At 59.5% G+C, this 174,628-nt stretch carries 162 protein-coding genes, 2 tRNA genes and 2 pseudogenes (1 of these 166 only partly in view); 103 read left to right on the forward strand and 63 right to left on the reverse strand.

Annotation, left to right across the window (positions count from 1 at the left end; genetic code table 11):
* The 9 genes from ACIPL2_RS03610 to ACIPL2_RS03650 all read left to right on the forward strand — a co-directional run.
* Positions 1-152, forward strand: the final stretch of a protein-coding gene (locus ACIPL2_RS03610) for a methyl-accepting chemotaxis protein (RefSeq protein WP_401353032.1). It extends 1,483 nt beyond the left edge of the window; 152 of the gene's 1,635 nt are visible here — the last part of the coding sequence; its start codon lies beyond the left edge, outside the window; the stop codon is at positions 150-152.
* A gap of 272 nt (positions 153-424) precedes the next feature.
* Positions 425-988, forward strand: a complete 564-nt coding sequence (gene pnuC / locus ACIPL2_RS03615; protein ID WP_401353034.1) for a nicotinamide riboside transporter PnuC — start codon at positions 425-427, stop codon at positions 986-988.
* Entirely contained in the window at positions 985-1,509 is a 525-nt protein-coding gene (locus ACIPL2_RS03620) for an AAA family ATPase (RefSeq protein WP_401353368.1), read from the forward strand. The genes pnuC and ACIPL2_RS03620 overlap by 4 nt, the downstream gene beginning before the upstream one ends.
* A gap of 334 nt (positions 1,510-1,843) precedes the next feature.
* Entirely contained in the window at positions 1,844-2,281 is a 438-nt protein-coding gene (locus ACIPL2_RS03625) for a hypothetical protein (protein ID WP_401353036.1), read from the forward strand.
* A gap of 1 nt (position 2,282) precedes the next feature.
* Positions 2,283-2,855: an adhesin gene (locus ACIPL2_RS03630; protein ID WP_401353038.1), complete on the forward strand. Its 573-nt coding sequence runs from the start codon at positions 2,283-2,285 to the stop codon at positions 2,853-2,855.
* Between the two features lie 51 nt (positions 2,856-2,906).
* Positions 2,907-4,337, forward strand: coding sequence for a heme utilization protein (locus ACIPL2_RS03635; RefSeq protein ID WP_401353040.1), 1,431 nt, complete (start codon positions 2,907-2,909; stop codon positions 4,335-4,337).
* A 62-nt stretch (positions 4,338-4,399) separates the two neighbouring features.
* Positions 4,400-5,080 (forward strand): C39 family peptidase, encoded by a 681-nt coding sequence (locus tag ACIPL2_RS03640; protein ID WP_401353042.1) that lies wholly within the window; start codon positions 4,400-4,402, stop codon positions 5,078-5,080.
* Between the two features lie 33 nt (positions 5,081-5,113).
* Positions 5,114-5,857, forward strand: a complete 744-nt coding sequence (locus ACIPL2_RS03645) for a hypothetical protein (protein WP_401353043.1) — start codon at positions 5,114-5,116, stop codon at positions 5,855-5,857.
* Between the two features lie 47 nt (positions 5,858-5,904).
* A complete protein-coding gene (locus ACIPL2_RS03650) occupies positions 5,905-7,185 on the forward strand; it encodes a hypothetical protein (protein WP_401353045.1) in 1,281 nt (426 codons plus the stop codon).
* Positions 7,186-7,245: 60 nt separating this feature from the next.
* Here the strand turns inward: ACIPL2_RS03650 and ACIPL2_RS03655 are convergent, their stop codons facing one another.
* Entirely contained in the window at positions 7,246-8,571 is a 1,326-nt protein-coding gene (locus ACIPL2_RS03655; protein WP_401353046.1) for a sigma 54-interacting transcriptional regulator, read from the reverse strand.
* A 343-nt stretch (positions 8,572-8,914) separates the two neighbouring features.
* Between ACIPL2_RS03655 and ACIPL2_RS03660 the strand changes: the two genes are divergently transcribed.
* From ACIPL2_RS03660 to nhaB, 3 genes are all read left to right on the forward strand, one after another.
* A complete protein-coding gene (locus ACIPL2_RS03660; RefSeq protein WP_401353048.1) occupies positions 8,915-9,181 on the forward strand; it encodes a hypothetical protein in 267 nt (88 codons plus the stop codon).
* Between the two features lie 281 nt (positions 9,182-9,462).
* Positions 9,463-10,752: a hypothetical protein gene (locus tag ACIPL2_RS03665; protein WP_401353050.1), complete on the forward strand. Its 1,290-nt coding sequence runs from the start codon at positions 9,463-9,465 to the stop codon at positions 10,750-10,752.
* A gap of 78 nt (positions 10,753-10,830) precedes the next feature.
* A complete protein-coding gene (gene nhaB, locus ACIPL2_RS03670; protein ID WP_401353052.1) occupies positions 10,831-12,333 on the forward strand; it encodes a sodium/proton antiporter NhaB in 1,503 nt (500 codons plus the stop codon).
* Positions 12,334-12,426: 93 nt separating this feature from the next.
* Here nhaB and ACIPL2_RS03675 read toward each other — a convergent pair whose 3' ends face one another.
* Genes ACIPL2_RS03675 through gnd form a run of 3 tightly spaced genes read right to left on the reverse strand, consistent with a single transcriptional unit; the run spans position 12,427 to position 15,748 of the window.
* Positions 12,427-13,251: an HAD family hydrolase gene (locus ACIPL2_RS03675; protein WP_401353054.1), complete on the reverse strand. Its 825-nt coding sequence runs from the start codon at positions 13,249-13,251 to the stop codon at positions 12,427-12,429.
* A complete protein-coding gene (zwf, locus tag ACIPL2_RS03680; protein WP_401353056.1) occupies positions 13,248-14,771 on the reverse strand; it encodes a glucose-6-phosphate dehydrogenase in 1,524 nt (507 codons plus the stop codon). The genes ACIPL2_RS03675 and zwf overlap by 4 nt, the downstream gene beginning before the upstream one ends.
* Entirely contained in the window at positions 14,768-15,748 is a 981-nt protein-coding gene (gnd, locus tag ACIPL2_RS03685; RefSeq protein WP_401353058.1) for a phosphogluconate dehydrogenase (NAD(+)-dependent, decarboxylating), read from the reverse strand. The genes zwf and gnd overlap by 4 nt, the downstream gene beginning before the upstream one ends.
* A gap of 272 nt (positions 15,749-16,020) precedes the next feature.
* Between gnd and ACIPL2_RS03690 the strand changes: the two genes are divergently transcribed.
* From ACIPL2_RS03690 to ACIPL2_RS03705, 4 genes are all read left to right on the forward strand, one after another.
* A complete protein-coding gene (locus tag ACIPL2_RS03690; RefSeq protein WP_401353059.1) occupies positions 16,021-16,203 on the forward strand; it encodes a DUF6026 family protein in 183 nt (60 codons plus the stop codon).
* Between the two features lie 187 nt (positions 16,204-16,390).
* Complete coding sequence (locus tag ACIPL2_RS03695) at positions 16,391-18,127, forward strand: phosphoethanolamine transferase CptA (RefSeq protein WP_401353061.1); 1,737 nt, start codon at positions 16,391-16,393, stop codon at positions 18,125-18,127.
* Positions 18,128-18,397: 270 nt separating this feature from the next.
* Positions 18,398-20,635 (forward strand): TonB-dependent siderophore receptor, encoded by a 2,238-nt coding sequence (locus ACIPL2_RS03700; RefSeq protein WP_401353063.1) that lies wholly within the window; start codon positions 18,398-18,400, stop codon positions 20,633-20,635.
* A gap of 106 nt (positions 20,636-20,741) precedes the next feature.
* Positions 20,742-20,957, forward strand: a complete 216-nt coding sequence (locus ACIPL2_RS03705; protein WP_401353065.1) for a hypothetical protein — start codon at positions 20,742-20,744, stop codon at positions 20,955-20,957.
* Positions 20,958-21,123: 166 nt separating this feature from the next.
* Here ACIPL2_RS03705 and ACIPL2_RS03710 read toward each other — a convergent pair whose 3' ends face one another.
* The 5 genes from ACIPL2_RS03710 to ACIPL2_RS03730 form a co-directional block, all read right to left on the reverse strand.
* On the reverse strand, positions 21,124-21,615 hold the full coding sequence (locus tag ACIPL2_RS03710; RefSeq protein WP_401353067.1) for a GNAT family N-acetyltransferase: 492 nt from the start codon (positions 21,613-21,615) through the stop codon (positions 21,124-21,126).
* Between the two features lie 196 nt (positions 21,616-21,811).
* Positions 21,812-22,393 (reverse strand): DinB family protein, encoded by a 582-nt coding sequence (locus ACIPL2_RS03715; protein WP_401353068.1) that lies wholly within the window; start codon positions 22,391-22,393, stop codon positions 21,812-21,814.
* 18 nt (positions 22,394-22,411) lie between these two features.
* Entirely contained in the window at positions 22,412-23,530 is a 1,119-nt protein-coding gene (gene zapE / locus ACIPL2_RS03720) for a cell division protein ZapE (RefSeq protein WP_401353070.1), read from the reverse strand.
* Positions 23,531-23,551: 21 nt separating this feature from the next.
* Complete coding sequence (locus tag ACIPL2_RS03725; protein WP_401353071.1) at positions 23,552-23,893, reverse strand: nuclear transport factor 2 family protein; 342 nt, start codon at positions 23,891-23,893, stop codon at positions 23,552-23,554.
* A 52-nt stretch (positions 23,894-23,945) separates the two neighbouring features.
* Positions 23,946-24,662 carry a helix-turn-helix transcriptional regulator gene (locus ACIPL2_RS03730; protein WP_401353073.1) on the reverse strand — a complete coding sequence of 239 codons (717 nt, stop codon included), beginning with the start codon at positions 24,660-24,662 and terminating at the stop codon, positions 23,946-23,948.
* 205 nt (positions 24,663-24,867) lie between these two features.
* On the opposite strand from ACIPL2_RS03730, the gene ACIPL2_RS03735 reads away from it, so the two are divergent.
* Positions 24,868-25,920, forward strand: coding sequence for an aldo/keto reductase (locus ACIPL2_RS03735; RefSeq protein WP_401353075.1), 1,053 nt, complete (start codon positions 24,868-24,870; stop codon positions 25,918-25,920).
* A gap of 116 nt (positions 25,921-26,036) precedes the next feature.
* Here the strand turns inward: ACIPL2_RS03735 and speB are convergent, their stop codons facing one another.
* Both speB and ACIPL2_RS03745 read right to left on the reverse strand, forming a co-directional pair.
* Entirely contained in the window at positions 26,037-26,996 is a 960-nt protein-coding gene (gene speB / locus ACIPL2_RS03740) for an agmatinase (RefSeq protein WP_401353076.1), read from the reverse strand.
* 13 nt (positions 26,997-27,009) lie between these two features.
* On the reverse strand, positions 27,010-28,101 hold the full coding sequence (locus tag ACIPL2_RS03745; RefSeq protein WP_401353077.1) for a polyamine ABC transporter substrate-binding protein: 1,092 nt from the start codon (positions 28,099-28,101) through the stop codon (positions 27,010-27,012).
* A gap of 101 nt (positions 28,102-28,202) precedes the next feature.
* On the opposite strand from ACIPL2_RS03745, the gene ACIPL2_RS03750 reads away from it, so the two are divergent.
* The 4 genes from ACIPL2_RS03750 (at position 28,203) to ACIPL2_RS03765 (ending at position 31,868) form a co-directional block, all read left to right on the forward strand.
* Positions 28,203-29,096: a LysR family transcriptional regulator gene (locus ACIPL2_RS03750; protein ID WP_401353079.1), complete on the forward strand. Its 894-nt coding sequence runs from the start codon at positions 28,203-28,205 to the stop codon at positions 29,094-29,096.
* Positions 29,097-29,291: 195 nt separating this feature from the next.
* Positions 29,292-30,764, forward strand: coding sequence for a nucleobase:cation symporter-2 family protein (locus ACIPL2_RS03755; RefSeq protein ID WP_401353080.1), 1,473 nt, complete (start codon positions 29,292-29,294; stop codon positions 30,762-30,764).
* Between the two features lie 58 nt (positions 30,765-30,822).
* Entirely contained in the window at positions 30,823-31,296 is a 474-nt protein-coding gene (locus ACIPL2_RS03760; RefSeq protein WP_401353082.1) for an LEA type 2 family protein, read from the forward strand.
* 26 nt (positions 31,297-31,322) lie between these two features.
* Positions 31,323-31,868, forward strand: coding sequence for a GNAT family N-acetyltransferase (locus tag ACIPL2_RS03765; RefSeq protein ID WP_401353084.1), 546 nt, complete (start codon positions 31,323-31,325; stop codon positions 31,866-31,868).
* Positions 31,869-32,225: 357 nt separating this feature from the next.
* Here the strand turns inward: ACIPL2_RS03765 and ACIPL2_RS03770 are convergent, their stop codons facing one another.
* Positions 32,226-33,149, reverse strand: coding sequence for a carbon-nitrogen hydrolase family protein (locus ACIPL2_RS03770; RefSeq protein WP_401353086.1), 924 nt, complete (start codon positions 33,147-33,149; stop codon positions 32,226-32,228).
* An 86-nt stretch (positions 33,150-33,235) separates the two neighbouring features.
* On the opposite strand from ACIPL2_RS03770, the gene ACIPL2_RS03775 reads away from it, so the two are divergent.
* Complete coding sequence (locus ACIPL2_RS03775; RefSeq protein ID WP_401353087.1) at positions 33,236-34,150, forward strand: LysR family transcriptional regulator; 915 nt, start codon at positions 33,236-33,238, stop codon at positions 34,148-34,150.
* Positions 34,151-34,221: 71 nt separating this feature from the next.
* Here ACIPL2_RS03775 and ACIPL2_RS03780 read toward each other — a convergent pair whose 3' ends face one another.
* A complete protein-coding gene (locus ACIPL2_RS03780; RefSeq protein ID WP_059405118.1) occupies positions 34,222-34,473 on the reverse strand; it encodes a hypothetical protein in 252 nt (83 codons plus the stop codon).
* A 165-nt stretch (positions 34,474-34,638) separates the two neighbouring features.
* Here ACIPL2_RS03780 and ACIPL2_RS03785 point away from each other — a divergent pair, with 165 nt between their 5' ends.
* Positions 34,639-34,956, forward strand: a complete 318-nt coding sequence (locus tag ACIPL2_RS03785) for a YqjD family protein (RefSeq protein WP_401353089.1) — start codon at positions 34,639-34,641, stop codon at positions 34,954-34,956.
* Positions 34,957-35,054: 98 nt separating this feature from the next.
* Here the strand turns inward: ACIPL2_RS03785 and ACIPL2_RS03790 are convergent, their stop codons facing one another.
* Entirely contained in the window at positions 35,055-36,095 is a 1,041-nt protein-coding gene (locus ACIPL2_RS03790) for an Ldh family oxidoreductase (RefSeq protein WP_401353090.1), read from the reverse strand.
* A gap of 2,511 nt (positions 36,096-38,606) precedes the next feature.
* Here ACIPL2_RS03790 and ACIPL2_RS03795 point away from each other — a divergent pair.
* Positions 38,607-39,338, forward strand: a pseudogene (locus tag ACIPL2_RS03795) (dermonecrotic toxin domain-containing protein); the annotation flags it as partial.
* 1,430 nt (positions 39,339-40,768) lie between these two features.
* Here ACIPL2_RS03795 and ACIPL2_RS03800 read toward each other — a convergent pair.
* Positions 40,769-40,909, reverse strand: a complete 141-nt coding sequence (locus tag ACIPL2_RS03800) for a CII family transcriptional regulator (protein WP_401353370.1) — start codon at positions 40,907-40,909, stop codon at positions 40,769-40,771.
* A gap of 284 nt (positions 40,910-41,193) precedes the next feature.
* Between ACIPL2_RS03800 and ACIPL2_RS03805 the strand changes: the two genes are divergently transcribed.
* Entirely contained in the window at positions 41,194-42,195 is a 1,002-nt protein-coding gene (locus ACIPL2_RS03805; RefSeq protein ID WP_401353092.1) for a FecR family protein, read from the forward strand.
* A 134-nt stretch (positions 42,196-42,329) separates the two neighbouring features.
* Here ACIPL2_RS03805 and ACIPL2_RS03810 read toward each other — a convergent pair whose 3' ends face one another.
* The gene (locus ACIPL2_RS03810) at positions 42,330-44,642 is read right to left on the reverse strand and encodes an acylase (protein WP_401353093.1); all 2,313 of its coding nucleotides are present in this window, start codon (positions 44,640-44,642) and stop codon (positions 42,330-42,332) included.
* 321 nt (positions 44,643-44,963) lie between these two features.
* On the opposite strand from ACIPL2_RS03810, the gene ACIPL2_RS03815 reads away from it, so the two are divergent.
* Positions 44,964-45,335 (forward strand): fe2+ zn2+ uptake regulation protein, encoded by a 372-nt coding sequence (locus ACIPL2_RS03815; protein ID WP_401353095.1) that lies wholly within the window; start codon positions 44,964-44,966, stop codon positions 45,333-45,335.
* A 19-nt stretch (positions 45,336-45,354) separates the two neighbouring features.
* Here ACIPL2_RS03815 and ACIPL2_RS03820 read toward each other — a convergent pair whose 3' ends face one another.
* The gene (locus tag ACIPL2_RS03820; protein WP_059405111.1) at positions 45,355-45,543 is read right to left on the reverse strand and encodes a hypothetical protein; all 189 of its coding nucleotides are present in this window, start codon (positions 45,541-45,543) and stop codon (positions 45,355-45,357) included.
* A gap of 170 nt (positions 45,544-45,713) precedes the next feature.
* On the opposite strand from ACIPL2_RS03820, the gene ACIPL2_RS03825 reads away from it, so the two are divergent.
* Positions 45,714-45,851, forward strand: a complete 138-nt coding sequence (locus ACIPL2_RS03825) for a hypothetical protein (protein ID WP_401353097.1) — start codon at positions 45,714-45,716, stop codon at positions 45,849-45,851.
* Positions 45,852-45,925: 74 nt separating this feature from the next.
* On the opposite strand, the gene ACIPL2_RS03830 is transcribed toward ACIPL2_RS03825, so the two are convergent.
* On the reverse strand, positions 45,926-46,843 hold the full coding sequence (locus tag ACIPL2_RS03830; protein WP_401353099.1) for a LysR family transcriptional regulator: 918 nt from the start codon (positions 46,841-46,843) through the stop codon (positions 45,926-45,928).
* Between the two features lie 117 nt (positions 46,844-46,960).
* Here ACIPL2_RS03830 and ACIPL2_RS03835 point away from each other — a divergent pair, with 117 nt between their 5' ends.
* The 5 genes from ACIPL2_RS03835 to ACIPL2_RS03855 all read left to right on the forward strand — a co-directional run bounded on the left by ACIPL2_RS03835 (position 46,961) and on the right by ACIPL2_RS03855 (position 51,152).
* Complete coding sequence (locus tag ACIPL2_RS03835; RefSeq protein WP_401353100.1) at positions 46,961-47,956, forward strand: aldo/keto reductase; 996 nt, start codon at positions 46,961-46,963, stop codon at positions 47,954-47,956.
* A 238-nt stretch (positions 47,957-48,194) separates the two neighbouring features.
* Positions 48,195-48,641 (forward strand): DUF411 domain-containing protein, encoded by a 447-nt coding sequence (locus ACIPL2_RS03840; RefSeq protein WP_401353102.1) that lies wholly within the window; start codon positions 48,195-48,197, stop codon positions 48,639-48,641.
* The gene (locus tag ACIPL2_RS03845) at positions 48,641-49,075 is read left to right on the forward strand and encodes a YqaA family protein (RefSeq protein WP_401353104.1); all 435 of its coding nucleotides are present in this window, start codon (positions 48,641-48,643) and stop codon (positions 49,073-49,075) included. The genes ACIPL2_RS03840 and ACIPL2_RS03845 overlap by 1 nt, the downstream gene beginning before the upstream one ends.
* Before the next feature lie 84 nt (positions 49,076-49,159).
* Entirely contained in the window at positions 49,160-50,185 is a 1,026-nt protein-coding gene (locus tag ACIPL2_RS03850) for an alpha/beta fold hydrolase (RefSeq protein WP_401353106.1), read from the forward strand.
* A gap of 13 nt (positions 50,186-50,198) precedes the next feature.
* Positions 50,199-51,152: a D-2-hydroxyacid dehydrogenase family protein gene (locus ACIPL2_RS03855; protein WP_401353108.1), complete on the forward strand. Its 954-nt coding sequence runs from the start codon at positions 50,199-50,201 to the stop codon at positions 51,150-51,152.
* Positions 51,153-51,265: 113 nt separating this feature from the next.
* Here ACIPL2_RS03855 and ACIPL2_RS03860 read toward each other — a convergent pair whose 3' ends face one another.
* On the reverse strand, positions 51,266-52,039 hold the full coding sequence (locus ACIPL2_RS03860) for a methyltransferase domain-containing protein (RefSeq protein ID WP_401353110.1): 774 nt from the start codon (positions 52,037-52,039) through the stop codon (positions 51,266-51,268).
* Between the two features lie 137 nt (positions 52,040-52,176).
* Here ACIPL2_RS03860 and ACIPL2_RS03865 point away from each other — a divergent pair, with 137 nt between their 5' ends.
* The 4 genes from ACIPL2_RS03865 to ACIPL2_RS03880 are packed head-to-tail and all read left to right on the forward strand — an operon-like array spanning position 52,177 to position 54,603.
* Complete coding sequence (locus tag ACIPL2_RS03865; protein WP_401353111.1) at positions 52,177-52,737, forward strand: cytochrome b; 561 nt, start codon at positions 52,177-52,179, stop codon at positions 52,735-52,737.
* A gap of 27 nt (positions 52,738-52,764) precedes the next feature.
* Positions 52,765-53,295: a tetratricopeptide repeat protein gene (locus tag ACIPL2_RS03870; protein ID WP_401353113.1), complete on the forward strand. Its 531-nt coding sequence runs from the start codon at positions 52,765-52,767 to the stop codon at positions 53,293-53,295.
* A 52-nt stretch (positions 53,296-53,347) separates the two neighbouring features.
* Positions 53,348-53,845 (forward strand): sigma-70 family RNA polymerase sigma factor, encoded by a 498-nt coding sequence (locus tag ACIPL2_RS03875; RefSeq protein ID WP_401353372.1) that lies wholly within the window; start codon positions 53,348-53,350, stop codon positions 53,843-53,845.
* On the forward strand, positions 53,842-54,603 hold the full coding sequence (locus ACIPL2_RS03880) for an anti-sigma factor family protein (protein WP_401353115.1): 762 nt from the start codon (positions 53,842-53,844) through the stop codon (positions 54,601-54,603). The genes ACIPL2_RS03875 and ACIPL2_RS03880 overlap by 4 nt, the downstream gene beginning before the upstream one ends.
* Before the next feature lie 199 nt (positions 54,604-54,802).
* Here the strand turns inward: ACIPL2_RS03880 and ACIPL2_RS03885 are convergent, their stop codons facing one another.
* Together ACIPL2_RS03885 and ACIPL2_RS03890 are read right to left on the reverse strand one after the other, a co-directional pair.
* Positions 54,803-56,104: an ATP-binding protein gene (locus ACIPL2_RS03885; RefSeq protein WP_401353116.1), complete on the reverse strand. Its 1,302-nt coding sequence runs from the start codon at positions 56,102-56,104 to the stop codon at positions 54,803-54,805.
* A gap of 4 nt (positions 56,105-56,108) precedes the next feature.
* Entirely contained in the window at positions 56,109-56,810 is a 702-nt protein-coding gene (locus ACIPL2_RS03890) for a response regulator (protein ID WP_401353117.1), read from the reverse strand.
* Between the two features lie 269 nt (positions 56,811-57,079).
* On the opposite strand from ACIPL2_RS03890, the gene ACIPL2_RS03895 reads away from it, so the two are divergent.
* The 4 genes from ACIPL2_RS03895 (at position 57,080) to ACIPL2_RS03910 (ending at position 62,751) form a co-directional block, all read left to right on the forward strand.
* Positions 57,080-58,237, forward strand: a complete 1,158-nt coding sequence (locus tag ACIPL2_RS03895; protein WP_401353119.1) for an efflux RND transporter periplasmic adaptor subunit — start codon at positions 57,080-57,082, stop codon at positions 58,235-58,237.
* A 15-nt stretch (positions 58,238-58,252) separates the two neighbouring features.
* A complete protein-coding gene (locus ACIPL2_RS03900; RefSeq protein WP_401353121.1) occupies positions 58,253-61,351 on the forward strand; it encodes a multidrug efflux RND transporter permease subunit in 3,099 nt (1,032 codons plus the stop codon).
* A 181-nt stretch (positions 61,352-61,532) separates the two neighbouring features.
* Positions 61,533-62,174 carry a DUF1345 domain-containing protein gene (locus ACIPL2_RS03905; RefSeq protein WP_401353123.1) on the forward strand — a complete coding sequence of 214 codons (642 nt, stop codon included), beginning with the start codon at positions 61,533-61,535 and terminating at the stop codon, positions 62,172-62,174.
* A 301-nt stretch (positions 62,175-62,475) separates the two neighbouring features.
* Positions 62,476-62,751 carry a LuxR family transcriptional regulator gene (locus ACIPL2_RS03910; protein WP_401353125.1) on the forward strand — a complete coding sequence of 92 codons (276 nt, stop codon included), beginning with the start codon at positions 62,476-62,478 and terminating at the stop codon, positions 62,749-62,751.
* A 170-nt stretch (positions 62,752-62,921) separates the two neighbouring features.
* Here ACIPL2_RS03910 and ACIPL2_RS03915 read toward each other — a convergent pair whose 3' ends face one another.
* From ACIPL2_RS03915 to ACIPL2_RS03925, 3 genes are read right to left on the reverse strand one after another with little or no spacing between them, the layout of a single operon-like run.
* Positions 62,922-64,127 (reverse strand): RHS repeat-associated core domain-containing protein, encoded by a 1,206-nt coding sequence (locus tag ACIPL2_RS03915; protein ID WP_401353374.1) that lies wholly within the window; start codon positions 64,125-64,127, stop codon positions 62,922-62,924.
* Positions 64,063-65,232: a hypothetical protein gene (locus tag ACIPL2_RS03920; protein WP_401353127.1), complete on the reverse strand. Its 1,170-nt coding sequence runs from the start codon at positions 65,230-65,232 to the stop codon at positions 64,063-64,065. The genes ACIPL2_RS03915 and ACIPL2_RS03920 overlap by 65 nt, the downstream gene beginning before the upstream one ends.
* Before the next feature lie 42 nt (positions 65,233-65,274).
* Positions 65,275-66,753 carry a hypothetical protein gene (locus ACIPL2_RS03925; RefSeq protein ID WP_401353129.1) on the reverse strand — a complete coding sequence of 493 codons (1,479 nt, stop codon included), beginning with the start codon at positions 66,751-66,753 and terminating at the stop codon, positions 65,275-65,277.
* A 322-nt stretch (positions 66,754-67,075) separates the two neighbouring features.
* On the opposite strand from ACIPL2_RS03925, the pseudogene ACIPL2_RS03930 reads away from it, so the two are divergent.
* From ACIPL2_RS03930 to ACIPL2_RS03965, 8 genes and pseudogenes are all read left to right on the forward strand, one after another.
* Positions 67,076-67,417, forward strand: a pseudogene (locus tag ACIPL2_RS03930) (hypothetical protein); the annotation flags it as partial.
* 385 nt (positions 67,418-67,802) lie between these two features.
* Positions 67,803-68,642 (forward strand): AraC family ligand binding domain-containing protein, encoded by an 840-nt coding sequence (locus ACIPL2_RS03935; RefSeq protein WP_401353131.1) that lies wholly within the window; start codon positions 67,803-67,805, stop codon positions 68,640-68,642.
* 52 nt (positions 68,643-68,694) lie between these two features.
* Positions 68,695-69,303 carry a LysE family translocator gene (locus ACIPL2_RS03940; protein ID WP_401353133.1) on the forward strand — a complete coding sequence of 203 codons (609 nt, stop codon included), beginning with the start codon at positions 68,695-68,697 and terminating at the stop codon, positions 69,301-69,303.
* A 130-nt stretch (positions 69,304-69,433) separates the two neighbouring features.
* On the forward strand, positions 69,434-70,459 hold the full coding sequence (locus ACIPL2_RS03945; protein WP_401353135.1) for a LacI family DNA-binding transcriptional regulator: 1,026 nt from the start codon (positions 69,434-69,436) through the stop codon (positions 70,457-70,459).
* Positions 70,460-70,615: 156 nt separating this feature from the next.
* The gene (locus tag ACIPL2_RS03950) at positions 70,616-71,398 is read left to right on the forward strand and encodes a sugar phosphate isomerase/epimerase family protein (RefSeq protein ID WP_401353137.1); all 783 of its coding nucleotides are present in this window, start codon (positions 70,616-70,618) and stop codon (positions 71,396-71,398) included.
* Positions 71,391-72,380, forward strand: coding sequence for a sugar kinase (locus tag ACIPL2_RS03955; RefSeq protein WP_401353139.1), 990 nt, complete (start codon positions 71,391-71,393; stop codon positions 72,378-72,380). The genes ACIPL2_RS03950 and ACIPL2_RS03955 overlap by 8 nt, the downstream gene beginning before the upstream one ends.
* Before the next feature lie 95 nt (positions 72,381-72,475).
* Positions 72,476-73,774 (forward strand): MFS transporter, encoded by a 1,299-nt coding sequence (locus ACIPL2_RS03960; protein ID WP_401353141.1) that lies wholly within the window; start codon positions 72,476-72,478, stop codon positions 73,772-73,774.
* 14 nt (positions 73,775-73,788) lie between these two features.
* Entirely contained in the window at positions 73,789-74,766 is a 978-nt protein-coding gene (locus ACIPL2_RS03965) for a 2-hydroxyacid dehydrogenase (protein ID WP_401353143.1), read from the forward strand.
* Positions 74,767-75,586: 820 nt separating this feature from the next.
* Here the strand turns inward: ACIPL2_RS03965 and ACIPL2_RS03970 are convergent.
* The 5 genes from ACIPL2_RS03970 to ACIPL2_RS03990 form a co-directional block, all read right to left on the reverse strand.
* Positions 75,587-76,048 (reverse strand): fibronectin type III domain-containing protein, encoded by a 462-nt coding sequence (locus ACIPL2_RS03970; protein WP_401353145.1) that lies wholly within the window; start codon positions 76,046-76,048, stop codon positions 75,587-75,589.
* Positions 76,049-76,421: 373 nt separating this feature from the next.
* The gene (locus ACIPL2_RS03975) at positions 76,422-77,609 is read right to left on the reverse strand and encodes a pyridoxal phosphate-dependent aminotransferase (RefSeq protein ID WP_401353147.1); all 1,188 of its coding nucleotides are present in this window, start codon (positions 77,607-77,609) and stop codon (positions 76,422-76,424) included.
* Positions 77,610-77,803: 194 nt separating this feature from the next.
* Complete coding sequence (locus tag ACIPL2_RS03980) at positions 77,804-79,429, reverse strand: methyl-accepting chemotaxis protein (RefSeq protein WP_401353149.1); 1,626 nt, start codon at positions 79,427-79,429, stop codon at positions 77,804-77,806.
* Positions 79,430-79,762: 333 nt separating this feature from the next.
* Positions 79,763-80,905, reverse strand: a complete 1,143-nt coding sequence (locus ACIPL2_RS03985; protein WP_401353151.1) for a glycerate kinase — start codon at positions 80,903-80,905, stop codon at positions 79,763-79,765.
* Between the two features lie 229 nt (positions 80,906-81,134).
* The gene (locus ACIPL2_RS03990; RefSeq protein WP_401353153.1) at positions 81,135-82,256 is read right to left on the reverse strand and encodes a sugar diacid recognition domain-containing protein; all 1,122 of its coding nucleotides are present in this window, start codon (positions 82,254-82,256) and stop codon (positions 81,135-81,137) included.
* Between the two features lie 264 nt (positions 82,257-82,520).
* Between ACIPL2_RS03990 and ACIPL2_RS03995 the strand changes: the two genes are divergently transcribed.
* Both ACIPL2_RS03995 and rarD read left to right on the forward strand, forming a co-directional pair.
* Complete coding sequence (locus tag ACIPL2_RS03995) at positions 82,521-83,534, forward strand: aldo/keto reductase (protein WP_401353155.1); 1,014 nt, start codon at positions 82,521-82,523, stop codon at positions 83,532-83,534.
* A 193-nt stretch (positions 83,535-83,727) separates the two neighbouring features.
* Complete coding sequence (gene rarD, locus ACIPL2_RS04000; RefSeq protein ID WP_401353157.1) at positions 83,728-84,615, forward strand: EamA family transporter RarD; 888 nt, start codon at positions 83,728-83,730, stop codon at positions 84,613-84,615.
* 129 nt (positions 84,616-84,744) lie between these two features.
* Here rarD and hppD read toward each other — a convergent pair whose 3' ends face one another.
* On the reverse strand, positions 84,745-85,821 hold the full coding sequence (gene hppD, locus ACIPL2_RS04005) for a 4-hydroxyphenylpyruvate dioxygenase (protein ID WP_059405454.1): 1,077 nt from the start codon (positions 85,819-85,821) through the stop codon (positions 84,745-84,747).
* Positions 85,822-86,074: 253 nt separating this feature from the next.
* Complete coding sequence (locus tag ACIPL2_RS04010; protein ID WP_401353159.1) at positions 86,075-87,019, reverse strand: DMT family transporter; 945 nt, start codon at positions 87,017-87,019, stop codon at positions 86,075-86,077.
* Between the two features lie 78 nt (positions 87,020-87,097).
* Here ACIPL2_RS04010 and ACIPL2_RS04015 point away from each other — a divergent pair, with 78 nt between their 5' ends.
* From ACIPL2_RS04015 to ACIPL2_RS04025, 3 genes are all read left to right on the forward strand, one after another.
* Positions 87,098-87,970, forward strand: a complete 873-nt coding sequence (locus tag ACIPL2_RS04015) for a LysR family transcriptional regulator (RefSeq protein WP_401353161.1) — start codon at positions 87,098-87,100, stop codon at positions 87,968-87,970.
* A gap of 112 nt (positions 87,971-88,082) precedes the next feature.
* Positions 88,083-89,615 carry an EAL domain-containing protein gene (locus ACIPL2_RS04020; RefSeq protein ID WP_401353163.1) on the forward strand — a complete coding sequence of 511 codons (1,533 nt, stop codon included), beginning with the start codon at positions 88,083-88,085 and terminating at the stop codon, positions 89,613-89,615.
* Between the two features lie 233 nt (positions 89,616-89,848).
* Complete coding sequence (locus ACIPL2_RS04025; protein ID WP_401353164.1) at positions 89,849-90,214, forward strand: histone-like nucleoid-structuring protein, MvaT/MvaU family; 366 nt, start codon at positions 89,849-89,851, stop codon at positions 90,212-90,214.
* Positions 90,215-90,388: 174 nt separating this feature from the next.
* Here the strand turns inward: ACIPL2_RS04025 and ACIPL2_RS04030 are convergent, their stop codons facing one another.
* Positions 90,389-90,913, reverse strand: a complete 525-nt coding sequence (locus ACIPL2_RS04030) for a DUF4946 domain-containing protein (protein ID WP_401353376.1) — start codon at positions 90,911-90,913, stop codon at positions 90,389-90,391.
* 145 nt (positions 90,914-91,058) lie between these two features.
* On the opposite strand from ACIPL2_RS04030, the gene gloA reads away from it, so the two are divergent.
* Entirely contained in the window at positions 91,059-91,580 is a 522-nt protein-coding gene (gloA, locus tag ACIPL2_RS04035) for a lactoylglutathione lyase (RefSeq protein ID WP_046054068.1), read from the forward strand.
* A gap of 184 nt (positions 91,581-91,764) precedes the next feature.
* Here gloA and ahpF read toward each other — a convergent pair whose 3' ends face one another.
* The 3 genes from ahpF to ACIPL2_RS04050 all read right to left on the reverse strand — a co-directional run bounded on the left by ahpF (position 91,765) and on the right by ACIPL2_RS04050 (position 95,274).
* Positions 91,765-93,327: an alkyl hydroperoxide reductase subunit F gene (ahpF, locus tag ACIPL2_RS04040; RefSeq protein ID WP_401353166.1), complete on the reverse strand. Its 1,563-nt coding sequence runs from the start codon at positions 93,325-93,327 to the stop codon at positions 91,765-91,767.
* Between the two features lie 126 nt (positions 93,328-93,453).
* Positions 93,454-94,017, reverse strand: coding sequence for an alkyl hydroperoxide reductase subunit C (gene ahpC / locus ACIPL2_RS04045; RefSeq protein ID WP_007975937.1), 564 nt, complete (start codon positions 94,015-94,017; stop codon positions 93,454-93,456).
* A 327-nt stretch (positions 94,018-94,344) separates the two neighbouring features.
* Positions 94,345-95,274, reverse strand: a complete 930-nt coding sequence (locus ACIPL2_RS04050; RefSeq protein WP_401353168.1) for a site-specific integrase — start codon at positions 95,272-95,274, stop codon at positions 94,345-94,347.
* A 178-nt stretch (positions 95,275-95,452) separates the two neighbouring features.
* On the opposite strand from ACIPL2_RS04050, the gene ACIPL2_RS04055 reads away from it, so the two are divergent.
* Complete coding sequence (locus tag ACIPL2_RS04055) at positions 95,453-96,463, forward strand: DNA-binding protein (protein WP_401353170.1); 1,011 nt, start codon at positions 95,453-95,455, stop codon at positions 96,461-96,463.
* Here the strand turns inward: ACIPL2_RS04055 and gorA are convergent.
* The 3 genes from gorA to galU form a co-directional block, all read right to left on the reverse strand.
* A complete protein-coding gene (gorA, locus tag ACIPL2_RS04060; protein WP_401353171.1) occupies positions 96,460-97,818 on the reverse strand; it encodes a glutathione-disulfide reductase in 1,359 nt (452 codons plus the stop codon). The genes ACIPL2_RS04055 and gorA overlap by 4 nt on opposite strands.
* Positions 97,819-97,925: 107 nt before the next feature.
* A complete protein-coding gene (locus ACIPL2_RS04065) occupies positions 97,926-99,455 on the reverse strand; it encodes an MFS transporter (RefSeq protein ID WP_401353173.1) in 1,530 nt (509 codons plus the stop codon).
* Between the two features lie 316 nt (positions 99,456-99,771).
* Positions 99,772-100,611 carry a UTP--glucose-1-phosphate uridylyltransferase GalU gene (galU, locus tag ACIPL2_RS04070; protein WP_064678069.1) on the reverse strand — a complete coding sequence of 280 codons (840 nt, stop codon included), beginning with the start codon at positions 100,609-100,611 and terminating at the stop codon, positions 99,772-99,774.
* A gap of 268 nt (positions 100,612-100,879) precedes the next feature.
* Here galU and ACIPL2_RS04075 point away from each other — a divergent pair, with 268 nt between their 5' ends.
* Positions 100,880-101,068, forward strand: coding sequence for a hypothetical protein (locus ACIPL2_RS04075; protein WP_054050563.1), 189 nt, complete (start codon positions 100,880-100,882; stop codon positions 101,066-101,068).
* 140 nt (positions 101,069-101,208) lie between these two features.
* Complete coding sequence (locus ACIPL2_RS04080; protein ID WP_059405465.1) at positions 101,209-101,490, forward strand: hypothetical protein; 282 nt, start codon at positions 101,209-101,211, stop codon at positions 101,488-101,490.
* A gap of 12 nt (positions 101,491-101,502) precedes the next feature.
* Here the strand turns inward: ACIPL2_RS04080 and ACIPL2_RS04085 are convergent, their stop codons facing one another.
* Together ACIPL2_RS04085 and ACIPL2_RS04090 are read right to left on the reverse strand one after the other, a co-directional pair.
* Entirely contained in the window at positions 101,503-101,733 is a 231-nt protein-coding gene (locus ACIPL2_RS04085; RefSeq protein ID WP_059405466.1) for a hypothetical protein, read from the reverse strand.
* Between the two features lie 72 nt (positions 101,734-101,805).
* A complete protein-coding gene (locus ACIPL2_RS04090; RefSeq protein ID WP_401353176.1) occupies positions 101,806-102,162 on the reverse strand; it encodes a hypothetical protein in 357 nt (118 codons plus the stop codon).
* Between the two features lie 212 nt (positions 102,163-102,374).
* On the opposite strand from ACIPL2_RS04090, the gene ACIPL2_RS04095 reads away from it, so the two are divergent.
* The 6 genes from ACIPL2_RS04095 to ada all read left to right on the forward strand — a co-directional run bounded on the left by ACIPL2_RS04095 (position 102,375) and on the right by ada (position 106,040).
* Complete coding sequence (locus ACIPL2_RS04095; RefSeq protein ID WP_007900033.1) at positions 102,375-102,677, forward strand: DUF1883 domain-containing protein; 303 nt, start codon at positions 102,375-102,377, stop codon at positions 102,675-102,677.
* A gap of 30 nt (positions 102,678-102,707) precedes the next feature.
* Positions 102,708-102,884 (forward strand): hypothetical protein, encoded by a 177-nt coding sequence (locus ACIPL2_RS04100; RefSeq protein WP_401353178.1) that lies wholly within the window; start codon positions 102,708-102,710, stop codon positions 102,882-102,884.
* Positions 102,885-103,010: 126 nt separating this feature from the next.
* A complete protein-coding gene (locus tag ACIPL2_RS04105) occupies positions 103,011-103,517 on the forward strand; it encodes a methylated-DNA--[protein]-cysteine S-methyltransferase (RefSeq protein ID WP_401353180.1) in 507 nt (168 codons plus the stop codon).
* A complete protein-coding gene (locus tag ACIPL2_RS04110; protein WP_401353182.1) occupies positions 103,514-104,218 on the forward strand; it encodes a 2OG-Fe(II) oxygenase in 705 nt (234 codons plus the stop codon). The genes ACIPL2_RS04105 and ACIPL2_RS04110 overlap by 4 nt, the downstream gene beginning before the upstream one ends.
* Positions 104,208-104,888 (forward strand): DNA oxidative demethylase AlkB, encoded by a 681-nt coding sequence (gene alkB / locus ACIPL2_RS04115; RefSeq protein WP_401353183.1) that lies wholly within the window; start codon positions 104,208-104,210, stop codon positions 104,886-104,888. The genes ACIPL2_RS04110 and alkB overlap by 11 nt, the downstream gene beginning before the upstream one ends.
* 87 nt (positions 104,889-104,975) lie before the next feature.
* Positions 104,976-106,040, forward strand: a complete 1,065-nt coding sequence (ada, locus tag ACIPL2_RS04120; RefSeq protein ID WP_401353185.1) for a bifunctional DNA-binding transcriptional regulator/O6-methylguanine-DNA methyltransferase Ada — start codon at positions 104,976-104,978, stop codon at positions 106,038-106,040.
* Here the strand turns inward: ada and ACIPL2_RS04125 are convergent, their stop codons facing one another.
* Entirely contained in the window at positions 106,041-107,024 is a 984-nt protein-coding gene (locus ACIPL2_RS04125) for an MDR family oxidoreductase (RefSeq protein ID WP_401353187.1), read from the reverse strand.
* 247 nt (positions 107,025-107,271) lie between these two features.
* Between ACIPL2_RS04125 and ACIPL2_RS04130 the strand changes: the two genes are divergently transcribed.
* The 9 genes from ACIPL2_RS04130 (at position 107,272) to ACIPL2_RS04170 (ending at position 114,048) form a co-directional block, all read left to right on the forward strand.
* Positions 107,272-108,336, forward strand: coding sequence for an NAD(P)H-dependent flavin oxidoreductase (locus ACIPL2_RS04130; protein ID WP_401353189.1), 1,065 nt, complete (start codon positions 107,272-107,274; stop codon positions 108,334-108,336).
* Positions 108,337-108,579: 243 nt separating this feature from the next.
* Positions 108,580-109,338 (forward strand): molybdate ABC transporter substrate-binding protein, encoded by a 759-nt coding sequence (modA, locus tag ACIPL2_RS04135; RefSeq protein ID WP_401353191.1) that lies wholly within the window; start codon positions 108,580-108,582, stop codon positions 109,336-109,338.
* Positions 109,339-110,019: a molybdate ABC transporter permease subunit gene (modB, locus tag ACIPL2_RS04140; protein WP_401353193.1), complete on the forward strand. Its 681-nt coding sequence runs from the start codon at positions 109,339-109,341 to the stop codon at positions 110,017-110,019.
* A 3-nt stretch (positions 110,020-110,022) separates the two neighbouring features.
* Positions 110,023-111,102: a molybdenum ABC transporter ATP-binding protein gene (gene modC, locus ACIPL2_RS04145; RefSeq protein WP_401353195.1), complete on the forward strand. Its 1,080-nt coding sequence runs from the start codon at positions 110,023-110,025 to the stop codon at positions 111,100-111,102.
* A 76-nt stretch (positions 111,103-111,178) separates the two neighbouring features.
* Positions 111,179-112,219 (forward strand): DNA topoisomerase IB, encoded by a 1,041-nt coding sequence (locus ACIPL2_RS04150; protein ID WP_401353197.1) that lies wholly within the window; start codon positions 111,179-111,181, stop codon positions 112,217-112,219.
* Positions 112,220-112,289: 70 nt separating this feature from the next.
* On the forward strand, positions 112,290-112,511 hold the full coding sequence (locus tag ACIPL2_RS04155) for a hypothetical protein (protein ID WP_401353199.1): 222 nt from the start codon (positions 112,290-112,292) through the stop codon (positions 112,509-112,511).
* Positions 112,512-112,638: 127 nt separating this feature from the next.
* Positions 112,639-112,869: a hypothetical protein gene (locus tag ACIPL2_RS04160; RefSeq protein WP_007946177.1), complete on the forward strand. Its 231-nt coding sequence runs from the start codon at positions 112,639-112,641 to the stop codon at positions 112,867-112,869.
* A 312-nt stretch (positions 112,870-113,181) separates the two neighbouring features.
* The gene (locus ACIPL2_RS04165; RefSeq protein WP_401353201.1) at positions 113,182-113,466 is read left to right on the forward strand and encodes a hypothetical protein; all 285 of its coding nucleotides are present in this window, start codon (positions 113,182-113,184) and stop codon (positions 113,464-113,466) included.
* Positions 113,467-113,622: 156 nt separating this feature from the next.
* Entirely contained in the window at positions 113,623-114,048 is a 426-nt protein-coding gene (locus ACIPL2_RS04170) for a hypothetical protein (RefSeq protein ID WP_401353203.1), read from the forward strand.
* Here ACIPL2_RS04170 and ACIPL2_RS04175 read toward each other — a convergent pair whose 3' ends face one another.
* Positions 114,049-114,705, reverse strand: a complete 657-nt coding sequence (locus ACIPL2_RS04175; RefSeq protein ID WP_401353205.1) for a TetR/AcrR family transcriptional regulator — start codon at positions 114,703-114,705, stop codon at positions 114,049-114,051. It lies immediately after the preceding gene.
* Between the two features lie 150 nt (positions 114,706-114,855).
* On the opposite strand from ACIPL2_RS04175, the gene ACIPL2_RS04180 reads away from it, so the two are divergent.
* The 3 genes from ACIPL2_RS04180 to ACIPL2_RS04190 all read left to right on the forward strand — a co-directional run bounded on the left by ACIPL2_RS04180 (position 114,856) and on the right by ACIPL2_RS04190 (position 116,957).
* Entirely contained in the window at positions 114,856-115,692 is an 837-nt protein-coding gene (locus ACIPL2_RS04180; protein WP_401353206.1) for an NAD(P)H-binding protein, read from the forward strand.
* A gap of 163 nt (positions 115,693-115,855) precedes the next feature.
* A complete protein-coding gene (locus ACIPL2_RS04185; RefSeq protein WP_401353208.1) occupies positions 115,856-116,062 on the forward strand; it encodes a hypothetical protein in 207 nt (68 codons plus the stop codon).
* Positions 116,063-116,222: 160 nt separating this feature from the next.
* On the forward strand, positions 116,223-116,957 hold the full coding sequence (locus ACIPL2_RS04190; protein WP_401353210.1) for a metallophosphoesterase: 735 nt from the start codon (positions 116,223-116,225) through the stop codon (positions 116,955-116,957).
* Positions 116,958-117,173: 216 nt separating this feature from the next.
* Here ACIPL2_RS04190 and ACIPL2_RS04195 read toward each other — a convergent pair whose 3' ends face one another.
* A complete protein-coding gene (locus ACIPL2_RS04195; RefSeq protein WP_401353212.1) occupies positions 117,174-117,923 on the reverse strand; it encodes a hypothetical protein in 750 nt (249 codons plus the stop codon).
* A gap of 131 nt (positions 117,924-118,054) precedes the next feature.
* On the opposite strand from ACIPL2_RS04195, the gene ACIPL2_RS04200 reads away from it, so the two are divergent.
* The gene (locus ACIPL2_RS04200) at positions 118,055-118,471 is read left to right on the forward strand and encodes a hypothetical protein (RefSeq protein ID WP_401353214.1); all 417 of its coding nucleotides are present in this window, start codon (positions 118,055-118,057) and stop codon (positions 118,469-118,471) included.
* Positions 118,472-118,798: 327 nt separating this feature from the next.
* Here the strand turns inward: ACIPL2_RS04200 and ACIPL2_RS04205 are convergent.
* Positions 118,799-118,885, reverse strand: a tRNA-Leu gene (locus tag ACIPL2_RS04205).
* A gap of 470 nt (positions 118,886-119,355) precedes the next feature.
* Between ACIPL2_RS04205 and ACIPL2_RS04210 the strand changes: the two genes are divergently transcribed.
* Together ACIPL2_RS04210 and ACIPL2_RS04215 are read left to right on the forward strand one after the other, a co-directional pair.
* Positions 119,356-119,601, forward strand: coding sequence for a type II toxin-antitoxin system ParD family antitoxin (locus ACIPL2_RS04210; RefSeq protein ID WP_401353216.1), 246 nt, complete (start codon positions 119,356-119,358; stop codon positions 119,599-119,601).
* A complete protein-coding gene (locus tag ACIPL2_RS04215; protein WP_401353218.1) occupies positions 119,594-119,884 on the forward strand; it encodes a type II toxin-antitoxin system RelE/ParE family toxin in 291 nt (96 codons plus the stop codon). The genes ACIPL2_RS04210 and ACIPL2_RS04215 overlap by 8 nt, the downstream gene beginning before the upstream one ends.
* Positions 119,885-119,954: 70 nt before the next feature.
* Here the strand turns inward: ACIPL2_RS04215 and ACIPL2_RS04220 are convergent.
* From ACIPL2_RS04220 to ACIPL2_RS04240, 5 genes are all read right to left on the reverse strand, one after another.
* A tRNA-Cys gene (locus ACIPL2_RS04220) sits at positions 119,955-120,028 on the reverse strand.
* Between the two features lie 229 nt (positions 120,029-120,257).
* Positions 120,258-120,698 carry a CBS domain-containing protein gene (locus ACIPL2_RS04225; protein WP_401353220.1) on the reverse strand — a complete coding sequence of 147 codons (441 nt, stop codon included), beginning with the start codon at positions 120,696-120,698 and terminating at the stop codon, positions 120,258-120,260.
* 36 nt (positions 120,699-120,734) lie between these two features.
* A complete protein-coding gene (nirD, locus tag ACIPL2_RS04230) occupies positions 120,735-121,112 on the reverse strand; it encodes a nitrite reductase small subunit NirD (RefSeq protein WP_401353222.1) in 378 nt (125 codons plus the stop codon).
* Positions 121,112-123,673, reverse strand: a complete 2,562-nt coding sequence (nirB, locus tag ACIPL2_RS04235; RefSeq protein ID WP_401353224.1) for a nitrite reductase large subunit NirB — start codon at positions 123,671-123,673, stop codon at positions 121,112-121,114. Before nirB ends, nirD begins: the two co-directional genes overlap by 1 nt.
* Positions 123,674-124,025: 352 nt before the next feature.
* Positions 124,026-125,195: a DUF1624 domain-containing protein gene (locus ACIPL2_RS04240; RefSeq protein WP_401353226.1), complete on the reverse strand. Its 1,170-nt coding sequence runs from the start codon at positions 125,193-125,195 to the stop codon at positions 124,026-124,028.
* A gap of 305 nt (positions 125,196-125,500) precedes the next feature.
* On the opposite strand from ACIPL2_RS04240, the gene ACIPL2_RS04245 reads away from it, so the two are divergent.
* Entirely contained in the window at positions 125,501-126,403 is a 903-nt protein-coding gene (locus ACIPL2_RS04245; protein ID WP_401353228.1) for a LysR family transcriptional regulator, read from the forward strand.
* On the opposite strand, the gene ACIPL2_RS04250 is transcribed toward ACIPL2_RS04245, so the two are convergent.
* The 4 genes from ACIPL2_RS04250 to ACIPL2_RS04265 form a co-directional block, all read right to left on the reverse strand.
* Positions 126,320-127,405 (reverse strand): carbon-nitrogen hydrolase family protein, encoded by a 1,086-nt coding sequence (locus ACIPL2_RS04250; protein WP_401353230.1) that lies wholly within the window; start codon positions 127,403-127,405, stop codon positions 126,320-126,322. The two genes, ACIPL2_RS04245 and ACIPL2_RS04250, sit on opposite strands and share 84 nt — an antisense overlap.
* A 64-nt stretch (positions 127,406-127,469) precedes the next feature.
* Positions 127,470-129,332: a cation acetate symporter gene (locus tag ACIPL2_RS04255; protein WP_401353232.1), complete on the reverse strand. Its 1,863-nt coding sequence runs from the start codon at positions 129,330-129,332 to the stop codon at positions 127,470-127,472.
* The gene (locus tag ACIPL2_RS04260) at positions 129,332-129,652 is read right to left on the reverse strand and encodes a DUF485 domain-containing protein (protein ID WP_401353234.1); all 321 of its coding nucleotides are present in this window, start codon (positions 129,650-129,652) and stop codon (positions 129,332-129,334) included. The genes ACIPL2_RS04255 and ACIPL2_RS04260 overlap by 1 nt, the downstream gene beginning before the upstream one ends.
* Positions 129,653-129,917: 265 nt before the next feature.
* Entirely contained in the window at positions 129,918-131,699 is a 1,782-nt protein-coding gene (locus ACIPL2_RS04265) for a helix-turn-helix domain-containing protein (RefSeq protein WP_401353236.1), read from the reverse strand.
* 169 nt (positions 131,700-131,868) lie between these two features.
* Between ACIPL2_RS04265 and ACIPL2_RS04270 the strand changes: the two genes are divergently transcribed.
* The 10 genes from ACIPL2_RS04270 (at position 131,869) to ACIPL2_RS04315 (ending at position 141,642) form a co-directional block, all read left to right on the forward strand.
* Positions 131,869-132,468 (forward strand): amino acid synthesis family protein, encoded by a 600-nt coding sequence (locus ACIPL2_RS04270; RefSeq protein WP_401353238.1) that lies wholly within the window; start codon positions 131,869-131,871, stop codon positions 132,466-132,468.
* A 127-nt stretch (positions 132,469-132,595) separates the two neighbouring features.
* Positions 132,596-133,579 carry a flavin reductase family protein gene (locus ACIPL2_RS04275; RefSeq protein ID WP_401353240.1) on the forward strand — a complete coding sequence of 328 codons (984 nt, stop codon included), beginning with the start codon at positions 132,596-132,598 and terminating at the stop codon, positions 133,577-133,579.
* Between the two features lie 22 nt (positions 133,580-133,601).
* The gene (locus tag ACIPL2_RS04280) at positions 133,602-135,113 is read left to right on the forward strand and encodes an aldehyde dehydrogenase (RefSeq protein ID WP_401353242.1); all 1,512 of its coding nucleotides are present in this window, start codon (positions 133,602-133,604) and stop codon (positions 135,111-135,113) included.
* A 22-nt stretch (positions 135,114-135,135) separates the two neighbouring features.
* Positions 135,136-136,212, forward strand: coding sequence for an LLM class flavin-dependent oxidoreductase (locus ACIPL2_RS04285; protein ID WP_401353244.1), 1,077 nt, complete (start codon positions 135,136-135,138; stop codon positions 136,210-136,212).
* A gap of 5 nt (positions 136,213-136,217) precedes the next feature.
* Positions 136,218-137,030 carry an alpha/beta fold hydrolase gene (locus ACIPL2_RS04290; RefSeq protein ID WP_401353246.1) on the forward strand — a complete coding sequence of 271 codons (813 nt, stop codon included), beginning with the start codon at positions 136,218-136,220 and terminating at the stop codon, positions 137,028-137,030.
* Positions 137,023-137,412: a carboxymuconolactone decarboxylase family protein gene (locus ACIPL2_RS04295; protein WP_401353248.1), complete on the forward strand. Its 390-nt coding sequence runs from the start codon at positions 137,023-137,025 to the stop codon at positions 137,410-137,412. The genes ACIPL2_RS04290 and ACIPL2_RS04295 overlap by 8 nt, the downstream gene beginning before the upstream one ends.
* 185 nt (positions 137,413-137,597) lie before the next feature.
* Positions 137,598-138,794: a glycine betaine/L-proline ABC transporter ATP-binding protein gene (locus ACIPL2_RS04300; RefSeq protein WP_401353250.1), complete on the forward strand. Its 1,197-nt coding sequence runs from the start codon at positions 137,598-137,600 to the stop codon at positions 138,792-138,794.
* Positions 138,787-139,683: an ABC transporter permease gene (locus ACIPL2_RS04305; protein WP_401353252.1), complete on the forward strand. Its 897-nt coding sequence runs from the start codon at positions 138,787-138,789 to the stop codon at positions 139,681-139,683. Before ACIPL2_RS04300 ends, ACIPL2_RS04305 begins: the two co-directional genes overlap by 8 nt.
* A 287-nt stretch (positions 139,684-139,970) precedes the next feature.
* A complete protein-coding gene (gene proX, locus ACIPL2_RS04310) occupies positions 139,971-141,005 on the forward strand; it encodes a glycine betaine/L-proline ABC transporter substrate-binding protein ProX (RefSeq protein ID WP_401353254.1) in 1,035 nt (344 codons plus the stop codon).
* Between the two features lie 145 nt (positions 141,006-141,150).
* Positions 141,151-141,642 (forward strand): Lrp/AsnC family transcriptional regulator, encoded by a 492-nt coding sequence (locus ACIPL2_RS04315; RefSeq protein ID WP_401353256.1) that lies wholly within the window; start codon positions 141,151-141,153, stop codon positions 141,640-141,642.
* A 224-nt stretch (positions 141,643-141,866) separates the two neighbouring features.
* Here the strand turns inward: ACIPL2_RS04315 and ACIPL2_RS04320 are convergent, their stop codons facing one another.
* From ACIPL2_RS04320 to ACIPL2_RS04340, 5 genes are all read right to left on the reverse strand, one after another.
* Positions 141,867-142,082 (reverse strand): hypothetical protein, encoded by a 216-nt coding sequence (locus tag ACIPL2_RS04320; protein WP_401353258.1) that lies wholly within the window; start codon positions 142,080-142,082, stop codon positions 141,867-141,869.
* 95 nt (positions 142,083-142,177) lie between these two features.
* A complete protein-coding gene (locus tag ACIPL2_RS04325) occupies positions 142,178-143,596 on the reverse strand; it encodes an efflux transporter outer membrane subunit (RefSeq protein WP_401353260.1) in 1,419 nt (472 codons plus the stop codon).
* Entirely contained in the window at positions 143,593-146,787 is a 3,195-nt protein-coding gene (locus tag ACIPL2_RS04330; RefSeq protein ID WP_401353262.1) for an efflux RND transporter permease subunit, read from the reverse strand. The genes ACIPL2_RS04325 and ACIPL2_RS04330 overlap by 4 nt, the downstream gene beginning before the upstream one ends.
* Positions 146,788-146,798: 11 nt before the next feature.
* A complete protein-coding gene (gene mexE / locus ACIPL2_RS04335; protein ID WP_401353264.1) occupies positions 146,799-148,043 on the reverse strand; it encodes a multidrug efflux RND transporter periplasmic adaptor subunit MexE in 1,245 nt (414 codons plus the stop codon).
* A 141-nt stretch (positions 148,044-148,184) separates the two neighbouring features.
* Positions 148,185-148,463 carry a LysR family transcriptional regulator gene (locus ACIPL2_RS04340; RefSeq protein ID WP_401353266.1) on the reverse strand — a complete coding sequence of 93 codons (279 nt, stop codon included), beginning with the start codon at positions 148,461-148,463 and terminating at the stop codon, positions 148,185-148,187.
* 172 nt (positions 148,464-148,635) lie between these two features.
* Between ACIPL2_RS04340 and ACIPL2_RS04345 the strand changes: the two genes are divergently transcribed.
* On the forward strand, positions 148,636-149,232 hold the full coding sequence (locus tag ACIPL2_RS04345) for a TetR/AcrR family transcriptional regulator (protein ID WP_401353268.1): 597 nt from the start codon (positions 148,636-148,638) through the stop codon (positions 149,230-149,232).
* Between the two features lie 22 nt (positions 149,233-149,254).
* Here ACIPL2_RS04345 and glcC read toward each other — a convergent pair whose 3' ends face one another.
* The gene (gene glcC / locus ACIPL2_RS04350) at positions 149,255-150,022 is read right to left on the reverse strand and encodes a transcriptional regulator GlcC (protein ID WP_401353270.1); all 768 of its coding nucleotides are present in this window, start codon (positions 150,020-150,022) and stop codon (positions 149,255-149,257) included.
* A 233-nt stretch (positions 150,023-150,255) separates the two neighbouring features.
* On the opposite strand from glcC, the gene glcD reads away from it, so the two are divergent.
* The 6 genes from glcD to yghX all read left to right on the forward strand — a co-directional run bounded on the left by glcD (position 150,256) and on the right by yghX (position 157,820).
* Positions 150,256-151,755, forward strand: a complete 1,500-nt coding sequence (gene glcD, locus ACIPL2_RS04355; protein ID WP_401353272.1) for a glycolate oxidase subunit GlcD — start codon at positions 150,256-150,258, stop codon at positions 151,753-151,755.
* On the forward strand, positions 151,755-152,819 hold the full coding sequence (gene glcE, locus ACIPL2_RS04360) for a glycolate oxidase subunit GlcE (protein ID WP_401353274.1): 1,065 nt from the start codon (positions 151,755-151,757) through the stop codon (positions 152,817-152,819). Before glcD ends, glcE begins: the two co-directional genes overlap by 1 nt.
* A gap of 3 nt (positions 152,820-152,822) precedes the next feature.
* Complete coding sequence (gene glcF / locus ACIPL2_RS04365; protein WP_401353276.1) at positions 152,823-154,040, forward strand: glycolate oxidase subunit GlcF; 1,218 nt, start codon at positions 152,823-152,825, stop codon at positions 154,038-154,040.
* 20 nt (positions 154,041-154,060) lie between these two features.
* Positions 154,061-154,462, forward strand: a complete 402-nt coding sequence (locus ACIPL2_RS04370) for a heme-binding protein (RefSeq protein WP_401353278.1) — start codon at positions 154,061-154,063, stop codon at positions 154,460-154,462.
* A gap of 53 nt (positions 154,463-154,515) precedes the next feature.
* Positions 154,516-156,696: a malate synthase G gene (locus ACIPL2_RS04375; RefSeq protein ID WP_401353280.1), complete on the forward strand. Its 2,181-nt coding sequence runs from the start codon at positions 154,516-154,518 to the stop codon at positions 156,694-156,696.
* Positions 156,697-156,932: 236 nt separating this feature from the next.
* Complete coding sequence (yghX, locus tag ACIPL2_RS04380; RefSeq protein ID WP_401353282.1) at positions 156,933-157,820, forward strand: YghX family hydrolase; 888 nt, start codon at positions 156,933-156,935, stop codon at positions 157,818-157,820.
* Between the two features lie 78 nt (positions 157,821-157,898).
* Here yghX and ACIPL2_RS04385 read toward each other — a convergent pair whose 3' ends face one another.
* Positions 157,899-158,552 carry a peroxiredoxin gene (locus tag ACIPL2_RS04385; protein ID WP_059406483.1) on the reverse strand — a complete coding sequence of 218 codons (654 nt, stop codon included), beginning with the start codon at positions 158,550-158,552 and terminating at the stop codon, positions 157,899-157,901.
* Positions 158,553-158,779: 227 nt separating this feature from the next.
* Between ACIPL2_RS04385 and ACIPL2_RS04390 the strand changes: the two genes are divergently transcribed.
* A complete protein-coding gene (locus ACIPL2_RS04390) occupies positions 158,780-162,946 on the forward strand; it encodes a hypothetical protein (protein WP_401353284.1) in 4,167 nt (1,388 codons plus the stop codon).
* 131 nt (positions 162,947-163,077) lie between these two features.
* On the opposite strand, the gene ACIPL2_RS04395 is transcribed toward ACIPL2_RS04390, so the two are convergent.
* Positions 163,078-163,395 carry a carboxymuconolactone decarboxylase family protein gene (locus ACIPL2_RS04395; RefSeq protein WP_401353286.1) on the reverse strand — a complete coding sequence of 106 codons (318 nt, stop codon included), beginning with the start codon at positions 163,393-163,395 and terminating at the stop codon, positions 163,078-163,080.
* A 176-nt stretch (positions 163,396-163,571) separates the two neighbouring features.
* Here ACIPL2_RS04395 and ACIPL2_RS04400 point away from each other — a divergent pair, with 176 nt between their 5' ends.
* The 4 genes from ACIPL2_RS04400 to ACIPL2_RS04415 all read left to right on the forward strand — a co-directional run bounded on the left by ACIPL2_RS04400 (position 163,572) and on the right by ACIPL2_RS04415 (position 169,238).
* Positions 163,572-164,945 (forward strand): glutamine synthetase family protein, encoded by a 1,374-nt coding sequence (locus tag ACIPL2_RS04400; protein ID WP_401353288.1) that lies wholly within the window; start codon positions 163,572-163,574, stop codon positions 164,943-164,945.
* Positions 164,946-164,952: 7 nt separating this feature from the next.
* Complete coding sequence (locus ACIPL2_RS04405; protein ID WP_401353290.1) at positions 164,953-166,344, forward strand: aldehyde dehydrogenase family protein; 1,392 nt, start codon at positions 164,953-164,955, stop codon at positions 166,342-166,344.
* 3 nt (positions 166,345-166,347) lie between these two features.
* Positions 166,348-167,508: an iron-containing alcohol dehydrogenase gene (locus tag ACIPL2_RS04410; protein WP_401353292.1), complete on the forward strand. Its 1,161-nt coding sequence runs from the start codon at positions 166,348-166,350 to the stop codon at positions 167,506-167,508.
* 164 nt (positions 167,509-167,672) lie between these two features.
* The gene (locus ACIPL2_RS04415) at positions 167,673-169,238 is read left to right on the forward strand and encodes an amino acid permease (RefSeq protein WP_401353294.1); all 1,566 of its coding nucleotides are present in this window, start codon (positions 167,673-167,675) and stop codon (positions 169,236-169,238) included.
* Between the two features lie 243 nt (positions 169,239-169,481).
* Here the strand turns inward: ACIPL2_RS04415 and ACIPL2_RS04420 are convergent, their stop codons facing one another.
* On the reverse strand, positions 169,482-170,222 hold the full coding sequence (locus tag ACIPL2_RS04420) for a hypothetical protein (RefSeq protein ID WP_401353296.1): 741 nt from the start codon (positions 170,220-170,222) through the stop codon (positions 169,482-169,484).
* A gap of 213 nt (positions 170,223-170,435) precedes the next feature.
* A complete protein-coding gene (locus ACIPL2_RS04425; protein WP_401353298.1) occupies positions 170,436-171,470 on the reverse strand; it encodes a LacI family DNA-binding transcriptional regulator in 1,035 nt (344 codons plus the stop codon).
* Positions 171,471-171,681: 211 nt separating this feature from the next.
* On the opposite strand from ACIPL2_RS04425, the gene ACIPL2_RS04430 reads away from it, so the two are divergent.
* Positions 171,682-173,013, forward strand: a complete 1,332-nt coding sequence (locus tag ACIPL2_RS04430) for an MFS transporter (protein ID WP_401353300.1) — start codon at positions 171,682-171,684, stop codon at positions 173,011-173,013.
* A 13-nt stretch (positions 173,014-173,026) separates the two neighbouring features.
* Positions 173,027-174,382: an amidase gene (locus ACIPL2_RS04435; protein WP_401353302.1), complete on the forward strand. Its 1,356-nt coding sequence runs from the start codon at positions 173,027-173,029 to the stop codon at positions 174,380-174,382.
* Positions 174,383-174,628 lie beyond the last annotated feature (246 nt).

Below are 174,628 nucleotides of genomic sequence, written 5' to 3' on the forward strand. Positions count from 1 at the left end.
ATGTGGTCGAGGACATCAACCAGAACGTCACCCAAGCGGCGGGTTTGTCGCATAGCACGGCACTGGCGGCGGAACAGTCGAGCCTGGCCAGTGTTCGCTTGAAGGAATTGAGTGAACAGTTGAACGGGTTGCTCAAGCAATTCCGGGTGTAGCCGCCTGCGGAAACGCGATCCCCGTAGCAGCTGTCGAGCCTGCGAGGCTGCGTTCGGCTGCGAAGCAGTCGTGAAACCAGGCGCCGCGGTGTGTCAGGTAAAAACCCGTAGGCTGGATTGACGACTGCTTCGCAGCCGAACGCAGCCTCGCAGGCTCGACAGCTGCTACAGAGGCAAACGCAGGGCCGACGAGGGATGGCGCTTGCTGGTTTTACTCAGCAGCGCCTGCCGGTACAATCCGTTCCCCTTTTCGCTTCCCCCAAGGAACCTCCATGTCCGGGCTTGAACTGTTTGCTGCCAGCCTCGGCGTGATTGCCGTCTGGTTGACGGTCAAACAGAATCCTTGGTGCTGGCCGATCGGCCTGGTCATGGTGCTGCTGTATAGCTGGATCTTTTTTGAGGTGAAGCTGTACTCGGACATGCTGCTGCAAGTGATCTACGCCGGGTTTCAGCTCTATGGCTGGTGGCAATGGACCCGTGCCGGCGAATTGCATCAGGGTCGGCGGGTCAGCCAGCTCGATGGCAGATCGGTCGCATTCGGCCTCGCCATCGGCGCGTTCGGCAGCCTGTTGCTCGGCGCGGCCATGGCGCACTGGACCGATGCCGCCCAACCGTGGCTGGATGCGGCGCTGACCGGGTTCAGCCTGGTGGCGCAGTTCTGGATGGCGCAAAAACGCGTGCAGTGCTGGCCGTTGTGGATCGCTCTGGATGTGGTTTTCGTCGGACTGTTTATCTACAAAGGCATGTACCTGACCGCCGGGCTCTATGCCTTGTTCACCCTGATTGCCGTGCAAGGCTGGCGAGAATGGCGCACCGATCCGGCGTTGCGCACATGAAAGTGTTGGTGCTGGCAGGGCCGGAATCCAGCGGCAAAAGCTGGCTTTCGGGCGAGATCCAGTCTCATTTTGGCGGCCTGTTGGTCGGCGAGTACGTTCGGCATTTCATCGAAACTGAAGCCCGTGAAACCTGCTACGACGACATCACCGCCATCGCACAGGGCCAGCTGGCCTGGGAAGATGAAGCACGCGCCAAACAACCGTCCCTGCTGATTCTCGATACGCACCTCTTGAGCAATATCCTGTGGAGCCGCACGTTGTTCGGCGCTTGCCCGGCGTGGATCGAGCACGCATTACTGGCACGGCACTACGACCTGCATTTGCTGCTGAGCCCAGACACCGTGACCTGGCATGACGACGGGCAGCGATGCCAACCGCAACTGGCAGAACGCCAGGCGTTTTTCCAGGCCAGTCGCCAATGGCTTGACCTGCACCACCAGCCTTTACAGGTGCTGCAAGGAGACTGGCAACAGCGCAAGAACGCGGCATTCGAGGCAGTGACGCGCTTGCTCAGCGCCTGACAGGGCTTCCCCGGACCTGCCGAAAATGTCCATTCCTGAAACACTTCACCCGGTGAAAAGCCGCGATCTAAAGCGGCCACAGCGCGCCCGCCAGAAACTGTTAAGTCACTGATACAGCCGGCCTTCAGCGCCCTTTAACGAGCATTGCCGCCAGAATGGACGGCGCTTTTGCGTGGATCTGTCTCAGTGGCGTTACAAATTTTTTTTGACCAACTCGATTAATAAATCCAACTAATTGTTTTTAAAAGAAAAACAAAAACCGGCACACCTTCTGCTCTCACCCTCACAACGCTGATAAGGGCCCAGCGTTCCACTTACAGAAGGAATTGCCGCCGTGGGGAAATTTGATAACCGCATCTTTAGCCTTCTGTTGATCGGATGCGCACTGGGCTCAGTTGTCTGCCTGCCGGTACACGCCGACAACGGCATCATTACGATCAAACGCGATGTCCAAACGCGCAACGCAACGATTCCACCCGTCATCCCCGACCCAAACCCCACGACCGTCAATGCCAACCCGTCCAAACAGATCCTCACTCAAACGAACGAGTTGAGCGACGGTGACTTTGCCAACGTCGCCAGTGGTGCAAGCATTTCCCGCCTGGTCACTCAAAACACCAACAACCTGGGCGGCAATATCAGCAACCAGACCCAGCTTTCCAACCTCCCTGCCGGACGTTCGGGAAATTCGGGCAACGGCATCGCCAACATGGTCAATTCAAACATCCAGCAAGGCCTGGGTGCTCTGAAAATCATAACGGGAGACCGTTAAGATGAATCGTACGCTGCTGCTTATCGCCATGTTTTGCAGTGCTTCGACCTTTGCCCAACCGCCCGTCATCAATAACGCCAACATCGACGGTTCGGGCTCGCAGTACCAAGGCAACCTCACGGTCAACCAAGCTGCGGGCGACCTGCAGCAACAGGCTAACGCCCGGGCCATTGCCATTGGTCATAACGCCAGCGCGACCACGCAGATTCGCCAACGGTTGCGCAGCCACGTCGACCCCACGATCGATGCCACCTCCAGCATCCAGGGTAGTTCCTTCAGTCACGGCAACGGCGTACTGGGTGTCAACCAGAGCGCGGGCGCCAGCAACCAGCAAGCCAATGCCCTGCGGATAAGCATCAGTACACAACCGCAAAGTATCGACGACAGCGTCCTCAGGCAACAGAACGTGGCGCTGGTCACCAACTCCGATCCAACTGCTTCTGCACCAGGCTATCGCCAGGTCGCTACCAGCGATCAGGCCTTCACCGGTAGCCGTGGGGTGATTCAGTTGAATCAGAGCGCCGGGGTGGGAAACCGAACGGCCAACACCCTGAGCGTACGGGTCACGGATTGATCCAAAAAGGTAGAAACAACACTTAACCTAAAATAAGTACGGAGAATCACCATGAAACCTTCGATGGCAATCAAGCCTCTGGTTTTCGCAATTGCTGCGGTCATGGCTGTTGCTGTACAAGCTGGGCAGCGTGACGACCACCATAATGGCCACCACAATGGCCATAATAACAACGGTCATCACACCCCTCCTCCAACCAAGATCCCGGTTTATGCAACTGCCAATGCCTGGGATAACCAAAGCAGTACTGGCAACCGCATCCGTAACGAAGGGACTGTCAACGATGCCGAGATGACCAGCTCTGCCACAGGCACCAGCGGTAACGTCGGCGTCAACGTGGCGGCAGGCAGTGGCAACCAACAAGACAACGCGGCCGCCATCGCAAACGCTGCTTCGGACTCCAGTCTCGATAACAGCTTCGTGTTCGGCACTGCCTCCGCCACCGCTAGCGTCAAGCAATACAGCAACAACAACCGGGTCGACAACTATGGCAGCACAGCGTCTGCCACGATGACCGGGTCGGGTAACAGCGGCAGCGGCAACATGGGGATCAACATTGCTGGCGGCGATTTGAACCAGCAGAAAAACACCATGGCGATTGCCAATACCAATGCTCCACTGGGTAACGCAACGGCCACCGCTTCTGCCGATCAACAAGGCCCTGGCCTGATTGTGAATAACAACGCCGATCGGACGTATCGTGTGGATACCATCACCGTTACCAATACGGCCAGTGGCAGCTTCTCTAAAGATAAGTCGTTTGAGGCGAGCGGCAGTCAAAGCGCTTCTTCCAGCTGGAATAAGGCCGGCTCCAAGAGCTATGACGCCAGCGGTTCAAAAAGCGTTGATATAAGCGGCTCTAGCGCCAGTAATGCGAGCGGTTCCAACAGCAGCAATGCCAGCGGTTCCAACAGCAGCAGTGCAAGCGGTTCTTCGAGCGCTTCTTTGAGTGCTTCCTTGAGCGCTACGCTGGACGCTGCTGCGGCGGCTTCGACCTCCACTACCGTTAATAACGGCTGGGGCGATCGCACTCGCAGCAGTTCTTCCGACGCCTCGCTTAACGCATCGCTCGACGCAACGCTTGATGCATCCGTAGACAAATCGTTCGACAGATCGCACGACTCCTCGTACGACAAATCGCGCGACTCTTCGTACGACAAATCACGCGATTCGTCGTTTACAAAATCGTACGACAAGTCGTACACGAAGTCGTCTGACTCCTCGTTCGAAAAATCGGGTAGCAAATCGTCCGAGTCTGCATACGAAAAAGCGAAAAGCTACAGCGAAAGCAGTTCATTTGATCTGAGCAACACCTACTCTTATCAAGTGCTGACTCCAACTGGCTGGGCCAACCCTGTGACCAACACTGCCTCCCTGAGCGGTTCAGTGAATGGCGGCAGTGGCAACCTCGGCGTCAACGTAGCTGCTGGTGTGGGCAACCAACAAAGCAACTCGCTGGCCATTTCCAACAACTCGTTCTAATAGTTGTCTCTGGAGGCCCCCTTACGGGGGCCTTTTTCACCACCACCAGAAGGCATCCCACTATGCGCATTATCGCCTTGGCATTTTTGCTTTGCGTGGCCAGTGTGATCGAGGCTGCACAAATGCCGCTCTCCGTCCTGCCCGGCGGCGCGGTGATCTATAAGCCGATCCAGAGCGTACGCGAGCGGAAATTTGCCGACCTGGTACAACAGAAAACCGACTTCAGTTGCGGCGCTGCTGCGCTGGCGACCATCTTGCGCCAAGCCTATTGGCTGGACGTGAACGAAGAACAAATCATCGAAGGCATGCTGGCTCACTCCGATCAAGACCTTGTCCGCGTCCAGGGCTTCTCCATGCTCGACATGAAGCGGTACGTGGAAAGTATCGGCATGCGGGCCCGTGGCTACCGGGTAGCGACGGAAACGCTGAATGAAATCCGGATTCCGGTTGTCGTTCTCATGGATATCCGTGGCTACAAACATTTTGTGGTGATGCAGAAGGTCCATGACGGCTGGGTCTACATCGGAGATCCGGTCCTCGGTCATAAACGCTACAAAGTCGACGACTTTGTCAAAGGCTGGAACGGCATCATCTTTGCTGTCATCGGCCAGGGCTATGACAAAACCAACGCGTTGCTCGACCCACCCATGCCATTGACCGCCAAGAACCGCATCAACACCTTCAGCCCGGTGCAAGACGCAGAATTGATGGATTTCGGATTCATCAAAAGCGACTTCTTCTAATAATAAGGGAGCACGACGCTCCGGGAGCATCCAATGAAGACTTCACTCTGGCTGGCCGTGGTTTGCCTGACCGCCAGCCTGCCGACCCAGGCACAGACCTTCAAACCCATTGAACTGAAGGATCAGGAATTGGCTAACCTGCGCGGCCGCTTTGTCATGCCGGGCCGGATCATCAGTTTCGGCGTGGTCATGACCAGTACCTGGCAAAATGCCAAAGGTGACGTGATCGGGGCATCGTCCTCGATGCAAATTCAACAATCGACCAGCCAGCCACAGTTCTATGTGTCAATGATCGACGAAAAAGGCGACCCATCGCGTTCGCAAGGCACCGGCACCGGTACCGTCACTGGCGGCAGCGGCCTCAACAGCACCGAAGGTGTCACGCAGGTCGTGCGTGCTGCCGGCGACAACAACACGGCCTACAACAACGTTGATATCAACGTCACAAAGGCTAACCAGGCCCCCGCAACCCAACAACAGGGCCAGGCATTGGCCCAAGGCCAGACATTGGTCGGCTCAAATGGCGCGGGCTCGCTGAGCGTGTCCTCGACGGGTTCGGGTATGCAACTCAACATCATCGCCAACAACAACCAAGGCAGCACCGTACAACGCCTGGCCCAGGGTGGGCTGATGCAGAATACGACTTTGCTCGGCGGTAGCAACCAGGTCAGAAACCTCACATCCCTCAATGTCGTGCTGCGTGACACCGCGCCGGCAGCCGGATCGCTGAACGGCAATCTAGACCAGCTCAGAGGCCTACGCACTATCGGATTCTGATCTACGCTCAGTCTCATTCAGATGTAGTCAGAAGGGACGGCTAACCCATGCACCGATCTTTAACGTTCAACGCTATCGTATGTTTGAGTAGCCTGGCTCCGGCCACAGCGCTATACGCGGCACCGGACCCTCAGGTCGAGATACTAAAACAAGAACTCATGGAGTTGAAACAGCGTTACGAAGCACAACAGAACGCGCTGATGGTACTTGAGCAACGCGTTCGCCAAGTCGAAGAAGCACCTGCAACACCTGCTCCCAAACGCCTGACCAAATCCCCCGCCGAACCGGCCAGGGGTGGTCAGGCGGTGGCCGCCGGTGCGCCAGGAACCACCGGCAGTTCCTACGGCCAATCGCTCAAGGATGATTCCGAACCCGCGCAAAGCGTGTCCAACCTGTACGACGAAGCCAGCGGTTTCTTCGGCGGCGGCAAGTTCAGTGTCGAAACCGGCCTGACCTACACGCATTACGACACCCGCGCGTTAACGCTCAACGGCTTCCTGGCACTGGACTCGATTTTTCTCGGCAACATCAACCTCGACCGTATCAAGGCCGATAACTGGACCCTGGACCTGACCGCCCGCTACAACGTGGCACAGCGTTGGCAGTTCGACATCAACGTCCCCGTTGTTTATCGCGAATCGACGTATTCCTCCGGTGGCGCGGGTGGCGCAGGCCCGGTGACGTCGGACGCAACCGTTACGCGCGACCCGACCATCGGCGACGTCAACGTTGGCGTGGCTTACAAGTTTCTGGATGAGTCGGCCAACCTGCCCGACGCGGTCGCTACACTGCGCGTCAAGGCGCCAACCGGTAAAGATCCTTACGGCATCAAGCTGGTCGAGGATCCGAGCAACGATAACCTCGCGGTACCGGAGAGCTTGCCTACCGGCAATGGTGTCTGGTCGATCACCCCGGGTATCTCGCTGGTCAAGACCTTCGACCCGGCCGTGCTGTTCGGCAGCCTGGCGTACACCTACAACATGCAAGACTCGTTCAGCGACATCAGCCCGCAGGTCGGGTCCAAGGTCAAGGGCGACGTGAAACTGGGCGACTCCTGGCAGGTCGGCGCCGGCATCGCGTTTGCCTTGAACGAGAAGATGAGTATGTCGTTCTCGTTCACCGATCAGTTCGCCCGCAAGAGCAAAATCAAGCCGGACGGTGGCGATTGGCAATCGATCTCCAACAGCGATTACAACTCGGCTAACTTCAACATCGGCATGACCCTGGCAGCCACCGACAACCTGACGATCGTTCCCAACCTGTCCATTGGCCTCACTGATGACTCGCCGGACTTTTCCTTCAGCCTGAAATTCCCGTACTACTTCTAACCCGCCTCAACAAAAAACCCGCTGTTTCGGCGGGTTTTTTGTTGAGCTTTTATGGGCAGTTCAACGTATCTGATGTTTGTGCAACAAACGGTAGAAGGTCGGCCTGGAAATCCCCAGCACCTTGGCAGCGATGCTCAGATTATCGCTGTGGCGGTTAAGTACATCGCACAAGGCCTGGCGCTCGGCGCGGATCTTGTAGTCTTCCAGCGTGCCCATGGGCGCGGCGAAGGCCTGTTGACTCATCAGCCCCAGGTCTCGCGCCTCGATCTGCCGGCCTTCCGCCAATACCAGCCCGCGACGCACCCGGTTGGCCAACTCGCGGACATTGCCCGGCCAGTCATGCTTGCCCATGGCAATCAGCGCGTCTTCACTGAAACTGCGAGGACGGCGACCGGTTTCATGGCTGTAGAAATGCGAGAAGTGGTTGGCCAGCATCGACAAATCACCGTGTCGTTCACGTAACGGTGCGGTGGCGACTTGCAACACGTTCAGGCGATAGTACAAATCTTCACGGAAGCGTTTCTTCTCGATGGCGGCCTCAAGGTCGACGTGCGTCGCCGCCAATACCCGCACATCCACCGGAATCGGCTGACTGCCGCCCACGCGCTCGATGTGTTTTTCTTGCAGGAAGCGCAGCAGATTGGCTTGCAACTCCAGGGGCAAATCACCGATTTCATCGAGAAACAGGGTCCCGCCGTTGGCGGCTTCGATCCGTCCGACCTTGCGTTGATGGGCGCCGGTAAACGCGCCCTTCTCGTGGCCAAACAGTTCGGACTGGATCAGGTGTTCGGGGATCGCGCCGCAGTTGATCGCGACAAAGGGTTTGCTGTGACGCTGGGATTGACGATGCAGGGTGCGGGCGACCAGTTCTTTACCGGTCCCGCTTTCGCCCCGGATCAACACCGGTGACTCGGTGGGTGCCAGTTTGCTCAGCAACTTGCGCAATTCGCGGATGGGTTTGCTGTCGCCGAGCAGTTCGTGCTCAGGCTGATCAATGTGAACCGTGCCCTGCCCGCGCAAACGGGCCATGCCGAAGGCCCGGCCCAACGTCACTTGAACCCGGGACACATCGAACGGCAAGGTATGGAAATCGAAGAACCATTCACAGACAAAGTCCCCGACATTTTGCAGCCGCAGGACTTCCTGGTTGAGTACGGCGATCCACTCGGTGCCGCTGCGACTGATCAGCTCTTTGACGGCCTCGGGGCGTTCCAGGTGAAAAGGTTGCAATCGCAACAGGCCAACGTCGCAGGTTTTGTCACCGGCGTTTTCCAGCGTGCAGCTGTCAACATCCCAACCCACAGAGCGTAAACCCGGCAAAAGACGATGGCAGTCGTCGCAAGGGTCCACTACTAACAGACGTCGTAAGGCAGGCGCTTCGATCATGACTGTTCCTTGGCGCCAAATTTTAGGAAATATTATTAAAAACAGTCATTTGGCGGACCTGGCTGTAACATTAGCAAGAATTTGACACACCCTTGTATCGTTTGACTATAGACCTGCCGGGTATTTAGTTATAAGAAGCCACTTTGTTAGTTACCTAACGACTCCAACCTTTCATTCAGCTTTCAAAGCCTGTCTGAACCTTTAGCCGAAGATAGAAAGTTGAAATTTCTTTTAATTGTATGTGACCCGTTCCCCGGTTGCGGGCATCAGTACAAGTAAGCAGCCGAACGGTAAGCCCAACCGACGGCACATCACTTGATTGGGCATAGAGAGAGAAAATCCCATGAACGCCCCGCTCCGTATCAACGAAGCTCTTTTGATTGCCAACCGCGCATTCCAACCGTTCCAATGCGTGGCCTGGGCTCCACAAGACGGAAATGGCGAACTCTGCCTGTCCGTCATCGATCGCACCAACACCCGCATTGGCCGCGCACAGATCCCAAGCAGTGCGTATTCCGATCCCGCACAACTCGAACACTTGCTGGAACAAGCCCGTGCCGAATTGAGCCAGGAAGGCTACCAACTTCAGTCGTGGTTGATGCCGCACTAAGCGTTTTGCGGATTACCTTGCGGTAATCCGCACCCTCTCCCGTTCGTTAGTTAGCTGGCTTTCGCTCTATGCGCTAATGACGTTCGCTGATTTGAACTTGCAGCCGCAATTACTTGGCTGGCTAGCCATTGGTTCGAAAAGACACTCTTCTGGCACAAAGCGACTCTCCGCCTGTTAGTTTCGACAGTTGTGCGCCTGCTCATTCAGGGATTGAATGCTTTGCTTAAGACAGTCGCCGCCCCCAACTCCTGGATCAGGACGACTCGCAAGGAGATGCGTGCATGTCATTCCAGACGGCGTTTGCGGTACCGGCCACCCTGAACGACGGTGCAAACCTCGATACAACCTTTGCCGCCCAAGGCAAAACGCAAGTGTATTTCGCCGGCAGCACTTCAAGCATGGCCAATGGCATCGCCGTTGATGCGCAAGGCAGGCTGCTGGTGGCGGCGAAAGTCGGCGTGCCGGGCGGCAGCCGTTTTGGCTTGGCTCGCTTGCTGGAAGACGGTTCGGCAGACTTGGCATTCGGCAGAGAAGGCAGCGTCATCGGCCAGTTTGAACCGTGCTTCGAGGCCATGGCCGGCACCGTCCATGTATTGCCCGACGGGCACATTCTGGTGGCTGGCCTGCACTACGAAAATGCGCAGCAGACACTGCCCGCCCTGGCCCTGTTTGATGCTCAAGGCCGCCCGGCGCCTGGGTTTGGCACCCATGGACGCTGCATTGTGCGCTTACCGGGCGGCTTGTCCCTGGGTGTACGTGATGCCGAGCTGCCACACGGTGTCCCGGGCGCGGAAATCTGTGGGGTGTGCGTGCAGGAAGACGGTCGAATCCTGTTGCTGGCCAATCATCATTTCGAACGGACGGATCATGTCGGCGTGCTGATCCGGCTCAACGTCGATGGCTCGCTGGACGCGTCTTTCAACGGTCGTGGTTTCGTGATCATCAGGCACTTGCTGATGAACAGCTGGATCGGCAGCCTGACGGTGCAACGAGACGGCCGGATCCTGGTGGGCGGCTCGATCAATTTTCCCGAAGAGGGCCTGCTGGCCCGTTATCACACCGATGGCAGTCTGGACGAGAGTTTCGCCGTGGATGGTTTCATGACCTTCAAGGCGCAGGGGCACGGCGCCCAGGTACGCCAGATCGTCCAGCATGAAAATGGTGACTTGCAATGCTTTGGCAGCAGTCGCGAGCCGATGCACTGCATGGCGTTGAAAGTCCACCCTAACGGCCGCCCGGACAGTCATTGCAACGGCGGTCATCCGCAGCTGCTGAAAATCGGTCACAGCAACTGCCAGTGGAGCGCCGCCCAGGTACTGGCGGATGGCAGCGTGTTAACGGTCGGGGCAATGATCGGCGGCGTCGAAGCCGACTTCATTGCGGCTCGGCACCTGCCCGACGGACACCTCGACAGCCGTTTCGGTGAGGGCAATGGTTGGGTGCGTACCCGCCTGAGTCGCGGCCTCGATATCGCCACTTCACTGGCCGTGCAGGCCGATGGCGGGATTGTCGTCGCTGGGTATTCGCTGGACGGAAACTACCGGGCAGTCGTGGCGCGTTATCTCACCTGAAACGATGTATTTTTCCTACGCTTGATCTTCCTTTCCGCTTACGGCAAGTTGCGCGCTTCTTAATACAAGGAGTAGCCGATGTCCGGTTCTATGGCCCAGGCGTTCGCACACAACTTTCTCGGGCAGTCACCTCGCTGGTACAAGGCGAGTATCGTCGGTTTCCTGATCCTCAACGCGCTGGTTTTATGGACGGTCGGCCCGGTCGCAGCCGGTTGGCTGTTGGTGCTTGAGTTCATTTTCACCCTGGCCATGGCACTCAAGTGTTATCCATTGATGCCCGGGGGCCTGTTGCTGGTCGAAGCGCTGCTGCTGAAGATGACCACGCCCCAGGCGCTTTATGATGAGCTGGTGCACAACTTCCCGGTGATCCTGCTGCTGATGTTCATGGTGGCCGGCATCTACTTCATGAAGGACCTGTTGCTGTTTCTTTTCTCGCGCTTGCTGCTGGGCGTGCGCTCGAAGGCGCTGCTGGCGTTGATGTTCTGTTTTCTGTCGGCGTTTTTGTCGGCGTTTCTCGATGCGTTGACCGTGACCGCCGTGATCATCAGCGCGGCCGTGGGGTTTTACTCGGTGTATCACCGCGTTGCGTCGGGCACTGATCCGCGTCAGGACAGCGCGTTCGCTGACGACCAGCACCTGCCCACCCTTCACCATGCCGACCTCGAACAATTCCGCGCCTTCCTGCGCAGCCTGTTGATGCACGGCGCCGTGGGCACGGCGTTGGGCGGTGTGTGCACGCTGGTCGGCGAGCCGCAGAACCTGCTGATCGGCCACGAGATGGGTTGGCACTTCGCTGAGTTCTTTCTGAAAATCGCTCCGGTGTCGTTGCCGGTATTGGTGGCGGGCCTGGTGACCTGCGTACTGCTGGAGAAACTGCGCTGGTTCGGTTACGGCACGCTGCTGCCGGACAACGTACGCGCCGTGCTGGCCAACTACGCCGCCGAAGACAACGCCGAACGCACCTCGCGCCAACGCGCAGCGCTGATCGTGCAGGGCGTGGCGGCGTTGATTCTGATTGCCGCACTGGCGTTTCACATCGCTGAAGTCGGCCTGATCGGGTTGATGGTGATCGTGCTGATCACTGCGTTCACCGGCATCACTGACGAGCACCGCATCGGCAACGCGTTCAAGGACGCCATGCCATTCACTGCGCTGCTGGTGGTGTTCTTCGCCGTGGTGGCGGTGATTCACGACCAGCAATTGTTCACGCCGTTGATCCAGTGGGTGCTGGCGCTGCCGGCGGAGCAGCAACCGGGCATGTTGTTCATTGCCAATGGATTACTCTCGGCGATCAGCGACAACGTGTTCGTCGCGACCATCTACATCACCGAAGTGAAACAGGCGTTTCTGTCCGGCCACATGAGCCGTGAACACTTCGAGACATTGGCCATCGCGATCAACACCGGCACCAACCTGCCAAGCGTGGCAACGCCCAACGGCCAGGCCGCGTTCCTGTTCCTGCTGACGTCGGCGATTGCACCGTTGATTCGCTTGTCGTATGGGCGAATGGTGTGGATGGCGTTGCCGTACACGGTGGTGATGGGTGTTCTAGGCTGGTATGCGGTGAGCTATTGGCTTTGAGGTGGCAGGGCTGACGTCTTCGCGGGCAAGCCTCGCTCCTACAAGGACTGACCTGTAGGAGCGAGGCTTGCCCGCGAAGAACGATAACGCAGCTCAACGGGCGTTAAGGATGTACCGCTCAATTGCCTGGGCAGCGCCGTCTTCGGTGTTGGCGCCGGTGACCACGTCCGCTTGACGCTTTACGGCCTCTTCCGCCTGGCCCATGGCGATCGACAGCCCGGCACGATGAAACATCGCCGGGTCGTTGCCGCCGTCACCCAGGGCGGCGGTCTGTGCCAATGGCACGCCGAGAAATTCGGCCAGTGTCGCCAGCGCGTCGCCCTTGTTGGCTTGCATGGCGGTCACGTCCAGGTAGATCGGCTGCGAACGTGAGACCTGCGCCTGGCCCTCGACCTTGGGCAGCAACTGCGCCTCCAGTTCAATCAGCAATGCCGCGTTGTTGCTGGTGGCGACGATCTTGTCGATGCGCTGCAGATACGGTTCGAAACTCTCCACCACCACCGGCGGATAGCCCAGGCCATGCTGCTCGCGCGGCACCATCGGCCCGTCCGGGTCTTTCAATAACCAGTCGCCGCCGCTGAACACCCAAACCTCGATGTCCGGCAGATCGGCAAACAGCGTCAATGCGGTCAGCGCGGCCGTCGCCGGCAAGTAATGCGCCACCAGGATACTGCCGTCCGGGTTGACGATCGTGCCGCCGTTGAAGGCCGCTGTCGGCAGATCAACGCCCAAGGCTTCAATCTGCTGCAACATGGCTTTGGGCGGACGCCCGGTGGCCAGGCTGAACAACACGCCAGCCTCGCGCAATGAGCGCACCGCCTCGATGGTGCGCTGACTGAGGCTGTGATCAGGCAGCAACAACGTGCCATCCATGTCGCTGAGCAAAAACCGCACAGGGTGCTGCGTTACCTCACTCATCCGAGGCCATGCCAGACGCGACCGTCGCGGGTCAGCAATTCTTCGGCCGACTGGGGCCCATCCTCGCCGGCCGGGTAACTCTGCACACTCGCGTCCTGCTGCCAGGCATCGAGGAATGGCTGCACGGCGCGCCAGCCGTTTTCGATGTTGTCGGCGCGCTGGAACAGCGTCTGATCACCGGTCAGGCAATCGTAGATCAGGGTTTCGTAGCCGGTGGACGGCTGCATTTCAAAGAAATCCTTGTAAGCAAAACCCAGCTCGATATTGGCCATCTTCAACGCCGGTCCTGGCCGCTTGGCCAGCAGATCGAACCACATGCCTTCGTTGGGTTGAATCTGGATCCGCAGGTAAGTCGGCTGCAACTCATCGACTTCGGTATCGCGGAACTGCGCATAGGGCGCCGGTTTGAAGCAGATGACGATCTCGGTGTCGCGCACGCTCATGCGTTTGCCGGTGCGCAGGTAGAACGGCACGCCAACCCAACGCCAGTTGTCGATCATGACTTTGAGCGCGACGTAGGTTTCGGTAGTGCTGTCGGGCGCCACGTTGTTTTCCTGGCGATAGCCCGGCAACGACTTGCCATCGACCTCGCCGGCCGCGTATTGGCCGCGTACCGAATTGGCCCGCGCCTCCTCGACCGACCAGGGGCGAATTGCGCCGACCACCTTGGCTTTCTCGCCACGGACGGCATCGGCGCCGAAGGCGGCCGGCGGTTCCATGGCCACCATCGCCAATAACTGGAACAGGTGATTGGGCACCATGTCCCGCAGGGCGCCGGTGTTTTCATAAAAACTGCCACGGGTTTCCACGCCGACGGTTTCGGCGGCGGTGATTTGTACGTGGTCGATGTAGTGATTGCTCCAGAACGCCTCGAACAGGCTGTTGGAGAACCGGCTGATCAGAATGTTCTGCACGGTTTCCTTGCCCAGGTAGTGGTCGATCCGGTAGATCTGGTTTTCCGTCATGACCTTGAGCAAGCAAGCGTTCAAGGCTTCGGCGGTCGGCAGATCAGAGCCGAACGGTTTTTCGATCACCACCCTTCTGAACGCTTCGGGCGTTTCCTGCAGCAAGCCGGCGGCGCCGAGACGGCGCACCACTTCACTGAAAAAGCGCGGCGCGGTGGCCAGGTAGAACACCGCGTTGCCGGTGCCGCTGGCGGCGATTTTTGCCGCCAGGGCTTGATAGGTGCTGTCGTCCAGGAAGTCGCCCTGGACGTAGCTGATGCCTTTGGCCAACGTGGCCCACAATTCCGGGTCAAGGGCTTGATCGCCCTTGCCGACCTTGGTGGCCACTTCGGTCCGGATAAAATCTTCGAGTTTTTTCGCGAAGGCTTCATCGCTGATGGCGTTGTGGTCAACGCCGATGATCCGCAGTCCATCCCCGAGCAAACCGTCGCGACTCAGGTTGTACAGCGCCGGCATCAGCAGGCGCTTGACCAGATCGCCATGGGCACCGAACAGAAACAGCGTGGTCGGTGGTGCAGGTTCGGCCTTGGATTTATTGCGGATCAGACGCGTCATTTTTTCGAGGTCTCCACGTGGCCGCCGAAGCCGAAGCGCTGGGCCGAAAGAATCTTGTCGCCAAAGGTACCTTGCCCGCGCGAACGGTAGCGTGAAAACAGCGAGTTCGACAGCACCGGTACAGGAACCGACTGCTCCATGGCCGCTTCAATGGTCCAGCGACCTTCACCGCTGTCAGCCACCGAGCCGGAATAACCGTCGAGCTTCGGATCGGCGGCCAGTGCATCGGCGGTCAGGTCGAGCAGCCAGGACGACACCACGCTGCCACGACGCCAGACTTCGGCGATGTCGCCGACGTTCAGGTCAAAACGCTGATCTTCCGGCAGTTGGGTGCTGGCCTTGGTCTTGAGGATGTCGAAGCCTTCGGCGAAGGCCTGCATCATTCCGTACTCGATGCCGTTGTGGATCATCTTGACGAAATGGCCCGAGCCCGCGGGGCCGGCATGGATGTAACCGCGCTCGGCACGGTCGTCGTCCGACTTGCGGTCCTTGGTGCGCGGGATGTCGCCCAGGCCCGGTGCGAGGCTGTCGAACAACGGGTCGAGGCGCTTCACCACATCGGCTTCACCGCCGATCATCATGCAGTAACCACGCTCCAGGCCCCAGACGCCGCCGGAGGTGCCGACGTCGATGTAGTGCAGGCCTTTTTCCGACAAGGTTTTCGCCCGGCGGATGTCGTCCTTATAGAAGGTGTTGCCGCCGTCGATGATGGTATCGCCGGCTTCGAGCAAAGTGCTCAGGGTGTCGATGGTGTCTTCGGTCGGCGCGCCGGCTGGCAGCATGACCCACACCGCGCGCGGCTTGGCCAGGCCGGCGACCAGTGCTGGCAGGTCGGCAGCGCCGGTGGCGCCCTCTTCGCTCAAGGTGTCGACGAAGGCGGTATTGCGGTCGTAAACAACGGTGGTGTGCCCGTTGAGCATCAGGCGCCGCGCAATATTGCCGCCCATGCGGCCCAGTCCAATAATCCCGAGTTGCATGTGCTGATGCTCCCTACTACAAATAAAGTGTGTCAAAGGTTATAGCCCAACGCGACTAATGTGGGTTAGTCCAGAGCGCTGGCACATAGTTTCCGGGCATTGTGCCCGATCCTGATTGATAACGTCGGTAATCGCGCCGAAGACACAACGACCATGAAAAATAAAAAAGTTCCCTTCAGGGGCAAAAGAAATCAATATCGAGGCCGATAGTAAGTCAGCATCCGATGTCGGGGCCGATTTACAGTTGAGGCAAGCCATTTGCGAGGTGAGCAATGGGCACAGTATACAAAGCAGAACCTGCACAAACCCTCTACGTTACGATTCGTCGAGATGAATTGCGCCAGTTGAAGGACGAGCGCGAGCAATTGAGGCGGGAGCTGGCGCAATTGCGCATGCTCACACAAGGCCATCAGGCCCAGTCTTTACCCGTCGCCCACCGCGCTCCACACGCCTGATCCCTCCTGCGATTCGGAAGCAGCCTCCTGCTGTTTCCGACCTGTCACACCGTGCCCAGCACCGGCAACTCACGAACTTTTCACATCTGCTTGTTGATACTCGCGTGCATTATGGCCGCTCGGTATCCGTGCGGCATCCGTTCGTCGGCGTCCCGGCGATGCAAGTGAATTCTGGCTGGAGTGCTGAATGTCTCTGTTTAAACGCAGCAGTAAGTCTGCGAAAGGTTTCGATTGGGCAGGTTTTCTCTGGTTGTTCCTGTTCTTCTGGTATTTTTCCGGCATCACCCAACTGCTGATCCAACTGACGGGCACCTCCGGCTTTACCGGGTTCCGCCAAGCCTTCGTGATGAGTGCCATCTGGTTGGCGCCGATGTTGCTGTTCCCTAAGCAAACACGGGTAATGGCCGCGCTGATCGGTGTGGTGTTGTGGGCTTGCTCGATGGCCAGCCTGGGTTACTTCTTCATCTATCAGCAGGAATTTTCCCAAAGCGTCATCTTCATCATGTTCGAGTCGAACGTGTCGGAAGCCGGCGAGTACATGACGCAGTACTTCGCCTGGTGGATGGTGGCGGCGTTCCTCGCTCACACGCTGTTTGCCTATTTCCTGTGGACCCGCTTGCGCCCGGTGTACCTGCCCCGCGCTCAGGCGCTGGTCGCCGCCACCGCGATTCTGGTGGCCGTGATCGGTTATCCAATGGTCAAGCAAACCCTGCGCACCGGCAGCCTGGCCGCCGGTTTCGAGAAGTTCGAAACGCGCATCGAGCCCGCGGTGCCTTGGCAGATGGCGGTGGCTTATCACCGTTACCTCGACACCCTGGCCGGCATGCAAGACATGCTCAATAGCGCCAGCAAGATCCCGCCGCTGCACAACCTGAAAGACACGATGGCCAATCAGCCGTCGACGCTGGTGCTGGTGATCGGCGAGTCAACCAACCGTCAACGCATGAGCCTGTATGGCTACCCTCGGGAAACCACCCCGGAGCTGGACAAACTCAAGGACCAACTGGCGGTCTTCGATAACGTCATCACCCCGCGCCCGTACACCATCGAGGCGTTGCAGCAGGTACTGACTTTCGCCGACGAAGAAAACCCGGACCTGTACCTGTCGACTCCGTCGCTGGTCAGCATGATGAAACAGGCGGGTTACAAGACCTTCTGGATCACCAACCAGCAGACCATGACCAAGCGCAACACCATGCTGACGACCTTCTCCGAGCAGGCCGACGAGCAGGTGTACCTGAACAACAACCGCAACCAGAACGCCGCCCAGTACGATGGCGATGTGATCGAGCCGTTCAACAAGGCCTTGGCCGATGGCGCGCCACGCAAGCTGATCGTGGTGCATTTGCTTGGCACGCACATGAGCTACCAATACCGTTACCCGTCGACCTTCGATAAGTTCACGGACCGCAAAGGCGTTCCGGACGGCGTGCGCGATGATCAGGTGCCGACGTACAACAGCTACGACAACGCGGTGCTGTACAACGATTTCGTGGTGTCGAGCCTGATCAAGGACTACGCCAAGTCTGATCCGAACGGCTTCCTGCTGTACCTCTCCGACCACGGCGAGGACGTGTTCGACTCCCCGGGCCATAGCACCCTGGGCCGCAACGAGAGCAAGCCGACGGCGCCGATGTACACCATTCCCTTCATGGCCTGGGCTTCGCCGAAATGGCGTGAAACCCATGACTGGAGCTTCGCCGGTGATTTGTCGCGTCCGTACAGCAGCTCGCACCTGATCCATACCTGGGCCGACCTCGCCGGCCTGAGTTTCGATGAACTGGACCGCAGCAAGAGCCTGGTCAGCGACAGCTTCAAGGCGCGCCCCTTGATGATCGGCAACCCGTATGAACGCGAACAAAAGGCCTTGATCGACTTCAGCCTGATGAAACCCAAGGTGGCACCGGAAGTCGTTCAGAAATAACTGCCACAACACGATCCGTAGCAGCTGGCGCAGCCTGCGTTCGGCTGCGCAGCAGTCGTAAACCCTGCGTACGCGGTGAGCCAGACCCACCGCGTTGTCTGATTTTACGACTGCTGCGCAGCCGAACGCAGGCTTCGCCAGCTGCTACACAAGGTATCCCTCGAAACATCCTGAAATAGCAATAATTCTCGTTTATCACTAAATCCCCCCGCCCTCCTTCGTCTTTGAGCAAACGGAATTTTTTCCCTCGACGACAAGGAGTCGGCTGCGATGTTCGCGCCTATCACCCGTTCCATGACTTTTACCCTGGGCCTGTGCAGTGTCGCCCTGAGCCCGGATTTGCTGGCTGAAACCGAGCCTGACCAAACCCTCGGCCGCACCCTGGAACTGGGTGCCACCAACGTCACCGCCCAAGGCCTGGGCAGCACCACCGAAAACACTGAGTCGTACACCACCGGCGCCATGAGCACCGCCACTCGCCTGAACCTGTCAATCAAGGAAACCCCGCAATCGGTGTCGGTGGTCACGCGCCAGCAAATGGACGATTTCAAACTCGACTCGCTCTCCAAAGCCATGAGCCAGACCACCGGCGTGGTGGTTCAGCACAACGACTCGGACCGGGTCGGTTACTACTCCCGCGGCTACTCGATCAACAATTTCCAGGTCGATGGCATGCTGAACACCTTCAGCTACATGAAGTCCGATTCGGACACCATCATCTACGACCGCATCGAAGTGGTTCGCGGCGCGACCGGCCTGACCACGGGCGCAGGCGATCCTTCCGCCACCATCAACATGGTGCGCAAACGGCCGACGGCACAGTGGGAAGCCAAGACCGGTGTCAGCGGCGGCAGCTATGACGATTACTACAGTTACCTGGACGTCGGCGGGCCCCTGGCCTTCGACGGACGCCTGCGCGGACGTGGCGTGGTGGCCTATCGCGACAGTGATTCCTATCGCGATAAATATCAGCAGCAACGGGAAGTGGGCTATGGGATTCTCGAAGCCGACCTGACCGACGACACCGTGCTGGCGGTGGGTTACGACTATCAGAACAAACACGTACAGGGCACGTCCTGGGGCACCGTGCCTTACTGGAACTCTGATGGCGGCAAAGCCAACCTCGGGCGCTCCACCAACATGGCCACGTCCTGGAGTTCCTGGCCGCTGAAGGACAAAACCGCGTTCGCCAATCTTGACCATCAACTGGGTGCCGGTTGGCACCTCAAAGCCGCCTACACCCACCGCGAAAGCGACACCGACGGCAAGATCTACTACGGCGGTGGCGGCTTCCCGAATGTCGATCGCAGTGGCATGTTCGCCAACGTCAGCCACATGATCGGCACGCAAAAAATGAAGGCTTATGACTTCAATATCTCCGGCCCCTATTCGCTGTTGGGCCGCGAACACGAGTTGATGCTGGGTTATGGCGAAGCCGAGCGCAGTGAAGACAATCCCTACACGGTGGACGGCGCCATCGCCGATGATTACGCAAGCATCCGCGACTGGAAATACATGGGTGACATCGCCAAGTTTCCCGACACGGTCACCAGCCTCCCCGCGTCGAAAGACAGTACGCGGCAGAAGGCCGGTTACCTCGCCACTCGCCTGAGCCTGACGGATGACCTGCACGCGGTGCTCGGCAGCCGTTATGGCAGCTGGAAAGCCTCGAAAACGTCCTATAGCTATGACGGCAATCTGCAGTTGAGCGGCTCTGAGAACACCCGCCAGCAGCACAACGACATGTGGACGCCCTACGCCGGCCTGCTCTACGACCTCACCCCGGAGTACACCGTTTACGTCAGCTACACCGACATTTTCAAACCGCAATCCAATCGTGACAGCAGCCGCAAATACCTTGAACCGGTGGTGGGCAGCAACTATGAACTGGGGCTCAAGGGCAGTCTGCTGGAAGAGCGGCTGAACCTTGCCACCGCGCTGTTCTGGAGCAAGCAGGACAACGTCGCAGAACTCGATGACTCGGTGCCACCGGACCCGGTGACCAACGAGGAATTCTTCAAGTCCGGCGGTAAAGGCAGCAAGGTCCAGGGCTTCGAAGCCGAGGTCTCGGGCGAGGTCATGGCGGGCTGGAACATGACCGCCGGTTACACCTACACCCACTCGCTCAATGGCGAAAAGCAGCGCAGCAACACCAACCAACCGCTGAACATGCTCCGGATCTCTACCGCTTATCACCTGCCCGGCGACTGGCAGGCCCTGACCGTGGGTGGCGCGGTGAACTGGCAGAGCGACATCTTCCGCGCCGCCAGACGCCCGGTCGGTCGCGACGCCGATGGCGAGCTGATCACCGAAAAAGCCAACATCCGCCAGGAGGCCTACACCGTGGTCAACCTGATGTCGCGCTACGCGTTTGACAGGCAGCTGTCGGCCTCGTTGAACGTGGATAACCTGTTCGACAAGAAGTATTACGAGAACGTCGGGTTCTACAACGGCAATTATTGGGGCGCCCCGCGCACGGTGACCCTGAGCCTGGACTGGAGGCTCTAGGGGTTATTAATTCCCACGTAACGAAATCGGCGGATAATGGGCGCGTTCGAGATTGCATTGGCTCATGGATGAAAACGCACCCGATCTACGCAGTGGGAGGCAAACCATGAAACCTGTACCCCTGATGGTCGCTGGACTGATGACGTTCGTTTCGGCAAACGCCTTTGCCGAAGGTGGCGCCGAACGCATGCGGTATTACTTCGACACCCTGCGGTACCACCAACAGCAGGCGTTGGGTAATACCACCGAGGACAAAGGCGCTGGACTGCGGGTTCCGGACGATCAAACCGCTCAAGTGACCGAGACCTACAAACCGAAGTAAGCCGCAACACAATCTGTAGCAGCTGGCGCAGCCTGCGTCCGGCTGCGCAGCAGTCGTAAATCCTGCCAACGCGGTGAACCAGAAACACCGGGGACTCAGGGTTTACGACTGCTGCGCAGCCGGACGCAGCCTTCGGCAGCTGCTACAAGGTTTTTCGTCGTTGCGACTACAGCGGTTTGGTCCAGAACAGCATCCGCCCGTGAGACGGGTCGAACATGCCCTGGGCGAAACCGAACTTGCCATAGGACGCCTGGGCAACTGCATTTCCTTCCAGGACTTCCAGGGTGATTTTGCAGCAGCCACGCTGGCGGGCGATGTCCTCGACCTTTTGCAGCATCTTCTGGCTCAAGCCCAACCCGCGAAACTTCTTCACTACCACCACATCGTGCACGTTGACCAACGGTCGGCAGGCAAACGTAGAGAAACCCTCAAAGCAATTGACCAACCCGGCCGGCTCTCCTCCCACGAACGCCAGTACGCTGAATGCATAAGGCCGCTTGGCCAGTTCTCCCGGCAGTTGTTGCAACACATCGGCGGGCAAGGCGTGACCACCGCCCATCGGGTCTTCGGCGTAATGGTTCAACACCAGGCCAATCGCCTCGGCATGCACCGCATTGGTGTAGCTGGCCTGAAGCACAAGAATTTCTGCGGATTCCATTTCCACCCTCGTTTACACATCAAGTAGCCCCAGCGCGCTGCTCGCACTGGAAAGCCGAACGACCCTATCGCGAGCGCTGGGGTGCTGACAATAGATCAAAAGATTGCAGCCTCGTTGCACTCGACAGCTCCTACAGGGGATGGCGTACACCCGTGTAGGAGCTGTCGAGTGCAACGAGGCTGCGATCCTTTGATCTTCAGTGCCCCCAAATCAACGCCTCGGTCCACCCCAACTCGGCAAAATCCTCCGCCCTCAACCCCGACTCGCCGGCGCAGAAAAACTCGTCGAGTTGCGGCGGTTTGACCGAGGTGCCGCTGAGCATGGCGTGAACCTGCCCGCGATGATGGAGTTGGTGTTCAAACAGATGGGACAGCATGCGCAAGCGACTGTCGTGTTGCGGCGTATCCCGGGCGATGGTGACGATTTTCCCAAGGTCGGCATCACGCATTTGCTCGCAATAGGCAATCAGACGCCGGTCCACCAGGGCTTGCTCGCGCTTGAGGTCTACGGCCTGCGTGAACGGCTCGTCTTTGTTGAAGAACACGTAGCAATCCGGGTGCGGATCATCCCCGCGCAACTCCCGCTCCAGCGCATCCACGTAGAACCAGTCGCAGGTAAGAATGTGGTTGAGCGTCGCGCGCAAACTGGGAAAGAAACTGACCCGCGGCGCCGCCAATTCCGCGCCGCTCAACTGGCTCCAGGCCTTGGCCAGTCGATGATTGGCCCAGGCGTTCTGATAGGCCATGGTCAGCAAATGGTGCGACAGAGGCTGATTCATGTTCGCGGCTCCTTGAGTTCAGGCTTCGGCGAAACGTTGCAGCTGCATTTCCTGTAGGCGACTGAGGGTTCGGCGGAACGGGAATTCCAGATAACCCTCGGTGTAGAGCGACTCCATGGCGACCTGCGCTTCGAGGTACAGCGGCACTTTGCGGTCGTAGCACTCGTCGACCAGGGCGATGAAACGTCGCACACCGTCGTCATGCACCGACAATTGCGGCAATTGGCGATCGCCCGCCACCACCCGCTCGACACCGTCTTCAGTCCCGCGAGCGATGCGTCCTTCGCGTTTTTGCGCGCTGAGATTGGGCACGTCACTCAACAGAATAGCCTTGAAGGTGTCGCACAGGGCCATGAAATCCATGGCGGCGAAAGGCTGTTCGCAGAGATCGGCGTAACGAGTCCAGAGCACCGATTCACTGGCCTGTACCACATTGAGCGAACGGTAACCGACCTTGATCGGCTCGCTGGACACCGACTGGCCGACCGTCAACGCCTTGAACACCTCACTCAACGCGCCAGGCTGCCCGGGCGCCGCCACCCAGTAACGCTGCAAACCCTGGCCGGGGTGCAAGCGATGATCCTCGCCACCGTCCACGGCAATCACCTGCATGTGCTGCTTGATCGCCGTGATGGCGGGCACGAAGCGGTCGCGGTTAAAGCCGTCCGCGTAGAGTTGATCTGGCGGCTGGTTGGAGGTGCAGACCACCACCACGCCTTGCTCGAACATCACCTGGAACAAGCGCCCGAGAATGATTGCATCGCCGATGTCATTGACGAAAAGCTCGTCGAAGCACAGCACCCGCACGTCCTCGCTCAGCTCGCGCGCCAGCGCCTTCAGAGGGTCGGCGGTGCCGGTCAGCTGGAACGAACGCTGATGCACCCAGCCCATGAAGTGGTGAAAGTGCTGACGCCGGGCCGGGACCTTCAGGCTTTGGTAAAACTGGTCCATCAACCAGGTTTTACCACGCCCGACCGGGCCCCAGAGGTACACGCCGGTGATCGGCGTGCGCCCTTCGTGCAAGGCTTCGTAGCATTTTTGCAGCGCCCAGACGGCATGTTCCTGGGCTTCGTCCTGGACGAAGCCCTTCTGTTCGATGGCACGCTGCCAGGCGCTGAGGGGAGAGTCGACATTCATGCGCCGCAGTATACGGCCCGGTTACAGGGAGATGTCTAGCCGGGCGATCTTGCCTTGTTCATTCAGGCGAAACATGTAGCGCAGTTCCAGTGGGCTGCCGGGGAACGTGCCGGAAATCAGGTTATGCACCAGCACTTTGCCGGTGCGCAGTTGCACGTCAAGCACTTCGACCCGTGGCTGGTAACGCTGGGCGGTGTCTTCCATCCATTGGGCGATGGCCTGGGTGCCAATCCGGTGCTGACCTTCATCGAACACATTGGCATCCTCAGCGAAAAAACTGGTGACCCTGGAAGTGTCGCGGGCATTGGCGGCAGCAATGTACGCGGCGATGGCGGGCGCCAGTGAAGAGGCGGAATTGGACATGGTTGCGGCTCCTTGTTTATTGATTCTGGAACCATGCTAAAACAAGCCTGTGTCAGTTCTTGTCAGGAGTGAAACGCCCTGCTTCATCCAGTTGCATCTGCTTGCGCCAGGTACGCAACAGATCGCTGCGCCGCCCCGGATAGCGCTCGCCCTGCTCGCTGGCGGCTGAGATCCGGTCGGTGCGAAAAGTCCGATAAGCACCGCGCAGCTCACACCAGGCGACAATGATTCGCACCTCATTGAGAAACCCCAATGCCAGCGGCCAGATCAGCCGTTGACTGGGCACCTGCTGGGCATCCGCGTAGTCGATGTGCAGCTTGGCCTGATCGCGGATGGCCTGGCGAAACACGTTCAATGGCACCGCGTTCGGTGCAAAGCCATAACCGGGCGGCCCCGGCAGCACCGTCGGGTTGCGCAGCGCCTCCAGCGCTTCCGGGGCCAACACCGCAGCAATCTTCGCCAGCGCATCGGCCGCGGCTTTGCTCAAGACCTCATCCCCGCGCTGATCGACGTAGCGCAAACCGAGCACGATGGCTTCGGTTTCGTCGGCGTTGAGCATCAACGGTGGCAGAAACAAACCGCTGCGCAGGACGTAGCCGATGCCCGCCTCACCATAGATCGGTGCACCCAGGGCGGTGAGTTCGGCGATGTCGCGGTACAGCGTGCGCTCGGAAATATCCAGTTCGCCAGCCAGCGTCGCCGCCGTGACGGGCCGGCTTTTGCCACGTAGCACTTGCAACAAGGTGAGTAAACGAGTGGTCCGCGACACGATGGGCGTGCTCTGTCGGTAAAAGTTGTCGGAGCTTAGCAGAGGCCCCTGTCAGAAAGTGGCAGTAGCCACTGAGTCCGGTGGTCGGTCCTTTTTTCGCGCATGCAAATGCACCTTGACGTGGAATATTACTGCAATCATATTTAATACATGTCGCTAGACATTTATATTTCGCCCCAACGCCCTTTCCTTCAGGAGTCATCCCATGCACTACAAAGTCTTTGGCCGTAAAACCGGCTTGCGGGTTTCCGAACTGGCGTTGGGCGCCGGTAATTTCGGCACCGGCTGGGGTCATGGCGCCGAACGCGATGAAGCCAAACGCATATTCGATGGCTACCTGGAGGCCGGCGGCAACTTCATCGACACCGCCAACGGCTATCAAGCGGGCCAATCGGAAGCGATGCTCAGCGAGTTCATCGCCGCGGAACGGGATCGCCTGGTCATCGCCAGCAAATACACGCTCGGTACGACACCGGCTGCAGGTATTTCCCACACCGGCAACAACCGCAAGAACATGGTTCGCGCCGTGGAAGAAAGCCTGACGCGACTGAAGACCGACCACCTCGACCTGTTCTGGGCGCACATGAGCGATGGCGTGACGCCGATGGAAGAGATCCTGCGCGGTTTCGACGACCTGGTTCGCGCCGGCAAGATCCACTACGCCGGGCTGTCGAACTTCCCGGCGTGGCGCATCGCCCGGGCCGATCTGCTGGCCGAAGTTCGTGGTTTCGCTCCTATTGCGGCCATCCAGGTCGAGTACAGCCTGGCCGAACGCACCGCCGAACGGGAACAACTGCCCATGGCCGAAGCCCTGGGTTTGGCCGCGACGCTGTGGTCGCCGCTGGGTGGCGGGTTCCTCACCGGCAAGTACCGCACCAGCGAAGCGGACAACCGCGCGACCAAGCTCGGCATGCTGGTTCACGCCGAAAAGAGCGCTCGGGAAACCGCCCTGCTCGACTCCTTACTGGCCGTCGCCGCGGAACTGGCTGCCAGCCCGACTCACGTGGCCATTGCCTGGCTGCGGGAAAAAGCCAAGCGCTCGACCACCGCGTTGATCCCGATTCTCGGCTCACGCACCCGCGAACAGCTGGACGCGACATTGGGCGCGCTGGACGTGCAGTTAAGTGCTGATCAGTTGGCGCGGCTTGATGGCGTGAGTGACGTGGCGAAGGGTGTGCCGCATGAATCCATTGCCGGGTCGGTAGCGCGGTTTAGCGGGGCTGAAACGTTGGACCTGCCAATCATTCCAGTGGCCTGACACCGATTAAATGTGGGAGCGGGCTTGCTCGCGAAAGCGGTGTGTCAGTTAACACAAATGTTGCCTGACACGGCGCCTTCGCGAGCAAGCCCGCTCCCACAGGTTTGGACCGCGTACTACCGGTCGACCTTATGTTTCGCTGCATACAGGCACAACATTTCCATCGCCAACGTCGCCGCCGCCAGTGAGGTAATGTCCGCGCTGTCGTAGGCCGGGGCCACTTCCACCACGTCCATCCCCACCAGATTGATCCCGCGCAAGCCGCCGAGGATTTCCAGCGCCTGTACCGTGCTCAAGCCGCCGCACACCGGTGTTCCGGTGCCCGGCGCGAAGGCCGGGTCGAGGCAGTCGATGTCGCACGTCAGGTACACCGGGTTATCGCCGACGCGCGCCCGAATGGCTTCGACAATCGCCTCACACCCTTGCCGATGCACCTGCCGCGCATCCAGCACTTGAAACCCCTGATGATCGTCATTGGTGGTGCGCAAACCGATCTGCACCGAACGCGACGGATCGACCAGACCTTCCTTGGCCGCGTGCCAGAACATCGTCCCGTGGTCGATGCGCTTGCCCTCTTCGTCCGGCCAGGTATCGCTATGTGCGTCGAAGTGAATCAGCGACAGGGCTCCGTGCTTCCGGGCATGCGCCTTGAGCAGCGGATAGGTGATGAAGTGATCGCCACCGAACGTCAGCATCGCGCTGCCAGCGTTGAGAATGTGCTCGGCATGCGCCTCGATGCTTTCCGGCACCGACTGCGGCGAACCGTAATCGAAGTCGCAATCACCGTAGTCGATCACCGCCAGATGATCGAACGGATCAAAGGTCCACGGCCAGTGGCGCTCCCAGGCAATCCCGGTGGACGCGGCACGAATGCCTCGCGGCCCGAAACGCGCACCGGGGCGGTTGCTGGTGGCGGTGTCGAACGGGACACCGCTGACCGCTACGTCGACACCGCGCAAGTCGCGGCTGTAGCGACGACGCATGAAACTGGTGATGCCGGCGTAGGTACTTTCGGCGGCGGTGCCATAGAGGCTGTCGCGGGTCATGGCCTGATCGTTTTGCATCGGGACGTCCATCAGGTATTCCTTTTTATTGGCGGCTACGGAAAGTGGTCCACAAGCGGGTGCGCTGACGCATGTCCTTGAGGCTCATGCTGCGGTCGGCGTACAACCGGCCACGCACATCGGAGGGCGGGTAGATATCGGGATCGGTGCGCACGGCCTCATCCACCAGCGGCGTCGCGGCCTGGTTGGCGGTGGCAAAGAACAAGGTGTTGGTCAGCGCCGCGACGGATTCGGGGCGCAACATGAACTCGATGAACTGGCGGGCGGCTTCGGGGTGTGGCGCGTCCTTGGGGATGGCCAGGTTGTCCTGCCACACGAGCGTGCCTTCCTTGGGAATCCGGTAGGCGACTTCGTACGGTTTGTTGGCCTTGCGCGCCTGATCGGCGGCCATGCTGGCGTCGCCGTTGTAGGCCAGGGCCAGGCAGACGCTGCCGTTGGCCAGGTCGTTGATCTGTCGGCCGCTGGCGACGTACAGCACGTTAGGCTGCAACTGATGCAACAACGTTTGCGCCGCGTCGAGATCGTTTTTGTCGGTGCTGTAGGGATCTTTGCCCAGATAGTGCAACGCCAGGCCGATCACTTCCTGCGGCGAATCAATGATCGCGATGCCACAGTCCTTCAGTTTGCTGGCGTACTCCGGTTTGAACAGCAGGTCGAGGCTGTTCAGCGGCACGTTCGGCAGGCGTTTCTGCACCGCTTCGACATTCATCCCCAGACCCAGCGTGCCCCAGGTATAAGGCACGCCATATTGATTACCGGGGTCGACCGCCGCGAGTTTCGCCAGCAAATCCGGGTCAAGGTTGGCGTAGCCCTTCAAGCCTTCGTGAGGAATCGCTTTCAGCGCGCCGGCCGCCAACCCACGGGCGAGGACGCTGGACGACGGCACCACCACGTCATAACCGCTGCCCCCGGTGAGCAATTTGGTTTCCAGCACCTCCGGCGCGTCGAAGGTGTCGTAGCGCACGTGAATGCCGGTTTCCTGCTCGAAACGCTGCAAGGTTTCCGGGGCAACGTAATCGGCCCAACTGTAGAGATTAACAACCTTGTCCTCGGCCTGGGCCGACGCGGCCATGGCCAGGAACAGCGCGGGGAAGCACAACTTGAACATGGGAGCCATGACGAACACCTGACCAGAGGAAGTGGCTGCAGCATGCGTCGTCGGATACATTGGTGAAATATCAAGTTTGTTATCCTGACTTTATCCCGGAGTAATGTTTGATGCTCGGCCAACTGCATGATCTGGACCTGCAACTGCTGAGACTTTTCGTCAGCGTGGTCGAGTGCGGCGGTTTCAGCGCGGCGCAGGGTGAACTGGGGCTGAGCCAGTCGAGCATCAGCCAGCAAATGGCGAAGCTGGAAACCCGGCTCGGCTATCGCCTGTGCAGTCGTGGCAAAGGCGGCTTCAAGGTCACCCCCAAGGGCGAACAACTGCTCAGTGCGACGCGCGGATTGTTCGAGTCCATCGAAGCGTTCCGCCATCAATCCAACGGCGTGGCCGGGCGGCTGATTGGGGAGGTGCGCCTGGGTTTGTCCGAAGCGCTGGATCAATCGGTGCTGCAACGGGTAGCGGACGCGATCCGGCGCTTTCGTGAACGGGACGAATCGGTGCGCATCGAGCTGATCAGCGCCATGCCTGGCGAGATGGAGCGGTTGCTGTTGCAACAACGACTGGACTTGGCGATCGGCTATTTCTCACAAGTGCAAAGCGCGTTTGACTACCGCGAACTGTTCACTGAAACCCAACACTTGTATTGCGCATCGGGGCACCCGCTGTTCAGCAATGAAGCGCCTGACGATCAAGCGCTCCAGGCCTGCGACCGGGTCGATCACCCTTACCGCTTCCTGCGCAGCGACGAGCCGTTCCAGGGCAAGCGGTGTTCGGCGCGTTCGGAGCAGGTCGAAGGCACCCTCGCCTTTATTCTTTCCGGGAAACACGTCGGTTACTTGCCCAGCCACTTCGCCCGCAGCTGGGAAGACAAACAGTTGCTGCGGGCCGTGCGTCGTGAGGACATGAGTTTTGATGTGGCGTTTCATCTGGCGCGGCATCGTGCGCAAGTGCCGGGGGATGCGCAGAAGGCGTTTGAGGAGGATTTGCTCACCGCGTTTACCTAATGATCGTTCCCACGCTCCGCGTGGTAATGCAGCCAGGGACGCTCTGCGTCCCAAGCACGAACGCGGAGCGTCCGATGAGGCATTCCCACGCGGAGCGTGGGAACGATCATCTTGTACGTTGCCCTCGCCGCCCGCGGCTGGCATCCTGCGCCTCCATTTTCTGACCCGGCCCGCCTTCTGGCACTCACAAAACCCATGACCGCCTCCGAAAAAGCCCCTGCCCCGCGCCACAACGACCTGATCTACGGCCTCGACGACCGCCCTCACCTGACCGCGACCGTCTTCGCCGCCCTGCAACACGTGCTCGCCAGTTTCGTCGGCATCATCACCCCGACACTGATCATGGGCAGCGCCCTGGGCCTGCAAAGTGAAGTGCCGTATCTGATCAGCATGGCGCTGTTCGTTTCCGGCCTGGGCACCTTCGTCCAGGCGCGGCGGTTCGGCCCGATCGGTTCTGGATTGCTGTGCCTGCAAGGCACGAGCTTTTCGTTTATCAGCGTGATTCTCAGCGCCGGGTTCATGGTCAAGGCCCGTGGTGGTGGCACCGATGAAATCCTCTCGACAATCTTCGGCGTGTGCTTTTTCGCAGCCTTCATCGAAGTGGTGTTGAGCCAGTTCATCGGCAAACTGCGGATGCTGATCACCCCGGTGGTGACCGGCACGATCATCACGCTGATGGGCCTGTCGCTGATCAAGGTCGCCATGACTGACATTGCCGGCGGCTTCGGCGCCACGGACCTCGGCGCCGCCAGCCATTTGGCCCTGGCGGCCCTGGTGCTCGGGACCATCGTGGTGTTGAACCGGGTGGATGTGCCGTTCCTGCGCCTCGGTGCGATCGTCATCGGCCTGACCCTCGGCTATGTCGTCGCCTGGCTCATGGGCGACGTCAACTTTTCGAGCATGCCTGATGTACCGCTGATGAGCGTGCCGGTGCCGTTCAAATACGGATTCAATTTCGACTGGGTGGCGTTCGTGCCGGTCGCGGTGATTTTCCTGGTGTCGCCGCTGGAAGCCGCCGGTGACCTGACCGCCAACTCGATGATTTCCCGGCAGCCGGTCAAAGGCCCGATCTACATCCGCCGGATCAAGTCCGGGCTGCTGGCCGACGGTCTCAACTCGGCCATGGCGGCGGTGTTCAACAGCATGCCGATGGTGACCTTCGCGCAGAACAACGGTGTGATCCAGCTCACCGGCGTGGCCAGCCGTTACGTGGCGTTTTTCATTGCCGGGCTGTTGGTGGTGCTGGGGTTGTTCCCGATGATTGGCGCGGTGCTGCAATTGATGCCCAAACCGGTGCTGGGTGGTGCCGAACTGGTGATGTTCGGTACCGTCGCCGTGGCCGGGATCAAGATCCTCGCCGAAGCCGGCCTGCATCGGCGCAACATGCTGATCGTGGCGATTTCCCTCGGCATGGGCCTGGGTGTCGCGGCGGTGCCGGAGGTATTGCGCGAGCTGCCCAAGGCGCTGCACAACATCTTCGAATCGCCGATCACCGTCGGGGCGTTGTGCGCTATCGTGCTGAATATCTTCCTGCCCGAGGAATTCATCGAGCTGGAAGAAGACGATTTCGATCCGGAAGCGTCGATTCTCCAGGTCATGGAAAACCCGGAAGTCCCGGCCAAGGGTGAACCCGCCACACTCGGGGCTGTCGCACAGTTGAACCGCTAGATGTGCTCAAGGGTTGAGCCTCTGACGGTTCAACCCTTTTTTATACGAGAGCACCTCCATGCGCAGTGTCCACGCCGTCATTCTTTCCGTCCTGTTGCTCTCGCTGAACGCCTGTGCGCTGTTCCCCAACCGCGATCCGCTGAACATCAACGTGGTGGGTTTCGAGCCGTTGCAGAGCCAGGACATGGAGGTGCGCTTTGCGGTGAAAATCCGCGTGCAGAATCCCAATGACAGCACCATCGACTACAACGGCGTCGCCCTGGACCTGGAGGTCAACGGCCAGCCACTCGCCTCTGGCGTCAGCGATCAATCGGGCTCGATTGCGCGCTTTTCCGAGACGGTGCTGACGGTGCCGGTGAGCGTTTCGGCATTCTCGGTGCTGCGTCAGACGCTCGGCCTGAGCCAGACGCAAACCCTGAACAACCTGCCTTACGTGCTGCGCGGCAAACTGGCGGGTGGCCTGTTTGGTACGATGCGGTTCATGGACAGCGGCAAACTCAGCCTGCCCACGGCGACAACCGGCACCTGGTGACACCGACTCAAGGAGCTACAAAGAACATGGACGCCACACCCACGCTCTATACCGAACGCTTGATCCTGCGCCCACTGGAATTGGCCGATGCCGAAGCCATCCAGCAGCAATTCCCGCACTGGGAAGTCGTGCGATACCTGAATGAACTTGTGCCTTGGCCGTATCCTGCGGACGGTGCACTGACCTATCTGCGTGACAATGCCCTGCCGGCGATGGCCCGCGGCGAAGAATGGCACTGGTCGATACGGTTGAGGTCCGCACCCGAGCAGTTGATCGGCAATATTAGCCTGATGAACGAACAGGACAACAACCGCGGCTTCTGGCTCGGGCCTGGGTGGCAAGGTCAAGGCTTGATGACCGAAGCCAGCGCCGCCGTGACCGATTACTGGTTCGGAACCCTCGGCCGCCCCGTACTCCGTGTGCCGAAAGCGGCGCCCAACATCGGCTCGCGCAAACTCTCCGAGCGCACCGGCATGCGCCTGATCCGCACCGACGAGGGCAACTTCGTCAGCGGACGATGCCCAAGGGAAATCTGGGAAATCACCCGTGAAGAGTGGCTGCTACAGCACTGACCTTCCAATCCCCTGTGGAAGCGGGCTTGCTCGCGAAGGCGGTCTGCCTGTCGACATTGAGGCTGAATGTGGAGGCCTCTTCGCGGGCAAGCCTCGCTCCTACAAGGCCCTGTGCTGGTACGTACGACACCGTTCAAATGTGGGAGCGGGCTTGCTCGCGAAGGCGATTTACCAGCCGACATGGAGGCTGAATGTGCCGGCCTCTTCGCGGGCAAGCCTCGCTCCTACAAGGCCCCGCGTCGGTACGTACGACACCATTCAAATGTGGGAGCGGGCTTGCTCGCGAAGGCGGTCTGCCAGTCGACATGGATTTTGAATGTGCCGGCCTCTTCGCGAGCAAGCCCGCTCCCACAGGGTTTAGGTGTTGAAGCGGACGCCGGGTTTGGCGCGTTCGTCCACCGTTAGTTCGAACACATCCGGGCGCGCGTAGTGGCCGACCACGTCGTAGTCGTAACGGGCGCGCACCAGGTCGTCGGTGTCGATGTGCGCGGTGAGTAAGCCGGCGCGGTCACGCAGCGGTCCTGCCAGAATGTCGCCCATCGGGCCGACGATGACGCTACCGCCTGCAATCAACGGTCGGTCCGCTGGCCAGTTGGCGACTTCCACGCCCAAGGCTTGCGGTGAGTCCTGCACCTGACAGGCGCTGACCACGAAGCAGCGGCCTTCATGGGCGATATGGCGCATGCTGACCTGCCACATCTCGCGCTCGTCCACCGTCGGCGCGCACCAGACCTCCACGCCTTTGGCGTACATCGCGGTGCGCAGCAGCGGCATCATGTTTTCCCAGCAGATCACCGCACCGATCTTCCCGACCTGGCTGTCGATCACCGGCAGCGTCGAACCATCGCCTTTGCCCCAGATCAGCCGTTCAGTGCCGGTCGGCATCAGTTTGCGGTGTTTGGCCACCAATCCGGCCTGCGGATCGAAGTGCAACGCGGTGCAGAACAACGTGCTGCCGGCGCGCTCGATGACGCCGATCACCAAGTTCGCCCCGGTGCGTGCCGACAACCCGGCCAAGGCTTCGGTCTCCGCGCCGGGCACGTCAATGGCGTTGGCAAAATACCGGGCGAACGCTTCACGCCCTTCCGGCAGTCGATAGCCCAGTTGAGTGCCAAAGCCCTCGCCTTTGGGATACCCGCCGAGCAACGCTTCAGGCATCACCACCAGCGCGGCGCCCGACTCAAGAATGGCGTTTTCATACGACAGAATCTGTTCCAGTGTCTCGGCTTTACCGCCCGGTAGAGCGCCGATTTGCAGTGCAGCAACGATGGACTTGGGCATGGCAGTCACTCCGAAAAGCAATGAGGTGTTGCTCATTCTCGGACGCCACGGGATCATCAATAAAGCCCGATTCACTGCTGAATGATATGAGCCAAATGAATATCGCCACCGTCGACCTCAACCTGCTGAAAGTCTTCGAAGCCTTGCACGAAGAATCAAGCGCGAGCCGCGCTGCGTTACGTCTTGGCGTAACACAATCGGCGGTCAGCGCCGCGTTGCGTCGGCTGCGCGAGGTGTATGGCGATCAGTTGTTCGTGCGCACCGGCCGTGGCCTTGCCCCGACGCTCAAGGCCAATCAGTTGAAACCGGTGGTCAGCGATGCGCTGAACAAATGCCGCCAGAGCCTGGCCATGGTCGATCCGGCCGCCAATCATTACGACGGGCGCTCGGTCACGGTGGGCTTGTCGGATGATTTTGAAATCGCCTACGGGCGGCGCTTGATCGAGCACATTGCGATCTGTGCACCGAAGCTGCGGCTGATTTTTCGTCAGACCCACAGCCAGATCGTCGCCCACGCGTTGATGGAACGCAGCATCGACCTGGCGATTACCGCCGGCGGTTTTGCCGAACGGTTACTCAGCCGTCAGGTGTTGGGTGAAGGGGGTTATCTGTGCCTGGTGGATCCGCTGAGCCTGGCCGAGGGACAGCAGACGCTGAGTCTTGAGGAATTCGTCGCCCGTGAACACATTCTGGTGTCGTCGGGCGGTTTTATCGGGATTACCGATGAGGGATTGGCGGCGCTTGGGTTGAGTCGGCGGGTGTGCGCTTCGACCACGCACTTTGCCGCGTTGCCGCATTTGCTCAAGGGCAGTCAGGCGGTGGCGACCATTCCGGCCCATGCGGCGCAAAGCATCGCCGCGCTTAGCGGCCTGGCAGTGCTGCCCTGCCCGCTGGCGCTGCCGCGTTACCCGATCGAACTGGGCTGGCGCACCAGCACGCAGCTCGATCCGGTGGTGGTGAAAGTGCGCGAGGCGATTGTCGCGAGCTTTGCGAGCGCGTAGGAATCGGCTTGCTGGTGATGGCGATTTTGAGGACTCCTTCGCCGGCAAGCCGTGCTCCTACAGGGATCGTGTTATTTGGCGGCCATGAGGCGGTTGACTTCACTGCGCACCATGTTGGCGTATTCCGGCGGCGACATGCCGTCGAGCTCGGAACGGACCCATTCGGCCCATTTGCCTTTGCGCTTGGCGCGTTCGCCGAACAAGCGTGCGGCCTCGCCCTTGGATTTGCCCAGGTTGGTTTGCCAAAGATCGAACAGACGGGATTTCTCATCTTCCAGCGCAGCGCGCTCGGCGAGGGGTTTGTCGGCCAGATTGAAGCTCATGGGAATTACCTGCTGCGTAAAATAGGCGACATCTTACACTGTAGGCGGAAATGTCCTGCGCTGGATTTTTCATCAGGATCGAGTCCCCACGCAAATTCGCTGCAACTTTTTCACTCGCGCAGGACTCCATTGTTCACTGTCCATTCACCTGCAAGGAGTACTTCAATGGCCCGGAAAACCGCCGCGCAAACCGCCTCGGATCAAATCAAGGATCAAGCGTTCAGCGAACTTCAATCGTTGATCGAAGAGTCGGAAAAACTGCTGAAAAGCAGTGCTTCACTGGTCGGTGAGGAAGCGGAGACCCTTCGTGGGCAAATCGCCCAGAAACTCCAACAGGCCCGGGACTCGGTCACCAGCGTTCGCGACCGGACCTTACCCGCGGTCGAAGCCACGGAAACCTACATCGGTGGTCATCCTTGGCAAACCGTGGCCGTCTCCGCCGGTTTCGGCCTGGTAGTCGGGTTGTTGCTGGCGCGCCGCTAAGCACCGCACATGACACCTGTAGGAGCCAGGCTTGCCGGCGAAGGCGTCCTCAAGGGCGCCTTCGCCGGCAAGCCTGGCTCCTACGAAAGCCATTCGTATCAGAGCCCTGCCAGCTCCCGCAATTCGGCCAGCGTCTGCGAATCGAGCTGGATGCCGTCCGCGTTCGTCCTGGCGCGCTGATGGTGGCGTCGATCACCCGGCAACCGCTTGAGCCCCACGCCATGCATCTGCCGCACCAGTTCCTGACTGCGCTCGGCAAAATTCTGCCCGGCCGCCTTGCTCGGATCGATCACGATCAGCAACTGGCCAGTCCACGGCGTTTTCGCACCGGGATGGTTGGACCAGTCAAACTCGAAAGAAAAATTCCCCCCAGTCAACGCCGCCGCCAACAGTTCAACCATCATCGACAGCGCCGAGCCCTTGTGCCCGCCGAACGGCAGCAAGGCGCCGCCCTCGAGAATGGCTTTCGGGTCTTGCGTCGGCTGGCCGAGGCTATCGACGCCCATGCCCGGCGACAAGCGTTCGCCCTTGCGTGCAGCAATCTGCACATCGCCATGGGCAATGGCGCTGGTCGCCAGGTCGAAGACAATCGGCTCGCCATCGGCACGCGGGGCGGCGAAAGCGATCGGGTTAGTCCCAAACAGCGGGCGATCGGCACCGTGCGGCACCACGCAGGTCATGCTGTTGACCACGCTCAGCGCCACCAGCCCTTCATAGGCGAAGGGCTCGACATCCGGCCACAACGCGGCGAAATGGTGAGAGTTACGGATCGCCAGCACCGCAATGCCGGCACTGCGGGCTTTTTCCACCAGCAAGGCGCGGGCCGCCGCGAGGGCTGGCTGGGCAAAACCATTACCGGCGTCGACCCGGACAAAACCCGAGGCCACGTCCTCGACCACCGGCACGGCTTGGCCATCGACCCAGCCGCTCTTGAGCGTCGACACGTAACCCGGAATACGGAACACGCCGTGGCTGTGCGCGCCATCGCGCTCGGCACCGGCGCAGTTTTCGGCCAGCACCCGCGCGACATCGGCCGAGGTGCCGTGGCGCAGGAATATCTTCTCAAGCAAGGCTGTCAGCTCATCCAGGGACAGGTTTTGCGAGACAGCAGTAGACACATGATCGTGTGGCGCAGACATCTGAAGCTCCAGACTAATTATTGGAGGGGGCAACAGCGTACGAAGACGAACGATTAACAACGCGCAGCGAGCGACCTGTCAACCCTTCGATAGCGCCCACCTACACCAACACCGACAGCGCATGTGTTAACTATCTACCACCTGCGACACGTCAGCGACTTTTAGTCTCGAGTCTCCAAACACAAGCGCACATCGCGGCGCCCCGAACGAGACTCGACGATGCCCACCTCTCCTGCTCCCTTGTTTTTCCCCCAGGTGTTCCAGCAACCCGGCCTGTGGAACGACCTTGGCAACACCTACGGGCTCACGCAAAAGGATTTCGAATGGTTCAGTCACCTGCAACTGGCCAGCCAGACCTTGCGCAGCCAACAGCGCCCGCCGATGCTCGCCGAGAAAATCCTGGTCAGCGCAGGCAACCTGGCCCCGATCCCGTTGGCCGGCAGCTTCGTGCTCAGCGCGACCCCGGATGATCACGGCGAGATTCTCTACACGCCGTACCGCGGCATCCAGAAATTCGACAGCCGCGCAGCCCTGACCGAACACCTGAAAAGCCGACTGAACCGTGCGACCGAAGATGACGACCTGCTGGCGTTCATGGCGTTGGCCCCGCGAAAAACACTGGCGGCGGCCACCAGCATCCAAATGGCATTCGAGGTCATCGAAGGCGATGTCTTCGAGGACCAGCGCGCGGTCATTACCCATCAACAGCACAGCAACCACCAAGCGCTGCTCGACGAATTGCTCAAGCTGCCGACGCTCACTTTACTACTCGACCTGGCGCTGGATGAGGCGCTGTCGCCGGTCTTCGCCGGGCTGAATCAACGCCAGACCCAGGTCAATGTTTACGCCGGGCAGCGCTGGATCAACTCCATGTCCCTGAGTGATGCCGTGCTGCTGCACTACCGTCACCGGCGCTGGCCGACCGGGCAGCGCTTTGAGTTTTCCCATCCCAAGCAACGTCCCGCCGACGGCGACCGGCAACGCTGGGAAAACGCCGTCATCGGCGTGTCCGGCAAACTCGCCAGTCTGCTAAGCGCGCAACTGCAGCGCTTCTGGAACACCGCGAGTGCCGATGGCGCGTCACGGCGCGATTTCTTCAGCCGGGCCCTGCGTGAAATGGCCCGAGCCAATCTGTTGCTCAACCGCGAGGCCGACATCATCAGCGCGGAACAAAGCCAGGCGCTGCACGCGTTGATCGAGCCATCGACCCGCGCGGCCCGCTCAATCACACTTGAGACCGTGCGGCTTTGGGAGCACGCGGCCCATTATGTCGAGCTCGCGGGCTCCCTGATGATCAGTCACGCCAACGCCTTTCTCTACACCCCGACGCTGGGGTTACAGGTATTGAAGGACTATCCGGACCTGAAACAGACCTTGCTGAGTAAATTCAGCGCGGCCGGTCATGAGGATGAGCTGTACGGCCTCCTGAGCCTGGAGGAACGTAACCGCTTCCTCGGTTTCGATCAGCCGCATGTCACCGGTGAAGTGATTTCCGGTTCGATTTTTACAACGTTGTTCGAATCGATCATCAGCAAACAACTGCACAACATTGATCACGCGCTGCAGGTGTTTTGTCACGGTGACGGCGCCGTCAACCTCCAGGCGTTATTCGACAAGGCGCTGGATATCCGCAGCATGATCAGCGAACGCTTGCTGCCGCTGGAGGCCCAAGGGCGCTGGAGTACGAGACCGGTGCTGACGGGCAATCAACAGCCCTCCATCGTGCGCGCGGACACCGCGGCGGCCTTCGCGAAAACCTTCAGCGATGTCGAGTCACTGATCAGCGCCGATTTCGCGGCTCAACCTGTCGCTTCGCTGGCCCTGCAACGGGTGTACCTGGAGAAAATGAAACCGCAGCTGGCTCATGCGCTGTCCGTCGGGATACGCGGGGAAGCCAGCCTGCGGGTGCTCGACGCCTCGTTACGCAGCGCCGAACAGGCCATTGTCGATACGGTGCTCAACCCGGATAAACCGGATCGCAACAGCCGCCTTGCGCTCAATGGTTTCCGGCCTGACGCCTACTCGCTGATCCTTGAGTGTTCCGGCCAAAGGAATGTCCTGCCCTTGGCCAATTGCCTGGTGTTGACCGAGCGCGGCGGGATTGATGCCGGGAATTCCGGACGTGCCGTCCTCTGGACGCCCGCAGAGGGCCTGGAGGTCTTTGATTCGATCAGCGCCGCGAAACTGGAATTGAACCGGCGCCTGCTTGATCCGCGCAAACGCCTGGCACTCCTGGAAAACCTCAGCCCCGCCCAGCGCCATTTCCACCAGCGTTACTCGCTCAACGCGTTGCGACTGATCGAGGGCAACGTTCTTCACCACCTTGCGCAGACCTCTATCGAGCATTTTCTGGCGGCCAGCGAACACTTGCGTTCGCAGGAGCTGACTGATGCCAAAAAGCACAAAGCGCTGAAAGTACTGGCGAAGACGGTCATCGATACCAATTTGCGCAGGGCTACGCTGATCTCGAAAGCGATCGCCCGACAACAGTCCCTGCCCGCCTGGCTCGGCATGGCCCCCGTCGAAGAGCAGCAGTTGCACCTTGAATTGCTCGAGCAATACCGCAACAACGTGACGGACGACAAAGACTACCTGCACGGCATCCAAACGCTGGCGTCCTTCGTCCATGACCGATTGGAATCATTGCTCCACAGTCGATTTCCCGGGGTGCGGCTTGACCCCGACCACATCGAAATCATTCCCAACCTGGCCCTGGCCGGGCCTTCCCGGACCCTGACCGAGTTCGCCCTCAACCACGTCAATATTGCCCAAGGCACAGGCTTCACGATTGCGTCGACCACCCCGCAAACCCTGCCTGATCGTCTGAACCCGGAGGCCGTCCAACAGCTTTTGCAATCACTGAACATCCACAGTGACTACGCCAGATTGGTGACGGATCAGTTGACCCAGGCTGGCGCCGACGCTGACAGTCGAACGCGGCGTTTTGTGCAGCAACTGCCGTGGCAATTACTGCAACATGCCCATGAGTTGAAACTGCAGCAACATCTTTCCGCCAGCGCTTTCGACCTGATCCAGCAAGTGCTGGACATGCCTGACGCTATGGCCCGGGCAGCCGTGCAAGGCGCGCATGCCATCGTCCGTCCGCTGGAACTGATCAAGACAGCCGGTGCCGCTGCGGTGAAAACCCTCGGTTTGTACCTGATCGGCCCCGGCGCAGGGCATGTCGGGCCGCAAATCCTGTATGCGCCGTACCACGCCGGTTCGGTGTTCACCGAGTTCAACAACGAGGCCAGCGTTGTCGCGGCGATCAATGTGCCAGGGCCGCTCCAGGACCTGATTATTCGACGCTTGCCCGACAATCAGCAGTCGGCGTTCAACAACCTGCTCAAGTCCACTGTCGGCCAACTGAGCGAGATCACGCTCAGTTCCTGCCCCATCAACGGCAACCTCCTTGCCCAGTTGTTCAGCGACAACACTGACCTGCTGGCGCGGATGCTCGGCAGTCAGTCCAAAATCACCGGCCAGGCAGACTGGGAAGCCGCTAAAAACCTGTTCACCTCCGGCATCAAAATGATCGGGGGCCTGTTGCCGGGCAAACTCGCCTATGGACTGTTTTTGTGGCAAAGCTTCAAAGACTTCGAGGACTCCGCTGAAGCGCTGCAGGACCACCACTGGAAACGGGCCTTGCAGGCGTTTATTGCCGGTGCCGTGCAAATGGTGACCGTGGGACGCTTGTCGCTGGAGGCTTCGGCAACGACCGAGCAGGTGGCTGCCGAAACGGCTCCGGTCGAGAGCGCCGTGGTCGAGCCGAAATGGTCGTCGATAAAGCCGACAGCGCCACAGCGTACGGCCTTGCAGCCGCTCGAAGCGCCGACCGTGGCATTGAAGGACCTGACAAAAAATCCGGCCGATGGCACTTACCTCGATCCGGTCAGCGAACACCAGTACGCGCCCATCGCAGGAAAGGTCTACCGCGTCGACAAACCCGGTGCTGTCTGGCAGATCCGCGATGCCGAACAGGCCGGGCCTTCGCTGCAGACGACGCTGACGCGGCAGATGGTGATCGATCCGGACGTGCATACCGTGCACTACGGCAAGGCCCTGTCGAAAATGCACAATCACTACGCGACCAGTTACGAGGTCAGTCAGGTACTGAATATCGAAGCGCGGGGTATGCAAGCCATCCGCGCCCACCACCCGGAAAAAGCGCGCATGATCGTGCAGGCCATCGACATGGCTCGCTATTACGCGCTCAACAGTTTGCACAACATGGCGCAGCTCAGGCACCGCGTCCCCGGTACGCGGCTGGATACGTTCCTCAAAGGCTTTTTTGATGTCGACAATGTTGATAGCGCCCTTCTGGAAAAAATCAAACAAGCCATCATTCCGATCTGCACGGCGCTGGTCGATCCGGACGAAGATTTGATGAACACCGAACGCTTTGTCGTCGGCTCAAACAAACACGCGGCTGCCGATTTGATCGCGTTTGTGGTGGACCAGGACTCCCAGAAGACGGTGCATTTCACCGAGAAATTTTTCGACCAGCAACTCGATTGGTACAAGTCCTGCCTGACTGAACCGTTCAATGTCGACGGGCATAGCCAGGCCGCCACGTTGATACACGAATTTTCTCATCTGTTTTCAAAGACGGTGGACGTTGCGTCACTTGAGGCCAGGCGCCCCTTCAGTGATCTCGTTGCGCCAATCACCGGTTATGGTCGAGCCATGAAGCAAACCCAAGTGGTTTTCCAGCGAGAAGCCTTGTCCCTGGCGACACCCAGGGAAGAACTGTTCGCCCGCTGGAATAACACGTTGCAATCATGGATCAGCCTTGATTCGATTCCGGGGGCCACTCACGTGGGCAAGGAAGTCCTGAAAATCGCGGGTGCCAGGACCATGGAGGCCGCGCGCGACGCTTTTTTCAACCGACAGAACCCTGATACGCGGGTGGACATCATTTTGCGCAATGCCGATTCCATCGCATTTTTGATCTGTGAAATGGGGCGACAGTTGGATCCGATGCCGGTTTTTTAGATCCCTGAGGTGAAAAATCCTTCACTTTGATGGGCAATTGCCATGACGACTGTTCTCGCCGACTTCGCCTCAAGGTTAGAATGCACGAAATCAGGATGAGTCAATGACCGACAACCCTCTCTCGCAAGCCCAATATGACGCCATCACCGATGCCGCTGCGCACTGGTGCATGCGTCTGCACGCCACTGACTGCACCGTTGAAGAACGGCTGGCGTTCGAGCAGTGGCGTGACGCTCATCCGCTACATGCGTTCGAGTACGAGGCCATGCTGGAGATCTGGGAGGTGGCCGGGGATCTGCCGCACCCCGAGGCCGCCGTGCCGGTGACTCGCCTCAAGCCACAAACGCCCTGGCGCACCTTCGGCATCGCGGCTGCAGTGTGTGCCCTGGCGTTGCCATTGGCGGCGTATAGCGCCTGGAACCTGGGCTGGTTGCCCAATTCGTATCAACACTTCGAAGCGACCGGCAACGTCCGCCACGTCACGCTGAGTGATGGCAGCGAGGTGGAATTGAACCTCGGTTCCGAGCTGACCTTCAGCAACTACAAGGATCAACGTCGGGTCACGCTGGAAAAAGGCGAAGCCTTCTTCAGTGTCAGCCACGACACGCGCCACCCTTTCGTCGTCAAGGCGGCCGAAGGCCGGATTCGGGTCACCGGGACTCAATTCAACGTCTGGATGTATGAAGATCAGGTAAAAGTGAACCTGATTGAAGGTTCGGTGCTGGTCACCAGCAATGATGACCTTCCGGGCGATGGCTTGCGTCTGGGGCCCGCGATGCAGGCGAGCTACGGCCACGGCGACTTGATTCCACGGATCAGTCAGACCTATGACCATGACAACTCATTGGCCTGGCGCAGCGGCAAACTGGTGCTGGATGATTTGGCGCTGACCGAAGCGCTGCCACTGATCAATCGTTACCTGAACAAACCGCTGATGGTTGCCGACAACAGCACCGGTTCAATCCGCATTGGCGGCATCTACAACATCAAAGAGCTCAACAGTCTGGTGTCGTCCCTGCCCAAGGTGTTGCCGGTGTACCTGACCCGCAACAAGGACGGCAATCCGGTCCTCAATTCCATTCCGCAGAAAGCGCCAAAAAGCTGAAGCATTTTCCCCAATACCGATTTCTGTAGGAGCGAGCTTGCTCGCGATGGACGTGAGGGCAACGCGTTTATCCAGCATTCACGCGTTATCGTTGACGTCCATCGCGAGCGAGCTCGCTCCTACAGGGGCTCGTTTTACTCGCGGATTGTCTGGGACTGGTACTGCGGATCGGACGTGATCTGCCGTTCGGTGAAGGGCAACACACTCAACTGCTTCTTCGAAAACGCCAGCGTCTGGTCTCGTGAATATTTCGAGGCCGGGTCACTGGACAGCGAGAACGCCAACAGCCCCTGAGCATGCGGTCCCTTGTCGTCGAAGGTCACGACCTGCAAGTAGCTGGTGCCACTGACGACTTCAAGTTTGCCGTCGGTTCCGGGCACGCTCTGAATCGCGTTATACACACCCAACGTGCCCGGTCCGCCGTGAATCGGCGTCTGCTCACTGCCACTGCTGACCACCTGAATATCGCCCCAGCGGCTATCCGCCTTGAGCCCCCTTTTGTTGACCTGTTCGACCGAGGCCAGCATCGCTTCCCGAACCGCTTGAGCGACTTCCGGGCGATCGACCGCCAGGCCACGCGGCGTGTGTTGCGGGTCTTTCGGATCGAAGCCGACACGCCACACATCCGCTGCTGGCTGCAGCGATTCCATGACGTTTTGAAAATGCACAAACCCCAAGCCGCTGTCCAGGTTCGCACTGCGATCCCAGGCCTTGAGACTGGCACACAGCGGCGTGAGCGTTGGCGCATCGGCGCGCAGATCGGCCGCGCAGAATTGCAGCAGGTCCGGCATCACTTGGGTGGCTTGATACACCTGGTCGTCCATCACCATGTGTTGCAAATCTGCCGACGAAATCAGGCCGGCCTTGTTCAGCGTACTCAAACGATCCAGGGCAAAACGCGAGCGCAAGCCCAATGGCTGGCTGTCCTGGCTGATCAGCGGTGAAAACCCGGTCAGCGGTTGCGCCGGGTTGGCCATCCACGCCGAGTCGTTGGAGTGCTGCACGAAGTCTTTGCGCGACAGTTGCGGCAACTGCGCTGCCGCGTAGATTCCTTTTTGCGCCGCCTGCGGATCGATGTCCCAGGCACAGGCACTGTTGGAGCCGTCGAGCACGATCATCTGCAACCCGGCGCGCGGGTCGCTGCACTTGGCGAGTTTGTCGGCGCTGACGTTCGGCACCACCGAAAGGTTCATGTACAGCGTCTGGCCTTGATCGTCCGCCGCCAGGGTGTTGACCCACGGGATGCCCTGGATCCTGTGCACCGAGGCCTGCAACTCCTTGAGGCTGACAGCCCGGTTCATCGCGTACCATTGCTGCAGCACCCGGTCGTTGTCCAGATTGGCATCGCGCAGGCTGTAAGCAAACTGGTTGTCCCAGTCGAGCTTGCCGGGCCATTGCACGATCGGGCCGAATTGCGAGCTGTAGACCTCATGGGAAACTGCTTTGATGTGGCCATCCGCTTGTTTCACGTTGACCGTCACGGTCTGTTTTTTCATCGGCAAGGACGTGCCGTCGAGCAGGTAGCGGGTCGAATCCTTGGGATCGAGTTGCAGGCGGTACAAGGTGAAATGCTTGGACGAGTCCACGGTGTGGGTCCAGGCCAGGTGCTGGTTGAAACCGATGTTGATCATCGGCAGACCGGGCAATGCCGCGCCCATCACGTCCAGCTTGCCGGGAATGGTCAGGTGCATCTGATAGAAACGCATGCCGCCCACCCACGGAAAATGCGGGTTGGCCAGCAACATGCCGCGACCGTTGAAGGAACGCTCGCTGCCGACCGCAACCGCGTTGCTGCCACGATCCAGGGCAAAACGCTGCTGGCGCGAGGCGGCCATCTGGAACGACGCCGGAGCGGCGGCTTTTTCTGCAACGGCCTTGGGTGGGGTGGCACCGGCCAGCGCTTCGGCAAACTGCCCTACGCCACCTTCGACCAACAGACGACGGGTCAACTTGACCAGGTCCTGAGACGTGATCTCGCGCACCCAGGCGCCCTGGCATTGCCGCGGCAATCCCTCGGCGCGACGCTCAGTCAGCGCGCGGTTGTAGCCCGCCACATACCCTTCGACGAGTTGACGGACTTCCGGGGTTTGCGCCTGCCAGAAAGCGGAGACGGCTTGCGGGGTGTTGAGCCAGTTGAAAAACACATCGCTGACCCGGTTTTCACGTTCTTCGACCGTGAACTGATCCGGGCCGAAGTACCGCGAACGTTCACCGTTGACCGTGATGATCTCGTTGGCCAATAGGCACAGGTTGTCCTGCGCGTAGGCGTAGCCAATTCCGTAGCCGAGTCCGCGCTCGTTCTCGGCTCGAATGTGCGGCACGCCGAAACTGGTGCGGCGGATCTCGGCAGTCGCCTGCTCCGGCTGGCTGCGCGCGTTTGCCACAAGACTCAAGCCCACCAACACGCCGGCAAGGCTCAACCTGGTTAACTGCCTGGAAATAATCACGCTCGCTCCTGATCGAAAAACGAAAATCCCCAATACCCCTTGTAGGAGCGAGGCTTGCCCGCGAAAAACGATAACGCGGTCCACCTGTTAGACAGCGTGATGGCCTTCGCGGGCAAGCCTCGCTCCTACAGGGCATTGAGGTCACTTCTAGGAACGAAGCAAACGGCAAAAAATTAGGGGATTGGGCAGTCTCTAACGGCTTGATCACGCGGCGTCGACAAAATTTCTACATTTGAGCCTTCATTATTTGCGTAGCTCATCCGTCTTACTTGATTGAGAGCACCCATTTTTCCTGTTCAGGCTCTGAAAAGGAGTTTTTGCATGTACAACTCGCAACTGCCAACGGACGGTAGCGCTGCGCCAACGGGCACTTCCATGGCCTCTGGCGTCTTCGATCAACGCACCGAGCGTCACGGCAACGAGCGGATCAGATTCCTGCTCAAGCGCTATGGCCTGCGCACCAGTCTGATCCGCCTGAAAGTCATCGATGCCTTGCTCTCCGCCGCCGAGAGCGAGCGCAGCCTGGGGGTTCGCGGGGTCCACACGTACTTGCTGGACCTGGACATTCCCCTGTCTTTTCTGAGTGTGCGCGAAGTGTTGAAACGCTTGTGCATCGAAGGCGTGATTGTCCTCAATCCGGACAAAAGCTACAGCCTGCACCCACAGGCCCTCGCCGCTCTCCATAGCGAGTAACCCGCCCCCGACGCGTCGCTCAGGGCTTGACCTTGCGGCGCATCACGCCATTGACCACCACCACGATCACCGCCACGCCAATGGCGATGTACTGGAACAGCTTTTCGCTGATAACGCCGGTGTTCTGCAAATAGGAAAGGCCAAACATGATCCCCAGCACCACCAGGGAGATCAGAATCGAGTATTTCAAACGTTGCGACTGGGTCATTGCCATTTCCTGACTGTGAGCTTGAACTAAAAAAATTGTATCCGGTTTGTATCCGAACGCATGCCAAGCCCCTACCGTTTTCCGGGGATGGAGCGCTGCAAACGGGGTCTCATGTTACAGCCGATGAAGAGTTTTGGCTTCATAGCGGCGATAACCATGAGGATTTTCAAATGTTGCGTCGAATCACGCTGCTGATTCCCCTGCTGGCCATACTTTCCTTGAGCGGCTGCATTGTTTTCCCCCACGGCGGTGGGCACCACGACCGCTATTACGACCATGGCGGACCGGGTTATTACCAACATCGCTAACCCACATCACCTGTAGGTGCAAAGCGTGCTCGCGAAGGCGATTTCAAAGACGCCATCGCCGGCAAGCCGTGCGCCTACAAGGTGGTTCGGAAAAAGTCATTCCCCGGTTGCGCGCAAAGCTCCACCATCCAGTCAACGAACACCCGCACCCGCCGTGACAGCTGGCGGTGAGGAGGATAAAGCGCCGTCAGCGGCATGCCTGGCGGCGGCACCTCCCTCAAGACCTCGATCAAACGCCCTTCCTTCAACTGCCGGGCCACGTGATAGTACGGAGTCTGGACCAGACCATACCCGGCCTCGCACGCCGCCAGATAACCATCGGCACTGTTGACCGAGACCTGCTTGGGCAGGTTGATCGGCTGGACCTGGCCATCGACGACAAACTCCAGGCCGAAGCGCTTGCCGCTACTGGCCACGTATTCGACCATTTGATGCTCCGGCAGATCCGCCAGACACCGTGGCGTCCCTTTGCGTTGCAGGTAGTCGGGACTGGCGCAGGTGACCTGATCGAGCATGACCAGCGGCCGCGCCACCAGTGAATCGTCCAGCGACGAACCGCCGCGCAGCACGCAATCGACCCCTTCGCGAATCAGGTCGACAGGCCGGTCATTGAGGCCGATTTCCACCTCGATCAACGGATAGCGAACGGTGAATTGCGGCAACGCCGGGATCACGATCAAACGCCCTATCCCCGCCGGCATGTCCACTCGCAGCAAACCCTTGGGGTTATGGCGGGCAGCGGAAAACACCGCTTCGGTTTCCTCAAGGTCCGCCAGCAACCGCACGCAACGGGGATAATACGCGGCGCCGTCGAGCGTCAGGCTGATCTGCCGCGTCGTGCGTTGCAGCAGTTGCACCCCGAGGTGCGCCTCCAATTGCTTGATCAGAATGGTCACCGAGGCTCGGGGCAATTGCAGGCTGTCCGCAGCCTTGGCAAAGCCGCCCAGTTCGACGATTCGGGTGAACACGCGCATGGCGTTGAAACGGTCCATTGGCTTGGCGTACCGGGTGATTATTTAGAAATAATGAACAGTGATAGCAGTTTTAGCCGGTTTATCTTGATTCTGTCGAGATCAACAATGGGTTTCACATCACAGGGAGCTGATTTCATGAAAACACGTCAACTGGGCAAAAACGGTCCGCAGGTGAGCGCGATCGGTCTGGGCTGCATGGGCATGACCGATTTCTACACCACAGGCGTCGATACCAAGGAAGCCACGGCCACCCTGCATCGCGCACTGGAGTTGGGCATCAACCTGCTCGATACCGCTGACATGTACGGCCCGCACACCAACGAAGAACTGATCGGCAAAGCCATCGTCGGCAAGCGCGACCAGGTGTTTCTGGCCAGCAAGTTCGGCATCGTCCGCGACCCTGCCAATCCGGTTGCGCGCGGCGTCAACGGGCGACCCGAGTACATTCGCGCGTCCATCGATGGCACCCTCAAGCGCCTCGATGTCGAGACCCTTGATTTGTACTATCAGCACCGGATAGACCCGCAAGTGGCGATCGAGGAAACCGTCGGCGCCATGGCTGAACTGGTCAAGGCCGGCAAGGTGCGTTACCTGGGGTTGAGCGAGGCGTCGGTGGCGACGCTGGAGCGGGCGCACAAGGTGCACCCGATCAGCGCGCTGCAAAGCGAATACTCGTTGTGGAGCCGCGATCAGGAGGAAAACGGTTGCCTGGCGGCGTGCCAGCGTCTGGGCGTTGCGTTTGTGCCTTACAGCCCGTTGGGACGGGGTTTCCTGACCGGTGCGCTGAAAAGTCCGGATGATTTCGCGGCGGACGACTACCGTCGTTTCAGCCCGCGTTTCCAGGGAGAAAACTTCGCGAAAAACCTGATGCTGGTGCAGCAAGTGCAGGACCTGGCGGCAGTAAAAGGCGTGACCGCCGGCCAACTCGCGCTGGCGTGGGTGCTAGCCCAGGGTGATTACCTGATTCCGATTCCGGGGACCAAGCAGCGCAAATACCTGGAAGAGAATGTGGCGGCGCTGGACGTGAAGCTGAGTCGCGAAGAACTGCACGCGCTGGAAGCGATATTCCCGGCGCATGCCACCGCCGGTTTGCGTTATCCGGAAGAGGTCATGAAGTTGCTGGACCGTTAACCATTTATTCAGCCATACGATACCCCTTGTGGGAGCGGGCTTGCTCGCGAAGAGGGAGTGTCAGTCGACATTATTGTTGCCTGGCACACCGCCTTCGCGAGCAAGCCCGCTCCCACATTGGATTGCGCTTACCCTATGACCGTTTACGGTATTAGTTCGAAACAATCTCGTACCTCATTACCCGGAAAACCGGTCAGAATGCCTTTTTTTGGCTGCAATCCGAAACGAGATTCCCCCCATGCGAACCCACCTGCGTCTGGCCGCCCTGAGCGCCTTGTTCATTTCTTCCCTGGCCCAGGCCGCCGACCTGATCCCGATCGAAGTGCACCGCGACGCCAATTGCGGCTGCTGCAAAAAATGGATCAGCCACCTGGAAGCCAACGGCTTCAAGGTCGACGATCACGTTGAAGCCAACATGAGCGAATTCAAGCAGCAGCACGGCGTGCCGCCACGTCTGGCGTCCTGCCACACCGGTTTGATCAACGGCAAATTCGTTGAAGGCCACGTCCCGGCCGATCAAGTGCTGGCCCTGAGTAAACGCGACGATCTGCTGGGTGTTGCCGCCCCCGGCATGCCCATGGGTTCACCCGGCATGGAAATGGACGGCATGAGCGATGCCTACCAGGTGATCGGCCTGAAGAAAGACGGCACTGACGTGGTGGTGGCGGACTACCCCGCCCATTGATGTCGGCGGCCTACATCGGGTTGTTCTTCGCCGCCTTCGGTGCGGCGACGCTGCTGCCCCTGCAATCCGAAGCGGTGCTGGTGGGCCTGTTGCTCAGCGACTCGCATTGGCTCTGGTCGCTGCTGGCGATTGCAACGTTGGGCAATGTCCTCGGTTCGCTGCTGAACTGGTGGCTGGGGCGCGGTATCGAGCGCTTTCGTGAGCGGCGCTGGTTTCCGGTCAGCCCGCGTCATCTGGACAAGGCCCGACGGCATTATCAACGCTACGGTCATTGGTCGTTGCTGCTCAGTTGGGTGCCGGTTATCGGTGACCCACTGACGCTGGTGGCTGGCGTGATGCGCGAGCCGTTGGGGCGATTCCTGCTGATCGTCACCCTCGCCAAAGGCGCTCGTTATGGCGTACTGGCCCTGGCAACCCTGGGCTGGATGGGTTGAACCAACGCGCAGCGCGATTGCCTGTGCTTAATGTCGCCCTAATCGTACCGATCCAGCATCGACCGGTTTCCAATGGAGTTCCCCATGTCCCATGCCCTCTCCCGCTGGCTGCCCAGCCTGCTGCTGACCGCTGCACTGCCCGTCATTGCCCACGCCGAAGGCCCGGAATATGGCCCCGAGCTGCAGGGTTTCGAATACCCTTACACCGTCAAGCATTTCGCCTTTCAGTCCCAGGGCAAAGCCCTGCAAATGGGCTACATGGACGTCGCCGCCCACGGCAAGGCCAACGGGCGCAGCATCGTCTTGATGCATGGCAAGAATTTCTGCGGTGCGACCTGGGACGCTTCGATCAAGACCTTGAGCGAGGCCGGTTACCGGGTCATCGCCCCGGATCAGATCGGCTTCTGCACCTCCAGCAAACCGGACCACTATCAGTACAGCTTCCAGCAACTGGCGGCCAACACCCAGCAACTGCTCAAAGCCCTCGGCATCCAGAAGGCCAGTGTGCTCGGGCATTCTACTGGCGGCATGCTCGCCACCCGCTACGCACTGCAATACCCCGATCAAGTCGAACAACTGGCGCTGGTCAATCCCATCGGCCTGGAAGACTGGAAAGCCCTCGGCGTGCCGTATCGCACGGTGGATCAATGGAATGAGCGCGAACTGAAACTCACCGCCGACGGCATCCGCACCTACGAACGCAACACCTATTACGGCGGCCGCTGGAAGCCCGAGTTCGACCGCTGGGTAGACATGCTCGCCGGCCTGAACAAAGGCCCGGGGCACACGCAGGTGGCGTGGAATTCGGCGCTGATCTACGACATGATCTTCACCCAGCCGGTGTACTACGAATTCAAGGACCTGAAGATGCCGACGCTGTTGCTGATCGGTACGTCCGACACCACGGCCATCGGCAGCGACATCGCGTCGCCCGAGGTCAAGGCGAAGCTCGGTCACTACGACGTACTCGGCAAGCAAGTGGCGAAACTGATTCCCCAGTCGACGCTGGTTGAATTCCCCGGCATGGGCCACGCGCCGCAGATGGAAGAACCGGCAAAATTCCACCAGGCGCTGCTCGCCTGGCTGAACAAAACCAACCCCGTTCATTGATGAGGTAAGGCGAATGGCTGTGCAGATTGCGGTGATCGACGATTGGCAGGATGTGGCCCGGAACGTGGTGGACTGGTCAGTGCTGGAGAGCATCGGCCAGGTAAGTTTTCTCCATGACTACCCTGCCGACAACGAAACCCTGGCGGCACGTTTGGGCGAGTTTGAGGTGATCTGTGTGATGCGCGAGCGCACCCGGTTCGATGAGGACCTGCTGCGGCGCTTGCCGAAACTCAAACTGCTGGTCACCGGCGCCATGCGCAACGCCGCCCTCGACTTGAAGGCCGCCGCCGCGCTGGGCATTCAGGTCAGCGGAACGGACAGTTACAAACACGCCGCCCCGGAACTGACCTGGGCGCTGATCATGGCCGCGACCCGCAACCTGGTGGTCGAAGCCAATGCCCTGCGCGCCGGCGAGTGGCAGCAAAGCCTCGGTGGCGACCTGCACGGCAAGACCCTGGGAATCCTCGGCCTGGGCAGCATCGGCCAACGTGTTGCGCAGTTTGGTCAGGTGTTCGGCATGCGCGTGATCGCCTGGAGCGAGAACCTGACGGCGGAACGCGCAGCCGAATCCGGTGTGACGTACGTCAACAAGCAGGAACTGTTCGAACAGTCCGATGTGTTGTCGGTACACTTGGTGCTCAGCGAGCGCAGCCGCGGATTGGTCGACGCTCAGGCCCTCGACTGGATGAAGCCCACGGCACTGCTGGTGAATACCGCGCGCGGGCCGATTGTCGATGAAGCGGCGTTGATCAAGGCGCTGCAAAAACAGCGACTGGCCGGCGCGGCGCTGGATGTGTTCGACCAGGAACCGCTGCCCGCTCATCACCCGTTCCGCACGCTGGAGAATGTGTTGGCGACGCCGCATGTCGGGTATGTCAGCCAGCAGAATTATCACCAGTTTTTTTCGCAGATGGTTGAAGACATTCAGGCCTGGGCTGCGGGAGAACCTATTCGGTTATTGAGCTGATACCGAGTCATCGTTCTTCGCGAGCAAGCCCGCTCCCACACTGGAATGCGCACCCTGTAGGAGCGCATTCCAAGGTGGGAGCGGGCTTGCTCGCGAATGGCCTCACCTCCGATCTAACCGCCCTTCACCGCGACAAACGCCACCGTGACATAAGGCACCGTCACCACCTCTTTTCCCCGCAGTTCAGGCTCCCGGGCAATCATTGCCCGAATCTGCTCATCCACCTTCGCCCGCTCCACCGCCGGCAACGCCGCGACAAAACTGGTCGAACGCACGCGGTTGTAAATCACATCCTCCGGCGCCCCCGTGTGACTATGGCTAAAGTGCTGTTCCTGCAGCGCCCCGAACGCCGGATGGGGAAACGCCCGACACCAGGCGCCTGTGTAAAAGCGCGGGGTATCACCCTCCAGCGCATTGACGATCGCGTCCAGCTTCGGCACCCAACTCACCGTGGTATCACGCAGGTTCCACACCAGCCCGAGCTTGCCGCCGGGCTTGAGCACGCGGGCAATTTCGGTCAGCGCGTCGCTACTGGCAAACCAGTGAAACGCCTGGGCGCAGATCACCACATCCACCGAAGCGTCTGGCAACGGCAAATCCATGGCGGTGCCTTTGACGGCCAGCACTTCAGGCAACGCTTCAGACAATTTATCGAGCATCTGCGGCACCGGTTCCACAGCAATCACCTGCGCCCCGGTCGCCACCAGCCGAGCGGTAAACTTGCCAGTGCCGGCCCCCAGATCGATCACGGTTTTATCCGCGTTCAAACCGAGTGTGCCGGTTAGCCAATCGACCACTTGCGGCGGATAATCAGGGCGACCGCGAACGTATGTATCGGCGCCGGTTTTATAACCAGCGGCCGCGGAATGATGGACTTGATCTCTCATGGCAGTGCTCCAGATCGACAACCAATGCTGACGAGCATAGCGCCTCGATTTGCGCTTTCCTTGCAAAGACCGTCATAAAGAAATGAATAATTGTTCACCCTGGCGTGTTCATCCAGCATCGCCCCTGAGGATTGTCCATGAGTCGCTTGAACCCCGTTGCACCGAGACGTTACGACCGCCTGACCATGAGCCTGCACTGGCTGACGGCCTTGCTGGTGATTGGCCTGTTTGCCAGTGCGCAGATCTGGGGTTTACTGGAAAAAGGCACGCCGCTGCGCAAGGAATTGCAGGCGTTGCACATTTCCTGCGGCATTCTGCTGGCGGTGATTATCATCGGCCGGCTGCTCTGGCGCCTGACCCGTGGTCGTCGCTTGCCAGCGGCCAATCAAGGCGTGATGAACCTCCTGGCGAAAACCGCGCATCTGGCGCTTTATGCCTTGCTACTGAGTCAGATCGTGTTGGGCTTTTTGTTTCGCTGGGCGCAGGCTGAACCGTTCACCTTCTTCGGTCTGTTTGATGTGCCGACCCTGATCACCTTCGATAAAAGCATGAAGTCGGTGTTTGGCGGTCTGCACGAACAGGTGGCCTGGGTTATCGTGATTCTGGCCGGACTGCATGCGGTCATGGCGCTGGTTCACCATTACGGTCTGCGGGATAACACCCTGCGCCGGATGCTGCCTGGACGTGATGCGATTTGAAACGACACCCCTTGTGGAGCCTTGACCATGAATATCCGTTTCACTGTTATGACCGCCCCGCTGCTGCTGGCTGTCGCGCTGTCCAGTTCCCTTGCATTCGCCAATGGCGATGACGAGGAGCCGGCCAAGCCCAACTGCCCCAAAGGCCAGGTGTGGGACAGCAAACAGCAGAAATGCCTCAAGCAAACCAGCAGCCTGGTACCGGACGCTGATCGTACCGATTACGCTTATCGCCTGGCCAAGGACGGTCGCTATGAAGAAGCCCTGGCCCTGCTCGACACCTTGAAAGAGCCCAGCACCGCCAAGGCGCTGAACTATCGCGGCTACGCCACGCGTAAACTGGGGCGTACCGATGAAGGCATCGGTTATTACCTGCAATCGGTGAAGCTCGACCCGCAGTATGCGCAAGTGCGTGAATACCTCGGCGAAGCCTACGTGATCAAAGGTCGCCTGGACCTGGCGCAGGAGCAGCTTCAGCAGATTAAATCGATCTGCGGCAACACCTGCGAGGAATACCAGGACCTGGCCGAAGCCATCAACGATTCATCGAAAACCTGACACCGAACAGACGGAGGTCGCTATCGCCAGCGATCAGGCAATACGAGCAGAACTGGGCCAGCATCTGGCGCGCTTATGGCGCTACGGCCTGCTGCTGTCCAGGCAGAAACATGTCGCCGAAGACCTGGTGCAGGCGACCTGTGTGCGGGCGCTCGAACGCGGCGGGCAGTTTGAGGCGGGCACGCGCATGGACCGCTGGCTGATGAGCATTCTGCATTCGATCTGGCTCAATGAAGTGCGCGCGCGCCGGGTGCGGCATGGCCAGGGGCTGGTGGAGGCCGACAACGCCTTGTCGTTCGACGGTGAACACGCGGCGCAGACCCACGTGCTGGCGGCGCAGGTGATCCGACGCGTCGACGCGTTGCCCGAAGCCCAGCGCGAAACGGTCTTTCTCGCCTACGTCGAGGGCTTGTCGTACCGCGAAGTCGCCGAGGTGTTGCAAGTGCCGATCGGTACGGTCATGAGCCGACTGGCCACTGCCCGCCTGAAACTGGCCGAGTATCCACCGCTGCACACTGTGCCGAACCCTACCACCGGAGAACATCGATGAACGCGATCCCCTCGGACGAGCAACTGGTGGCGTACCTCGATGACCAGCTCGACCACGAACAGCGCGCCCGCATCGACAGCGCCATCGCCGAGGACCCGACGCTCAACCTGCGCCTGCAATGGCTGGCGCGCAGCAATCTGCCGTTCAAGGCGGCTTACGACGAGTTGGGGCAACAGGCGCCGATGGATCGCTTGCAGTACATGCTTGAAACCTTGCCCGCACCTGCCCGCCCGGGCATGAGCCGGCGCTGGTTCCTTGCGGCGGCGGCAGGCCTGGTGGTCAGCGGCGTGCTCGCGGACCGGTTGTTCCTTGGCTGGCAATTGAGTCAGCAAAAGAACAACTGGCGTGACTTGGTGGCCGACTACATGTCGCTCTACGTGCCACAGACCCTGGAACATTTGCCCAGCGATGAAGCCGCCCAACGGGTGCAACTGCGCACGATCGACGCGCGTCTGGGTTTGAAGCTCGCTCCCGCACAATTGGCGCTGCCGCGCTCCGAGTTCAAACGCGCGCAAATCCTCGAATACGACGGTGTGGCCATCGCCCAGATCACTTATCTGGACCCGGCGCATGGCCCGATGGCCCTGTGCGTCACGCGCTCCAACAGCGGCAGCCGGCCGTTGGCCCATGAGCGTCGGCATGAGATGAACGTGGTCTATTGGGCCGAGCGGGAACACGCCTGGATGCTGATCGGGCGCAACCCGGCGGCGGAACTGGAAGACATGGCCAAGCTGCTGCAAAGCCGGCTTAGCGCCTGACACCCAATTACGTCCCGATCTCCTTGTAGCAGCTGCCGAGCCTGCGAGGCTGCGTTTGAGGACGCAGTCCTCGCCAATCCTGCGCATGCGGTTTATCCGCCGAACCGTGTTGCCTGGTTCTACGACTGCTGCGCAGCCGAACGCAGCCTTCGGCAGCTGCTACAAAGTGCCTTTTGCGTTTCCGTTTTTTTGAGTCTGATCAGGCCGGGGTTGGCAGCCATAGGCGGAATCGCGCGCCGCACAAGGGTGATGCTTCTACGGTCAACGTGCCGCCCTGGGCTTCCAACGCCCGGCGACTGATCGCCAGCCCCAGCCCGAATCCACCCGTGGCCCGGTCACGGCTGCGATCCAGCCGATAGAACGGCTCGAAAATTCGCTCACGTTCGTCATCCGGAATACCGATCCCGTCATCGTCCACCCAGATCTCACAGCCCTTCGGGCAGACCTGCACGCCAATCTGAATCCGCGTCTCGCAGTAACGCATGGCGTTGCGCAGCAGGTTCTGCAGAGCGCGGGCGGTCAGGCGGGGGTCGAGGCTGAAGCGTTCGAGTTGGCCGTGGAGCAGCACGTCGATGACGATCTCCGGCGACTCCAGTTCTTCGTCGACGCTGCCAAGGATGCTGTCGATGAATTCGTCCAGCGAGACTTCAACCTGCTCCGGCAAGCGTGCCGGATTTTGCAGGCGGCTGTAGGACAGCAGTTCCAGCACCAGCTCATCGAGTTCGCGAATGTGCGCGACCAGGCCTTGCAGGCGTTCGCGGCTGGCGGCGGGCAAGTCGTCGGACAGCGCCAGAGCCAGACCGAAATCCAGGCGTGTCAGCGGAGTACGCAGCTCGTGAGAGACCGCGTTGAGCAGGTCGCGCTGCTGGTTCAGCAGGTTCTCGATGTCGCCGGCCATGGTGTCGAAGACATTCGCCAGGCTGCCGATGTTGGAGCTGGGGGAAATCTGCGTGCGCTCGCCCAACTGGCCTTTGCCGAAGCGTTCGGCGGTGCCTTTGAGGCGTTCCAGATCGCGCCAGTGCGGGCGCAACCACAACAGCAAACAGGCGAGCATGGTCGCGCCGATCAGCACGTTGATGCTCCAGTACAACAAGCTGACGTCCGTCGGGTCCGGCGGCACGATCATTTCCACCACCGTTTGCTCGTTCAGCGGCGACACCGCCAGCGTGCGCCAGCCCCAGTCGCCAATGCGCACAACGTTCTCGCCACGCTGCAAACGCTCCCGCTCGTCGAGGGTGAAATCGGCATCGTCGTGACCGGTCAGCGCGATGTGCAGCGGCGCGAATTCCCGGTCCATCTCGGCGGCCAATGCCGGCCATTGCTCCTGGGGCACGGCGTGAAACTGTTTGACGATAAGGGTTTGCAGCCCTCGGGAATAATCGAGGTTGTAGGTGAGAAAACGCTCATGGAACACCTTGATCACCAGGTCCGGCACCAGGTAAATCGCCGCGCTGAACGAGACGATGGTCACCAGGTACAGGCGAAAGAGGATTCTGAACATCGCCTCAGCATTCCCACTCGGAACGGCTGAACAGGTAACCCTTGCCCCACACGGTTTTGATCTTGCGCGCCTCGCCGGCATGGTCGTCGAACTTGCGCCGCAGCTTGGAGATCGCCACGTCCACCGAGCGGTCGGTGCCGTTGAATTCGATGCCGCGCAGGCGTTGCAGAATCTGGTCGCGGCTCAACACTTCGCCGGCGTGCCGGGCCAGCACCACCAACAGGTTGTACTCACCGCTGGACAGTTCGACCAATTGCTCGCGCCAGGTCACGGTGCGTTCCGACAGGTCGATGCACAGGTTGCCCATGAGGATGCGGTCGTTAGCGGTCTGCGGCTCACTGAGGCTGCTTCGCCGCAGCAAGGTCCGCACCCGGGCCAGCAACACGCGCGGTTCGCAGGGTTTGGTGACGTAGTCGTCGGCGCCCATTTCCAGGCCCAAAACCTGATCGTGGCTGTCGTCGCGGGCGGTGAGCATCAGGATCGGCAACGCCGCCGAATCGCCGCGCAGCAAGCGGCAGACTTGCAGGCCGTCGAGCCCCGGCAGCATCAGGTCGAGGATCACCAGGTCCGGCGGATTGACCCGCGCACGCTCGCGCACCTGGTCACCGCGGCTGATCACGCTGACGGAGTAGCCGTTGCGTTCCAGGTAGCTGGCAATCAGTTCGGAAAGCGCGGTGTCGTCTTCGACCAGGAGAATGTTGGGCATGGGGTGTTTCCAGAAAGTGCTGTGGCGCCCTTCCGGGCCTCTTCGCGGGCAAGCCTCGCTCCTACAGAGGTATCGCATGCTCCTGTAGGAGCGAGGCTTGCCCGCGAAGGCGGCCGAACAGGCGCAAAAATAATCAAGCAGCCAAGGATATACGCCCTCACACCCAGCTGAGTAAAACCCTTACACAATTTCACACAGCGCCTACAAAGCTTCACCGCTACCCTCGCCCGCTCCCCGTAGGATGCGGGGGTCATTATTGGGGTATGTACATGTCAAAAAATCTGCTTGCGAGGCTCAGCCTGATTGCACTCGCCTTGACGCTGAGCGCGTGTGACAAGTCCTCGAACGCCGAAGAGCAGACGCCGCTGGCTACGGTTCGCATCGAGACGATCGAAGCCCGGCCGCTGTCGATCAGCAGCGAGCTGAGCGGGCGGATTGCCGCGCCACGCATCGCCGAAGTGCGCGCCCGAGTGGCCGGTGTGGTGTTGCAGCGGGCCTTCCGTGAAGGCAGCGACGTGAAAAAAGGCGAGGTGCTGTTCCGCATCGACCCGGCGCCGTTCAAGTCCGACCTCGACAGTGCCGAAGCCGCACTGCGCAAGGCCGAGGCCAACGCGTTCCAGGCCAAACTGCAAGAGCAGCGCTACGCCCAATTGATCGAAGGCAACGCCATCAGCGGTCAGGACTACGACAATGCCCGGGCCAGCGTTCGGCAAACCGCGGCCGACGTCGCCGCCAACAAAGCCGCCGTCGAGCGGGCGAAACTCAACCTGGGTTACGCCACCGTCACCGCGCCGATCTCCGGGCGCATCGGGCGTGCATTAGTCACCGAAGGCGCCTTGGTCGGCCAGAACGAAACCACGCCGCTGGCGTTGATTCAGCAGTTGAACCCGATCCACGCCGACCTCACCCAATCCACCCGCGAACTCAACGACCTGCGTCGGGCGCTCCGTTCCGGGCAATTAAAGGAAGTCGGTCAGGGGCAGGCCAAAGCCACGCTGATTCAGGACGACGGCAGCCTTTATCCGTTGCCGGGCAAGGTGCTGTTCACCGACATCACCGTCGACCCGGGCACCGGTCAGATCATCCTGCGCAGCGAGTTCCCAAACCCCGACCTCGACTTGCTGCCGGGCAGTTTCGTTCGGGTGCGGGTGGAACAAGCGGTCAATCAAGAAGGCATCAGCGTGCCGCAACGGGCCATCCAGCGTGACAGCGCCGGCATCGCCCAAGTGTTGGTGCTCGACGCCGAGCAGCGGGTCGGCCAGCAATCGGTCGAACTGGGGCCGGTGCAGAATGATCGCTGGATCGTCACTAGCGGCCTCAAGCCCGGCGATCGCATCGTCACCGAAGGCCTGCAACACGCCCGTCCCGGCGAAAAAGTGCAGATCGACGACACCCCTCTTCCACTTGCCCAGGTTTCTGGTCAGTAAGCAGGACGCTTGTTTATGCCGCAGTTCTTTATCGATCGCCCGGTGTTCGCCTGGGTGGTCGCGCTGTTCATCCTGTTGGCCGGCGCCCTGGCCATCCCGCAGTTGCCAGTGGCGCAGTACCCCAACGTCGCGCCGCCGAAAGTCGAAATCTACGCCGTGTACCCCGGCGCCTCGGCGCAGACCGTGGACGAAAGCGTCGTCAGCCTGATCGAGGAAGAACTCAACGGCGCTGACCACCTGCTGTACTTCGAATCCCAGAGCAGCCTCGGCAGCGCCACCATCACCGCGACCTTCCAGCCGGGCACCGACCCGGAAATGGCCCAGGTCGATGTGCAAAACCGTCTCAAAGTGGTGGAGTCGCGCTTGCCCCAGGCGGTCACGCAACAGGGCCTGCAAGTGGAGAAAGTCTCCGCCGGTTTCCTGCTGCTGATCACCCTGACCTCCAGCGACGGCAAGCTCGACGACGTGGCGCTCAGCGACTACCTGGCGCGCAACGTGATGAACGAGATCAAGCGTCTGGACGGCGTCGGCAAGGCCCAGTTGTACGGCGCCGAACGGGCGATGCGCATCTGGATCGACCCGCAGAAGCTGATCGGTTTCAACCTGACGCCGGCCGACGTCAACGCCGCCATCGTCGCGCAAAACGCCCAGGTGTCGGCCGGCAGCATCGGCGACTTGCCGACCCGCACCACCCAGGAAATCACCGCGACCATTCTGGTCAAAGGCCAGTTGTCGACCCCGGAAGAGTTCGCCGACATTGTGCTCAAGGCCAATCCCGATGGCTCCACCGTGCGCATCGGCGATGTCGCGCGAGTCGAGATCGGCAGCCAGGAATACCAGTTTTCCACGCGCCTCAACGGCAAACCCTCGACCGCTGTCAGCGTGCAACTGGCGCCCGGCGCCAATGCCCTGAGCACCGCAACGCTGGTGCGGGCGAAGATGGATGAGCTAGCGCGCTACTTCCCGGCCGGCGTCGAATACAAGATTCCGTACGACACTTCGCCCTTCGTCAAAGTCTCGATCACCAAGGTGGTTTACACCTTGGGCGAGGCGATGTTGCTGGTGTTCGCGGTGATGTTTTTGTTCCTGCAAAACATCCGCTACACGCTGATCCCGACGCTGGTGGTGCCGGTGGCGTTGATGGGCACGTTTGCAACGATGTTGGCGCTGGGCTTCTCGATCAACGTGCTGACCATGTTCGGCATGGTCCTGGCGATCGGCATCCTCGTGGACGATGCGATCGTGGTGGTGGAAAACGTCGAACGGATCATGGCCAGCGAAGGCCTGTCACCGAAAGAGGCGACGCGCAAGGCGATGAAGCAGATCACCGGCGCGATCATCGGCATCACGCTGGTGCTGGTGGCGGTGTTCATTCCGATGGCGTTCATGCAGGGTTCGGTCGGGGTGATTTACCGGCAGTTCTCGTTGTCCATGGCCACCTCGATCCTGTTCTCGGCGTTCCTCGCCCTGACCTTGACCCCGGCGCTGTGCGCGACGCTGTTGAAGCCGATTGCCAAGGGTGAGCAGCATGAGAAACGCGGTTTCTTTGGCGGGTTCAACCGCCGCTTTGAACAGCTGACCGAGCGTTATCAGGGCTGGGTCGCCTATGCGCTGAAACGCAGCGGTCGCTATTTGTTGATCTACGGTGTGCTGCTGATCGGCCTGGGCGTGTGCTTCAGTCGCCTGCCTTCCTCGTTCCTGCCGGTTGAGGATCAGGGTTACACCATCACCGACATCCAGTTACCACCGGGTGCGAGCAAGAACCGTACGGTGCAGGTGGTCGAACAGATCGAAGCGCACAACGCCACCGAACCCGGTGTGGGCGACAGCACGGTGATTCTCGGTTTCAGCTTCTCCGGCAGCGGCCAGAACGCGGCGTTGGCGTTTACCACGTTGAAGGATTGGTCCGAGCGCGGCAGCGATGATTCGGCGAGTTCGATTGCCGACCGAGCCAACATCGCCTTGAGCCAGATCAAGGACGCCGTGGCGTTTGCGGTGCTGCCACCGCCGGTGGACGGCCTCGGTACTTCCAGTGGTTTCGAGTTCCGCTTGCAGGATCGCGGCGGCCTCGGCCACGCGACGTTGATGCGGGCGCGCAGCGAACTACTCGCCGCCACCGAGAAGAGCCCGATCCTGATGAACGTGCGCGAAAGCGCGCTGGCCGAAGCGCCGCAGGTGCAATTGATCGTCGACCGCAAACAGGCCAATGCGTTGGGCGTTTCGTTTGCCGACATCGGCAGTGTGCTGTCCACCGCTGTCGGTTCGGCCTACATCAACGACTTTCCCAATCAGGGGCGGATGCAGCGGGTGGTGGTGCAGGCTGAGGGCGATCAGCGCAGTCAGGTGGCTGATCTGCTGAAGATTAACGTGCGCAACAACGCCGGGAAGATGGTGCCGTTGTCGGCGTTCGTCCAGGCCAAATGGACCCAGGGGCCGGCGCAGTTGACCCGCTACAACGGCTACCCGGCGATCAGCATTTCCGGTGAGCCGACGCCGGGCCACAGCACTGGTGAAGCCATGGCGGAAATCGAGCGGCTGGTGGCGTTGGGGCCTGCCGGGTTGGGTCAGGAATGGACCGGGTTGTCGTTGCAGGAACGCTTGTCCGGGAGTCAGGCACCGATTCTGCTTGGCTTGTCGCTGCTGATCGTCTTCCTGTGTCTGGCGGCGTTGTATGAGAGCTGGTCGATTCCGACCTCGGTATTGCTGGTGGTGCCGCTCGGCGTGCTCGGCGCGGTACTCGCGGTGACGTTGCGCGGGATGCCCAACGATGTGTTTTTCAAGGTCGGGTTGATCACCATCATCGGTCTGTCGGCGAAAAACGCGATCCTGATCATCGAGTTCGCCAAGAGCCTGTATGACGACGGCCACGACCTGATCGACGCCACGCTGCAAGCAGCGCGATTTCGCCTGCGGCCGATCGTCATGACCTCGCTGGCGTTCATCCTCGGCGTGGTGCCATTGGCAATCGCCACCGGGGCGAGTTCGGCGAGCCAGCAAGCGATCGGCACCGGGGTGATCGGCGGGATGATCACAGCGACCCTGGCGGTGGTGTTCGTGCCGGTGTTTTTTGTGGTGGTGATGAAACTGGTGCACAAACGCCACACAAAAATCTAACCACAACACAAATCCCTGTAGGAGCGAGGCTTGCCCGCGAAGGCGTCATCACATTCAACATCAATGTTGACTGACAGTACGCCTTCGCGGGCAAGCCTCGCTCCTACAGGGTATTTCACCGGTTTCAAGGTTGTGGCTCCTGGGCTATGGTGTTTGCCATACCCTGACCCTTCGAGCCTCCATGCCCTTCCTCACCCACACCCACCCTCGCCTCTCTGCGGCCACCACGCTCGGCCTTGCCATCGGCATTCTGGCGCCGGTCGATTCGATCATCAGTAAAATCCTGATGGGCTGGAACGCCGGGGTCTGGACTTACCTGATCCTGATGTTCTGGCTGACCGCACGCGCCAAGGCGCCGGATGTGCAGCGCATCGCCGAGATCGAGGATGAAAACGCCGGACTGGTGCTGTTCGTGGTGTGCATTGCGGCGATGGCCAGCCTGGCGACCATCACCTTCGAACTGGCGGGCAGCCATAGTCTGGACACCTACCACAAGCTGTTGCACTACGGTTTTACCGGGTTGACCGTCATCGGCTCCTGGTTGCTGATCGGGGTGATTTTCAGCCTGCATTACGCGCGGTTGTTTTACACCTGGAGCGGCAAGGAGCCGGCGCTGCGGTTTGCCGAAGGGCTTTTGACCCCCAATTATTGGGACTTTCTGTATTTCTCATTCACCGTCGGCGTGGCGGTGCAGACCTCGGATGTCGGCGTCGCCACACGGGAAATGCGCAAGATTGTGCTGGCGCAGTCGCTGATCGGGTTTGTGTTCAACACGGCGATTCTCGGGTTCTCGATCAACATCGCGGCGGGGTTGTTTGGGTGATGCGAGCGGCGCCGACCTGACAGAAATGACAGGTGTGTTTGAAAAAAAGCGACAAACGGAACATACCCTCCTTCCGCGCGCACAGCGCTGACCAAACGCCTGTATTCGCTGAAAATTACAGACTGTCGGCGCAATTCGCTGCGCCGCATTTTCCTGCCAAACCTGATAGTTCTTACAGGTTTCAAGACGCCTTAACCACGCTATAAACGGCACTCAAGCTTCACGCTGGACGCAGGGACCACGCCCGCCTCAGGAAGGATCCGCCGCGCCCACCTCATTGAATGAAATGGGAGTGCCCGTCATGAACCACCAATCCCCGATTAGCCCAAGCACTCGCCCGATCCAGGTCGCCCTGACAGTGACGCCAACCGCGAAACCACCCCGCATTACCCTGACCCGTCGAGAAAAAGAAGCCTTGCAATGGAGTGTCAAGGGAAAGTCATCGTGGGAGATCAGCCGGATTTTCGATTGCACCGAGGCTGGGGTGAATTATCACTTCAGTAATATCCGACGCAAGTTTGGGGTGAGTTCACGATGGGTGGCGGCGCGGATGGCGTTGGAGTTGGGGTTGATTTAGGTGGGTTAAAGGGGGCCAGGTAATCGGCAGCGTGTCGACCTCCGAACGCTTACAAAATCCAATAAAAACCGCCATTACAAATTGAACTTGTAATGGCGGTAGACTCATTGGTTTATAGCAGAATAATCAACTGCCCTGCTTTCATCCTCAGAACAAAATAACCTAATACACTATTTAGATTTAGCACTCTTAATTTGACGTACAGCTTTCATTATATTTTCTGGAGTTTCATAGCGAGGATACTTATTATCCAAAGCTATTGCTTGATCTGCAAGTTGGACACCTAGATTCGTCCTCGGCTGTGCCTCGAAGAACTCCCTACTTAGCACGGAATTTTCCAATACTTCATTTTGGATATTAGAAATTTTGGCGCTTATGTTGTTTATCTGAGCAGGCTTAGCAAATATCTTGCCTTTTGCTACACCACCCAGAACCTTATTGTAATTAGCAACCGTTTTAACAGCGGAGGATTCAGACGCTTTAAAATCAACAAAATCATTAAATTTTGTGGCCGCACGAGTAAAACTCCCACCCGCTGCTGGTTTAAGATTTACAAGTTTAGCGCCGGCAAAAACTTCCGGTGTTGCCACTGGAACTATGGATCCCTGAGCCTTCAAGGCTCTGGCAGCCATCTCGGCAGCTGCCTTATTAGCTTTAGTAGCTATCCCCAAAAGCCTCATGAAGCTGCCAAACGTGGGCCATGCGAAGTGCCCCGTAGAATCTGTGTTACCAATCGGATTCCCCTGCACATACGCATACCCATTAACCCCGCCCTTCCCAAACGGACTCCAACTGTCCGGGCTATGAAACCGTCCCAATACCGTATTGAACACCCGATACCCATTCCCCAACATATACCAACCGGTCTGCCCTTCACGCCGCTCACCATTGAAGCCCAGATGACTACTCACCGAAGCGTCATCCGCACGATGCCCATAAGGCGCATAGACCATCCCCTTGCGTCCCGCCTTACTGACCTCGGTCAACACGCTGTTCTTGTCATCCCCGGCCATCAACAGCGACTTTGGGTCAGCACCAGCCTGGTGCTCGGCGAGCACTACATCATCGCCACGCATGAAGGTGCTGCTGTTGGCGCCTTTGATCTGGCTCGCCAACTTATCGCCTTGGTAAAAGCGTTTTTCCGGGCCGCCCTGGCCATTCAAACCGGACACCTTGTCTACCGGGTCATAGCTGTAACTGCGCGGCGTCTCACCCGGCAAGGCGACACTGATCAAGCGCCCCAGTGAGTCATATCCCAGCGTACGTTTTTCCTCGTCACGGATCAGATGGCCGTCCTCGTTGTAGGTGAGTTCAATCAACGGCGGGTAACATATCAACACCATATTGCAATGTATATGTACTGACGTCCTGTCCATCAATGCTAAAGGTAGTAGAAACGTTGGTTGCTGATTTCCAAAGAACTGTAACTTTTCCATGCGACAGATCAACCACCAGCGGCGTCGATTGACTGACCAATAATTCATACGCATCTATGTCAACTGTTACGTCATACTTTGAGCCATCCGCCATGACCAGTGGTGTGGTAACGTTAAAAGCTGCGAACTCTAATGACCCAGAAATGAACGTCGCCTTTAACAGCTTTCCATCACCATCGCGATCTAATTCAACCTCATCGTCCGAGACAAATTTTAACGCCTCTTTCAGCAAGGTCATTACCATTATCAATTGCTGATCAAACAACACCGTTGCGGAATAGTCTTTTTCCTGATCATCAGGGATCAAGTATCTATAGTTAGGACCTGGGAAATTTCCGTCTTTCCCCCCTTCCATACGAACCAGGGCCAGTATGCAGCCATCGACGAAGTCGACAGCTCCACCGTAATGCTGAGTACGCAACACGAATGACTCCGGACGCATCAGCGCATTTGATCCACGCTCAATCTTGCCTAAGGGATAAATTCGCTGCTCGGGCTTCAACTCATTAAACAAGTCTCTAAAAAAGTTACCGCCTATAGTCTGCTCAGTCTCCGTTTCGGCAAACGTCAATCTGAAATTATCACTTCTGCTCAGATCCAGTATCACTCGCCCGTCAGATTTGACATCACCAGGCACCTCATGCAACAACAAGTCCAGGTACAACTTCGGCCCCTGCAGCGGATCTATTTCGTCAAGCTTTTCAACCTTCCAACTGCCGTCATCTTTCTCGATGGTTAATTGACTTCCACCCATGACCGACATCGTCAACATGGCCTTGGAATTGTTAAGATCAGCATGTACAAATGAAATGAACGGCACGTCCATGACAAAATCATGGATCAACTCCATTCGTTTGCCTGAGACAATCTTTACTTCGCCCCTGATGGGTGGAATATAGCTACCCACGCCAAAGCGGTTTATATATTCCTGCAGAACAATTAAATTCGCTTTACGTCGCTCAAGCGCTACAACAAGCCCCCAGTCCAACAGTCGCGACTCATCTTTCATCCACGCCAGAATATCGGCCAATGAATTGCCTGACATAATTTCACCTCACCAATGAGTTAACCAACGTCTCGCGCAGCGCTACAAAACCAGCAGGGGTTCAATATAAGAATGTTTCTTGTAGCTGAAACCGCCATCGAAACTGATTTCAACGGTTACATCGAATTTTACATTGAGCATCAACGTTGCCAGGTAGGTCCCGGGTAGCAGCACGGTCAGTTGCCCGGCTTTGAATTCCGCTTCGGTTACCTGTTCGGCATCGCCTATGCGCATTTCGAAAGGCTTTTCACCGCCCGTTGCCAAAAGGCCATTGGCAATGACCCTCACACGCTGCCCCTGGGCAATGTACGACCATCTGGTCAACGTCAAGCGCAGCGAATCGGTCACGGTTGCCAACGACACTTTTGCATTGTTGTTACCTGGAGGAAAACTGACCTGAATAGGCCGCCATTGTGACGCGGGAAAGTCATTGATTCGAAGATCGATCGATAGGGAAGGTACAGTAGCCGCCCCGGGCGGCGTGACTTCATATTTAACAAACAGACGCTTACCCAGGTTCGCCGGCACGTACCGCGGAGGGATGTAGAAACGTCTTGGATTGCCAATCGAAGGGTCCGCAACAAACCGGCCTGACTCTGAAAAACCATCGAAGATCATTTGCACTTTGCCACTCACCACTGCATCAGGCGGATATTGAATATAGATACCCTGCGTGGTGTATTCGCTCAGCAAGTAGCGTTTATACTCTTCGTCCTCACCTTCTTTCTCAGCATCTTCGACAATGGGATGCGGAAGGTATAGAGACTCGCTAAGCGTCAACGACCGCTCTACCGAAGTACCCGCGTTACCGACCCGGGCGTATTGGTATGACAGGCTGATAGTCAATCCGACGTTTTGCATCAACCATTCATGGCCCAGTTTGATGTGCAGTCTTTCACTGTCCAGTGTCGACTGATCCACTCGCACCGTCTTGACCTCAAGCGTTTTGCCCAACGCGTACAACACCACGTCATCGCCCACTTGAATGCCGTCGTACAGCGGAATATCCAGCACAATACCTTTTGGAAACGCCTCAGGGTCGAGCATGTCGCCGTCATAGTCCTTGACTGCAAGACGTGGCAACAAATCGCTCGTCGGTGCAACCAGGTGGAACTCCTGTTTTTCCGAATGAGTGGTTGGCTTCGCGGTGTCATCGTCGGTGGCATAGTCGATGCGATAGCTGAATGTCGCGTGGAAAGTTGGGAATTGGAAAAACTTGCTAGGTTCCACTGTCCACTGCAGAGGGAGCCCAATATCGCTTTCGGTCAAGGTTTTTTCACGGATGACCGGCTCAATTACAATTGGAAATCCTTTCTTCTCAAATTCAATGGTTAACGGCACATTATCGCCGGCTGACATCGCTTGATAAGCCGGTGCAACAATCACCAGCATGCCGTCCTTGATCGCCCTCGGATCAAACTCGAGATTATGCGACTTCTCGAACTGGGCCACCGGTAACAGCGTCGTCATGCCGGCCGGCGCTGAATCGGAGAGTGTTGTCACCGCTTGCTTACTTGCCATCATTCAACTCCTTTTACTTGCCAGGCATCGATGCCAGTTGCACGGCGGTATCAGTCAAGTTGTTCGTCGTAGATGGCTAGTTTGTACGCCTTGTTTCGCGACCTGCCTACTATCAGAACTGATAGGTTCCCTGACGCGGGTTGGCTGTTATTGTTTTTGCCAACCGCCCGTGTTGAATCACTGAATGCAGATAAACACCGCGTTAGCGGGCCTCTTTGCTCGCCGGGGCAGCTGAAGTTCAGAGCGGGTAGACGCTGACATCGCGACTACCGACAAATGTTTCGGTTGGCGGTTTTACCTATCGACAACGAGGTGCATTTCAATGACCGCTACCAGCTCCGTGTCCTCAAACGCACTCAACTTCATGAGTGCCATCAAAAATGGCGTCGACGAACGCACCGGCCTTTACAAGGTGTCGATCAGCCTCCCCGAAATCAAAACCAACGATTTGCGTGGGCCGGGGTTTGGCTTGGCACTGGCGTACAGCCCGCTCAATACCCGGGACAGTGGCTACGGCTATGGCTGGAACATACAGCTGACGGAATACTCGCTCAGCAGCAGGATCCTTTCAGTGAGTACCGGTGAAACCTTTAAAGTCACCGGCAGCGAAGGCGACAAGGGTCGCCTGGTGATGAAAGAGCAGAAACTCGACAGCTTTCACTTCTAGGCGTCGTCTTCAATCTCGATCTCCTTACTGACAAGCTTCGCACGATGTTCGGAGCGCATTTTCAGGTAGGCGCTGTTGGCTTCATCCTGCTTGCGTTTGACCTGTTCAGTTGCCATGTTTTCACTCTCCTGCCACGCCATTGGAGCCATAGGCGATGCTATGGCCGTTCCGTCGGTCGACAACTTGAGGGCTGCAAGCAAGGCAAACGACTCCCTTCGCTCAGCAGGCCGATCTGACCCTGGACGGATTAAGCGCTTATGGAAAAAAAAGCGTAACTGTCAAAGTTGACAGGTACCCCGACGCCGCTGCACAAATCTTCTAGTCATTGCACGCGATGCGAGCGTTAAATAACCCGGCTATGCGTTGTTCCCAAAGGTGCCGTATGACCACTCACAACTGGCTCGACCTGGCCCAGGATGCCGACACCGGCATCGAGACCCTGCGCGCGCATTTCGAAGGCCATGCCTACGATCCGCACTGGCATGACAGCTACCTGGTGGGCGTCACCGAGCAAGGGGTTCAGCAGTTCAACTGTCGCCGGGCGAAGCACCAGAGCACGCCGGGCAAGGTGTTTTTGCTTGAGCCGGGCGACATCCACGATGGCGAAGCGCCGACCGCCGAGGGTTTCACCTACCGCATGCTTTACCTTGACCCGCAGTGGTTGCAGCGCGAACTCGGTGCCGTGTTCGACAATGCCCCGGACAATGGTGAACTGAGTTTCGCCAACACCTTGGCCAGCGACACCCGTTTGGCCCAGGCCACCAGCCACGCGTTCGAAGCCCTGCATCGCAGTGAGCTGAAAATCGTCCGCCAGACCGCTCTCGACACCTTGTTCGAATGCCTGACCCGCCATTTGCACTGGCGCGCGCGTTACCGCGACGATCCGCGCCTGCCGTTGGTGGCGCAGAAGGCGCGGGAGTATCTGCACGCCAACGCGCACTTCGACATCGGCCTCGATCAACTGGCCGCTGTCACCGGTGTCGACCGCTTTCGCCTGACCCGCGCCTTCAAGGCGGCTTATGGCTTGGCACCGCACGCGTACCTGGTGCAATTGCGCCTGGCCACGGCTCGCCGCATGCTGGCCCGAGGCGAGCAACCGGCGACGGTCGCCATGACGCTGGGCTTTGCCGATCAGAGTCACTTGGGTCGCTGGTTCGTGCGCGCCTATGGCCTGACGCCGGCGCTGTATCGCAAGCGCTGCTCAAATCTTCCAGACAGCTGATGCGTGGATTGTGAAGATCGATCTCAACGATCTTCACTGGAGTTTGCCTGCGATGCTGTCCTCTTTCCCGACGTTGCTGCCGTTTCTGTTGTTTGCCTTTGTCGCCTCGATCACCCCCGGCCCGACCAACATTCTGGTGCTGAGCAACAGCGCCCGATTTGGTCTGGCGGCTGCCGTGCCGATCATCTTCGGCGCCTGCGCCAGTGCCGCGATGCTGGTGTTGCTGGTGGGCACTGGGGCCGGCACCACCTTGACGACCTGGCCTGGCGTTCAAACGTTTATGCAGTGGGCCGGCGTGGCGTGGTTGAGTTATCTGGCCTGGCAGATTTTCCGCGCCCCGGCCGAAGCCATTTCGACGGCGTCAAGCGAAGCCCGCCTCGGCCTGCTGGGCGCCGCGGGCCTGCAATGGATCAACCCGAAAACCTGGATGATGGCGCTGGCCGTGGTCAGCGTATTTGCCGGCGTCGGTGAAGATCGCTTCGTGCATGTGCTGTACCTGTCCCTGGTATTTTTCCTGATTTCCCTGCCCTGCCTCAGCGCTTGGGCGCTGCTCGGCGCCGGTTCCAGTCGCTGGCTGCGCTCGCCCCGCGCCCTGCAAAGCTTCAACCGTTGCATGGCGTTGTTGCTGCTGGGCTCGGCGTGGATGAGCGTGTGGGTTTAAGCGCCGTCCGTCGCTATAAATCGGCACTGGGGCTTGACGGCGTATTGGCTTTTGGTGTCTTCTGAAACCGGTTTCAGCGCTGCATCTGATGCACCTGACCTGATAAATCCAATAAGAAAGGTTTCAGACCGTGAACGACTTCTCCGCCGCCCAGCGCAGCCGCGTGACCATGCTCGACGTGGCCGAACACGCCAAGGTCTCCAAGGCCAGCGTTTCGCGGTTCATCGGCGATGATCGTGCGCTGCTCTCCGATGCCATCGCCCAGCGCATCGAGCAGTCGATTGCCGAACTTGGCTACCGCCCGAACCAGATGGCCCGAGGCCTGAAACGCGGGCGCACGCGCCTGATCGGCATGCTCGTCGCCGATATCCGGAACCCTTATTCAATCGCCGTGATGCACGGGGTGGAAACCGCCTGCCGTCAGCACGGCTACAGCCTGGTGGTGTGCAACACCGACCGCGATGACGAGCAGGAACGCCAGCACCTGGCGCTCCTGCGCTCGTACAACATCGAGGGTTTGATCGTGAACACCCTCGGCCATCACCGTGACGAACTGCTCGAACTGCACCGGGAAATGCCGCTGGTGCTGGTGGACCGCAAGGTCGAAAAACTTGAGAGCGACATGGTCGGGCTGGACAACCCGGCCGCCGTCGAAATGGCCCTCGCGCACCTTGAAGAGCGCGGCTATCGCGATGTGTTGCTGGTGACCGAGCCGTTTGACGGCACCAGTTCGCGGATTGAGCGGGTCAGCAGTTTCAAGGCGCACATCGCGCTGCGGCCGGCACTTCAGGGCAGTCTCCTTGAAACGGGCAGCGAATTGACTGCGCAGTTGAAAACCTTCCTCGACACGCCCGGTTTCGGTCCGAAAGCGCTGTTTTGCGCGAACGGGATTGCGGCGCTGGCCAGCACTCATGCGTTGCGTGAACTCAAGTGCAATCTGTTCGACGACGTGGGCCTGATCGCCCTCGATGACCTGGATTGGTACCCGCTGGTGGGGAGCGGGATTACCGCCCTCGCCCAACCGACCACCGAGATTGGCGCCAGCGCGTTTGAGTGTTTGCTCAAGCGCTTGCGTGGGGATGACGGGCCGGTGCGGACGCTGGATTTTTCGGCGCGGTTGATTGTTAGAGGGTCAACCCAGGGGATTTCTCGGTGAATGTTCTGGCCTCTTCGCGAGCAAGCCCGCTCCCACATTGTCCGCGTGAACACTGGAGATCAAATGTGGGAGCGGGCTTGCTCGCGAAGAGGCCCTCAAGAGCACCCCACTATTTTTTTGAACAAAAATGAAACCGGTTTCAGAGGTAGAACAACCATGAACACACCCGCCGTTTCCATCAGCCTGTCCAGCTACGGTGCCGACCTTGTGCGCCAACGCGGCCAGGGCAGTTTTATCGAAATGCTCGCCGCCGCCGGCGCCACGCGCATCGAATGGCGCGAAGAATTACTCACCACCGAAGACGCCACGCAACTGGCCGATGCCACGGCGGCAGAAGGCCTGGAGAGCGTGTATTCCTCGCCGATGGAGCTGTGGCTGGCCGGCCAGTCGAAACCCAATCCTGAACTGGTCGCGGCCCTGCAACGCGCCCAAGCCTTCGGCGCCAAATGGCTGAAAGTGTCGCTGGGCTACTTCACCGACAACAACGACCTGCAAGCCCTGGCCCGCACCCTCACGCAGAGCCCGGTGCACCTGTTGGTGGAGAACGACCAGACCTTGCACGGTGGCCGCATCGAACCGTTCCAGCGCTTTTTCACGGCAGTCGAGCAGCACACGCTGCCGATCAAAATGACCTTCGATATCGGCAATTGGCACTGGCAGGATCAGTCCGCCGCCAGCGCCGCGCGCCTGCTCGGTCGCCACGTTGGCTACGTGCATTGCAAAGCGGTAACGCGCCGCGCCGACGGCAAACTGGTTGCCATATCGCCTGCCGCCAGCGACGTGCAGCTGTGGGAACAACTGCTGCGGCACATGCCCCACGGCGTCATGCGGGCCGCGGAATATCCACTGCAAGGCGACGATCTGTTGCAGTTGACCACCGAGCATGTCGCCACCCTCGCCCGCCTCGGCCAAACCCGGTTGGAGAGTGCTCATGTCTGAGATCGATATTCTGTCGTTCGGCGAAACCATGGCCATGTTCGTCGCCGAGCAGCCTGGCGATCTGGCGGACGTCGGTGCTTTTCACAAACGCATCGCCGGTGCCGACAGCAACGTCGCCATCGGTTTGTCGCGGCTGGGTTTCAACGTCGCGTGGTTGAGCCGGGTCGGTGCCGATTCGTTGGGTCGCTTCGTCATCGATACCCTGGAGAAGGAAGGCCTGGATTGCAGCCACGTCGATATCGACACCGCGCACCCCACCGGCTTTCAGCTCAAGTCGCGCACCGACGATGGCAGCGATCCGGTGGTCGAGTATTTCCGGCGCGGTTCGGCGGCGAGTCATCTGTCGCGGCAGTCGATCGTTCCTGAAGTGTTGAAGGCCAGGCACCTGCACGCCACGGGTATTCCCCCGGCGCTGTCCGCCACCGCGCGGGAAATGTCTGTTGAATTGATGACCCGCATGCGCGATGCCGGGCGCAGCGTGTCGTTCGACCCCAATCTGCGCCCGAGCCTGTGGGCCAGCGAGCAGCAGATGATCACTGAGATCAACCGCCTCGCCGCCCTCGCCCATTGGGTACTGCCGGGGCTGAGCGAAGGTCGCTTGCTCACCGGTTTTGAAGACCCGGCCGACATCGCCGCGTTCTATCTCGACCAGGGCGCCGAAGCCGTGGCGATCAAACTGGGACCGCACGGTGCTTACTACCGCACGCATCTGGACGCCGGCTTCGTGGCGGGCGTGCCGGTGGAAACGGTGATCGACACCGTCGGTGCCGGCGATGGTTTTGCCGTCGGCATGATCAGCGCACTCCTGGAAAACCACAGCTTTGCCGACGCCGTAAAACGCGCCAACTGGATTGGCAGCCGGGCGGTGCAGAGTCGCGGGGACATGGAGGGTTTGCCGACCCGGGCCGAAATGTCCATCGAATTCGAGGCCGCTGTTCGCGGGCAAGCCTCGCTCCTACAGGAAAGCGCAGTGCTCTTGTAGGAGCGAGGCTCGCCCGCGAAGAGGCCAGAACAGTCACTAAAATTTTTGAACCCGTTACCTGCTGCGACAAAAACAACAAGCTCAGGAGCATCACCATGAAAACTGCAACACTCGCCACCCGCCGCTGGTGGTACATCATGCCCATCGTGTTCATCACCTACAGCCTGGCGTATCTGGATCGCGCCAACTACGGCTTCGCCGCCGCCTCCGGGATGGCCGCCGACCTGATGATCACGCCGGGCCTGTCGTCGATGCTCGGCGCGCTGTTCTTCCTCGGCTACTTCTTCTTCCAGGTGCCGGGCGCGATCTACGCGCAGAAGCACAGCGTGAAGAAGCTGATTTTCGTCAGCCTGATCCTCTGGGGTGGCCTCGCCACGTTGACCGGGATCGTCTCCAACGCCTACTGGCTGATCGTCATCCGTTTCATGCTCGGCGTGGTCGAAGCCGCCGTGATGCCGGCGATGCTGATCTACCTGTGCCACTGGTTCACCCGTGCCGAACGCTCGCGCGCCAACACCTTCCTGATCCTCGGCAACCCGGTGACCATGCTCTGGATGTCGGTGGTCTCGGGCTATCTGGTGCAGCATTACAGCTGGCGCTGGATGTTCATCATCGAAGGTTTGCCGGCAGTGCTCTGGGCTTTCATCTGGTGGCACCTGGCCGATGATCGTCCGGCGCAGGCCAAGTGGCTCAGCGACCAGGAAAAGCACGATCTGGAAAGCGCCCTGGCCGCCGAACAGGTCGGCATCAAAGCCGTGAAGAACTACGCTGAAGCCTTCCGCTCGCCCAAAGTGATCATCCTGGCCCTGCAGTTTTTCTGCTGGAGCATCGGCGTCTATGGTTTCGTGCTGTGGCTGCCTTCGATCCTCAAGGCGGGCGCACAAATGGACATGATCGAAGCCGGCTGGCTCTCGGCGCTGCCGTACCTGGCGGCGGTGATCGGCATGCTGCTGGTGTCCTGGGGCTCGGACAAGATGCAGAAGCGCAAACGCTTTGTCTGGCCGCCGCTGCTGATTGCCTCGATTGCGTTTTACGGCTCCTACGCCCTCGGCGCCGAACACTTCTGGTGGTCCTACACCCTGCTGGTGATTGCCGGCGCTTGCATGTACGCGCCTTACGGGCCGTTCTTCGCGATCATCCCGGAAATCCTCCCGGCCAACGTCGCGGGCGGCGCCATGGCCCTGATCAACAGCATGGGCGCGCTCGGCTCGTTTGGCGGTTCATATCTGGTCGGTTACCTGAACAGCTCCACCGGTTCGCCCGGCGCGTCGTACCTGTTGATGAGCGGCGCGTTGATGCTCTCGGTGGTGCTGACGATTTTCCTCAAGCCCGGCGCCAGTGACCGGGAGCGTCCCCCGGTCGCGGTCAGTCGCCCCGCCGCCACACATTCCTGATTGAGCGTATTACGATGAAAAAGCAGGTCGTTCTGTACAAAAAACTCTCGCCGCTGCTGATGGCTCGGCTGCATGAACACACTGAAGTGACGCTGATCGACAGCCTCGACGCTCAAGGCCTGGCCAAGCTGCGCGAGGCCCTGCCCAGCGCCCACGGCCTGCTCGGCGCCAGCCTGAAACTGGATGCCGAACTGCTCGACCTGGCGCCCCATCTTGAAGCGATCGCCAGCGTCTCGGTGGGCGTCGACAACTACGACATCGACTACCTCACCGAACGGCGCATCCTGCTCAGCAACACGCCGGACGTGCTCACCGAAACCACCGCCGACACCGGTTTCGCGCTGATCCTGGCGACGGCGCGGCGTGTGGTGGAACTGGCCAACATGGTTCGCGCAGGCGAATGGAAGCGCAACGTCGGCCCGGCGCAATTTGGCACTGACGTGCACGGGAAAACCTTGGGCATCATCGGCATGGGCCGCATCGGGGAAGCACTGGCCCAGCGCGGGCATTTCGGCTTCGGCATGCCGGTGATCTATCACAGCAACTCGCCGAAACCGGCGGTCGAGCAACGCTTCAATGCGCAATACCGCAGCCTCACCGAATTGCTGCAACAGGCGGATTTTGTCTGCCTGACGTTGCCGCTGACCGCTGAAACCGAAGGGTTGATCGGTGCTGAAGAATTCGCGCTGATGCGCCCGGAAACCATCTTCATCAACATTTCCCGGGGCAAGGTGGTGGACGAAGCGGCGATGATTGAAGCGTTGCGCGGGGGACAGCTCCGCGCGGCTGGGCTGGATGTGTTTGAACGTGAACCGCTGGACCCGGAGTCGCCGTTGTTGCACTTGAACAACGTGGTGGCGACACCGCACATTGGGTCGGCGACCCATGAAACGCGGGAAGCGATGGCCAGGTGTGCGGTGGAGAATCTGTTGGCAGCGCTGGCGGGTGAACGACCGGCGAATCTGGTGAATGTGAGGGTGTGGGAAAAATAACGATTGGGCATTTTGTAGCCGTCTTCGCGGGCAACTCGACTTGCCCGCGAAAATAGCCTTGATGCCTGCAGCGACCAGGCAAGTCCATTGATCACGTCATTGAACATCCGCAGCTACTGGCGCCTAGGGCAATGGTGACCGCGTAATTTGGACGCAGCTCAACTCATCGATATTATCGCCGCGCAGATAATTATTCTCTATGAGAACAACCCCTCTCGTTATAATATCGCCCACCTTTTTTGCCCGCAGTTCAGCAAAAGATACCCAAATCGTTGAAACAGGATGGATATACGTTCTGATCTTATACCTCCAATATGTTGTAGGCTGAGACGGGAGTGGACACTTACCGTCTACCGAAGGATCCGAATGCTCACTAAAAAACTCGATCTCAGTCGCAGAAGGTGCAGTGTTCAATCTAAAATAGTTCAATCGATCATTGTTACACCTGTTAGGCTGACCGTGGTGAATAACTTGGTCCCCATCGACTAACGCAAAACCGCAAGTGAAACGTGGATCATTCGGATCAGAAGTAAGCTCTATTGTCCCATCGGGAAATGTCGCCGGCCCCTGCGAGGTGCAGGCGCTTATGACGAGCATAAAACTGATTAACACTGTTCTGAGAACAACCATCTCATGACTCCTTTACTTGATTAAAACAAGTCGCTGGGCATCGATGGCTAATTTCTACGCCTTGTTAATCAATCTGCCTACTATCAGAACTGATAGGTTACCCGGTGTAATTCGGCTGCTATATTTTGTACGAATGCCTGGCAACCTCGCGGCGGGCCGTCTGGCATCACAGCGAACTTTTCGTTGTTGTTTACCCAAGACGTCGAAGTGTCGTGAAAACAAAGTCCGTCGGCTCGGAAGTGTTTCCGCTGGAATCTACGGCGGTGATTTTTACCGAATACGTGGTATCGGGTGACAGCCCCGGCAGCATGAAAACGGGAATCAACGCCGGCCATCTGCGCCCGTTAAGCGCAACCCAATACGTCACGATCGCGTTGTCCTCTGAAGGGTCCCAAGCCAGGACGACACCGTCAGGAAACAGCACAACCCTCACGTTGCCAGGGGGCGTCGGTACGGTCCAGTCGCTACCGGGCGTTACCAGCAGTTGCGCCGCCTCGGAATAATTCTGATGGATGTCCCTGGCCCGAATGCTGATCAGGTAAGTCACGCCGTGCTCCAACCCACCGATTGCCTGGTGGCGGTACCCGCCGCCAGGGTCATGGGGAACGGTGTGAATAACCGTTTGATTGACGGCAATCTCATAACTGTCCATCCCTTCATCATCCGTTGACTGAGTCCAGTACAAGGTGCCTCTGGTGAGAATGGACTGGTAAGTGACACCATGAGTAGGGCTCCTCCCACGTGAGGATGACCGACGTCGGGGAGGTTCTTTTAACTCTCACGTGGCCGGGGCTGCATATTCGCGAGGTCGGCAGGTTGCGGGGGTCGCCTGAAGTATCGGACATTTTAGGCTCCGGCCTAAAAAGTCCTTTTAGTTACCACAAAGCGGCTTCACCCCGCGCCTAGCAGAACTGATAGGTGCTAATGACAGAAGTTGGGTACCTGCAAGGCCGCCTTCGCGAGCAAGTCATCAAATGTGGGAGCGAGCCTGCTCGCGATGAGGCCAGCACAATCAACACAACCCTTCAGGCCCGCCGCGCTTCCAAAAGGTCGCCCGCACACAGCGCAATCCTGCGGCACGCGTCCGCCAGTTTTCGCTGATCCACCACCAACCCGATCCGGATATGCCCCGCCGCGCTCGGTCCGAACGCCTCGCCCGCCAGCACCGACACGCCGTACCCTTCCAGCAATCGCTCGGCAAAATGCTGGGCAGTCAAACCGGTCTGGCGCACGTCGACCATCACGAACATGCCGCCATCCGGGCGGATCGCGTGCATGCCAGGGCAGTGATCGAGGCTCGCACACACCAGGTCGCGGCGCTGGCGATACTCCTCACGCATCAAGGCCACTTCCGGCAGGTCTTTATCCAGCGCCACTTGCGCGGCGTTCTGAATGAAATCCGGAAGGCCAAACAGCATGCACAACGACAAATGCACCAGGTGCTCGGCCAAGGGTTTGGGCCCGACCACCCAGCCCACTCGCCAGCCGCTCATGGCGTGGGATTTGGACAGGCTGTTGATCGTCGCGGTGCGCTCGGCCATGCCCGGCAGACTCGCCGGGCTGATGTGTTCGCCCTCGTAGAGCAATTCGCTGTAGACCTCGTCGCTGATCAGCCACAGGTCGTGACGCACGCACAGCGTCGCCAGTTCCTGCCAGAGGGCCAACGACAAACTGGCGCCGGACGGGTTGTTGGGGCTGTTGAGCAAAATGGCTCGGGTCTTCGCCGTGATGCGGGCGGCGACATCGGCCGGATCGACCCGAAAGCCATTCTCCGGACGCACCGGCACCGGCACGACGTTGGCCCCGCAGGCGCCGAACACGCCTTCGTAAGTCACGTACATCGGTTCGGCGACGATCACTTCGTCACCCGGATCGAGCAGGCATTGCACGACCGAATACACCGCGCACTGCGCCCCCGGAAACACGATCACATGTTCGGCATCCACCTCTTGGCCGCTGCGTTGGCGATGACGCCGGGCGATGCTGTCGCGCAACCCCTGACTGCCGCGCACCGCCGGGTAGTGCGTATCGCCGGCGAGCAAGCTATCGATGGCGGCGAGGACGATGGGTTGCGGTGTGTCGAAGTCCGGATCGCCGATCGACAGCAGCAACACATCGACGCCCTGCTCGCGCAATTCCAGCGCTCGATCATGAATCTGCCAGGCCGCCGCTCCGTCACCGGCGATTCGTTGGGTCAAGGCTGAATAGCGCATGTCTTTCTCCTGTGGCGCGGTTCCATGCCTCAACCCTATCTCAAATCGCGAAACACGCCACTATGACCTCATGCTCACACAAAACTGTAGGAGCGAGCTTGCTCGCGATGGACGTACAGGCAACGCGTTTATCCTGGCTTCACGCGTCATCGTTGACGACCTTCGCGAGCAAGCTCGCTCCTACAGAAGGCTGATCAGATCACGAAGCGTGCGACCATTGCGTTCAGGTCCACGGCCAGGCGCGAGAGTTCGTGGGTGGCGGCGCTGGTCTGGTTGGCACCGGCGGCGGATTGGGTGGCGAGGTCGCGGATGTTTACCAGGTTGCGGTCGACTTCGCGGGACACCTGCGCCTGCTCTTCCGAAGCGCTGGCGATCACCAGGTTGCGTTCGTTGATCAAGTGGATCGACTGCGTGATCTGCTCCAGCGCAACACCGGCGGCGCGGGCCATTTCCAGAGTGCTTTGGGTGCGCTGGTTGCTTTGCTGCATCGACGAGACGGCGGCACCCGTGCCGTTCTGAATGCCGGCGACCATCTTCTCGATCTCCTGAGTCGACTGCGCCGTGCGATGGGCCAAGGCCCGAACCTCATCCGCCACCACCGCAAAACCCCGCCCGGCTTCACCGGCGCGTGCGGCTTCGATCGCGGCGTTCAATGCCAGTAAGTTGGTTTGTTCAGCGATGGCACGGATCACGTCGAGCACCTTGCCGATGTCGCGTCCTTGCGCGGCCAGGCCTTCAATCATCAGCGACGTATTTTGTACGTCGTGGGTCATGGTCTGGATCGCGTCGACGGTTTCCACCACGCGGTCGCGACCTTCGCGGGCGGCCTGGGTCGACTGGTTCGAGGCTTCGGAGGTGGACACCGCATTACGCGCAACCTCTTCGACGGCGGCGGTCATTTCATTGACGGCGGTGGCGGCCTGCTCGATTTCGTTGTTCTGCTGTTGCAGACCGCGAGACGCTTCCTGGGTGACTGTGCTGAGTTCTTCGGCAGCGGCGCCCAACTGAGTGGCGGAACCGGCGATCTGTTCGATGGTTTTACGCAGGTTGGCCTGCATGTTGGCTAACGCGTGGAGCAGGCGGGCCGGCTCATCCTTGCCGTCGATTTCGATGACTTTGCTGAGGTTGCCTCCGGCAATGGTTTCGGCCGCAAGCAGCGCCCGGTTCAACGGTGTGACGATGCTGCGAGTCAACAGCCAGGCCAGCAACACGGTCATCAGCGCCGCGATCACGGCGACTGAGATGATGCCAGTGATGGCGCTGCTGTAATGCTCGCCCGCTTCGGCCGAAGCGGCTTTGGCATCGTCGTTGTTGAGTGCCACCAGTTTATTCAGCTGCTCGCCCATCTGGTCGGTGCCGTCCTTGATCCGCGTATTGATCAAGGTGCGCATCGCATCGAGCTGGTTCTGCCGTGACAGCTCCAGCATCTGGTTCTGGGCTTGCATGTAGTTGTCGAGGGTGGCGGTGAACGTCTTGTACAGCAGCGCTTCTTCGGGACCTGCCGGCAACGCGGCATAACTGGCTTGCGCACTGCGCAGCTTGTCGGTAAGCACGCCGATGCGCGTCTGGGCTTCCTGCAACGCGGCCGGATCACGGTTGACCAGCACCCGGAACGAGAGAATCCGCATCCGCAGGACGTTTTCCGTCATGTTGCCGAGGAACCCGACGCTGGGTAACTGCGTGCTCCCCATGTCGATGGACGCCTGGCGGATGATCGTCATGCGGTTCACGGCAAACACGCCCAAGGCGATGACCAGCAAGGCAATGAAGGCGAAACCCAGGAAGGCTCGAGGCGCGATGTTCAGATTACGCAGTGACATAGGACGGTTCTCGTGATTGAGGCTGCGAGCATCCTTGCCGTGATGGCTGTCGGGCAGGCGTTGGCGCGCACCGTTTCAGCTTGGCGCCCGTGTTGTAATGGGTTTGTGTGCGCCTGTTATCTGTATCGGCGGGAGTTGAGGATTTCTGCGGGGGGAGATGAAATATTTTTCAGGGCATCACCGGTGTTTCATCCCTGAAACAGTCGATCCTGTAGCAGCTGCCGAAGGCTGCGTTCGGCTGCGCAGCAGTCGTGCTTCTGTCTGACAAGCCGTCGGGCGACCGCTTCGCGCTCGAACGCAGCCTTCGGCAGCTGCTACAGGGGATCGTGTGGCTCAGGATTTGCGCGCGGCGATTCGCCAAACCCGCGCAATATCACTGGCCCGTTCACGCAACAACCGCGGTGCCTCGGCGCAAGCCTGCTCCAGCGTCATCGGGCCACTGGCCAGGGCAAACGCTGCATCGATGCCATGTTCATAGAGTGCCTGATAGCCCTCGCCCAACGTGCCGGCGATGACGATCACCGGCACGCCGTGCTGCCGAGCGATACGCGCGACACCAAACGGGGTTTTGCCACGCAGGGTTTGCGCATCGAAACGACCTTCGCCGGTGATCACCAGGTCAGCGCCCTTGACCGCATCCGCCAGGCCCACCAGTTCGGCGACCACTTCAACTCCGGCCTTGAATTGCGCCCCCAGAAACGCCTTGGCGGCAAACCCCAGGCCGCCCGCCGCGCCGCAGCCTGGCTCGTCGCGCACGTCTTTGTTCAAGGCTTTTGCGCAGTGATCGGCAAAGTGTCCGAGGGCGCGATCCAGTAGATCGACCTGCTGCGGCGAGGCGCCTTTTTGCGGACCGAAAATCGCCGACGCGCCGTGAGGGCCGCACAGCGGATTGTCGACATCGGCGGCGATGTCGAAGCGCACGTCGGCCAGGCGCGGGTCGATGTCGCTCAGATCAATGCGCGCCAGTTGCCCGAGTGCGAGCCCGCCCGGTGCCAGGGTCTGGCCCTGCGCGTCGAACAGTTTCACGCCCAAGGCCTGTACGGCACCTGCGCCGCCGTCGTTGGTCGCACTGCCGCCAATCGCCAGAATCACCCGTTGCGCGCCGGCGTCCAGCGCCGCGCGGATCAACTCACCGGTGCCGAAGGTGCTGCTGACGCACGCATCGCGCTGGCCCACCGGGACCAACTGCAAACCGCTGGCTTCGGCCATTTCGATGATCGCGGTATGGCTGTGGGGCAGCCAGCCCCAGGCAGCGTTGACCGGCGCGCCCAGTGGTCCGCGGACTGTGTTGCGGCGCAGTTCGCCATCGCAGGCGGCCAGAACCGACTCGACCGTCCCTTCCCCGCCGTCGGCCATCGGGCACTTGATCAGTTGCGCATCGGGCCAGACCTCGGCCAGCCCGAGGGCAATGGCATCGGCCACGCCTTGAGCGCTGAGGCTGTCCTTGAACGAATCGGGGGCGATAACGATTTTCATGGGAGTTCTCCAGTTCCAATGCCCTCATGCTGCCAGCAGGTTAGAACAATAACGCCAGTCTGCTGCACAAGCGCCGTGGAGGATTATTGTTCATTCCCACAAAACCCTCTGGATGGACGCGTTACCTGTGGGAGCGGGCTTGCTCGCGAATGCGGTGTGTCAGTCAATATTGATATCGCTGACACTCCGCATTCGCGAGCAAGCCCGCTCCCACAGGGGATTGGGTTGTTTACGGGATTGTGTCGGTCTGGGGCAGGAGTTGAACGCCGAGGTAAAGCGCGAGCATGCCGTCCAGGCGCAATGGATCAACGCCGCTGAGTTCGGCAATCCGCTCCATGCGGTAACGCAAACTGTTGCGGTGAATGCCCAGAGCATCGGCACACGCCTGGCTCTGGCCATCGTGTTCGCACCAACTGCGCAGGGTCGCCAGCAACTGGCCGTTGTTGTCCTTGGCGACGACTTTGCGCAGCGGGCTGAGCAACTCGTCCAGCGCATCGTCGTTCCGATGACGCCAGAGCAACACCGGCAAGCGAAAGCGGTTGAGTGTCAGTACCCGCGACTGCGGCAACACCTCACGCCCGTAGGCGAGCAAGTCACTCACCCGACGACAGCAACGGCGCAAACCCGTCAGCCCATCCGCCTGCCCGCCCACGGCGATGCGCAAAATGTTCCAGCCCAGACCGTCGAGTTTTTCCAATAGCCGATCATGCTCGATCGCCTGGTTGGCCGGCCGGCACCAGAGCAGCGAGGACTTGGCCGAACTCACGCACCAACTGTCAGGGTAGCGCGAGGTCAACCAGGCACTCAGCGCCTCGACGGTCTGCCCCGGCCCGTGCGCCGTCCCCAATTCGAACAGAGACGGCGCCCGAGTCAGCTGCGGCTTGAGCCCCAACTGTTGCGCCTCGTCGATCAGCCGCGGCGAATCCCCGGCCTCGCTGAGCAGTAATGCCAGCAGATCATCACAACGCTGGCGCCGCCATTGCTGCTCGGCCTGTTGATTGCGCTGGCCCACCAGCATCTCGGCGGTCATGCGCACCAGTTCGGCATAGGTGCGCAACTGCTCCGGTTCGCCGGTGATGCCCAGCACGCCGATCAGGCGCTGGTCGAGCATCAGCGGCAGGTTGATCCCCGGCTGCACGCCTTTGAGGTGGATCGCGGTCTGCGCGTCGATCTCCACCACGCGGCCGTTGGCCAACACCAGTTGCGCACCTTCATGCCGGGTGTTGACCCGCTCCGGTTCGCCACTGCCGAGGATCAGGCCCTGGCTATCCATGACGTTGACGTTGTACGGGAGGATGGCCATCGCCCGGTCGACGATGTCCTGGGCCAGGTCGTGATCGAGTTCGAACATAGCGGTGATCCTTGAAAGCGTGATGAGGGCGGTCGAGACTCTTTGACCGATTAACGTTGACGATAAAAACCGCCTCGGTCAAATGTGGGAGCGGGCTTGCTCGCGAAAGCGTTCTATCAGCCAACATCAATGTTGAATGTGAAATCGCTTTCGCGAGCAAGCCCGCTCCCACATTTGATTCGGGGGTGTTTGAGATTTGCGTTTGCGCCCGGTGGTGGTTCTGGTATTTGATTGAGCCTTTCCCACCGGTAAAAGGATTTCGTCATGAGCTACCGCGTACTGGGTCATTCGGGTCTGCAGGTTTCCACCCTGACCCTGGGCACCATGATGTTCGGCGAACAGACCAGCACCGAAGATTCCCTGCGGATCATCGACAAGGCCTGGGACCAGGGCATCAATTTCATCGACACCGCAGACGTCTACACCAATGGCCGCTCCGAAGAAATCGTCGGCGAAGCGATTGCCAGCCGCCGCCACGAATGGGTGCTCGCCAGCAAGGTCGGTTCCGGCCCGGCAGGTGGCGTGCCGAACCGCAGTGGCCTCAGCCGCAAGCACATTTTCAATGGTATCGACGCCAGCCTGACGCGCCTGGGCACCGACTACTTGGACATCTATTACCTGCACCGCGAAGACCACAATACAACGCTGGAAGTGACGGTGTCGGCCATCGGCGATCTGATTCGCCAGGGCAAGATCCGTTACTGGGGGCTGTCGAACTTCCGTGGCTGGCGCATCGCCGAAATCATTCGCGTGGCCGATAGCCTGGGCGTCGACCGACCTGTGATCAGCCAGCCGCTGTACAACATCGTCAACCGCCAGGCCGAATCCGAACAGATCACGGCCGCGCAAAACTATGGCCTCGGCGTGGTGCCTTACAGCCCGCTGGCACGAGGCGTGCTCAGCGGCAAATACGCGCCGGATGTCAAACCGGACGCTAACAGCCGTGCCGGGCGCGCGGACAAACGCATTCTGGAAACCGAATGGCGCGTCGAATCCCTGCGCATCGCCCAGCAGATCCAGCAGTACACCCAGGGCCGTGGCGTGGGCATCGTCGAGTTCGCCATCGCCTGGGTGCTGAACAACGGCGCCGTCACCTCGGCCATCGTCGGGCCGCGCACCGAAGAGCAATGGGATGCCTACACTAAAGCGCAAGCGGTGAAGATCACGGCGGAAGATGAAGCGTTCATCGACTCGCTGGTCACGCCGGGGCACTCGTCGACACCGGGGTTCAATGACGTGAGCCACTTCGTGTCGGGGCGTAAACCGCTAACCAACTGAAGAAACCCAATCAATGTGGGAGCGGGCTTGCTCGCGAAAGCGGCTTTACATTCAGCATTGATGTCGGCTGGTAGTCCGCTTTCGCGAGCAAGCCCGCTCCCACATTGTTCGGTGTTGATCAGTTGGTCAATATTCGTCTAAAAAACCACGTATCCTCTGCGCCCCGTTTCACGTTCAACCTCGCGAGGACAGTTTGTCTAAAGGTATTGTTTTATCGGTCACAGCCTCGGTGCTGTTTGCCGTCATGTATTACTACACGTCGCTGCTCACCCCGTTGAGCGGCGTGGAAATTTTCGGCTGGCGCATGCTGCTGACGGTGCCTTGCATCACCGTGTTCATGGTGGTCTCCGGCGAATGGAAACGCGTCATCGACATCCTTCGGCGCCTGGCCAGCAAACCCAAATTGATCGCCGGCCTGATCGCCTCTTCCGCCCTGGTCGGCGTGCAGCTCTGGCTGTTCATGTGGGCGCCGCTCAACGGTTACAGCCTGGACGTGTCGCTGGGGTATTTCCTGTTGCCACTGACCATGGTCCTGACCGGCCGGATCGCCTATGGCGAACGCCTCTCCTATTTGCAAAAAGTCGCCGTGACGTTCGCCTGCCTCGGCGTGATCAATGAGGTGTATCAGGTCGGTGGTTTTTCCTGGGCGACCTTGCTGGTGTGCATTGGCTATCCGACCTATTTCGTCCTGCGCAAACGACTGGCGACGGACAACCTCGGCGGGCTCTGGGTGGACATGACGCTGACGCTGCCGGTGGCGTTCTGGTTCGTGCTGGGGGGTGAGCAAGGTTTCGACGTGTTCGATCAGTACCCGTGGCTGTCGCTGCTGATCCCGATACTCGGGGTGATCAGTGCGTCGGCGCTGGTGGTCTACATTATCGCCAGTCGGTTGCTGCCATTCAGCCTGTTCGGGTTATTGAGCTACGTCGAACCGGTCCTGTTGCTCGGCGTTGCGTTGCTGCTGGGGGAAAGTATCAAGGCCGGCGAATGGCTGACCTATATTCCAATCTGGATGGCGGTGGTTGTGCTGATGTTTGAAGGGTTCAAGCATCTGGTCCGGCAGCGTCGCGGACCAATGTAGGAGCGAGGCTTGCCCGCGAAGGGGCCTTTGAAGACGCTAAAAGCTTCGCGGGCAAGCCTCGCTCCTACAGACAAGAAAAAGCCCGGCCAGCATTGCTGATGGCCGGGCTTTTTTTACATTTGCCGAGGCTTAGTCAGTGGAAAGCACACCACGACGCACTTGATCCCGCTCAATCGATTCGAACAACGCCTTGAAGTTGCCTTCGCCGAAACCATCATCGCCTTTACGCTGGATGAATTCGAAGAACACCGGCCCCATCAGGGTTTCCGAGAAGATCTGCAGCAGCAGGCGGCGGTCGCCCGACTCGGACGAACCGTCCAGCAGAATCCCCCGCGATTGCAGCTGATCGACCGGCTCGCCGTGGTTCGGCAAACGGCCTTCAAGCATCTCGTAGTAGGTTTCCGGCGGTGCGGTCATGAAGCGCATGCCGATTTTCTTCAGACGATCCCACGTGTCGATCAGGTTGTCGCTGAGGAAGGCAACGTGCTGGATGCCTTCACCGTTGAACTGCATCAGGAACTCTTCGATCTGCCCCGCGCCCTTGGACGACTCTTCGTTCAACGGAATGCGGATCATGCCATCCGGCGCGGTCATGGCCTTGGAGGTCAGGCCGGTGTATTCGCCCTTGATGTCGAAGTAACGGATTTCGCGGAAGTTGAACAGCTTCTCGTAGAAGTTGGCCCAGTAGGCCATGCGACCGCGATACACGTTGTGCGTCAGGTGGTCGATGATTTTCAGGCCTGCGCCGACCGGGTTGCGATCAACGCCTTCGATAAACACGAAGTCGATGTCATAAATCGAGCTGCCTTCGCCGAAACGGTCGATCAGGTACAGCGGCGCGCCGCCGATGCCTTTGATCGCCGGCAGGTGCAGTTCCATCGGACCGGTTTCGATGTGGATCGGCTGTGCACCGAGTTCCAGCGCACGCTTGTAGGCCTTCTGCGAATCCTTGACACGGAACGCCATGCCGCACACCGACGGGCCGTGCTCGGCCGCGAAGTACGAGGCCACGCTGTTCGGTTCGTTGTTGAGGATCAGGTTGATCTGGCCCTGGCGATACAGGTGCACGTCTTTGGAGCGATGGGTCGCGACTTTGGTGAAGCCCATGATCTCGAAGATCGGCTCCAGGGTGTTCGGGGTTGGCGATGCGAATTCAATGAATTCAAAGCCCATCAGGCCCATTGGGTTTTCGTATAAATCTGCCATGGTTGGCGCCTCATCATCATTCTTAGAATTAACGGAACGTTAGTTACTTAGCAATGCTGAGACCGGCGGGTGGCGCGCAGGAGATGCCCCGCACGCTGCGGGCGAGGAAGTCACCATAGATCAGTTGAAACCCAAAACTCTTCATTGTCGACCCAAGGCTATTGCGGGCGAGGCTTCTGCTGCCAGAAGACGATTATTCTTATATGCGTAAACCGATTCTACACAGCGTAAATCAGTTTGTCCGCCTTCTGTATCAAATCCCCTTTTTCCCCACTCGCGCAAGGGGTTTGTTGCAGAGGAAAATCCCGGCCAGAATCAGCCCTCCTCCCAGGCACATCGTCAGCGTCAATTGCTCGCCCAGCAACAGCCCGCCAAGGATTACCGCGGTCAGCGGATTCAAGGCAATGAACACGCCGGAACGGGTCGCGCCGATTTTGCGCAGGCCGTCGTAATAGCCGATGTAGGCCAGCGCCGAACCCAACACGCCGAGGTACATCAGGCTCAGCCATTGTTGCGGACCCAGGCTGGTGAGCGCCGCCACACTCAACTCGCCCCTGACCGCACTGGTCACCCAGAGCATCACCGTGCCCAGCAATATCGAGTACGTCACCGTTTGCACGGGCCCGAGGCTGTGGTTCAGCTCTTTGGCGCACAGCGAGTAAATCCCCCAACCGACCACGCAACCGAAAATCAGCAGATCGCCAATCCAGGCATCGGCATTACCCGCCAACAGCTGCGGGTTACGGCTGACGATCACCAGACTCGCCCCGGCAATGCAGATCGCGATACCGGCGACTTTCGCCCGACTCAAGTGCTCCTTGAACAACAGCCACGAGGCCAAGCCGATCACCGCCGGGTTGAGCGCCACAATCAATGACGCCCGTGAGGCATTGATGTAGTGCAGGCCATAAAAGAAGCACAGGTTGTAGAAAAAGATCCCGAAAAAACCCAACACCGTTAATTGCAGCCATTGCCTGGGACTCGGTCGGGTCAGCGGTACTCGGGCCAACAGCAAAAACAGCAGCAGCGCCGCGCTGGCCAACAGGAAACGCACGCTGGCGGCGAGCAGCGGACTCAGGCTATCCGCCAGAAACCGGCCTGCGACGAAGGTGCCGCCCCAGATCATGGTGACGGCGGCGAGCTTCAGATAAACCGGCATGTCCGAAGGATTGGCTAGGGTCTGTTCACAACGGGTCATAAGTTTCCAGAACGGGAAATGGGCGAGATGACGTATGATTCGACTAATGTCGGATCATCGTAAAATGAGTAAAAACTCATGACCCTTACCCAATTGGAGATTTTCTCCCTCGTGGCCGAGCTTCACGGTTTCACTGCGGCGGCGAATCGCCTGGGGATTTCCCAATCGGCGGTGTCTCACGCGCTGAAGTCGCTGGAACAGGAATTGGGTGTGGAGTTACTGCGTCGGCATCAGTCCCAGGTCGAACTGAGCGACATCGGCCAGCAGCTTCTACTGCGCGCGCGGGCAATGCTCGGCCTGGCCAACACCTTGCGCCAGGAAGCCGCCGATGCCCGTGGCATGAAACGCGGCACCCTGCGTATTGGCTCGTTCGGCCCGACTTCATCGATCAAATTGCTGCCATTGATCCTGCAGCACTACCGCGCCGCGCATCCAGGCATCGAGGTGCACATTGATGAAGGCCCGGACCGCCAAGTCATCCAGTGGCTGGAGGAGCGACGGATCGATGTCGGCTTCGTGGTCTTGCCCGAAGAGCGCTTCGACACCTTTGCGCTGATCGAGGACCAGATGGTCGCGCTGCTACCCGTCGATCATCCGCTGGCCAGTCGCGACACCCTGAGCCTGAGCGATTTGTGCCACGACCCATTCGTACTGACCGAGGCCGGTTCCTCGGAACTGGTTTCACGGTTGTTCAGTGCCGCCCGGCTGACACCGAACATTCGCTATCGTTGTTCGCAGCTGTTGAGCACGCTGGACACCGTCGGCCGAGGCGAGGCGCTGACCGTGGTCGCCGAAGGCTCATTGCCCGATCACGTCGACAGGCGCTACGTGAAGAAACCGCTGGCACCGCCGGTGGCACGCCAGGTCGGCCTCGCGGTGCTCGATCAGCGCCAGTCTTCACCAGCGACGCTGGCCTTTATCAAACTGGCGGAGCGCCTGAACCACCGTTGAGCGGCATCATTGCCGAGGGCCAACTATCATGGCCCGTACCTGAACTCTTTTTGGGAGGCGCACTGCCCTGCCAGCATTTGAGAGCCCTCTTTTATTGTTACAGGTTTCACGAATGCCACTGAACGTTAAAAACCGCCGCACACGCACCCGGATTGCCGTGACAGTATTGAGTGGTTTAGTCCCGGTCCTGCTGGGATTCGCCATCCTCTATATGCAAGCGGAACGGGCACTGAAGCACAACACCGAACAGACCGCCGAAGAAGCCATTCGCCAATTCGAACTGATGCTCGACAACACCGCCGAAGCCGCGCGCGAGTTACTGCCGTTGGCCGGGCAACGTTGCATCGATGTGAACCTGGCGTTGCGCGAACAAGTCACTCGCCGCCCGTTCGTGCGCTCGACCAATCTGGTGTGGGACGACACCATTTATTGCAGTTCCTTGTTCGGCGACTACCAGGAAAAACTCACGGCCGGTGACTACAGCAAAGGCGAGATAGTGCTGATGAAAGGCAACCTGGTCACGCCCGATAGCGCGTTACTGGTGTATCGGCTCAACGCAGGAAAACAGGGCGCGATGAGTGCCCTGGACGGTTATCACTTGAGCAACGTGTTACGCATGATCGGCGGCAAGACGTTGCTACTACTGCAAGTCGGCCAAAACGGGTTGACCGCTGACGGCAGCTTCCACAGTGGCGCGTTGCCTGCTTTGCCTGTGGCGCAAACCACACTGACGTCCTCGCGTTATGCCTTTACCGTGGCGGCCGGCTTCCCCGAAGGTGAAACCTGGCGCTACATGCGCAGCGAGTATCCGCCGCTGTTCAGCTTGCTGATCTTTTTCGGCGTGATCGCTGGTGTTATCGGGCATTTTTTACAGAAGCGCTCGTCGTCACCCAGCCATGAATTGCAGCGCGCGCTCGAGGCTTCAGAGTTCATTCCGTATTTTCAACCGGTGGTGCGAGGCGACGACAAAAAGTGGTCGGGAGCCGAGGTCCTGATGCGCTGGAATCACCCGAAGGAAGGCCTGGTGCGCCCGGATATGTTCATCCCGTTTGCCGAACATTCCGGACTGATCGTGCCGATGACCCGCTCATTGATGCAACAAACCGCCGCCCTGCTCGCGCCCCATCAGGCGTCGTTCAACCAGCCGTTTCATGTGGGGATCAACATCACGGCCAGTCACTGCCGAGACCTGGAACTGGTCGCTGATTGCCGCGAATTCCTCGCCGCTTTCGCGCCGGGCGCCATCAGCCTCGTGCTGGAACTCACCGAACGCGAACTCATCGAGCCCACGGCCATCACTCACCAACTGTTCGAGCAGCTGCATGAGCTGGGCGTGATGATCGCCATCGACGATTTCGGTACCGGTCACTCGAGCCTGGGTTATCTGCGGCAGTTCAATGTGGACTTTTTGAAGATCGACCAGAGTTTTGTCGCCATGATCGGCGCCGACGCCCTCTCCCGGCACATTCTGGACACCATCATCGAACTCTCCGCCAAGCTCGATCTGGACATTGTTGCCGAAGGTGTGGAAACCCAGGAACAAAGTGATTACCTGACCGCCCATGGCGTGAACTTCTTGCAAGGTTATCTGTTCGGCCGCCCCATGCCCGCCGCAGAATTCGTTAACGCATTAAGTCATCATTAACTAGCGGCTCTAAGCGATGACACAAGCAAGCCGCGCACCAAATTGAATCAAAAGACTACGGTAGTTACATGAAGAAAAAGACAGGATTTACTCTTGGCCAATTAACTACTACAATTTTTCGTGCCTGCGTAAGATTAGCAGGTGAGCCATTATCACCGAGTCGCTACAAGGCCCTTGGCTTATAGCTTTGTTTGCGGTTGGTATCAGCCAAATACACTATTGGAGTAAAGATATTGTCCAGACTCGCTGAATTTCGTGCCGCTGAAAAGGCCCTTCAAGAACAGCTCAAGCAGCTGGAATCGCTGAAGAACGATGCCGGGCTCAAGAAAGAAATCGAATTCGAAGAAAAGCTCCAGGGGCTGATGAAAACCTACGGCAAGAGCCTGCGCGACATCATCGCCATTCTCGATCCGAACCCGGCAAAATCCGGTCTGCAACAGGCAACAGCGCCCAAAACCCGCCGCGCTCGCGTGGTCAAGGTTTATCAGAACCCGCACACCGGCGAACTGATTGAAACCAAGGGTGGCAACCACCGTGGCCTGAAAGCCTGGAAGGAAGAATACGGTGCAGCCACCGTTGATTCCTGGCTGCGCGGCTAAGCACTCGCGGTAACAAGAAAAGCCCTGTTTATGCAGGGCTTTTTCATGGATGCTCTCTAAATGCAACGATCAGCACCGATCAATCGCTACTTGCCGGTTAACTTTGTGCTTAGTCCCTTTAGGTATCTAAACATGACGAAAAGCGCTGAGATCTATGGCCACTGAAATCGTTCACTAAAGTTTCAAGCTGTTACGGGCAGCCGCTATTTCGTCCAGACTTGCTTTATAAACCTCAGCCTGCCCCGCGTAGGAAAGAACATAGGCTTTATCGGCATCGACGGCCGCGACCAATGTTTGAGAGAGCACATGCCTGCCGTTCTGGGTGATCGTGCAGGTAGTTTCCAGCGCTGTTAAGCGGCTCAAGGTAGTCGGGTGAATCTTGCTGCAGACACTTTGATAACCGCCCTGAAAGAAGTCCTTTTGCACCGACTTGCGCATCTCCAGCAACACGCCTTGCAGGTTCACCTGATGACCGCTTTCCACCGGCGTCATGGTCAACTCCATCACCATCACCGGCGTACCGTCCTGATCGTTTTTGACCGCACGCTGGCGGGAAACGTCTGGTTTGGCATCATCGGGCGGGACGACTTCGACTTCCCAGCCGCTGGGCCACGTCACGATTGGCTCGTCTGCGTGAGCGTTGGCAATGCCTGAAAGCAGACACATCAGGACGAACGCCGATTTACAGAATCGAATCATTGCAATGAACACTCACGGATTGAGCCGTAAAGTCTGAGCCTCACCCGCCCGTCAGGCAATAGCCGACGGTTTGGGTTTGGTGATGTCAGAACCCTTGCGTATCATTGTCGCCATTCGTTAGCCCCACTTATTTTCCGGAGGGCCCATGAGCCTGCACGAATTGAACACCTTCCCAGGCGTCACCGCCCAACCTGACACCGCCACCCAGAAGTTCGTCTTCAACCACACCATGCTGCGGGTCAAGGACATCACCAAATCCCTGGATTTCTACACGCGCATCTTGGGTTTTTCGCTGGTGGAAAAACGCGACTTCCCGGAAGCCGAGTTCAGCCTGTACTTTTTGGCGCTGGTCGACAAAAACCAGATCCCGGCCGACGCCGCCGCGCGTACCGAGTGGATGAAATCGATCCCGGGCATTCTTGAGCTGACCCACAACCACGGCACCGAGAACGACGCGGACTTCGCCTACCACAACGGCAACACCGACCCGCGCGGTTTTGGCCATATCTGCATTTCCGTGCCGGACATCGTTGCCGCGTGCGAGCGCTTCGAAGCGCTGGGCTGTGATTTCCAGAAACGCCTGAACGACGGCCGCATGAAAAGCCTGGCGTTCATCAAGGACCCGGATGCCTACTGGGTAGAGATCATCCAGCCGGCCCCGCTGTAACTCCCACCACCTCCCTCTGTAGGAGCGAGCTCGCTCGCGAAAAACCCGAGACCGGCGCGGGGTCAACCTTTTCGCGTTATCGTTGACGACCATCGCGAGCAGGCTCGCTCCCACAGTGGGGAGGTGTAAGGCACAAAAAAACCCCATGATCGCTCATGGGGTTTTGTGTTTTCAGCGTCGACGTTTATGCCGGGGCCGAGGTCCGGATCAGGTGATCGAATGCGCTCAGGGAAGCCTTGGCGCCCTCGCCCACCGCAATCACGATCTGCTTGTACGGCACGGTCGTCACGTCACCGGCCGCAAACACGCCCGGCATCGACGTCTCGCCACGCGCATCAACGATGATCTCGCCACGCGGCGACAACTCGATGGTGCCTTTGAGCCAATCGGTGTTCGGCAACAGACCGATCTGCACGAAGATCCCTTCCAGTTCCACGCTGCGCAGTTCGTCTGACTGACGATCCTTGTAGCGCAGGCCGTTGACCTTCTGACCATCGCCCAACACTTCAGTGGTTTGCGCACTGGAGATCACGGTGACGTTCGGCAGGCTGTGCAATTTACGCTGCAAGACTGCATCGGCGCGCAACTGCACGTCGAACTCCAGCAGCGTGACGTGAGAGACGATACCGGCGAGATCGATAGCCGCTTCGACGCCGGAGTTACCGCCGCCAATCACCGCCACACGTTTGCCTTTGAACAATGGACCGTCACAGTGCGGGCAGTACGCCACGCCTTTGTTGCGGTATTGCTGTTCACCGGGCACGTTCATTTCACGCCATCTTGCACCGGTCGCCAGGATCACCGTCTTGGCCTTCAGGGTCGCGCCGCTGGCGAAGTGAACTTCGTGCAGCTCGCCGTTCTTGCCCGGCACCAGCTTGTCGGCGCGCTGCAGGTTCATGATGTCGACGTCGTATTGCTTGACGTGTTCTTCCAGCGCGACAGCCAGTTTCGGCCCTTCGGTTTCCTGCACGGAGATGAAGTTTTCAATGGCCATGGTGTCCAGCACCTGCCCACCAAAACGCTCCGCCGCCACACCGGTGCGAATGCCTTTACGCGCCGCGTAAATCGCAGCCGAAGCACCGGCTGGGCCACCGCCGACGACCAGCACGTCAAAGGCTTCTTTGGCGCTGATCTTCTCGGCCTGACGCTCGATGCCGCTAGTGTCGATCTTGGCGAGAATTTCTTCCAGGCCCATGCGGCCCTGACCGAAGTTCACACCGTTCAAGTAGATGCTTGGCACCGCCATGATCTGGCGCTCATCGACTTCCGCCTGGAACAGCGCGCCGTCGATGGCGACGTGGCGGATGTTCGGGTTCAGCACAGCCATCAGGTTCAGCGCCTGGACGACGTCCGGGCAGTTCTGGCAGGACAGCGAGAAGTAGGTCTCGAAGCTGAAATCACCCTTGAGCGAGCGGATCTGTTCGATCACTTCAGCACTGGCCTTCGATGGGTGGCCGCCGACTTGCAACAGGGCCAACACCAGCGAAGTGAATTCATGGCCCATCGGGATGCCGGCGAAACGCAGGCTGATATCGGCACCGGGGCGGTTGATCGAGAACGACGGTTTGCGTGCATCGTCACCGTTATCGAGCAAGGTAATTTGGGTAGAAAGACTGGCAACGTCTTTCAGCAGTTCGAGCATTTCCTGGGATTTCGCACCGTCGTCGAGGGAGGCAACGATCTCGATCGGTTGGGTGACCCGTTCCAGGTACGATTTCAACTGGGCTTTAAGATTGGCGTCCAACATACGGGCGATTTCCTTTTTGCAAATTCATAAAAAAACGCCCGAGCGAATATCGCCCGGGCGTTTTTGAGGGCGGTGCAGCTTACTTAGTAGGTGCGGAAACCCGCCCTGATGATGCGATCCACAGACTTAGATCTTGCCGACCAGGTCCAGGGACGGAGCCAGAGTGGCCTCGCCTTCTTTCCACTTGGCTGGGCAAACCTGGCCTGGGTGTGCAGCAACGTACTGGGCAGCCTTGATTTTGCGCAGCAGCTCGGAAGCGTCACGGCCTACACCACCGTCGTTCAGTTCGACGATTTTGATCTGGCCTTCAGGGTTGATCACGAAGGTGCCACGGTCGGCCAGACCTGCTTCTTCGATCAGCACGTCGAAGTTGCGGGAGATGGCGTGAGTCGGGTCGCCGATCATGGTGTACTGGATTTTGCCGATGGCTGGCGACGTGTTGTGCCAGGCAGCGTGGGCAAAGTGGGTGTCGGTGGAAACGCTGTAGATCTCGACGCCCAGTTTCTGGAATGCGTCGTAGTTGTCAGCCAGGTCTTCCAGTTCGGTCGGGCAAACGAAGGTGAAGTCAGCTGGGTAGAAGAACACGACCGACCACTTGCCTTTCAGGTCAGCGTCCGAGACTTTTACGAAGTCGCCATTTTTGAATGCGTCAGCTTTGAACGGTTTAACTTGGCTGTTGATGATAGGCATCGTTGACTCTCCGTCAGGGGTTAAGAAGTTGATGGAGTGAACTTTACCCACTCGACGGACGGATGGCTCATTGGCAAACCTCATGCTGCTGATTGGTTTTCGCTATTAGCCGACAGTATTAATAGAAGAAATCGGTACTAGGACACATGAGGTCTCGTAGCAGCTGTCGAGCCTGCGAGGCTGCGTTCGGCTGCGAAGCAGTCGTAAAACCAGAACTCACGGTGTGTCAGGGAATCCATGCCAGCCGGGTTTGCGACTGCTTCGCAGCCGAACGCAGCCTCGCAGGCTCGACAGCTGCTACAACGGATCGCATTGCAGCGGAATTGATCAGGGTTGTTCGGCGATGCGGTTCATCCCGAGAAACGGGTTGGCATCGACATAGCGCATGGCCGATTTCATGTCCTTCCAGCCGACGTAACTCATCAGCGACTTCAAATCCCAACCGCTTTGATGGGCCCACGTCGCGAAGCCGCGTCGCAGGGAGTGACTGGTGTAGTGCTCGGCCGGGATGCCGGCGCGCTCCAGCGCCTGACGCAATAACGGAATCACACTATTGGCGTGCAAGCCTTCCTCGCTCAAATGACCCCAGCGGTCAATGCCTCGGAACACCGGCCCACGCACCAGTGCGGCTTCAGTGATCCAGGCGATGTACGCCTGCACCGGACACAACCGCTGCAACGCAGGCGTCTGATACGTCTTGCCGAGGTTTTCGCGATCGCTTTTGCTGCGCGGCAAGTAGAGCGTGATTCCGGAACCGGCGCTCGCTTGCACGTGCTCAATCTGTACGCGGCAAAACTCATCGCTACGAAAGCCACGCCAGAAACCTCGCAGGATCAACGCCGTATCGCGCCTGGCCCGCAACAGCGCCGGCCGATCGTTGGCAGACTGGGCGGTTTGCGCTTCCAGCTCCAGCCATGCGACCACTTGCTCCAAATGCTGAAGCTGCAACGGCTCGGCCTGTTTCTCCTGGGCCGGGTGCAACGCCCGAATCCCCTTGAACACCTTGCGCACCACCGGCGCCTTGGTGGGATCGGCAAAACCCTGACTGTTGTGCCACTGAGCCAGCGCTGACAGACGCAGCTTCAAGGTATTGATCGACAACACGCCCGCATGGGCCACCAGATAGCGCGCCACGCTGTCGCCGGTCGCCGGCAAAAATCCACCCCAACTGACTTCGAAGTGCTCGATCGCCGCCCGATAGCTGCGACGGGTGTTGTCGCGGGTGGCGGCTTGCAGGTAACGATCCAGCTCAGTCATGGGCTCACATCTCGAAGGCGTACTGCTTTTACGGGTCAAAACCCGGTGAATCGTTCATCACACGGGGTAATACCAGTATATCCCGTGTCAATTACATCAAGTATTTAACTTTTATTGATGAATGGTACAATGTGTATTGTGGTGGTATGTACCACATTACGAAATCGTAGGAGAACTCATGGCTCGTGGCGGTGTAAACAAAGCAGTGGTGCAAGCGGCACGCCTGGCAATTTTGGCGCGCGGCGAAAACCCAAGCATCGACGCAGTACGGATCGAGATGGGCAACACTGGCTCGAAAACCACGATTCATCGGTATTTGAAGGAGCTGGATGACGGCGTCGAGCGCGCCGAAGCGCCGCCCGCCCCCATCGACGATGAGCTGGCAGGACTGGTGTCGCGGCTGGCGCAACGCCTCAAGGAGCAGGCGCAAGAGCCGATTGACCAGGCTCGCGAGGAGTTCGAACAGCAAAGAAAAGAGCTGGAAACCCGGCTACAGGCCGCTGATCAGGCCAACACCCAGCTGCAAGAGCATTACGAAGTTCAAAGCCTGGCACTGACCCAGGAATCCGAGGCGCTGCAAGACACTCGCGCCCTGCTGCAGACCGAACACACTCGCAACGCCGGTCTGAACCAGGCGTTGGCCGATTTCGAATTACGCTTGCAAGACAAGGACGAGCAGATCCGCTCCCTTGAAGAGAAACACCTGCATGCGCGCGATGCGCTGGAACACTACCGCAACGCCGTCAAGGATCAGCGCGAGCAGGAACAACGTCGCCATGAAGGCCAGGTTCAGCAGATTCAGATGGAATTGCGCCAGGCTCAGCAAAGCGCAATGGTGCGCCAGGATGAGATCACGCAATTGCACCGTGACAACGAGCGCCTGCTGACGGAGAACCGTGGGACCTTGAGGGAACTGAGCCTGATGCAGGATCAGCTGAAGCAGAGCAACAGCCGACAGGATCAGCTGCTGGAGCAAGCCACTCGCGTCGACAGCGAACGCACCCTCCTCCAGGAACGCTTGCGCGTCGCCCTGCTGGAGAGTCAGTCACTCAAACAGAGCGTCGACGAGCAGTCGCAGATCAACCAGTCACTGGAAATCGAATTGACCAAGGCCCAGGCCGATCTGGCAGAAAGCGTACGCCTGGCAGCTGCCGCGAAGGCAATGCCAGACGCAGCTAAGGACGCTTAACCGGCGACCGGCGTACGCATGGTGACAAACTCTTCGGCGGCCGTCGGATGCACACCGATGGTTTCGTCGAAGTCACGCTTGGTGGCGCCGGCCTTCAAGGCAATCGCCAGGCCCTGGACGATTTCGCCCGCATCCGGCCCGACCATGTGGCAACCCAGGACCTTGTCGGTCTTGGCGTCCACCACCAGCTTCATCAGCGTGCGCTCCTGGCATTCGGTCAGGGTCAGCTTCATCGGCCGGAAACGGCTTTCGAAGATCACCACGTCGTGGCCGGCTTCGCGCGCTTCTTCTTCGGTCAAACCGACGGTGCCGATGTTCGGCAAGCTGAACACCGCCGTCGGGATCATTTTGTAATCCACCGGACGGTACTGCTCAGGCTTGAACAAACGACGCGCGACGGCCATGCCTTCGGCCAGCGCGACCGGCGTCAGCTGCACCCGACCGATCACATCCCCCAGCGCCAGGATCGACGGCTCGGCGGTCTGATACTGCTCGTCAACCTCGACAAAGCCTTTCTTGTCGAGTATGACGCCGGTGTTTTCCAGCCCGAGATTGTCCAGCATCGGACGCCGTCCGGTGGCATAGAACACGCAGTCCGCCTCCAGTTCGCGACCGTCCTTGAGTGTGACTTTGAGGCTGCCATCAGCCTGCTTGTCGATGCGCTCGATGTCGGCATTGAATTGCAGGTCCATGCCGCGCTTGGTCAACTCTTCCTGCAAATGCTTGCGCACCGCACCGTCGAAGCCGCGCAGGAACAATTCGCCGCGATAGAGCAGCGTGGTTTCGGCACCCAGGCCATGGAAAATCCCGGCGAACTCGACGGCGATATAACCACCGCCCACCACCAGAACGCGCTTGGGCAGCTCTTTGAGGAAGAACGCCTGGTTGGAACTGATCGCGTGTTCATGCCCCGGAATCTCCGGAATCTGCGGCCAGCCGCCCGTAGCAATCAGAATGTTCTTGGCAGTGAAACGCTCGCCATTGATCTCGACCTGATGCGGATCGACGATCTTGGCGTGGCCTTCGTGCAAGGTCACACCGCTGTTGACCAGCAAGGTGCGATAGATACCGTTCAGGCGATTGATCTCGCGATCCTTGTTGGCGATCAACGTCGCCCAATCGAACTTCGCCTCACCCGGCGTCCAGCCAAAACCTTGCGACTGCTCGAAGTCTTCGGCGAAGTGCGCGCCGTAGACCAGCAACTTCTTAGGCACACAGCCGACGTTCACACACGTACCGCCCAGATAACGGCTCTCGGCCACGGCCACTTTCGCCCCGAAACCAGCCGCAAACCGCGCAGCCCGCACACCGCCGGAACCGGCGCCAATCACATAAAGGTCAAAATCGTAGGCCATTTTCAATCTCCTCGGCAGGCCACCAGCATACCTGCGGGTGGCCATTGAGCAAGCATTGCACTGAAATGCTTGGGCTGTGCGATGCCGGGCCCAACCTTCATTTTCAATCAATGTCCCTTTGCAGGTTGCGCTTTCGGTATCCGCAAAGTGCACCAAGCAATCAAAATCGCCATAAGCGCCAGACCGAACGTCACCCACGAAACCAATCCGATCCCACCTTCGAAAGCCCTTCCAGCCTGCGTCATCAACTCACTCGCTTGATCAGGTGATAAGTCTGCCGACACATGATGGGCGCCAGACAGCGTCTCACTGGCCAGCATCATCTGCACTTCGCTCAGGAATCCCGGAAGCTGCAACGTACCGCGATAGTAGGCGGTGACGAGACCGCCAAGCACAGTCGTCCCCAAAACCACCCCCACTTCGTAGGCCGTTTCGCTAATGGCCGACGCAGCGCCTGCCTTTGCCGGCGGCGCGGCTGACAAAATCACATCATTGGACACCGTCGCGATCGCGCCCACACCAATGTTCAGCAAGGCAAAAGCCACCACTAGAACAATCAGGCTGCTGCCCATGCCGGCGACCAGCAAAAACGCCGCTCCCGCAAATGCCATCAAAATTGGTATCAGCACATGCACTTGTAATCGCTGCGCGACTGGCACGACCGCCATCCCCACAACAATCGCCATGATCTGACCTGGCACTAAAGCGAGGCTGGCATTCAACGGCGACATCTGAAGAACGATCTGCAGGAACTGAGTGGTAAAGAATACGAAGCCGACGAGAAACGCGAGACTCATCAAATTGATCACGACCGAGCCCCTAAAGGTGCCGCTGCGGAACAGACTCAAGTCCATCAGCGGTTCTGACAGGCGTAACTGCCGACGCACAAACATCCAGCCCGCAACCGTGCCTACTGCAAATGCTGTCAGCGCCATCCAGTCGATACCATTACTGGCGCTGTGTTTAATGCCATAAACAATGGCACCGAGAGCCACCATCGATTGCAGGATGCTAATCGGATCAAAAGATCCTGAAGCATCTCGCTCGGATTCCGGCAGCAACAGTGGTCCCAATACCAGCAATGGCACCAACAGGGGCACCGCCAACAGGAAAATTGCCCCCCAACTAAAGAACTCCAGCAATACCCCACCGACTAAAGGACCGAGTGCCGAACCTACCGTCAAAGTAGTAGCCCATATCGCGACCGCTAATCGACGTTCCTCTCGATCCTCGAACACCGAACGTATCAATGCCAAAGTTGAGGGCATCAACATCGCACCGAAAACGCCCATACACGCTCGCCCGGCGATCAGTTGCATGGCGGAATCGGAATACGCGGTCAGCACCGACACTATGGCAAAACCAAAAGACCCGGCCATCAACAACTTACGGTGACCGACTCGATCTCCCAGACTACCCATCGACACCAGCAATCCCGCCAATACCAGCGAATAAGCATCGATCATCCACAACTGCTGGCTAGCACTCGGACGCAGGGCTTCGGCAATTTTCGGTAAGGCAAATCCAAGTATTGTGTTGTCAACTGTTACCAGTAATACCGGGAGCATTAATACGTTCAAACCAAACCAGCGTTTCGGTCTTGCTCCACAGGGCGTTGCATCACTTTCTCGTTCCATGGCAAAAACTCTCCTCCTGTCCCGCATTCGAACATGGCATCAAGCCCCATGCCCTACTGCGGATCATCAGCAACAAGGTGATTCGATCCCTCTTCTATAATTTCGCAATGCCCATATTCAATTAGAAAATTGTTTCACTTGGTGTTTTTTAGATAATTCAACAAACCCGTTAAAAATGTAGGAAAAGGACTTCAGATCGAACCCATTAAATGCGGGCGCAAAAAAAAGCCCCGACCGAAGTCGGGGCATTTTTTATACTTCATCCGTGTTTTTACACAGCCTGAAGTCAGCTTTTCGTTACAAGCAGATCAAGCTATCAGTAAGCCTTGCCCGTCTTGTAGAAGTTCTCGAAGCAGAAGTTGGTCGCGTCGATGTAGCCTTCGGCGCCGCCGCAGTCGAAACGCTTGCCTTTGAACTTGTAGGCCATGACGCAGCCGTTCTGGGCCTGCTTCATCAGGGCGTCGGTGATCTGGATTTCACCGCCCTTGCCTGGCTCGGTCTGTTCGATCAGGTCGAAGATGTCCGGGGTCAGGATGTAACGACCGATGATCGCCAGGTTCGACGGCGCGTCTTCAGGCTTTGGTTTTTCGACCATGCTGTGAACGCGGTAGATGTCGTCGCGGATCATCTCGCCGGCAATCACGCCGTATTTGTGGGTTTCTTGCGGATCGACTTCCTGGATGGCCACGATCGAGCAGCGGAACTGTTTGTACAGCTTGACCATCTGGGTCAGTACGCCGTCGCCGTCGAGGTTGACGCACAAGTCATCCGCCAGGACCACGGCGAACGGTTCGTCGCCGATCAGCGGACGACCCGTCAGGATGGCGTGGCCCAGGCCTTTCATTTCGGTCTGACGGGTGTAGGAGAACGAGCAGTTGTCGAGCAGCTTGCGGATGCCGACCAGGTATTTTTCCTTGTCGGTGCCCTTGATCTGGTTTTCCAGCTCGTAGCTGATGTCGAAGTGGTCTTCGAGGGCGCGTTTGCCGCGACCGGTGACGATGGAAATTTCGGTCAACCCAGCGTCCAGTGCTTCTTCGACGCCGTACTGGATCAGTGGCTTGTTTACCACCGGCAGCATTTCTTTGGGCATGGCTTTAGTCGCTGGCAGGAAGCGAGTACCGTAACCGGCTGCTGGGAACAAGCATTTCTTGATCATATAAGTCCTTGAAAGGGCTGTGTGTACGAGTTTCGGCGCAGTCTAATCAGGCGGCGCGCACCTTACAATGCCCCGCGCTGGCTAACCGATGCCATCATAGAGAAATATTCTCGCGGATAGTTCCGCTGGCTCTTATAGATAGCAGACACCGACAGAATTGCACGACCTGTCAGCCGAAGACAATCTGCACCACCATACGCCCATCGGCACCATCTGCGTGCATTTGGCGGTATCATTGCGCGATTGAACCAGTCAACGAGGCAGATAGATGTCGGTAGCAAAGAGCGTCAATGGGTACCTGATCAATCAGGCGAAAGACGGCCAGTGGTGGGTAGACAGCGTCGCCGGCGAGAATATTGCCGGACCTTTCCCGACCGAAGCGTTGGCGATCGAGGTGGCATCGGTGTTGCAAGATCAACCCGCCGGCCCGAAACGGCGCGGCAAAGACAAGTCCTGAGCAGCACCTGACCAGATGAAGCCCTGCCGTTAGCGCAGGGCTTTTTTGTGATTGGCTGCACGATCGTGGCCAATCGCTATAACCTTTCGATGCCGGCGCTGTCACAGGCTTAGCCCCATCATCCTGACGACGACAACGACATGAATAAATTTTTGCCCCTGATTGCAGTATTGGCCCTGAGCGGCTGCGCCACGTCCGAAAAAACGGTCCTGAACAACGGCGAGCAAGGCCTGAGCATCGACTGCTCCGGTGAAGCCAATTCCTGGGCCACCTGCTACGAAAAAGCCGATGCCTCCTGCGCCGGCACCGGTTACCGAATCGTCGGTACCGACGGAACCCCTTCGACCAAGGAAAGCGACAAGACCCTGGGCGTGGACGTCGGCAACTACAAGAACCGCAGTGTCGTGGTGGTCTGCAAGTAAGGGCGCCCTGCCCTACATGTGAATTTCGGCGAACTTGATCCCGAGACCGCGTACGGTCTCGACCAACTCGTCGAGGCCACTGAAGGATTCGACTTCGTCGTTTTCATCCACCAGGAAGTAACTGCGCCCGGCGCTCTTCTTGAAAAACACGATCCATTCCCCCGGGCTCGCCGGATTCTGAATGACGTGCGTGGCAGAGATATGACCCTCTGCATGGCGTTCCCGTACCTGCTCTCGCTTCATGCTCGACTCCAGAAATGACAATGCCGCCAAAGCATTGCTTTGACGGCATCGGTGCTGATGGTCGACAGTCTATCAGCCGGAAATGCACGTGTTGGCGGCTTTCTGTACGTCCTTTGGACGCACCGGCACATTGGACATGCGCTCATGCAGCTTGATGCTGCTGCCCGTGGAACGGTCTTCGATGTCAAAGACGGCGGCCGGCGCCGACGAAAATTTGGCCGGGACGATCACACGCATGCCGTCCTTATGTGGCTCCACCTGCAGCGCGCCACGCGTGTCGGCCAGTTGTTCGACCAGGCATTGCGCATACTCATGGGGCTTCTTGCCGGAGATCACGCTCATGGTGGGGAGCGACTGATTGATTTCGTCGACATTCGCACAACCACTGATCGCCAATGCCAGCGGCAACACCCACACACCCCACTTCATATGAAACCTCCGATAAAGACCCTCCGACAGCACAAATGCCAATTTTCTCCGAGGCTCACTGCTTTTATGGCTCATAGAATTCCGATTAACTGTTTTTAATTGCCAAAGCGGACCCCGACGACCGGATAATAACCTGTTCGGGCTGATAAACTGCGCCAATCGCCCATGCTATCGTTTTGATTTTGTAGAAAAAGCCCTTCTGGAGGCGCCTCATGAAATTTATCCACCAGCGCGAGCACCTGAACGAAGACGACATCGTCGTCATCCAGTGCTCCCAAATGTGCAACATCCGTTTGATGAACGACGCCAATTTCCGCAGCTTCAAGAATGGCGGCCGCCACACGTACCATGGCGGAGCGTTTGACACGTTCCCGGCGCGGATTACTGCACCGAGCACCGGTTTCTGGAACATCACCATCGACACGGTCAACCGCCGGCCGATCAGCGTGACCCGCAAACCGACCCTGACTCACTCGATCAAGATCATCCGCCGCTCCAGCTCGAAACTGAGCTGAGTAACGCGTCCCACACCAAGACAGACAGGTATGACCGTGGCCCAAACGACCAAGTACGTCATCAAATACAAACTCAACGGCGAACGCCGCTTCGAATTTGCCCAGCTTGAACAAGGCACCGAAGCAGAAGCCAAGGCCGCGCTGGACGTCATTCATGGCCAGAGCGACGACGTCATCAGCGACATCAGCGTCAGCAAAGCGCTGTAACGCGATCCGGAGCGACAACATGGACGTCTGCTCCTCGCGTGCAAATTTGACCGCAAGCGCCGGAGTGTTCGCTCCAACAACGCGCCCTAGACTGGCCACCTCAACCTTTGGTTAAGGAGTCAGAACATGCCCGCTTCCACAATTCGCTTCATTACCGGTACTTCCAGCCTCGGCATCCTGATGCTGGCGTTCAGCGCCGACGGTCTTTGCGCGTTGCTGCTGGGTGATGATCTGGCGGCGCTGGAACATGATCTTGCCCGGCGTTTCCCCGGCCAGCAGCCGCCACAGCGCGATGAAGGTTTGAGGCCGGCGCTGGAGCAAACCCTGCGCCATCTCGAAAACCCGCACACCGCCCTTGATCTGCCACTGGATCTTATCGGTAGCGTGTTTCAACGGCGTGTCTGGGAGGCCTTGCAACAAATACCGGTCGGTCAAACCGCCAGCTACCAGGAGATCGCCCGGCAATTGGGTCAACCCAAAGCCTTTCGGGCGGTGGCCAATGCTTGCGGCGCGAACCCGCTGGCGGTGATCGTGCCGTGCCACCGGGTGCTGCGCCAGGATGGCAGCCTCGGCGGTTACCGTTGGGGCCTGGAACGCAAACGGCAACTGCTGGATCGCGAGGCCCGGGGATGAGCGAGCACTACCTGAACAAGCTGGATTGGGCCATGCTTGAACAGCAACTCGATCAGGACGGTTGCGCGGTGATCAAATCACTGTTGAGTCGCAAGGCCTGTGATGAAGTGAGCGCGCTGTACCCCAACTCCGAGCCGTTTCGCTCGCAGGTGGTCATGGCTCGCCACGGTTTCGGCCGTGGCGAGTACAAGTACTTCAACTACCCGCTGCCAGACCTCGTCGCCCGGTTGCGCAGCGCGCTTTACCCTCGACTGGTGCCGATTGCCAATCGCTGGTACGAGCACATGGATCTGCCGACCCGTTTCCCCGCCACCCATGAAGCCTTCCTCGAACGCTGCCATGCCGCCGGTCAGGAACGCCCGACGCCGCTGTTGCTGCAATACGGCCCGCAGGACTACAACTGCCTGCATCAAGACCTGTACGGCGAACACGTTTTCCCGCTGCAAGTGGCGATTCTGCTGTCTGAACCGGACGAAGAGTTCACCGGTGGCGAATTCGTCCTGACCGAACAGCGCCCACGGATGCAGTCGCGCCCGCAGGTCATTGGCTTGAAAAAAGGCGACGGGCTGATCTTTGCCGTCAATCAACGACCGGTCAAAGGGGTTCGCGGCTATTACCGGGTGACGCTGCGTCATGGCGTCAGTCGCCTGCACAGCGGAAAACGGCATACCCTTGGAATCATCTTTCACGATGCATTATGACCCCATGAAACCGAGCACTTTCGATCTGTTTGCCGACACCGAACTCGAGCAGCAGCCCAGACGCGATCAGATTGGCGAACAGTCCTACGTCTTGCGCGGCTTTGCCCTGCCCTGGCTGGAACGGTTGCTGCCTGCGCTAGAGGCGGTTTTGGCCGCCGCGCCGTTTCGGCAGATGGTCACGCCGGGCGGCTTCACCATGTCGGTGGCGTTGAGCAGTTGCGGCACGCTGGGCTGGACTACCGATCGCAGCGGTTACCGCTACACCCGCAACGATCCGCAGACCGGCCAACCCTGGCCGGCGATGCCCGAGGTGTTTTTCGAGCTCGCGCAAGCGGCGGCCCGGGAAGCCGGGTTTGCGGATTTCGTGCCGGATTCCTGCCTGATCAATCGCTATGTTCCCGGGGCCAAGATGTCATTGCACCAGGACAAGGACGAAGGTTCCTACGCCGCGCCCATCGTTTCGGTGTCGTTAGGATTGCCGGCGATGTTCCTGTTCGGCGGCTTCGAGCGTGGCGACAAGAGCCAACGGGTGCCGCTGTTGCATGGCGATATTGTGGTCTGGGGCGGCGTCGATCGTTTGCGTTATCACGGCGTCTTGCCGATCAAGCAAGGAGTGCACCCGCGACTCGGGGAACAACGGATCAACTTCACTTTTCGTACCGCGGGATGAAGCCCTCGAATTTGACCGCAAGACCCGGAGTGCGGCGAGCCCGGCGACTGGTTAGTCTGCCTGAAACGGGTCAACGGACATGAAGCCATGACAAACCATCCAACAAAGATCGCCATCGAGAACGACCCGCGCTGGGCCGCCGTGGTCGCGCGCGACCCTCGCGCTGACGGGCAGTTTGTCTATGCGGTGAAAACCACCGGCATCTACTGCCGCCCCAGCAGCCTGGCGCGGTTACCGAAACCGCAGAATGTCGAATTCTTCGACACCGCCGAGCAGGCCCAGGCGGCCGGTTATCGTCCGAGCAAACGCGCCGCGAAGGATCAAAGCGACGTCGCCGCGCAACATGCCGCCACCGTGGCCGCGGCTTGCCGACAAATCGAAACCGCCGAGACTGTGCCGGCACTGAGCGAACTGGCCGTTGCGGCCGGCCTCAGCAGTTTTCACTTTCATCGGGTGTTCAAAACCGTGACTGGATTGACGCCCAAGGGCTATGCCACGGCCCACCGTTCACGCAAGGTCCGTGAGCGTTTGACCGATGGCGGCTCGGTGACCGACGCGCTGTATGACGCTGGCTTCAACTCCAACAGCCGTTTTTATGAGTCAGCGGATCAGTTGCTGGGTATGAAGCCCGGCGATTACCGCGCGGCGGGGCAGAACAACGATATTCGTTTTGCCGTCGGCCAGTGTTCCCTGGGCGCGATTCTGGTGGCGCAAAGTGAGCGCGGGGTTTGCGCGATCCTGCTGGGCGATGATCCGCACCAACTGGTCTGCGACCTGCAGGACAAGTTTCGGCGGGCCAATCTGATCGGTGCCGATCATGAATTCGAGCAATTGATCGCCAAAGTCGTCGGTTTCATCGAAGCCCCGGCCATCGGCCTGGATTTGCCGCTGGACGTGCGCGGCACGGCGTTTCAGGAGCGGGTCTGGCAAGCGTTGCGGGAAATTCCTGCCGGCAGCACCGCCAGTTACGCCGATATCGCCCAGCGCATCGGCGCGCCAAAAGCCGTTCGCGCCGTGGCTCAAGCCTGTGGCGCAAACAGTCTGGCGGTGGCGATTCCGTGTCATCGGGTGGTCCGCAGCGACGGCAACTTGTCGGGCTATCGCTGGGGGGTGGAGCGTAAGCGGCAGCTACTGGCGCGGGAAACGCAATAATCAGCGGTTCACATCCACCACCACTCGCCCGCGCAATTGACCGGCGAGCAACCGTGGCGCGGCGTCGATCGCTTCGCTCAAACCGATTTCGTGGCTGATCAGCGGCAGCAAGGCGAAATCCAGATCCTCGGCCAGACGATTCCACGCCTGGATTCGCTTGGCTTTCGGTTGGGTCACGCTGTTGATCCCGGCAAGGGTCACGCCGCGCAAAATGAACGGCGCGACTGACGCCGGAAAGTCCATGCCCTGAGCCAGCCCGCACGCCGCGACCGTGCCGTTGGCCTTGGTGCTCGCGCAGGCGTTGGCCAGGGTGTGGCTGCCCACCGAATCAACGACCGCCGCCCAGCGTTCCTTGGCCAAAGGCTTGCCCGGTTCGGACAGGGTGGCGCGGTCGATGATTTCGCTGGCGCCCAGCTGTTTCAGGTAGTCATGCTCAGAAGTCCGGCCGGTGGACGCAACCACCCGATAGCCGAGCCTGCTCAGCAACGCGATGGCGAAACTGCCGACACCGCCGTTAGCGCCCGTGACCAGGATGTCGCCCTGTTCGGGTGTCACGCCGTTATGTTCCAGCGCCAGGATGCACAGCATCGCCGTGTAACCCGCCGTACCGATGGCCATCGCTTGCGCGGCGGTAAATGCCTTGGGCAGTGGAATCAACCAGTCGCCATTCAGGCGCGCCTTCTGCGCCAGACCGCCCCAATGCCCTTCACCGACACCCCAGCCATTGAGTACGACCTGATCACCGACCTTGTAGTCCGGATGCCCACTGACTTCGACAGTCCCCGCCAGATCAATGCCCGGCACCATCGGGAATTTTCGCACCACCGGGCTGCTGCCGGTGATTGCAAGACCGTCCTTGAAATTCAGCGTGCTGTACGCCACACGCACGGTGACATCGCCCTCGGGCAACTGATCGTCATTGATCTCTTGCAGTGTGGCCCGGTAACCGCTGTCGTCTTTGTCGATCAATATGCCTTTGAACATCACTGCTTCCTCTTGGATATATCAGTTGTTGTGCAATTGAAATATCACAAAGCAACAGGTTGCCGCACCCGACTTTAAGCCAATCCGGGTGATTGCTCCCCGGTTACGTGACCTGCGGTCGAGTGGCGGATTGCATCAACGTTGAAGGGGACGCTCACCAGCCATACACTCGACGGGTCGCGTGCCTTTTATAGCGGGTACGGACTCCGCTCTACCCTGCCCCGTTTTCACGTCGGAGAATCTGCAAATGAGCCAATGGCCAGACACCCGCATTCTTGATCTGCTCGGGATCGAGCTGCCCATCATCCAGGCGCCCATGGCAGGCGCCACCGGTACGGCCATGGTGATTGCAGCGAGCAACGCCGGCGGCCTGGGCTCGATGCCCGCCGCCATGTTGACCACCGAGCAGTTGCGTGAGGCGCTGAAGACGATTCGCCAACACTGCCAGCGTCCGATCAACGTCAACTTTTTCTGTCATCAACCCCCGGCTGCCGATGAGCAACGCGCCCGCGACTGGAAGCATTTGCTGGAGCCGTATTACCGCGAACTGGGCGTCGACTTCGACGCACCGACGCCGGTGTCCAATCGAGCGCCGTTTGATAACGCTACCTGCGAAGTGATTGAGGCGTTTCGTCCTGAAGTCGTGAGTTTTCACTTCGGCCTGCCGGAAAAGTCCTTGCTGGACCGCGTGAAAGCCACCGGGGCAAAAGTGCTGTCGTCGGCAACCACTGTCGAGGAAGCTGTCTGGCTGGAGCAGCAGGGCTGTGACGCGATCATCGCCATGGGTTACGAAGCGGGAGGCCATCGCGGGATGTTTCTCAGCGACGACCTGAGCAGTCAGGTGGGCCTCTTCGCGCTGGTGCCACAGATTGTCGATGCGGTGAAAGTGCCGGTGATTGCGGCGGGCGGCATTGCCGATGCACGCGGCGTCGCGGCGGCGTTTTTGCTGGGGGCTTCGGCGGTACAAGTGGGCACGGCGTACTTGTTCAGGCCAGAGGCCAAGGTCAGTGCGTCGCACCACAAGGCGTTGCGCACGGCCAAGGAAAGCGAGACCGCCGTCACCAACCTTTTCACCGGTCGTCCGGCCCGTGGGATTCTCAATCGGGTGATGCGTGAAATCGGCCCCATGAGCGATAAAGCACCGGCGTTCCCGCTCGCGGGTGGTGCGTTGATGCCGTTGCGGGCCAAGGGGGAAGCGGACTTCAGCAACCTCTGGGCGGGGCAGGCGTTCACATTGGGGGTTGAATTAACGACGGCAGAACTGACCCGACGCCTGGCCGAAGAGGGATTGGCGAAACTGGTTCGTGCATAGCCCTTGTAGCAGCTGCCGAAGGCTGCGTTCGGCTGCGCAGCAGTCGTAAATCCAGCCTACACGGTCAGTCTGAAACACCGCAGTGCCTGGTTTCACGACTGCTGCGCAGCCGAACGCAGCCTTCGGCAGCTGCTACAGGATTGCGTGCGATTTCAACGAACGTTCCGTTTGCAGGCAATTCGCTATATATTCAGCTATATAGCGTTCACCCCCTCGTTGCAGCGCCTATTACGGAGCCGTTTCATGACCATTCGTGCCTCACGTTTTGCCCTCACAAGCCTTCTCGCTGCACTGGCCTTCGGGTCTGCCCACGCGGACGAAGTCCAGGTCGCTGTCGCTGCCAACTTCACCGCGCCGATTCAAGCCATCGCTGCCGATTTCGAGAAAGACACCGGGCACAAACTGGTCACGTCCTTCGGTGCAACCGGCCAGTTCTACACCCAGATCAAAAACGGCGCGCCGTTCGAAGTGTTCCTCTCGGCTGACGACACCACCCCGCAGAAACTCGAAACCGAAGGCGACACCGTCAAGGGTTCGCGCTTCACCTACGCCATCGGCACCCTGGCGTTGTGGTCGGCCAAGGACGGTTATGTCGATGCCAAGGGCGATGTGCTGAAAAAGAACGAATATCAGCACCTGTCCATCGCTAACCCGAAAGCCGCACCGTATGGGTTGGCAGCGACGCAGGTGCTGGCCAAGCTCGGCCTGACCGACAAGGTCAAGGACAAAATCGTTGAAGGCCAGAACATCACTCAGGCCTACCAATTCGTGTCCACCGGCAACGCTGAACTCGGCTTCGTCGCCTTGTCGCAGATCTACAAAGACGGCAAAGTCACCAGCGGTTCGGCGTGGATCGTTCCGGCCAGCATGCACGAGCCGATCAAACAAGACGCGGTGATCCTCAACAAAGGCAAGGACAATCCGGCCGCCAAGGCGCTGGTTGACTACCTCAAAGGTCCGAAAGCCGCCGCTGTCATCAAATCCTACGGTTACCAACTCTAAATGACGCTTTCGAGTGCCGACTTTTCCGCCATCTGGCTGACCCTGAAACTGGCGTCCCTGACGACGCTGATTCTGTTGATCATCGGTACTCCGATTGCGTTATGGCTCTCGCGCACCCAATCCTGGTTGCGCGGCCCGGTCGGGGCGATCGTCGCCCTGCCCTTGGTGCTGCCACCCACGGTGATTGGTTTTTATCTGTTGCTGGCGCTCGGCCCTAACGGGTTTGTCGGCCACTTCACCCAGTCACTGGGGCTCGGCACCCTCACGTTCAGTTTTGCAGGGTTGGTGATCGGCTCGGTGCTCTACTCGATGCCGTTCGTGGTACAGCCCCTGCAAAACGCTTTTTCCGCCATCGGCACCCGCCCGCTGGAAGTCGCCGCGACGTTGCGCGCCAATCCCTGGGACACCTTTTTCAGCGTGATCCTGCCGCTCGCCCGACCCGGTTTTATCACCGCCGCCATTCTCGGTTTCGCCCACACCGTCGGTGAGTTCGGCGTGGTGCTGATGATCGGCGGCAACATTCCCGACAAGACCCGCGTGGTCTCGGTGCAGATCTACGATCATGTCGAGGCGATGGAATATGCCCAGGCCCATTGGCTGGCCGGGGCGATGCTGGTGTTCTCGTTTGCCGTGTTGCTGGCGCTCTACTCCAGCCGCAAAACCAAAGCGGGCTGGAGCTGATCGATGATTCATACGCGTCTGAAACTGAAATATTCAGGGTTCGCACTGGATGTGGATTTGCAGTTACCGGGGCGCGGCGTCAGCGCACTGTACGGTCACTCCGGTTCGGGCAAGACCACTGTGCTGCGCTGCGTCGCCGGCCTGGAACGGGCCGAACAGGGTTTTATCCAGGTCAACGACGAAGTCTGGCAGGACAGCGACAAGAAGATTTTCGTCGCACCGCACAAACGTGCGCTGGGCTACGTCTTTCAGGAAGCCAGTCTGTTTCCGCATCTTTCGGTGCTGGCCAACCTGGAATTCGGCCTCAAGCGAATTCCCAAACAACAGCGCCGGGTCGATCTGGCTCACGCGACTGAACTGCTCGGGATCGGCCATTTGCTCGATCGCCATCCGCAGCACCTGTCGGGCGGTGAACGGCAGCGGATCGGCATCGCCCGCGCGCTGCTCACCAGCCCGAAGCTGTTGTTGATGGACGAACCGCTGGCCGCGCTGGACGCACAACGTAAAGGTGAAATCCTGCCTTACCTGCAACGGCTGCACGACGAACTGGATATTCCGGTGCTGTACGTCAGCCATTCCCAGGATGAAGTGGCACGACTGGCCGACCACATCGTGTTGCTCAGCAACGGCAAGGCGCTGGCCAGCGGCCCGATCGGTGAAACCCTGGCGCGCCTCGATCTGCCGTTGGCGCTGGGCGATGACGCGGGTGTGGTGATCGAGGGTCATGTCAGCGCTTATGACAGCCACTATCAGCTGCTGACGTTGCAACTGCCCGACACCACCCTGAGCATTCGCGTGGCGCATACGCCGATGGACGCCGGTCAGGCGCTGCGCTGCAAGGTCCAGGCGCGGGATGTCAGCCTGAGCCTGCACAGCGTCGAGCAAAGCAGCATCCTCAATCGCCTGCCGGTCACGGTGGTCAGTGAAATGGGCGCCGACAACGCCGCCCACGTGCTGATCCGCCTGGACGCGGCGGGCACCCCGCTGCTGGCGCGGATTACCCGCTTCTCCCGCGACCAATTGGGCGTACACCCCGGCCAGCCACTCTGGGCGCAGATCAAGGCGGTAGCAGTGCTGGCGTAAATCCGTCGGCACGACTGCAACGGCGCGCGGTCAATGGCTGTAACGGCCCCCTGATCCGATGCCAAGGACTACTGCCATGCCCGACACCGCGCTGCTTGATGTACTGCCGCCCGACCTGCATTACGTCGATGACACCTTGCCCGGAATCACCCGCAGGAAACTGCGCGGCAAATTCTGCTATTTCGATGCAAAGGGTCAACGCATCACCGATCCGGACGAAATCAAACGGATCAACGCGCTGGCCGTGCCGCCGGCGTACACCGACGTGTGGATTTGCGCCGACCCGCGTGGCCATTTGCAAGCCACCGGCCGCGATGCCCGAGGCCGCAAGCAATACCGCTATCACCCGCGCTGGCGCGAAGTCCGCGACGCCGACAAATACTCGCGCCTGCGGGACTTCGGACTGGCGCTGCCAAAGCTGCGCAAACAGCTCGAAGCCCTGCTGGAAGCCCCCGGTTTCAGTCGCGACAAGGTCATGGCCACGGTCATCACGTTGCTCGATGCAACGCTGATCCGCGTCGGCAATACCCAGTATGCGCGGGACAACCGTTCCTACGGACTGACCACCCTGCGCAACCGTCACGTCGAGGTCAACGGCAGCGCAATCCTGTTCCAGTTCCGTGGCAAGAGCGGCGTCGAACATCAGATCACCGTGAAAGACCGGCGCCTGGCGCGGATCGTCAAGCGCTGCCAGGAAATTCCCGGGCAAAACCTGTTTCAGTACCTCGATGAAAACGGTGAGCGACACACCATCAGCTCCTCTGACGTCAACGCCTACCTGCAAACCCTCACCGGCGCCGACTTCACCGCCAAGGATTACCGCACCTGGGCCGGCAGTGCCCTGGCGTTGGCGGTATTGCGCGAGTTGCAGTGGGAACCGGAGTCGGATGCCAAGCGGCATGTGGTGGAGATGGTGAAGAACGTCGCCAGACAGCTGGGCAACACCCCGGCGGTGTGCCGCAAGTGCTACATCCATCCTGCTGTGCTTGACGGTTTCCTCATCGGCGCACTGGCCGAGTTGCCTCGGCCGAGAACGCGTAAAGGTCTTCGGGCCGAGGAAGTCGGGCTGGCGATGTACCTGGAAAAGATGATCGAGGCGACAGAACCGACGAACTGACCTGTCTATTTTTTGCACGATTGCAAATGACTTCTATAGTTGTTCTGAACGAATTAGCTGCGGTGACGCCATGGAAGACATTTTCGTTGTGAAGCGTTGCAACAAGATCATTATTCATGGCCGCCGCGCCGGGGAAGCCAGTCATCAACCGCCTGACGCCGCTGTCTGGTTCCGAATCACCGACACCCGCACGCACGGCTTCATCGGTGACGGTTTCGATGTTGAAGAAGACGCCCAACGTGAATGCCACCGGCTCAACGCCAGGTCACAAATGACGGTCCGGCTCGGCTGACATCCACCTGTCGTTTCCGGGTCTATACTGACGTTAGCTGAAGGATTAGCGACCCCAACGGCAGACAGCTCGCACCCAGCGGGCTTTTTGCTGCCATTTACAGGTTTCTTGAACGGAGGTGTTTGCCATGTCCGAAAAAGAGTCCATCACCACCCTGCTGACCCTGCTTGACTCTCGCCAGGCTCGCCTGGCCGCGGCGTGCAAGGAAATCGCCGACTGGGTCGATCATCAAGGCGGGCACCCGACAGCCCTGCGGATTCGCGATCGTCTGAACGACATCGAGAAGGACACGCCACTGATTCGCAACACACTGTCGTCGCTCAAACCCGTCGATCCGCCGCTGCCACGGTTCAGATGATTCAATCCGGGCTCGCGCATCGAGGACACGGCCTGATTCAGGGCGCATGAACGGCGACGTTATCGTCACCGGGTGCGTCCTTGCCTGATTGCCCGCGATTACATCCCCAACCCAGCCTGGCGCTGGGATTTTTTTATTGCGAAAAATTCCCTTTCACACAGCCTTCACATCTCAAGCCTTACTGTGAGCCCACTCCTTTTGATGAATCCCTTGGCCCGCCCGCACGCGGGCCTTTTTTTGGCCTTTTACCCGGCAGCGAACGTCACCGCCCACTGAAGGTCAAACGATCACACGTCACCAAGGAGACGTCTGATGGTCACTCACTTCAAAGTCGGCGGGCACCTGGCCTGCGGTCACACCGGCAGCAACCTGGTTTCAACCAAAGAACTGACCCGCGTCAAATGCAGAAGCTGCCGAAACACCGATGCATTCAAGGACGCGCGCAAAGACCAACGCAACGCCGCTCGGCGCGCCGCACGCAAAGCCAAAACCACCCATACCGCCAATGACTGGCGCGCAGCCTGGACCGAGCGCCTGACGGCCATGGCCGGTCGGCAACGGTTGCCTCGTGGTTTTTCCGGTCAACCCTTCGTTTAGCTGACAACTTCGGCGGCTGACTCGACTGAAACCGGGTCAGCCGCCCAGTACAACCTGTCAAAATCAGAAAATCGGATGGAACGAGACGGTTCATCATCTTTCGAAACCTATAGGCCCTGACTTCGCACACAGGCCGCTATTGGAGAGGAAATCCTGATGAACAGTCGATTGCTGCTTCTGATTGCCAGCCTCAGCCCGACCTTGGCGTTTGCACAAGGATGCGACGTCATCACCCGCTCGCAAAGCCCTTCGGTTCCAGTGGTTGAAACCCACACTTGCTATGAATACGAAGGCATGCCGGTGGACGCCATTGATTGGTCGTGCAGCAACGAGAGCAAGGAGATGCTGACCAGCACCAAGAAAAAAGTCGCACAGTGCGGCGATCACTATCAGGCGACCTGCCTGGCGACATTGACCCAAGAATCCCTGGCGAACCCTCAGTCCATTAGCAAGGACAAGAACAGCAAGTCGCTGAACATCCCCGCCAATGCGCAAATAACCACTTATTACTACGGCGCTGAACACCCGCAGCAAGCCAAGATCGATTGCGAAACCGGTGGCGGGCGCTGGACGCAGAAATAACTATGAGCCGGGCGTTTTCACCGCCAGTGGCTGCATGATTTCGCGCAGCGACATGCGCTTGAAGGCCTCGACCAGACGCCGCCCTTCCTCGGGCGCGCATGAGATCGCCAGGCGCATCGTCGCCTCTCCCAGTTGCCAGATCAGAAAGGCAGCGTCAGCGACCTGTTGCGCATCAATGCCTGGATTGACCCGCAGCATCGCGTCGGCCAGTAACGCCCCGGCAACACGGCTTTCCTCCAGCTCCAGCTCCAGCAACTGCTTGTCTGCCTGCATCCCCGACCAGATATCACGCATCGCCGGCGTCGCGAGCACGATCTCGTAATACTGGTCGAGTAGCTCCGAATACGCGCTCCGCAGCCCTTGTTCATCCTCGACCGCCGCCAGCGCTTCCTCGATACAGCGCCGGCTCTCGGCGTTATAGCGTTCGGCCAAGGTGCGAATGACCGAACTCTTGTCGGGAAAGTACTGATACAGCGATCCGATCGAGATCTCGGAGCGCTCGGCAATTTCACTCATCTTCACTTGATCGCTGCCCTTGGTCGCGATCAGTTGCGTCGCCACCGCCAGGATTCGCTCCTGGCGCTCACGACTGCGTTGTTGCGTGGGGTTGCGCCGAGTCGGTTCTGGAACAGATTGCTCGGTGGTTTTCTTGCGCACTGGCGTGGTTCCCGATCAGTAACGTGACATAGGCTCACCTTAGCACCGCACGTCGGTTTCATCGATTCCGTTGGTTGACGATAGAACGTGAGCGTTTATCATCTTTTAAACATGAGCATCACTCACATTAACCCGACGGAGATGAACGCGATGAATACCACACAAGAAACCATCCTGATTCTCGGTGCGACAGGCAAAACCGGACGGCGCATCACTGAACGCCTGCAAGCCGCCGGCCTACCCGTTCGCCTCGGCTCGCGCGCCGCGACGCCGGCCTTCGACTGGGAAGACCAAACCACTTGGGCTGCGGCGCTTGATGGCATTCACGCGGTTTACATCTCCTATCAACCGGACCTCGCCGTCCCCGGCGCGCTCGAAACGGTTCAAGCATTCACCGACCTGGCCGTCAAAAGCGGCGCTGGCAAACTGGTGTTGCTGTCCGGTCGCGGTGAAGTCGAAGCGGAACAGGCCGAACGCGTCGTACAGAACAGCGGCGTCGACTGGACCATCCTGCGCGCCAGCTGGTTTTTCCAGAACTTCAGCGAGGCGCACTTTCTGGAGCCGATCGTTCAGGGCGAACTGGCCCTCCCCGTCGGCGACATTGCGGAGCCTTTCGTCGATGCAGAAGACATCGCCGAGATCGCGGTCGAGGCGCTGACCCAACCTGGGCACTCAGGCCAACTCTATGAACTGACGGGACCACGCGCACTGACCTTTGCCGAGGCCGTGGAAGAAATCGCCCAAGTGACCCGACGCGATATCCGTTTCGCCGCCGTGCCAGCGGAAGCTTATCGTCAGGCGTTGGAACAGGCAGAGCTGCCGGCGCAACTGATCGACTTGGTGCTGTACCTCTTCACCACCGTACTCGACGGTCGCAATACACCGGTGGCCGATGGCGTACAGCGTGCGTTGGGTCGGCCGGCGCGGGACTTCACTGATTATGTCCGGCGCACAGCCGCTTCGGGCGTGTGGGCAAACGAAGGTTGAAATAGCAGTTTTGTGTGGGCTTGCGAGTACCCGTTATTTCCACCTCTACGCAAGCACGACTGCCTGGTCATTTTGTTGGCAACAAAGCGCTTCCTCAACTAGGGTTTCTATCGCATCGACTGCGGCGCCTTTGGTGGCGGGCACCTAATCAAGGAGGAGACAGATGACAACAATCCATATCACCGAGCAGACCTATCGCACCTGGTCCAGCCCGATCTTGCTTGAACTCAAGGAGAGAGAACATCAGCTGGACCCTATCGCTCGCCAGGCCTTGCAAAATGTCCTGGTCGAAAGAAGGCTGGTGGACATCGGCAATCCTGATGGGAGTAATCGGCGTAAAGCCGATTCGACCACTGGCGACGGCCAATAGCTGCCGCCAGCAGAAATAGCGGACCAGAAACAAATAAGGGTTTGCCTCAGCTTTCGCGCGCAAACCCTTGATTCAAAAATCGGCGACCTGCACCCGTCACTTCCTGGCCTAAACTCAACTGATCACCAATTAGTCGGTGAGTAACAGGCGAGGCATTCCCATGCTGGAAACTTTGGAAGCGCCGCGCGTGAAGCGCTTCGCCGCGAACGTCGCCGGTCGAGATTTCGCGGTCGGCGACATTCATGGCTACTTCACTCGCGTGCAGGCCGCGCTGGATGCGGCCGGGTTTAATCCCTCGCTCGATCGCCTGTTCAGTGTGGGCGATCTGATCGACCGCGGGCCCGAATGCCGCGACGTTCTTGATTGGCTGGAAAAACCCTGGTTCCACCCGGTGCGCGGAAACCATGACGACTACGTGGTTCACTTCGACACCTGCGACGTCGACAGCTGGATCTACAACGGAGGTTCCTGGTTCGCCGGCCTGTCGCTGCCCGAACAGCAACACTTCGCGACGCGTTTCGCCGAACTCCCTATCGCCATCGAAATCGAAACCGCACAAGGCCTGATCGGCATCGTGCACGCCGACTGCCCGCTGCCATCGTGGGAGGCATTGCGAAACGAACTGGAAACGCCAGAAAGCGATGAGCGTTTGGCACACGTGCAGACCCGGTGCATGTGGTCACGACGGCGAATTGATCAGTTTGAGACGCATGGCGTTGGCGGGCTGCGTGCACTGGTTGTCGGGCATACACCGCTTCAAAAGCCCGTCAGGCTGGGCAATGTGATTCACATTGATACCGGTGGTTGGAAAGATCGTGGGTTTTTCACGCTTCTGAATCTTGAAACGTTGGAAACTATTCCTTCAGTTCCACCAAACCCATTTAGTCATCGTTGAATCGACAAAGCACAAAAGATCCACCAAACCAAAATCTCCTATAGATATATCTTAGGAGAATGCATGATGCCCGATGAATACGGAATGCCGACCGATAAGGAGATTCTTGCGGCGCGAGATAGGGAGCGTAAAAAATCTAAATTCCTCATAAAACTAAAGTCGAATTACTCGATACTCCATAAGTTTATCGGTAAAACATCTATATCCAGCAGCACTTCAGATAGTACTCTTGGACGTCGAACGAAACGAATGCTGGGTCATCCCGCTTTTAACTTGAATAACGAATTTCTCGAACGCATCTTCAAAACGACTTGATTCCGCCATCAGGTGCAAGTTGGCATCAATCATTCCAAAATTGCTAATACGGCCTAGCACCGAACACAAGTTACCCATATACCTACTTACATTTTCTTCATTGAAGCCACTGGGCGTATATCCACTTATATAAACCTGCTCGGTCTCCACTGAGACATTGCGCACACATATCTCACCAGTCAAATTCATAACAGCAAACACCCATCGTTCAATCAACAGATCTCCAGGATGTCGAAGATACTCAATTATTGAAAAATATGACTTCTTCCATCCTTCAAGCCTTTTTAAGTCACCTTCTACTTTAAACTGCAACAACGGATTCCGATTAGTAGGAAACACCCTATCATACAAGTTAACACGATCATAAAAAACAACACCTAGATCCCGCTCCGTTTGAGTCAGCATCTCATCGAATTGCTTTCGGTGTTCAGCTAAATTACTTAGTCTTTCGCTACTACGACTACCAGCGGCCATTTGTGCAGAAATTTTAGCGCTCTGCCAAGCCGCAATTGCAGCGGCCAAAGTTCCTAAGGCTGAAATCATTCCAATAAAATCTGTCAAACCCAACTGCCCAGGGACAATTTTGGAAAAAACAATCCCAGAGGCAAACAAAGCGCAACAAAGCGCCCAAACCAACCAATCCTTACCCAATTTTCCACTCCACTTCGCTGAACATACCTACGCGCCAACAAGCCCACCGCACTTTTGATTAGGCCACCATCAAGCCCTATACAAATACCGCACTTCAACGAATCACGCCAGCCGGCGAGTAGATTACCTACATGGAACCCAATGAGTATTCCTGCGAATGCTTTGAGCGACAAATAGTGACTGCACTAGCCGCGCTTGATCTGGCAGCTGTCGCCGAGCTTGCCCACCGCCTCTCAGCGCAGTGCGTCTACCCTAGCGCCGAGCGTGTAGAGTTGCTGAAGGATATTTGGCGGCTTGAAAGCCTAACGAGCTGCTGCAAAAAGAGCTCTACTGCCTGGAATCATGCAATAAGCACGTTCGCCGTATTCGGAATGAATGAGCACTTAGCCCATGAGGAGACGAAGCGCAAGGTTCGCGACTTCAAGATTGAGAAAGGTCAGCGCATTGAACTGTCCGAGTCAATGACTCTAAGCCGTCGGGGTTCAGTTGATCAAGATCATGTTCAGCAGGCGAGTCGCGCACTCAGCAGTATGCTCGATGGCCCTTAATACGCCTCAGGTGGCACGGGACGCAACCGGAAGCTGGGTTAGTGCCGCGACGTCATCATCAGAGCGAAGATTAAGCTGCAAGACGAACAACGGTGAGAGCCTGCAGGATGTGGCATAACATCGAAGTTCTGCGTAGGCATCGAGCCCCCCAACGAGACATGGCACCACGACAGGATCCTCACCGAACCGTTCTAAGAAAATACATTCGCAGTCGCGTAGGAAAGCAAGTCTCGCCTACTAAGTGAATTGCGACCCAATGCCAGAATTGCGACCCAGAAACAAACAAGGGCTTGCATCAGCTTTCGCCCGCAAACCCTTGATTTTAGATGGTGCCCGAAGCCGGAATCGAACCGGCACGCCCTTACGAGCGGGGGATTTTAAGTCCCATGCGTCTACCAGTTTCGCCATTCGGGCGGTAGCGCGGTGAAGCGGTCTGACGCTGCGCAGAACAACCTGGCAGTTCTGACGCTTGTGCAGCAGAGGTGGAAATATATACATCCCACCCCGGTGAAGCAAGGTCGCAGATGCCCTTTTCAAGACTAAATCTTGCAGCGCAGTGCAAATAAAAAAGCTCCGTAAATCATAGATCTACGGAGCTTGTTTAAGGTGGAGGCCTAGGTCGGAATCGAACCGACTTGGCTGGATCTGCAATCCATCCACAACACAAGCAATTTCAATAGGTTAGCATCATTAGCGTTTCGCAAGCTACTGATTTTTAAAGGCCTGTGCTCCTCGGTTATCGAGGAGCCGGTTTCAGGATTCGGTATGGATTTTTTCAATCCCTGGCACTCGACTTGGTGACCGAGGCGTGGGTACTTCGTAATCGAAACAGCACCAATAGTATGATAAATTTCGCGCTACAGATCTTTTCTGGAGAATTAATCATGGGAACCGTGCGAAAAACGATCACTGTGACCGACCAGCAGGACGGTTGGATCAAAGCGCAAATCGAAGCGGGTCACTACACCAACGATAGCGAATACATCCGCGATCTGATCCGACGTGAACAAGAGCGTAGCGCTGAACTTGAGACAATCCGCGCCGCCCTTCGGGAAGGTGAATCCAGCGGAGAACCTCGCCCTTTCGACCCCGACACCTTCAAGCAAAGAATGTTGACCGCGCGTGGTTGAATACCGACTTGCACCTGCCGCAGAGGGTGATCTCGAAAAAATCTGGCGTTATACCGCACAGCAATGGGGTGTAGACCAGGCCAACCGTTACATCGATCTGATGGTCGCTGCGTTTGAGGAATTGGCGCAGCATCCTAAAACAGCCTCGGCCTGTGACGCTATACGTCCCGGCTATCGTCGCTGCAGTGTTGAACGGCACATGGTTTACTTTCGAATCACCGCTTATGGAATCGCGATTATTCGTATCTTGCATGATCGAATGGATGCGTCGCGGAATCTGTGATGGTCTTTTTTCACTTTCCAGCAGACATAAAAAAACCCCGTAGATCATTGATCTACGGGGCTTTCAATAGTGGAGGCCGAGGTCGGAATCGAACCGGCGTAGGTGGATTTGCAATCCACTGCATAACCATTTTGCTACTCGGCCTCAAACATCTGATGTCATGTAGCACAACACCAAACGCGTACAAACTTGGATTTAGATACTTGATCTAACTCCTTGAAAACATTGAACTTTTTGAGCGGTCAGTGCTTTCGATGGCGTGAATTATGTACTGATTTCCCGAGGCTGGCAACCCCTTGATTTCAAAAAAAATTCTACCGGGTGATTTGCCGGTTTTCCGGAGTCCGGACACCCGTCCATTCCCCGGATTGCGTCAATGCCCGCGGATGTAGTGTTCCAGTTGCCTGATCAGATCTGCCTGCTCGACGATGGCTTCTTTGACCAGGTCGCCAATTGACAACAGGCCGATCAGTTCGCCGCCCTCCACCACCGGCAGGTGGCGCAGGTGGCTGTCGGTCATGACCGCCATGCAGCGTTCGATGCTCTGTTGGCTGTCGGCGGTGACCACGGGGGCGCTCATGATGTCGCGCACTGGCGTACCGACTGAAGAGCGTCCCTGCAGAACCACTTTGCGTGCATAGTCGCGCTCGCTGATCACGCCGACCACCTGCCCCGCGTCGATGACAGGCAGCGCGCCGACGTTTTTCTCGGCCATCATCTTCAGCGCTTCAAGGACCATCTCGTCTGGCGCGATGCTGTGAACGTGCTGGTTTTGCACGACCTTGAGTTTCAGTAGCTGTGCGGCTGTTTTCATAAATGCCTCCGATCGGCTACGCGATGCCGTTGCCCTTCAAGCCTGTCCGACTTCCACTCTTCCACCGTTCAACCGCACCGGCCACACGCGCAGGCGCTGTTGCGGATACTCCAGGCAACTGCCGTCCTCCAGGCGGAAATGCTGCTTGTAGATCGGCGAGGCCACGACCAAGTCACCTTTGATGCTCCCCACCAACCCGCGACCGATGACGTTCGCTCCGGATTGCGGATCATGGTTGTCGATGGCGTAGAGGGTCCGGCCCTCGGCGGTCGGCAGGTAGAACAGCGCCACTTGGGCGCCGTCGAGCCAGACGACGACGCCGGAGTTGCTGACGAGGTCCTGTTGTTCGCACACCGTTTGCCAGACGTCGGTGTTTTTCAGGGCATCGATGCGTTGGGTATTGGACTGGCTCATCAGGCAATCTCCTCGGTGACGGGAATAAGGTTGAGTTCGGCGGCCATGATGGGGCGGCGCTGACCGCGTTCCTGGACGAAGTGGATGTCCGGGTCCGGGCGTTTGTCGTTGACGAAGGTACGGAAGCGCTTGAGTTTTTCCGGGTCTTTGAGGGCGTTGGCCCATTCGCATTCATAGCGGTCGACCACCAGTTGCATCTGCGCTTCGAGTTCTGCGCCGAGCCCGAGGCTGTCGTGGATAATCACGTCCTTGAGGTAATCGAGGCCGCCTTCGAGGCTTTCGCGCCACACCGAGGTGCGCTGCAATTTGTCGGCGGTGCGGATGTAGAACATCAGGAAGCGGTCGATGTAACGGATCAGGGTTTCGTCGTCGAGGTCGGTGGCGAACAGTTCGGCGTGGCGTGGGCGCATGCCGCCGTTGCCGGCGATGTAGAGGTTCCAGCCCTTCTCGGTGGCGATCACGCCAACGTCTTTGCTCTGTGCTTCGGCGCACTCGCGGGTGCAACCGGACACCGCGAATTTGAGCTTGTGCGGCGAGCGCAGGCCCTTGTAGCGGTCTTCGATGGTCAGGGCCATTTGCACGCTGTCTTGCACGCCGTAACGGCACCAGGTGCTGCCGACGCAGGACTTCACCGTGCGGGTTGATTTGCCGTAGGCATGCCCGGTTTCGAAACCGGCTTCGATCAGCTCGGCCCAGATCTCCGGCAGTTGATGCAACTGCGCGCCAAACAGGTCGATACGCTGGCCACCGGTGATTTTGGTGTAGAGGTCGTATTTCTTCGCCACCACACCAATCGCGATCAATTTGTCAGCGGTGATTTCGCCGCCGGGGATGCGCGGCACCACCGAATAGGTGCCGTTCTTCTGCATGTTGGCCATGAAGGTGTCGTTGGTGTCCTGCAACGGCACCAGTGAGGCGTCCATGATCGGCTGGTTCCAGCACGAAGCGAGAATCGAACCCACGGCCGGTTTGCAGATATCGCAACCGGTGTGACCACGGCCGTGTTTGGCCAGCAGTTCTTCGAAGGTGATCACCCCTTCTACCCGCACCAGCGCGTACAGTTCCTGACGGGTATAGGCGAAGTGTTCGCACAGGCTTTTATCGACGCTGACGCCACGGGCGATCAACTCGTGCTCAAAGACTTGCTTGAGCAAACCGGCACAACCGCCGCAGCCGGTGCAGGCCTTGGTCTGCGACTTGAGCTGGCCGAGGTCGGTGCAGCCGCCGTCGATGGCCGAGCAGATGGCGCCCTTGGTGACGTTATGGCACGAGCAGACGGTTGCCGATTCAGGCAACGCGCCTGGGCCCAGAGTCGGAGCACCTTCGGACGACGGCAGAATCAGGCTGGCCGGTTCGGACGGCAGCGCAATGGCGTTCTGCATGTATTGCAGCAGGGTGTCGTAATAGCTGTTGTCACCGACCAGCACCGCACCGAGGACGTGCTTGCCGGTCGCGTCCACCACCAGGCGTCGATAGCTGGCCGTGGTTTCGTCGATGAACTGGTAACTGCGTGCACCCGGCGTGTTGCCGTGGGCGTCACCGATGGAGCCGACATCGACGCCCAGCAATTTGAGTTTGGTCGACATGTCGGCGCCCATGAACGGCTCGGCGACTTCGTGGCACAGCCGCGCCGCGACGCTGCGCGCCATCTGATAGCCCGGCGCAACCAGGCCGAACAGGCTGCCATTCCAGGACGCGCACTCGCCGATGGCGTAGATGTTCGGGTCGATGCTCAGGCATTCGTCGTCAATCACCACACCACCGCGCGGCCCGATGTCCAACGCGCATTGGCGGGCCAGCGCATCTTGCGCGCGGATACCGGCCGAAAACACGATCAAGTCGGTTTCGAGGAATTCGTCATTGGCAAAATTCATGCGGTAGCGGTATTGCTCGCCCGCACTGATCGATTGCGTGGCGCGTGACAAATGCACGCCGACGCCCAGCCGTTCAATCTGCGACTTGAGCGCCAGGCCGCCCATTTCGTCCAGTTGCACCGGCATCAAGCGCGGGGCGAATTCCACGACATGCGCTTCCAGGCCCAGGCTCTTCAGCGCATTGGCGGCTTCAAGACCGAGCAAGCCCCCGCCCACCACCACACCGCGCCGGGCGTTGGCAGCCGCTGCGCGGATGGCGTCGAGGTCTTCGAGGGTTCGATAGACCAGGCGCGAGTCGCCCTCGGCGCCTTCGATCGGCGGCACAAACGGGTAGGAGCCGGTGGCCAGGACCAGTTTGTCGTAAGACACGCAACCTTGCGCAGTGATCACCTGGCGCCGGGCACGGTCGATTTCCAGTACCGGCACACCCAAGTGCAGGGTGACGCCCGGCGTCTGGTACAGCGACGCCTCTGACAGCGCCAACGATTCGGCATCACGGCCGGAGAAGTACTCGGAGAGGTGCACGCGGTCGTAGGCACGCATCGGCTCTTCACTGAAGACGTGCAGCCGATAGTGGTCGAGCGCACCGCGCTCGATCAGTTGTTCGACGCAATGATGTCCGACCATGCCATTGCCGATCACGATCAGCGTTTGCAGCTTGTTCAACGTGGCAACATTGGAGTTCATAAGAAGCACCCGGCTAAAACGGTTCAAAAAGCAAAAAAAAACGCCTGAAACCTTGCGGTTCCAGGCGTCTTTGCCTGTTCTTTTGCGGTGTTAGCACCAGACGTCTATGCCTGATCCACCGATGTTGCCCACGAATCGATCGTCGTTGACCGAGGGGGCTGCCCACTCGACTGCGGTTGCGGTGGGCCTGAACAGTGTCTTGCAGCGTTTGTGCCAGATCGCGCAGACAGCGCATTGAGAAGGGTTTTCAGGCCTATAACGGGTGATCTCGCATAAAAGAGCCGCCGGCGTTTGCCTTCGCATAGTGCAGAGGCCTGCCCCACGGCTTTATAAAAGTGCACAAAGGGCGGCACTACAGGTATTTGAGCCAGGTAATGTCCCGACGTCGAGCCTTCAGCTCAGAGAACCCTCGAACCGGGCGGTAAAGCGCAGTGGCCAACAGCCCTGCCGCGAGCCAAACCGCGCCGACCGAGGAGAAGCCAAACCAGCTGCCCTGGTTCAATCCGAACAGAGCGACGGCGATCAGATACAAAACCTTCAGCGCATACAGGTGCAGTAAATAGAAGAACATCGGTGCCGATCCAAACACCGTCAATGGGCGCAGCCATCGGCTGTTCTGCCGCTGCTCCAACCACAACAACAGTAGAAATCCGACGCCCAGGGTCAGCGCCACAAACAGCAGCGACGGTGGATATTTGGTGATATTGAAAAACCCCATCAGCGTTTGCAGGGACGTATCACCCCCAACCCAGGGCCTCTCGCCGTAACCGTTTAGCAGTCGCAGCGCGATGAATCCGGTCAGGCCCGCGACGCCGCAGAGCATCAGCTTGCGCTGGCGCACCTTCGCCTCCACTGCGCGCCCGAACCACGGCCCGATGGCATAACCCAGGCCGATGACACCGATCCATGGCAACACAGGATAGGACGTGCGCAATCGAAGCCCTTCAGACAGTTCGATCCAGCCTCGATCATGGAGAATCGCCCATGGCACATGCATGGCCGACTCAATCGGAAAGTGCACGGCGTCCAGCACGTTGTGACCGGCAATGATCGCCAGACTCAACAAGAGCAATACGCGTCGCGGCAACCAGACCATCACCGCCATGGCAATCATGCTCAAACCGATGGCCCATATCACCTGCAGGTAAATGACGGTCGGTGGGAACTGGAACGTCCAGGCAACGTTCACCAGGGTGAGCTCCAGCACCACCAGAAACAGGCCTCGCTTGAATAGAAAGCTGCAAACGTCTGCCTTGCCAGCGTATTTCTCACCATACAACCAGGCGGATACACCGGTGAGCAGCACAAAGATCGGTGCGCACAGATGGGCCAGCGTCCGGCTGAAAAACAAGGCTGGCTCGGTCATGGCAACGTCCATGGGATCGGACACTTGTCGATGCAGGAGGAAGGTCTCACGAACATGGTCGAGCAGCATGAACAGAATCACCATGCCTCTCAATGCGTCAATGGACGTAAGCCGGCCAGCCACGATGATCGTGGAATGAGGAGGATTTTGGGTCATGAGATATCGCAGCAAGGGTGAATAGAGGTGTCCCGCGGCGAGCATTATCTATTGTTACCCTATAACATTAAAAGTCGAAATCGAGAGCTTACACATCTGGAAAAACTTGTGTTGAATGGCTGACTGATCTCAGCTCGTGAAGCCTGAAACGCCAGCCTGCTTAGTCAAAAAAGCACGGATTGAAAAACGTGTACGATACGCACGGCGCTATTTTTTTTTCGCCAGTCGTCGCCAACCTCTGACAGGAAAACACCGCTGACAGAGCGCGCAAAAACGCAACTTCATGTGCCACTGCGAGGAACGCCATGTCCGCCGACCAACTCAACTGGGACGATCTGAGAATCTTTCTGGCTGTCGCGAGAACGGGCAACCTGGTCAAGGCTGCGCGCAAGTTGCACATTGACCAATCCACGGTCAGCCGGCGTATTGCTCAACTTGAATATGCCCTTGGGGCCAGCTTGTTCGAGCGCAGTCACACCGGGCTTGCACTCAATGGGTTTGGCAGCGAGTTGCTGGATTCGGTGCAAGGCATGGACAACGGCTTCGCTGCGTTGACCGCCACGCTGGATCGGCAATCAAGTGCCCTGCATGGCCCGGTGCGTATCGGCACCATGGAGGGGATCGCATCGCTTTATCTCAGCAGTCGATTGGTGGCGTTCAACCGTGAGTACCCAGCGATTACCGTCGAACTGGTGACATCGGCCCAGCAACTCTATGTCACGCGTCGAGAAGCCGATGTGTTCCTGGGTTTCTTCAAGCCCCACGGGAAAGGACTCGACGCTGAACACATGGGGCGGTTTTCGTTGCACCTGTACGCCGCGGACAGCTACCTGAAGGAACACGGCACTCCCGAAAACGTCGAGGCGCTGTCACACCACCGATTCGTCGGCTACATCGAAGACCTGATCCAGATCGACGCCGTGCGTTGGCTTGAGGAGGTGGTCGATAAACCGAACTATGCCTTCCAGTCTTCCAGCATGCTGGCCCAGATGTTCTCTGCGGCGGCGGGTATGGGGATTGTGCTGCTGCCGGAGTTCGCCGACGCAGGCCGTTTTGGCCTGCGCCGCTTGTTGGGTGATGAGGTGCGTGGAAGCCGGGACTTATGGCTCAGCGTTCATCGCGAGTTACGCTACGTACCCCGCGTCAAGGCGGCGGTCGGCTTCCTCGAACACTTGCTGCTCAAGGATCCGTTGTTCGCGCAAACCTGACGAGGCGTTCGCTCGTGAAACCGGTGCGTCATTCCACTCCACCGGCTCATCGCGACGCCGGTTGACACTGAAGTCGAAAACGTCATACCGGTTGTAGTAACCCACCACGTCATGAAACTGCTTGGGCTCGATACAGCGATTCAGATCCAGTTCGGCATACAAGATGCCTTCCTCGTTTTGCAGCAGGTCGCCCACCTGGGTACCGGTCGGGTCAATGAACATCGTCGCTGCCCGGGGGGTGTTGTCGAGGATCTGCGCGGCCGCCGGGTCGCGCTCCACCAGGAAGTCGCGCATCGTCGCGTCCATGTAGCCGGCACAGAGAATGCCGAATGCCTTGGCCTCAAACGAATGTGCCCCGGCGCGAATACGGTTGGCGGCGACGTTATCAAAGTTGCTGCCCGAGTCCGGACGGTGCGTCGGCCAGAGTGCGGGCCAGCAGGAAATATGCAGCTGTTCGCCTTGCGCCATCAATGCGTAGCGCGCCAGCGGGTTGGTGTTCTCGCCGCAGATCAGCGCACCGAGTCTGCCGATACGCGTATCGCTGACACGCAGCCCTTCCCCGTCGCCCGGCGCCCAGATGAGTTTCTCGTAGAACGTCGGCACCAGCTTGCGGTGGTGATTGAGAATGGCGCCGTCATCGCCGATCAGGACGTTGCTGTTCCAGATGCAACCGACACTGGCGTGGCTGCGCTCGCTGATCCCCATGGACACAAACACCCCAAGGCGTTTGGATTCGGCACGTAAGGCGGCGATTTCAGGGCCGTCGATGTACAGGCTGTTTTCCACCATCCGTTCGAACAGGTCGTGGTTGAGAATCGGTGCCCACAGCGCGGCCCACACCGGAAACGCCGGAATGAACGACTCAGGAAACACCACCAGATCGGCGCCGTTGGCAGCCGCTTCCCGGATCAGATTCAGCGCCTTGGCGGTGGTGGCGGTTTTGTCGAGAAACACCGGCGCGACGTGGCACGCGGCGGCTTTGAGCGAAGGTAATTGAGCCATGGGAGTTCCCCTTGGAAATAGTCGTGGATTGAGGTACGCGGGCGGCAGGCACCCGCGTGGGAATTCAGTGCGCTTCGGCGGCCGCGATGCCGATGCCGGTGTGCTGACGCACAGACATCTCTGCCCACATCGATTGCGAACGGGGATCGCGGAACAATAGGGAGAACACGATCACCAGCAGGAACCCGGCGGGGATCGAAATCAGCCCGGGGTTTCGCAACGGCACCAGCGGTTGACGCAGACCGACCATACTGGTGGCGTTCTCGGCGATGCCCTGAGCCGTAGCGCGAGCTAGAGCCTGCTGGGTGATCAGGGCAGTACGTTGCGCGGCCTGATCGGCAGGAAGCGTGTCGAGTTGCTGTTGCAGTTGCACCACGCTGGCCAAGGCCGCTTGGCGAACCTGGGCGGGATAGGTCATGTTGGGCGACACCAGCACCAGGGCAATCGCGAGCAATGTGCCGCCGACCACTCCGGCCAGGACGCCCCAGGTGCTACAACGTTTCCAGTACAGGGTCAGCAGCAGCGCCGGCAGATTCGCCGAGGCCGCGACGGCATAGGCCAAACCGACCAGGTGCGCGACGTTCTGCCCTTTGGCCAGCAAGCTCACCACGATTGCCAGGACCCCGACAAACAACGTGGCAATGCGCGCGGCCATCGCCTGTTGCCGCTCTGTGGCTTTGCCGTGGCAGATCGCGCCGACGTAGATGTCATGGGCTAGCGCAGAAGCGGCCGCCAGCGTGAGCCCCGCCACCACCGCAACGATCGTGGCAAACGCGACGGCAGCGGTGAACGCCAACATGAAGTTGCCGACCCAACTTTCTGCACCGCCCCCCAGAAACTGCGCCAACAACGGCGCAGCAAGATTACCGCCCTTGTCGAAACTGGCGATGGTCGGCGCACCGATGTAATACGCCGCCGCAAAACCGATGAACACGATGAGTACGTGGCAGACACCGATGCCCAACATGGCCCACAACACCGAAGTCCGCGCCGTCACGGCGTCACGCACGGTGAAAAATCGCATCAGCACGTGCGGCATTGCAGCCGTGCCCAGGACCAGCGCCAACCCCAGTGACAGTTGCTCCAACGGGTTCTTCAAGTACAACCCGGGCTGGAAGAAACTGCGGTTCAGGTCGGCCCCAGGCGTTTGCGCCGGGAACATGCCTGACATATGCGCCGTCAGGGCGTCGCTGTGCAGCAGGCCTTGCATGAACTGCGGGATATCAAAACCGAACGGCGCCCAAGAGAACATCACCATCAAGAAGCAGCAGCTGATCAACAGCACGGCCTTGATTAACTGCACCCAGGTCGTCGCCCGCATGCCGCCGAACAACACATACACCAGCATCAACGCACCGACCAACAGCACCGACACTTCGTACTCGATGCCGACCAGCGCCTTGATGATGACGCCACCGCCGACCACTTGCGGGATCAGGTAGAAGATGGCCACGCAGACACTGGAAATAGCGCCTGCTGTCTTCGACGAGCGGAAACCGTTTCGAAACGCCAGGACGTCGCTCAAGGTGTAACGCCCGAGATTGCGACAAGGCTCGGCAATCAGCAGCAACACGGGGATAAAGCCGACAAAGAAACCCACGACGTAAAGGATTCCATCAAACCCGTACAGGGCAATGAGGCCGGACACGCCGAGAAAAGCTGCTGCGGACAGGTAATCACCGGAGATCGCCAAGCCATTTTGCAAACCGGAGATCCCACCGCCACCGGTGTAAAAATCCCCGACCGAACTGTTGCGTCGAGCCGCCCACCACGTCACCGCCAACGTAAAAAGCACCAGCGCACCAAAGACCACGAAGGTCATGCTGCGGAACTGACCATTCACCACGGTGTTTTGCGCCATCGCCGGAACAGCCAGGCTGGCCATGGCTACGCCAACCATCAAAGACAACCCACGTAGAGGCTTCATCAGAGCTCTCCTTGTTTGTATTGCTTGACCAGGCTCGTGACTTGCCGATCAACCGAGCGCATTTTTCGCAGGTAGATCCAGGCCAGGAGGCCGCAGAAAGGGTATTGGGAAATGGCAAAGACGGTGCCGATGTTCAATTCGCCTGCTAGCGGCAGGCTGAAAAACGCTTTCAAGGAAGTCGGCCCCAACAACAGGGTCGCGTAGTACGCCGCTGCAATGAGCAGCAAGGTGAGCGAGAGGGTATTTTTTTCGCGTTTGATACGGGTCAGCTCTTCACACTGGTCAAGGATCTGCCAGACATTGGGGTCTTGAGAAGCCATGAGTGTTCTCCGTTGTTATCGTAAGTTATTAGGAGAGGTCCTTCGGTGGTGGCACGTTCAAACGTGCTCTGTGGATGAGCATACGACCGGGCCGGCAAGCGCAAAACAGCGGTTTGCGCAAGGGTCGTTGCAGATTTGCAAGGGGTGGGAGGTGCGCGTCAGCGACTGGCAGTCACTGGGAGGGAACGGTTGCGGTCAACGGGTTCTGAACGTTGAAAGTACGCATTAGAGCTGGCTCGCGATGTTCAGGACCAGGACGCAGTCATCAATTATCGATCACCCGTTGCAGATGAATCGCCAACTCCGTGGCAAACCGCCGCTCCGGTGTTTCGACATCAATGCCGAACAGATCCTGAATGCGCGACAGGCGATACCTGAGTGTCGTCACGTGCACGCCCATTGCATCGGCACACGCCTGGCTGCGGCAGCTTTCCCTGAGGTATACGGTGAGGGTTTCGAGGTAAGGCGTGTGGTGCTTGCGGTCATGGGCCAGCATCGCGCCGACGCTTTCATTGACGAAGGTGCGAATGTCTTCACCGCCGACCGCAGCCATGAAAATCGGGATCGGCCCAAAGTCCTGGTCGGAGATCGGGCCACTGCGGCCGAACGAGCGCGCAATATCGATCAGCCGCCTGCAGCGTTCCCAGGCTGCCGGGTAATCGCTGAGCATTCTGCAAACGCCACTGGCCAGCAGTATCGGCTCGGCGCCCAGGTAGTGGGCCAAGTCATCGGCCATCTGCCGCTGGACCTTGGCCAGACGCTCCCTGCCCTTTTCGCCTTCCGAGGGCACGAGGCACACCAGGCCGTTGTCGACGACGATCACCGTTGAGTTGATCGCCGCCCGCGTGAGGATGCGCGCAACGTTGTGATGCAGGTTCTTCGACTCTCCAGCCTTGGTGCCGTAATCGATGATGATCATCTGCTGCGCGGCACTGAAGTTGATGCCCAGGCGCTGCGCGCGCTGCTGGATATCATCGGCGTCGCGCCAGCGGCCTTCGAGCACCTCGAACAGCAGTTCGGTCTGGGTTCGGGTTTCGAAGCGAAAGCGGATAAAGCTGCGCATCATCTGCACGCTCAAGGCGAACTTCGCGCTTTCCAGCATCATCAGGTCCAGTTCATTGACCGGCTGTGCCACCGGAAACAGGACCAGCGCGCCTACCAGTTCATGATCGACCATCAGCGGCTCAATCTGCGCCCGCAGGGTGAACTGACGCTGGCCGTCATCGAGGAATAAATTGACCGTACTGCGCAGGGCGCTGCGCAGGCTTTCATGGGCGGCGTTGGAGATCTGCACACTGAGGACCCCGGCGACAGCGGCCTGCCAGGCGTTGTCATCAAACAACGTGGTGTCCGGCGAGCGCCCCGCCACCACCTGATTGGCGGTGAAGTCGACGGCAATCACCGGGTTAGGCAATTGGTTACCGACCATCAGCGACAGCGACGTCACCGAGCCACCGCCCAGCACGTGTTCCAGCAACGTGGTGTGCACGTGCAACGCCTGCTGCATGCGTTCGGCGGCGCGGCGCTCGGCTTCCAGTTGGCGCTGACGCTCCACCGCGATGGCGCCCAGGTGAATGATCATGCCGAGGAACACCCGGTCTTCCTCCGAGACGTCCATGAGCGTGCGGGAAATCACGCTGAGCACCATCGGCCGACCGTCGAAGTCGGTGCAATTCATCGGCATCACCATCACCGTGCGGTAATCGCGCTCCAGGGATTCGCGGCGATAGCCGGGGTACTCGCATTCGCGCACGTCGCGGATAAATACCGGCTCATTGCGCTGCAACGCGGTCATCACCGGGCTCGATGACAACTCCCAGCAATCCACCAGCGGCCGCTGCACCAACGTCGGGTCATGGCGGGCGATGACGTGGCCAAAACCGGCGTCCATATCAATCGCCATGATCGAGCTCATGGTCCAGTGGGTATGACGACAACTGGCGTAGACCAACTGGTGCAGCATCGATTGCAGATCACCGCCGGAGTTGATCTGACTGGCCACATCGCGCAACGACAGTATCTGCATTTCTCGATTCAAGGCGCTCACCTGAACGTGGAGGTCACGGCAGCAAAACTAGCCTGCCAGGCGGACCTGATACTTGCTCCGGTTACGAGCAATGTCCAGTGCATTTGCACTCTTGAACCACGGAAGACGCTGTTTCCCTTTGCTCCTAGCCTAAGGCCACAACCAACAGCCACAAGGGCGACGAGTCATCATGAATCTAGAGAATCTGGGCGTCAGGAAATACTGCACTTTTATTGAGGAGACCTTTATCGAAGGTGGCAAGGACGCCGGCAAACCGATCACCCTGATCGTGGTCGCCGCCGTGCTGAAGAACCCTTGGGCCGGCCAGGGCTTTGTCGAAAACCTGCGCCCGGAAATCCTGCGCCTGGCTCCCGGCCTGGGCCATGAGATGACCCGCCGTTTGATTGCGCTGATGCCGGGCGGCAAGGTTGAAGCGTTTGGCAAGGCTGCCGCCGTGGGGGTCAACGGTGAAATCGAGCACGCCTCGGGCCTGATCCACACCCTGCGTTTCGGCAATCTGTTCCGCGAAGCCGTCGAAGGCACCGCTTACCTGAGCTTCACCAACACCCGCAACGCACCGGGCGCCCTGCTCGCCCTGCCGATGGTGCACAAAAGCGAAACCGGCAAGCGCTCGCACTTTCTCACCGCCAACTTCCAGATCGCCGATGCACCGGGCCCGGACGAAGTCCTGATTGCCATCGGTGCCGCCGACGGCTCGCGTCCCCATCCGCGCATTGCTGACCGGTACCAGGACATGGCCGAGATGGAAGCCGAGCATCCGAAGGACTGAATACTCCGTTGAACCGCAGCAAAACTTTTGCTGCGGTTGCTCCAGATCGATGCAAGCCGTGGCGTTTTGTTCCCCGTAGGCTTGCTTCAAACCATAAGAAACACGCCATTGAAACAGGAGTACTCCGATGCCGAGCACCATGGTCAGCGCCAACGTTGCAGCAGTCGATCCCGGCGCCTTGCGTCAGGCTTTCGGCACCTTCGTTACCGGGGTTACCGTGATCACCACCCATGATGCCGAGGGCAACCCGCGGGGCATGACGGCCAACTCGTTCACCTCGGTCTCCCTCGACCCGCCGCTACTCCTGGTGTGCGTCGGCAAATCGGCAGCCAGCTTCGCCTCGTTCGCCAGCACCGAGCACTTCGCCGTCAACCTGCTGCACGAAGGCCAAGTGGACGTCTCGGGGACGTTTGCTTCGAAGTCACCGGACAAATTCCACACCGTCAACCACGACAAGGTCCACACCGGCGCGCCGATTCTCACTGACAGCCTGACCTGGTTCGATTGCACCGTTGACCAGCGTATCGAGGCCGGCGACCACTTGGTACTGATCGGCCAGGTCCGGGCCTTCGGCACCAGCCCCAAGCTGCCGCTGTGTTTCTGCCGGGGCCGCTACGCCAACATCCAGGACCCGCTGCCGGCCAGTTGGCTGGACTCGCACAAGATGATCATTGGCTATTTGATCGAAGCCGGCGACGCCATTCTGTTCCGCGCCGACGGTAACGGCGGCTGGACCTTGCCCGTGGCCGGCAAGCGCAAGGGCTTTATCGACGCGGGCCAGAGCGCACTGTCGATCGAACTGGAATCGACCTTTCTGTACTCGGTGTTCGATGTCGACGACACCGACCCCGGTTTCCTGATCTATCGCGCCCAACTCGACAGCCTCGACCCCGACGTCGAACTGCCCGACACCCTGCGCTTCTTTCCGCTGGACGACTTGCCCATCGAGCAGATGCCGGTCAACGAACTGCGTTCGGTGGTCCGCCGCTATGCCCGCGAGCGCAAAAACCAGCAGTTCGGCATTTACACCGGCTCGGCCGCCAGTGGCCGGGTGGAAATGATCGAAAACGCCACGCCGCCCTACGCCGCGCTGGCCCACGAATCCCTTTGAAACGCACCCACAGGACTCCTGCATGAAAACCACGGTCAGCGCCCTTGAGGGCAATCGCCTTAACCTGTTTATCGATGGCCGCTTCGTCGCGCCCGACAGTGCAACCTATTTCGACAGCTTCGACCCGACGACCGGCCAGGCCTGGTACCAATTCGCCCAAGCGGATGCCAGCGATGTCGACCGTGCGGTGGCGTCGGCCCAGCGCACGTTCAATGACCCGCAATGGCGCAACCTGACACCCACCGCACGGGGCAAACTGCTGTATCGCCTGGCCCAACTGGTGGCGGAAAACGCCGAAGCCCTGGCGCTGCTGGAAACCCGCGACAACGGCAAGCTGCTGCGCGAAATGCGCGCCCAGATGAGCGCCCTGCCCGACGCCTACACCTACTTCGCCGGCATGGCCGACAAGCTGCAAGGCGAAACCATCCCGGTCAACAAGCTCAACCAGCTCAACTACAGCACCCGCGAACCCTTGGGCGTGATCGGCATGATCACCCCGTGGAACTCACCACTGATGCTGCTCACCGGCACCCTGGCGCCGTGCCTGGCCATCGGCAACACCGTGGTGATCAAACCTTCCGAACATGCCAGCGCTTCGACCCTCGCCCTGGCCGAATTGATCATCGAAGCCGGCTTCCCGGCCGGTGTGGTCAACGTCGTCACCGGTAACGGCGTGGTCACCGGCGATGCGCTGACCCGCCACCCCGGCATCGCCAAGTACGTGTTCACCGGCAGCACCGACACCGGTCGGCGCATCGCTGGTAATGCGGCGAACAACCTGGTGCCGTGCCAGATGGAATTGGGCGGCAAGTCACCGCATGTGGTGTTTGCCGATGTCGATATCGACAAGGCGGTCAACGGCGTAGTCTCCGGCATCTTCGCCGCGGCCGGGCAAAGTTGCGTCGCCGGCTCGCGCTGCTTCGTCGAAGCGCCGATCTACGACCGGTTCGTTGAAGCCCTGGTGGCCCGCACCCAGCGCATCAGCGTCGGCCACCCCATGGAAGAGCACACCGACATCGGCCCGTTGGCGCTGCAAGCGCAACTGCAAAAACTCGAAGGGTACATCGCCAGCGGCGTGCAACAAGGGGCGCAGATAGCTGTCGGCGGCAAACGCCCAGGCGCGAGCAATCTGTCCGAAGGCTGGTACTTCGAACCGACCGTCATGGCAAACGCCACCAACGACATGTCCTTCATGCGCGACGAGCTGTTCGGCCCGGTGGTCGGCGTCATGCCGTTCACCTCGGAAGAACAGATGATCAGCCTGGCCAACGACACCAACTACGGCCTGGCCTCGGGCATCTGGACCCAGAACATCGACCGCGCCATGCGCTTCGCCAACCGGATCGACGCCGGCACCGTGTGGATCAACACCTACCGCAGCGCGGCGTACATGTCCGCCAATGGCGGCTTCAAACAGAGCGGTTACGGCCGTCGTGGCGGCTTTGACGTGATGCGCGAGTTTTCCCGCGCCAAGAACGTGGTCATCGACTACTCCGGCGAGATGCAAGACCCCTTCGTCATCCGCCTGCGCTGATCAAGCGATTAAGGAGCACCTTATGAAATTTGCCGTATCCCTGAGCATGGAACGCTTTTCCCCGGACGTGCCGATGCAGACCGTCATGGCCAACCTGCTGGAACTGGCGAAGATCGCCGATGAAGGCGGCTTCGAAACGCTGTGGACCTCGGAGCACCACACGCTCGAATGCACCATCGCGCCGAACCCGTTCCAGACCCTGGTCTGGCTGGGCCAACACACCCAACGCATTCGCCTGGGCACCGCAACCCTGGCCGCCGCCTACTGGCACCCGATCCGCTTGGCGGGTGAAGCAGCGCTGTGCGACCACCTGACCAACGGGCGCCTGGAATTCGGCATTGCGCGCGGTTCCTATCAGTATGAGTTCGACCGCATGACCCCCGGCCTGCAGCAACAGGAAGGCGTGGGTTACATGAAGGAACTGGTGCCAGCCGTGCAAAAACTCTGGGCCGGCGATTACGCCCATGACGGCCACTATTGGAAATTCCCGCTGACGGCAGCCGTGCCCAAACCGTTGCAAAAGGAGCATCCGCGCATCTGGGTCGCGGCACGGGATCCTGGCACCTTCGACTGGGCAGTGAGTATCGGCGCGAACATCCTGTCCACCCCGCTCTCGTTACCGGCCGCGGAAATCGCGGTACTCGGGGAGAAATTCAACAAAGCCGTGGCCGACCATCCCCATGTGCCGCGCCCACGTTTCATGATGCAACGCCGCACCTGCGTGTACGCCAAGGCCAGTGATTGGGAGTTGCCAGTCAAGCACAGCATGGACTTTGGCCGTGCCTTCGAAAACCTGATGCAGAACATCGGCTCGGTGCACAACGGCTTCCCCGAACCGGTACCCTTTGAGAGCGTCCGGGGCAAGGACAACTACAACCCGGAAAACATTCGACGCAACCTGATGTTCGGCACCCCGGACGAGATCATCGAGAAGTTGCTCGATTACGAAGCGGCCGGCGTCGACCAGTATTGCCTAGGCCTGACCTTCAACCTGCCATTCGAATTGCAGAAGCAGACGCTGCGCCTGTTTATCGATGAAGTGATGCCGGTATTCGCCGAGCGCGAGCGTGCCAAACGTCGCGACAAGGTCACGGGGTAAGCGCCATGAGCGACGCACAACGTTTCAGCGTGGCCAACGTCACGCTCAACTATCGCCTCGATGGCCATGGCCCGCGAGCACTGATGTGCATCCATGGCGTCGGTTCAAGCCTTGAGGCTTGGGCCGAGGTGGTGGACGGTTTGAAAGAGCAGTTCACCGTGTTGACCTTTGACCTGCGCGGCCATGGCCAGTCATCTCGCACTCAGGGCCGTTATGAAATCGATCATCTGGTGGGCGAAGCGCTGGCCCTGGCCGACCATGTCGGCTTCTATCGCTTCGATCTGGCTGGCTTTTCCTTGGGAGGATTGATCGCCCAGCGCATGGCCCTGACCCATCCGGCACGCATTCGTCGGCTGGTGTTGTTGTCGACGGTCGCCGGGCGTAATGCTCAAGAACGCGAACGGGTGCAGGAGCGTTTGGTCGCTTTGCAGGCTGGCGAGCCCGTTGCCCATTACCAGGCGTCGCTGTCGCGTTGGCTGACCGAGGACTTCCAGGCGCGTCACCCCGAAGTCGTCGCCGGTTTACGCCAGCGAAATGCCGACAACGATCCGGGCTGTTACGCGGCGGCGTATCGGGTGTTGGCGGAGTCGGATTTCGGCGAACAGCTCGCGCAGATCCGCTGCCCGACGCTGATTGCCACGGGCGCCGACGACGTGGGTTCCAACCCGAGAATGGCCGGGCTCATGCACCAGCGTATCAAAGGCTCGCGGCTGGAGATTCTGCCGGGATTGCGTCACTGCATCCTGATCGAAGCGCCGGAACAGGTGGCAACCCTCATGCGCGACTTTCTGATTGATTCGGAGACAGACCATGGATAAATCCTTGCAGGCCCAGGGTGAAACGGTTCGCCGTCAGGTCCTGGGTAACGCTTACGTCGATCAGGCCCTGGGCAAGGCCGATGATTTTTCCCGTCCGTTCCAGGACGTGCTCAATGAGTATTGCTGGGGCATGGTCTGGACCGATGACAGCCTTGATCTCAAGCAACGCAGCCTGCTGAATTTGGGCATGTTGGCGGCGCTGGGCCGGATGGACGAGTTTGGCACGCATTTCTGCGGGGCCATGCGCAACGGCCTCAGTGACGACGAACTGCGTGCCGCTCTGCTGCAGATCGCGGTTTACTGCGGCGTACCGGCAGGCGTCGAAGCCTTTAGGGTGGCCCGTAAGGCCCGGGAAAGCATGACCCAGGAAGCGCAAAGTTGATTTGGCGTAGCCGCTGTCGAGCCCCAGCGAGGCTGCGTCAGCGGTACATCGTGCTGTACAGGACAACAAGAAATTTTTGAAACTGCACCCTTGCGTGACTGAATGACCTTTTAACTGCCAGTAGCCCAAAAATTTCGATAAATGAAGTTTTCCGCAGATTGCAAAATAACAATTGGAGGCAATTGGTGAGCGAACGACTGAAGATTGAAAACCTCTACAAGGTCTTTTCCTCGACGCCAGAAAGAGCCATGCAGCTCTTGACGGCCGGGGCCAGCAAAGACCGAATCCTGGCCGAGACCGCCACGGTGGTCGGCCTCAACAACGTATCGCTGTCCATTCCCAGTGGCGCGATCTACATGATCATGGGCCTGTCCGGCTCGGGAAAATCCACCCTGGCGCGTTGCATCAACCGCTTGAACGAACCCACGGCGGGCAAGATCCTGCTCGACGGCAAGGACTTGGTGACCCTCAACGAAAGCGAGTTGCGGGACGTGCGACGCACGCGCATCTCGATGGTGTTCCAGCACTTCGCCCTGCTGCCGAACAAAACCGTGATCGAGAACACCGAATTCGGCCTCAAGCTGCGCGGCGTGGCGCCGGCCCAGCGGCGCAAACGCGCCGAGGAAGTGTTGGCCATTGTCGGCCTGGCCAAGTGGGCCGATCACCACATCCACGAACTCTCCGGCGGCATGCGCCAACGGGTCGGCTTGGCCCGGGCACTGACCACCGACGCCGATGTGCTGATCATGGATGAAGCTTTCAGCGCGCTCGATCCGCTGATTCGCACGGAAATGCAGGACGAGTTGCTGCGCCTGCAACGCACGCTGAAGAAAACCATTCTGTTTATCACCCACGACTTTCAGGAAGCCCTGAAGCTGGGCACTCGCATCGCGATCATGGCCGACGGCCAGGTGGTGCGCGAGGGCACGCCGCAGGAAATCGTGATGGACCCCGGCAGCGACTACGTGGCCGCATTTACCCGGGACGTCGACCGCTCACGGCTGTTTGATGCCCTGTCGATCATGGAAACCGCCAGCACCCTGTTGACCCAGGGCGACACCCGCATCGTTGGCAATGAAAGCTCCAGCGCTTTCGTCCTCAGCGCCAGCGGCAAGGCAGTTGGCGTGCTCGACTCAGCCTCGCTGTTGGCTGTCGGTGGCGGCGCCGATGCGCTGCAACGCCTTTCGACCCAGTTTGTCAGTGTGCCGGCCAGCGCCAAATTGGTCGAAGTGGCGCGCTTGCTCAAACCGGGCCTGCCGGTCGCCGTGGTCGATGGCGAGGGGCTGTTTATCGGCACCCTGAACAGCGCCCACATCCTTGATTGCATTGCCAGCGTCGCGGCCCATCGCCCTGTCGCTGCGGAGGTTGCACACCATGCTTAGTTCAGAAGACCTCGCTGTTTTCCCCGTGGACCTATGGATCAGCCAAGGCGTCGAGTGGCTGGGCATTCATTTGCGGCCGATGTTCCTGGCGATTCGCTGGCCGGTGGAGCACTTGTTGGCGTTTAGCGACTCGCTGATCCATGCCATTCCCTTCCCGATCATGGTGCTGCTGATGTTCCTCGTGGCCTATCGCGCCGCGACCCTGGGCGTCGCGATCTTCAGCGCCGCCGCCCTGGTGGCCATTGCGATGCTGGGGGTGTGGGACGAAGCCATGACCACTTTGTCACTGATCACCACGGCGATTGTGATCTGCATGGTCGTCGGCATTCCGATGGGCATCTGGTGCGCTCGCAGCGAACGGGTCTGGCAGGTCATGCGGCCGATCCTCGACATCATGCAGACCACACCGACCTTCGTGTACCTGGTGCCGGTGGTGATGCTGTTCGGGGTCGGCACCGTGTCCGGTGAAGTCGCGGTGGTCATTTCCGCCTGCCCACCGCTGATTCGCTTTACCTACCTGGGCATCCGCATGGTCGACACCGAACTGGTGGAAGCCGGCCACGCCTTTGGTGCCGATCGCCGGCAATTGCTCTGGGAAATCCAGTTGCCACTGGCGATCCCGACCATCCTCGGCGGCCTTAACCAGACGGTGCTCACGGCCATGGTGATGTCGGTGGTGGTGGCGATGATCGGCGCCGAAGGCCTGGGCCTGGTGGTGTTGCAAGGCCTGGGACGGATGGACGTCGGCCGCGCGGCGGTGGGCGGGATTGCCATCGTGTTGCTGGCAATGATGCTCGACCGCATCACCCAGAACCTGGCGCAACCGACCGTGCACAAACGCAAATCGCTGTTCAAGCGCTTGCTCAATACCCGCCCGGTCAACGCATAAAAAAGGAAACCATGAATGCCTGATACCGGTCAGTTAAGCCATTTCACCCGGCTCTGTAGCAGCTGTCGAGCTTGCGAGGCTGCGTTCGGCTGCGCAGCAGTCGTAAACCCTGAGCGCGAGGTAGTCCTGAAACACCGCATCGCCTGATTTCACGACTGCTGCGCAGCCGAACGCAGGCTTCGCCAGCTGCTACGGATCGCGTGATGGCTTAGCTGATCAACATTAGTCATGAATGCCAGTTGTTGACTGCCAACCTTTAACCATAACGAGAACAAAAAGAGGAAATCATGATGCGTCCATTCAAAGCCTTGCTTGGATTTGCAGCAACGTTATCCCTGGTGGGCCTGGCTTGCACTGCTGTGCAGGCCGAGGATCTGCCAGGCAAGGGCAAGACCATCCGCTTTGTGCAGTCGGAAAGCACTGGCGGCAACTACGTCATCACAAAAATCGCCATCGAGGCCAGCAAGCGCCTCGGTTATGCGACCAAGTTGAGCACCGTCAACACCACGTTGTTTTTCCCGGCGGCGGCCCAGGGCGACCTGGACCTCTCGATGGACGTCACCCTGCCCCAGCTGCAACCCAGCTTTGACAAGGTCAAGGACCGCACCGAAGTGGTGGGCGGCGGCTCCATCACCGGCGCCGGCTATAACGGCTACATGATCGACAAGAAAACCGCCGACGCCTACCACATCACCAGCCTGGAACAGCTGAAAGACCCGAAGATCGCCAGCCTGTTTGGCAAGAACGGCAAAGCTGACCTGATCAGCTGCGACCCGGGTTGGGGCTGCGGCGACGTGGTGGATTACCAGCTCGACAAGTTCGGCCTCAAGGACACGGTCAACCCGGTACGCGGCAAATATGAAGCGCTGATGTTTGAAAACGTCGCCCGCCTGAAACGTGGCGAGCCGGTGTTTTTCTATGCGTGGGCGCCGTCATGGATGACCAACACCATGGTGCCGGGCAAGGATGTGGTCTGGCTGCCGACACCGTTTGATGCCTTGCCGGGCAATGTACCGAGCAAAGTCTCGGCGTTGACGCCTGGGGTGGCCGGTTGCGCCGGCGGCGCCGATCCTTGCCGCATGGCCATGGCCGCGTGGAACTGGTACGCGATCGGCAACAAGCAATTTGTCGCGGCCAACCCGGCCGTCAAATCCCTGGTTGAGCAGATGACGTTCCCCCAGGCCACTTGGAGCTACTGGGAAAAAACCATCAGCCAGGATGGCGCCAGCGAGCGCAACATTCGCAAATTGGCGGATGACTGGATGAGCGAAAACAAGGCGACAATGGATGGCTGGGTCGCCCAGGCCAAAACCGCCCAGTAACCGAAACACCTTGGCTTTACTGTAGGAGCGAGCTCGCTCGCGATGGGCCCGAGAACGCCGCGTTTATCCCGTAGACACGCGTTTTCGTTAACGTCCATCGCGAGCGAGCTCGCTCCTACATCCTCGTTTGTGGAGTTCGTTGAAGATGCACAAGCTTGACCGTTATGACTTGAAAATCCTGCGGATCCTCTCCGAAGACGGGCGCATCACCAAGTCGAGCCTGGCCGAGGCGATCAACCTGTCGGTGACACCCGCATGGGAGCGCGTGCGCAAACTAGAAGCCCTGGGCCTGATCAAGGGTTACCGGGCGCAGATCGACTGGAACGCGGTGTTCAAAAGTCAGCAAGTGCTGGTGGAAATCACCCTGGCCCGGCACACCGCACAGGACATGCGGCGTTTCGAGCAACGGATGAACGAGGCCGCCGAAGTGGCGTTCTGTTACGCCACCGGTGGCGGTGTTGATTACATCGCGATGATCCAGGCCCCGGACATTGATCATTACCAGCGCTTTATTGATCAGCTGCTGCTCGACGACCTGGGCATCGAGCGCTACTTCACCTACATTGTTACCAAGACCATCAAGACCGGTAACGCACTGCCGTCCCAGGCGTTGAATGTTTTAACGACTATTGACTGACGCCAGGTACGCGGCCCTCCTCAACAACCTCTGATGAAAGGCTGAAACCTTGCGCAGAACAAGCGGGTCCTAGTAATACGTACGCGCAACACCCTCGTATCGCAATCCTGTTCAGATTGAGAGGTGGGCTTCATGAACAACATCATCTACATCGTCGGATTAGTTGTGGTAGTCGTCGTGATCCTGTCGTTCCTTGGCTTTGCATAGAGTCGCCGGGCGGCCCATCAGGCGAATTTGATGGTGCCGCCCTGGACGTCGTCTCGAGCCAATCGCAGGTCATGAGCGTCCTGATTGAGCTGGTGAATCAGGTTGAGCAGCCGCTGGCGCAACAGCTCGTCTTTGAGTTGCTCGGTGGCGCGCATGACATCCAGCGCCGCGACTTCGTTGTTGGTGGCAACAGCGTCGAGCAGTTTGCGCATGCTCCTTGATGACCGATTCATCCATAACACCCCAGGTTTTCGATGACCCAGATCATACGGCCGGAATATTTCGGCAATGTTTCAGGCCCAGCCGTCGACGCAGGTACACCGGCTCATCAATTAATCGTCGCCACCTTGCCACCGCTGCTATCCCAGCCTCCCCCCAACGCTTTATAGATCGCGACGATCGCGCGGTACTGATCGGTCTCACCCAGTGCCTGAGCATCCTCGGCATTCAGCCGCTCACGCTGTGCGTCCAGCAACACCAGATAATCCACCGTCCCTTCCTTGTACTGGATCGCCGCCAGGTCGGCGGCAGCACGGCTAGACTCGCTTTGCTTGATTAACGACAGCAGCCGCTGTTGACGTTTGCCATAGTCGCTGAAGGCGTTTTCCGACTCTTCCAACGCCAGCAGCACTTGCTGTTCATAGGTGGCCAAGGCGCCTTCGGCATTGGCGTCGGCACCGCGGATGCGCGCGCGCACGCTGCCCAAGTCAAACGCCGCCCAGGTAATGCTGGGGCCCAACCCCCAGGCCCTGGCGGCACTGGAACCGATCTGCGAACCACGGCCGGCGGTGAACCCGAGGAATCCGCTCAAGCTCACCCTCGGGAACAGGTCTGCGGTGGCCACGCCGATGTCCGCCGTCGCGGACGCCAGTCGGCGTTCGGCGGCGAGCACATCGGGACGCCGGCGCAGCAATTCGGCGGGATCACCGATCGGCAGCGTTTTAGCGATGGCGGGCAACTCGGCGGGGCTTAGCGACACGCTCAAGGTATCCGGACGTTCACCCAAGAGCGTGGCGATGCGATTCTTCTGCCGCACCTGCTCCGCTTGAAGTTGCGGAACCGTTGCTTCGACCGCCGCCAAACGCGCGTCGGCACGCACCACGTCGAGTTCATTGCCGACGCCGGCATCGCGCAGGCTGACCGTGACGCTGCGCGAGTCCTGCTGATTTTTCAGGTTGGCCAGGGCAATTTTTTCCCGCAACTGTGCGCCCCGCAGTTGGCCATAGGCATCCACCAGCTCGGCAATCATCGTCACGCGAAGCTGATACAAGTCGGCTGCTGCGGCGTCTTCCTGGGCGTCGCTGGATTCCAGTTGACGCTGGATCCGCCCAAACAGATCGATCTCCCACGCCATGTCCAGACCCAGATCGTAGCGCTCGATGTTGACCCGGTTTTCGGTCTGACCGGGCACCTGAGCCTTGCCCTGCTGGCTGCTGACACGGCTGGTGACCACCGGCAAATTGTCATTGCTGATGTCATCACGAATCGCACGGGCGGCTTTCCAGCGAGCAAACGCGACGCGCAAATCGCGGTTGCCTTGCAGGGATTTGCTCACCAGTTGATTGAGTGTCGGGTCATCAAACTGTTGCCACCAGACCGTTTCAAAACGCGATTGATCGTAGTGGCCGGTTTGCGCCGACATGACATTGGCGGGCGCGGTGTCCGGCGTTTTGTAATCCGGGCCGACCGTACACGCAGCGAGCGCGGCGACCAGAAGGCTGGGTAAAAAGAGCTTCAAGGTGTTCATGCGTGTGCCTCCGGATTCACTGCGTTTGCCTGGTGAGCCTTGGTAACCTTGTGCGCGTTTTTGCGCTCGATGTAGCGGCGGATCAGAACGAAGAACACCGGCGTCAGCAGCAACCCGAAGACGGTCACCCCGAGCATTCCGGAGAACACCGCGACGCCCATTGCACGACGCATTTCCGAGCCGGCACCGGTGGACGTTACCAGCGGAATCACGCCCATGATGAAGGCAAAAGAGGTCATCAGGATCGGCCGCAGACGCATGCGGCAGGCGTCCAGCACCGCTTCCAGCGGCGACATGCCCTGCTCCTGTTTGTCCTTGGCGAACTCGACGATCAGGATCGCGTTCTTGCACGCCAGGCCGACCAGCACGATCAAGCCGATCTGGGTAAAGATGTTGTTGTCGCCCTTGGAAATGATCACCCCGGCAATCGCCGACAGCAGGGTCATCGGTACGATCAGAATCACCGCCAATGGCAAGCTCCAGCTTTCATACAGCGCGGCCAGGACCAGGAACGCCAACAGCACGCAGAGCGGGAACACCAGCAGCGCGGTGTTGCCGGACAGAATCTGTTGGTAGGTCAGGTCGGTCCACTCGTAGGTCATGCCATTGGGTAGCTCTTCTTTGAGCAGTTTTTCAATCGCCGCTTGTGCCTGGCCGGAGCTGTAGCCGGGCGCTGCACTGCCGTTGATTTCCGCGGTGACGAAACCGTTGTAGTGCGAGACGCGGTCCGGCCCGGAGGTCGGGCTGATCTTGACGAACGTGGCCAGCGGGATCATCTCGCCGTGGTCATTGCGCACTTTCAACTGGCCGATCTGCTCCGGCTCCTGGCGAAACTGCTGTTCGGCCTGGACGTTGACCTGATAGGTGCGCCCGAAACGGTTGAAGTCGTTGGCGTACAGCGAACCCAGGTACACCTGCAAGGTGTCGAAGATGTCGTTGATCGCCACGCCATGGGTCTTGGCTTTTTCACGGTCAATGGCGGCTTCGACCTGCGGCACATTGACGGTGTAGCTGGTGAACAGGTTGGCCAGTTCCGGCACGCTGCGGCTCTTGCCGATGATGTTCATGGTCTCTTTGTACAGTTCGTCATAACCCAGGTTGCCCCGGTCTTCGATCTGCAGACGGAAGCCACCAATGGTGCCCAACCCTTGAACCGGCGGCGGCGGGAACACCGCAATGTAGGCGTCCTGAATACCGCCAAACTTGGCGTTCAGCGAAGCGGAAATCGCCCCGGCTGACAGGCTCGGGTCTTTGCGCTCATCGAAGGGCCGCAAGCCAATGAAGGCAATACCCGCGTTCGGGCTGTTGGTGAAACCATTGATCGACAAGCCGGGGAAGGCCACGGCGCTGTCAAAGCCCGGCTCGTTCATGGCGATGGTGCTCATGCGCCGAATCACCGACTCGGTGCGATCAAGGCTGGCCGCATCCGGCAATTGCGCAAAGGTCACCAGGTACTTCTTGTCCTGGGTCGGCACGAAGCCGGTCGGCGTAGTGCTGAAACCCATGTAGGTCATGGCGATCAGACCGGCGTACACCAGCAAGGCCACGCTGCTGCCTCGAATGACTTTGGCCACCGCAATCACATAACCATGGCTGGCCTTATCGAAGAAGCGGTTGAAGGGTTTGAACAACCAGCCACCCAGCAGACGATCCAGTACTTTAGAGAAACGGTCTTTCGGCGCGCCGTGGGCCTTGAGCAACACGGCGGCCAATGCCGGCGACAAGGTCAGTGAGTTGAACGCCGAGATCACGGTCGAGATGGCAATGGTCAGCGCGAACTGCTTGTAAAACTGCCCGGTCAGGCCCGAAATAAAGGCCGCAGGAACGAACACCGCACACAGCACCAGCGCGGTGGCGATAATCGGACCGGTCACCTCGCCCATGGCTTTTTTGGTCGCCTCGACCGGTTCAAGTCCCGACTCGATGTTTCGCTCGACGTTCTCCACCACCACGATCGCGTCATCCACCACGATACCGATGGCCAATACCAGGCCGAACAGCGACAGCGCATTCAACGAGAAACCGAACAGGTGCATCACGGCAAACGTACCGATCAATGAGACCGGCACCGCGACCAACGGAATGATCGAGGCACGCCAGGTTTGCAGAAACAGGATGACGACCAGCACCACCAGAATCAGCGCTTCGAACAGCGTATGAACCACCGCCTCGATCGAACTGCGAACGAAGATCGTCGGGTCATAGACGATCTCGTAGTCCATGCCTTCCGGGAAGTTCTTCTTCAGCTCGGCCATCTTCGCCCGTACCTGGTCGGAGATGTCGATAGCGTTGGAACCCGGACGCTGGAAGATCGGCATCGCCACCGCTTCCTCATTATTGAGCAAGGCGCGCAAGGCGTACTGATTAGAACCCAGCTCGACCCGGGCAATGTCCTTGAGACGCGTGATTTCGCCGTTCGGACCGCTGCGGATAATCACGTTCTCGAATTCTTCCTCGCTGACCAGCCGCCCTTGGGAGTTGATCGACATCTGAAAGCTCGTGGCATTCGGCGCCGGCGGCGAGCCCAGTTGCCCGGCAGCAACCTGACGATTCTGCTCACGCACCGCGTTGACCACATCGGTCGCGGTCAGGTTGCGCGAAGCGGTCTTGTTCGGGTCGAGCCAGATACGCAGCGAGTAATCACCGATACCGAACATCTTCACATCACCAATGCCCTCCAGGCGCGACAGCTCATCCTTGACGTTGAGGATCGCGTAGTTCGACAGGTAGAGCATGTCGTAGCGCTTGTCCGGCGACACCAAATGCACCAGCAACGTCAGCTCGGGCGACGCCTTGTCGACGGTGATGCCGATTCGCGTCACTTCCTCGGGCAGCTTGGGCTCGGTGCGGGTCACGCGGTTTTGCACCTGGACCTGGGCATTGTCCAGATCGGTGCCCAAGGCGAACGTCACGGTCAGCGTGAGCCGGCCATCCGCCGTGGACTGCGAAGACATGTACAACATGTTCTCGACGCCGGTGATGGCTTGTTCCAACGGCGCCGCCACGGTTTCGCCGATGACCTTCGGGTTGGCGCCCGGGTAGTTGGCGTGGACCACAACGGTCGGTGGAACCACTTCCGGGTATTCGCTGATCGGCAACTGGAACAGCGAGATGGCGCCGGCAATCAGGATCAGCAGCGACAGTACTGCGGCGAAGATCGGGCGCGTGATAAAGAACTGGGAAAACTTCATGTCGAGGCTCCTTATCCGCGAGGCGCAGCGGCTGAATCCGCTTTCACCAGTGCAGGTGACTGGGCGGACGCCGGCTGATTGGCGGCTTCAATCGCCTGACGCTGGCGGGCCAGCGTGGCGACCGTTTCCGGGCTAGCCATCGGCGCATCCTGAGGGTCAATCTGCGCGCCAGGCCGAACGCGCTGCAGGCCGTTGATGACGATGCGATCCTCTTTCTGCAACCCACTGCGCACGATGCGCAGGCCTTCAAGCTTCGGCCCCAGGTCGACGCTGCGATACACGGCTTTGTTGTCCTGATCGACCACCAGCACGAATTTTTTGCCGAGGTCGGTACCCACCGCTTCATCCTTGATCAGCAGGCCGGGATACGCGGCGCTGCCCACCAGTTTCAACCGGGCGTAGAGGCCGGGGGTGTACTGGCCGTCAGCGTTGTCGAACACCGCGCGACCGCGAATGGTGCCGGTTTTCGGATTGACCTGGTTGTCGACAAAGTTCATCTGCCCGAGGTGGCTGTTGCCCTCCTCGTTCGATAGGCCCATGTACACCGGCGTGGTTTGACCGCGCTGCCCCTGGCGGGAAAGCAGGCTGTATTTGAGGAACATGCGTTCGTCGGCATCGAAATAGGCGTAAACCTTGTCGGTGGAAACCACGCTGGTCAGCGCTGTGGTGTCGGCGGTTACGATGTTGCCGGCGGTGATTTCCGCACGGCTGACCCGGCCAGTGATCGGCGCGGTGACGCGGGTGAAGCTGAGGTTCAAACGCGCGAGATCCAGCTGCGCCTGAATCGCATCGACACCGGCCCTGGCTTCCTGCGCGGTGGTGGTGCGGGTGTCGGCCAGCTCGGCGGAAATTGCGTTACTGCTCAACAGCCGCTGGCCGCGCTGCGCTTCGTTGCCGGTACGGACCAGCGTGGCGCGGGCCTGCTGCAGCTGCGCCTCGATGCGATGCACTTCGTGCTCGAACGGACGTGGGTCAATCTGGAACAGCAAATCGCCCTTCTTAACCAGCGCGCCGTCAGCAAAGGCTACGCGGTCAATCTGCCCGGTTACCCGTGGACGCACCTCGACGGTTTCTGGCGCTTCCAGGCGCGCGGTCACTTCATCCCATTCGGTAATAGGCTGCTCAAGCACTTTCGCGACGGTGACCTGCGGCGCCTTCGGAGCCTGAGCGGCATTGGGCGTCCGATCACACGCGGCAAGCGCCATCAGTGCCAGCGCAGCAAGGGGATAACGCAAAGGTTTGAGTGACTGTTCCATGGGTAGTGTCCGCCAGACGATTTTAGGATTTTCCGGATTCTCAACCTCGCGCGAGGTCACGACGAATTGATCCGAGTGAAGTTGGCTATCATCAATAATGATAGCCGTCATGTATAAGGGCAAAAAAAGGGATCGGCCTGACTAACCCTTTGCATTGCTGATCGCAGTACAAACAGAATCCAGCGCCGGCCCAACCGTCTGCGCCACACTCAATGCCCGTGGCGTGGGCACCATCCTGCGACCGATGCGCAGGAATAGAGGGTCGTTGAACAGCTTGCGCAAACGCACCAACGCTGCGCTAACCGCTGGCTGGCCGAGTGATAATTGCTCAGCGGCACGGCTGACGTTGCACTCCTGAATGAGCGCTTCGAACACCACCAGTAGATTCAGATCGATACTGCGCAGGTCATTACGTTTCATGAGTCAGGTCCACGTGGATATTTTTGACTTGAGCCGCAGGCTCGGGATCCGCCAGACTGGCGCCGAGGCCGACAAAGCCATTGCGCCAACTTTATATGACGAGCATCATCAAAGCTAGCCTCTCAGTCAAGCTTTGCGCAGGCGAGGCCAAGCGCGCTACAGGAGCAGTCTCATGAAAGTCACGAAAGACCAGGCCGCGGCGAACAAAGAGGCGATCCTCACCGCCGCGTCTCGGCTGTACCGGGAAAAAGGCATCGACGGAATCGGCATCGGTGAACTGTCGCGGTCCGTGGGCCTGACCCACGGCGGCTTTTACGGACAGTTTCCGGGCGGCAAGGAACAGCTGGCTTCGGAGGCGATCACCCGCACGTTCGAGTCCAATGTCTGGCGAGACGCCAAATCCGTTCCCGAACTCATTAAGCGTTACCTGACGCTGGGGCATCTGGATAACTGGATCGATGGCTGCCCCATCCCGGCACTGGCCGCAGATGTTGCCCGCAACGGCGGTGCTGTCAGCAGTTCCTTCACCAAAGGCGTCGAGCGTTTGATCGAAACGCTGATGGCGCTTGTCGAGGGAGAAACCCACGACGAGAAGTATCAGGAATCGCTGCGCATACTCTCGTCGATCGCGGGTGCGATGCTGATTGCCCGAGCGCTGGACAACCCTGAGTTGTCCAAGCAGTTCTTGCAGTCGGTCATCAACGCCTGGCCTGCCGCTCCCGAAAAAAAGCAGCGGGCAGCTAAACGTCGCTCAAAGGATGAAGACTGAGTTTCAGGCAATGGCGGGACTTTTACGTCCACCCCTCAAGTCGCAACGTGGCCCGAACCAGCCGCTGTTCCTCGCCTTCGATTTCCTTGAGGTTTTCGCAGATGCTCTGGATGTGGGCGATGGCGGCCTTGCGCGCCTGTTCCGGCATACGCCCGGTCACGGCGTTGTAGAGGCGTGCGTGGTGACGGTCGATCTGCTTTTTTTGCGTTTCGCGGTGATAGAGGTTGTTGACCGAGGCGAACACCGTGTTCAGCAGCAAATCGGTCAGTGAACGCAGGGTTTGCACCAGCACCGGGTTGTGCGAAGCCTCGCAAATCGCCAGGTGAAACGCATGGTCGAGCCGGGCATGGGCGGACGCGTCCAGCGAACGGCTGTGGGCATCGAGCAGCGCTTCATAGGCGCGGGTGATCAGGACAAAATCGGCGTCCGTACCGCGCAGGGCCGCGAGGCGTGCGGATTCACCTTCGAGCAGACTGCGCACTTCGAACAGATCGTAGAGCGTCCGTGGCTGCGAGCTGAACAAATGCAGCAGTGGCGACGCGGCACCATGCCCTGACAGGTCGGCCACGAATGAGCCCTTGCCCTGCTCCGTCTTGATAATCCCGCGAGCGCGCAACAGCTTCAGGCCTTCGCGAAGCGCGGTACGTGAAACGCCGAGTTTTTCCGTCAAGCGCCGTTCCGACGGCAACAGCTGCCCGGTCTTGAGGACCCCGTCGACGATCAGCCGTTCTATACGCTCGCAGACCACGTCTGCCACTTGTGGATTACGGGTCACCGTTGTGCTGTCCATCGAACTCTCCAACTGGTATGACCAGTCTCAACACCAAAACCGCGCAGACTCAAAGACCAACATAAGCAACTGTTCTATTTGAGCTTTTTCAAAATTACAAAAAACTAGCGAGTAAAAAACTGGTTCGACCAGCCAAACAACGCATAGACAGTAGAACGCCTCGGGCCAATGATGCAAGTCAGCTGCATACGTAAACAGACCCTCTTATAAAAACAAGCGAGTGTCGTGCACCGATGAATATTCTCTACGACGAACGCGTTGACGGTGTCCTGCCTGACGTCGACAAAAATGCATTGCTGCAGGCCCTGCACACGCAGTGGCCGGACCTGGAAGTGCTGCATCAGCAGGAGGAACTCAAGCCATACGAATGCGACGGACTCTCGGCGTATCGCACCACGCCCATGCTGGTGGTGCTGCCGCGAACCATCGATCAGGTTCAAGGGGTGCTTCGCCTCTGCCATGAACGGCAGGTGTCGGTAGTCGCTCGCGGCGCCGGGACCGGTTTGTCTGGCGGTGCATTGCCGTTGGAAAAAGGCGTGCTGCTGGTGATGGCGCGCTTCAACAACATCCTTCATATCGACGCCGCTGCGCGCACCGCTCGGGTCCAGCCGGGCGTTCGTAACCTGGCGATTTCCCAGGCCGCCGCGCCGTTCGGCCTGTACTACGCGCCGGACCCGTCCTCGCAGATCGCCTGCTCCATCGGCGGCAACGTGGCGGAAAACGCCGGTGGTGTGCATTGCCTGAAGTACGGTTTGACCGTGCACAACCTGCTCAAGGCCGACATCCTCACCGTCGATGGCGAACACCTGACGCTGGGCTCGGAAGCGCTCGACTCACCGGGTTTCGACCTGCTGGCGCTGTTCACCGGTTCCGAAGGCATGCTCGGGGTAATCATCGAGGTCACGGTCAAACTGCTGCCCAAACCGCAAACCGCCAAGGTGCTGCTGGCGGCGTTCGACTCCGTGGAAAAGGCCGGTCGTGCGGTCGGCGACATTATTGCCGCTGGGATCATTCCGGGCGGTCTGGAAATGATGGACAACCTGGCTATTCGGGCCGCTGAAGACTTTATCCACGCGGGCTACCCGGTCGACGCCGAAGCCATTTTGCTGTGTGAGCTCGACGGTGTTGAAGCCGACGTTCACGATGACTGCGACCGCGTGCGCCAGGTGCTGGAACAGGCCGGCGCCACCGAAGTGCGGCAGGCCAAGGACGAGGCCGAACGCGTGCGTTTCTGGGCGGGACGCAAGAATGCCTTCCCCGCAGTAGGTCGCCTCTCACCGGATTATTACTGCATGGACGGGACGATCCCGCGCCGCGAATTGCCCGGCGTGCTGCACGCGATTGCCGCGTTGTCGGCCGAATACGACCTGCGAGTCGCCAACGTTTTCCACGCCGGTGACGGCAACATGCACCCGCTGATTCTGTTCGATGCCAACCAACCCGGTGAACTCGATCGTGCCGAAGCCCTGGGCGGCAAGATCCTCGAATTGTGCGTCAAGGTCGGCGGCAGCATTACCGGCGAACATGGCGTGGGCCGCGAGAAAATCAATCAGATGTGTGCGCAGTTCAACAGCGATGAGTTGACCGTGTTCCATGCCGTCAAAGCCGCGTTCGATCCGAGCGGTTTGCTCAACCCCGGCAAGAACATTCCCACCCTGCACCGCTGCGCCGAGTTTGGCGCGATGCACGTCCACATGGGTCAGATGCCCTTCCCTGAACTGGAGCGTTTCTGATGCGCAGTGAACACGATATCGATGACAGCGGCGCACTGCTGGAGCAGGTCAACCAAGCGCTGGCAAACGCCACGCCGCTGCGTATCCAGGGCTCCAACAGCAAGGCGTTTCTGGGACGCATTGTGCCGGGTGAAGTACTCGACACGCGCTCGCACCGGGGCATCGTCAGCTACGACCCGACTGAGCTGGTGATCACCGCCCGCTGCGGCACGCCATTGGCGGAATTATCCGAAGTGCTGGACGCGGCGCAACAGATGTTGCCCTGCGAACCGCCCTCCTTCGGTGACGACGCGACGGTGGGCGGGATGATCGCCAGCGGGCTCTCGGGACCGCGCCGGCCGTGGTCGGGCTCCGTTCGTGACTTCGTCCTCGGGACGCGGGTCATCACCGGGCACGGCAAGCATTTGCGCTTCGGAGGCGAGGTCATGAAAAACGTTGCCGGCTACGATCTGTCGCGGTTGATGGCCGGCAGTTTCGGTTCCCTCGGCTTGATCACCGAAGTCTCGCTCAAGGTCCTGCCCAAGCCGCGTCAATGCTTGAGCATCAGCCTGGACATCGACAGCGATCGCGCCTTGCTACGCCTGGCGGAATGGGGTCAGCAGCCGTTGCCGATCAGCGCCGCGTGTCACGACGGCCAACGCCTGCACCTGCGACTTGAGGGCGGCGAAGGCTCGGTGGCAGCCGCCCATGACCGCTTGGGCGGCGAGTTGCTGGACTCGTCGTACTGGGCTGACCTTAACGAACAGCGCTTGAGTTTCTTTGATGAAGATCAGCCGCTTTGGCGTCTGTCGTTGCCGAACAACACCGCGAAACTGTCCCTGCCCGGTCGCCAACTCATCGACTGGGGCGGCGCCCAGCGCTGGCTCAAATCCACCGCCGAAGCGGCCTTCATCCGCAAGGTTGTCGAAGAGGTCGGCGGGCACGTGACCTGCTACAGCCACGGCTTGATTGACAGCCCGTTCCAACCGTTGCCGACGGCGCTGATGCGCTACCACCAGAACCTCAAGCAACAACTCGACCCCCGGGGCATTTTCAACCCCGGGCGCCTGTACGCGGAGCTTTGACCCATGCAGACAACCTTGAGCGAACACGCCCGCCAACTGCCCCGCGCCGAAGAAGCCGAAAGCATTCTGCGCACGTGCGTGCACTGCGGTTTCTGCAATGCCACCTGCCCGACCTATCAATTGCTCGGCGATGAACTGGATGGCCCGAGGGGTCGCATTTACCTGATCAAACAAGTGCTGGAAGGCAACGAGGTCACCCAGAAAACCCAGCAGCACCTGGATCGCTGCCTGTCGTGCCGCAATTGCGAAACTACCTGTCCTTCCGGCGTCGACTACCACAACTTGCTCGACATCGGCCGTGCGGTGGTCGATGCGGCGGTCCCGCGATCACTCAGCCAGCGACTGTTGCGCGAGGGATTAAGGGCCGTCGTACCCAATCCGGGACTGTTCAAAAGCCTGGTCAGCAGCGGCCAGGTGTTCCGTGCCTTGCTGCCCAACACCTTGCAAGTGAAATTGCCGCGTAACGTGCATCCGGCCAAGCCACGCCCGACCACTCGCCATACCCGGCACGTGCTGATGCTCGAAGGCTGCGTGCAGCCGAGTCTGTCACCGAACACCAACGCAGCGGCTGCCCGAGTGCTGGATCGCCTGGGCATCAGTGTGACCCCGGCCAGCGAAGCCGGATGCTGCGGCGCCGTGGATTACCACCTCGATGCTCAAGCCGCCGGCCTCGATCGTGCGCGCCGCAACATCGATGCATGGTGGCCGAGCATTGAAAAAGGTGCCGAGGCGATTGTGCAAACCGCCAGCGGTTGTGGGGCGTTTATCAAAGACTATGGGCACCTGCTCAGCGCCGACCCGGCCTATGCCGAGAAGGCGAAAAAGGTCAGCGCACTGGCCAGCGACCTGGTTGAAGTGCTGCGCGACGAGCCGCTGGAAAAGCTCGGGGTACAAAGCGGCCAGCGCCTGGCGTTCCATTGCCCTTGCACCTTGCAGCACGCGCAAAAACTCGGCGGCGCTGTTGAGGCGGTGCTGACGAGTCTGGGCTTTAATCTCACTGCCGTTCCCGACAGCCACCTGTGCTGCGGCTCGGCGGGCACTTATTCGATCACCCAACCCGAACTGTCCCGGCAACTGCGCGACAACAAGTTGAACGCGCTGGAAAGTGGACACCCCGAAGTCATTGTCACCGCCAATATCGGCTGCCAGTCGCACCTCGATGGCGCGGGCAGAACCCCTGTCCGGCACTGGATCGAACTGGTCGAAGCCGCTTTGCCTTAACCGAACCCTGGAGAGTCCCCATGAAAAGCAAAGCCGTACTGAGCCAGACCGAAGTCAGCCAAATCCTCGCCGCCGCACGCACCGAAGCGCAGAACAACCAGTGGGCCGTGACCATCGCGATTGTCGATGACGGCGGCCATCCGTTGGCCCTTGAACGACTCGACGGTTGCGCGCCGATTGGCGCCTACATCGCCACCGAAAAGGCCCGCACTTCGGCGTTGGGCCGGCGTGAGTCGAAGGGTTATGAAGAGATGGTCAACGGCGGTCGCCATGCTTTTTTGTCGGCGCCGTTGCTGACGTCCCTGGAAGGCGGCGTGCCGATTATTGTCGACGGCCAGGTGATCGGCGCGGTCGGCGTGTCCGGGGTCAAGGCTGAACAGGATGCACAAGTGGCCAAGGCCGGCGCGCAATGCCTGAAATGAACTGAACGTGACGCGATAGCGCTCGATAAATACCGTGTGATGGAGATGCAAAAGTGACCGATTTCGTTAACTGCCAAGGCCTCAAGGTGGCGCCTGTCCTGCAGCGTTTCGTCGATTCGGACGTGTTGCCGGGAACCGGCCTGGATGCGCAAACGTTCTGGGGTGGTTTCGCCGCGCTGGTGCATGAACTGGCGCCGATCAACCGTGCATTGCTGGCTGAGCGGGATCGCCTTCAAACCGAACTGGACACCTGGCACCGTGCCCATCCCGGCCCGGTGACCGACATGCCGGCCTACCGCGATTTCCTCAGCGGGATCGGTTACCTGCAGGCACAACCCGAGAATGTGAAAGTCAGCACCGGTAACATCGATACCGAGATCAGTGTGCAGGCCGGACCGCAACTGGTGGTCCCGGCCGTGAACGCGCGTTACGCGCTGAACGCGGCCAATGCCCGTTGGGGTTCGTTGTACGACGCACTCTATGGCACCGACGTGATTTCCGAGGATGACGGCGCTGAGCCGGGCCGGGCTTACAACCCTGTGCGTGGGACGAAAGTCATCGCGTTTGCACGGGCGTTTCTCGATCAGGCGTTCCCATTGAGCGACGGCTCACATGCAGAGGCGTCGCGATACGGCATCGAAGGGGGTGCACTGCAAGTCACCCTGAATGACGGCGGTCAAACCGGCTTGGCGAATACCGCGCAGTACATCGGCTACCAGGGCTCGCTCACTGACCCTACGGCCATTCTGCTGAAAAACAACGATCTGCACGTCGAGATCCAGCTCGATCGGCAGAGCGTCATCGGTCAGGCTGACGCTGCTGGCGTCAAGGACCTGCTGATCGAAGCTGCCCTATCGACCATCATCGATTGCGAAGATTCGGTGGCGGCGGTCGACGCTGACGACAAGGTGCAGGTGTACCGCAACTGGCTGGGCTTGATGAAGGGCGACCTCAAGGAAGACCTGGAGAAAAACGGCAAAACCATCACTCGACGCTTGAACCCGGACCGCGAATACACCGCCGCCGATGGCCGCTCATTGACGCTGCACGGGCGTTCGTTGCTGTTCATCCGCAACGTCGGGCACCTGATGACCAGCCCGGCGATTCTCGACAAGGACGGACTGGACATTCCGGAGGGCATTCTCGACGGCGTCATCACCAGCCTGATTGCCTTGCATGACCTGCAACGCCGGGGCAACTCCCGGGCCGGCAGCGTCTACATCGTCAAACCGAAAATGCACGGCCCTGCCGAAGTGGCCTTCGCCGAGCAGCTGTTCAGCCGCATCGAAGACCTACTGCAGCTCGAGCGTCATACCCTGAAAATGGGCATCATGGACGAGGAGCGGCGCACCAGCGTCAACCTCAAGGCCTGCATCGCGGCGGCGTCCTCACGGGTCGCGTTCATCAACACTGGCTTCCTCGACCGCACCGGCGACGAGATGCACACGGCCATGGAAGCGGGCCCGATGCTGCGCAAGGGCGACATGAAAAGCACCCCGTGGATCGAGGCCTACGAGCGCAGTAACGTGCTGGTGGGCCTGGATTGCGGATTGCGCGGGCGGGCGCAGATCGGCAAAGGCATGTGGGCGATGCCGGACCGCATGGCCGACATGCTCAAACAGAAAGTCGCCCATCCCAAGGCTGGCGCGAATACCGCGTGGGTGCCCTCGCCGACTGCCGCTACCCTGCATGCGCTGCATTATCACCAGGTCAACGTACGCTCGGTGCAAGCATCCCTTGAAACGACAGACTTCGGTGGCGTCAGCCCGGCCCTGCTGGACGGCTTGCTCAGCGTGCCGGTCGTGACCACCGCGTCCTGGTCGGCCGAGGAAATTCGTGAGGAAGTCGAAAACAACGCCCAAGGCTTGCTGGGGTATGTGGTGCGTTGGGTCGAGCAAGGCATCGGATGTTCGAAGGTGCCGGACATCCATAACGTCGGCCTGATGGAAGACCGCGCGACCTTGCGCATCTCCAGTCAGCACATGGCGAACTGGCTGCGGCACGGGGTCATCACCCAGGAACAGACCCTCGAGATTTTGCAGCGCATGGCGCGAGTCGTCGATGAGCAGAACGCCGGGGATCCGCTCTACACACCCATGGCGCCGGACTTTGAGCAATCCGTTGCGTTCCAGGCGGCTTGCGCACTGGTGTTCGAGGGCTGCGCACAACCCAATGGTTATACCGAACCGCTGCTGCATAAATTCCGGCTCGGGTTCAAACAGCCGAGGGCATAACGTTCAGTCACGCTGCAGAACCTGTGGGAGCGGGCTTGCTCGCGAAGGCGGCTTATCAGGCAACATTATTGTCGACTGACATGCCCTCTTCGCGAGCAAGCCCGCTCCCACATTGATTGTGTTTAGCAGGCTGGCATCAGGCTCAGGCCGGTTTTTCTGTAAGCGACTACGCTCGATAGTTGTCGCTCACATTGTCGAGCCTGCAGCCACCGACCTGCCCAGAAGGAAGCGCACAGATGACCCGTCTCACTGCGAAAGACTTTGCCCCGGAATTACTGGAACTCTACGACTACTACGCCCACGGCAAGATCAACCGGCGAGAGTTTCTCGATCGGGCGGCGTTGTTCACGTTTGGCGGTTTGACGGCGGGTGCGTTGCTGGCCGCGCTGAGCCCGAACTATGCGCTGGCCGAGCAGGTTGAATTCACCGACCCGGACATTCTTCCCGAATACATCACCTACCCCTCACCCAAGGGCAACGGGCAGGTCCGTGGTTATCTGGTACGCCCGGCGAAAGCCACCGGCAAGGTCCCAGCGGTGGTGGTCGTGCATGAAAATCGCGGGCTCAACCCGTACATCGAAGACGTCGCCCGGCGCCTGGCCAAGGCCGGTTTCATTGCCCTCGCCCCCGATGGGTTGACCTCGGTCGGCGGCTATCCCGGCAACGACGAAAAAGGCAAAGAGCTGCAACTGACAGTCGATCCTGAAAAGCTCATGAACGATTTTTTCGCCGCCATTGAATGGCTGATGAAAAATGACAAGACCACCGGAAAAGTCGGCATCACCGGGTTCTGCTATGGCGGCGGAGTCGTCAACGCCGCGGCCGTGGCCTATCCGGAACTGGGTGCAGGAGTGTCTTTTTACGGCAAACAGCCAGAAGCCAAGGACGTCGCCAAAATCAAGGCACCGGTCATGCTGCATTACGGCGAACTGGATACCCGCATCAACGAAGGCTGGCCCGCCTATGAGAAGGCGTTGAAAGCCGCCGGCAAGACCTACGAGGCCTACATCTACCCCGGTGCCAACCACGGTTTCCACAACGACTCCACACCTCGATACGATGAGGCCGCCGCCAAACTGGCCTGGGACCGCACGCTGGGGTGGTTTAAAAAATACCTGGCTTAGCCGACTGATCGGATCGGGGATAGACAGCGGTTACCCAGTCAGGCTCAAGGGCAACCGCTATCCATTTTGCATCGGTGGTTACTTCGGTTGCGCCACGGTGCGCAAGTAAGGTTTCACCGTCTTGAAGCCTTCCGGGTACTTCTTCCTGGCGTCTTCGTCAGAGACCGACGTGGGAATGATGACGTCGTCGCCCGGACGCCAGTTCACCGGGGTGGCGACGGTGTGCTTGGCGTTCAGTTGCAGCGCATCGAGCAGACGCAGCACTTCATCGAAGTTACGCCCGGCGCTCATCGGATAGATCAGCATTGCCTTGATCTTCTTGTCGGGGCCGACGATGAACACCGACCGCACCGTAGCATTGTCCACGGCCGTGCGTGAGCCGCCACTGGCGTTGGGGTGAATCATGTCGTAGAGCTTGGCCACCACCAGGTCTTCGTCGCCGATCATGGGGTAGTTGACCGCGTGCCCCTGGGTTTCTTCGATGTCTTTGGCCCAGTCCTTGTGATTACCGACCGGATCGATACTGAGCCCGACGATCTTGGTATTGCGCTTGTCGAACTCTGGCTTGAGTCCGGCCATGTAACCGAGTTCAGTGGTGCATACAGGCGTGAAGTCCTTCGGATGCGAGAACAGGATCGCCCACTTATCGCCAATCCACTCGTGGAAGCGGATCTGGCCTTCAGTGCTTTCGGCGGTGAAATCCGGTGCTTCATCGCCAATACGAATTGCCATGTTCGATCTCCTTGCAGTGACTGAGAGGGAAGCCGTCAGAGCGCTGACTGCTGTTCCAACGGTACGCTGTGTTCTGCGTTGAACCGGTCAACGCGGATCAAGTATAGGAGACGCACAGGAAAAGCTGATGAAAAACGCCCTGGCAGCGGCAGGACGTAGACAGCTTTACGAGCGAGCGCATAATGCCAGCCAGTGTGAGCGGGTGTGCAGGGCACAAGGAGGAACCAGTGTCTTCGGCAGCGTGGCGCTTTGCGTTCCGTATCCTTGTCAGCGCTGTGCTCGCCGCATTGCCTGCGTATGCGCTATTTGCTCTGCTCCGTTTCATCAGTGCCTTGATTGATTTCGACCTGGTCAAAGCGACGATCGAGACCCTTATCAACACTCATCTTGCTTATTTGACCAGCGTCAGCCGATACATCGAAGAGCATCCCACCTGGGCGCCAACGTTGGCCATTTGGGTAGCAATGACGCTCACTGTATTCAGGAGTTGGTCGAAACGCATTGAGTTTTTTGTAGCGTCAGGCCAGGACTTCAGCGCCATGCAACCACTGCCTGGAGCACGCGGCCACGATGGAATCGTACCATGGGTCGAAGTGCCGCCATTGGCAAAACCCTGCGACACTACGTCGGCACTTAGCCCCTATAAGACTTGGGATGACCAGCACGTCGCACTTGAGGAACTGGTCACTTGGGCCAAACAAAACCCGGATACCTGTTCCTGGAAATTCTGGCCTCGCAAGCCCAGTATCCAACCTTTGAAGCTCGCGTTAGTCACCGGAGCGAATGGCATCGGCAAGTCCTCGCTAGGCGCCGAGCTGGGAAATCGCCTGCTGACCGACCACCTCACCAACCAGAAAAACACCGGTGGTGCAGGCACGATCCACCGGCGACAGCTCTCGACTGCCGTGAAGCCATGTCTGCGCGCCGTTCTACCGTGGCTGCGCTGGGACGTGGGCGTCCTCACGTCAGGTGATCTCAATCAACTGACAGCGTTGAGAGTATGGGAGCCTCGCCGCCCCACTTTATTGATCATCGACGAACCAAACACCAAGACATCCGAAGTGCTGAAAGTACTCGCTGAACGTCGCCATGCGTTCTGGTATCCCGTGCGTGTACTGGTGATTGATCAGATGTTCCCGGCCGCACTTGACGACTACTTGCCATCGTCGGCGAATGAGTCCACATCCGCCATCCCATTGCTCTATTCCGAGGCGCTGCGCCTGGGCGAGGTGCATTTCGATATCAGGGCGGTGCGCGCCATGTGGTCTGCGCTATGCGATGAGCAACGCAACCTGACGACTGCGCAACCTCGGGACTTCAATGCTATTTCCAGCAAGCTCTGGAGCACAGACCAAGTGTCATTGCTGCTGACCCAGACCGGCCCAAACCCTTTGCATATTGCGCTGGCGCTGAACGAACTGGTCAACACCCACCAGACAGTTCTCGATATGTGTAAGGCAAACAATAACGACCCCGCCTCGGCAGCGCTCCTTGAAGAAGTGGGTTTGCTGGCGATGAATCACGGCGACCCCACGCCGCTTTGCCATCGCCAGATCAGCGCTCGCGCGGACGATTTGGTGAAAACTTACGACGGTATCCTGCTGCAGCAAGCTCCTGAACTCAGATATGAGGTAATGCGGGCGATTGCGGCGGCAACCGTTGCGGGAGGGCTTACCTTGCCGGAGCACCTCTCGAAGCGCCTCAAAGCGTCAACGCTGGAACAGATGTTTCCAGGCGGGCGGTATCTTCATTCAAGCCAGGATGCGTGGATTCCTCCAGTACGCCCGACGGTGGTGGCCCGGGTTTTTCTGGAAACCTGGATTAATGCGAGTGCAGCACCGGAAGCGGTTGCATCGGATATCGCCACGACCGCGTGGCAACACAATGCTGCCGGGGCAATGCGGGCACTGCTTCGGGGACACCATCTGCCGGGCCAACTTCGCAACGTACTGGAAACGGCCGGCAGCACGCAGGCGCAACGTGTTCCCTGGGCACAAGGCTGTTGTATCGCGCTCCTTAATGATGACGCACCGGCTGAGCGCTTTGTGGCAGCGCTCGACAGGCTCGACACCGAGGAGCTGCGTAGTTTCGAGCAGTGGTTAGAGAACCGGCTCTCGGCGCTGCATCCGCAGCGACCTCACCCCGTCTGCGTACTCATCGTGTTATCACACAGTGTCGCGCGACGCTGCCTGGAGACCAGCGGCGCGCCGTCCTCCGCCGAATTGGAGGTCGCATTCCAAGCGCTCATCCATTGGGCCGTACTGGCCGACGACACCAGCAGGCATCGTTTATCGCGTCAGCGCGAACTGGCGCGCGCGACGGTGACCTTGCTGCAATCGGTAATCACATGGGGGGAAGCGGAGGCGCAAGGGACGAGGCAATTTATCGAACCCTTGCTGAACGAGTATTTCATCAAAGGTCGCAGCGTCAGTCTGGCCATCTGCCGTTTTTTCACTCGCCAAGGCAAAAGTGTTAACCATCAATCTCATCATTGGGCGGGAGACGTCGCCGCCGCCCATGGGCGAATCTTGCCCTATTACTTCGCCTGCTATGCCGCATGCGCCCTCGGTGGGAGGCCCGCCTTGAGGTTGTCGAAAGCGTTGGCCAGGCGTATTGAGACGATCGTTGCGACCCTCCCCGAGCTCGCGGCCAATGCTCTATCGCAGGAGCTGCGGGCGGGCGCTTGGGGATGCGTGGCGATGGCCGCCAGCCAGCTCGGCGGGAAACGAGCCCTGGCACTCTCGAAAAGACTGGCGCTGCACGTTGAGCGCATCGTCACAGCCCATGCAGATTTTGCTACCGACGTGCAGTTGCAAGGAATGCGAGCTGCCACCTGGTGCGCTGTGACGTATGCCGCCAGTGAACTCAAAGACAAGCAGGGCCTGGCGCTTTCGAAATCGCTGGCGCGGCATGTTGAAGCCATCATCACCGCCCATCCTGACTTTGTCTCCAACACGCGATTGCAGGCACGACGTGCCTACGCCTGGCGACTTGTAATGCTTGTCGCCAGCGACCTCGGTGGCAAACGCGCCTTTATGCTCTCGACAGTACTGGCGCACCATATTGAGAATATCGTGACAGCTCAATCCGATTTCGCCACCGACGCGGTGTTGCAGGAACACCGTGCTCGCGCCTGGGAATCGGTAATGTATGCCGCGAGCAAACTCGGCGGGCTACGCGCCTTGGCACTCTCGAAAAAGTTGGCTCGACGGGTTGAAACAATCATCACGGCCAATGTCGATTTCACCGCCGACTACCGCTTGCAGGAACAGCGCGCCGCTATTTGGAGGTGCGTAACATATGCCGCCAGCGAACTTGAGGGCATGCGGGCCTTGACGCTCTCGAAAGCTTGGGCACGACGGGTTGAGACCATCACGACCCAAACTGATTTTGCCTTCGCCGCAGGGATGCAGCGGCTACGCGCCGACACCTGGAGACATGTCACATTTGCCGCCAGTCAACTCGGCGGGAAGCGTGCGCTGACACTTGCGATAGCCCAAGCGCACTACGTTGAGTCGATTACCACAGCCCAAGCCGATTTCGCCAACGACCCACAGCTGCAAGAGCCGCGTGCCGGTGCTTGGGCATCAGTAACGTTTGCCGCCAGCCAAGTTGCAGAAGAACACGCCCTGCTCCTCTCCAAAGCGCTGGCACAGCGAGTCGAGTTGATTGCCACAGCCAACCTCGAGTTCACCACCGATGGTGACCTGCAACTGCAGCGTGCCCGCGCCTGGCGATACGTCACCTCTGCCGCCAGTCGACTCAGTGGGAGGCAGGCGCTTAAACTAACAAAATCACTGGCACGGCGGGTTGAGGGGATCGTCACCGCCCACGCCGATTTCGCCGCGAGTCCTCGACTACAGGAACAACGCGCACGTGCCTGGCAATACGTCACGTTTACTGCCAGTGAAATCCGGGGAATGCGGGCGCTGACACTGTCGACAATACTGGCGCGACACATTGAAACCATCGTCACTGCTCAAGCCCGCTTCGCTGCTGACATTCCGTTGCAGGAGGTACTTGCCGGCGCTTGGTCATCGGTCACTTATGCCGCCAGCCAACTCCGTGGAAAGCGCGCGCTGGAACTCTCGATAGTGCAAGCGCAGTGCGTTGAGTCAATCACCACAGCCCAGGCCATTTTCGCCGCCGACGCGTCGTTGCAAATCTGTCGAGCCACCGCTTGGAGATACGTCGTGTATATCGCCAGCGAACCCGGTATAGAGCAAGGCTACGAAACGGCGATCAAAACCGCATTCCTGGTCCGCCGAATCGTCTTTGCCAGGCGATGGCGCAATTCTGGGTCTTTAGCACTTCAATGGCGCTATACCCAAGAATACTTGTCAGCGATAGGTATCATCCTCGAAGGCCCCGACATCGGGGGGCCAGAACCCTAATACAAGTCTGCTGCGTCCGCCTGTAGGAGCGAGCTCGCTCGCGAAAAACCCGAGAGCAACGGAGTGTCATCCAGCGCTGCGTTATCGTTGACGACCTTCGCGAGCGAGCTCGCTCCTACAGTTAAGGTTGTTCATTTTTCCATGACGTCGTCCGCCCAGCTGATAGCGGCAACCACTGTCGGGAAGCCGATGGTGCTGGTCAGTGCAATCAACGTGTGATGGATCTGCTCTTTCGTCGCGCCCGCCTCCAGCGCCCGTCGTGTATGACTGTGCACCGCGCCCTCGGAGCGGATGGCGGCGGCGGCACCGAGCTGGATCAACTGCACCACTTTCTCCTCCAGCGGTCCGGCCTGACGCACCGCCGTGCCCAAGGCCTCCACGGCGGTCAGGTAATCCGGGTATTGCAGTTCGAGGCGTTGGTAGGTGTTGAGCTCTTTCTTCTTGGCCATCTTCTTCTCCGCGCTAAAGGCTTCGCTCACCAAAACTTGCGTATACCAACAGTAGGCTAAGCTTAGTGCAGCTTATTGCCCATGATGCTCGCGTCTGCAGGTTTTGGTTTTTTCTGGAGAGCGTCTGCAACAGCTATCTCAGATCAGGCCCAAACAATTCACGCAGGAACGACGTGATGACCGAGCCCCTCCTTAGTTTTGATCAACTAAAGCGTGCCGCCGCCTCCGGCGAGATTGATACCGTGTTGGTGTGCATGGTCGACATGCAAGGCCGACTGGTCGGCAAGCGCTTCCAGGTCGAGTTTTTCATCGACAGCGGCCACGAAGAAACCCACTGCTGCAATTACCTGCTGGCCGACGACATCGACATGGAACCCGTGCCGGGTTACGCCGCCGCCAGCTGGAGCAAAGGCTATGGCGACTTTGTGCTCAAACCCGACATGGCCACGTTGCGACGAGTGCCCTGGCTGGAATGCACGGCGCTGGTGCTCTGCGATGTGCTCGATCACCACCATCGGCGCGACCTGCCGCACAGCCCACGGGCGATCCTGAAAAAGCAGATCGAGCGCCTGCGTGAGCGCGGCTATACCGGCATGTTCGCCTCGGAACTGGAGTTCTACCTGTTCGACGAGAGCTACGAAGCCATCCACGAACGCAACTACCACAAGCCAAAAACCGCCGGTCACTACATCGAGGATTACAACATCCTGCAGACCACCCGCGAGGAACCGGTGCTGCGGGCGATTCGCAAACATCTGCAGGCCTCCGGCATTCCCGTGGAAAACTCCAAGGGTGAATGGGGCCCAGGCCAGGAAGAAATCAACATTCGCTATGCCGATGCCCTGACCATGGCCGATCACCACGTCATCATCAAGCACGCCTGCAAAGAAATCGCGCAGCTGCAAGGCAAGGCGATTACGTTCATGGCCAAGTGGCGCTATGACGCCGCCGGTTCCAGCAGCCACATCCACAATTCGCTGTGGGACAAGAACGCCAAGAAGCCGCTGTTCTTCGACGCCAAGGCTGAGTTCGGCATGTCGAAGCTGATGCGTTCCTGGGTCGCCGGCCAGCTCAAGTACGCCAACGACATCACCTGTTTTCTCGCGCCTTACATCAACTCGTACAAGCGCTTTCAGGCCGGCACGTTCGCGCCGACCCGGGCGGTGTGGAGCCGCGACAATCGCACCGCAGGCTTTCGTTTGTGTGCCGAAGGCAGCAAATCGATCCGCATCGAATGCCGCATCGGCGGCGCCGACCTCAACCCTTACCTGGCCTTCGCTGCCTTGATCGCTGCGGGCCTGGCCGGCATCGACGAGAAGCTCACCCTCACGCCCCCGTTCGAAGGCGATGCCTACGTCGACGAGCACTTGCCCGAAGTGTCGAAGACCCTGCGCGATGCGTGCGGGGCACTCAAAGCCTCGACCATGTTGCGCGAGGCCTTCGGTGATGAAGTGATCGACCACTACGTGCACACCGCAAAATGGGAGCAGAAGGAGTACGACCGGCGGATCACCGACTGGGAACTGCAGCGCGGTTTTGAGCGTTATTGAGAGCGCCATGAAAAAGCTTAGTCAACTCATCTCACCGGTCGATGGCCGGGTGTACGCCGAACGTCAGTACGCCGATATCGTGCAGATCGAGCAGGCGTTGGCGGCGGCTGCCGCTGCCCAGGCGCAATGGAAACGTCGTCCCCTGAGCGAACGCGCGGCTTTTTGCAGCGCGGCGGTGGACGCGATGCTGTCCATGAAGGATGAAATCATCCCGGAACTGGCCTGGCAAATGGGCCGCCCGGTGCGCTTTGGCGCGGGCGAACTGCGCGGTTTCGAAGAGCGTGCCCGCCATATGATCGCCATTGCGCCAGAAGCGCTGGCAGCGGTTGAACCCACGCCGGTCGCCGGTTTTCGCCGGCATATCCAACGTGAACCGCTGGGGACGGTACTGGTGGTCGCCCCGTGGAATTACCCGTACCTGACGGCAGTCAACACGATCATCCCGGCGCTGATGGCCGGCAACAGCGTCATCCTCAAACACGCGTCGCAAACACTGCTGGTCGGCGAACGTTTCGCCGAGGCCATGCGCCGCGCTAACTTGCCTGAAGGGCTGTTCCAGAACCTGGTGCTCAGTCATCTTTACACCTCAGTGCTCATCGCCCCGGGAGGTGTACAACAGGTGAACTTCACCGGTTCGGTGGAGGGTGGCAAGGCCATGCAAAACGCCTCTTTTGGCGGTTTTATCGGCATGGGTCTGGAGCTCGGCGGCAAAGACCCGGCCTATGTCCGGGCAGACGCCAACCTCGAACACGCGGTGGAAAACCTGGTGGACGGCAGCTTCTTCAATTCCGGGCAAAGCTGCTGCGCCGTAGAACGTATCTACGTCGATCAGAACATCTACCCGGCCTTCGTCGAGCGCTTCGCCGACCTGACGCGCCAATACGTGCTCGGCAATCCACTGGACGAAGCCACCACGCTCGGCCCGCTGGTATCGCCGAGTGCCGCTGAATTCGTTCGGGGCCAGATTGCCGAAGCCCTGGCGAAAGGCGCGAAGGCACTGATTGATCCGAAAACCTTCCCCGCCGACGCACCGGGCAGCGCCTACCTTGCGCCGCAGGTGTTGGTCGACGTCACCCACCAAATGTCGGTCATGCGCGAGGAAAGCTTTGGCCCGGTGGTCGGCATCATGCCGGTGGCCAGCGACGAAGAAGCCATCGCCCTGATGAACGACAGCGAGTTCGGGCTCAGCGCGTCCATCTGGACCCAAGACCTCGCCGCCGCCGAACGCCTGGGCAACGAGATCGACACTGGCACGGTGTTCATGAACCGCTGTGATTACCTGGACCCGGCGCTGGCCTGGACCGGCGTGAAGAACAGCGGGCACGGCGTGACGCTGTCGCGCCTGGGCTACGAGCACCTGACCCGCGCCAAATCCTTCCATCTGCGCCACGAGATCTGAGCCATGAGCCTGACGGGAAACTGGAATTACCCCACGAGCATTCGTTTCGGTGTCGGCCGCATCACCGAGCTGGCCGAGGTCTGTCGCAGCCAGGGCATCCAGCGACCGTTGCTGGTCACCGACAGTGGCCTGGCGCGTGCCCCGATCACCACGGCGGCGCTGGATGCCTTGCGCGCCGACGGCCTGGGCGTCGCGCTGTTTTGTGACCTCAAGCCCAATCCGGTCGAAGCCAACCTGGGGGGCGGACTTGAAGCCTGGCGCAGCGGCAAACACGATGGCGTGATCGCCTTCGGCGGCGGCAGCGGGCTGGACATGGGCAAGCTCATCGCGTTCATGAGTGGCCAGACCCGACCGGTGTGGGATTTCGAAGACATCGGCGACTACTGGACCCGTGCCGACGAAAGCCAAATTGCGCCGATCATTGCGGTGCCGACGACCGCGGGCACGGGCTCGGAAGTGGGCCGTGCGGCGGTGATCATCGACGAGCGCACCCACACCAAACGCATCATCTTCCACCCGAAAATGATGCCACGCGTGGTCATCAGCGACCCGGCCCTGACGGTCGGCATGCCGGCCAAAGTCACCGCCGGCACGGGCATGGATGCGCTTTCGCACTGCCTGGAAGCGTACTGCGCCCCCGGTTTTCACCCCTTGGCCGATGGCATCGCGGTGGAGGGCATGCGCCTGGTGGCCAACGCCCTGGTGCGGGCCGTGCACACGCCCTCCGACCTTGAAGCGCGAGCGCAAATGCTCGCGGCGGCGGCGATGGGCGCCACGGCCTTCCAGAAAGGCCTGGGCGCAATGCACGCCCTTTCGCACCCGGTGGGCGCGCTGTACGACACCCATCACGGCATGACCAACGCCACCTTCATGCCCTATGTATTGAAGTTCAATCGCCCGGCCATTGAAGAGCGCATCACGCGTCTGGCGGCGTATTTGCGGCTGCCCTCCCCCGGCTTCGACAGCTTCCTGGCCTTCGTCCTCAAGCTGCGCAAAGACATCGGCGTACCGCACACGCTGATTGAACTGGGCGTGGATGACCGGCAGGCCGATTTGATCGCCGACATGGCGATCGTCGACCCTTCTGCCAGCGGAAACCCGCTGCCGTTGACCAAGGCCGGCGTCACCGAAATTTTTCAAAACGCATATCACGGCCGTCTGTAGGAGCGAGCTTGCTCGCGATGGACTCAAAGGCGCCGCGTTTAGTCAGTAAGCACGCGTGATCGTTGACGTCCATCGCGAGCGAGCTCGCTCCTACAGAAAACCAAGGTCGCAGCCTACGGCGGTTCAGTTCGGCCTGTACCAAAACCTGAGAAGGGGCACACAACATGAAGCCAGCAAGCCAGCCCGGCACCAACGCGTCGCACGACGATGACGTCAAGGTGCTGCACAGCATGGGCTACGCCCAGCAGCTCTCGCGACGAATGGGCGTTTTCTCCAACTTTGCGATTTCCTTTTCGATCATCTGCATCCTCTCGGGTGGCATCAACTCGCTCGCCCAGGGCACCTCGGGCGCGGGCGGCGCGTCCATCGGCATCGGCTGGCCGATCGGCTGCCTGATCTCCGGGGTCTTCGCCATGGCCATGGCGCAGATATCCTCGGCCTACCCCACCGCCGGCGGGCTGTATCACTGGGGCTCGATCCTCGGCAACCGCTTCACCGGCTGGCTGACCGCGTGGTTCAACCTGTTGGGATTGGTGACCGTGCTCGGCGCGATCAACGTCGGCACCTACTACTTCTTTTTCGGTGCCTTCGGACCGGCGCTGGGCATGGAAGACACCACCACGACCCGGGTGATTTTCCTGGCCATCCTGACCGGCCTCCAGGCCTTGTGTAACCACTTGGGTATCGGACTGACCGCGAAGCTCACCGACTTCTCGGGTTACCTGATTTTCGCCACCGCCCTGACGCTGACCATCGTCTGCCTGATCTCGGCACCGAGCTATGAATTCGCCCGGTTATGGACCTTCAGCAACTATTCCGGTGAGGCCGGCGGCAGCGTCTGGCCACAGGTCTCGAACGGCTGGATTTTCATGCTCGGCCTGCTGTTGCCGATCTACACCATCACCGGCTATGACGCCTCCGCGCACACCTCCGAAGAGACCCGCAATGCGGCCATGTCGGTGCCACGCGGGATGGTCATGTCGGTGGTCTGGTCGTTGCTGTTCGGTTGGGTAATGCTCAGCGCGTTTGTGCTGATGCTGCCGAGCATGGATGAGGCAGCGAAGCATGGCTGGACAGTGTTTTTCTGGGCCATGGACACGCAGGTCAACCCAACGGTAAAAATGGCGCTTTACGTGGCGATTTTCATCTCGCAGTTTCTCTGCGGGCTGGCGACCGTGACCTCGGTTTCACGCATGATCTTCGCCTTCTCGCGTGACGGCGGCCTGCCCTGCTCGAAAGCATTGGCCTCGGTTTCGCCGACCTTTCGCAGCCCGGTGGCGGCGATCTGGACCGGCGCCACACTGGCGGTGTTATTTGTGTGGGGATCGTCAGTGATCTCGATCGGCGAAACACCGGTGTACACCATCGTGGTGTCCTGCACGGTGATCTTCCTGTTCTTCTCCTTCGTCATTCCGATCGTGCTGGGCTTGTTTACCTACGGCACTTCGAAGTGGCCGACGATGGGGCCGTGGAACATGGGGCGTTTCTGGTACACGGTGTTCGCCCTGCTCTCGATCCTGTCGATGGTGATCATCTTCGTCATCGGCATCCAGCCACCGAACGATTGGGCGCTGTACATCACCATCGGCTTCCTGGTGCTGACGGCCATTGTCTGGTTCGGCTTTGAAGCGCGACGCTTCCAGGGCCCGCCGATTGGCGACATGATCGTCAAGCGCCAGGCGGAAATTGCGGCGGCTGAAGCGGCGTTGAATAAACGGGCCGGAAGCTAAAAACACAACCCTGTAGGAGCAAAGCTTGCTCGCGAAGGCGGCCTTTCCATTCAACATCAATGTTGACTGATATGGCCCCTTCGCGAGCAAGCTTCGCTCCTACAGGGGGTAGTGGCATTGCGTCTTTTGATCGTTCCCACGCAGCATAGGAACGATCACGAGCCCAGGCCAATCCGTTATCGATACCCGTCACCTACTTTTCGGTGGAATGTGGGGCGGACAAGACGGTCATGCCGCCTGCCTTCAGCTGTAATCGAATGTAAAAAGTACCAATCCCTCAATAGGCTCGTAGAACATAACGATCAGGTCTGCGCCCGCCGTTCGGTAATGCCAGCCAGGTACGCTCGCAACGTGGAAAAAACGGTTACCGGCCGGGCTCAAGGGATAGACGATTGAGTCGCCCCGGTCGGCGTCAAGCTCAACGATCTGCATGGGAAACTCAACCGCTTCCACCCAGTTCGCAATGCCGTCGACTTCACCGCCCAACTGCTCCACAAACGCCACGGGATTGTTGGCATCCCAATCAAGGCGGGCCAGTGTGCCGCTGCGTTTGAACCAGTCAGCGGTGGCTGCGAAGGCGATATCCTGTTCGGCGTAATGTCGCTCCAGGTCAGCCCTGGCGCCTGGATGAGGGTCGGCAAGGTCCGCGTTGCCTTCATGAAGAAAGAAATATCGCGGGTCACCGCAAAGACGATAGCGTCCTTGTTCAACCCTGAATCCGATCCAGTTCGTTTTCAGCAAATCGCTGTGATACCCGTCCCACTCGGTCAATTCACCGACAAAACATTCATACGGCTCCAGCGGGCTGAGCATGTACAGCACGCCCGACCATTCAGGGTTCAATGTGCTGATATCGATGCTGAACAAAGGGTGCAGATGTTTGGCCAGCTCCGTTTGATCAGCCACAAAAACTTCTTCGACGCTGGGGAACGGCACCATGCCCTTAGGGATTTTGGTGAAGTCCAGTGCGTGATTGTCGGTCATTCGATTCATTCCTTTTATCGATCTTAATAGTTACTTGGGATCGCGCGACGGACACCGGTCATTCGCGTCCATGGCGCGTCGCTTTAATCATCGCTGGTTTGCGCGCGGAGGTCCTTATCCTGAATGGCTGGGGAATCGATGCGCAAACATCCTCGGAAACTTCGATTGCGAATCAAGGCCTCGCCGACGAAGGACCGTGCAGCCATCCCTCAATCAGCGCGGCTGCAACAGCGAGGAACTCGCCCGCACCTGCAGCTGCGGCGCAAGGATGATCGACTCGGCGGTCTCGCCTTTGATGCGCTTGAGCAGCAACTCCACCGCGTGCCGTCCCATCTGTGCCATTTGCAGGCGCACGCTGGTGAGTGGAACGATGAGTTCGTTGGCCAGCGGGATGTCGTTGAAGCCGACGACGGCAATGTCCTTGCCCGTCTGCAAGCCTTTGTCGCGGGCGGCGCCCATCAGGCCGATGGCAAGGAAGTCGTTGACCGCGAAAAATGCCTGAGGGCGTGGGTTGAGCCCCAGCAGGTACTCGCCTTGTTGGTGTCCGGTGTGGCTGTCAAAAGGACCATTAACGATCCACTCCGGGCGCACGGCCACGCCTTGCTCACGGTAATAGCGAATGAACCCGCGAGTACGGTCAGCGCCGGTGGACGCATGCCGCTCACCCGCCAGGATCGCCACGTCGCGACAGCCCAGCTGATACAAATGTTCGGCCGCCAACCAGCCGCCCAATTCGTCATCGCTGGCCGCCGCGAGATGTCCCGCAATCTGCCGGCTGACCAGCACATAAGGAATGTTCTTGCGAGCGAGCAGATCGAGCAGCGGCTGGTTTTCCCCCACGTGTGAATCCCCGACGATCAACCCGGCCACCGAGCGGCGCAAGGCGTGCTCGGCGCGGGCCATCTGGCGTGGCTGCAGGTCGTCGGTATTGGAGACGAACGTGAGGTAGCCGGCCTCTTCGGCCGCGCTGTCGATGCTGTCATAAATGGTCGCCATCACCAGGTCGGTGAGGCGTGGCATGAGCACGCAGATCTCCTGACTTTTGCGCAATTTCAGGTTGGTTGCTTGGGTGTTCGGCCGGTAATCCAGCTCCTTGGCCAGTGCACGGATTCGCTCCACCACCGTGGCCGACGCCGCTCGCTCGACCTCGGCCGGGTCGCCATTGAGTACCCGCGACACCGTGGAGACGTGTACCCCGAGTGCAGTCGCCATGGACTTGAGGGTGGCGGGGCGAGATTCATTCGGCATGTTTGAGCGTCTTCCACCGTGCATTAATCAGCGCGCGATTCTACCTCAACCGCGATCTCTTCCCGAAAAAAAAACCTTAACCCAAACGATTGACTAAAACTTTTTCCGTCTCTACATTTTGATGACCCAAACGTTTGGGTAAAACAATAAAAATACGCCGGACGCGGCCGACTTTTTGACTTCTGCCATCATTTTGAAGAGTCAGATCCCTATGAAGAGCGCAGCTATTCCGTCTTTCCGCTACCAGATTTTCTTCCTGATCATGCTGATGGCACTGCTCAACTACATTGACCGCGGCGCCATTGCCTATGCCTCGGCGAGCATTCTTCCAGAGTACGGTTTCGACAAGGCCGACTGGGGCAAAGTCCTGGGTTACTTCGGTTACGGCTACATCCTCGGGGCGTTGATCGGCGGCATCCTGGCCGACCGCTTTGGCGCCAAGCGCATCTGGCTGATGGCGGGCGCCACGTGGTCGATTTTCGAGATCGCCACCGCGTTTGCCGGTGACCTCGGGCTGGCCTTCATGGGGGGCTCGGCCATGGCCGGTTTCGCCACGATCCGCGTGCTGTTCGGCTTTGCCGAAGGCCCGGCCTACTCGGTGATCAACAAGAGCGTGGCCAACTGGGCCACGCCCAAGGAGCGCGGCTTCGTGGTCTCGGTCGGGCTGCTCAGCACACCGTTGGGCGCGCTGCTCACTGCCCCGGTCGCGGTCGGTCTGCAAACCCTGACGGGTGGCTGGCGCAGCATGTTCGTGGTGCTGGGCGTGGTCAGCCTGGCGCTGCTGATTTTCTTCATGACGCGCTTCACCAACACCCCCGATGAAAACCCGCGAGTGTCCAAGGCCGAGCTTGACTTCCTGCGCCGCGAACGCGCCGCCGCAGCCAATGCGTCAACCCCGACCAGCAGCGTGGCGCCGGTATGGCATTTCTTCAAGAACAAGGACCTGATACTCAATGCGGTCGGTTACTTCTCGTTCGTCTACGTGACGTTCCTGCTGCTGACCTGGACCCCGAAATACCTGCAGGACGAGTTCCACTACAACCTGTCGTCGCTGTGGTACATGGGCATGATTCCGTGGACCGGAGCCTGCTTCACCGTGCTGCTGGGCGGCAAGATTTCCGACCTGCTGTTGCGCCGCACCGGCAACCTGAAGGTGGCGCGCAGCTGGCTGGCCGCGACCTGCCTGCTGTTGACCACGCTCTGTTTCATATTGGTCTCGCAGGCCCAGACCGTGTGGGGCGTGATTGCCCTGATGACCCTGGCCAACGCCCTCAACGCCCTGCCCAACTCGGTTTACTGGGCCGTGGTGATCGACACCGCGCCGTCCAACCGGGTCGGCGCCTACAGCGGCATGACCCATTTCATTGCCAACACCGCTTCGTTCATTGCGCCCATGCTCACCGGCTACCTGACCGTGCGTTATGGCTACTCGTCGATGTTCGTCGCAGCGGCGGTGGCCACGGCACTGGGCATGAGCGCGATGCTGATGGTGCGTCCCGGCAGTCGGCAAACCGGCCCTTCCCCTTTACCCGCAGCCGTTTGATGGAGTAGTTCGTATGAGCCTGGCGAAGCCTGTTCACGTTGGATCTTTTTACGGTCAATCGGTCGTTGCGCTGGCCGAACGCCTGCGCGCGGGCAGCCTGACGAGTGTCGAGCTGACCCAAGCCGCGCTGGACAACATCGAGCGCCTGAACCCGATCTTGAACGCTTTCGTTCATGTCGATCCGCCCGTGGCGCTGGCCCAAGCGCGCAAGGCCGATCAGCTGTTGGCCCAGGGCCTGGACCTCGGCCCGCTGCACGGCATTCCGGTGGCGGTCAAAGACAATATCGACACGTTCGACCACGTCACCACCTACGGCTCGGCGCATTTCGCCGGCTTCAAGCCGAGCCGCGATGCGCTGTGCGTGCAGCGCCTGCGCGAAGCGGGTGCGGTCATTGTCGGCAAGACCTTGACCCACGAATTCGCCTACGGCCCGACCGGCGACCGCTCGCTGCACGGCGCGGCCCGTAACCCCTGGGATGCCAGCTGCATCACTGGCGGCTCCAGCGCCGGCAGCGCGGCGGCGGTGGCCAGCGGCATGGTGCCGTTGGCGTTGGGCACCGACACCGGCGGGTCGATCCGCATTCCGGCGGCGTTGTGCGGCGCGGTCGGCTTCAAGCCATCGTTTGCCAGCGTTCCGGTCGAGGGAGTGTTCCCACTGGCGTCGAGCCTCGACCACGTGGGCCCGATCGCCAACGACGTCGAGGATGCGCGCCTGCTGTTCGAAGTGGTGGCTGGGCGAGTGTGCGCGCCGGAGGCCAACCCTCGACCGTTGCGGGTTGGCTGGATCAGCAGCGGCAGCTTCGGCCCGGTCGACGCCGAGCTGGATCGGCAGGTTTACCAGGCGGCGCAGCGGCTGTTTGGCGAGGCACTGCAGGACGCGGCGGAATTGGTGCCGCTGGCGGCCGACATGAAAGACACCTTGCTGGTGCTGCAACGCGCCGAGGCCTTCAACGTGCATGCCGAGCGCATGCAGGAGGCACCGCACACGTTCGAGCCGGAGGTGCGCGAGCGTCTCGAAGTGTCGCGTGAAGTCCGGGGCTGGCAATACATCCGCGCGAAGGCGAGCCAGGTACGGCTCAAAGCGGCGATGGCGCACTTGTTCGAGCACTATGACTTCCTGGTCTCGCCCAGCGTGCCGATTACTGCGACAGCCGTCGACGCGCGCGAGGTCCGGGTGGGCGAGCAAGACATCGATGTGCGCGCCGCCCTGCTCAGCCATACCAGCGCGTGGAACCTCACCGGGTTGCCTGCGATCAGCCTGCCGGTGGGGCTGGTGAGGAAGATGCCGGTGGGCCTGCAAGTGATTGCCGCTGCGGGAGAGGATGATCGTTTGTTGCGGGAGATGGCGCAGCGATTCGTGCGGGACTAACGAGCCCGCAGCAACACCGACCTTGTAGCAGCTGGCGAAGCCTGCGTTCGGCTGCGCAGCAGTCGTAAAACCAGCCTACGCGGTGCGTCAGACAGATCGTGCAATGAGGGTTTACGACTGCTGCGCAGCCGAACGCAGGCTTCGCCAGCTGCTACATCTATGGTTACCCCCTTTTCTGCAATACTGTTTTTGATGCGTGTTTGGCTTGCTTTCATCTATCCGGCGTCTGAGTGGGGTTATGGCCCC

It is taken from the genome of Pseudomonas sp. NPDC086251 (assembly GCF_044746405.1).
Taxonomy (GTDB): Bacteria; Pseudomonadota; Gammaproteobacteria; order Pseudomonadales; family Pseudomonadaceae; genus Aquipseudomonas.

Bases quoted from the DNA above. Each gene is read 5' to 3' on its own strand.
- ACIPL2_RS03750 (WP_401353079.1), top strand. From the start codon at position 28,203: ATGCTCGGCCAACTGCATGATCTGGACCTGCAACTGCTGAGACTTTTC.
- ACIPL2_RS04280 (WP_401353242.1), top strand. From the start codon at position 133,602: ATGAAAACCACGGTCAGCGCCCTTGAGGGCAATCGCCTTAACCTGTTT.
- ACIPL2_RS03635 (WP_401353040.1), top strand. From the start codon at position 2,907: ATGAAACCTTCGATGGCAATCAAGCCTCTGGTTTTCGCAATTGCTGCG.
- ACIPL2_RS04010 (WP_401353159.1), bottom strand. From the start codon at position 87,019: ATGACCCGTTGTGAACAGACCCTAGCCAATCCTTCGGACATGCCGGTT.
- ACIPL2_RS04050 (WP_401353168.1), bottom strand. From the start codon at position 95,274: ATGACTGAGCTGGATCGTTACCTGCAAGCCGCCACCCGCGACAACACC.
- ACIPL2_RS03885 (WP_401353116.1), bottom strand. From the start codon at position 56,104: ATGTTCAGAATCCTCTTTCGCCTGTACCTGGTGACCATCGTCTCGTTC.
- ACIPL2_RS03650 (WP_401353045.1), top strand. From the start codon at position 5,905: ATGCACCGATCTTTAACGTTCAACGCTATCGTATGTTTGAGTAGCCTG.
- ACIPL2_RS04160 (WP_007946177.1), top strand. From the start codon at position 112,639: ATGTCCGAAAAAGAGTCCATCACCACCCTGCTGACCCTGCTTGACTCT.
- ACIPL2_RS03775 (WP_401353087.1), top strand. From the start codon at position 33,236: ATGAGCCAAATGAATATCGCCACCGTCGACCTCAACCTGCTGAAAGTC.
- ACIPL2_RS03880 (WP_401353115.1), top strand. From the start codon at position 53,842: ATGAACGCGATCCCCTCGGACGAGCAACTGGTGGCGTACCTCGATGAC.
- ACIPL2_RS04420 (WP_401353296.1), bottom strand. From the start codon at position 170,222: ATGACCGACAATCACGCACTGGACTTCACCAAAATCCCTAAGGGCATG.
- modC (WP_401353195.1), top strand. From the start codon at position 110,023: ATGATTCATACGCGTCTGAAACTGAAATATTCAGGGTTCGCACTGGAT.
- ACIPL2_RS04020 (WP_401353163.1), top strand. From the start codon at position 88,083: ATGCCACTGAACGTTAAAAACCGCCGCACACGCACCCGGATTGCCGTG.
- ACIPL2_RS04015 (WP_401353161.1), top strand. From the start codon at position 87,098: ATGACCCTTACCCAATTGGAGATTTTCTCCCTCGTGGCCGAGCTTCAC.
- ACIPL2_RS03655 (WP_401353046.1), bottom strand. From the start codon at position 8,571: ATGATCGAAGCGCCTGCCTTACGACGTCTGTTAGTAGTGGACCCTTGC.
- ACIPL2_RS04295 (WP_401353248.1), top strand. From the start codon at position 137,023: ATGGATAAATCCTTGCAGGCCCAGGGTGAAACGGTTCGCCGTCAGGTC.
- ACIPL2_RS03980 (WP_401353149.1), bottom strand. From the start codon at position 79,429: ATGTCACTGCGTAATCTGAACATCGCGCCTCGAGCCTTCCTGGGTTTC.
- yghX (WP_401353282.1), top strand. From the start codon at position 156,933: ATGACCCGTCTCACTGCGAAAGACTTTGCCCCGGAATTACTGGAACTC.
- ACIPL2_RS03770 (WP_401353086.1), bottom strand. From the start codon at position 33,149: ATGCCCAAGTCCATCGTTGCTGCACTGCAAATCGGCGCTCTACCGGGC.
- pnuC (WP_401353034.1), top strand. From the start codon at position 425: ATGTCCGGGCTTGAACTGTTTGCTGCCAGCCTCGGCGTGATTGCCGTC.
- ACIPL2_RS03715 (WP_401353068.1), bottom strand. From the start codon at position 22,393: ATGAATCAGCCTCTGTCGCACCATTTGCTGACCATGGCCTATCAGAAC.
- ACIPL2_RS04125 (WP_401353187.1), bottom strand. From the start codon at position 107,024: ATGTTCAAAGGCATATTGATCGACAAAGACGACAGCGGTTACCGGGCC.
- ACIPL2_RS04210 (WP_401353216.1), top strand. From the start codon at position 119,356: ATGGGAACCGTGCGAAAAACGATCACTGTGACCGACCAGCAGGACGGT.
- gnd (WP_401353058.1), bottom strand. From the start codon at position 15,748: ATGCAACTCGGGATTATTGGACTGGGCCGCATGGGCGGCAATATTGCG.
- ACIPL2_RS04345 (WP_401353268.1), top strand. From the start codon at position 148,636: ATGAAAGTCACGAAAGACCAGGCCGCGGCGAACAAAGAGGCGATCCTC.
- ACIPL2_RS04200 (WP_401353214.1), top strand. From the start codon at position 118,055: ATGGAACCCAATGAGTATTCCTGCGAATGCTTTGAGCGACAAATAGTG.
- ACIPL2_RS03910 (WP_401353125.1), top strand. From the start codon at position 62,476: ATGAACCACCAATCCCCGATTAGCCCAAGCACTCGCCCGATCCAGGTC.
- ACIPL2_RS03950 (WP_401353137.1), top strand. From the start codon at position 70,616: ATGAACACACCCGCCGTTTCCATCAGCCTGTCCAGCTACGGTGCCGAC.
- ACIPL2_RS03925 (WP_401353129.1), bottom strand. From the start codon at position 66,753: ATGGCAAGTAAGCAAGCGGTGACAACACTCTCCGATTCAGCGCCGGCC.
- ACIPL2_RS03905 (WP_401353123.1), top strand. From the start codon at position 61,533: ATGCCCTTCCTCACCCACACCCACCCTCGCCTCTCTGCGGCCACCACG.
- alkB (WP_401353183.1), top strand. From the start codon at position 104,208: ATGCATTATGACCCCATGAAACCGAGCACTTTCGATCTGTTTGCCGAC.
- ACIPL2_RS03695 (WP_401353061.1), top strand. From the start codon at position 16,391: ATGTCTCTGTTTAAACGCAGCAGTAAGTCTGCGAAAGGTTTCGATTGG.
- ACIPL2_RS04170 (WP_401353203.1), top strand. From the start codon at position 113,623: ATGAACAGTCGATTGCTGCTTCTGATTGCCAGCCTCAGCCCGACCTTG.
- ACIPL2_RS03665 (WP_401353050.1), top strand. From the start codon at position 9,463: ATGTCATTCCAGACGGCGTTTGCGGTACCGGCCACCCTGAACGACGGT.
- ACIPL2_RS03710 (WP_401353067.1), bottom strand. From the start codon at position 21,615: ATGGAATCCGCAGAAATTCTTGTGCTTCAGGCCAGCTACACCAATGCG.
- ACIPL2_RS03755 (WP_401353080.1), top strand. From the start codon at position 29,292: ATGACCGCCTCCGAAAAAGCCCCTGCCCCGCGCCACAACGACCTGATC.
- ACIPL2_RS04270 (WP_401353238.1), top strand. From the start codon at position 131,869: ATGAATCTAGAGAATCTGGGCGTCAGGAAATACTGCACTTTTATTGAG.
- galU (WP_064678069.1), bottom strand. From the start codon at position 100,611: ATGATCAAGAAATGCTTGTTCCCAGCAGCCGGTTACGGTACTCGCTTC.
- ACIPL2_RS04150 (WP_401353197.1), top strand. From the start codon at position 111,179: ATGCCCGACACCGCGCTGCTTGATGTACTGCCGCCCGACCTGCATTAC.
- ACIPL2_RS04055 (WP_401353170.1), top strand. From the start codon at position 95,453: ATGGCTCGTGGCGGTGTAAACAAAGCAGTGGTGCAAGCGGCACGCCTG.
- ACIPL2_RS04410 (WP_401353292.1), top strand. From the start codon at position 166,348: ATGAGCCTGACGGGAAACTGGAATTACCCCACGAGCATTCGTTTCGGT.
- ACIPL2_RS03620 (WP_401353368.1), top strand. From the start codon at position 985: ATGAAAGTGTTGGTGCTGGCAGGGCCGGAATCCAGCGGCAAAAGCTGG.
- ACIPL2_RS04085 (WP_059405466.1), bottom strand. From the start codon at position 101,733: ATGAAGCGAGAGCAGGTACGGGAACGCCATGCAGAGGGTCATATCTCT.
- ACIPL2_RS03960 (WP_401353141.1), top strand. From the start codon at position 72,476: ATGAAAACTGCAACACTCGCCACCCGCCGCTGGTGGTACATCATGCCC.
- ACIPL2_RS03935 (WP_401353131.1), top strand. From the start codon at position 67,803: ATGACCACTCACAACTGGCTCGACCTGGCCCAGGATGCCGACACCGGC.
- ACIPL2_RS04190 (WP_401353210.1), top strand. From the start codon at position 116,223: ATGCTGGAAACTTTGGAAGCGCCGCGCGTGAAGCGCTTCGCCGCGAAC.
- speB (WP_401353076.1), bottom strand. From the start codon at position 26,996: ATGGACGTCCCGATGCAAAACGATCAGGCCATGACCCGCGACAGCCTC.
- nhaB (WP_401353052.1), top strand. From the start codon at position 10,831: ATGTCCGGTTCTATGGCCCAGGCGTTCGCACACAACTTTCTCGGGCAG.
- glcF (WP_401353276.1), top strand. From the start codon at position 152,823: ATGCAGACAACCTTGAGCGAACACGCCCGCCAACTGCCCCGCGCCGAA.
- ACIPL2_RS03690 (WP_401353059.1), top strand. From the start codon at position 16,021: ATGGGCACAGTATACAAAGCAGAACCTGCACAAACCCTCTACGTTACG.
- ACIPL2_RS03640 (WP_401353042.1), top strand. From the start codon at position 4,400: ATGCGCATTATCGCCTTGGCATTTTTGCTTTGCGTGGCCAGTGTGATC.
- ACIPL2_RS03725 (WP_401353071.1), bottom strand. From the start codon at position 23,893: ATGTCCAATTCCGCCTCTTCACTGGCGCCCGCCATCGCCGCGTACATT.
- ACIPL2_RS04325 (WP_401353260.1), bottom strand. From the start codon at position 143,596: ATGAACACCTTGAAGCTCTTTTTACCCAGCCTTCTGGTCGCCGCGCTC.
- ACIPL2_RS03735 (WP_401353075.1), top strand. From the start codon at position 24,868: ATGCACTACAAAGTCTTTGGCCGTAAAACCGGCTTGCGGGTTTCCGAA.
- gorA (WP_401353171.1), bottom strand. From the start codon at position 97,818: ATGGCCTACGATTTTGACCTTTATGTGATTGGCGCCGGTTCCGGCGGT.
- ACIPL2_RS03705 (WP_401353065.1), top strand. From the start codon at position 20,742: ATGAAACCTGTACCCCTGATGGTCGCTGGACTGATGACGTTCGTTTCG.
- ACIPL2_RS03760 (WP_401353082.1), top strand. From the start codon at position 30,823: ATGCGCAGTGTCCACGCCGTCATTCTTTCCGTCCTGTTGCTCTCGCTG.
- ACIPL2_RS03815 (WP_401353095.1), top strand. From the start codon at position 44,964: ATGTACAACTCGCAACTGCCAACGGACGGTAGCGCTGCGCCAACGGGC.
- ACIPL2_RS04080 (WP_059405465.1), top strand. From the start codon at position 101,209: ATGAATAAATTTTTGCCCCTGATTGCAGTATTGGCCCTGAGCGGCTGC.
- ACIPL2_RS03700 (WP_401353063.1), top strand. From the start codon at position 18,398: ATGTTCGCGCCTATCACCCGTTCCATGACTTTTACCCTGGGCCTGTGC.
- ACIPL2_RS03865 (WP_401353111.1), top strand. From the start codon at position 52,177: ATGAGTCGCTTGAACCCCGTTGCACCGAGACGTTACGACCGCCTGACC.
- ACIPL2_RS04400 (WP_401353288.1), top strand. From the start codon at position 163,572: ATGACCGAGCCCCTCCTTAGTTTTGATCAACTAAAGCGTGCCGCCGCC.
- ACIPL2_RS04430 (WP_401353300.1), top strand. From the start codon at position 171,682: ATGAAGAGCGCAGCTATTCCGTCTTTCCGCTACCAGATTTTCTTCCTG.
- ACIPL2_RS03955 (WP_401353139.1), top strand. From the start codon at position 71,391: ATGTCTGAGATCGATATTCTGTCGTTCGGCGAAACCATGGCCATGTTC.
- ACIPL2_RS03975 (WP_401353147.1), bottom strand. From the start codon at position 77,609: ATGCGCTATTCAGCCTTGACCCAACGAATCGCCGGTGACGGAGCGGCG.
- ACIPL2_RS03790 (WP_401353090.1), bottom strand. From the start codon at position 36,095: ATGTCTGCGCCACACGATCATGTGTCTACTGCTGTCTCGCAAAACCTG.
- ACIPL2_RS04330 (WP_401353262.1), bottom strand. From the start codon at position 146,787: ATGAAGTTTTCCCAGTTCTTTATCACGCGCCCGATCTTCGCCGCAGTA.
- ACIPL2_RS04260 (WP_401353234.1), bottom strand. From the start codon at position 129,652: ATGGCTTCTCAAGACCCCAATGTCTGGCAGATCCTTGACCAGTGTGAA.
- zwf (WP_401353056.1), bottom strand. From the start codon at position 14,771: ATGACGCGTCTGATCCGCAATAAATCCAAGGCCGAACCTGCACCACCG.
- ACIPL2_RS03850 (WP_401353106.1), top strand. From the start codon at position 49,160: ATGTCCCATGCCCTCTCCCGCTGGCTGCCCAGCCTGCTGCTGACCGCT.
- ACIPL2_RS03745 (WP_401353077.1), bottom strand. From the start codon at position 28,101: ATGGCTCCCATGTTCAAGTTGTGCTTCCCCGCGCTGTTCCTGGCCATG.
- proX (WP_401353254.1), top strand. From the start codon at position 139,971: ATGATGCGTCCATTCAAAGCCTTGCTTGGATTTGCAGCAACGTTATCC.
- ahpF (WP_401353166.1), bottom strand. From the start codon at position 93,327: ATGTTGGACGCCAATCTTAAAGCCCAGTTGAAATCGTACCTGGAACGG.
- mexE (WP_401353264.1), bottom strand. From the start codon at position 148,043: ATGGAACAGTCACTCAAACCTTTGCGTTATCCCCTTGCTGCGCTGGCA.
- ACIPL2_RS04225 (WP_401353220.1), bottom strand. From the start codon at position 120,698: ATGAAAACAGCCGCACAGCTACTGAAACTCAAGGTCGTGCAAAACCAG.
- ACIPL2_RS04305 (WP_401353252.1), top strand. From the start codon at position 138,787: ATGCTTAGTTCAGAAGACCTCGCTGTTTTCCCCGTGGACCTATGGATC.
- ACIPL2_RS03965 (WP_401353143.1), top strand. From the start codon at position 73,789: ATGAAAAAGCAGGTCGTTCTGTACAAAAAACTCTCGCCGCTGCTGATG.
- ACIPL2_RS03855 (WP_401353108.1), top strand. From the start codon at position 50,199: ATGGCTGTGCAGATTGCGGTGATCGACGATTGGCAGGATGTGGCCCGG.
- ACIPL2_RS04185 (WP_401353208.1), top strand. From the start codon at position 115,856: ATGACAACAATCCATATCACCGAGCAGACCTATCGCACCTGGTCCAGC.
- ACIPL2_RS03990 (WP_401353153.1), bottom strand. From the start codon at position 82,256: ATGTTCGAACTCGATCACGACCTGGCCCAGGACATCGTCGACCGGGCG.
- ACIPL2_RS03870 (WP_401353113.1), top strand. From the start codon at position 52,765: ATGAATATCCGTTTCACTGTTATGACCGCCCCGCTGCTGCTGGCTGTC.
- ACIPL2_RS04425 (WP_401353298.1), bottom strand. From the start codon at position 171,470: ATGCCGAATGAATCTCGCCCCGCCACCCTCAAGTCCATGGCGACTGCA.
- ACIPL2_RS04385 (WP_059406483.1), bottom strand. From the start codon at position 158,552: ATGGCAATTCGTATTGGCGATGAAGCACCGGATTTCACCGCCGAAAGC.
- ACIPL2_RS03820 (WP_059405111.1), bottom strand. From the start codon at position 45,543: ATGACCCAGTCGCAACGTTTGAAATACTCGATTCTGATCTCCCTGGTG.
- ACIPL2_RS03645 (WP_401353043.1), top strand. From the start codon at position 5,114: ATGAAGACTTCACTCTGGCTGGCCGTGGTTTGCCTGACCGCCAGCCTG.
- ACIPL2_RS03830 (WP_401353099.1), bottom strand. From the start codon at position 46,843: ATGGACCGTTTCAACGCCATGCGCGTGTTCACCCGAATCGTCGAACTG.
- nirB (WP_401353224.1), bottom strand. From the start codon at position 123,673: ATGAACTCCAATGTTGCCACGTTGAACAAGCTGCAAACGCTGATCGTG.
- zapE (WP_401353070.1), bottom strand. From the start codon at position 23,530: ATGAATGTCGACTCTCCCCTCAGCGCCTGGCAGCGTGCCATCGAACAG.
- ACIPL2_RS04320 (WP_401353258.1), bottom strand. From the start codon at position 142,082: ATGAATCGGTCATCAAGGAGCATGCGCAAACTGCTCGACGCTGTTGCC.
- ACIPL2_RS03630 (WP_401353038.1), top strand. From the start codon at position 2,283: ATGAATCGTACGCTGCTGCTTATCGCCATGTTTTGCAGTGCTTCGACC.
- ACIPL2_RS03785 (WP_401353089.1), top strand. From the start codon at position 34,639: ATGGCCCGGAAAACCGCCGCGCAAACCGCCTCGGATCAAATCAAGGAT.
- ACIPL2_RS03985 (WP_401353151.1), bottom strand. From the start codon at position 80,905: ATGAAAATCGTTATCGCCCCCGATTCGTTCAAGGACAGCCTCAGCGCT.
- ACIPL2_RS04245 (WP_401353228.1), top strand. From the start codon at position 125,501: ATGTCCGCCGACCAACTCAACTGGGACGATCTGAGAATCTTTCTGGCT.
- ahpC (WP_007975937.1), bottom strand. From the start codon at position 94,017: ATGCCTATCATCAACAGCCAAGTTAAACCGTTCAAAGCTGACGCATTC.
- ACIPL2_RS04105 (WP_401353180.1), top strand. From the start codon at position 103,011: ATGCCCGCTTCCACAATTCGCTTCATTACCGGTACTTCCAGCCTCGGC.
- ACIPL2_RS04275 (WP_401353240.1), top strand. From the start codon at position 132,596: ATGCCGAGCACCATGGTCAGCGCCAACGTTGCAGCAGTCGATCCCGGC.
- ACIPL2_RS03915 (WP_401353374.1), bottom strand. From the start codon at position 64,127: ATGGACAGGACGTCAGTACATATACATTGCAATATGGTGTTGATATGT.
- ACIPL2_RS04240 (WP_401353226.1), bottom strand. From the start codon at position 125,195: ATGACCCAAAATCCTCCTCATTCCACGATCATCGTGGCTGGCCGGCTT.
- ACIPL2_RS04435 (WP_401353302.1), top strand. From the start codon at position 173,027: ATGAGCCTGGCGAAGCCTGTTCACGTTGGATCTTTTTACGGTCAATCG.
- ACIPL2_RS03900 (WP_401353121.1), top strand. From the start codon at position 58,253: ATGCCGCAGTTCTTTATCGATCGCCCGGTGTTCGCCTGGGTGGTCGCG.
- ACIPL2_RS04255 (WP_401353232.1), bottom strand. From the start codon at position 129,332: ATGAAGCCTCTACGTGGGTTGTCTTTGATGGTTGGCGTAGCCATGGCC.
- ACIPL2_RS04075 (WP_054050563.1), top strand. From the start codon at position 100,880: ATGTCGGTAGCAAAGAGCGTCAATGGGTACCTGATCAATCAGGCGAAA.
- ACIPL2_RS04415 (WP_401353294.1), top strand. From the start codon at position 167,673: ATGAAGCCAGCAAGCCAGCCCGGCACCAACGCGTCGCACGACGATGAC.
- gloA (WP_046054068.1), top strand. From the start codon at position 91,059: ATGAGCCTGCACGAATTGAACACCTTCCCAGGCGTCACCGCCCAACCT.
- ACIPL2_RS03660 (WP_401353048.1), top strand. From the start codon at position 8,915: ATGAACGCCCCGCTCCGTATCAACGAAGCTCTTTTGATTGCCAACCGC.
- ACIPL2_RS03940 (WP_401353133.1), top strand. From the start codon at position 68,695: ATGCTGTCCTCTTTCCCGACGTTGCTGCCGTTTCTGTTGTTTGCCTTT.
- ACIPL2_RS03835 (WP_401353100.1), top strand. From the start codon at position 46,961: ATGAAAACACGTCAACTGGGCAAAAACGGTCCGCAGGTGAGCGCGATC.
- ACIPL2_RS04090 (WP_401353176.1), bottom strand. From the start codon at position 102,162: ATGAAGTGGGGTGTGTGGGTGTTGCCGCTGGCATTGGCGATCAGTGGT.
- ACIPL2_RS03920 (WP_401353127.1), bottom strand. From the start codon at position 65,232: ATGTCAGGCAATTCATTGGCCGATATTCTGGCGTGGATGAAAGATGAG.
- ACIPL2_RS04180 (WP_401353206.1), top strand. From the start codon at position 114,856: ATGAATACCACACAAGAAACCATCCTGATTCTCGGTGCGACAGGCAAA.
- ACIPL2_RS04370 (WP_401353278.1), top strand. From the start codon at position 154,061: ATGAAAAGCAAAGCCGTACTGAGCCAGACCGAAGTCAGCCAAATCCTC.
- modA (WP_401353191.1), top strand. From the start codon at position 108,580: ATGACCATTCGTGCCTCACGTTTTGCCCTCACAAGCCTTCTCGCTGCA.
- ACIPL2_RS03780 (WP_059405118.1), bottom strand. From the start codon at position 34,473: ATGAGCTTCAATCTGGCCGACAAACCCCTCGCCGAGCGCGCTGCGCTG.
- ACIPL2_RS04315 (WP_401353256.1), top strand. From the start codon at position 141,151: ATGCACAAGCTTGACCGTTATGACTTGAAAATCCTGCGGATCCTCTCC.
- ACIPL2_RS03765 (WP_401353084.1), top strand. From the start codon at position 31,323: ATGGACGCCACACCCACGCTCTATACCGAACGCTTGATCCTGCGCCCA.
- ACIPL2_RS03860 (WP_401353110.1), bottom strand. From the start codon at position 52,039: ATGAGAGATCAAGTCCATCATTCCGCGGCCGCTGGTTATAAAACCGGC.
- ACIPL2_RS04165 (WP_401353201.1), top strand. From the start codon at position 113,182: ATGGTCACTCACTTCAAAGTCGGCGGGCACCTGGCCTGCGGTCACACC.
- hppD (WP_059405454.1), bottom strand. From the start codon at position 85,821: ATGGCAGATTTATACGAAAACCCAATGGGCCTGATGGGCTTTGAATTC.
- ACIPL2_RS03895 (WP_401353119.1), top strand. From the start codon at position 57,080: ATGTCAAAAAATCTGCTTGCGAGGCTCAGCCTGATTGCACTCGCCTTG.
- ACIPL2_RS04290 (WP_401353246.1), top strand. From the start codon at position 136,218: ATGAGCGACGCACAACGTTTCAGCGTGGCCAACGTCACGCTCAACTAT.
- ACIPL2_RS03675 (WP_401353054.1), bottom strand. From the start codon at position 13,251: ATGAGTGAGGTAACGCAGCACCCTGTGCGGTTTTTGCTCAGCGACATG.
- ACIPL2_RS03995 (WP_401353155.1), top strand. From the start codon at position 82,521: ATGAGCTACCGCGTACTGGGTCATTCGGGTCTGCAGGTTTCCACCCTG.
- ACIPL2_RS04065 (WP_401353173.1), bottom strand. From the start codon at position 99,455: ATGGAACGAGAAAGTGATGCAACGCCCTGTGGAGCAAGACCGAAACGC.
- ACIPL2_RS04095 (WP_007900033.1), top strand. From the start codon at position 102,375: ATGAAATTTATCCACCAGCGCGAGCACCTGAACGAAGACGACATCGTC.
- ACIPL2_RS04130 (WP_401353189.1), top strand. From the start codon at position 107,272: ATGAGCCAATGGCCAGACACCCGCATTCTTGATCTGCTCGGGATCGAG.
- ACIPL2_RS04110 (WP_401353182.1), top strand. From the start codon at position 103,514: ATGAGCGAGCACTACCTGAACAAGCTGGATTGGGCCATGCTTGAACAG.
- glcC (WP_401353270.1), bottom strand. From the start codon at position 150,022: ATGGACAGCACAACGGTGACCCGTAATCCACAAGTGGCAGACGTGGTC.
- ACIPL2_RS04340 (WP_401353266.1), bottom strand. From the start codon at position 148,463: ATGAAACGTAATGACCTGCGCAGTATCGATCTGAATCTACTGGTGGTG.
- glcD (WP_401353272.1), top strand. From the start codon at position 150,256: ATGAATATTCTCTACGACGAACGCGTTGACGGTGTCCTGCCTGACGTC.
- ACIPL2_RS04030 (WP_401353376.1), bottom strand. From the start codon at position 90,913: ATGATTCGATTCTGTAAATCGGCGTTCGTCCTGATGTGTCTGCTTTCA.
- ACIPL2_RS03840 (WP_401353102.1), top strand. From the start codon at position 48,195: ATGCGAACCCACCTGCGTCTGGCCGCCCTGAGCGCCTTGTTCATTTCT.
- ACIPL2_RS04100 (WP_401353178.1), top strand. From the start codon at position 102,708: ATGACCGTGGCCCAAACGACCAAGTACGTCATCAAATACAAACTCAAC.
- ACIPL2_RS04405 (WP_401353290.1), top strand. From the start codon at position 164,953: ATGAAAAAGCTTAGTCAACTCATCTCACCGGTCGATGGCCGGGTGTAC.
- ACIPL2_RS04395 (WP_401353286.1), bottom strand. From the start codon at position 163,395: ATGGCCAAGAAGAAAGAGCTCAACACCTACCAACGCCTCGAACTGCAA.
- modB (WP_401353193.1), top strand. From the start codon at position 109,339: ATGACGCTTTCGAGTGCCGACTTTTCCGCCATCTGGCTGACCCTGAAA.
- ACIPL2_RS03845 (WP_401353104.1), top strand. From the start codon at position 48,641: ATGTCGGCGGCCTACATCGGGTTGTTCTTCGCCGCCTTCGGTGCGGCG.
- ada (WP_401353185.1), top strand. From the start codon at position 104,976: ATGACAAACCATCCAACAAAGATCGCCATCGAGAACGACCCGCGCTGG.
- ACIPL2_RS03890 (WP_401353117.1), bottom strand. From the start codon at position 56,810: ATGCCCAACATTCTCCTGGTCGAAGACGACACCGCGCTTTCCGAACTG.
- ACIPL2_RS04250 (WP_401353230.1), bottom strand. From the start codon at position 127,405: ATGGCTCAATTACCTTCGCTCAAAGCCGCCGCGTGCCACGTCGCGCCG.
- glcE (WP_401353274.1), top strand. From the start codon at position 151,755: ATGCGCAGTGAACACGATATCGATGACAGCGGCGCACTGCTGGAGCAG.
- ACIPL2_RS03825 (WP_401353097.1), top strand. From the start codon at position 45,714: ATGTTGCGTCGAATCACGCTGCTGATTCCCCTGCTGGCCATACTTTCC.
- ACIPL2_RS04285 (WP_401353244.1), top strand. From the start codon at position 135,136: ATGAAATTTGCCGTATCCCTGAGCATGGAACGCTTTTCCCCGGACGTG.
- nirD (WP_401353222.1), bottom strand. From the start codon at position 121,112: ATGAGCCAGTCCAATACCCAACGCATCGATGCCCTGAAAAACACCGAC.
- ACIPL2_RS04155 (WP_401353199.1), top strand. From the start codon at position 112,290: ATGGAAGACATTTTCGTTGTGAAGCGTTGCAACAAGATCATTATTCAT.
- ACIPL2_RS03970 (WP_401353145.1), bottom strand. From the start codon at position 76,048: ATGGACAGTTATGAGATTGCCGTCAATCAAACGGTTATTCACACCGTT.
- ACIPL2_RS03805 (WP_401353092.1), top strand. From the start codon at position 41,194: ATGACCGACAACCCTCTCTCGCAAGCCCAATATGACGCCATCACCGAT.